224 protein-coding genes, 1 other RNA gene, 1 pseudogene, 2 riboswitches and 1 other annotated feature (2 of these 229 only partly in view) are annotated in these 230,686 nt (G+C 38.1%); of the genes and pseudogenes, 180 read left to right on the top strand and 46 right to left on the bottom strand.

Annotated features, from left to right (window positions below; translation table 11 throughout):
• Together AC4PG8_RS08535 and AC4PG8_RS08530 are read left to right on the top strand one after the other, a co-directional pair.
• Nucleotides 1–499 carry the 3' portion of a YcnI family copper-binding membrane protein gene (locus AC4PG8_RS08535; protein WP_010991044.1) on the top strand. It extends 119 nt beyond the left edge of the window, so only the last 499 of its 618 coding nucleotides appear in the window; its start codon lies beyond the left edge, outside the window; it ends in the stop codon at nucleotides 497–499.
• Between the two features lie 18 nt (nucleotides 500–517).
• Nucleotides 518–1,159, top strand: a complete 642-nt coding sequence (locus AC4PG8_RS08530) for an MOSC domain-containing protein (protein WP_185547740.1) — start codon at nucleotides 518–520, stop codon at nucleotides 1,157–1,159.
• 5 nt (nucleotides 1,160–1,164) lie between these two features.
• On the opposite strand, the gene AC4PG8_RS08525 is transcribed toward AC4PG8_RS08530, so the two are convergent.
• Both AC4PG8_RS08525 and AC4PG8_RS08520 read right to left on the bottom strand, forming a co-directional pair.
• Nucleotides 1,165–1,908 carry a potassium channel family protein gene (locus AC4PG8_RS08525; RefSeq protein WP_492170259.1) on the bottom strand — a complete coding sequence of 248 codons (744 nt, stop codon included), beginning with the start codon at nucleotides 1,906–1,908 and terminating at the stop codon, nucleotides 1,165–1,167.
• Between the two features lie 109 nt (nucleotides 1,909–2,017).
• A complete protein-coding gene (locus AC4PG8_RS08520) occupies nucleotides 2,018–2,935 on the bottom strand; it encodes a COX15/CtaA family protein (protein WP_003723941.1) in 918 nt (305 codons plus the stop codon).
• A 235-nt stretch (nucleotides 2,936–3,170) separates the two neighbouring features.
• Between AC4PG8_RS08520 and cyoE the strand changes: the two genes are divergently transcribed.
• The 7 genes from cyoE (at nucleotide 3,171) to AC4PG8_RS08485 (ending at nucleotide 8,285) form a co-directional block, all read left to right on the top strand.
• Entirely contained in the window at nucleotides 3,171–4,076 is a 906-nt protein-coding gene (cyoE, locus tag AC4PG8_RS08515) for a heme o synthase (protein WP_010991041.1), read from the top strand.
• Between the two features lie 147 nt (nucleotides 4,077–4,223).
• Complete coding sequence (locus AC4PG8_RS08510) at nucleotides 4,224–5,279, top strand: CAP domain-containing protein (protein WP_003763300.1); 1,056 nt, start codon at nucleotides 4,224–4,226, stop codon at nucleotides 5,277–5,279.
• Nucleotides 5,280–5,326: 47 nt separating this feature from the next.
• Nucleotides 5,327–5,776, top strand: coding sequence for a YlbF/YmcA family competence regulator (locus tag AC4PG8_RS08505; RefSeq protein WP_003767765.1), 450 nt, complete (start codon nucleotides 5,327–5,329; stop codon nucleotides 5,774–5,776).
• 30 nt (nucleotides 5,777–5,806) lie between these two features.
• Complete coding sequence (locus AC4PG8_RS08500) at nucleotides 5,807–6,088, top strand: YlbG family protein (protein ID WP_003726138.1); 282 nt, start codon at nucleotides 5,807–5,809, stop codon at nucleotides 6,086–6,088.
• 96 nt (nucleotides 6,089–6,184) lie between these two features.
• Nucleotides 6,185–6,742: a 16S rRNA (guanine(966)-N(2))-methyltransferase RsmD gene (gene rsmD, locus AC4PG8_RS08495; RefSeq protein ID WP_003763297.1), complete on the top strand. Its 558-nt coding sequence runs from the start codon at nucleotides 6,185–6,187 to the stop codon at nucleotides 6,740–6,742.
• A gap of 2 nt (nucleotides 6,743–6,744) precedes the next feature.
• The gene (gene coaD, locus AC4PG8_RS08490; protein WP_003767763.1) at nucleotides 6,745–7,230 is read left to right on the top strand and encodes a pantetheine-phosphate adenylyltransferase; all 486 of its coding nucleotides are present in this window, start codon (nucleotides 6,745–6,747) and stop codon (nucleotides 7,228–7,230) included.
• A 14-nt stretch (nucleotides 7,231–7,244) separates the two neighbouring features.
• Nucleotides 7,245–8,285 carry a SepM family pheromone-processing serine protease gene (locus AC4PG8_RS08485; RefSeq protein ID WP_010991039.1) on the top strand — a complete coding sequence of 347 codons (1,041 nt, stop codon included), beginning with the start codon at nucleotides 7,245–7,247 and terminating at the stop codon, nucleotides 8,283–8,285.
• A gap of 45 nt (nucleotides 8,286–8,330) precedes the next feature.
• Here AC4PG8_RS08485 and AC4PG8_RS08480 read toward each other — a convergent pair whose 3' ends face one another.
• A complete protein-coding gene (locus AC4PG8_RS08480) occupies nucleotides 8,331–10,571 on the bottom strand; it encodes an ATP-binding cassette domain-containing protein (protein WP_492170258.1) in 2,241 nt (746 codons plus the stop codon).
• Nucleotides 10,572–10,653: 82 nt separating this feature from the next.
• Entirely contained in the window at nucleotides 10,654–11,829 is a 1,176-nt protein-coding gene (locus tag AC4PG8_RS08475) for a nucleotidyltransferase (RefSeq protein ID WP_185520807.1), read from the bottom strand.
• A 129-nt stretch (nucleotides 11,830–11,958) separates the two neighbouring features.
• On the opposite strand from AC4PG8_RS08475, the gene AC4PG8_RS08470 reads away from it, so the two are divergent.
• The 4 genes from AC4PG8_RS08470 to AC4PG8_RS08455 all read left to right on the top strand — a co-directional run bounded on the left by AC4PG8_RS08470 (nucleotide 11,959) and on the right by AC4PG8_RS08455 (nucleotide 14,194).
• Entirely contained in the window at nucleotides 11,959–12,495 is a 537-nt protein-coding gene (locus AC4PG8_RS08470; RefSeq protein ID WP_003769603.1) for a YceD family protein, read from the top strand.
• A gap of 91 nt (nucleotides 12,496–12,586) precedes the next feature.
• A complete protein-coding gene (gene rpmF, locus AC4PG8_RS08465; protein WP_003726143.1) occupies nucleotides 12,587–12,760 on the top strand; it encodes a 50S ribosomal protein L32 in 174 nt (57 codons plus the stop codon).
• 149 nt (nucleotides 12,761–12,909) lie between these two features.
• Nucleotides 12,910–13,815 carry a 2-dehydropantoate 2-reductase gene (locus AC4PG8_RS08460; protein WP_492170257.1) on the top strand — a complete coding sequence of 302 codons (906 nt, stop codon included), beginning with the start codon at nucleotides 12,910–12,912 and terminating at the stop codon, nucleotides 13,813–13,815.
• Complete coding sequence (locus tag AC4PG8_RS08455) at nucleotides 13,808–14,194, top strand: DUF3397 domain-containing protein (RefSeq protein ID WP_492170256.1); 387 nt, start codon at nucleotides 13,808–13,810, stop codon at nucleotides 14,192–14,194. Before AC4PG8_RS08460 ends, AC4PG8_RS08455 begins: the two co-directional genes overlap by 8 nt.
• Here AC4PG8_RS08455 and AC4PG8_RS08450 read toward each other — a convergent pair.
• Nucleotides 14,166–15,938, bottom strand: a complete 1,773-nt coding sequence (locus AC4PG8_RS08450; protein WP_492170255.1) for an SgrR family transcriptional regulator — start codon at nucleotides 15,936–15,938, stop codon at nucleotides 14,166–14,168. The genes AC4PG8_RS08455 and AC4PG8_RS08450 overlap by 29 nt on opposite strands.
• A gap of 114 nt (nucleotides 15,939–16,052) precedes the next feature.
• On the opposite strand from AC4PG8_RS08450, the gene AC4PG8_RS08445 reads away from it, so the two are divergent.
• The 16 genes from AC4PG8_RS08445 (at nucleotide 16,053) to AC4PG8_RS08370 (ending at nucleotide 32,994) form a co-directional block, all read left to right on the top strand.
• On the top strand, nucleotides 16,053–17,300 hold the full coding sequence (locus AC4PG8_RS08445; RefSeq protein ID WP_185512937.1) for an MDR family MFS transporter: 1,248 nt from the start codon (nucleotides 16,053–16,055) through the stop codon (nucleotides 17,298–17,300).
• A gap of 203 nt (nucleotides 17,301–17,503) precedes the next feature.
• The gene (gene mraZ / locus AC4PG8_RS08440; protein ID WP_003763280.1) at nucleotides 17,504–17,935 is read left to right on the top strand and encodes a division/cell wall cluster transcriptional repressor MraZ; all 432 of its coding nucleotides are present in this window, start codon (nucleotides 17,504–17,506) and stop codon (nucleotides 17,933–17,935) included.
• Between the two features lie 12 nt (nucleotides 17,936–17,947).
• A complete protein-coding gene (gene rsmH, locus AC4PG8_RS08435) occupies nucleotides 17,948–18,886 on the top strand; it encodes a 16S rRNA (cytosine(1402)-N(4))-methyltransferase RsmH (RefSeq protein WP_003769598.1) in 939 nt (312 codons plus the stop codon).
• Between the two features lie 16 nt (nucleotides 18,887–18,902).
• A complete protein-coding gene (ftsL, locus tag AC4PG8_RS08430; protein WP_003723754.1) occupies nucleotides 18,903–19,265 on the top strand; it encodes a cell division protein FtsL in 363 nt (120 codons plus the stop codon).
• Nucleotides 19,262–21,520 carry a penicillin-binding protein gene (locus AC4PG8_RS08425; RefSeq protein WP_003769597.1) on the top strand — a complete coding sequence of 753 codons (2,259 nt, stop codon included), beginning with the start codon at nucleotides 19,262–19,264 and terminating at the stop codon, nucleotides 21,518–21,520. Before ftsL ends, AC4PG8_RS08425 begins: the two co-directional genes overlap by 4 nt.
• 171 nt (nucleotides 21,521–21,691) lie before the next feature.
• A complete protein-coding gene (locus tag AC4PG8_RS08420) occupies nucleotides 21,692–23,167 on the top strand; it encodes a UDP-N-acetylmuramoyl-L-alanyl-D-glutamate--2,6-diaminopimelate ligase (protein WP_492170254.1) in 1,476 nt (491 codons plus the stop codon).
• A 46-nt stretch (nucleotides 23,168–23,213) separates the two neighbouring features.
• Entirely contained in the window at nucleotides 23,214–24,188 is a 975-nt protein-coding gene (mraY, locus tag AC4PG8_RS08415; protein ID WP_070753739.1) for a phospho-N-acetylmuramoyl-pentapeptide-transferase, read from the top strand.
• 138 nt (nucleotides 24,189–24,326) lie between these two features.
• On the top strand, nucleotides 24,327–25,694 hold the full coding sequence (gene murD, locus AC4PG8_RS08410; protein WP_010991778.1) for a UDP-N-acetylmuramoyl-L-alanine--D-glutamate ligase: 1,368 nt from the start codon (nucleotides 24,327–24,329) through the stop codon (nucleotides 25,692–25,694).
• On the top strand, nucleotides 25,691–26,782 hold the full coding sequence (murG, locus tag AC4PG8_RS08405) for an undecaprenyldiphospho-muramoylpentapeptide beta-N-acetylglucosaminyltransferase (protein ID WP_492170253.1): 1,092 nt from the start codon (nucleotides 25,691–25,693) through the stop codon (nucleotides 26,780–26,782). The genes murD and murG overlap by 4 nt, the downstream gene beginning before the upstream one ends.
• Before the next feature lie 22 nt (nucleotides 26,783–26,804).
• Nucleotides 26,805–27,617, top strand: coding sequence for a cell division protein FtsQ/DivIB (locus AC4PG8_RS08400; protein ID WP_185540767.1), 813 nt, complete (start codon nucleotides 26,805–26,807; stop codon nucleotides 27,615–27,617).
• A 364-nt stretch (nucleotides 27,618–27,981) separates the two neighbouring features.
• Nucleotides 27,982–29,262: a cell division protein FtsA gene (gene ftsA, locus AC4PG8_RS08395; protein WP_003767733.1), complete on the top strand. Its 1,281-nt coding sequence runs from the start codon at nucleotides 27,982–27,984 to the stop codon at nucleotides 29,260–29,262.
• Nucleotides 29,263–29,328: 66 nt separating this feature from the next.
• Complete coding sequence (gene ftsZ, locus AC4PG8_RS08390) at nucleotides 29,329–30,507, top strand: cell division protein FtsZ (protein ID WP_003769589.1); 1,179 nt, start codon at nucleotides 29,329–29,331, stop codon at nucleotides 30,505–30,507.
• A gap of 120 nt (nucleotides 30,508–30,627) precedes the next feature.
• Nucleotides 30,628–31,317: a YggS family pyridoxal phosphate-dependent enzyme gene (locus AC4PG8_RS08385; RefSeq protein ID WP_070024752.1), complete on the top strand. Its 690-nt coding sequence runs from the start codon at nucleotides 30,628–30,630 to the stop codon at nucleotides 31,315–31,317.
• Between the two features lie 3 nt (nucleotides 31,318–31,320).
• Nucleotides 31,321–31,779 carry a cell division protein SepF gene (locus tag AC4PG8_RS08380; protein ID WP_003763262.1) on the top strand — a complete coding sequence of 153 codons (459 nt, stop codon included), beginning with the start codon at nucleotides 31,321–31,323 and terminating at the stop codon, nucleotides 31,777–31,779.
• Nucleotides 31,780–31,801: 22 nt separating this feature from the next.
• Nucleotides 31,802–32,092: a YggT family protein gene (locus AC4PG8_RS08375; protein WP_003763260.1), complete on the top strand. Its 291-nt coding sequence runs from the start codon at nucleotides 31,802–31,804 to the stop codon at nucleotides 32,090–32,092.
• A 125-nt stretch (nucleotides 32,093–32,217) separates the two neighbouring features.
• Nucleotides 32,218–32,994: a YlmH family RNA-binding protein gene (locus tag AC4PG8_RS08370; protein ID WP_033837754.1), complete on the top strand. Its 777-nt coding sequence runs from the start codon at nucleotides 32,218–32,220 to the stop codon at nucleotides 32,992–32,994.
• Between the two features lie 33 nt (nucleotides 32,995–33,027).
• Here AC4PG8_RS08370 and nadA read toward each other — a convergent pair whose 3' ends face one another.
• Genes nadA through nadB form a run of 3 tightly spaced genes read right to left on the bottom strand, consistent with a single transcriptional unit; the run spans nucleotide 33,028 to nucleotide 36,418 of the window.
• Entirely contained in the window at nucleotides 33,028–34,128 is a 1,101-nt protein-coding gene (gene nadA, locus AC4PG8_RS08365; protein WP_185538938.1) for a quinolinate synthase NadA, read from the bottom strand.
• Complete coding sequence (nadC, locus tag AC4PG8_RS08360; protein WP_185538936.1) at nucleotides 34,125–34,970, bottom strand: carboxylating nicotinate-nucleotide diphosphorylase; 846 nt, start codon at nucleotides 34,968–34,970, stop codon at nucleotides 34,125–34,127. The genes nadA and nadC overlap by 4 nt, the downstream gene beginning before the upstream one ends.
• Nucleotides 34,967–36,418, bottom strand: coding sequence for an L-aspartate oxidase (gene nadB, locus AC4PG8_RS08355; protein WP_492170252.1), 1,452 nt, complete (start codon nucleotides 36,416–36,418; stop codon nucleotides 34,967–34,969). Before nadB ends, nadC begins: the two co-directional genes overlap by 4 nt.
• Nucleotides 36,419–36,549: 131 nt before the next feature.
• Between nadB and AC4PG8_RS08350 the strand changes: the two genes are divergently transcribed.
• The 7 genes from AC4PG8_RS08350 (at nucleotide 36,550) to cspB (ending at nucleotide 44,149) form a co-directional block, all read left to right on the top strand.
• Nucleotides 36,550–37,656: an IscS subfamily cysteine desulfurase gene (locus AC4PG8_RS08350; RefSeq protein ID WP_492170251.1), complete on the top strand. Its 1,107-nt coding sequence runs from the start codon at nucleotides 36,550–36,552 to the stop codon at nucleotides 37,654–37,656.
• Nucleotides 37,657–37,660: 4 nt separating this feature from the next.
• The gene (locus AC4PG8_RS08345; RefSeq protein WP_003727955.1) at nucleotides 37,661–38,182 is read left to right on the top strand and encodes a transcription repressor NadR; all 522 of its coding nucleotides are present in this window, start codon (nucleotides 37,661–37,663) and stop codon (nucleotides 38,180–38,182) included.
• A gap of 94 nt (nucleotides 38,183–38,276) precedes the next feature.
• On the top strand, nucleotides 38,277–38,804 hold the full coding sequence (gene divIVA / locus AC4PG8_RS08340; RefSeq protein ID WP_003725769.1) for a septum site-determining protein DivIVA: 528 nt from the start codon (nucleotides 38,277–38,279) through the stop codon (nucleotides 38,802–38,804).
• Nucleotides 38,801–39,034 (top strand) — a binding site (T-box leader). (Overlaps the previous gene by 4 nt.)
• A 52-nt stretch (nucleotides 39,035–39,086) precedes the next feature.
• Nucleotides 39,087–41,852 (top strand): isoleucine--tRNA ligase, encoded by a 2,766-nt coding sequence (gene ileS, locus AC4PG8_RS08335; protein ID WP_003763254.1) that lies wholly within the window; start codon nucleotides 39,087–39,089, stop codon nucleotides 41,850–41,852.
• 111 nt (nucleotides 41,853–41,963) lie between these two features.
• Nucleotides 41,964–42,953: a diaminopimelate epimerase gene (gene dapF, locus AC4PG8_RS08330; RefSeq protein ID WP_160464493.1), complete on the top strand. Its 990-nt coding sequence runs from the start codon at nucleotides 41,964–41,966 to the stop codon at nucleotides 42,951–42,953.
• A gap of 13 nt (nucleotides 42,954–42,966) precedes the next feature.
• Complete coding sequence (locus tag AC4PG8_RS08325) at nucleotides 42,967–43,662, top strand: phosphatase PAP2 family protein (RefSeq protein ID WP_045552888.1); 696 nt, start codon at nucleotides 42,967–42,969, stop codon at nucleotides 43,660–43,662.
• A 286-nt stretch (nucleotides 43,663–43,948) separates the two neighbouring features.
• Nucleotides 43,949–44,149 carry a cold-shock protein CspB gene (gene cspB, locus AC4PG8_RS08320; protein ID WP_003723180.1) on the top strand — a complete coding sequence of 67 codons (201 nt, stop codon included), beginning with the start codon at nucleotides 43,949–43,951 and terminating at the stop codon, nucleotides 44,147–44,149.
• A gap of 67 nt (nucleotides 44,150–44,216) precedes the next feature.
• Here the strand turns inward: cspB and AC4PG8_RS08315 are convergent, their stop codons facing one another.
• Nucleotides 44,217–47,315, bottom strand: coding sequence for an alpha-mannosidase (locus AC4PG8_RS08315; RefSeq protein WP_492170250.1), 3,099 nt, complete (start codon nucleotides 47,313–47,315; stop codon nucleotides 44,217–44,219).
• A gap of 264 nt (nucleotides 47,316–47,579) precedes the next feature.
• Between AC4PG8_RS08315 and AC4PG8_RS08310 the strand changes: the two genes are divergently transcribed.
• The 23 genes from AC4PG8_RS08310 to AC4PG8_RS08200 all read left to right on the top strand — a co-directional run bounded on the left by AC4PG8_RS08310 (nucleotide 47,580) and on the right by AC4PG8_RS08200 (nucleotide 75,023).
• Nucleotides 47,580–50,228 (top strand): alpha-mannosidase, encoded by a 2,649-nt coding sequence (locus AC4PG8_RS08310; RefSeq protein WP_492170249.1) that lies wholly within the window; start codon nucleotides 47,580–47,582, stop codon nucleotides 50,226–50,228.
• Between the two features lie 3 nt (nucleotides 50,229–50,231).
• Nucleotides 50,232–51,536 (top strand): glycoside hydrolase family 125 protein, encoded by a 1,305-nt coding sequence (locus AC4PG8_RS08305; protein ID WP_492170248.1) that lies wholly within the window; start codon nucleotides 50,232–50,234, stop codon nucleotides 51,534–51,536.
• A 59-nt stretch (nucleotides 51,537–51,595) separates the two neighbouring features.
• On the top strand, nucleotides 51,596–52,207 hold the full coding sequence (locus AC4PG8_RS08300; protein ID WP_003763246.1) for a YesL family protein: 612 nt from the start codon (nucleotides 51,596–51,598) through the stop codon (nucleotides 52,205–52,207).
• A 56-nt stretch (nucleotides 52,208–52,263) separates the two neighbouring features.
• The gene (locus AC4PG8_RS08295) at nucleotides 52,264–54,003 is read left to right on the top strand and encodes a sensor histidine kinase (protein WP_492170303.1); all 1,740 of its coding nucleotides are present in this window, start codon (nucleotides 52,264–52,266) and stop codon (nucleotides 54,001–54,003) included.
• On the top strand, nucleotides 54,003–55,487 hold the full coding sequence (locus AC4PG8_RS08290) for a response regulator transcription factor (protein ID WP_492170247.1): 1,485 nt from the start codon (nucleotides 54,003–54,005) through the stop codon (nucleotides 55,485–55,487). Before AC4PG8_RS08295 ends, AC4PG8_RS08290 begins: the two co-directional genes overlap by 1 nt.
• Before the next feature lie 112 nt (nucleotides 55,488–55,599).
• Nucleotides 55,600–56,529, top strand: coding sequence for an ABC transporter permease (locus tag AC4PG8_RS08285; RefSeq protein WP_010991761.1), 930 nt, complete (start codon nucleotides 55,600–55,602; stop codon nucleotides 56,527–56,529).
• Nucleotides 56,530–56,547: 18 nt separating this feature from the next.
• Entirely contained in the window at nucleotides 56,548–57,519 is a 972-nt protein-coding gene (locus tag AC4PG8_RS08280; protein WP_003767695.1) for a carbohydrate ABC transporter permease, read from the top strand.
• Nucleotides 57,520–57,537: 18 nt separating this feature from the next.
• Nucleotides 57,538–58,995, top strand: coding sequence for an ABC transporter substrate-binding protein (locus AC4PG8_RS08275; RefSeq protein ID WP_033532881.1), 1,458 nt, complete (start codon nucleotides 57,538–57,540; stop codon nucleotides 58,993–58,995).
• A 185-nt stretch (nucleotides 58,996–59,180) separates the two neighbouring features.
• Nucleotides 59,181–60,875: an acetolactate synthase AlsS gene (gene alsS / locus AC4PG8_RS08270; RefSeq protein ID WP_492170246.1), complete on the top strand. Its 1,695-nt coding sequence runs from the start codon at nucleotides 59,181–59,183 to the stop codon at nucleotides 60,873–60,875.
• A 114-nt stretch (nucleotides 60,876–60,989) separates the two neighbouring features.
• The gene (locus AC4PG8_RS08265) at nucleotides 60,990–61,985 is read left to right on the top strand and encodes an aldo/keto reductase (RefSeq protein ID WP_185482261.1); all 996 of its coding nucleotides are present in this window, start codon (nucleotides 60,990–60,992) and stop codon (nucleotides 61,983–61,985) included.
• Nucleotides 61,986–62,151: 166 nt separating this feature from the next.
• Complete coding sequence (locus AC4PG8_RS08260; RefSeq protein ID WP_185510714.1) at nucleotides 62,152–62,883, top strand: GntR family transcriptional regulator; 732 nt, start codon at nucleotides 62,152–62,154, stop codon at nucleotides 62,881–62,883.
• Nucleotides 62,884–62,885: 2 nt separating this feature from the next.
• Nucleotides 62,886–63,587 (top strand): GntR family transcriptional regulator, encoded by a 702-nt coding sequence (locus AC4PG8_RS08255; protein ID WP_185540747.1) that lies wholly within the window; start codon nucleotides 62,886–62,888, stop codon nucleotides 63,585–63,587.
• Between the two features lie 19 nt (nucleotides 63,588–63,606).
• Nucleotides 63,607–64,074, top strand: a complete 468-nt coding sequence (locus AC4PG8_RS08250) for a PTS sugar transporter subunit IIB (RefSeq protein ID WP_003767690.1) — start codon at nucleotides 63,607–63,609, stop codon at nucleotides 64,072–64,074.
• 22 nt (nucleotides 64,075–64,096) lie between these two features.
• Nucleotides 64,097–64,915, top strand: a complete 819-nt coding sequence (locus AC4PG8_RS08245) for a PTS mannose/fructose/sorbose/N-acetylgalactosamine transporter subunit IIC (protein WP_010991756.1) — start codon at nucleotides 64,097–64,099, stop codon at nucleotides 64,913–64,915.
• Nucleotides 64,896–65,717, top strand: a complete 822-nt coding sequence (locus AC4PG8_RS08240) for a PTS system mannose/fructose/sorbose family transporter subunit IID (RefSeq protein ID WP_010991755.1) — start codon at nucleotides 64,896–64,898, stop codon at nucleotides 65,715–65,717. Before AC4PG8_RS08245 ends, AC4PG8_RS08240 begins: the two co-directional genes overlap by 20 nt.
• Before the next feature lie 12 nt (nucleotides 65,718–65,729).
• Nucleotides 65,730–66,794, top strand: a complete 1,065-nt coding sequence (locus AC4PG8_RS08235; RefSeq protein WP_070753722.1) for an SIS domain-containing protein — start codon at nucleotides 65,730–65,732, stop codon at nucleotides 66,792–66,794.
• A gap of 22 nt (nucleotides 66,795–66,816) precedes the next feature.
• Nucleotides 66,817–67,812, top strand: coding sequence for an SIS domain-containing protein (locus AC4PG8_RS08230; RefSeq protein ID WP_045552899.1), 996 nt, complete (start codon nucleotides 66,817–66,819; stop codon nucleotides 67,810–67,812).
• Between the two features lie 16 nt (nucleotides 67,813–67,828).
• Nucleotides 67,829–68,245 carry a PTS sugar transporter subunit IIA gene (locus AC4PG8_RS08225; RefSeq protein WP_492170245.1) on the top strand — a complete coding sequence of 139 codons (417 nt, stop codon included), beginning with the start codon at nucleotides 67,829–67,831 and terminating at the stop codon, nucleotides 68,243–68,245.
• Between the two features lie 95 nt (nucleotides 68,246–68,340).
• Nucleotides 68,341–69,288: a DNA-binding transcriptional repressor DeoR gene (gene deoR / locus AC4PG8_RS08220; protein WP_492170244.1), complete on the top strand. Its 948-nt coding sequence runs from the start codon at nucleotides 68,341–68,343 to the stop codon at nucleotides 69,286–69,288.
• Between the two features lie 62 nt (nucleotides 69,289–69,350).
• Nucleotides 69,351–70,022, top strand: coding sequence for a deoxyribose-phosphate aldolase (deoC, locus tag AC4PG8_RS08215; RefSeq protein ID WP_003763218.1), 672 nt, complete (start codon nucleotides 69,351–69,353; stop codon nucleotides 70,020–70,022).
• 79 nt (nucleotides 70,023–70,101) lie between these two features.
• Nucleotides 70,102–71,112 (top strand): substrate-binding domain-containing protein, encoded by a 1,011-nt coding sequence (locus AC4PG8_RS08210; RefSeq protein WP_010991752.1) that lies wholly within the window; start codon nucleotides 70,102–70,104, stop codon nucleotides 71,110–71,112.
• A 130-nt stretch (nucleotides 71,113–71,242) separates the two neighbouring features.
• A complete protein-coding gene (locus AC4PG8_RS08205) occupies nucleotides 71,243–72,544 on the top strand; it encodes a pyrimidine-nucleoside phosphorylase (protein WP_003769518.1) in 1,302 nt (433 codons plus the stop codon).
• Between the two features lie 184 nt (nucleotides 72,545–72,728).
• Nucleotides 72,729–75,023: an SH3 domain-containing protein gene (locus AC4PG8_RS08200; RefSeq protein WP_185540741.1), complete on the top strand. Its 2,295-nt coding sequence runs from the start codon at nucleotides 72,729–72,731 to the stop codon at nucleotides 75,021–75,023.
• Between the two features lie 40 nt (nucleotides 75,024–75,063).
• Here the strand turns inward: AC4PG8_RS08200 and budA are convergent, their stop codons facing one another.
• The 10 genes from budA to ilvD form a co-directional block, all read right to left on the bottom strand.
• On the bottom strand, nucleotides 75,064–75,783 hold the full coding sequence (gene budA, locus AC4PG8_RS08195; RefSeq protein ID WP_003769517.1) for an acetolactate decarboxylase: 720 nt from the start codon (nucleotides 75,781–75,783) through the stop codon (nucleotides 75,064–75,066).
• Nucleotides 75,784–75,974: 191 nt separating this feature from the next.
• The gene (ilvA, locus tag AC4PG8_RS08190; RefSeq protein ID WP_153648831.1) at nucleotides 75,975–77,243 is read right to left on the bottom strand and encodes a threonine ammonia-lyase; all 1,269 of its coding nucleotides are present in this window, start codon (nucleotides 77,241–77,243) and stop codon (nucleotides 75,975–75,977) included.
• A gap of 18 nt (nucleotides 77,244–77,261) precedes the next feature.
• Nucleotides 77,262–77,843, bottom strand: a complete 582-nt coding sequence (gene leuD, locus AC4PG8_RS08185; protein WP_010991749.1) for a 3-isopropylmalate dehydratase small subunit — start codon at nucleotides 77,841–77,843, stop codon at nucleotides 77,262–77,264.
• Nucleotides 77,830–79,218 carry a 3-isopropylmalate dehydratase large subunit gene (leuC, locus tag AC4PG8_RS08180; protein ID WP_033532885.1) on the bottom strand — a complete coding sequence of 463 codons (1,389 nt, stop codon included), beginning with the start codon at nucleotides 79,216–79,218 and terminating at the stop codon, nucleotides 77,830–77,832. The genes leuD and leuC overlap by 14 nt, the downstream gene beginning before the upstream one ends.
• Before the next feature lies 1 nt (nucleotide 79,219).
• A complete protein-coding gene (leuB, locus tag AC4PG8_RS08175; RefSeq protein WP_185540739.1) occupies nucleotides 79,220–80,272 on the bottom strand; it encodes a 3-isopropylmalate dehydrogenase in 1,053 nt (350 codons plus the stop codon).
• 1 nt (nucleotide 80,273) lies between these two features.
• Nucleotides 80,274–81,812, bottom strand: a complete 1,539-nt coding sequence (locus AC4PG8_RS08170; protein ID WP_010991746.1) for a 2-isopropylmalate synthase — start codon at nucleotides 81,810–81,812, stop codon at nucleotides 80,274–80,276.
• Between the two features lie 157 nt (nucleotides 81,813–81,969).
• Entirely contained in the window at nucleotides 81,970–82,965 is a 996-nt protein-coding gene (gene ilvC, locus AC4PG8_RS08165) for a ketol-acid reductoisomerase (RefSeq protein WP_003727977.1), read from the bottom strand.
• A 97-nt stretch (nucleotides 82,966–83,062) separates the two neighbouring features.
• Nucleotides 83,063–83,554 (bottom strand): acetolactate synthase small subunit, encoded by a 492-nt coding sequence (gene ilvN, locus AC4PG8_RS08160; RefSeq protein ID WP_492170243.1) that lies wholly within the window; start codon nucleotides 83,552–83,554, stop codon nucleotides 83,063–83,065.
• The gene (ilvB, locus tag AC4PG8_RS08155) at nucleotides 83,555–85,276 is read right to left on the bottom strand and encodes a biosynthetic-type acetolactate synthase large subunit (RefSeq protein ID WP_033532888.1); all 1,722 of its coding nucleotides are present in this window, start codon (nucleotides 85,274–85,276) and stop codon (nucleotides 83,555–83,557) included.
• An 18-nt stretch (nucleotides 85,277–85,294) separates the two neighbouring features.
• Nucleotides 85,295–86,989, bottom strand: a complete 1,695-nt coding sequence (ilvD, locus tag AC4PG8_RS08150; RefSeq protein WP_003769508.1) for a dihydroxy-acid dehydratase — start codon at nucleotides 86,987–86,989, stop codon at nucleotides 85,295–85,297.
• A 689-nt stretch (nucleotides 86,990–87,678) separates the two neighbouring features.
• Between ilvD and AC4PG8_RS08145 the strand changes: the two genes are divergently transcribed.
• Nucleotides 87,679–88,206, top strand: a complete 528-nt coding sequence (locus AC4PG8_RS08145; protein ID WP_185505171.1) for a GNAT family N-acetyltransferase — start codon at nucleotides 87,679–87,681, stop codon at nucleotides 88,204–88,206.
• Nucleotides 88,179–88,664 (top strand): DUF6884 domain-containing protein, encoded by a 486-nt coding sequence (locus tag AC4PG8_RS08140; RefSeq protein WP_003763185.1) that lies wholly within the window; start codon nucleotides 88,179–88,181, stop codon nucleotides 88,662–88,664. Before AC4PG8_RS08145 ends, AC4PG8_RS08140 begins: the two co-directional genes overlap by 28 nt.
• On the opposite strand, the gene AC4PG8_RS08135 is transcribed toward AC4PG8_RS08140, so the two are convergent.
• The 3 genes from AC4PG8_RS08135 to zwf all read right to left on the bottom strand — a co-directional run bounded on the left by AC4PG8_RS08135 (nucleotide 88,647) and on the right by zwf (nucleotide 90,843).
• Nucleotides 88,647–88,784, bottom strand: a complete 138-nt coding sequence (locus tag AC4PG8_RS08135) for a hypothetical protein (RefSeq protein ID WP_003763184.1) — start codon at nucleotides 88,782–88,784, stop codon at nucleotides 88,647–88,649. The two genes, AC4PG8_RS08140 and AC4PG8_RS08135, sit on opposite strands and share 18 nt — an antisense overlap.
• 33 nt (nucleotides 88,785–88,817) lie before the next feature.
• Nucleotides 88,818–89,249 carry a YueI family protein gene (locus AC4PG8_RS08130; protein WP_003767647.1) on the bottom strand — a complete coding sequence of 144 codons (432 nt, stop codon included), beginning with the start codon at nucleotides 89,247–89,249 and terminating at the stop codon, nucleotides 88,818–88,820.
• A 118-nt stretch (nucleotides 89,250–89,367) separates the two neighbouring features.
• Complete coding sequence (zwf, locus tag AC4PG8_RS08125) at nucleotides 89,368–90,843, bottom strand: glucose-6-phosphate dehydrogenase (protein WP_003728790.1); 1,476 nt, start codon at nucleotides 90,841–90,843, stop codon at nucleotides 89,368–89,370.
• A gap of 300 nt (nucleotides 90,844–91,143) precedes the next feature.
• Between zwf and rnz the strand changes: the two genes are divergently transcribed.
• From rnz to AC4PG8_RS08075, 10 genes are all read left to right on the top strand, one after another.
• Nucleotides 91,144–92,064 (top strand): ribonuclease Z, encoded by a 921-nt coding sequence (gene rnz, locus AC4PG8_RS08120; RefSeq protein ID WP_185484469.1) that lies wholly within the window; start codon nucleotides 91,144–91,146, stop codon nucleotides 92,062–92,064.
• Between the two features lie 4 nt (nucleotides 92,065–92,068).
• Entirely contained in the window at nucleotides 92,069–92,860 is a 792-nt protein-coding gene (locus tag AC4PG8_RS08115) for an SDR family NAD(P)-dependent oxidoreductase (RefSeq protein ID WP_003769499.1), read from the top strand.
• 109 nt (nucleotides 92,861–92,969) lie between these two features.
• Nucleotides 92,970–94,040, top strand: coding sequence for a DNA polymerase IV (gene dinB, locus AC4PG8_RS08110; protein ID WP_045552903.1), 1,071 nt, complete (start codon nucleotides 92,970–92,972; stop codon nucleotides 94,038–94,040).
• A 186-nt stretch (nucleotides 94,041–94,226) separates the two neighbouring features.
• Nucleotides 94,227–94,976 carry a GntR family transcriptional regulator gene (locus AC4PG8_RS08105; protein WP_003767639.1) on the top strand — a complete coding sequence of 250 codons (750 nt, stop codon included), beginning with the start codon at nucleotides 94,227–94,229 and terminating at the stop codon, nucleotides 94,974–94,976.
• Nucleotides 94,977–94,993: 17 nt separating this feature from the next.
• On the top strand, nucleotides 94,994–95,437 hold the full coding sequence (locus AC4PG8_RS08100) for a PTS sugar transporter subunit IIA (protein ID WP_492170242.1): 444 nt from the start codon (nucleotides 94,994–94,996) through the stop codon (nucleotides 95,435–95,437).
• Nucleotides 95,437–95,718: a PTS sugar transporter subunit IIB gene (locus AC4PG8_RS08095; protein WP_045553871.1), complete on the top strand. Its 282-nt coding sequence runs from the start codon at nucleotides 95,437–95,439 to the stop codon at nucleotides 95,716–95,718. The genes AC4PG8_RS08100 and AC4PG8_RS08095 overlap by 1 nt, the downstream gene beginning before the upstream one ends.
• Before the next feature lie 15 nt (nucleotides 95,719–95,733).
• Nucleotides 95,734–97,002 (top strand): PTS ascorbate transporter subunit IIC, encoded by a 1,269-nt coding sequence (gene ulaA, locus AC4PG8_RS08090; protein WP_045553870.1) that lies wholly within the window; start codon nucleotides 95,734–95,736, stop codon nucleotides 97,000–97,002.
• A 22-nt stretch (nucleotides 97,003–97,024) separates the two neighbouring features.
• Entirely contained in the window at nucleotides 97,025–97,942 is a 918-nt protein-coding gene (locus tag AC4PG8_RS08085; RefSeq protein WP_185540727.1) for a phosphotriesterase family protein, read from the top strand.
• 18 nt (nucleotides 97,943–97,960) lie between these two features.
• Nucleotides 97,961–98,569, top strand: coding sequence for a bifunctional 4-hydroxy-2-oxoglutarate aldolase/2-dehydro-3-deoxy-phosphogluconate aldolase (locus AC4PG8_RS08080; RefSeq protein ID WP_492170241.1), 609 nt, complete (start codon nucleotides 97,961–97,963; stop codon nucleotides 98,567–98,569).
• 12 nt (nucleotides 98,570–98,581) lie between these two features.
• Nucleotides 98,582–99,325, top strand: a complete 744-nt coding sequence (locus AC4PG8_RS08075) for a creatininase family protein (RefSeq protein ID WP_492170240.1) — start codon at nucleotides 98,582–98,584, stop codon at nucleotides 99,323–99,325.
• 46 nt (nucleotides 99,326–99,371) lie between these two features.
• Here the strand turns inward: AC4PG8_RS08075 and AC4PG8_RS08070 are convergent, their stop codons facing one another.
• Nucleotides 99,372–100,571, bottom strand: coding sequence for a toxic anion resistance protein (locus tag AC4PG8_RS08070; protein ID WP_185505167.1), 1,200 nt, complete (start codon nucleotides 100,569–100,571; stop codon nucleotides 99,372–99,374).
• Nucleotides 100,549–101,208, bottom strand: coding sequence for a 5-bromo-4-chloroindolyl phosphate hydrolysis family protein (locus AC4PG8_RS08065; protein WP_003763175.1), 660 nt, complete (start codon nucleotides 101,206–101,208; stop codon nucleotides 100,549–100,551). Before AC4PG8_RS08065 ends, AC4PG8_RS08070 begins: the two co-directional genes overlap by 23 nt.
• Before the next feature lie 276 nt (nucleotides 101,209–101,484).
• Here AC4PG8_RS08065 and AC4PG8_RS08060 point away from each other — a divergent pair, with 276 nt between their 5' ends.
• The 4 genes from AC4PG8_RS08060 (at nucleotide 101,485) to timR (ending at nucleotide 104,925) form a co-directional block, all read left to right on the top strand.
• On the top strand, nucleotides 101,485–102,042 hold the full coding sequence (locus AC4PG8_RS08060; protein WP_203576028.1) for an NUDIX hydrolase: 558 nt from the start codon (nucleotides 101,485–101,487) through the stop codon (nucleotides 102,040–102,042).
• A gap of 563 nt (nucleotides 102,043–102,605) precedes the next feature.
• Nucleotides 102,606–103,493, top strand: a complete 888-nt coding sequence (gene timA / locus AC4PG8_RS08055; RefSeq protein WP_003763173.1) for a macrodiolide ABC transporter ATP-binding protein TimA — start codon at nucleotides 102,606–102,608, stop codon at nucleotides 103,491–103,493.
• Entirely contained in the window at nucleotides 103,490–104,305 is an 816-nt protein-coding gene (gene timB / locus AC4PG8_RS08050; protein ID WP_010991740.1) for a macrodiolide ABC transporter permease TimB, read from the top strand. The genes timA and timB overlap by 4 nt, the downstream gene beginning before the upstream one ends.
• The gene (gene timR, locus AC4PG8_RS08045) at nucleotides 104,305–104,925 is read left to right on the top strand and encodes a macrodiolide transporter TimAB transcriptional regulator TimA (RefSeq protein WP_003769488.1); all 621 of its coding nucleotides are present in this window, start codon (nucleotides 104,305–104,307) and stop codon (nucleotides 104,923–104,925) included. The genes timB and timR overlap by 1 nt, the downstream gene beginning before the upstream one ends.
• Before the next feature lie 14 nt (nucleotides 104,926–104,939).
• On the opposite strand, the gene AC4PG8_RS08040 is transcribed toward timR, so the two are convergent.
• Entirely contained in the window at nucleotides 104,940–105,938 is a 999-nt protein-coding gene (locus AC4PG8_RS08040) for an NAD(P)/FAD-dependent oxidoreductase (RefSeq protein WP_492170239.1), read from the bottom strand.
• Nucleotides 105,928–106,752: an ABC transporter ATP-binding protein gene (locus tag AC4PG8_RS08035; RefSeq protein ID WP_010991738.1), complete on the bottom strand. Its 825-nt coding sequence runs from the start codon at nucleotides 106,750–106,752 to the stop codon at nucleotides 105,928–105,930. Before AC4PG8_RS08035 ends, AC4PG8_RS08040 begins: the two co-directional genes overlap by 11 nt.
• Before the next feature lie 165 nt (nucleotides 106,753–106,917).
• On the opposite strand from AC4PG8_RS08035, the gene AC4PG8_RS08030 reads away from it, so the two are divergent.
• The 15 genes from AC4PG8_RS08030 (at nucleotide 106,918) to AC4PG8_RS07960 (ending at nucleotide 121,757) form a co-directional block, all read left to right on the top strand.
• Nucleotides 106,918–107,859, top strand: a complete 942-nt coding sequence (locus tag AC4PG8_RS08030) for an iron-hydroxamate ABC transporter substrate-binding protein (RefSeq protein ID WP_010991737.1) — start codon at nucleotides 106,918–106,920, stop codon at nucleotides 107,857–107,859.
• Between the two features lie 101 nt (nucleotides 107,860–107,960).
• Nucleotides 107,961–108,986, top strand: coding sequence for a FecCD family ABC transporter permease (locus tag AC4PG8_RS08025; RefSeq protein ID WP_003767609.1), 1,026 nt, complete (start codon nucleotides 107,961–107,963; stop codon nucleotides 108,984–108,986).
• A complete protein-coding gene (locus AC4PG8_RS08020; RefSeq protein WP_492170238.1) occupies nucleotides 108,986–110,008 on the top strand; it encodes a FecCD family ABC transporter permease in 1,023 nt (340 codons plus the stop codon). Before AC4PG8_RS08025 ends, AC4PG8_RS08020 begins: the two co-directional genes overlap by 1 nt.
• A gap of 241 nt (nucleotides 110,009–110,249) precedes the next feature.
• Nucleotides 110,250–110,708: a ferric iron uptake transcriptional regulator gene (gene fur / locus AC4PG8_RS08015; RefSeq protein WP_010991735.1), complete on the top strand. Its 459-nt coding sequence runs from the start codon at nucleotides 110,250–110,252 to the stop codon at nucleotides 110,706–110,708.
• Nucleotides 110,709–110,852: 144 nt separating this feature from the next.
• Entirely contained in the window at nucleotides 110,853–111,746 is an 894-nt protein-coding gene (gene xerD / locus AC4PG8_RS08010) for a site-specific tyrosine recombinase XerD (RefSeq protein ID WP_003763158.1), read from the top strand.
• 28 nt (nucleotides 111,747–111,774) lie between these two features.
• Nucleotides 111,775–112,959, top strand: a complete 1,185-nt coding sequence (gene deoB / locus AC4PG8_RS08005) for a phosphopentomutase (RefSeq protein WP_003767605.1) — start codon at nucleotides 111,775–111,777, stop codon at nucleotides 112,957–112,959.
• Nucleotides 112,960–112,977: 18 nt separating this feature from the next.
• Nucleotides 112,978–113,796, top strand: a complete 819-nt coding sequence (locus AC4PG8_RS08000; protein WP_003763157.1) for a purine-nucleoside phosphorylase — start codon at nucleotides 112,978–112,980, stop codon at nucleotides 113,794–113,796.
• Between the two features lie 179 nt (nucleotides 113,797–113,975).
• Nucleotides 113,976–115,286, top strand: coding sequence for a diaminopimelate decarboxylase (gene lysA, locus AC4PG8_RS07995; protein ID WP_003763156.1), 1,311 nt, complete (start codon nucleotides 113,976–113,978; stop codon nucleotides 115,284–115,286).
• A 15-nt stretch (nucleotides 115,287–115,301) separates the two neighbouring features.
• The gene (locus AC4PG8_RS07990) at nucleotides 115,302–116,051 is read left to right on the top strand and encodes a segregation/condensation protein A (protein ID WP_003767599.1); all 750 of its coding nucleotides are present in this window, start codon (nucleotides 115,302–115,304) and stop codon (nucleotides 116,049–116,051) included.
• A complete protein-coding gene (gene scpB, locus AC4PG8_RS07985; RefSeq protein ID WP_010991732.1) occupies nucleotides 116,048–116,644 on the top strand; it encodes an SMC-Scp complex subunit ScpB in 597 nt (198 codons plus the stop codon). Before AC4PG8_RS07990 ends, scpB begins: the two co-directional genes overlap by 4 nt.
• A gap of 2 nt (nucleotides 116,645–116,646) precedes the next feature.
• The gene (locus tag AC4PG8_RS07980) at nucleotides 116,647–117,381 is read left to right on the top strand and encodes a pseudouridine synthase (protein WP_003763153.1); all 735 of its coding nucleotides are present in this window, start codon (nucleotides 116,647–116,649) and stop codon (nucleotides 117,379–117,381) included.
• Between the two features lie 184 nt (nucleotides 117,382–117,565).
• Nucleotides 117,566–118,282 carry a response regulator transcription factor gene (locus tag AC4PG8_RS07975; protein WP_003767595.1) on the top strand — a complete coding sequence of 239 codons (717 nt, stop codon included), beginning with the start codon at nucleotides 117,566–117,568 and terminating at the stop codon, nucleotides 118,280–118,282.
• 97 nt (nucleotides 118,283–118,379) lie between these two features.
• Complete coding sequence (locus AC4PG8_RS07970) at nucleotides 118,380–120,170, top strand: ATP-binding protein (protein WP_003763148.1); 1,791 nt, start codon at nucleotides 118,380–118,382, stop codon at nucleotides 120,168–120,170.
• A 15-nt stretch (nucleotides 120,171–120,185) separates the two neighbouring features.
• Nucleotides 120,186–120,704, top strand: a complete 519-nt coding sequence (locus AC4PG8_RS07965; protein ID WP_003769473.1) for an acyl-CoA thioesterase — start codon at nucleotides 120,186–120,188, stop codon at nucleotides 120,702–120,704.
• A gap of 129 nt (nucleotides 120,705–120,833) precedes the next feature.
• Nucleotides 120,834–120,956, top strand: a riboswitch (FMN riboswitch).
• 189 nt (nucleotides 120,957–121,145) lie between these two features.
• Entirely contained in the window at nucleotides 121,146–121,757 is a 612-nt protein-coding gene (locus tag AC4PG8_RS07960) for an ECF transporter S component (protein ID WP_010991730.1), read from the top strand.
• 41 nt (nucleotides 121,758–121,798) lie between these two features.
• On the opposite strand, the gene AC4PG8_RS07955 is transcribed toward AC4PG8_RS07960, so the two are convergent.
• Nucleotides 121,799–122,023 (bottom strand): ferredoxin, encoded by a 225-nt coding sequence (locus AC4PG8_RS07955; RefSeq protein ID WP_003763144.1) that lies wholly within the window; start codon nucleotides 122,021–122,023, stop codon nucleotides 121,799–121,801.
• Between the two features lie 155 nt (nucleotides 122,024–122,178).
• Between AC4PG8_RS07955 and AC4PG8_RS07950 the strand changes: the two genes are divergently transcribed.
• From AC4PG8_RS07950 to AC4PG8_RS07825, 26 genes are all read left to right on the top strand, one after another.
• Complete coding sequence (locus tag AC4PG8_RS07950; protein ID WP_185512997.1) at nucleotides 122,179–123,186, top strand: YpbB family protein; 1,008 nt, start codon at nucleotides 122,179–122,181, stop codon at nucleotides 123,184–123,186.
• Complete coding sequence (locus AC4PG8_RS07945) at nucleotides 123,183–124,586, top strand: RecQ family ATP-dependent DNA helicase (RefSeq protein WP_492170237.1); 1,404 nt, start codon at nucleotides 123,183–123,185, stop codon at nucleotides 124,584–124,586. Before AC4PG8_RS07950 ends, AC4PG8_RS07945 begins: the two co-directional genes overlap by 4 nt.
• A gap of 320 nt (nucleotides 124,587–124,906) precedes the next feature.
• A complete protein-coding gene (locus AC4PG8_RS07940; protein ID WP_185540713.1) occupies nucleotides 124,907–125,638 on the top strand; it encodes a LysM peptidoglycan-binding domain-containing protein in 732 nt (243 codons plus the stop codon).
• A gap of 80 nt (nucleotides 125,639–125,718) precedes the next feature.
• A complete protein-coding gene (locus AC4PG8_RS07935) occupies nucleotides 125,719–126,681 on the top strand; it encodes an asparaginase (protein WP_010991726.1) in 963 nt (320 codons plus the stop codon).
• A gap of 15 nt (nucleotides 126,682–126,696) precedes the next feature.
• Nucleotides 126,697–127,371: a (d)CMP kinase gene (cmk, locus tag AC4PG8_RS07930; RefSeq protein ID WP_070753703.1), complete on the top strand. Its 675-nt coding sequence runs from the start codon at nucleotides 126,697–126,699 to the stop codon at nucleotides 127,369–127,371.
• Between the two features lie 359 nt (nucleotides 127,372–127,730).
• Nucleotides 127,731–128,876, top strand: a complete 1,146-nt coding sequence (gene rpsA / locus AC4PG8_RS07925; protein WP_160466061.1) for a 30S ribosomal protein S1 — start codon at nucleotides 127,731–127,733, stop codon at nucleotides 128,874–128,876.
• Nucleotides 128,877–129,019: 143 nt separating this feature from the next.
• Nucleotides 129,020–130,330, top strand: a complete 1,311-nt coding sequence (gene der / locus AC4PG8_RS07920; RefSeq protein ID WP_003769459.1) for a ribosome biogenesis GTPase Der — start codon at nucleotides 129,020–129,022, stop codon at nucleotides 130,328–130,330.
• Between the two features lie 22 nt (nucleotides 130,331–130,352).
• The gene (locus AC4PG8_RS07915; RefSeq protein ID WP_003763132.1) at nucleotides 130,353–131,369 is read left to right on the top strand and encodes an NAD(P)H-dependent glycerol-3-phosphate dehydrogenase; all 1,017 of its coding nucleotides are present in this window, start codon (nucleotides 130,353–130,355) and stop codon (nucleotides 131,367–131,369) included.
• Between the two features lie 102 nt (nucleotides 131,370–131,471).
• Nucleotides 131,472–132,452, top strand: coding sequence for a tyrosine-protein phosphatase (locus AC4PG8_RS07910; RefSeq protein WP_003763131.1), 981 nt, complete (start codon nucleotides 131,472–131,474; stop codon nucleotides 132,450–132,452).
• 401 nt (nucleotides 132,453–132,853) lie between these two features.
• Complete coding sequence (locus tag AC4PG8_RS07905) at nucleotides 132,854–133,141, top strand: HU family DNA-binding protein (protein WP_465262237.1); 288 nt, start codon at nucleotides 132,854–132,856, stop codon at nucleotides 133,139–133,141.
• A 225-nt stretch (nucleotides 133,142–133,366) separates the two neighbouring features.
• Entirely contained in the window at nucleotides 133,367–133,936 is a 570-nt protein-coding gene (gene folE, locus AC4PG8_RS07900) for a GTP cyclohydrolase I FolE (RefSeq protein ID WP_003767576.1), read from the top strand.
• A gap of 58 nt (nucleotides 133,937–133,994) precedes the next feature.
• Complete coding sequence (locus AC4PG8_RS07895) at nucleotides 133,995–134,762, top strand: heptaprenyl diphosphate synthase component 1 (protein ID WP_003763127.1); 768 nt, start codon at nucleotides 133,995–133,997, stop codon at nucleotides 134,760–134,762.
• Nucleotides 134,763–134,784: 22 nt separating this feature from the next.
• Nucleotides 134,785–135,498 carry a demethylmenaquinone methyltransferase gene (gene menG, locus AC4PG8_RS07890; RefSeq protein ID WP_003726790.1) on the top strand — a complete coding sequence of 238 codons (714 nt, stop codon included), beginning with the start codon at nucleotides 134,785–134,787 and terminating at the stop codon, nucleotides 135,496–135,498.
• A 10-nt stretch (nucleotides 135,499–135,508) separates the two neighbouring features.
• Complete coding sequence (gene hepT / locus AC4PG8_RS07885; protein WP_492170236.1) at nucleotides 135,509–136,474, top strand: heptaprenyl diphosphate synthase component II; 966 nt, start codon at nucleotides 135,509–135,511, stop codon at nucleotides 136,472–136,474.
• Nucleotides 136,475–136,493: 19 nt separating this feature from the next.
• A complete protein-coding gene (gene ndk / locus AC4PG8_RS07880) occupies nucleotides 136,494–136,937 on the top strand; it encodes a nucleoside-diphosphate kinase (RefSeq protein ID WP_003763122.1) in 444 nt (147 codons plus the stop codon).
• Between the two features lie 203 nt (nucleotides 136,938–137,140).
• Nucleotides 137,141–138,307 carry a chorismate synthase gene (aroC, locus tag AC4PG8_RS07875; RefSeq protein ID WP_003763121.1) on the top strand — a complete coding sequence of 389 codons (1,167 nt, stop codon included), beginning with the start codon at nucleotides 137,141–137,143 and terminating at the stop codon, nucleotides 138,305–138,307.
• 2 nt (nucleotides 138,308–138,309) lie between these two features.
• Nucleotides 138,310–139,407 (top strand): 3-dehydroquinate synthase, encoded by a 1,098-nt coding sequence (gene aroB / locus AC4PG8_RS07870; protein ID WP_492170235.1) that lies wholly within the window; start codon nucleotides 138,310–138,312, stop codon nucleotides 139,405–139,407.
• Complete coding sequence (gene aroH / locus AC4PG8_RS07865) at nucleotides 139,404–139,778, top strand: chorismate mutase (protein WP_003763119.1); 375 nt, start codon at nucleotides 139,404–139,406, stop codon at nucleotides 139,776–139,778. Before aroB ends, aroH begins: the two co-directional genes overlap by 4 nt.
• Nucleotides 139,778–140,860 (top strand): histidinol-phosphate transaminase, encoded by a 1,083-nt coding sequence (gene hisC, locus AC4PG8_RS07860; RefSeq protein WP_185311838.1) that lies wholly within the window; start codon nucleotides 139,778–139,780, stop codon nucleotides 140,858–140,860. The genes aroH and hisC overlap by 1 nt, the downstream gene beginning before the upstream one ends.
• Before the next feature lie 20 nt (nucleotides 140,861–140,880).
• On the top strand, nucleotides 140,881–141,984 hold the full coding sequence (locus tag AC4PG8_RS07855; RefSeq protein WP_185505154.1) for a prephenate dehydrogenase: 1,104 nt from the start codon (nucleotides 140,881–140,883) through the stop codon (nucleotides 141,982–141,984).
• A 13-nt stretch (nucleotides 141,985–141,997) separates the two neighbouring features.
• Nucleotides 141,998–143,284 carry a 3-phosphoshikimate 1-carboxyvinyltransferase gene (aroA, locus tag AC4PG8_RS07850; protein ID WP_492170234.1) on the top strand — a complete coding sequence of 429 codons (1,287 nt, stop codon included), beginning with the start codon at nucleotides 141,998–142,000 and terminating at the stop codon, nucleotides 143,282–143,284.
• 130 nt (nucleotides 143,285–143,414) lie between these two features.
• Nucleotides 143,415–144,668: a tetratricopeptide repeat protein gene (locus AC4PG8_RS07845; protein WP_070753698.1), complete on the top strand. Its 1,254-nt coding sequence runs from the start codon at nucleotides 143,415–143,417 to the stop codon at nucleotides 144,666–144,668.
• A 31-nt stretch (nucleotides 144,669–144,699) separates the two neighbouring features.
• Nucleotides 144,700–145,245, top strand: a complete 546-nt coding sequence (reoY, locus tag AC4PG8_RS07840) for a proteolytic degradation factor ReoY (protein ID WP_003769437.1) — start codon at nucleotides 144,700–144,702, stop codon at nucleotides 145,243–145,245.
• An 87-nt stretch (nucleotides 145,246–145,332) separates the two neighbouring features.
• Nucleotides 145,333–145,929, top strand: coding sequence for a DUF1405 domain-containing protein (locus tag AC4PG8_RS07835; RefSeq protein WP_003763109.1), 597 nt, complete (start codon nucleotides 145,333–145,335; stop codon nucleotides 145,927–145,929).
• Between the two features lie 85 nt (nucleotides 145,930–146,014).
• Nucleotides 146,015–146,698 (top strand): zinc metallopeptidase, encoded by a 684-nt coding sequence (locus tag AC4PG8_RS07830; RefSeq protein ID WP_003769434.1) that lies wholly within the window; start codon nucleotides 146,015–146,017, stop codon nucleotides 146,696–146,698.
• A gap of 111 nt (nucleotides 146,699–146,809) precedes the next feature.
• Entirely contained in the window at nucleotides 146,810–148,075 is a 1,266-nt protein-coding gene (locus AC4PG8_RS07825) for a BaiN/RdsA family NAD(P)/FAD-dependent oxidoreductase (RefSeq protein WP_112120405.1), read from the top strand.
• Between the two features lie 44 nt (nucleotides 148,076–148,119).
• Here the strand turns inward: AC4PG8_RS07825 and pflB are convergent, their stop codons facing one another.
• The 7 genes from pflB to AC4PG8_RS07790 form a co-directional block, all read right to left on the bottom strand.
• Entirely contained in the window at nucleotides 148,120–150,399 is a 2,280-nt protein-coding gene (pflB, locus tag AC4PG8_RS07820) for a formate C-acetyltransferase (protein WP_003769430.1), read from the bottom strand.
• A 208-nt stretch (nucleotides 150,400–150,607) separates the two neighbouring features.
• Nucleotides 150,608–151,615 (bottom strand): serine hydrolase domain-containing protein, encoded by a 1,008-nt coding sequence (locus tag AC4PG8_RS07815; RefSeq protein WP_112120404.1) that lies wholly within the window; start codon nucleotides 151,613–151,615, stop codon nucleotides 150,608–150,610.
• A 2-nt stretch (nucleotides 151,616–151,617) separates the two neighbouring features.
• Nucleotides 151,618–153,261, bottom strand: a complete 1,644-nt coding sequence (locus AC4PG8_RS07810) for an NAD-dependent malic enzyme (RefSeq protein ID WP_492170233.1) — start codon at nucleotides 153,259–153,261, stop codon at nucleotides 151,618–151,620.
• A gap of 108 nt (nucleotides 153,262–153,369) precedes the next feature.
• Entirely contained in the window at nucleotides 153,370–154,053 is a 684-nt protein-coding gene (locus tag AC4PG8_RS07805; protein ID WP_003763099.1) for an EAL domain-containing protein, read from the bottom strand.
• Nucleotides 154,054–154,071: 18 nt separating this feature from the next.
• Nucleotides 154,072–155,076, bottom strand: a complete 1,005-nt coding sequence (locus tag AC4PG8_RS07800) for a glycosyl hydrolase family 8 (RefSeq protein ID WP_492170232.1) — start codon at nucleotides 155,074–155,076, stop codon at nucleotides 154,072–154,074.
• Complete coding sequence (locus AC4PG8_RS07795) at nucleotides 155,073–156,200, bottom strand: GGDEF domain-containing protein (protein ID WP_003769421.1); 1,128 nt, start codon at nucleotides 156,198–156,200, stop codon at nucleotides 155,073–155,075. The genes AC4PG8_RS07800 and AC4PG8_RS07795 overlap by 4 nt, the downstream gene beginning before the upstream one ends.
• Nucleotides 156,201–156,220: 20 nt before the next feature.
• Nucleotides 156,221–157,360: a GGDEF domain-containing protein gene (locus tag AC4PG8_RS07790; protein WP_492170231.1), complete on the bottom strand. Its 1,140-nt coding sequence runs from the start codon at nucleotides 157,358–157,360 to the stop codon at nucleotides 156,221–156,223.
• Nucleotides 157,361–157,680: 320 nt separating this feature from the next.
• Between AC4PG8_RS07790 and AC4PG8_RS07785 the strand changes: the two genes are divergently transcribed.
• Nucleotides 157,681–158,787, top strand: a complete 1,107-nt coding sequence (locus AC4PG8_RS07785; protein ID WP_185540697.1) for an NAD(P)/FAD-dependent oxidoreductase — start codon at nucleotides 157,681–157,683, stop codon at nucleotides 158,785–158,787.
• On the opposite strand, the gene AC4PG8_RS07780 is transcribed toward AC4PG8_RS07785, so the two are convergent.
• Nucleotides 158,777–159,643 (bottom strand): YitT family protein, encoded by an 867-nt coding sequence (locus AC4PG8_RS07780; protein WP_003763093.1) that lies wholly within the window; start codon nucleotides 159,641–159,643, stop codon nucleotides 158,777–158,779. The genes AC4PG8_RS07785 and AC4PG8_RS07780 overlap by 11 nt on opposite strands.
• 140 nt (nucleotides 159,644–159,783) lie before the next feature.
• On the opposite strand from AC4PG8_RS07780, the gene AC4PG8_RS07775 reads away from it, so the two are divergent.
• The 16 genes and pseudogenes from AC4PG8_RS07775 (at nucleotide 159,784) to AC4PG8_RS07700 (ending at nucleotide 174,397) form a co-directional block, all read left to right on the top strand.
• Nucleotides 159,784–160,119 (top strand): nucleotide pyrophosphohydrolase, encoded by a 336-nt coding sequence (locus AC4PG8_RS07775; RefSeq protein ID WP_010991710.1) that lies wholly within the window; start codon nucleotides 159,784–159,786, stop codon nucleotides 160,117–160,119.
• Complete coding sequence (gene dapB / locus AC4PG8_RS07770) at nucleotides 160,116–160,907, top strand: 4-hydroxy-tetrahydrodipicolinate reductase (RefSeq protein ID WP_185510771.1); 792 nt, start codon at nucleotides 160,116–160,118, stop codon at nucleotides 160,905–160,907. Before AC4PG8_RS07775 ends, dapB begins: the two co-directional genes overlap by 4 nt.
• Nucleotides 160,908–160,922: 15 nt before the next feature.
• Nucleotides 160,923–161,327, top strand: coding sequence for a methylglyoxal synthase (mgsA, locus tag AC4PG8_RS07765; protein ID WP_003723016.1), 405 nt, complete (start codon nucleotides 160,923–160,925; stop codon nucleotides 161,325–161,327).
• A gap of 14 nt (nucleotides 161,328–161,341) precedes the next feature.
• Nucleotides 161,342–162,523 carry a CCA tRNA nucleotidyltransferase gene (locus tag AC4PG8_RS07760; RefSeq protein ID WP_185540695.1) on the top strand — a complete coding sequence of 394 codons (1,182 nt, stop codon included), beginning with the start codon at nucleotides 161,342–161,344 and terminating at the stop codon, nucleotides 162,521–162,523.
• Entirely contained in the window at nucleotides 162,513–163,490 is a 978-nt protein-coding gene (locus AC4PG8_RS07755) for a biotin--[acetyl-CoA-carboxylase] ligase (RefSeq protein ID WP_160464533.1), read from the top strand. Before AC4PG8_RS07760 ends, AC4PG8_RS07755 begins: the two co-directional genes overlap by 11 nt.
• Nucleotides 163,491–163,637: 147 nt before the next feature.
• Nucleotides 163,638–164,111 (top strand): thioredoxin family protein, encoded by a 474-nt coding sequence (locus tag AC4PG8_RS07750; RefSeq protein ID WP_010991706.1) that lies wholly within the window; start codon nucleotides 163,638–163,640, stop codon nucleotides 164,109–164,111.
• A gap of 166 nt (nucleotides 164,112–164,277) precedes the next feature.
• Nucleotides 164,278–165,111, top strand: coding sequence for a 3-methyl-2-oxobutanoate hydroxymethyltransferase (gene panB / locus AC4PG8_RS07745; protein WP_185325068.1), 834 nt, complete (start codon nucleotides 164,278–164,280; stop codon nucleotides 165,109–165,111).
• Nucleotides 165,112–165,114: 3 nt separating this feature from the next.
• Nucleotides 165,115–165,972 (top strand): pantoate--beta-alanine ligase, encoded by an 858-nt coding sequence (gene panC / locus AC4PG8_RS07740; RefSeq protein ID WP_003769403.1) that lies wholly within the window; start codon nucleotides 165,115–165,117, stop codon nucleotides 165,970–165,972.
• Nucleotides 165,973–165,975: 3 nt separating this feature from the next.
• A complete protein-coding gene (panD, locus tag AC4PG8_RS07735; RefSeq protein WP_003763077.1) occupies nucleotides 165,976–166,359 on the top strand; it encodes an aspartate 1-decarboxylase in 384 nt (127 codons plus the stop codon).
• A 96-nt stretch (nucleotides 166,360–166,455) separates the two neighbouring features.
• A complete protein-coding gene (gene dinG, locus AC4PG8_RS07730) occupies nucleotides 166,456–169,242 on the top strand; it encodes an ATP-dependent DNA helicase DinG (RefSeq protein WP_185540693.1) in 2,787 nt (928 codons plus the stop codon).
• Between the two features lie 44 nt (nucleotides 169,243–169,286).
• Nucleotides 169,287–169,872, top strand: a pseudogene (locus tag AC4PG8_RS07725) (cell wall elongation regulator TseB-like domain-containing protein).
• Between the two features lie 22 nt (nucleotides 169,873–169,894).
• Nucleotides 169,895–171,076 carry a pyridoxal phosphate-dependent aminotransferase gene (locus tag AC4PG8_RS07720; protein ID WP_033532910.1) on the top strand — a complete coding sequence of 394 codons (1,182 nt, stop codon included), beginning with the start codon at nucleotides 169,895–169,897 and terminating at the stop codon, nucleotides 171,074–171,076.
• A 13-nt stretch (nucleotides 171,077–171,089) separates the two neighbouring features.
• A complete protein-coding gene (gene asnS, locus AC4PG8_RS07715; protein WP_003763069.1) occupies nucleotides 171,090–172,382 on the top strand; it encodes an asparagine--tRNA ligase in 1,293 nt (430 codons plus the stop codon).
• A gap of 144 nt (nucleotides 172,383–172,526) precedes the next feature.
• Complete coding sequence (locus AC4PG8_RS07710) at nucleotides 172,527–173,246, top strand: DnaD domain-containing protein (protein WP_033532911.1); 720 nt, start codon at nucleotides 172,527–172,529, stop codon at nucleotides 173,244–173,246.
• Nucleotides 173,247–173,256: 10 nt separating this feature from the next.
• Nucleotides 173,257–173,916: an endonuclease III gene (gene nth / locus AC4PG8_RS07705; protein ID WP_003767529.1), complete on the top strand. Its 660-nt coding sequence runs from the start codon at nucleotides 173,257–173,259 to the stop codon at nucleotides 173,914–173,916.
• A complete protein-coding gene (locus AC4PG8_RS07700) occupies nucleotides 173,909–174,397 on the top strand; it encodes a YpoC family protein (RefSeq protein ID WP_003769392.1) in 489 nt (162 codons plus the stop codon). Before nth ends, AC4PG8_RS07700 begins: the two co-directional genes overlap by 8 nt.
• Nucleotides 174,398–174,443: 46 nt before the next feature.
• Here AC4PG8_RS07700 and AC4PG8_RS07695 read toward each other — a convergent pair whose 3' ends face one another.
• Together AC4PG8_RS07695 and recU are read right to left on the bottom strand one after the other, a co-directional pair.
• A complete protein-coding gene (locus tag AC4PG8_RS07695) occupies nucleotides 174,444–176,924 on the bottom strand; it encodes a penicillin-binding protein 1A (protein ID WP_185505148.1) in 2,481 nt (826 codons plus the stop codon).
• A 31-nt stretch (nucleotides 176,925–176,955) separates the two neighbouring features.
• Nucleotides 176,956–177,561 carry a Holliday junction resolvase RecU gene (gene recU, locus AC4PG8_RS07690; protein WP_003769387.1) on the bottom strand — a complete coding sequence of 202 codons (606 nt, stop codon included), beginning with the start codon at nucleotides 177,559–177,561 and terminating at the stop codon, nucleotides 176,956–176,958.
• Nucleotides 177,562–177,807: 246 nt separating this feature from the next.
• Here recU and AC4PG8_RS07685 point away from each other — a divergent pair, with 246 nt between their 5' ends.
• The 11 genes from AC4PG8_RS07685 (at nucleotide 177,808) to AC4PG8_RS07635 (ending at nucleotide 187,152) form a co-directional block, all read left to right on the top strand.
• Nucleotides 177,808–178,173 carry a YppE family protein gene (locus AC4PG8_RS07685; protein WP_003763059.1) on the top strand — a complete coding sequence of 122 codons (366 nt, stop codon included), beginning with the start codon at nucleotides 177,808–177,810 and terminating at the stop codon, nucleotides 178,171–178,173.
• Nucleotides 178,170–178,715 (top strand): SLOG family protein, encoded by a 546-nt coding sequence (locus tag AC4PG8_RS07680; RefSeq protein WP_003763057.1) that lies wholly within the window; start codon nucleotides 178,170–178,172, stop codon nucleotides 178,713–178,715. The genes AC4PG8_RS07685 and AC4PG8_RS07680 overlap by 4 nt, the downstream gene beginning before the upstream one ends.
• Before the next feature lie 131 nt (nucleotides 178,716–178,846).
• Nucleotides 178,847–179,188, top strand: coding sequence for a cell division regulator GpsB (gpsB, locus tag AC4PG8_RS07675; RefSeq protein WP_003763055.1), 342 nt, complete (start codon nucleotides 178,847–178,849; stop codon nucleotides 179,186–179,188).
• A gap of 36 nt (nucleotides 179,189–179,224) precedes the next feature.
• Nucleotides 179,225–179,606: RNase P RNA component class B (gene rnpB, locus AC4PG8_RS07670), an RNA gene on the top strand.
• A 161-nt stretch (nucleotides 179,607–179,767) separates the two neighbouring features.
• Nucleotides 179,768–180,916 carry a THUMP domain-containing class I SAM-dependent RNA methyltransferase gene (locus AC4PG8_RS07665; protein ID WP_003769383.1) on the top strand — a complete coding sequence of 383 codons (1,149 nt, stop codon included), beginning with the start codon at nucleotides 179,768–179,770 and terminating at the stop codon, nucleotides 180,914–180,916.
• A gap of 15 nt (nucleotides 180,917–180,931) precedes the next feature.
• On the top strand, nucleotides 180,932–182,440 hold the full coding sequence (locus AC4PG8_RS07660) for a carboxypeptidase M32 (RefSeq protein ID WP_185505146.1): 1,509 nt from the start codon (nucleotides 180,932–180,934) through the stop codon (nucleotides 182,438–182,440).
• A gap of 45 nt (nucleotides 182,441–182,485) precedes the next feature.
• A riboswitch (purine riboswitch) is annotated at nucleotides 182,486–182,586 on the top strand.
• A gap of 81 nt (nucleotides 182,587–182,667) precedes the next feature.
• A complete protein-coding gene (locus AC4PG8_RS07655; protein WP_045553331.1) occupies nucleotides 182,668–183,246 on the top strand; it encodes a xanthine phosphoribosyltransferase in 579 nt (192 codons plus the stop codon).
• Between the two features lie 6 nt (nucleotides 183,247–183,252).
• Nucleotides 183,253–184,560 (top strand): nucleobase:cation symporter-2 family protein, encoded by a 1,308-nt coding sequence (locus tag AC4PG8_RS07650; protein WP_185505145.1) that lies wholly within the window; start codon nucleotides 183,253–183,255, stop codon nucleotides 184,558–184,560.
• 191 nt (nucleotides 184,561–184,751) lie between these two features.
• Complete coding sequence (chiA, locus tag AC4PG8_RS07645) at nucleotides 184,752–185,810, top strand: chitinase ChiA (protein ID WP_033532913.1); 1,059 nt, start codon at nucleotides 184,752–184,754, stop codon at nucleotides 185,808–185,810.
• A 122-nt stretch (nucleotides 185,811–185,932) separates the two neighbouring features.
• Nucleotides 185,933–186,202: a 30S ribosomal protein S14 gene (rpsN, locus tag AC4PG8_RS07640; RefSeq protein WP_003763042.1), complete on the top strand. Its 270-nt coding sequence runs from the start codon at nucleotides 185,933–185,935 to the stop codon at nucleotides 186,200–186,202.
• Nucleotides 186,203–186,279: 77 nt separating this feature from the next.
• Nucleotides 186,280–187,152, top strand: a complete 873-nt coding sequence (locus AC4PG8_RS07635; protein WP_003769372.1) for a 5'-3' exonuclease — start codon at nucleotides 186,280–186,282, stop codon at nucleotides 187,150–187,152.
• A gap of 17 nt (nucleotides 187,153–187,169) precedes the next feature.
• On the opposite strand, the gene AC4PG8_RS07630 is transcribed toward AC4PG8_RS07635, so the two are convergent.
• Together AC4PG8_RS07630 and cspD are read right to left on the bottom strand one after the other, a co-directional pair.
• On the bottom strand, nucleotides 187,170–187,571 hold the full coding sequence (locus AC4PG8_RS07630; protein WP_492170230.1) for a ribonuclease HI family protein: 402 nt from the start codon (nucleotides 187,569–187,571) through the stop codon (nucleotides 187,170–187,172).
• 122 nt (nucleotides 187,572–187,693) lie between these two features.
• A complete protein-coding gene (gene cspD, locus AC4PG8_RS07625; RefSeq protein ID WP_003728273.1) occupies nucleotides 187,694–187,894 on the bottom strand; it encodes a cold-shock protein CspD in 201 nt (66 codons plus the stop codon).
• A gap of 372 nt (nucleotides 187,895–188,266) precedes the next feature.
• Between cspD and mntR the strand changes: the two genes are divergently transcribed.
• The 10 genes from mntR to AC4PG8_RS07575 all read left to right on the top strand — a co-directional run bounded on the left by mntR (nucleotide 188,267) and on the right by AC4PG8_RS07575 (nucleotide 198,733).
• The gene (mntR, locus tag AC4PG8_RS07620) at nucleotides 188,267–188,695 is read left to right on the top strand and encodes a transcriptional regulator MntR (protein WP_003763032.1); all 429 of its coding nucleotides are present in this window, start codon (nucleotides 188,267–188,269) and stop codon (nucleotides 188,693–188,695) included.
• A gap of 159 nt (nucleotides 188,696–188,854) precedes the next feature.
• Nucleotides 188,855–190,537 carry a formate--tetrahydrofolate ligase gene (locus AC4PG8_RS07615; RefSeq protein WP_492170229.1) on the top strand — a complete coding sequence of 561 codons (1,683 nt, stop codon included), beginning with the start codon at nucleotides 188,855–188,857 and terminating at the stop codon, nucleotides 190,535–190,537.
• Between the two features lie 118 nt (nucleotides 190,538–190,655).
• Nucleotides 190,656–192,548: an ABC-F family ATP-binding cassette domain-containing protein gene (locus tag AC4PG8_RS07610; protein WP_070753683.1), complete on the top strand. Its 1,893-nt coding sequence runs from the start codon at nucleotides 190,656–190,658 to the stop codon at nucleotides 192,546–192,548.
• Nucleotides 192,549–192,560: 12 nt separating this feature from the next.
• Nucleotides 192,561–193,505 carry a thymidylate synthase gene (locus AC4PG8_RS07605; protein WP_003769361.1) on the top strand — a complete coding sequence of 315 codons (945 nt, stop codon included), beginning with the start codon at nucleotides 192,561–192,563 and terminating at the stop codon, nucleotides 193,503–193,505.
• A 15-nt stretch (nucleotides 193,506–193,520) separates the two neighbouring features.
• A complete protein-coding gene (locus tag AC4PG8_RS07600; RefSeq protein ID WP_003769360.1) occupies nucleotides 193,521–194,003 on the top strand; it encodes a dihydrofolate reductase in 483 nt (160 codons plus the stop codon).
• A gap of 53 nt (nucleotides 194,004–194,056) precedes the next feature.
• On the top strand, nucleotides 194,057–194,932 hold the full coding sequence (locus tag AC4PG8_RS07595) for a putative RNA methyltransferase (protein ID WP_492170228.1): 876 nt from the start codon (nucleotides 194,057–194,059) through the stop codon (nucleotides 194,930–194,932).
• Nucleotides 194,933–195,000: 68 nt separating this feature from the next.
• The gene (locus tag AC4PG8_RS07590; RefSeq protein WP_492170227.1) at nucleotides 195,001–196,512 is read left to right on the top strand and encodes a phosphohexomutase domain-containing protein; all 1,512 of its coding nucleotides are present in this window, start codon (nucleotides 195,001–195,003) and stop codon (nucleotides 196,510–196,512) included.
• Between the two features lie 139 nt (nucleotides 196,513–196,651).
• Complete coding sequence (locus AC4PG8_RS07585; protein ID WP_003763020.1) at nucleotides 196,652–197,275, top strand: DedA family protein; 624 nt, start codon at nucleotides 196,652–196,654, stop codon at nucleotides 197,273–197,275.
• Between the two features lie 93 nt (nucleotides 197,276–197,368).
• On the top strand, nucleotides 197,369–198,352 hold the full coding sequence (locus AC4PG8_RS07580; protein WP_003763019.1) for an aromatic acid exporter family protein: 984 nt from the start codon (nucleotides 197,369–197,371) through the stop codon (nucleotides 198,350–198,352).
• 3 nt (nucleotides 198,353–198,355) lie between these two features.
• Nucleotides 198,356–198,733 carry a VOC family protein gene (locus AC4PG8_RS07575; RefSeq protein WP_010991691.1) on the top strand — a complete coding sequence of 126 codons (378 nt, stop codon included), beginning with the start codon at nucleotides 198,356–198,358 and terminating at the stop codon, nucleotides 198,731–198,733.
• A gap of 44 nt (nucleotides 198,734–198,777) precedes the next feature.
• Here the strand turns inward: AC4PG8_RS07575 and ppdK are convergent, their stop codons facing one another.
• From ppdK to trhA, 4 genes are all read right to left on the bottom strand, one after another.
• Nucleotides 198,778–201,417, bottom strand: coding sequence for a pyruvate, phosphate dikinase (gene ppdK, locus AC4PG8_RS07570; protein WP_492170226.1), 2,640 nt, complete (start codon nucleotides 201,415–201,417; stop codon nucleotides 198,778–198,780).
• Between the two features lie 18 nt (nucleotides 201,418–201,435).
• Nucleotides 201,436–202,248, bottom strand: a complete 813-nt coding sequence (locus tag AC4PG8_RS07565; protein ID WP_033532920.1) for a pyruvate, water dikinase regulatory protein — start codon at nucleotides 202,246–202,248, stop codon at nucleotides 201,436–201,438.
• Nucleotides 202,249–202,260: 12 nt separating this feature from the next.
• Nucleotides 202,261–202,890: a transcriptional regulator CcpN gene (ccpN, locus tag AC4PG8_RS07560; protein ID WP_003763015.1), complete on the bottom strand. Its 630-nt coding sequence runs from the start codon at nucleotides 202,888–202,890 to the stop codon at nucleotides 202,261–202,263.
• Between the two features lie 120 nt (nucleotides 202,891–203,010).
• A complete protein-coding gene (gene trhA, locus AC4PG8_RS07555; protein WP_010991688.1) occupies nucleotides 203,011–203,643 on the bottom strand; it encodes a PAQR family membrane homeostasis protein TrhA in 633 nt (210 codons plus the stop codon).
• 181 nt (nucleotides 203,644–203,824) lie between these two features.
• Between trhA and AC4PG8_RS07550 the strand changes: the two genes are divergently transcribed.
• The 17 genes from AC4PG8_RS07550 to AC4PG8_RS07470 all read left to right on the top strand — a co-directional run bounded on the left by AC4PG8_RS07550 (nucleotide 203,825) and on the right by AC4PG8_RS07470 (nucleotide 217,607).
• Entirely contained in the window at nucleotides 203,825–204,664 is an 840-nt protein-coding gene (locus tag AC4PG8_RS07550; RefSeq protein WP_185562700.1) for a DegV family protein, read from the top strand.
• Nucleotides 204,665–204,678: 14 nt separating this feature from the next.
• Nucleotides 204,679–205,464: an SGNH/GDSL hydrolase family protein gene (locus AC4PG8_RS07545; protein WP_492170225.1), complete on the top strand. Its 786-nt coding sequence runs from the start codon at nucleotides 204,679–204,681 to the stop codon at nucleotides 205,462–205,464.
• Between the two features lie 15 nt (nucleotides 205,465–205,479).
• A complete protein-coding gene (locus AC4PG8_RS07540) occupies nucleotides 205,480–206,094 on the top strand; it encodes a YpmS family protein (RefSeq protein ID WP_070753677.1) in 615 nt (204 codons plus the stop codon).
• Between the two features lie 36 nt (nucleotides 206,095–206,130).
• Nucleotides 206,131–206,664 (top strand): peptide-methionine (S)-S-oxide reductase MsrA, encoded by a 534-nt coding sequence (msrA, locus tag AC4PG8_RS07535; protein WP_003769341.1) that lies wholly within the window; start codon nucleotides 206,131–206,133, stop codon nucleotides 206,662–206,664.
• Between the two features lie 6 nt (nucleotides 206,665–206,670).
• Nucleotides 206,671–207,108: a peptide-methionine (R)-S-oxide reductase MsrB gene (gene msrB, locus AC4PG8_RS07530; RefSeq protein ID WP_003769339.1), complete on the top strand. Its 438-nt coding sequence runs from the start codon at nucleotides 206,671–206,673 to the stop codon at nucleotides 207,106–207,108.
• An 83-nt stretch (nucleotides 207,109–207,191) separates the two neighbouring features.
• A complete protein-coding gene (locus AC4PG8_RS07525) occupies nucleotides 207,192–208,097 on the top strand; it encodes a Gfo/Idh/MocA family protein (RefSeq protein WP_010991685.1) in 906 nt (301 codons plus the stop codon).
• 62 nt (nucleotides 208,098–208,159) lie between these two features.
• Nucleotides 208,160–208,393, top strand: coding sequence for a YozE family protein (locus AC4PG8_RS07520; RefSeq protein WP_003763000.1), 234 nt, complete (start codon nucleotides 208,160–208,162; stop codon nucleotides 208,391–208,393).
• Between the two features lie 12 nt (nucleotides 208,394–208,405).
• Nucleotides 208,406–209,107, top strand: a complete 702-nt coding sequence (gene deoD, locus AC4PG8_RS07515) for a purine-nucleoside phosphorylase (protein ID WP_003767481.1) — start codon at nucleotides 208,406–208,408, stop codon at nucleotides 209,105–209,107.
• A gap of 57 nt (nucleotides 209,108–209,164) precedes the next feature.
• A complete protein-coding gene (locus AC4PG8_RS07510; RefSeq protein WP_003762997.1) occupies nucleotides 209,165–209,989 on the top strand; it encodes a M15 family metallopeptidase in 825 nt (274 codons plus the stop codon).
• Between the two features lie 123 nt (nucleotides 209,990–210,112).
• On the top strand, nucleotides 210,113–210,406 hold the full coding sequence (csoR, locus tag AC4PG8_RS07505; RefSeq protein WP_003762995.1) for a copper-sensing transcriptional repressor CsoR: 294 nt from the start codon (nucleotides 210,113–210,115) through the stop codon (nucleotides 210,404–210,406).
• A gap of 14 nt (nucleotides 210,407–210,420) precedes the next feature.
• On the top strand, nucleotides 210,421–212,634 hold the full coding sequence (locus AC4PG8_RS07500; protein WP_010991684.1) for a heavy metal translocating P-type ATPase: 2,214 nt from the start codon (nucleotides 210,421–210,423) through the stop codon (nucleotides 212,632–212,634).
• A 12-nt stretch (nucleotides 212,635–212,646) separates the two neighbouring features.
• Nucleotides 212,647–212,853, top strand: a complete 207-nt coding sequence (locus AC4PG8_RS07495; protein WP_033532925.1) for a heavy-metal-associated domain-containing protein — start codon at nucleotides 212,647–212,649, stop codon at nucleotides 212,851–212,853.
• Nucleotides 212,854–213,005: 152 nt separating this feature from the next.
• On the top strand, nucleotides 213,006–214,496 hold the full coding sequence (locus tag AC4PG8_RS07490) for a lmo1851 family serine protease (RefSeq protein ID WP_003762989.1): 1,491 nt from the start codon (nucleotides 213,006–213,008) through the stop codon (nucleotides 214,494–214,496).
• Nucleotides 214,497–214,533: 37 nt separating this feature from the next.
• Complete coding sequence (locus tag AC4PG8_RS07485; RefSeq protein WP_003769328.1) at nucleotides 214,534–214,956, top strand: MarR family winged helix-turn-helix transcriptional regulator; 423 nt, start codon at nucleotides 214,534–214,536, stop codon at nucleotides 214,954–214,956.
• Between the two features lie 154 nt (nucleotides 214,957–215,110).
• Nucleotides 215,111–215,833 (top strand): metal ABC transporter ATP-binding protein, encoded by a 723-nt coding sequence (locus tag AC4PG8_RS07480; RefSeq protein WP_003762987.1) that lies wholly within the window; start codon nucleotides 215,111–215,113, stop codon nucleotides 215,831–215,833.
• A gap of 2 nt (nucleotides 215,834–215,835) precedes the next feature.
• Nucleotides 215,836–216,678, top strand: coding sequence for a metal ABC transporter permease (locus AC4PG8_RS07475; protein WP_492170224.1), 843 nt, complete (start codon nucleotides 215,836–215,838; stop codon nucleotides 216,676–216,678).
• Entirely contained in the window at nucleotides 216,675–217,607 is a 933-nt protein-coding gene (locus tag AC4PG8_RS07470; RefSeq protein WP_003762983.1) for a metal ABC transporter substrate-binding protein, read from the top strand. Before AC4PG8_RS07475 ends, AC4PG8_RS07470 begins: the two co-directional genes overlap by 4 nt.
• Before the next feature lie 14 nt (nucleotides 217,608–217,621).
• Here AC4PG8_RS07470 and AC4PG8_RS07465 read toward each other — a convergent pair whose 3' ends face one another.
• On the bottom strand, nucleotides 217,622–218,992 hold the full coding sequence (locus AC4PG8_RS07465) for an MATE family efflux transporter (protein WP_003762981.1): 1,371 nt from the start codon (nucleotides 218,990–218,992) through the stop codon (nucleotides 217,622–217,624).
• A 173-nt stretch (nucleotides 218,993–219,165) separates the two neighbouring features.
• Here AC4PG8_RS07465 and AC4PG8_RS07460 point away from each other — a divergent pair, with 173 nt between their 5' ends.
• The 3 genes from AC4PG8_RS07460 (at nucleotide 219,166) to AC4PG8_RS07450 (ending at nucleotide 221,903) form a co-directional block, all read left to right on the top strand.
• Nucleotides 219,166–220,449: an NCS2 family permease gene (locus AC4PG8_RS07460; protein ID WP_003769323.1), complete on the top strand. Its 1,284-nt coding sequence runs from the start codon at nucleotides 219,166–219,168 to the stop codon at nucleotides 220,447–220,449.
• Between the two features lie 81 nt (nucleotides 220,450–220,530).
• On the top strand, nucleotides 220,531–220,995 hold the full coding sequence (lspA, locus tag AC4PG8_RS07455; RefSeq protein ID WP_003729506.1) for a signal peptidase II: 465 nt from the start codon (nucleotides 220,531–220,533) through the stop codon (nucleotides 220,993–220,995).
• A complete protein-coding gene (locus AC4PG8_RS07450) occupies nucleotides 220,995–221,903 on the top strand; it encodes an RluA family pseudouridine synthase (RefSeq protein WP_003762977.1) in 909 nt (302 codons plus the stop codon). The genes lspA and AC4PG8_RS07450 overlap by 1 nt, the downstream gene beginning before the upstream one ends.
• A gap of 17 nt (nucleotides 221,904–221,920) precedes the next feature.
• Here AC4PG8_RS07450 and AC4PG8_RS07445 read toward each other — a convergent pair whose 3' ends face one another.
• Nucleotides 221,921–222,745 carry an STAS domain-containing protein gene (locus AC4PG8_RS07445; RefSeq protein WP_185505127.1) on the bottom strand — a complete coding sequence of 275 codons (825 nt, stop codon included), beginning with the start codon at nucleotides 222,743–222,745 and terminating at the stop codon, nucleotides 221,921–221,923.
• A gap of 94 nt (nucleotides 222,746–222,839) precedes the next feature.
• Entirely contained in the window at nucleotides 222,840–223,064 is a 225-nt protein-coding gene (gene brfA / locus AC4PG8_RS07440) for a ribosome rescue factor BrfA (RefSeq protein ID WP_003762973.1), read from the bottom strand.
• A 230-nt stretch (nucleotides 223,065–223,294) separates the two neighbouring features.
• Between brfA and pyrR the strand changes: the two genes are divergently transcribed.
• From pyrR to carB, 6 genes are all read left to right on the top strand, one after another.
• Nucleotides 223,295–223,846: a bifunctional pyr operon transcriptional regulator/uracil phosphoribosyltransferase PyrR gene (gene pyrR / locus AC4PG8_RS07435; RefSeq protein WP_003762971.1), complete on the top strand. Its 552-nt coding sequence runs from the start codon at nucleotides 223,295–223,297 to the stop codon at nucleotides 223,844–223,846.
• Between the two features lie 128 nt (nucleotides 223,847–223,974).
• Nucleotides 223,975–225,261: a solute carrier family 23 protein gene (locus AC4PG8_RS07430; RefSeq protein WP_070753668.1), complete on the top strand. Its 1,287-nt coding sequence runs from the start codon at nucleotides 223,975–223,977 to the stop codon at nucleotides 225,259–225,261.
• A 78-nt stretch (nucleotides 225,262–225,339) separates the two neighbouring features.
• The gene (locus AC4PG8_RS07425; protein ID WP_003762966.1) at nucleotides 225,340–226,251 is read left to right on the top strand and encodes an aspartate carbamoyltransferase catalytic subunit; all 912 of its coding nucleotides are present in this window, start codon (nucleotides 225,340–225,342) and stop codon (nucleotides 226,249–226,251) included.
• Entirely contained in the window at nucleotides 226,239–227,519 is a 1,281-nt protein-coding gene (gene pyrC, locus AC4PG8_RS07420; protein WP_160464553.1) for a dihydroorotase, read from the top strand. Before AC4PG8_RS07425 ends, pyrC begins: the two co-directional genes overlap by 13 nt.
• A complete protein-coding gene (locus tag AC4PG8_RS07415; protein ID WP_003762963.1) occupies nucleotides 227,516–228,607 on the top strand; it encodes a carbamoyl phosphate synthase small subunit in 1,092 nt (363 codons plus the stop codon). Before pyrC ends, AC4PG8_RS07415 begins: the two co-directional genes overlap by 4 nt.
• Nucleotides 228,600–230,686, top strand: the 5' portion of a protein-coding gene (carB, locus tag AC4PG8_RS07410; RefSeq protein ID WP_003767460.1) for a carbamoyl-phosphate synthase large subunit. The gene runs 1,126 nt beyond the window's last position; the window shows 2,087 of its 3,213 coding nt (coding positions 1–2,087); the start codon lies at nucleotides 228,600–228,602; its stop codon lies off the right edge, out of view. The genes AC4PG8_RS07415 and carB overlap by 8 nt, the downstream gene beginning before the upstream one ends.

The following is a 230,686-nucleotide window of genomic DNA, read 5'->3' as shown; positions in this document are numbered from 1 at the left end:
TACAATGAAAGTACCTTCCGAAAAAGACGCTGCATCAAAGAAAATCGTTTTAAAAGTAGCGAAAGGTGTTTCATTCGAATCATATGAACCCGTTCCCGGCTGGACGACTACAGTAGATAAGAAAAACAGTACAGTGACATGGCAAACGGAAGGCAGCGGGATTGAAAAAGGTCAATTCCAACGTTTTAGTTTTATCGCCAAAAATCCAAGTGAAGAAGGAGAAGTTGCTTGGAATGCCTACCAATATTATGAAGATGGCTCTATTGTCGAGTGGGTTGGCGCAGAAGATTCCGAAACCCCTCATGCAACAACGAAAATTTTGAAAGACTCATCCAAACAAACAACTGGCTCACACGGAGAAATGGTTGCAGGAGCCGAGAATACTGCTGGGGATACAAGCGAGTCTAATGACAATACCATTTTGCTATGGACGGCGCTTGCCATTGGTGTGCTCGCATTAATTACAAGCATTCTTGCTATCTTAAGCCGAAAAAAATAACATCAAAGGAGTAAACAGATGAAACCGAAAATCATCCATTTAGCAGTTGGAAAACCAAAAAATTTAACCCTTCCAAATAATAAACGAATGATGACTGGAATTGAAAAAAAGCTCGTTAAAAAAGCCCAATTAACTATGAATGGCTTTGAAAACGATGCACCTCATAATTTGAAATATCACGGTGGTGTGGATCGAACTGTATGCATTTATCCATATGAGCATTACGCAAAATGGGCTGAAATGTTTGGGGAAGAATTACAAGTAACCGCATTTGGTGAGAATCTCATTGTCACTAATATGTTAGAAAGTACGGTCCAAATCGGTGATAAATTTCAAATTGGCGAAACCGTAATACAAGTAACAGAAGCACGAAATCCGTGTAGCACGATTGAGAAATTTAATGGAATACCAGATCTCTATAAAGCAATTCGCGAAACGGGTTTAACAGGTTATCTGTGCCGAACAATTACCCCAGGGGAAATTAGTGAATCAGCTGAAATGAAACAAATTCACCAAGAGTCGCACGGAGTAACAGTTGCCTTTTGTCATGAAAAAGTATTGCATAAAAAAGGCACACAAGAAGACTTTGAGCGGATTTTAGCTGTTCAAGCTTTATCTGAACGTTACCGGAATCAAGTCGAAAAGCTAATAAAAAAGTGATAGCGTCATTCGCTATCACTTTTTTTGGTCTCGTTTATTAATTCATTTTTTCTCAGTGTTAAAAATTGCTCAACTACTGCAATTTCTTCTTTCGTTAAATCAGGTGTATCGGCAATTAATTGGGTGATCTTACTTGCGCGTTGTGTGCTAGAAGTAGACGTTTTTTTAGCGCGGAAAAAGTTGGTTAAAGTACTAGTTATCATCCCAATAAACGCTATCCCAAATAGCATCATTATCGATGCCAAAATTCGCCCAATTGGTGTGACTGGAACAATATCGCCATAGCCTACTGTAGTCGCCGTAACGATTGCCCACCAAAGTGCATCAGGATAGTTGTTTATTTCAGGTTCAATAAAAACCATTGGAACAGGAATAATAATTACAAGCAATACAAAAATCATTAAAAATCGATTCAATCCATTGGAACGGAAAAAGCCATATATCGGCATAATATAACGTCTTCCCATCGCAGTAATACTCAGAAGATGGACAAAACTTACGATCCGAGCCGCTCTGAACCCACCGTAAAAAGGAATAATTGCAATCAGCTGGAAAGGATGCGTTTTTACATAATGCCACTTATCATCTGCTCGGTGAAACCTAACAAAATAATCTAATGTAAATATCACCCAAATAATCCAATTTAAAATAAAAGTAAAGTTGTTTCTGTACGGCAATAGGGCAAGGGAAAGTAGTATGAGACCAAGCATAAAAATCTCATAAATCATTTTTCTCTTTGTTTTATCCAAGTTATTCACCTCGTTTGACTTATACTCTCACTTATTTTAGCATAAAAACGACTGAAAACTGTAGATAAAACAAAAACAGCTGATGATTTTTGGTCATCAGCTGCTTTCTTTATTTAATTCGTAGCCGATTACTTTTACTTCTTGATGCGAGTAAGCATAGGTAGCAAAGTAAGGCGAAGAGCATTGTAATAATTAAGCTATGTGCCAGTGCGATATATAAGTTCACTCCTGTATAAACAGAAAGCGCACCAGTAACCGCTTGAAGAGCGATAAACACAAGCGACAATACCATACTAAAAGTTAACACGCGGTATCTTCTATAATCACGGAACACAAGCCAAGTTACATAAAGCAACCAAACAATTAAAATAAATGCGGCTAATCTGTGGAAATACTGAACATAATCTTGTACGGAAGTAGGCATAATAAAGTGCCCATTTTCAAACGGCCAAACCGGAACGGCCATACTTGCTTTTTCGTGGCGTACAAGTGCACCAGTATAAACGGCTAAATACGTGTAAATCGTTAGCGCGTAAATATTAATTCGTAATTTTGTCCCCATTACAAGGTTTCTAGCATCAAATTTCCTGTCCACCTCAAAAATCATTAAGGCAAGTAACACGATCGACGCATAACAAATGATGGAAATACCAAAGTGGAGCGCCATGATGTACGGATTTTGTCCCCATACAACTGCTGCCATTCCCATTAACGCTTGAATAATTAAAAATAACACAGCGATAATTGCAAGCGGTTTTGTTTCGCGACGATTTTTCATATAAATCCAAGCACAAATCGCTAATACAATAACAAAAATCGAGCTGATTCCCGTTGTCATTCGGTGCATGAATTCAATGAGTTTTTCAGGGGTAACATCTGTTAAACGAACTAATTGTCCATTACAAAGTGGCCAACTATTACCACAACCATCTGCTGAACCAGTTTTCGTCACCAGCGCCCCGCCAAACACAACGACTGTCATACAAATAATCGTTAGTACGGACCAAACTTTTAAGAATTTTTTCATTATCTACCAATCTCTCCTTTAGATGCGTGTGAGATTTTACTAAAATTTGTTTATATGTATAAGTTCATGAGTACACATCAAACTAATTGTAGCGTGTTTATTTAAAGAAGTAAAGCGTACAAGACTAAAGCCGATTTATTGACAAAGGGTGCGTATTTTTCACATAATAAGGGTATAGGATATGTATCAGTTCGCAATCACTGGTTTATATCAGCAAGTGTTAGGGGGAGAAAAATTGAATCAGATAGAAAAGACTGGGGAGTTAACTTCGAGTAGATTTACTGTCCGTGATTTTACCGAGCTTGTGAAAATCGGAATCGTTAATTCTAATACGATTACTGCTTTTACAGGTATGTGGCTAGCCTTTCAGTTAAATGGAATTTCTTTTATTCAAAATGTAGATGTAATATTTTTTACTATCGTCGGTTCGGCACTTATTGTCGCTGCTTCGGGCGCTTTTAACAATGTCATTGACCGTGATATTGACGGAATTATGGAAAGAACGAAAAACAGACCAACGATGACCGGGAAAATTTCTGGTAAACGTGCACTAATGGTTGCACTTGTGCTAGGTGTCGTCGGAACAATTATGTTATTTATGACGACTTGGCAAGCAGGGGTTCTTGGTGTTATTGGGGTCTTTTTGTATGTAGTCGTTTATTCACTTTATGCGAAAAGAAAATTAGTTAGTAATACCGTAATTGGTAGTTTTTCAGGAGCTGTACCGCCGTTAATTGGTTGGTTTGCAGTTGAACCATCATTTAGTATTGTGCCAATTATGCTATTTCTTGTGATGTTTTGCTGGCAACCACCGCATTTTTATGCGATTGCTATTAAACGGAAAGAAGAATATGCTGCGGCTGGAATCCCAATGTTACCTGTTGTAAAAGGGATTGAACGCACGAAAAAAAGTATGTTTTTCTGGGTGATTTTATTAACCGTATTGCCATTCTTTATGTTTGATTTAGGGCTTGTATATGTTATTTTAGCAACCTTACTTAATATCGGTTGGCTTGCACTAAGCATTTACGGATTTAAAATGGACGACAGCATCAAATGGGCAAAATGGATGTTTGTTTACTCGCTAAACTACATGACAATTTTATTTGTTGCGATGGTCGTTATTTCGATTTTCTTATAAAAATAACTGCAATTACGGAGAACCGCATTTTGTCGCGGATTTTCGTAATTGTTTTTTTATGGTTTTTAAAGCTTTTCAAATGATACTAGAATTGGTAAAATGAAAGTTACATCAAGATAAACCAAATACTGCCGAGGAGGGCAAAATGTGAAGTTTATTATGCGAGTAGCTGTGCTATTAATCATTTGCCTGTTCATTGGATATAACACAGATCTTTTTTTTAGTAAATCAGTTGAAAAAAATACGGCCGAAGATACTGCTACAAAATCCGATTTTCCTGATGATAAAAAAACAACAAATGAAAATCCGAAACAAGTGCAAGATAGTTCTAGCTTGGCGAGGTTTATAAATAAAAACGTAAGCGAGTTGAAAAAAGAATTTGGCGACCCGGTGCGTGTTGATAAAACAGCATACGGTTATGATAATTACGTTTACAGTCAACCAGGAACTAGTTACATGTTAGTTGGAGTGACAAATAATGTCGTTCAAACTATTTATGCGCTCGGACAAGATTTAAATGTTATGCCTTATTCAATCGGAATGTCGACAGAAAAAGTATTTACTGACGCGAATTTACAATCAGAAATATCTTTTAATTACAAAGATAGCTATTATAAATTTGAACTTTCCGAAGAAGATTTAAATGCTCGACCAATTGTTAATATCGGAAGTGGCGTGTATGCGCAACTAAATTTTGATAAATTTAAGTCAAAACTAGTTAGTGTCCGCTACTTGAATAAATTAGCTTTCATAAAAATGCGACCTTATGAATTATCTTATCAAGGCGAAATTTATGAAGAGAAATTATCCCAAGAAGATTGGAATGCGATTGACCAAGCTTCTAGCAAACAAGTGTTAGAAATTACAAACGTCATTCGCGACCGCTACGGTATAGAAGAAGTGGCGTGGGATGAGGAAGTCGCAAAAGTCGCCTATGGTCATAGTGTCGATATGAAGAAAAATGATTATTTTGATCATACTTCACCAACGCAAGGAGATTTAAGCAAACGATTAAGTGCCGGTAATGTAAAATATACTAAAGCGGGCGAAAACATCGCTTACAACTATATAGACAGTGCCGCAGCTGTTGAAGGTTGGCTTAACTCTAAAGGGCATAGAGAAAACTTACTAGATGGTTCTTATACTTATATGGGTGCGGGAACTTATCAGAAGTACTATACGCAAAATTTTATTATTAAATAATCGTTCTATGGTATAATGAAAAAGTAAGTAAGATGGAGGTGGCTAGATTGCTCGCTACAATGGAAAATATGGCGCTACTCGATTTATCAGATGAGCTTGCTAGCATGATTCTAGACTCCGAAGAAGCACAGAATTATAAGCATACTAGACAAGTATTACTAGATGACGCCAATTCACAAAAAAATATTCGTCAGTTTATACGAATAAAAGAACAATATGAGGAAGTACAACGGTTCGGCCGGTATCATCCTGATTATAAAGAAGTAACCAGAAAGACTCGTGCTTATAAACGCGAAGTCGATATGGATCAAAATGTGGCAGCTTTTCGCCGGGCAGAGATGGATTTGCAATCTCTCTTGGACGAAATCAGTTTGCTTCTCGCAAGTGCAGTTTCAGAAAATATCAAAGTACCAACCGGTAATCCGTTTTTTGAAACAAAATCTGCTTGTTCTACAGGTGGATGTGGCAGCGGGGGAGGCTGCGGTTGTTCAGCGTAAAGCTTATCCTAAAAAGAAGGGGCTTAAACAATGGAAAATGATAGACAAGCTATCGTCGTTTGGATGAATCATCTTAAACAAGTTAGATCTTTGAAGCGATTTGGAAATGTTCATTATGTATCGCGCAAGTTGAAATATGCGGTATTATATTGTGATATGGCCGAAGTAGAAGATATCTCTAACAAAGTTTCTCGTTTTCATTATGTGAAACGCGTGGAAATGTCTTTCCGTCCGTTCTTAAAAACAGAATACGAATCCAAAAAAGAAATGATGTACGAACATAAAAACGAAGATGTGCAAATCAGTATTTAATCAAAACGGCGAGACTATTTCAACTAGTCTTGCTGTTTTTTTGCACCTATTTATGATAAAGTAAAAAAGACATTGAAGTAAAGGTTGTGCAAAAACATGAGAGTCATTGCAGGAGAACGAAAAGGACACGCTTTAAAAGCTGTTCCAGGAAACAATACAAGACCAACTACAGATAAAGTAAAAGAATCCTTATTTTCGATTATCGGTCCATTCTTTGATGGCGATATTGTTCTCGACTTATTTGCCGGAAGCGGCGGACTTGGAATCGAAGCGCTAAGTCGAGGTGCGGAGCGCGCAGTTTTTATTGACCAAGCGACACTAGCAATTAAAACAATCCGTCAAAATATTGAAGGTTGCCATTTCACAGAGCGCGCAGAAGTATACCGAAATGACGCCGAACGAGCACTCAAATTGCTTCATAAAAACGAGTGGAAATTTGACCTAGTATTCTTAGATCCGCCCTATAAAAAACAACAACTAGAAAAATTACTTATAGCCTTAGAAAAATTAGAGCTAGTTAGTGAAAATGGAAGAATTGTTTGCGAGCATGATAAAGAAGCAGTAATGCCAGATACAATTGGTAAATTTGAGAAAATCAAATCGGTTTCTTACGGAATTACTGTTTTATCCATATTTGAATTTCAGGAGGCGTAGAAATGGGAAACAAAATTGCTGTTATTCCCGGAACATTTGACCCAATTACAAATGGACATTTAGATATTATTGAACGTGCAGCGAAAATATTCGATGTACTTTACGTATCCGTTTTAAATAATTCGTCTAAAAAACCACTTTTTACCGTAGAAGAGCGAATGGAAATGATTAAACAAGTAACGGCTCATTTACCAAATGTTCACGTGGAAAGTGCGAGTGGATTAACAGTTGATTATGCTGCTAAACGCGGGGCTACTGCTATTGTCAGAGGACTCAGAGCAGTAAGTGATTTTGAGTACGAGATGCAAATAGCTTCGATGAACCGCACACTTAATGCAGACATTGAAACTTTTTTTGTTATGACTAATACGAAATACTCGTTTTTAAGTTCAAGTATGGTAAAAGAAGTGGCGCAGTATCAAGGTGATATTCGTGAACTTGTACCTGAAGTCGTAAACAAAGCGGTAAAAGCAAAATTCAATAAGTAGGAGATGGACAGATAATGCGTAAAGAGTGGAAAAAAATAACGGCGATAGTGCTGTTAATCATTATTATAGCGGGCTTTTTTATTCCGGTTCCGTATTATATTTCAAAACCTGGTGGAACGGAAGAACTTGCACCACTCGTTACGGTAGATGACCATCCAAATAAAAAAGACGGTTCACTCAGCCTAGTTACGATTGCAATGGGAAAAGCTAATATTTATACATATATGACAGCTAAATTCCTGCCATATCATGAATTAGAAAAAGACAGTGATATTAAATACGACAACGAAACAGATGAAGAATACAACGTTCGCCAAATGCAAATGATGAACGAATCAAAAAACAATGCCATCCAAGTCGCATATAAAGCAGCGGACCAAAAAGTCAAAGTTACTTATGATGGTGTATACGTATTAAGTGTAAAAGAGGACGTCCCAGCAGCAGGTATCCTTCATGCGGGAGATTTAATTACTGAAATTGACGGACAATCTTTTAAATCAAGCCAAGAATTTATTGACTACATCCACAGCAAAAAAGTGGGTGACACTGTCAAAATCAAATACAAACATGGCAATAAAAATGAAGAAGCAAGTATTAAACTAACAGCTATCGATAAAAAAGGCACGCCAGGAATTGGTATCACACTAGTGGATGATGAAAAAATCACTGCAGACCCAACTGTGAAAATCGACTCTGAAAAAATCGGCGGACCATCTGCTGGTTTAATGTTCAGTCTAGAAATTTACAGTCGCTTCCAAAAAAATGATTTAACAGATGGCAAAAAAATTGCTGGAACCGGAACGATTGATCCTGATGGAACTGTAGGAAGAATTGGTGGAATTGACCAAAAAGTTGTCGCAGCAGATAAAAGTGGCGCGAAAATCTTCTTTGCTCCGAAAGATCCAATTACAAAAGAAATGAAAAAAAGCGATCCAAGCATTGAAAGCAATTACGATACAGCAGTTAAAACAGCGAAAGACATTGACTCTAAAATGAAAATTGTCCCAGTGAAAACATTCCAAGATGCTGTTGATTATTTAGAAAAACTACAATAAAAAAAGCCGTTTTGTCTGAGTATAGACAAAACGGCTTTTTTCATATTAAAGATATTTCGCAGTTAACGATTGTTTGTTTTTTAATAAATCGAGTGGCGCGCCTTCAAATAGAATTTGCCCACCTGAACTTCCGCCTTCTGGACCAAGGTCGATAATCCAGTCAGCATTTCGAATAATATCAACATTATGTTCAATCACAATCACCGTATTTCCCTTATTTACAAGAGAGTGAATAATAGACAGAATGTGTTCAATGTCTGACATATGAAGCCCAGTTGTTGGTTCATCCATAATGTAAATGGATCCTTTTTTATGGAGCTCATTGGCGAGTTTTAAGCGTTGGCATTCTCCGCCAGAAAGTGTGCTGAGTGCTTGGCCCAGTGTAACATAGCCAATTCCAACTTCTTCCATTGCCGTAATTTTCTTCAAGATTTTTTTATCTGTAAAGAATTCAAGGGCTTCTGAAACGGTTAATTCTAATACATCACTAATCGATTTTCCATCAAGCTTATACTGTAAAACGGAATCTTGGAATCGTTTGCCATGACAGACTTCACAAGGTGTACGAATCGAGTCCATAAAAGCTAAATCCATTGTTGTAAAGCCAAGTCCCTTACAGTTTTCGCAGGCACCTTTCGAATTATAACTAAATAGTGAAGGGCTCACATCATTTTCTTTTCCGAATGCTTTTCTAATTGGATCCATAATGCCCGTATATGTTGCTGGATTGGAGCGGATATTCGCATGAGCAGCGGACTGGTCAATAACAATGGCATCTGGATATTCTTTTAGGAAAACAGAATGAATTAATGTACTCTTCCCAGAACCTGCCACACCAGTTATCACTGTAAGTACTTCTTTTGGAATAGTAGCTTGAATATCTTTTAAGTTAAAACGACTGCTTTTTTCAGTAGATAAAAAGCCTTTTGGTGCGCGCGGTTTATCATTAATTGGCAAGTGGCGATTGAGGAACCGGCCTGTTAAAGTATCCGACTTGAGTAAATCTGGGTAACTTCCAACGAACTGAATCTCACCGCCATGTTTTCCAGCGTGAGGACCTACGTCGACAATATGATCGGCAATTTTGATTACATCCGGATCATGTTCGACGACGAGAATCGTATTTCCTTTATCACGTAATTTAACGAGTAAGTCATTTAAACGATGAACATCACGAGGATGGAGCCCAATACTTGGTTCATCGAAAATGTAAAGCAAATCAGTTAAGCTACTGTTTAAATGACGAATCATCTTGACGCGTTGTGACTCCCCGCCAGAAAGAGAAGCTGTTTGCCGGTCTAGTGTCATATAACCAAGACCAATATCAATTAAATGTTGCACCCGTTCTGTTACACTTTTGACCATCGGAGCTGCTACTTGGTCATTTATGCTAGTAAGTGTTTCTTTGAGTTCATCTAACTGCATCGCGGTATAGTCAGCAATATTCGCGCCGTTTATTTTACAAGATAGTGCTTCTTTCGAAAGTCTCGTACCTTCGCAAGTTGTGCACGGGGCAATATGAGTGAATTTATCTACTCGTTTTTTAGTAGAAGCAGACATTTCGCCTTCTTTTTGAATGTAAAGCCGATTGAATTTAGGGATTAAGCCCTCGTATGTTGCGTTCATGCTACCCATTGGTGTTTCTAAAAAGACTTTCACATCTTTCCCGTTTAAAAGCATGTCATATTCTTCATCGGTATAATCTTTTATTTTTTTGTTCACATCAAAAAAGCCGGAATAAGCATAGGAATTCCAGTACCATGAGTCTACTGAAAACGTCGGAAATAAGATGGCGCCTTCTTTAAGTGATTTATTTGGATCGAGTAATTTGACTAGATCAACGGATACTTTTTGACCAACACCATGGCAGTCAGGGCACATGCCAGCAGGATCATTAAATGAAAATAGATTTGCTGTACCGATACTAGGTTTTCCAACACGCGAGAAAAGTAAGCGTAAAATGGAATTAATATCTGTGATGGTACCAAGGGTGGAGCGGGAATTACCGCCAAGTCGTTTTTGATCAATAATAACAGAGGTGGAGAGGTTCTCAATTGAATCTGCGTCCGGTTGCGTATACTTCGGTAGAAAATTACGAAGATAAGCGCTGTATGTTTCGTTTAGCTGTCTTTGCGATTCTGTGGCAATAGTTTCAAATACAATAGAAGATTTTCCAGAGCCAGATACGCCTGTAAAAATAGTGATTTTTCGTTTCGGTATATCTAGGGAAATATTTTGGAGATTGTTTTCACGAGCTCCTCTTAATCGAATATATTCTTGTACCATACACATACCTCCTGTTTTTTGAGTCGGACAAACATCTTAGCAAAATAGAACGATGAAAGTCAACCAAAAACCTTGTAAAGTTTTACAAGGTTAGAATTGGTGGAGTATGAAAGTCGCCTGCTTGATAATCTTCTAATCCATTTATTAGCGTATAAATGTCTGTCGCCCGTAAATCTTCTTTTAAAAGACTTGGTTCTGCTTTAGAAACAGTCGTAACAATAGGCAGCGAAATATTTTTTTTATGGAGCGATAAATATTTTTGACCAGTTTTACTCATTCCGAGTACTCGGATATAGGGCTCTGCTGGAGGCGTATTTTGGGCATTTAATAAAATTTGTAACGCCGTTCGTTGTAATCGTGCGTTGCTGTAACGTTTTGTTTTCATTATTTCAATAAAATCTGAAAAACTGTGTGCTTTTTTTGCCGCAAGTTGCATTCGATTTTGAATTCCTTCACTAACCCCGCGAATCCCTTCAAGCTCATCCGAATTAGCTTGGATTAAACGAAACTTTAGAAGCGGCCAATAATCTTCAAACGATAAAAATGGTCCGCGATAATTATTTAAAACTTCTATAGAGGAATCGGGAAGGTAGCGACTAGCTTCTTCTAAATTCCCAGCAAGGAGTAACTTTCGAATCGCGGTTGCACTAGCAATATAATCATGGCTTGCTTCCGCATCGTGATAGCCTGAATGTTCACGCGGCATCGTTTGAAGTGCAATCGAAGGATTTTGTTTTTGAATAGCGAGTGCGTAGTGGAAACCGAGAATGTTATTAGGCTTAGTGAGATCCAGTAGTTCTTTTCCAAATAAACGTGTAAAAGCTTCTGTATAAGCTCTCGCATACGATGTTTTCTTATCACCTAAAGCAAGCTGAATGGCTTCATTAAAAGCGGCTTCATTTTCAACAACGGTTTTAGCAGCGGTAGAAAAATCTTCACTAACCCCGTGCTCACTTCCGAAAAAAAGTGTATCTATATGAAGTGCATCTAATAGTCGAATAGACTCTTCCGCAAAAATAGTCGCATGTTGTGTCGCAAACGAAACAGGGAGCTCGATAACCATATCGACGCCAGCTGCAAGGGCCATTTTCGTTCGTTCCCATTTAGGTATAATTGCTGGCTCGCCGCGCTGTACAAAAGAACCACTCATTACCGCAATTACCACATCGCTTTTTGTAAGTTCACGTGCCTTATTTAAATGTAACTGGTGGCCATTATGAAAAGGGTTATATTCGACCACAATTCCAGTTGCTTTCATTTCGGTTCCCTCCTTTAGATAATCTATTTTAGCATAAAATTCAGCCGGTAGTTTCGGTCCCTGAAAAACCATTGACAAAAGCCTTTAAAAAAGCTATAATATTTTGTGTTGCGCTTGGAGTGATGTAGGATGAAATGGTCTATCAGTCAATTGAAAAAATATCGTGACAGCAACTTCACGATTAATGAAAAAGCTGACCTAAAAAAGTTCTTTCAAGAGAACAATATAGACGTTCGTGATGCAAGCCCCGTACAAGTAACTGGGGAACTAATTGTACACCCAGAAGAAGTTACCGCTAACCTTACAATGAAAGGCGAGTGGACACTTCCATGTGCTCGTACACTTGAGGATGTTATTTATCCTTATGAAGTGCATGCGACGGAAACCTTTGTGAAATCCAAAGAACAAGTTCTAGATGAATCTTGGCATGTGATGGAACAGGATATGGTCGATTTAACCCCTGTAGTAGAAGAACTTTTACTAGTTGAAATTCCGATGCAAGTTTTCAGTGAAGACGCACTCGAAATGAGTAAGCTTCCACGAGGCAAAGAATGGGAAATGAAAACAGAAGAAGGTAACCTACTAGAACAAATAGCAAAAGAACCAAAAGTGGATCCTCGTCTTGCGGGATTAGCCGATTTTTTCGATGAGAAAAAAGAAGACTAAACTTCCCCGTGAAGCTGGAATATATTAAGGAATTTATTTTTCTTAGATTAACGATACAAGTACTTAGTTATCGTCAAGGAGGTGTAAGGAAATGGCAGTACCTTTTAGAAGAACTTCAAAAGCCAAAAAGCGTAAGCGTCGTACACACGTTAAACTTCAACTTCCGGGCATGAACGAATGCTCGAATTGCGGCGAATACAGACTTTCCCATCACGTATGTCCAGAATGTGGACAATATGATGGCAAAGATGTAGCAAACAGCTAATATTGTTAAAAACAAGTGACGTTTCACTTGTTGAAGACGAACCTCGAAAGACGCCATGGGTCTTTCGAGGTTTTTGTTTGCGCGCAAAAGTGCAAAGAATCGCCACTTCTGATAAAATAAAAGCATCAACCAATATGGAGCTGAAATCAATGGAAAACCAAATAAATGTTGGGATTATTGGCGCGGGAGCAATGGGACTGTTATACGCAGCTAATTTCGCTGATAAATCTAAGCTCACCCTTTTTACACATCGAAAAGAACAAGCGGATTTATTAAATCAAAAAGGAATTTCATTAATAGACAATGAAACAACAAAAAATATACATATTCATGCAGCACAGATTACCGAAGAAGAACAGTTAACTAAACAACAGTTACTAATTATCGCCGTAAAGCAGTATTCCTTAAATGAAATAATACCAATACTTCAAAAACTACCGACAAAAATCCCGATTTTATTCATTCAAAATGGCGCCGGACATCTAGAACGCTTAAGTGAGCTTGGGACAACACGTACAATTTTATTAGGCATTAGCGAGCACGGGGCAGGTCGCGAGGATGATACGACCGTTATTTGGCGCGGACACGGCCGAACAAAATATAGCATTTTCCAAGGAGAACTGAATGACGACCTAAAAGAATTATTAACGTCTAGCCCAGCTTTTCCGATTGAAAAACATGCGAATTATCAAGCAATTATCCAAGAAAAATTATTTATCAATGCAGTTATAAACCCTTTAACAGCAGTACTTGGTGTTCAAAATGGGAAACTTTTAGAAAATCAAGAATGGCATCGTTTGTTAATAAGGCTAGTAAATGAAGTTGAAACTGTCTTACCGATAGAAAATGCATTAGAGAAAGTCGAGACGATTTGCCGAACGACTGCGCTTAACTTTTCTTCGATGGCACTTGACTGTATGAATGAACGTATGACAGAAATTGATGGGATTGTGCTACCAATTTTAGAAAAAGGGGACCAAACAGAAACTTCCCTTCCTACACTTCGGACACTTTACCAGATTATTAAAGGATTGGAAGGAGAACGTCATGTTTGATTGGTTAACTAATTCAACTGCTATTATTATTATTTTACCCTTAGTGGTATTTGTACTTACTTTGTTTTTAGCGCGTTTTAAATTTCGGAAACCGCAACGGAGAATTATGTTGGCAGCGGATTTATCGACAATTTTCTTAATTATCGCGGTGCACTTTTTTATGATTGTTATCTTTAACCGTTCGTTTTTACTTTATATTTTGTTGTTTTTATTTATCTTAGGCATCGTTATTGTGGTGTTAGCTGCAAAAAAAGAAGGCGAGATTCAGTTTCGCAAAATCCTTCGTGGTTACTGGAGACTTTGTTTCTTCATCTTCGCCTTACTATATGTCGTTCTTTATTTATATGGCATTATTTATAGTTTGATTTTACTTTTTTAAGCGGTTTTGTTTCAATCCATACTTTACTTAAATCAAAGTAGCCATATGGATTTTCTGCAATTCCTTTTATCATGGAATGGAGCGATTGGCTTTTTTCTGGATGATGTAAATAAATTAAATAGTTATTTTCGGTTAGATAACGATCGATATTCGTTTGCAAAGCGTCTCTTTTGGAGGCGCTTTTTTCTAATTTCATTGCATCTAATTTTTTCGAAAGTTCGAGGAGAATACTTGGATTAAGTAGCTGTTGTGGTAAAAGGTAAGGGTTATTTAAGAAATCCAAATAAGCCATCTCGTTATCAGAAGCTGGAATTTCTCCCATCATCATCAAGTCCGTTTCCTCTTTTGGTACATTTGAATAAGAAGCTTCATGATGAGTTATGATTTTTTGCTCAAGCGTAATTCCGAATTGTGCCGCCCGGTCGCGGATCCATTTCGATTCTTTTAAAGCGGTAGGATGCTGTGTTGTCGCAAAAATAACTTTTTCTCCTTGGTAATTTGCTTCTTTTAATAAGTCGGCAATTTTGTCAGGGTTTTTAATGGGAGCAATCGATTTTTCTGGAAAGTAATTCGAAGCGATTGTGCCGTAATTTTCGAAACCTTGCTCACTAGCTATTTGGCAGTCTATTAGTTGATAAATTGCTTCGCGAAAAGCTGGATGTTGCGGGACGCCTTGCCGATGGGTATTAAAGCAAATAAAGTTGACACCGACACCTAGTTTGCGACGTTCAACATAAGCTTTATTTTCCTCGTAATCAACGGAAGTAAACTGCATCGGAATGTTTGTTAAAGTGTCTCCAGTTTGAGCTGTCCAAAATTCTACTCGGTCAAGAAGAGGGCGCTCTAAGAAATAAGCCTCAAATGCTTCTAAAACTAGACGTTCGTCATTTCGCTCTACTATCCGAAAAGGCCCCGTTGAAATCCATTTGTATTCATCGAAAACCACGTCGCGCGGCAAAATCGCCATATTGGCAGTACATAAATAGCGAATAAAAAAAGGATCTGGCTTGTTTAAATAAATCGTAATGGTAAATTTATTTCCACATTGAATTGCTTTAATTGATTTTAGTTGCCAGGCGCTTACCGAATTTGTTTCCTTCGAACGGAGTAGGGTGTGCTTGACGTCTTCACTATCAAGCATACGCCCATGATGAAATAAAACACTTTTTCGTAAATAAAAAGTCCATTCTGTGTAATCATCGGAAACTTTCCAATTATGGGCAATATGGGGAATGATAGTCTTTTTTTGTTCATCATATTTTATAAGAGTATCACTGATTTGTGTAATTAAAAAAGCTTCCATCGAAACAGAGGTTTGCAGCGGATCGAGCGTAGTAAGTTTACGCCGGACAATAGAGCGGAGTATTTCTTGCTGATTTTCTGTTACTTGTAAACCAAACATGTGCTGAATTTCGGTAGATATGCTCGAAAACCAACTTTTTGGTATTGGTAATTGTAGTAGAAATAATATATCGCTAAATGCATCTTTTGCTAAACTTTGCTCCAAAACTTCCAGAACTTCATCTTCTAATTGTTTCGAAAAAATAAGCCGTGAAACATTTCCTCGACCAAGCCCCGGTAAATAAGTGAGCATGTCCTTTGATTGGTATTGCTGCAATTTTCGCTTGGCATTTTTAGTAGTACAAAACCAAATATCTGCTAAATTATTTAGTTTAAAAGGTACTTCTAAATCTGTAGTTTGTTCATATAAATGCGCGCGCATAGTGAAATAATCTTTGTCCATAAGCCAGCTCCAATCTAAAAGGGGACAATTTCTGTTTTTAAATACCCTTTTTATCTTTCTGTTTCCCTTTTATACTAACAGAGAAGTCAGAAAAATTGCAATGGAGGGGATTCCATGTTTAAAGAGTTACATCCAAATATTCGTGCGCGGATATTGATTCAATTTTTAAGTAAAATAATCGGGTCAATGATTTTTCCTTTTATGGCAATTTATTTTTCAATGGAAATTAATAGTAAGGTCGCGGGAATTCTCTTGATGATTAATGTATTGGCGCAGTTTCTTGCGGGTATGTATGGCGGGCATTTGGCGGATATTATTGGTCGTAAAAAACTGATGGTGGCAGGGGAACTTCTTAAAGTATTTGCCTTTCTAGGAATGGTGCTTTGTAATTCGCCGATTTTCCATTCACCATGGATAACGTTTGTGATGCTACTTCTAATTGGTGTGGCGCAAGGACTCATAAATCCTGCTGGAGAAGCGATGTTGATTGATGTAAGTACGCCGGAAAATCGTTCTTTTATGTATTCGGTTAGTTACTGGGCAAATAATTTATCTATGATGATAGGGATTATTGTAGGTGGTTGGTTTTTCGTCGATTACTTATTTCCGTTACTCGTTGCGCTCTTCATTATGTCATTCGTCACTGCATGGCTTACTATAAGCTTGATTTCAGAAACATTAAAGCAAAAAGCAGTGTTAGAAAAAGGATCTTACGGGTTAGTAGGAATGCTTAAAAATTATGGGCAAGTGTTACATGATTACCGTTTTCTTCTATATACTATTGGTGGAATTGCAGTTATGTCGATTGAATTTCAACGGAGCAATTATATTTCCGTACGTTTAGCTGAAGATTTTCAGGCTTTGCTCGTTCATTTCGGTCCACTCGGAAACATTACTCTAAATGGCGTACAAATAGTCAGCGTTTTAACGGCAGTGAATACTTTGTTTATCGTTCTTTTCACAGTTCCGGTTGCAAGGTTCGTAACAAAAAGAGCGCAACAACCTATTATGTACATTGGGTTTACTTTATTTGCTATAGGTTTTGCGGTGTGTGCTTTTGCGAATAATCTAGCCGTTTTACTACTAGCGACGGCAGTTCTTTCTATTGGAGAGTTGCTTTACGTGCCTACGCGTCAAACGATTTTAGCAGCAATTGTGGACGATGACAGACGCGGGGCATATATGGCGTTTAACGGTATTATTTTCCAAATTGGTAAAATGATTGGTTCGGTGAGCCTTGTATTTGCACCTTTTATTGGCAAATATGGTATGGCGACTTTTACGATTTTACTTGGGGTTCTAAGTATTGTTTTTTCCGCAACTGCATTAAAATCGGGCTGGAAAAAAGTATTAGCAAAATAGTTTTTGGGTGAGAAGTGGGGAATCCCTCCACCCGGCCCCACAATCATTTTTAAAAAGGAATTGTAGTTAAAATGGCTTTAAATAAGGGTTTGATCATTCTGCTTAAATAGTAGAGTGATTTTTTTTTACACTTTTTTAGGTTTTGGGTGGTGCGAAGTGGGGAGATGTGGTAAAGTGGTATTTAGGAAAGTGGGTGAAGTCTAATGTTCATGGGAGAATATCAACATAACATCGATATAAAGGGCAGATTAATTGTGCCAGCTAAATTCCGTGAGCTTTTGGGGGATAATTTTGTTATAACCCGAGGACTTGATAAGTGTTTATTTGCTTATCCACAAGAGGAATGGAAAAAGCTTGAAGAAAAGCTCCAAACCTTACCACTAACTAAAAAAGATGCTCGTTCCTTTACACGTTTCTTCTTTTCCGGTGCGTCTGAATGCGAACTAGACAAACAAGGCCGGATAAATATTCCATCCAACTTACTACAGTATGCGGATTTGGAAAAAGAAACAGTAATTATCGGGGTTTCAAGTCGTATTGAAATTTGGAGTAAATCAGAGTGGGATAATGTCTTTAACGAGGCAGAAGAGTCCTTTGCTGATTTAGCTGAAAATATGATTGGCTTTGATATTTAAGGGGGAATTTGCATGTTTAAGCACGAAACCGTATTACTACATGAAACAGTCGATATGCTTGAAGTAAAACCAGACGGAATCTATGTCGATGCAACACTTGGCGGCGCAGGTCACTCAGAGTATTTACTAAATAAGCTTAATGAACAAGGGCACTTATTTGCTTTTGACCAAGATCAAACAGCAATTGATAATGCAAAAATTAAACTAGCAGAATATAGCGATAGAGTAACTTTTATTAAATCAAATTTCCGCTATATGAAAGAAGCTTTGAACGAGCGCGGAATTGAAGCAGTTGATGGGATTTTATATGATTTAGGTGTTTCTTCCCCTCAATTAGACGAAAGAGAACGCGGCTTTAGTTATCACCAAGATGCAGCGCTTGATATGCGTATGGATCAAGAGCAAGAACTGACGGCGAAAAAAGTTGTTAACGAATGGTCTTACCAAGACTTGATTCGCATCTTTTTCCAATACGGCGAAGAAAAATTCTCTAAACAAATTGCTCGTGAAATCGAACGTCGTCGTGAAGTAAAACCTATTGAAACAACCGGCGAACTAGTAGACATCATCAAAACAGCTATCCCGGCGCCAGCAAGAAGAAAAGGCGGACATCCAGGGAAACGTACTTTTCAAGCAATCCGAATTGCCGTTAACGATGAACTTGGTGCGGTAGAAGATTCTCTTGAAAATGCCTTAACATTATTAAAACCAGGCGGCAGAATTAGCGTAATCACGTTTCATTCATTAGAAGACCGCATAACAAAACACTTATTCCAAGAAGCGACAAAAGGACCAGATTTACCACCAGGTCTTCCAGTCATTCCAGATGAATATAAACCAGATTTCAAACTTGCTACAAGAAAGCCAATCGTACCAAGTGAAGAGGAACTGGAACAAAACAACCGAGCACGTTCTGCAAAATTACGTGTAATCGAAAAAATTATTAAATAGCAGGAGTTGAAAAAATGTGAGCAATGTCGCCTATAAATCAAATCTCGAGCCAAATAGAGTACATAGAGAAGCGGAACAGCCTAAAAAACAAATCCTAAAACGTGGTCAAATGACACTTGGAGAAAAAGTAATCATCACGATTGCGCTTGCGATTGTTTTAGTTGTTGCTTTTCGAATCATCAGTGTACAAGCTCAAATTTATACAGTGAACCAAGAAATTCAAACAAAAGAAACAAAAATTCTCGAACAACAAAAATCAAATGAAGATTTAAAAGTAGAAGTAAAAGATTTAGGAAGATATGAACGTATTTTGAAAATCGCTAAAGAAAAAGGGTTAAAACTTGATGGCGATAATGTGAAAGTGGTAGATGGTCAATGAAACGGCGTATAGGTAACATGAGAAGGGGAGCTCTTGTGCTTTTTATCTTTTTCACAATTCTCTTTCTCTTAGTTTCTGGCCGTTTTCTTTATTTGCAAATTACGGGAGAAGCAAATGGGGTTCCGCTAGCAGCTAAAGCATCTAAACAACATTTAAAAAGCAGTGTTCTCGAAGCAAAACGCGGCTCCATTTTAGATCGAAAAGGAGAAGTGCTAGCAGAGGATACGGCTTCTTACACGATTGCAGCGGTAGTTAGTGATAAATTATCCAAAACAACGAAAAATCCGATGCGAGTAGTTGATGAAGAAAAAACAGCTCGTATTCTTGCAAAATATATTCCTATGGACGAATCTGATATTCTAGATAAACTCAATGAAAAAGGTAAATACCAAGTTGAATTTGGCTCTGCGGGAAAAAATATTTCTACAGAAACAAAAGCTAAAATCGACAAAGAAAATTTACCAGGCATTGAATTTACTCGTCAATCAGAACGTTTCTATCCTAATGGTACTTTCGCGACACAATTAATCGGCTTTGCGCAACAAGAAGAAGAAAAAAACACTACCAAATTAGAAGGTAAAATGGGAATTGAATCCAGCTATAATGATATACTAACAGGCAAAAATGGGAAAATCGATTATAGCACCGACCGAATGGGCTATATTTTGCCTGATTCAAAAAACAAAGTAACAGAAGCAAAAGACGGTAAGGATATTACCTTAACATTGGATAAAAAAATCCAAACCTTTTTAGAAGATACAATGACAACTGTCGATGCAAAATATAAACCGAAAAATATGATGGCCGTAGTTGCAGATCCGAAAACAGGAGAGATTTTGGCAATTAGTCAACGTCCTTCATTTAATCCGGCTGACAGGTCGACAATTACTGGAAACAGTTCGAGCATTTGGCAAGATTTACCAGTGGAATATGCTTATGAACCAGGTTCCGTAATGAAAATCATCTCACTAGCATCTGCTATTGATAAAAACGTTTATAATCCAAACGAATACTATCAATCAGGTTCCTATAAAGTTGGCGATATCGCAATTCATGACCATAATAATGGGAATGGATGGGGCTCGATTCCATACCGCGAAGGCGTAGAACGTTCTAGTAACGTTGCGTTTGCTAAACTGCTAAACAAAATGGGCACTGATACATTTAAAACCTATTTAGATAAATTTGGTTTTGGCAAGAAAACAGGCATTGCTTTACCAAATGAAACAAAAGGAAAAATTCTTTATAACTACCCGATTGAAAAAGTAACAACTGTCTTCGGTCAAGGGACAACAGTTTCGATGATGCAAATGATTCAAGCCGCATCTGCTATTGCAAGTGACGGCACGATGAAAGAGCCTTATGTGGTTTCAAGCGTCAAAGATACGAATACTGGAGAAGAGACAGAAACAAAAACCAAAATCGCTGGAAAACCAATCAGCGCCGAAACAGCTAAGAAAACTCGAGATGAACTAAAAAATGTTATTAGCGGTCGAAACGGAACAGGTAAACTATATGCGATTCCTGGTTATGATGTAGCTGGTAAAACAGGAACATCACAAATTCCAGATTCAAAAACAGGTAAATACATGACTGGGGCAGAAAATTATATTTTTTCTTTCTTAGGAATGGCACCTGCTGATAATCCTGAACTCGTGATATATGTGACCATGCAACAACCGCAATTATCTGGTAGCCAAACAGGTGGGGAAGCAGTTTCCGAAGTATTTAATCCTGTAATGAAAAACAGCTTACAATACATGAACATTAAACCGGGCGATGTTGAAAAACTAGCTAGTGAAAAAGTTCCTGTTGTAGCAGAAAAAACAGTAGACGAAGCTAAAAAAGCTGTACAAGACAAAGGGCTTGAACCAGTAGTTGTTGGTAATGGTAAAAAAATTGTTCAACAACTTCCACTAGCAAATAGCGAAATCATGCAAGGACAAAAAGTAATTCTGATGACTGATGGAGATATGACTGCTCCAGATATGGTGAATTGGTCGAAAGTTGACGCTCTAAAAGTCTCAGAAATCACTGGTATTCCTTTTGAGTTTAGTGGAAATGGTTATGTGAAAAGTCAAAGCGTTTCGGCAGGTAGCGTAATCAATAGTGAAACGAAAATGAAAATAACGCTCGCCTCACCAGAACAAATTGGTGACTTCAACCAAAATCATGACCAAGATACAGCGGAACAAAATAAAAAAGCGACAGACATCCGAGAAAATGCAGGTATAGGTGATTTACTGAATGAATAATAGGAAGATAGAAGTATGTCAGCTGAGTAAAGTGGCATACTTCTAACTTTAAAAGCAATCTATGTCTTTAGTCGTGGTAGATATACTTTGTTGTTTTTGCTAAGATAGAAAAGGATTCTTTTTGATTTTAGCAAAACTAACAGAAAGAATAAGTTTGAGGAGATGGCAAGAATGAAGTTAAAAGAACTAATGCAAGCTATCCCGGTCTATACTGGAGAAGCAAGTGCAGCAATTGAAGTTAACCAAATTGCGCAAGATAGTAGAAAAGTACAACCGGATACCTTATTTATTTGTATAGATGGAGAAATAGTGGACGGACATCAGTTCGCTGACCGCGCCGTTCAGCTTGGTGCAGTAGCAATTATCGCTGAAAAACAATTAGATGTTTCCGTGCCAGTTCTTTATGTTAGAGATTCTAAACGAGCAATGGCAATGCTAGCGGATTACTTTTATGGTTCTCCAACCCAAGCGTTAAAACTAGTTGGGATTACAGGGACAAATGGTAAAACAACCGTTAGCCATTTAGTAGAACAAATTGTTCGCGAAAACGGCGAGCAAACTGGCTTGATTGGTACGATGTATCGTAAAATTGGCGATGAAATTTTAGAAACAAAAAATACGACGCCAGACAGCCTAACCTTGCAAGAAACTTTTCGTGATATGCTTCTGAGTGGTGTGAGTACAGCAGTAATGGAAGTCTCTTCTCACGCATTAGTTCAAGGCCGCGTATACGGTTCAGATTATGACGTAGCAGTATTTATGAATTTATCTCAAGATCATTTAGATTATCACCATACAATGGAAGAATATGCTTACGCTAAGAGCTTATTGTTCGCGCAGCTTGGTAACAGCTATAACTTGAGTAATCCAAAAATTGCTGTTTTAAATGCAGATGATAAAGAAAGCGTTCGAATGCAAACAGCAACAGCCGCGCACATTATAACTTTTGGGATAAAAGAACCGGCTGATTTTAGCGCATCTAACATTCAAATTACAAGCCATGGCTCAACTTTTGATTTAAAAACACCAGTTGGAGATTTCTCATTAAAAATAAAAATGATTGGAAATTTCAGCGTATATAATGTATTAGCCGCGATTGCTACAAGTTTTGCGCTACGTATTCCAGTTATAAATGCAATTGCAACGGTTGAGAGCATTCCAGGGGTAAAAGGACGTTTTGAGCTCGTAAATGCAGGACAAGATTTTCCAGTAATAGTGGATTATTCTCATACACCTGACAGCTTGTTAAATGTTCTACAAACGATTGATGAATTTGCCGAAAAACGTGTCTTTGTTGTTGTAGGATGTGGTGGCGACCGTGATAAAGGAAAACGACCACAAATGGCAAAAATTGCTGTTGACTATGCGACAAATCCAATTTTCACATCAGATAATCCGCGTAGTGAAGACCCACATGCGATTATTGAAGATATGATTCAAGGTGTCCCAGGGAGCGATTCATACGTTGTTCATGAGAACCGTCGCGATGCCATTCGTTATGCAGTAAATATGGCAGAAGCAGGGGATGTTATTCTGATTGCTGGTAAAGGGCATGAAGATTATCAAGTGATTGGTGATGAGGTTATCGATTTCGATGATCGCGTAGAAGCTCGAATAGCTATTGAAAAAAAACTCGGACTCGCATAAAATATGAAGTGAAGTGCTTTGACAAACAGATTGGGGAGAATTTATTGTGTCTTTATACATGTTAGTATCAACTTTTGCAGTGGCTTTTATCATTACGGTGATAGGTGTCCCACTATTTATACCTTTCTTGGTGAAATTAAAATTCGGCCAAAGTATTCGGGATGAAGGCCCGAAAATGCACGAAAAGAAATCAGGAACACCAACTATGGGTGCGGTTATTTTTATTACTGCCATGCTCATTAGCTTTTTGATTTTTTCATTCATCAGTGGTGAAGTTAGTGCGGCTACTTGGCTACTATTCATTACGCTGGCATTATTTGGCGCATTAGGTTTTCTAGACGACTATATCAAAGTAGTTCAAAAACGTAACTTAGGCCTCACTTCGAAGCAGAAGTTTTTAGGTCAAGTTGCGATTTCGATTTTATTCTATCTGGTATATCATTTTAGTGATTTTGCAGAAACGCTTAAGATTCCATTTACGAATACGGAAATTGATCTCGGTTGGTTCTTCGTTATCTTTATCTTGTTCTGGTTAGTTGGTTTCTCCAATGCAGTTAATTTAACAGATGGTTTAGACGGACTTGTTTCTGGTCTATCTGTTATTGCATTCTCTGCTTTTGGTGTGATTGCTTTTTACCAAGAACAAATGGATGTAGCGATTTTCTGTTTCGCGATTGTAGGCGGAATGCTTGGATTTCTTCTATTTAATAAAAACCCAGCGAAAATTTTCATGGGAGATACTGGTTCACTTGCTCTAGGTGGGAGTATCGCAGCTGTTTCCATTTTAGTACATCAAGAATGGTTACTACTTTTAATCGGAATTATTTTCGTTATTGAAACTGCTTCTGTTATTTTACAAGTATTTTACTTTAAGGCAACGGGAGGAAAACGAATTTTCCGTATGACACCAATTCATCATCACTTCGAACTTGGTGGTTGGTCCGAGTGGCGTGTTGTTTTAACGTTCTGGGGAATCGGATTAATCGGAGCAATTATTTCAGTCTGTGTTGTTATCTTTTAAATAAAGCGCCGTAATTTTTGCGGCAAAAGCGTCTCTAGTTGGCTGTTTTTTACAGAATCTGGTTGGCGCTTTCCGTCGTTTTTGTGAATCTCATAGAATCGACCGTCAATTTTGATATAAATGGGGGAACCAAAGGAAATGAAAAAAATTGAAATGTACCATCACAAAAAAGTGCTTGTTTTAGGTCTTGCAAGAAGTGGTGTTAGCGCGGCAACAATTATGCATAAATTAGGAGCATTCGTCACAGTAAACGATCAAAAACCTTTTAGTGAAAATCCAGAAGCACAAGGATTACTTGAACAAGGGATTAAAGTTATTTGTGGATCGCATCCGATTGAATTGTTAGATGAAGGATTCGAACTCGTGATTAAAAACCCGGGGATCCCGTATAACAACCCGATGATTGAAAAAGCTTTAAAACTCAAAATTCCAGTTATTACAGAAGTAGAGTTAGCTTACCAAATTTCTGAAGCGCCGATAGTTGGTATTACTGGAACTAACGGGAAAACTACTACAACAACGATTATTCACCATATGTTAAATGCACACAAAGAAAATAGCTCTTTGCTTGCAGGAAACATTGGTTTTCCGGCATCAGCTGTTGCAGAAAACGCAACAAGCGATCAATATATTTCGATGGAATTATCTTCCTTCCAATTAATGGGTGTACAAACATTTAAGCCACATATTTCTGTAATTACAAATATCTATGAAGCGCATCTAGACTACCATACAGACCGCAGTGAATATGTACAAGCAAAATGGCACATTCAACAAAATCAAACAGCAGACGATTTCTTAGTAATTAATTGGGATCAAGAAGAATTGAAAAATTTAACTAAACAAACAAAAGCACAAGTTATTCCTTTCTCAACAACGCAGCGCTTAGAACAAGGAAGCTACGTCCAAAATGGCAATATTATGTTTGACGATGAAGTAATCGGATCCCGTGATAGCATTTTACTTCCGGGAGAGCATAATTTAGAAAACATTTTAGCATCTGTAGCAGTAGCCAAAACATTAGGTGTGACAAATGAAGAAATTATGTATGTCCTTGAAACATTTAAAGGCGTAGAGCACCGAACTCAATTTGTAGTGGAATGGCAAGGACGTAAATTTTATAACGATTCTAAAGCAACTAATATTTTAGCAACTCAAAGCGCATTGAAAGGTTTTAAAAATCCAGTAGTATTACTTGCTGGAGGACTGGACCGCGGAAACTCGTTCGACGAATTGCTACCATTTTTCAAAAATGTGAAATCACTTATTGTTTTTGGTGAAACGGCAGATAAAATTGGTCGAGTAGGGAAAATTGCAGGAATTGAAGTGCATTATGTGGATGATGTAGAGGCAGCTGTTCCGGTTGCATATCGCGAGTCAGCACCAGGAGATATAATCTTACTTTCACCGGCTTGTGCAAGTTGGGATCAATACCGGACATTCGAAGTTCGCGGAAATGCCTACATGGACGCAATCAGTGAACTAATAGAAGAGGTGGAAAAATGAAAGTAGCAATAAGCGGTGGTGGTACTGGAGGTCACGTTTATCCAGCACTTGCTTTCATCCGAGAATTAAAAAAAGTACATCCAGAAGCGGAATTTTTATACATTGGAACAGAAAAAGGCTTAGAAGCAGGAATCGTTAAACGAGAAGGTATTCCTTTTGAATCAATAGAAATTACCGGGTTTAAACGTTCATTATCTCTTGAAAATATCAAAACAGTCATGCGTTTTCTAAGTGGAGCTAAAAAAAGCAAGCAAATTCTACGCGAATTTAAACCAGATGTCGTAATTGGAACTGGGGGTTATGTTTGCGGTCCTGTGGTTTATGCAGCCGCTAAACTTAAAATACCAACTTTAATCCATGAACAGAATAGTATTGCTGGTTTAACAAATAAATTTTTAAGCCGTTACACAGATAAAGTCGCGATTTGTTTTGAAGAAGTAAGTGATTCGTTTGCTTCTGAGAAAATTGTTTTCACTGGAAATCCACGAGCTTCAGAAGTAGTGGGTGTGGACGGTGAAGGCGCACTAGAAGCATATGGTTTAGTTTCAGGAAAACCTACTGTACTTGTTTTTGGAGGTAGTAGAGGTGCTCGAGGTATAAATGAAGCTGTGGAAGCAATCTTGCCGGAATGGAATAAACGAGATTTTCAATTGTTGTATGTGACAGGTGATGTCCATTTTGAAAAGATAAAAGATTCTTTAGGAGAGATGAATTTAGGGAATCATATTAGTGTTCAACCATTTATTTATGATATGCCTAAGATTTTAAATGCTGTGACACTTGTTGTTTCAAGAGCAGGAGCGACCACTTTAGCTGAACTTACAGCGCTTGGGGTGCCAAGTGTTTTAATACCGAGCCCTTATGTCACCGCGAATCATCAAGAATATAATGCACGCGCGTTAGAAAAAAATAATGCGGCTGTGGTTATTACCGAGTCTGAATTAAAAGAGACGGATTTAATGGCGACAGTAGATGCTATTTTAACAGATGAAGCAAAATTAAATAGTATGAAATTAAGTGCTAAACAAATGGGGCGCCCAGATGCAGCTCAAAAACTGGTAGAAACAGTCCTTAGTATTATGAAATAAATTGCAGAAGGGGGCGAATAAAATGGCTGAAAACAAACGAGTAGTTTCCATCGAAAACCGTATACCTGAATTAAAAAAATACCGCAAAAAAAAGTTAATAAGACATTTAGCCATTTTAATCGGAATTTTTGCGATTTTAATCTTAATTACACTTTATTTCCTTTCCCCACTGAGTAAGTTAGATAAAATTGCTGTAAGTGGAAATAAACAACTAACTGAAAATGAAGTTCGTAAAGAAAGCGGGCTTACTGCCGGTGAATTTGTTCTTGGAATAAGAAACGGCAAAACCGAAGAAACGCTCGAAAAAAACACGTTAATAAAAAGCGCAACCGTTTCTAAAGATGGCCTAAATGATGTGAAAATTAACATTACAGAATATAAAACGATTGGTTACCAACAAAATGACGGTAAATACTATGACGTCCTTGAAAATGGCACGATGCTAACAGACCAACCGAGACAATTTCCAATAGGGAACGACCTACTATTCCAAAATTTTAAAAATGGTAAAACGCTCGAAAAAATGGTAGCGCAAATTAACAAATTACCAAAAGATGTAGTGAATTCTATTTCCGAAGTGATTTATAGTCCTACGAAAACCGATCAAAATCATATTGAATTATATATGAATGATGGCAATCAAGTTTCAGCTGATATAAGTAGTTTTGCAGAAAAGATGCAGCATTATCCAGCAATTGTCGCTCAACTAGCGAAAGGACAAAAAGGCGTGATTGATATTGAAGTAGGTTCTTATTTCCAAAGTTATTATCAACAAAACGCCGAAAAAAAAGCTGCCGAAGAAAAAGCCGCGGAGAAGAAAAAAGAAAACGAATAAAGACTTGTTTCTTCTCTCGCATTTTTGGCGAACTAGCACTTAACAGATATGTCAAAAAGGTGACAAAATGATGACCTGCAAGCTTGCGATACCAACACTTGTTCGCTTTTTTAATAAAATGAAAAAAATATCTTAAGAATTTGCCAAAAATTGTTCTTTGTGCTTTTATTACCTTCTTTCTTAGTGTAGACTGTAAATAAGTGATTTTGTATGTTAGGCAGAATGGGGAATCATTCTACACTGACGCCATATAAATAAAGAAGTAACACCGCTTTTTCAAGCAAGTTAAAAAAACCGGCTTTGCTCGGTATAAAAAATGAAATATTATACTTTAAATGACTAGAATAAAAGGAGGTGCCGATAAATGGGTGATAGCGAAATTTATGTAAGTTTGGACATTGGAACAGCTTCTGTGAAAGTAATCATCGCGGAAATGGCTGACGATAGACTCAATATTATCGGTGTTGGGAATGTCGAGTCATCCGGAATTAAAAAAGGGATTATTATCGACATAGACAAGACTGTAGAATCCATTAAAAAGGCAATTGAACAAGCAGAAAGAATGGTTGGCGTTGAAATTTCTCAAGTAATCGTTGGGGTAGTATCGAGTCAGGTACATTTAGAAGCTTGCCGAGGAATTGTGGCAGTAGGTAGCGAAAACCGGGAAATTACAGATGAAGATGTCTGGAATGTGATGGATGCCGCTCAAGTCGTTCCTCTATCTCCTGAACGAGAAATTATTAATACTATTCCTGATCAATTTGTTGTGGATGGTTTAACTGGGATTACCGATCCACGTGGAATGATTGGTGTTCGTTTAGAAATGGAAGGCACACTAATCACTGGCTCAAAAACAATTTTACATAATACGTTACGTTGTGTGGAACGTGCTGGTCTAGAGATTTCTGATATTGCTTTACAACCACTTGCTGAGGCATCTATCTCTTTATCTGAAGACGATAAAGAATTCGGTACTGCTCTTGTGAATATTGGTGCAGGAACGACAACTGTTAGCGTGTTTGAGCAAGGAAGGTTAACTTACACTGGTGTTATTCCAGTGGGTGGAGATAATATCACTAAAGACTTATCGCTTGGACTAAATACATCTACAGCCAATGCAGATCGTGTTAAATTAGAGCACGGTTACGCATTTTATGATGATGCTTCTCCGGATGAAGTTTTTGCAATTGATGTTATCGGTAGTGACCAAAAACAACATTTTACACAAGTAGAAGTAGCGGATATCATCGAAGCTCGTATGGAAGAAATTTTCCAATTAGTTGTAGAAGAATTGAACCGCGTAGGTAAAACGCATCTTCCAGGAGGCTATGTATTAACTGGTGGCTCAATGGCGATTCCAGGAGCTATTGATTTAGCAGGGAAAACATTGGCAGCACATGTTAGACTGGCGATTCCTGATTATATCGGTGTTCGCGAACCATCCTTCACAACAGCGGTAGGTTTGATTAAATATGCTTACCAAATGGCTGAATTAGAAGGTCGCGATGTAAGTAGCACCGCAAGTGAGCCTCGTTATGATGACGAAGCACCAAAACCAAAACAACCTAAACAAAAACCAAAAAAATCAGATGACGAAAAAGTATCAACAAAAATGAAGAATTTTTTCGGCGCATTTTTTGAATAAAAGCGAATAGCTGGTAAGGCAGCAAGAAAAACAAATCGTATAAATCGGCAAATAGGAGGCAATAATATGTTAGAATTTGACACTAGTTCAGAAAGTTTGGCAACAATTAAAGTAATCGGTGTTGGCGGCGGCGGTAACAACGCTGTAAACCGTATGATTGAGCATGGTGTTCAAGGAGTAGAATTTATCTCCGTTAATACAGACGCTCAAGCACTTAATTTAGCAAAAGCAGAAACAAAATTACAAATCGGTACAAAATTAACGCGTGGTTTAGGCGCAGGAGCTGTACCTGAAATTGGTAAAAAAGCAGCAGAAGAAAGTCGCGAACAAATTGAAGAAGCTTTAAAAGGCTCTGATATGGTATTCGTAACTGCTGGAATGGGCGGCGGAACTGGAACTGGTGCTGCACCTGTTATCGCTCAAATCGCTAAAGAAATGGGCGCTTTAACTGTAGGTGTTGTTACACGACCATTTGGTTTTGAAGGACCAAAACGTACGAAACAAGCCCTAACTGGAACAGAAGCAATGAAAGAAGCGGTGGATACTTTAATTGTTATCCCTAACGACCGTTTACTTCAAATTGTTGATAAAAATACGCCAATGCTTGAAGCTTTCCGTGAAGCAGATAATGTTTTACGTCAAGGGGTACAAGGGATTTCTGATTTGATTGCCGTTCCTGGTTTAATTAACTTAGACTTTGCCGATGTAAAAACAATTATGACTAATCGTGGTTCTGCACTTATGGGTATCGGTATTGCAACTGGTGAAAACCGTGCCGCAGAAGCTGCTAAAAAAGCCATTTCTTCGCCACTTCTTGAAACTTCCGTTGATGGAGCTAAAGGCGTTCTAATGAACATTACTGGTGGATCTAACCTTAGTCTTTATGAAGTACAAGAAGCAGCAGAAATCGTTTCTAGCGCTTCTGATGAAGATGTAAACATGATCTTCGGTTCTGTTATTAACGATGAATTAAAAGATGAATTGATTGTAACTGTTATTGCAACAGGTTTTGATGAAGAAAAACAAGCGCAACAACAAGCGCAAGCGAATCGTCGTCCTAACCAATCCATTCAAGTGAATCGTCCAAGCTATGCTGTGCAAGATGAGCCGCAAAATGATTACGCGCAAAATGCACCGCAACAAGGAAATAATCCGGTACACGAACAACCACAAGCTGAACCACAACAAAACAGTTCAGACGTTGATGTACCTGCATTTATCCGTAACCGTAACCGTCGCGGATAATACTTATAACACAATTTCACCCGGCCACTGTTAATGCGTGATTAAGTGACCGGGTATCTGATTATAACAAGAAGCGTTTTAAATGAAGCGCTTCGGGAATTATATAAGGTGATTAAACAAATGACAAAACAAGCTAATTTAGAAAAAGTAACAGCACAAATAAAACAATCTTGTGAAAAAAGCAATCGTCAACAGGCAGATGTAACTTTAGTAGCTGTTACAAAAACAATTGATGTAGCTGGAATCACAGAACTTTATGATTTAGGAATTCGTCACTTTGGTGAAAATCGGGCAGATGTATTTCTAGACAAAACTAGAGAACTTGCGGATAAAGATGACATTTGTTGGCACTACATCGGCTCTTTACAAACACGTAAAGTAAAAGATGTTTTACCAGAAATCGATTATTTGCATTCGCTTGACCGATCTTCTCTTGCAAAAGAAATTGAAAAGCGGGCAACAAAACCAATTAAATGTTTCTTACAAGTAAATATTTCTGGGGAAGAAAGCAAACATGGCTTTTCAAAAGAAGAGGCGTTGTCGTTTTTACAAGAAGCAGATTTCAATTTTATTGAGATTGTTGGTTTAATGACAATGGCACCTATTACAAATAGTGACAAAGAGCTGCATCACGTATTTCATGAGTTAAAGCAATTGCAGCAAGAGATTCATGCGCTTCAGTTAAAAAATATTCCGTGTACTGAGTTATCTATGGGGATGACAAACGACTACGGAATTGCGATTACAGAAGGTGCTACATTTATACGAGTAGGAAGAGCTTTGGTGAGTGACGATAATATGGAGGTGTAACAAATGGGACTATCGAATAAATTTAAGTCATTCTTTTTCTTAGATGAAGAGGAAGAATATTATGAAGAAGAAGTAGCGAGGGAACCAGAACCTATGCAAAAGAAAACGAAGAAAGAAAAACCTAGTAAAAATCGTTTTTATGCCGTTGAAGAAGAAGATGCGAAGGTGGTTAGTATGCAGGGAGCACAGTTTTCTAGTCGTATGGTACTCGCAGAACCGCGAGTATATGCAGAAGCCCAAGAACTTGCGGATTACTTAAAAGATTATAAAACGGTTGTTGTAAACTTACAACGCATTAGCCATGACCAAGCGACACGTATTGTTGATTTCTTAAGCGGTACTGTTTATGCGTTAGGTGGAGATATTCAACGTGTTGGAAATAATATTTTCTTATGTACTCCAGATAACGTTGAAGTAAATGGCTCTATTTCCGAAATGCTTGATGAACAAAACTTTATGTAATGAATTAGAGGTGTAAACTAGATTGCAAAGTATTTTATATCAAGTGGTGGAAGTCATTTTATTTGTTATTAGATGGTTGCCAACACTAATGTTTATTTATTTCTTGATGAGCTGGTTTCCAGGTGCAAGAGAATCGAAAATCGGTCAATTTTTAGCACGTATTTTTGAACCGATTTTAGAGCCTTTTAGAAGAATTATTCCGCCGATTGGTATGTTTGATATTTCGTCCCTTGTGGCTTATTTCATTTTCCAATATGCGATGAGAGTTTTAACTGGACTAATTCAAGTGTACGTTATTCCAATGCTATTTTAAAAAGCACACCCGTTTTCTAATGGGTGGCTTTTTTTGAATAATGAAGCAAGATTAGCAGAGGAGCAGCTTTTTTCATGGTATAATAGGGCTAAAGACTCGGAATGGATTGAAAGGGAGAAAAGATGATGGATGGAATATATCAGCATTTTCGTGCGGAAGAATACGCATTTATTGATAAGATATTAGGAATTACGATGCAAGTTGAAAATGAATATACACCGCAACTAACGGATTTTTTGGACCCGAGGCAACGTTATATTACCGAGACAGTAATTGGTGGTTATGAGCATATTGGCGTCCAGTTTTTTGGTGGGGTTCCGCATGCAGAACGTCGGCGCGCACTGATTTATCCTGATTATTATACCCCAACAGAAGCTGATTTTGAGGTGGCTTTGTTCCATATTCGCTACCCGGTGAAATTCACGACACTCACGCATCAAAAAATTCTCGGTACATTAATGTCGCTTGGAATGAAACGCGATATTTTTGGTGATATTTTAAATAATGGTAGTGAATGGCAGTTATTAGTAGAAAGTACGATGAAGGATTATTTAACATTACAGCTTGAAAAAATCGGTAAAGTAAATGTGATGTTAGAAGAGACTGATTTGGCGAATGCTGTCTATGCGCCAGTCGTTTGGGAAGAAATGGGCTTAACTGTTTCTAGTATGCGACTCGATGTTATTATTAGTAATGCGCACCATATTTCTAGGCAGAAGGCGAAACAATTAGTCACCGCGGGCCTTGTAAAAGTAAACTGGAAAACAGTGGAAAATCCGGATTTTGAATGCGAGGAAGAAGACGTATTATCAGCTCGTGGATACGGAAGAGTGAAGGTATTATCGACTGGTGGTAGGACGAAAAAAGATAAAATTCGAATTGAAATTGGTTATTTAAAATAAAAAACGAAAGCAGCCACTGCTTTCGTTTTTTTATTAGCTTAATTGCAGCATTCTTTCTAATGCTTTTAACGCAAATTTGGTTGTATGTTCATCCACTTTGATTTGATTTCTTTGTTCGCCGTTTTGAATAGCCTCGAGTGTCCAAAGTAAATGAGGTAAGTCGATTCGGTTCATTGTCATACACGGACACATAAAAGGGTTGAGCGAGACGATTTTTTTATCGGGATTTTCTTGAATAATGCGACCGACCAGATTGGCTTCTGTGCCGACAGCCCATTCGGTGCCAGGTGCTGCGTTACTTATTTCTGTCACAATTTTTTTCGTTGATCCAGAGTCATCTGCTAGTGAAACGACTTCATGCGTACATTCAGGATGAACAATAATTCGCATGTTAGGATGATTTTTACGAATGTTTTCGATATTTTTAACTGTAAAATGTTGGTGGACGGAGCAGTAGCCTTTCCATAAAATTACTTTACAATCATCTAGGTTACCGTCGTATTCCAGTTCGTTTTTTATCGGATTCCAAATGGCCATATGTTCTAACGGGATGCCTAGTTCAAAAGCTGTATTCCGACCTAGATGCTGGTCTGGAAGAAAGAAAATCCGCTCTTTTTGCTGAAGTGCCCATGAGACAATCTTGGTTGCATTACTGGATGTAACTGTTGTACCGCCGTGCTCGCCGACGAAAGATTTAATCGCAGCCGTGGAATTAATATAAGTGACAGGTAAAATCGTATCGCCAAAAAGGGTTTGGAGCTTTGGCCAAGCGTTGGTTAATTGGTGAATATCCGCCATATCCGCCATCGAACAACCAGCGCGCATATCCGGTAACGTCACAATCTGCTCATTTGTCGTAAGCATATCTGCCGTTTCAGCCATAAAATGAACACCACAAAAAACGATATGTTTTGCTTTTTTATTATTTGCAGCAATTTGTGCTAACTGTAAAGAGTCGCCAATTGCATCTGCAAAAGGAACGACTTCATCTTTTTGATAATGGTGGCAAGGAATAAAAAGATCTTCGCCGAGTTGTGCTTTGATTTCCGTGACACGAGCTATCATTTCTTGCGAGGTCATATGTTTATATCGAGCAGGCATCGTATCTTGTTCCACTGTTTCAAGTAAATTCATGCTTTTATACCTCCTTTACTATTAAAACTAATATCAAGAGCGCGAACCGAATGCGTTAGTGATCCTAAAGAAATATAATTCGCACCAGAGCCTTTATAATGATTAATATTATCTAAAGTGATATTGCCAGAAATCTCCGTAGTAATGTGGTCTGGCACTAGTTTAACAAGTTGTTGGATTTCTTCTGGTGTGCGGTTATCAAACATAATGATGTCTGCACCAGCTTGAACGGCTTCTTTTACTTGTGAGGCAGTTTCTGTTTCGACTTCGATTTTTACCATATGTCCCAGTTTTTCACGAACGGTAGAAACAGCTTCGGTTATACCACCAGAGAAGGCGATATGGTTATCTTTTAGCATGACTCCATCGTACAGACCATTTCGGTGGTTAAAGCCGCCACCGCTCTGTACGGCGTATTTATCGAAGGCACGGAGACCGGGGGCTGTTTTTCTTGTATCACAAATTCGAATAGTCGAATCGTCTAACTGTTTTACGGCAATATGGGTTTGGGTAGCAATGCCACTCATTCGTTGCATTAAATTTAAAATAACACGCTCACCGGAAAGTAAAGTGCGAACAGGGGCCGAGACAGTCGCGATAATGTCTCCTTTTTTAATTGTGTCACCATCTTTTTTTACGGCTTCAAAATGCACGTTTCCACCAAGGATTTCATATACTTTGGGCGGGATAGCGATGCCACAAAGAATACCTGTTTCCTTCGCAATAAAAACGCCTTCTCCCATTGTTTCACTGGAGAAAATACTATCTGAGCTTAAATCATGCTGACCAATATCTTCTAATAAAAATGCTTGAATTGCTTGATTCATAAGTATTGAGTTCATTTTGTTACTCCTTTTAAAATTCTATGTGCGCCAAGGCTTTCAGTTCGTTTTAAGGCGCTTTCGGCAATTAATTTTGAGGTAATAATCATATGACTTAATTCAGCTGTTTCTCTCGTGTGGTTAGCGTAATCAAATGTTTCTAACCAATGGAGAAATTCAGTGATTTTCTCAGGTTTTCGTGTGATTCCTAATGTTTCCCAGATTTTTTCTTGGAGTATATGTTTTTCAGGTAAATGGGGCATTGTTGTTTGATAAGTGGGGGAATTCTCTGGAGCTATTATTCGGTTGGTTTTTTGCGTGTGAATATATTCAGCTACTTTTTCACCAAAAACAAGTGTTTCAAGAAGGGAGTTGCTGGCGAGACGATTGGCGCCGTGTACACCTGCATTTGCCACTTCACCAATGGCATAAAGATGAGGGATATTCGTTTTACCGTTCAAATCCGTTCGAACACCACCCATTAAAAAATGCGCACCTGGATGAACTGGAATTCGTTTTGTTTCGCGAAATGGTACTTGGTGCTCGTCTAAGCTGGCTGTAATTGCAGGAAATCGCTTCTCAAAATGAGCGACCTTAGTAATATCAAGAAACACTTGGTTACCACGCTCAATTTCTTCAAAAAGTGTGGCTGCAACGACATCACGTGGAGCGAGATCTGCCAGTGGATGCACGGTTTCCATAATAGCAGAACCATCCGCGCGAATAAGTGTAGCTCCTTCGCCGCGGACTGCCTCAGAAATTAAGCCATGACAACGCCCGTTTAGAAAAAGTAAGGTTGGGTGGAACTGAATAAATTCCATGTCGGATAGTGTCGCGCCAGCTCGGTAAGCAAGTGCCAAGCCGTCTCCAGAAATAGTTGCAGCATTAGTGGTTACAGGAAAAAGTTGTCCAAGTCCGCCACTTGCTAAAATAATATGTTCGCCGTAATAAGTATGTAGCTGGTTTTCTTTATCTAAACAGTGAACGCCAATTGCTCTACCGTCATGTTTAATAATCTCTATAGCCATTTTTTGCTCTTGCCAGTTAACCTTCAATTTTTCTTGTAAAAATGTAGTAAGGAATTTGCCGGTTTGATCTCCTCCTGAATGCAAAATACGAGGCAGTTGGTGCGCGCCTTCTAATCCAAGCGAAAGTTCGCCATCTTTTTCGTCAAAAGTCATTCCTTCATTTATTAATTTTTGGATCACAATCGGGCCACAAGTCACAAGTTGGTTTACAGCGCGAACTTTATTATGAAAACAGCCAGCTTGAAAGGTATCGCTAAAATGTTTTTTTGGTGTATCGCTTTTTGATATAGCCGCGGCGACACCACCTTGAGCAAGCATAGAGTTACTTTGTTCTTTATGAGATTTTGTGATTATTGTCACATCATAGTCCTGCATTAATCTGAGGGCAGCAGTGCAACCTGCGATACCGCTCCCAATGATAATAACTCGTTCTTTTGTCATCATTTCCACCTCTTGCATAGTAGGTTCGATTAATTGTATACTTCTTAATGAATATACAGTTGTCTTGTCATCTATAATCACACAAAATCAAACTAAATTCAAGTATAAAATTTTAAGGGAGAGATAAAGAGATGATTTACTTTGACCATGCAGCAACTACGAAAATGAGTGAAACATCCTTACAAGTTTTTATGGCTGCTTCGCGAGAATTCTTCGCTAATTCGGAAAGTTTACACGATGCCGGGACGAAATCAGCAGCCCTTTTAGAAAAATGTCGGGAAAGCTTTGCTGAGTTATTACAAGTTCCAAACCGCGGGATTTTATTTACGAGTGGTGGAACAGAAAGTAATCAAATCGCGATCCAAACGCTACTCCATACAACTGAGAAGAAAGAAGTGCTCGTAAGTCCGCTGGAACACGCTTCTGTTTGGCAGCAACTAATGGCACTCGAACAAGCGGGGAAGTGTCGTATGAAAGCATTACCAGTTGATTCGTTTGGGCAAGTAAACCCAGCTACTTTAGAAAAAATGATTTCTGCTGAGACGGGGCTTATTATTATTCAACATGTTAATTCGGAAATCGGAACCATCCAACCAATCGCCGAACTAGCTCACATTGCTAAAAAAGCAGGTGTCTTTTTTCATACCGATATTGTTCAATCTTTTGGAAAACTTGATTTAGATTTAAGTGATGTCACTAGTTTTAGTATTTCATCGCATAAAATTTATGGGCCAAAAGGGGCGGGACTACTTTTTATGAAACCAGATTCTCCTTTGCAGGCAGTTTTGCCAGATGTACATCATGAATTTGGCTTTAGACCGGGGACGGTAAATGTTCCAGCTATTGCTGCCTTTACAACTGCCGCCTATGATATAATGGAAAATAGAGAGCAAGAAGCGATTAGAGCTTTGAAACTAAAAGCTGCGATTTGCGACACATTAGAAACGCGGGTGAAAGTCGAAGGTGGACCAAATACATCGCCGTTTATTTTAGGACTTACTTTGCCAAATATGCAAGGTCAGGAGGCTTTACTTGCTTTAAACGAAGCAGATATTCAAATCTCGACGACGAGCGCATGTAGTTTACGTGATTTAGCCCCGTCCAGAACATTAATCGCTACTGGAAAAACAACAGAAGAAGCAAACCGTTTTATCCGGCTATCTTTTGGAAAAGAAAATGAATTAAACGATAGTATTATTTTTAAAGCGGAAATCGATAAATTACTACGAAAAAGGTGATAAGATGAAAAAAATATTAGGTGATACGCGTAGGCAAATGATTTTAAAATGGCTGAAAGAAGCTGAGGCTCCAATTTCTGGAAATCAATTAGCACAGAAAACAAATGTTAGCCGCCAAGTGATTGTTCAAGATATTTCTTTGTTAAAAGCTGGCAATGAACCAATTATGGCTACCCCACAAGGTTATATTTATGCGAAAGAAACGAGTTATACAGGTGAAAGACGCGTTATCGCTGTAAAACATACGAAAGAACAAGCTGCCGAGGAACTAAATATTTTGGTGGATCACGGTGTTTCCATTATTGATGTAATTGTGGATCATCCAATCTACGGCGAAATCACCGCTTCACTACATTTAAAAAGCCGTTTTGATGTAGAAAAATTTGTGCGGAAATTGCAAACAACAGGAGCAACGATGCTTTCTGGTTTAACGGACGGAACCCACTTACATACGATTGAAGCAGATACGAAAGAACAATTAGAGCAAGCGATTAAGGCGCTAGATAAAGCTGGATTTTTAATCTAACCATTTTTCAATATAAATTCTAGGAAAAAGCTAGTAACTATGGTAGAATGTATGTTAGGTATTTATAAACAATAGTCGTATGGAGGTGCTAGATATGCCATTATCGCCGCTGGATATACATAACAAAGAGTTTACCCGTGGTTTTAGAGGTTATGACGAAGACGAAGTAAATGACTTCCTCGATCAAATCATTAAAGATTATGAACAAGTTATCAAAGAGAAAAAGCGTATTGAGGACACTTTAAATAATAGTGAAGAACGTTTAGGTCATTTTACAAACATTGAAGAAACATTAAACAAATCATTAATCGTGGCACAAACAGCTGCCGAAGAAGTGAAAGCTTCCGCTGAAAAAGAAGCAAAACTTATTATCCGTGAAGCTGAAAAAAATGCAGACCGAATTTTAAGCGACTCACTTTCTAAAGCTCGTAAAATCGCGATTGAAATTGAAGACCTAAAACGCCAATCTAAAGTATTCCGCGAGCGTCTTCGTATGTTAGTAGAAGCGCAAATGGATTTAATTAAAAGTGAAGACTGGCAGCAAATGATGGCTTACGATGTAGATGCAACAGAACTAGCGTCTATTAAAGAAGTCGAAGCTGCTGAATCTGAAGAACGTTAAAAACGATTATAAGAGACAAGTAAATTTTTTAGATATAGGATACAAAGCGAGTTGGTGCAAGGTGTGAGACCAGCTATCCTCTAAAAAATCGAAATCACTCTTTAGTTCTAACCCGAAAAAGCAACTGCTTGAGTAAGTGTTAGCGCGAGCCGGCGTTATGGCATTAATGAAGTGGGCAAGCAATTAACATGCATGTCAACAAGGGTGGTACCGCGAATCTCGTCCCTTTTTTGGGAGAGATTTTTTTGTGTTTAAAAATAAAGTTTTAAAGGAGAAGAGAGTATGGAATATAAAGATACGTTATTAATGCCAAAAACAGATTTTCCAATGCGTGGAAATTTGCCAAACAAAGAACCTGAATGGCAAGCAAAATGGGAAGAAGAAAAGCTATATGAGAAAATTCAAGAAAAAAATGCTGGACGCAAGACGTATATTTTACATGATGGCCCTCCCTACGCAAACGGAGAGCTTCATATGGGGCATGCGTTAAATAAAACAATCAAAGATATTATCGTTCGTTATAAATCAATGGCTGGTTTCAGTTCCCCGTATGTTCCTGGTTGGGATACACACGGACTACCAATCGAGACAGCTATCGCCAAAAAAGGTGTTAAACGGAAAGAAATGTCGATCGCTGAATTCCGCAAACTGTGTGCCGAATATGCAATGACGCAAGTAGACGGCCAACGTACAGGTTTCAAACGCCTTGGAATTAACGGCGATTGGGAAAATCCTTACATCACTCTTTTACCAGAATACGAAGCAGAGCAAATCAAAGTATTCGGTGAAATGGCGAAAAAAGGTTACATTTACAAAGGTAAAAAACCTGTTTATTGGTCTCCTTCTAGTGAATCTGCACTTGCGGAAGCAGAAATCGAATATCAAGATAAAACATCTGCTTCGATTTTCGTGGCTTTCAAAGTAACAGACGGAAAAGGCGTACTAGACGAAGGAACGAATATCGTTATCTGGACAACAACTCCTTGGACAATTCCTGCAAACATGGGTATTACTGTTAACCCTGATTTGGACTATGTAGTAATTGAATCTGCGGGTGAAAAATATGTTGTAGCAGAAGCACTTTTACCAAGCTTACGTGAAAAACTAGGCTTTGAAGATGCGACAGTTGTTAAAACAGTTCGTGGTTCTGAACTTGACCGCGTTGTAACTAAACACCCATTCTATGACCGTGACTCTTTAGTAATGAACGGCGAACATGCCACTGCTGAAGCCGGTACTGGTGCGGTTCATACGGCTCCTGGACACGGGGAAGATGACTTTTTAATCGGGAAAAAATACGATTTAGAAATTCTTGCTCCGCTAGATGATCGTGGTGTGTTTACAGAAGAAGCTCCAGGATTTGAAGGCGTATTTTACGATACAGCGAATAAAATGGTGACAGAAAAACTAGAAGAAGTGGGCGCATTACTAAAAATGGAATTCATCACTCACTCTTATCCACATGATTGGCGTACGAAAAAACCAGTTATTTTCCGTGCTACAGCGCAGTGGTTTGCTTCAATTGACGCATTCCGTGATGATTTACTCGCTGCTGTTAAAGGTGTTAACTGGACTCCTGCTTGGGGTGAAACACGTCTATTCAATATGGTTCGCGACCGCGGCGACTGGGTTATTTCTCGTCAACGTGCGTGGGGCGTTCCGCTACCTATTTTCTATGCGGAAAACGGGGAAGCGATTATCACAGACGAAACAATCAATCATATTTCAGAACTGTTCCGTGAGCATGGTTCGAACGTTTGGTTTGAGCGTGATGTGAAAGACTTATTACCAGCTGGGTTTACACATCCAGGTAGCCCAAATGGCGAATTTACAAAAGAAACGGATATTATGGATGTTTGGTTTGATTCTGGTTCAAGTCATCAAGCCGTGCTGAATGCTCGACCTGAATTAAGTCGTCCAGCTGATTTGTACATGGAAGGCTCTGACCAATATCGTGGTTGGTTTAACTCCTCTTTAACAACAGCTGTAGCTATCACTGGCGAAGCACCTTATCGTAATGTGCTAAGTCATGGTTTTGCACTTGATGGTGAAGGTCGTAAAATGAGTAAATCACTTGGAAATACTTTACTTCCAGGCAAAGTAATTAAACAACTTGGTGCGGATATTGTTCGTCTTTGGGTTGCTTCTGTAGATTATCAAGCTGATGTTCGTGTTAGTGATGAAATCTTAAAACAAGTATCCGAAGTGTACCGTAAAATCCGTAACACAATGCGTTTCTTACTTGGAAATATCAATGACTTCAATCCAACTACTAATGGTGTTTCTTATGAAAACTTACGTGAAGTAGATAAATACATGCTGATTAAATTAAACGATTTAGTGAAAAATGTGAAGGATAGCTATGAAGCGTTTGAATTCTCTACTATTTATCACCAAATCAATAATTTCTGTACAGTAGAATTAAGCCAATTTTATATGGACTTTGCCAAAGATGTTGTTTACATTGAAGCAGCGGATAGTCATGATCGTCGCGCTATGCAAACGGTCTTTTATGAAGCAGTTGTTACTTTGACAAAACTACTTGCTCCAATTTTACCGCATACGACGGAAGAAGTTTGGAATAGCTTGATTGGTGAAGGCGCGGAAAGTATTCATTTACAAGATTTACCAGATGTAAAAGTATTAGCTGATAGTGAAGAAATTACTGCGAAATGGGACGCATTCATGCAAATCCGTGATAACGTCCAAAAAGCGCTAGAATTCGCTCGTAATGAAAAACTTATCGGTAAATCAATGCTTGCAAAAGTAACTTTATATGTAGACGGTGAAGCGAAAACATTGTTTGATTCATTAGAAGGCGATTTTGCACAACTATTCATCGTTTCTGATTTTGAACTAGTGGAAGGTTTAGAAAACGCACCAGAATCCGCATTTAAATCGAATCAAGTAGCTGTTCAAATTACTGTAGCAGAAGGCGAAACTTGTGAACGTTGCCGTGTAGTGAAAAAAGATGTAGGCGTAAATCCAAAACATCCAACACTTTGTGGCCGCTGTGCTGATATTGTTGTAAAACACTACGAAGCTTAATGCTCGCTTGGGGAAAATCCTAGTAGTTTAAAAAGGAGGTTCCCCAAGCTTTTTTAATTTAAGATGTGGTATTATAGACGTAATTCCAAATAAAGGAGGTTGCTTGAAGGAATGGCAACAATTCACTTTACAAAAGTACATGGTTCGCAAAATGATTTTTTCTTAGTTGATGAAGAAGAAAATCAAATCATGGATTGGTCGGATGCGAAACGTGCTGATTTTGCAATAAAGCTTTGCGATAGAGAGCATTCGCTTGGTGGGGCAGATGGTATTTTATATGTCACAAAAAGTAATGAAGCTGGACCAATTGGCCAAATGCGCGTCGTTAATTCGGATGGATCAATTGCGTCGATGTGCGGGAACGGCCTAAGAACGGTAGCTCGTTATTTACTTGAAAAGCACGCATTAACAGAAGCAAAAGTCGAAACAATGAAAGCGATACTGGATGTCAAAAAAGCAACTTCACTTGGTTTTGATATACCAACGTACCAAGTTGAAATTTCTCCAGTTAAATTTAATGCAGAAAGTTTACCAATGAATGTCGGTGTGGAAAAATTATTTAATCAAGTCGTTCCTGAACTAGATTCGGAACTAGCTTTTTCTGCTGTGTCTGTTCCAAATCCACACTTGATTACGTTTGTGGACCAAACCGTGTTAGATTCGGATAAACAAGAAACTTTAGCGAGTTATTTAAACAGCGAAAATCCTTATTTTCCAGATGGTGTCAATGTTAGTTTTGTGAAACGATTAAGCGATGATGCGATTTATGTGCGGACATTTGAACGCGGTGTAGGTTTTACGAATGCATGCGGGACAGCGATGTCAGCTTGTAGTTTAATTAAAAAAATGTTAGATAAGGATACTTTTGAAACACCACTTAATGTTTATAATGATGGTGGCCGAGTACAAGTGACTGCCAAAAAAGACGAAGCTGGTGAAATTTCGCTACAATTAATTGGTAATGCAACATTTGTTAGCACGGGGGCAGTTAGCTACGAAAGAGACGCTGTAACTGAACTTACAAATGAAGCGACACCAGAACAAGCGCAGTATCAAGAACTTGTAAAAGAAGTAAAGCAATTTTTAAAAACAACCGAATGAAAAGGAGTTAACCATGAATACAAATCGAAAAAAAGCGACACCGTTATTCGTTATTGGCGGATTTTGTCTGATTTTATTTATTACAATCGCCGCAGCCATTGCGACAGAAAGTAACTGGGTAGCACGTTTTGATCTAAGCTGGATTGAAAAGATTCGCGGCGGGATTCAACCTGATAAAACAGCTATCGTTAAACTAGTGACCAATTTAGGTAGTGCAGAAACAACTATTATTTTAACTATTGTTGTTGTTCTTATCCTATTCTTTTTAAGAAAATTTGTTGTTGGACTATGGTTTGGAGGAACGATGCTTGCTTGTGGTGTTGTCCTAAATCTAGTCTTGAAAACATTAGTTGCTCGTACACGTCCAGATAGCGTTAACTGGTTAATAGATGAGTCAGGTTTTAGTTTTCCTAGTGGACATGCGACTGCTACGGCGGTATTCTACGGACTTGCAGCGATGTTCTTAATTTTCACAGTGCCAAAAATGTGGCAAAAAATCGTTATCGGAATTATCGGCTATGGATTTATCTTGTTTGTAATGTATACACGTGTTTATTTAGGCGTGCATTTCCCAACAGATGTACTGGGCGGATTTTTACTTGGTACGGCTTCTGTACTCATTTCTTTAGGCGTTTATTTCTTAGTGCGTAAACCGTTACATAATTTACTTGTGAAATGGCGTATTAAAGATAAAAGTATTGTCGATTAATAGAAAACCTTGTTATAAGAATTGACTTATAGCAGGGTTTTTTAGTTAATAAACTGAATACTCTATTTTGTAACCGTGCGACTTTTTCACTTGATTTATTTGTCCGTTGGCGTTAATATATAAGTGTTGCAGGAAGTCTATTTATGTATTAGCAAGGATATTGATGTAAATGAGTATCTTTGCTAATATGTGAATTTTGTAATTGAAAAAATGATTAGCTTGTTGTTAACATCTTTTTCGTTAGTAAAAGAAACATATTAAGAAAATTTTTGGAGGTTTGTGAAATATGCAAACAGGTACAGTTAAATGGTTTAATAGTGAAAAAGGTTTCGGTTTCATCGAAGTAGAAGGCGGAGATGATGTATTCGTACACTTCAGCGCTATCGAAGGTGAAGGATTCAAAACTTTAGACGAAGGTCAAAGCGTTGAATTTGAAATCGTTGAAGGCCAACGTGGCCCACAAGCAGAAAAAGTTACTAAACTTTAATCTGATCACGTTAAACTAATAAAACACGCAGCGGACTTCTTAGGGAGAAGCCTTGCTGCGTGTTTTTTTATTGCAGATAAATTCGGTAAGTTTTAATTTCAAAAGGAGTAATGGCAAATGTTGCTGTTTCAAGTGTTGTTTCGTTTTCCTCCAGTAAGTTACATTCTGTGATGGAAGTAATTGCATAATCGCTAGTTAGCGTCACTTCGCCGTGTGTGCCTGCGAATTCATGCAGCCGGATGATAAGGCCATTACCGTCCTCAGCTTGTTTGACGCTATCAATCATCACATAAGGATTAGTAACTTTGAAAAGCGAGAATGGTTCGATTTCTCCTTTAGATGTGAAAATCGGGTTGTTTAATTCCCAAGCAGTTTGGACTGTTTCTCCGTCTAAGAAATCTCCTTGATGCGGAAAAAGGGAATACGTGAACTGGTGAAGACCTAAATCTGCTTCTGGGTCAGGGTAGCCAGCTGCTTTGAGTAAGGTTAGTCGAATCGTCGAGTCTTTAATATCATAGCCATATTTGGAATCATTTAGCAAACTAACCCCGTAATTTTTCTCGGAAAGATCGGCCCACTGATGTCCAACTGTTTCAAAACGGGCATAATCCCAGCTTGTGTTCCAGTGCGTTGGTCGTTTTACATTACCAAATTGAATATCATAACTAGCTTCACTGGCATGAACGGAAACAGGAAAAGCAACTTTCAGCAACTGGTTACGGTCACGCCAATCCACTTCTGTTTCAAATCTGATTTCAGGGCTCTCGTGGTAAAAATGAATCCACTGCGTAATTTGTGATTTCTCTGAGTGAAGCACCTGTTTAATAGTGAGTTCAAGTGGTCCATTATTGATTACTTCAAAAGAGTCTAATGTGGTTATTTCCTTCTGTTTTTCTTGATAAAATAAATCAATATCCCAAGCATCATGCCACATAGGCTTATCTTCAAATAATTGAAATACATTCCCCCTCGCGTTTTCTGCTAATACTTGGCGGTTATTTTTTTTGTCAAAAATGGAAGTGAATTGACCGTTTTCGTTCCAAGTTATTTGATAATAGGGTGTTTCTAATTGCTTGTCTTTGTAAGTGAAAGGCGATTTTGCTAGCTCACTAGTTGTTTCTTTAACGGAAATACTTGTGGCACCGAGCGCTGGCAAGTTATGGTGCTGGATGAGCCACGCGCCATTTGCTAATTTTTGTGCAGGGAGTGGCTTATTTTTTTGATCATAAAAGGCTAAGTTGCTAGCAGGATTATCGGCTTTGATTTCGATATAGCGTGGACGATTCCAAGTGGAACTATTCCATAGCGTTATTTTCTCAGAAGCTTGCTGGGTTAGTTTTTCTAGTTGTTTAGAGATAATCGCATTGTTTTCGGTGAGTGCTTCAGTGTACTCAATTAGCGCATCATCATATACTTCTTTGATGGAAGAGCCAGGGATAATATCGTGAAACTGATTTCGAAGTAATATTTGCCAAATGTTCGCTAATTTTTCGGTCGGATAAGTAGTTCCTTCTTTTAAGTTCGCTAAAACAGAAAGCCATTCGCTATTTCTTAAACCAAGCTCGATTTTACGGTTCATTTTTTTCGTGAAGGCTTGGCTGGTATAAGTTCCGCGGTGGTATTCAAAGTAAAGTTCCCCGTTCCAGGTGTGGACATATTGATCAGTGCTCTGAATCGTTTCATGTAAATCATCGAAATAATCGGTAGCGCTTTTTGGTTTTACTTCAGGGATTCCTGGCATTTTATCATAGCGACGACGCATCTCGAGCATTTCGCGATTTACCCCGCCACCTCCATCGCCGTAACCATAAGCAAGTAATAATTCTTGGTTTATTTCTTTATCTTGATATTTATCCCAAAGTCCCACCAGTTCACGCGCGGTCATTTTACCGTTATAAGTAGAAATTCGGCTGTTTTTTTCTGGTGCAGTGATGAAGTGAGTTAGGATTTCCGTTCCGTCAATACCGCGCCACTGGAACGTATCATGCGGCATTCGATTATATTGATTCCAACTAATTTTAGTCGTCATAAAAGTTTTGATGCCTGATTTACGGAGAATTTGCGGCAAGGCCCAGCTATAACCAAATACATCAGGTAACCATAGAAAACTAGAAGGTTTGCCAAACTCTTCGCGTAAAAATTTCTGACCGTAGAGCATTTGTCTGACAAGTGATTCTCCGCTAGGGATATTACAATCGGCTTCAAGCCACATTCCGCCATCAGCTTCCCAGTTGCCTTCCTCGATTTTAGCTTTTATTTTGGCATAAATTTCTGGATAATCTTCTTTGATGTAGGCGTAGAGTTGGGGCTGTGATTGCAAAAATAAGTATTCAGGATAATCTTCCATTAAATGGAGCACGGTCGAGAATGATCGTGCTGCTTTTTCGCGGGTATGTTTTAAACGCCATAGCCATGCTACATCGATGTGGGTATGCCCAACTGCTGCTACTTTGATAGGAAAGTTTTTCGGCATTTCTTTTATTGCTGCTTGCAAGATTTGGTTGGCGTTTTCCATGGAGGAAAGATTTTGGTTAGAGCCTGGTGTTCCCCAATCAATCGCTAGGTAAGCTCGGTTAATAGCTTGAAGCAGGGGAGCATGCGTCGGATTATTTTCTTCCAGTTGATCGAGTGTTTTTAAGGTAGCTTTACTCGTAAAATATAAATCGTCAATCACGAGGTTTAAATAACCAATAAATGCTTCTTTTAACTGATGTGTTTGGATGGAAGGAGCGCCACCACCTTCAAGACCAGACCATAAACGAAAGACAAGTTCGGTCGTTTTTCCAGCAAAACTATCAGGGAAAAGAACTTCTTGGTGATTTTGATCGACGCCTTGGAATGGTTCGCCGTTTACGAATAATAAGGATTCAAAGCCAGAATTATGACCATCGCCAGTATTACCAAAATCAAAGTAACCGATTAAGCGAGTACCTTCTTTGGCACTGGGGAAGGTAATCGTTGTTTTTAACCAGACGTAGCGATCGCGGCCGGCCCAGTTTTCTCCAATAGTTAATTCGTTATCATAAATGACAGTTTGAGGGCGCGCTGCAATGTTTCCGTCCATATCCTCAGCTGCTTGGAACTTCTGAATTGGATGCGTTTTCTCATAGCGGTAAAGGGCGACTTCATCTAGTCTACCGCGTAGTTTATCTTTTGTGAAAAACATCTATATACTCAAATCCTTTCTTTTTTGTCTAGAACGGTTTCAATATATCATAGCGGGAAAAGAAGTCAATTTGGCTTTTGAAGTGAATTTGGTAGGGTCGTTTTTCTCATCTTTAGAGCGGTAAGGAATAAGCTTTTTTGAAATGGACAAATCAAGGGAAAATGGATTATTCATAGTAGTTTTTGGCGTAGCATTGCAATTCGCTTTAGCCCTTACTATACTTAGCTTGAAAGCGAATACAAAAAGGATATTTGGAGGGGCAAAATGACTAGAAAGAAAGCGCATATTATATCGCATTCTCATTGGGACAGAGAATGGTTTTTACCACTGGAAAGCTTAAGATTTAGGCTCGTTACACTTATGGATGAAGTAGAAGATTTACTTGATAAAGAAGCTGGTTTTAATCATTTTCATATGGATGGACAAATGATTATGTTAGAAGATTATTTAGCTGTAAAACCTGCTAAAAGAGAAAAAATGAAACAATTGGTTGCTGATGGAAAATTACGAATCGGACCTTGGTATATGTTACAAGATGCTTTTTTGACGAGTGGAGAAGCGAATATTCGTAATTTGCAATATGGCTTAGAAATGGCAGAAGAATTCGGTCAAGCGGAAAAAATTGGTTATTTTCCGGATACGTTTGGTTTATATGGTCAAGTGCCGCAATTAATGCGTCAAGCTGGTTTTGACACGGTTGTTTTTGGGCGAGGTGTTAACCCAACTGGCTTTAATAACCAAGTATTTGATAGTGCTTTTGCCTCGAAATATTCAGAGATGTTCTGGGAAAGCCCGGACGGTTCGAAAGTTTTAGGAATTTTACTCGCTAATTGGTATTCCAATGGTAATGAAATTCCAACTGATAAAGAAGCAGCAAAAATTTTCTGGGATAAAAAATTGGCAGACGTGGAACGATTTGCATCAACAGATGAATGGTTATTTATGAACGGTTGCGATCACCAGCCTGTCCAAACAAATTTAGCGGAAGCTCTTGAAGTAGCACGGGAACTGTATCCAGAGGTTGATTTTATTCATAGTCATTTTGAAAAATACCAAGATGCTGTCAAAGCCGGGCTTGAACCTGAAAAATTACAAACAGTTCACGGAGAATTAACAAGCCAACAATCGGATGGTTGGTCAACGCTTGCTAACACGGCTTCCTCGCGTATTTATTTGAAACAAGCCAATGCTAAAATTGAACGTTTATTAGAGCGTTTAGCTGAACCGATTTCTGTAATGGCAACAGAAGCTGGTGTTAGTTATCCGCATGAATATCTGGCTTTTGCTTGGAAATTACTCATGGAAAATCAAATCCATGACAGCATTACAGGATGTAGTTTGGATGAAGTGCACCGCGAAATGGAAGCTCGTTTTGAAAAAGTGGAACAAACAACTATGGCGATTATTCAAAACGCCGCACGTAAAATAACGGAACAAATCGTAACGAATGATGCGGGTATTCCAATTACGGTTTTCCATGCAGGTGGGGTAGAAGCAACTAGAACTGTCGAACTTGAACTTGAAACAGACGCGATTCATTTTTCTGAGATGCATTTTGAATTGATACCAGATGAATTAGCAAAACTTCCCGAACAAAGTTTTCGGATGGAAACAAGTAATGGGGAGGAAATTCCGGTTGTAGTTGAGCCACTTGGTATTCATTTTAACTATGATTTACCAGAACGAAAATTCCGCGATTCTTATTTTGCAAGAAAGTATAAACTAACCTTTACTGTGGAACATTTACCAGCAGTTGGGTACCAAACAATCTATGCGTATCCGGTCGCAGTTTCGGATGACGAAAAAGAGCTAACAGGGGACTTACAGTTAGAAAATCAATATTTAAAAGTGGAAATCGCGCCGAACGGAACTTACTCCATTTTGGATAAAGAGACGGCTGTAGAAGTCGCGGGACTTGGGGCATATGAGGATGTTGGCGATATTGGTAATGAGTATATGTTTAAAGAAACAGGCGATAATTTACGTATAAATACCTTTAATTCAAAACCAGCAGTTCGCGTGTTGCGTGAAGATAAGCTTGGAAAGACAATCGAAATTAAACATGAAATAGAAATTCCAGTAAGCGCAAGTGCGACTTTTGCTGAAGAAAAACGCCGACTAGTATGGCATCCGGCCCGGACGTCACATCGTTCAGAGAACCGTACTACTTTTAAAATCACTACAGAACTGACGCTGAATAAACATGATAAGCAACTAACTGTTCGCGTTAAACTAGATAACCAGGTGGATGATCATCGCCTTCGCGTACTTTTACCAACTGGGAAACAAACAGAAACACATCAAGCGGGCAGTGTTTTTGAAGTAGTAACGCGCGCGAATAAACAAGTGGAAGAATGGACAAATCCTGCTAATGATAACCGGAAACAAGGTTTTGTTACTAGTGGAAATATCGTTGTTGCAAGCCTCGACTTACCGGAATATGAAGTAAGCGAGCAAGGGGACAGATTGGAACTAACACTGTTACGCGCAGTATCAGAAATTGGCGATTGGGGTGATTTCCCAGCATATGAAGCAGAATGCCACCGCGAAATCACAGCCGAGTTCCATGTATTCCTAACAGACGAATCAAGCGTCAACGTCCCTGCACAAGTTAACGCACTCTTAACACCTACTTTTGCCATTCAACACCCGTCATCATCAAAAGAAAAAATTCTTGCAGAAACAAAAGATTTTGCGAAATGGAAAGTAACAGACGGACTTGTTTTTTCCGCATTTAAACTAGCGAAAGACAATCAACCAATTATTCGTTTCTATCAAACCGCATCCGAGCCAAAACTATTAAACACGGTTAATCTGTGGAGAAAATCGACCATTTTAGAAGAAACAGCAGGAGATGCAAAAAATCAATTTACCGTTAAACCAAACGAAATTATCACATTAAAAGGAGTGTAATTCATGACAAAGAAAGTACCAACAAGTTTTAACAAATGGATTGATATAGTAAAAACGACTTTTCCAGAAAATGAAAAATTACATCGCATGTTTGAAAAATGTTTTACTAACACCTATACAACTACTTTGCAGGAAACAGAAGAAGGGCTTCCGTTTGTTATTACAGGCGATATTCCAGCAATGTGGTTACGCGATTCAACGAGCCAAATCCGCCCTTATTTAATTGTTGCAGAAGAAGATGAAGAGATGGCGACATTAATTGAAAATCTCGTAAAACTGCAAACAAAATATATTCTTCATGATCCTTATGCGAATGCTTTTAATAAAACTGCGAATGGTGCCGGTTTTCAACAAGATAAAACAGAGATGTCAGACCTTGTTTGGGAGCGTAAATACGAAATTGATTCACTTTGCTACCCAGTCCAGTTAGCTTATCTATTATGGAAAAGTACTAATCACACGGGTCATTTTACCGAGGAATTCAGACAGGCTTTGCACCAGATTATCGACGTATTTAAAACGGAACAAAAGCATACGGAGCAAAGTCCATATCGTTTTGAACGAGAAAATGTGCGTCAATCAGATACTTTAAATAATAATGGCAAAGGAACAGATGTAAGTTATACGGGGATGTCTTGGAGTGGATTTAGACCGAGTGATGATGCGTGTGTGTACGGTTATCTTGTGCCAAGTAATATGTTTTTGGTCGTAGTGATGGATTACGCTCAAGAAATAGCGGCACAGTTTTACCCGGACGATAAGGAATTAATCCAAGCTAGTTCGGAGTTAAGAGAAGAAGTCGCAACTGGAATTGAAACATACGCTAAACAAGCGCACCCGTATTACGGCGATGTTTATGCTTATGAAGTTGACGGAACTGGGCGCAAGTTATTTATGGATGATGCCAATGTACCGAGCTTACTCGCTGCGCCGTATCTAGGTTTTTGTGAGAAAAATGATCCAGCATATCAAGCAACTAGAAAACTCATTTTAAGCCGAGAAAATCCTTATTTTGTAGAAGGTAGCGTCCTTACTGGAATTGGTAGCCCTCATACGCCGGATCATTATGTATGGCCGATTGCGCTCAGTATTGAAGGTTTAACCGCAGAAACAGAAAGCGAGAAACAAGCTATTTTAGAGATGTTAATAGCTGGTGATGGTGGCACGGATTACATGCATGAAGGAGTTAATGCTTCAAACCCAGCTGAATTCACTCGCGACTGGTTTGCTTGGTCGAATGCGATGTTTAGCGAATTTGTTCTAAGTTTATGTGGTGTATATGTAAAAGGAAGCCCATTAAGTAAATAAAAAAGAAAAGTCTGGGCGAAAAACTCAGGCTTTCTCTTACTATCAAAGGAGAAAAAAGAATGAAACTTATTGATAAATTCTCAGTTATTAGTGATTGGATAATACGGCTTGTTTGGACGAATTTAGTATGGCTTTTCCTTGTATTAATAGGCGGGATTGTGCTTGGATTTATGCCAGCGACAGTTGCTCTTTTTACGATTACGAGAAAATGGGCGAGAGGTGATTTAGACACGCCTGTTTGGAAATCAGCTTGGCAAACTTATAAGCAAGTATTTGTTTCTGCTAATTTAGCAGGTGGGATTTTTGCAGCCATTGGGATATTTCTTTATGCTGATTTACGGATTGTTTTTGAACTGATGCAAGGATTTTGGTCGACCATTTTATACTTTTTCTTGATGTTCTTACTTTTTCTCGTTGGTATCGCCTTTTTGCAGTATTTTACCGTATTTGTTCACTTCCAAATGAAAAATGTTCGCGCTTATGTTGGGCAAGCATTCTTACTTGCCATTACTAGTTTTAAAAATACCTTTATGATTGTGATTGGCCTTGTTTTTTGTGCTTGGTTAATTTCTAAAATGCCAGCTTTTATTTTGTTTATTTCGGGCGTTTTACCAAGTTATTGGATAATGAAAATCAACTTGCAACGTTTTAAACAGATGGAGCCAAAGTAACCCCTTACATTATTTTTGATAGTATGCAATAATCAGAAAGGAAAAGGGGGCAATGAATTAGAATGACACAAGAATTACCACGTAAGCGCGTTTTTAAAAGGATGTTATTAATTTTTTCTTTAACAAGTCTTTTTACCGTGAGCTTGTTACTTTTTTTCATTTATAAGTACTATACCAATATTCAGCTAGATACAAATCTTCAGCGCGCAGAAACCATCGCCAGCAAGCAGTTGGAAGCTTTAACTGAAAAGCAAAAGGCGTTAATTAGTTTAACCCAAGATATTTACCGCAATAGTGATTTGATGCAAGATGTTCAAATCGCGATGACGAATGATTACGGTAGCTACACTGAGCAAAATATCGACAACTATTTTAAAAGTAAAAATTTTTATTCTGTAGATATGCAAACCTATTTACAGTCTTATTTTTCGTATGATGAAGATATTATTGCATTGCAGCTTATTTCAGATGACGGGAGCTACTCCTATACATTCCCGAGTCGTTACCGTGAATGGAAAGAAACTGTTGATACATATGGTGAAGAAAATATTGCCAGTCAAGCATCGAAACAAGGAAATTTTTATACGATAGAAAATAAAATTGTCGTGAAACAGCCGATTAACGATCCGAGTACATTAAAACAAATGGGCTATCTATTACTTTATATTGATCCAACCTTTTTAAACAAATGGATTACGAAAGATTATAAAAACTCGATTTTCCAAATAAATAATACAAAAGGGGCCGAGTTATATTCCAATCATCCTGCAAAACAAATAACCCCACCCGAAAAACAAGGCTGGATGAATGTAGATAATAAGAAAATATACTTTCAAAAAACAGAGGATGAAACTACTGGCTTAAAAAATAATACATTTTTATATCGTGTCACGGATGATAGCGCGCCATTAATCGAGTTAACTTTATTTGGGATTGGTTTGTTACTCGTTATTTTTTCTATTAGCGTTAATTTTGTAATAAGCAGGCGCTACTCCAAGCGGATTTTGACAATTATTGGTGGGATGAACCGAGTGGAAAATGGAACGCTTGATGCAAAACTACCTGTCGATAATAACGGGGATGAACTGACGATGATTAGTGAGCGATTTAACCATATGACTGAAAATCTCGACGCTTATGTGAAGAAGGTCTATAGCCTTGAAATGGAAGAACAAAAAGCAAGGTTGAAAGCGCTTCAAGGACAAATGCAACCTCATTTTCTTTATAATTCTTTAGAAGCAATTAGAATGAATGCGCGCGTAGAAGGAGCAAAAGAAACAAGTGATATGATTTACCAACTTGCGACGTTACTACGCTATACTGCTAACCACCGCGAAATCACGACTTTAGGCGAAGAAATCAATTATGTAAAACAATATGTTCGTTTTATGGAAATGCGCCATGAACAGCCGATTAAGCTAGAATTCTATATTGAAAAACGTTTTAATCATACCCATATTCCACGATTTGCCTTGCAGCCGCTCATTGAGAATTTTTTCAAATATGCCTATAAAGAAAACCAACATCCAGTAGTTACTATTACGGTCACGGCGGAAAATAACAATTTACAATTTCAAATAAAAGATAATGGCAAAGGAATGGACGAGGAAAGATTAAATGAAGTGCAAGCGACGATTGAAAGTAAAGCCGAAACAAGCCACATCGGCCTAGCTAATTTAAACAAACGACTGCAACTTTTATATGGTGAAGCTTACTCATTAACGATTACAAGTAAGCCAAATGAAGGTACGATCATTCTATTTCAAGTACCTCAAAATACGGGAGGAGAAAAGTGATGCTAAAAATAGTACTAGTAGACGACGAACCCCTTATCCTTAAAGGTTTAGAAAGCATTATTCCAGAGTTTGAGCAAAACATTGAAATTGTCGGGACAGCCAAAAATGGCGCACTAGCCTTAGAGTTATTTGCGGATCAAGAAGTGGATGTCCTTTTAACAGATATAGAAATGCCTGTGATGAATGGTTTAGAATTAATCGATGCATGGAAAAAACGCCAACCGACTACTAAAACCGTCGTTCTTTCTGGGTTTGAAGATTTTCATTATATAAAACGTGGACTTTCAGCGGGAATCGAAAATTATTTATTAAAACCTTTAAACGAACAAGAATTAAAAGAAACATTCGTACAAATAGAGAAAAAACAAGTGACAGATAATGTCGTACCAAGGGAAGAAGCGTACTACATTTTACGGGACAATACGATTTGGCGCTGGCTAAATTTACGAATTAATAAAGAAGAATGGGAAGAGCGACTTGCGTTATACGATATGACTTTAAATCAAAACGAGAGCGCCGTCCTCATCCGGATTCAACCAACGAAAGAAACCGACATGGCTGAATGGAAAAAGCTTTCTGAACACTACCGGCGCACCTATCCATTTATGCTACTTACTCCAGAAAATGAAATCATCTTAGGAATAACCGAACAAACCTCTATATCCGAACAAATTTTAGCGATCCATCAAGATGTAAAGCAAAGTATTTCAAACGAAGCTTTTTATATCTTTGTTAGCGAAAAAGTACAAGGGGAAATGATGTATCCGCAAGCATTCCGACAACTGACAAGATTACTTCCAGAACGGCTTGTAAAAGAGTCTGGTAGCTTGATTGCCTACCAAAAACGAACGAAACACACTTGGCGACCAAAAAGAAAACAACATCAACTTGCAAAACTACTCGTAATGAATAATGAAAAAGAAATCAAAGCATGGATTAACAACTTTTTTAAAGAATGGAACGATCATAAATTAGAAAGCGATCCGCATCAAATGCTCCATATTTTGAATGAAATGCTCGTGATGATGGCGGAATCAGACCCTAAAGAATTAAGCGAGTCAATGGGACGAATCGCAGGAGAAACAAGTATTGAGGGGCTTGAAGAAGCAACACTCACCTATGCGATTCGTTATTACAATCGTAAAAAACAAACCGATGAATCGAAAAGTCCTATTATCCAAAATGTATTGTCGTATATTACCGAACATTTTTCAGAAGGCATGTCCTTAAAAACGCTTGGCAACGATTTCCACATTAATGCAGTCTATCTTGGGCAACTTTTCCAAAAAGAAATGGGTGAGCATTTTACGGATTATTTAAATCGCTACCGAGTAAACTATGCGAAAGAAGAGTTGCTGCAAACAAAAGATAATTTAACGATTATTGCTGGGAAATCCGGCTATACAGATATGGCCTATTTCTATAGACAGTTTAAAAAACATACTGGCGAAACACCAAATCGTTACCGGAAAATCCATCAATAAAATTATTTCTAATATTTGTCTATAAATCTAAACATCCGCAACTATTTTAACACCCTTAAAAACGATAAACTAAAGATGTTGAAAGCACTTACAAAAAAGAGGGGTGGATGGATTGAAAAAAGTTTTATCACAAATTCGAGCTAATCGGATTTGGCTATTAATGGTACTTCCGGGCCTTCTATGGTTTCTGGTTTTCTCATACTTACCAATGTTTGGTACAGTTATTGCGTTCAAAGATTACAAGATTGATGGGAAAGGATTTTTATCCAGTATTATGAATAGCGACTGGGTGGGGCTTGAAAATTTTAAATTCCTATTCCAAACAAACGACGCTTTTATTATTACCCGAAACACCGTCCTTTATAATTTAGTATTTATTATTGTTGGGCTGTTTCTTGGCGTGGCACTTGCGATTGTCTTTAACAGCTTACTAAATAAACGAGGAGCAAAAATTTATCAAACAGGAATGCTTTTCCCGCATTTCTTATCATGGGTTGTTGTGAGTTATTTCTTATTCAGCTTTTTAAGTGAAGATAGCGGACTGATGAACAATATTTTACTCGCATTCGGGCAAGATCCTGTTTCATGGTATAACGATCCGAAGTATTGGCCGTTTATTTTAATCATGATGAATGTCTGGAAAGGGCTTGGCTATGGAAGTATTGTCTACCTTGCTGCAATAGCTGGAATTGACCGAACTTACTACGAGGCCGCAATGATTGACGGCGCTGGTAAATGGCAACAAATTAGACATGTAACGATTCCAGCACTAACACCACTGATGGTTATTTTAACGATTTTGAATGTCGGGAAGATTTTTAATTCGGATTTCGGGTTATTTTATCAATTACCGCGAAATTCAGGGCCACTTTATCCGGTGACGGATGTTATTGATACATATGTATACCGAGGCTTAACGTCGCTCGGTGATATGAGTATGAGTGCGGCAGCTGGTTTCTATCAGTCGATTGTCGGCTTTATTCTAGTGTTACTCACTAACTACATCGTGAAAAAAATAAACCCAGAATATGGCTTATTTTAAAAAAGGAGGCGAGTCGCTTTGGCAGAACAGCTTGAAGCAGTGAGTGAAATAGAACAAGTGCGAGGCGAAATGGAAAAACCAGCAAAAAACAAGCCGGCAAAAGATATTATCGGTTTTGGCAAAAAGATGAATGTGGCGATGAATGTTATGCTCGCTTTCTTAGCGCTCATCTGTATTTTTCCATTTTTATATATTATTGTTATTTCTTTTTCGAGTGAAACATCTCTGGCGGCAAATGGCTTTCAACTAATACCGAAAGAGTGGAGCATGGAAGCGTACGAATATTTATGGAAGATGAAAGGTCAGCTTTTACAATCATATGGCATCACGATTTTAGTTACAGTTATAGGTACTGTGTGTAGTGTTGCAATGATTGCTCTTTATTCTTATGCAATATCCAGACCACAATTTAAGTATCGCCGTCAATTTACATTTATTGCCTTCTTCACGATGCTATTTAGTGGCGGGATGGTGCCAGCATATATCGTTATGACACAATTCTTGCACTTACGAAATAGTATTTGGGCAATGATTTTACCACTAGCAATGAATGCTTTTTACATTATGATTATGCGTACATTTTTCTTACGGTCGATTCCGGAACCAATCCTTGAAGCGGCGCGGATTGAGGGCGCTGGGGAACTAAGGATCTTTTTACAAATGGTTGTGCCACTTTCCTTACCAGGACTTGCGACAATCGCGCTTTTCTCTACGCTCGGTTACTGGAATGACTGGTTCCAAGCATCACTTTATATTGATAATCCAAATTTAGTTCCATTACAATCTCTGCTTATGAAAATTGAAAACAATTTAGAATTTATGCGGCAAAACTCAGAAATTGCTTATACTGCCGGCGCATTTAAGTCCATTCCTCAAGACGGGGCAAAAATGGCGATGGTTGTTATTTCAACTTTACCAATCGCGATTACCTATCCGTTTTTCCAAAAATACTTCATTAGTGGACTCACAATTGGCGGCGTAAAAGAATAAAAAGATGGAGGGAATTTAATGAAAAAGAAATGGGGAGTAATCATCGCATCACTTTGCTTGCTACTAGTTTTAGGTGCGTGCGGAAGCGATGAGAAAGCTGATGCAAATGAAGTTCCGACACTGAAATGGTACATGATTGGGACACCACAAAAAGACACGGAAGAAGTAATGAAAGAAGTAAATAAATATACTGAAGAAAAAATTGGCGTCAAAGTAGAAATGACACAAATTGACTGGGGTGACTACGGCAAACGGATGCAAACAGTTATTAACTCCGGAGAAAACTTTGATATTGCTTATTCAGCAGCAGGAGAATTCGTTTCTTATTCGCAAAAAGGCGCATTCTTGCCACTAAATAAATACCTAGATAAAGAAGGCAAGAAAATGAAAGCTGAATTAAATGAAGTTCTTTGGGAAGGAGCAACGATTGACGGGAATATTTACGGTGTACCTTCCAACAAAGAAGTCGGCGAACAACAAGTCTATGTTTTCAATAAAAATCTAGTAGATAAATATAAAATGGACATATCGAAAGTAAAAAACTTCAGCGATTTAGAACCAATGCTAAAAACCATTAAAGAAAACGAACCTAGCATCACACCAATTGGCGGGAACAAAGATTTTAAACCAGCATTTTCATATGATTATTTAATCGATAACGCTGTGCCGCTTCCTTTTGCCGTGAATCAATACGAAGATACTGGTAAAATCGTTAACTTCTATGAACAACCAGATACATTAGAAACCTTAAAATCGCTTCATAGCTTCTACCAAAAAGGTTATGTTACTAAAGATATTGCCACTTCAACTGATCCATGGTCTTACGATAAAGAAAACTGGTTTGTGCGTATTGAGAAATACCAACCATACGCAGAAAACATTTGGGATAAAAATACAGGCGGGAAATATAAAGTAGTCACACAACCAATTGCAGAAACACCAATCATTAAAAATAACTCTGTTACAGGTGCAATTCAAGCTGTATCCGTGACAAGTCAACATCCTGAAGAAGCAGTGAAATTCCTTGATTTACTGAACACAGATGAATATTTACGTAATTTGGTTGATAAAGGAATTGAAGGCACTCATTATAAAGAGTTAGATGATGGCAAAATTCAAGATTTACCAGCACGTGTGGAACGTTATAGCATGCCAACTTATGCACTAGGAAATCACTTTATCCTTAAATTATATGAAGATGAACCAGCCGATAAATGGGATCAATTTAAAACATTTAATAAAAAATCAGTAGCATCACCGGGCTTAGGTTTCTATTTTGACTCATCAAAAGTAAGAACAGAAATCGCTTCAATTACAAATGTTTGTAATGAATTTGCTCCAGCGCTTCTAACCGGAACAGTCGATCCAGTAGAATACACCGAGAAATTCAAAGCTAAATTAAATGATGCAGGTATGAAAAAAGTAATGAAAGAAATGCAAAAACAATACGACGAATACCGCGCCTCGCAAGAATAAGAAACGGAAAGGGCTTAGTTTGACTAAGTTCTTTCATTTTTATATAACAGTTTTTATGTAATTATATAACAGTTTTTGAGTCAGTAATCTTGCAATAATTCTTTTGAGTAGTATAATTAGTCTTGTGAATGAGATTTTATTATAATCTGTACTACTTAAATATAAATAATTTATATAACAAAAGGATGATAAAGATGGAAAAGCATGAAAAAGACCAAACAAAAGGTAAATCAGGGGCAGACTTAGTTGTTGATAGTTTAATTAATCAAGGAGTGACGCATGTTTTCGGTATTCCGGGTGCGAAAATTGATAAAGTTTTCGATGTAATGGAAGAGCGCGGGCCAGAATTAATCGTTAGCCGTCATGAGCAAAATGCTGCTTTTATGGCTGCAGCTATCGGTCGTTTAACTGGTAAACCTGGTGTTGTGCTTGTAACTAGTGGACCTGGAGCTTCGAACCTTGCAACAGGACTTGCAACCGCAACAGCAGAAGGGGATCCTGTAGTCGCGATTGCGGGGAACGTAACTAGACAAGATCGTCTAAAAAGAACCCACCAATCGATGGATAACGCTGCACTTTTCCGTCCGATTACAAAATATAGCGAAGAAGTAGTTCACGCTGAAAGTATTCCAGAAGCAATCACTAACGCATTTCGTTCAGCGGCAGAACCGAACCAAGGCGCGGCTTTCGTAAGTTTACCACAAGATATTGTGAACGAACCAAACGTACCTGTAAAAGCAATTCGTCCACTTGCTAAACCAGAAAATGGACCAGCTTCTAAAGAACAAGTCGCTAAATTAGTTGCTCGTTTGAAAAAAGCGAAATTACCAGTATTGTTATTAGGTATGCGTGCCTCAAGTCCAGAAGTAACAGGCGCCATTCGTCGTTTACTGCAAAAAACAAGTATCCCAGTAGTAGAAACTTTCCAAGCAGCAGGAGTAATTTCACGTGATTTAGAAGATAACTTCTTTGGACGTGTCGGTCTCTTCCGCAATCAACCAGGTGATATTTTGCTAAATAAAGCCGATTTAGTTATTACAGTAGGTTACGATCCAATTGAATACGATCCGAAAGCTTGGAATGCTTCAGGCGATAGAACGATTGTACATTTAGATGACATCCGTGCTGATATTGACCATTATTATCAACCAGTGACCGAATTAGTCGGAAACATTGCTCTTACATTAGATCGTGTTAATGCGAAATTTAGTGGTTTGGAATTAGCTGATAAAGAACTTGAAACTTTAAAAGAACTTCATGCGCAATTAGAAGAAAGAGATGTACCACCAGAAAGTGATGAAACAAATCGGGTGCATCCGTTATCTGTCATTCAAACGCTTCGTTCGGCGATTGATGATAATGTAACTGTGACAGTCGATGTTGGCTCGCACTACATTTGGATGGCGCGTCACTTCCGTTCTTATGAACCACGCCGTTTATTATTTAGTAATGGTATGCAAACGCTTGGTGTCGCTCTTCCTTGGGGGATTGCAGCTACACTTGTGCATCCAGGCGAAAAAGTCGTATCTATTTCAGGCGATGGTGGCTTCCTGTTTTCAGCAATGGAATTAGAAACAGCTGTCCGCTTGCGTGCTCCATTAGTGCATCTTGTGTGGAATGACGGAAGCTATGACATGGTCGCTTTCCAACAAAAAATGAAATACGGCAAAGAAGCAGCTGTTCGTTTTGGCGACGTCGATATTGTTAAATTCGCCGAAAGCTTCGGTGCAAAAGGACTTCGTGTAACTAAACCATCAGAACTTAGTGACGTATTAAAAGAAGCGCTTGAAACAGAAGGCCCAGTCGTTGTAGATATTCCAATTGATTACCGCGACAACATTAAACTCGGTGAAACATTACTACCAGACCAATTTTATTAAAAAGCAAAAAATCTCTCGGACTTTCCGGGAGATTTTTTTAGTTAAAGGTTGACTTGGAGTGAGCTTCAAGGTATATGCTGTAATAGTACTAGAAATTAACTAGGAGGGTTTTCAATGGAATATGTGAAATTTGGCAATACTGGGATGGATGTTTCGAAAATTTGTTTAGGAACAATGGGCTTTGGCGACAAAGATAAATGGATCCACAAATGGGTTTTGGATGAAGCGAATAGCCGACCAATTATAAAAAAAGCGCTTGATCTGGGCATTAACTTCTTTGATACTGCAAATATTTATTCTTACGGCGAAAGTGAAAAAATTGTTGGCCGAGCACTCAAAGATTATGCTAACCGAGATGATATTGTCTTAGCCACAAAAGTACACCAAACGATGCGCCCTGATCGTCCGAATAGTGGCGGTTTATCTAGAAAAACAATTTTAAGTGAAATTGACCATAGTTTAAAACGCTTAGAAACAGATTATGTTGATTTATATATCATTCACCGCTTTGATGAAAATACCCCAATCGAGGAAACAATGGAAGCTTTACATGATGTCGTTAAGTCGGGTAAAGCACGCTATATCGGTGCAAGTGCGATGTACGCTTGGCAGTTCCAAAAAGCACAACGCGTCGCAGAAAGAAATGGGTGGACAAAATTCGTTTCCATGCAGAACCATTACAACATGATTTACCGAGAAGAAGAACGAGAAATGATTCCATTTTGCCGGGATGAAAAAATCGCGATTACACCTTACAGCCCACTAGCATCAGGTCGGTTAACGCGTGATTTTGCAGAAACAACTAATCGTTCAGAAACAGACCCAATTCAAAAATCTAAATACGACGGCATGATGAATTCGGATAAAGGAATTATTGAACGCGTAGCTGAACTTGCTCTAGAACATGAAGTATCACGAGATAAAATTGCTTTAGCGTGGTTGTTAAATAAAGATGAAATCACTTCACCAATTATCGGTGCTCAAAAAGAAAGTCATTTGGAAAGCGCAATTGGAGCGCTGGATATTAAATTAACGGAAGCGGAAGTTAATTATTTAGAAGAACTATATATCCCGCATCCAGTCGTTGGCGCCCTCCCTACAAGCAAATAAAAATATGGAGCATGAGTTAGAAACAACTAACTCGTGCTTTTTTATGGAAAAGGCTATTGACAAATAATTTGCAACCGTTTACAATAAAGTGGTATTAAAAATAGTTAAAGCTGTATCTTTTATAAACTTAAATGTTATAGACGATTTTAAAATAAGAGGTGGAGACATGGAGTATAAGGACTTATCGCCAGCTGTGCAAAGTGAAGAACAATTAAGACAGCTTATTCAAGAAAAAGTAGCAGTAGGAGAAACAAGCTTCCCATCAGAACGAGCCCTTGAGAATGAACTAGGTGTCAGCCGAACCACACTTAGAAGATCACTTGATACGCTCGAAAAAGAAGCAGTAATCCAAAAAAGAAACCGTAAAGGCATCGAAATTAACCAAAAGCAAACAATCAACATTTTGAAAATGAATTCCATGAGTAGTCAACTTCCTGGCGAGCAAAGAGTCGAGGTATTATCTCAAGAAGTAGTTGAAGGGGTAGATAAAGTAAATCGCTTTTTGACACTTGATGAAGATAAGCCTGTATTTAAACTAGTTCGGCGAAGAATCGTTGCAGAAAAGCCGTTTTCTTATGAGATTTCATTTGTAGACTGCGCTAGATTTTCTGGAATTGAGAAAATTGATTTAAATAATTCCTCGCTCTACAATGTTTTAGAAGGAAAATTTGGTATTAAACCTACTTATGGCCGCGAAGAATTACGTTTTGTATCCGCAAACGAAAAACTGGCAGAAGCTTTGAAGGTACCCCTAAACACCCCGCTTTTTGAAGTTGTGAGTAAAGCATTTGACCAAAATGATGAACCGTTTGAGTACAGCAAACAATATCTAATCGGTAATCAAATCAAATACAAAATTAATGCGAAAAATATATTTGATTACTTGGAGGACGAGTGAACATGGCAGCTAAAAAACCACTATTTGAAGTAATTGCTTCGAAAATAAAAGATAGTATTAATCGTGATGAATATAAAACGGGAATGCTTATGCCAAACGAAACTGCGCTGCAAGAAATTTATTCCAGTAGCCGAACCACAATCCGTCGCGCGGTAGATTTATTAGTGGAGGAAGGTCTCGTCGTGCGTAAAAATGGAGTAGGACTTTACGTGCAACCGAAATTAACCGCGCAAAATATTTTAGAAATGACAGGTGTTATGAAAAATGATACCAATGAAAATTTAAAGAAAGACATTAAAGACTTTTACATTCGTAAAGCTGGGAAATTTTACGCAGAAATATTCGGAATGAAAGAAAATGAGTTAGTTTACTCCATTAAGTTTGTACAAAAAAGCGAGCACGGTGTCACACTAGATCGCTTAATTTTACCACTAAGTTTATACCCTGATTTACAAGCAAAGGATTTTCAAATTATTAATATTATAGAGCTTGTTAATTCAGGTAAATATAAATTATTTGAGCTTGAGCAGGAACTTCAACTTATTTTAGCTGGGAATGAGCAAATCAAAAATATGCATTTAAATGAAAATGATCCTGTTTTTAAATTAAGCAGCGTTTTTTATGCGGAAAATGACATGCCAATTGCCATCCAATATCATTATGAAGATGCTGAGTCAACCAAATATGTAGTTGATTTTAACTAACAATAAGGAGGAAGAAAAAATGATTCAATTTCTAAGAGTAGACCATCGTTTACTACATGGGCAAGTTGCGGTATCTTGGTTCAATGCTTTAGATGTAAATACAATTTTAGTGGCAAATGATGGGGTAGCAGCGGACGATTTTCGCAAGTCGGCAATCCGTTTAGCTAAACCCGAGGCCGCAAAACTAGTAATGAAAAGTATCGCTGAAAGTATTGACTCAATTAATTCAGGAGTGACTGATAAGTATAATTTACTTATTGTCGTGGAATCTGTTGAAGACGCTTACAAACTAATTCAAGGCACAAACGGAAAAATCCCGATGCTAAATCTCGGCGGAACTAAACAACGAGAAGGGACATCTAATTATTCGAAAGCAGTCAATTTAACCCCTGAAGAAGTAGAAAAACTAACAGAGCTTCAAAAAGAAAAAATTGATGTATTTATGCAACAAGTGCCAAATGAGAAAAAAGTAACCTTTGAAGCATAAAAGACGAAAGAAGGGATAAATTATGGAACAGTTTGGAACAGCGATTTTGCTTGCACTTGCAGCAATGCTTGCAAATGGAGAATATTTATTTGGTTCATCGATGCTATCAAGACCACTTGTGACTTGTACGCTCGCCGGCCTCATCATGGGCGATGTACAAATGGGGATTATTATGGGAGCAACTTTGGAATTAGCTTTTGTAGGATCTTTTTCTATCGGAGCATCTATTCCTCCAGAGATTATTTCAGGAAGTATTTTAGGGACTGCCTTTGCAATTGCAACTGGTGAAAGTACAGCCGTAGCATTAGCACTTGGTATTCCAATCGCCTCTTTAGTACTTGTCGTAAAAAATCTATGCTTTATTTTCGTACTACCATACTTTGTTCATAAAGCAGATAAATACGCACTCGAGGGAAATTCAAGAGGGATTAGCCGAATGCAATTACTAGGTGGGTTTTTATCAATTAACTTACCAATCGGTATCATTGTTGCAACGTCCTATTTAGTTGGAAGTCCAGTGATTCAAAACGTACTTGATGCCATTCCAGCCTTTGTTATAGCCGGCCTAGGTATCGCGACAGGTTTACTACCAGCATACGGTTTTGCTTTGCTACTAAAATTAATGGTCAACAAGAAGAATGCAGTATTTTTCGTATTTGGATTTGCTTTAGCTGTTTACTTGAAAGTACCTGTAACTGGAGTAGCGATTTTCGGAGCTTGTTTAGCACTAATTTTAACAGGTTATGCAACATTAAAAAACGACAATGGACCAACGAACAATAATACAGAGCCAGCACTTGCGAATGATGGAGGTATTAACTATGAAGATGAAGAATTCTGATGTATTAACAAAAAAAGACTTAATGAAAGTTTTCTGGCGTTCGTTCACAATGGAATGGTCATGGAACTATGAACGGCAATCCAACTTAGGTTACGGCTTTTCCATGTTACCAGCTTTAAATAAAATTTTTAAAAATGATAAAGACAAACGAATTTCTTCTTATCAGAGACATTTAGAATTTTATAATGTAACACCTTGGCTTTCCACTTTTCCACTCGGAATTTCGATTGCGATGGAAGAACAATCAGCGAAAGATAATGATTTTGACACTGATTCTATCAATAATATAAAAGTAGCTTTAATGGGACCGTTAAGCGGAATTGGTGATTCGTTTTTCTGGGGAACTTTACGCGTAATTGCAACAGGTATTGGGACCTCACTTGCGCTTCAAGGTAATATATTAGGACCGATTTTGTTCCTTCTTATTTTCAATATTCCAGCTATTCTGACACGTTATTATGGATTATTCATCGGTTATAACATTGGAGCTAATTTTATTGAAAAAATTCAAAAGACTGGTTTGATGGATAAACTGTCATACGGCGCTTCTATCATAGGTCTTGGTGTAGTGGGAGCTATGGTCGCCACGATGGTAACAATTAATATGCCAATGAAATTCGGTTCTGGCGATGAGGCTGTTACAATCCAAAGCGTTTTTGATGGAATTGTTCCAGGCATACTCGCACTCGGCTTCACTTTCTTTATCTTTTGGTTAGATAAAAAAGGTCTAAAAGCGCATTGGATTCTGCTTTTAATTGCTGGTATTGGTATTTTAGGAGCATTTACAGGTTTATTAAAATAAGTAGGTGAAAAAATGAAAAATATGGATTACTATATCCGGTCAGAACAAGAAGTTTATGAAAATATAATCCGAAATCGGAAGGAACTTTTACAAGACATCATTCAAATGAAGCATGCGAATTATGAAGCTATCGTAATTTTCGCAACAGGCTCAAGTTCTAATGCAGCATTTGCGGCACAGTTATATATGTCGGCGAAACTAGCTATACCGGTTTATGTAGAAGAACCATCTACAGCAGCTAACTACATGCTTCATTTAAACAAAAACACATTATATATCGCCATATCACAAGGTGGACATAGTTATTCTACCATCCATCTTGTAGAAGAAATCGAGCGTCAGGGTGGCAATGTTTTCACATTAACGAGTGATTTAACAAGCCCAATTGCAAAAGCAGGAACGCATACGATTGACCTTGGAATGGGCATAGAAGAGATGCCTTATGTCACCCTTGGATACAGCGCCACGATCTTAATGCTAAATTTAATCGCACTCGAAATGGCCTTATTGCAAACAAAAATTACAGAAACAACCTATCAATCGGAAATAGCGGAATTACAAAAAATCACCGCTCATTTACCAAAAGCTATCGCGCAATCAGAAAAATGGATTGAAGCCCATTTTAATGAATTAATGGAAGCGGAACGAATCTTTTTCATTGGATATGGTGCTACTTATGGCGTGGCGCGTGAGGGAGAAACAAAAGTAACGGAAACCATCCGAATTACCTCTTTTGGAAAAGAATTAGAGGAATACATGCATGGCCCTTACATTGGATTATCCGCCCGTGACTATATTATTTTCATTGAGCCGCATGGTTTGTTAGAAAATCGTGCGGACAAACTTAAACAATTTTTAAAAGGACATGTTGGGAAAATCCGAACAATCTATGCGAACACTGGCGGCGAAAGTACGGATGATTTATTACTCGGCTTAAATACAGCTGAACTGCTAACACCGCTATTTATGACGATCCCAGTTCACTTATTATCTTTTAAAATTTCTAAGGAAAAAGGCATTAATTTAGAAGTATCAGCTTTCCCGGAATTTGACCAAATAACTAAATCTAAAATTTAATCAAAGAAAGTAGGAATGAGCAGTGCTAAAATTTGATGAACAAAAAGTAAGAGAAAATATGGAAGGGGCGTTAAAATTACGCCCGCAAATTAATGAAGTAGTTGACCAAATTCACAACCGAGGCTTTAGCAATATTTGCTGGCTTGGCATTGGGGGAACCTACGCATCTGCAATGCAAGCTGTTGTGCATATGAAAGAAAAAACAGCATTAGAAACGTTTTATGAGAATGCTGCTGTATTTTTAACAACTGGCAATAAACGCGTCACGAAAGATACGCTTGTTGTCATTTCGTCAGTAACAGGAAGCACGCAAGAAGTAGTTGATGCAGTGAAAAAATGTAATGAAATTGGCGCGACTGTTTTTGGATTTATTGATAAAGCAGAAGCAGAACTAGCTACTTTAGTGGACCACCTAATTTCATATCCGTTAAACGAGCAATTGAAATTCTTCATGGTAGCAGATCGTTTTATGTACTTAGCAGGTGAATTTGATGATTACGATGCGTTTTATCAAGAAATGGATCAACATTTTGCTAAAGGCATTGTTGAAGTAGAAAAAGCTGCTGATAAATTTGGACAAGAATTTGCTCTTAAACACCACGAAGATGACATTCATTATTTTGTTGGCGCGGGGAACCAGTGGGGCGCAACCTATTCTTACGCAATGTGCTACTGGGAAGAACAACACTGGATTAAAACGAAATCGATTGAATCACATGAGTTTTTCCACGGGATGTTTGAAATTGTAGAACGCGATACACCAGTTACTATTTATGTGACGGAAGATAGCCAGCGTTCTTTAAGTGAGCGAGTGGTTGATTTTATTCCACAAATTTGCGCTAATTATACAGTTATTGATGCAAAAGATTACGATATGCCAGGCATTTCCGCTAAATTCAGAGGGGCTTTATCGCCATTTATTATCCACGCGGTTAATAACCGAATCGATGTCCACGTGGAAAAAATTAACTGCCACCCAATGGAAATCAGAAGATATTATCGTCAGTTAGACTATTAAAAAGGCGGTTTAGAAAATGAAAGCAATTTTTGTTTGTACCCATGGAAACGCCGCAAAAGAGCTCATTCAATCTGCTGAGATGATTTGTGGTAAACAAGAAAATACAAGTTTTGTTCCTTTTGAAGTAAATGAATCTGCGGAAAATTTGCAGATGAAAATAGTTAACGAGGTAGCTAAACTTGATGTATCAGAAGGGCTTTTATTTCTAACTGATTTAAAAGGCGGAACCCCGTTTAATGTCCTCGTTCGATTACTTGAAAACTTTAATGAAGTGGAACTAGTTGCAGGTGTGAATATACCGCTTTTATTAGAAGCATTCCTAAGTCGGGAAATGCTACCTTTAAAAGAACTAGCGAATCAAGTTGCCGAAACTGGCCGGCTAGGGATTTATGAATATGCCGCGCCGCTTGAAGAAACAGAAGAAGACTTTTAAGGGAAAAAGACAGCCGCGGCTGTCTTTTTTTATCTTCCCTCTCGAACTATCCTCCTTCATACGTTATACTAAAAAGAAAAAGATGGAGGGATGAAATGGATAAACAAAAAGAACAACTGAGTATTGAGGTTGCGAGACTTTATTATCAATCCGATCTCGGTCAACAAGAAATTGCCACGCGTCTAGGTGTGTCTAGACCAACTGTTTCCAGGTTACTCCAAAACGCGAAACTAAAAGGATATGTCAAAATCGAAGTCCAAGATCCATTTTCTAACCTTACCGAACTAGCAAACGCATTAAAGGAAAAATACCACCTTAAAAATGTAACAGTCGCTTTCAGTCAAACCAATGACTATAGCGAAATCTCGAAACAAATTAGCCAGAGTGCAGCAGAATATTTAGAAGAAATTATCCATGATGGCGATATTCTAGGTGTGAGCTGGGGAACAACCATGTACAAGATTGCCCAAAAACTTCCTCCACTAAAAGCAGAAATCAAAGTCGTCCAGCTAAAAGGCGGCGTGAGTCATTCAGATGTCAATACCTATGCTGCCGAAACGCTCGCTCTTTTCGGTGCAGCTTATGATACAGCACCAGTATCGCTCCCGCTTCCCGTCGTCCTTGATAACCCGCTTGCGAAACAAATGGTAGAAGCCGACCGTCATATAAAAAATATCATCGAACTCGGCAAAAAAGCTAATATCGCCATTTTTACAGTAGGAACAGTACGCGAAGAGGCACTACTTTTCCGACTAGGATACTTTTCAGACGAAGAGAAAATACGCTTAAAAGAAAAAGCTGTTGGCGATATTTGTTCTCGATTTTTCACTATCGACGGCGAAATTGCTGACGAAAAAATGAACGAGCGGACTATCGGCATTGACTTACAAGATTTAAAACAAAAAGAAACAGCTATTCTTGTCGCAGGCGGAGAACGGAAAATAAAAGCAATTCATGGCGCGCTCCGTGGCGGTTATGCCAACCATTTTATTACCGACCAATTTACAGCAAAACAACTACTTGAACAAAATTTCAGCAATTAGTTTACAAATGTTCTGTAGTGCGATATGATAAAGTCAAATCCAATTTTAAAGGAGTTTTTATAATGACAATTGCCAAAATGATCGATCACACTGCTTTAAAACCAGACACAACGAAAGAACAAATTTTAACATTAACAAAAGAAGCAAGAGAATATGGTTTTGCTTCCGTATGCGTGAACCCGACTTGGGTAAAACTATCCGCTGAACAGCTTTCAGGAGCAGAATCCGTTGTATGTACAGTTATCGGTTTCCCACTTGGAGCAAATACACCAGAAGTAAAAGCTTTTGAAGTGAAAAATGCCATCGAAAACGGCGCTAAAGAAGTGGATATGGTTATTAATATCGGCGCATTAAAAGACAAAGATGATGAATTAGTAGAACGTGATATTCGTGCTGTAGTTGATGCTGCTAAAGGGAAAGCCTTAGTAAAAGTAATTATTGAAACTTGCCTATTAACAGACGAAGAAAAAGTTCGCGCATGTGAAATCGCTGTAAAAGCAGGAACAGACTTCGTTAAAACATCCACTGGATTCTCCACAGGTGGCGCAACTGCCGAAGATATTGCTTTAATGCGTAAAACTGTTGGACCAAACATCGGCGTAAAAGCATCTGGCGGAGTTCGTACAAAAGAAGACGTGGAAAAAATGATTGAAGCAGGTGCAACTCGTATCGGCGCAAGTGCAGGTGTCGCAATTGTTTCCGGCGAAAAACCAGCTAAACCAGATAATTACTAATTTTGGATGAAACCCCTTTATTATTATTCTTAAATGTGGCAAAATAAGGAGAATAGATAATCTGACTGGGGGAGTTTAAATGGCTGCAACCATCCGCGAAATAGCAGAAAAGACAGGCGTTTCAATTACGACGATTTCTCAAATTTTGAATGGTAAAGGGGAACGATTTAGCGATTTAACCCGTGAAAAAGTCCTGAAAACAGCAAAAGAGATGTCTTACAAACCAAACTTTTTCGCAAAAAACATGATTGTTAGTCACACGAACACAATTGGAATGATTGTCCCAGAAGTAACCGATCCATTTTTTTCCCAAATGGTCAAAGGGGCAGAAGATTACTTAAATAAAGAAGGTTATATGATTATGCTCTGTAACTCTTCTAATGATAAAGAACGAGAAGATTTATACGTAGAAGAATTATTACACCGGGCTGTCGATGGCTTAATTATCGCCAGCCCTAATATTCTGCTCTCTGGTGTTATTAAACGCATGGAAGAGAAGCGGTCGCCGTATATTTTACTCGACCGGCAGCGCAATCCTAGACAAGAAGGTAATATCGCAATTGATGATTTCAAAGGCGGCTATATGGCAACAGAACATTTAATTGAACTGGGTCATACGAATATCGGAATCATCATTTCTGATACATCTTTTTATAACGTACATGAACGCTATGAAGGTTATTTGGCTTGTATGAAAGATTATCAACTTACTGTAGAAGATGGCTGGATTGTGAGCGGGGACCAAACGATGCACGGTGGCTATATCGCCTCGCAAAAATTACTCCAAGAAAATATTAGCGCCATTTTTGCTACCAATGATCTAATGGCAATGGGGACTTACCGCGCGGCATTAGAAAACAATATTCACATCCCTAAAGAACTAAGCGTTATCGGGTTTGATGATATAGAACTTTCCGAATACATGACCCCTCCACTTACAACCATTCGCCAACCAGTCTATGGTATTGGCGAAATTGCCGCAGAACTTTTACTAAAAAATCTCCAAAATCCAACCGAGAAATTAGAGAACCGCTTACTTGATATTTCTCTAATCGAACGCAGTAGTACAAAAAGTATTGACAAGAAGTGAGCGAGTACGATATAGTGAGCATGTTAAGCACATGTTCTTGTTTAGTAAAACGGTTTACTTAAAAAGTGTAACCGTTCTCAATAAAGGTACATAAAATGCTAAAGTGGACAAAAAGAAAGGGTGAAGAGAAATGAGAATGGTGGATATTATTTCCAAGAAGAGGGACGGCAAAGCTTTATCAACAGAAGAAATTCAGTTTTTCATTGATGGCTATACAAATGGGGAAATTCCAGATTATCAAGCAAGTGCTCTAGCCATGGCAATCTTTTTCCAAGATATGAACGATCAAGAACGCGCAGATTTAACAATGGCAATGGTAGGATCTGGCGACACGATTGATCTATCTGCAATCGAGGGTATCAAAGTCGACAAACATAGTACTGGTGGCGTTGGTGATACAACAACACTTGTCCTTGCTCCACTTGTAGCAGCAGTAGGTGTACCAGTTGCAAAAATGTCTGGGCGCGGCCTAGGTCACACTGGAGGCACTATTGATAAATTAGAATCCATCGAAGGTTTCCATATTGAACTAGATAAAAAAGATTTCATTAACTTAGTAAATCGCGACAAAGTAGCTGTTATCGGTCAATCAGGTAACCTTACTCCAGCTGATAAAAAAATGTACGCGCTTCGTGATGTAACAGGAACCGTGAACTCTATTCCACTCATTGCAAGCTCCATTATGAGTAAAAAAATCGCAGCCGGTGCAGATGCAATCGTACTTGATGTAAAAACCGGTGCTGGTGCGTTTATGAAAACCGACGAAGATGCAGAAAACCTAGCGCATGCAATGGTTCGCATCGGTAATAACGTTGGTAGAAATACAATGGCAGTTATTTCTGATATGTCTCAACCACTTGGTGAAGCAATCGGAAACGCTTTAGAAGTAAAAGAAGCTATTGATACATTAAAAGGTCAAGGTCCAGAAGACTTAACTGAATTAGTTCTCGTACTCGGAAGCCAAATGGTCGTACTTGCTAAACAAGCTGAAACCTTAGATGAAGCTCGCGCCAAACTAATCGAAGTAATCGAAAACGGAGCAGCACTAGAGAAATTCAAAACCTTCCTTTCCAATCAAGGCGGCGATGCAAGTATTGTTGACCACCCAGAAAAACTCCCACAAGCAAAATATCAAATCGAAGTACCCGCTAAAACATCCGGTTTCGTAAGCCAAATCGTTGCTGATGAAATTGGAATCGCAGCAATGATTCTAGGCGCCGGTCGTGCAACAAAAGAAGACGAAATCAACCTAGCAGTAGGTTTAATGCTACGCAAAAAAGTAGGCGATCAAGTCAAAGAAGGCGATTCACTCGTAACGATTTTTGCCGACCAAGAAGACGTAGAAAATGTAAAAGCAAAAATCTACGAAAACATCAAAATCGCTGACCAAGCAACAGCACCAACACTTATTCATAAAATTATTACAGAATAAAAATTTCAACTGTAAAATTTCTTTAGCTTTTCCTAAAGAAATTTTTACAGTTTTTTTGTTGAAGAAATTTTTAATAATGATACTTTTTTCACAAACCTTTGTGATATAATTATTTTTCAAGATGAAAACGATTGCAGAACTCGATCGTTTTTACTTTGAAACATAAATAAAGGGAGATGGAAAAATGAAAAGAATTATATCTGTATTGTGCATTTTTGCTATTGTACTGGGATTGTTTAGCCCTTTCACAATTAAAGCAAGTGCTGCAACCAATACAAATAAAACATTTGAAGAGCTTTATGCAGAAGCTAAAAAACATTTAGGTAAACCATATTCGCAAGACCAGGACAAGAGAAGAGGGCCAAATTACTTCGACTGCTCAGGTTACACACAATATGTTTATGAAAAAGTAACAGGAGTAAGAATTCCTAATACTTCAGCTCCTCAATATTCAGCTGCTGATAAAGTGAAAAATGGTAATCAAAAACCTGGCGATTTAGTATATTTCAAAGGTCATGTAGGAATATACATAGGTAATGGTAAAATGATTAATGCTCAAAATGATGGAGTCAAAATAGACAACATTAATAGTAGTTATTGGCAGAGTATTTTTGTTGGATACGGAAGATTTTTCAATTTCTCCGAGAAAAAAGGATCTAAATCCGCCTATGCTGTGTCAGATTTAAATTTACGTTCTAGCAATAACTGGGATAGTTCAATAGCTGGAAAAGTTCCACAAGGCGCTAAAGTATCTATTGACCTAGACAGTGATAAAAATGGTTGGTGTATGGTAACTTATAATAATACTAAAGGTTATATGTTAAATACAACTAATTATTTCTCCGATACACCTGTGATAAAAACATACTATGCCAAGGATAATATAAACTTAAGAACGAAAGCAACATGGGATAGCGATGTAGCTCAAAAGGTACAAAAAGGTGAAAAAGTTACTGTGAACCTTAAAACTAATGTGAATGGTTGGTATCAAGTAACATACGGCGGAAAAACAGGCTATATGATTTTAAATAATAATTACTTAGTAGAAAATCCCTTGAATATGGAAACGTATTATGCGGTTGGTACCTTAAATCTGCGTAGTGCAGCAAACTGGGATAGTAGCATTAGCTTAGTTGTACCAGAAGGCAGAGCTGTAAAAGTAGAAATGGATACAAATAGTGGTCCTTGGTATAAAGTAACATATCAAAACCAAACAGGTTACATCCCGCTAACAGATGATTACTTATCCAAAACTACTGTTCTAAAAACGTATTATGCTAAAGATAATTTAAACCTAAGAACAAAAGCAACTTGGGATAGCGACGTTGCTCAAAAAGTACAAAAAGGTGAAAAAGTAACTGTTAATTTAAAAACAAGTGTAAATGGTTGGTATCAAGTAACTTATGGTGGTAAAAAAGGTTATATGATCTTAAATGATAACTATTTAGTCGAAAAAGCGCTTAATATGAAAACCTATTATGCGGTGAGTAGCTTAAATTTACGTAGTGAGGCGAAATGGGATAGTAGCATAAGCCAAGTGGTTCCAGAAGGTAGAGCTGTAAAAGTCGAAATGGACACGAATGTTGGCAATTGGTTTAAAGTAACCTATGACAATAAAACAGGTTATATGCCACTAAATGATTTATATTTATCTGAAACTGCTGTGTTAAAAACCTATTATGCAAAAGACAATTTAAATCTACGTAGTGAAGCAAAATGGGATAGTGAAGTTACTCAAAAAGTAGAAAAAGGTGAAAAAGTAACAGTCAATTCGAAAACAAGTATCGATGGCTGGTATGAAGTAACATACGGTGGTAAGAAAGGCTATATGATTTTAAATAATAATTATCTTGTAGCAGAACCACTAGATTTGAAAACATATTACGCTGTTGACACATTAAATTTACGTAGTGAATCTAAATGGGACAGCAGCATAAGCCAAGTGGTACCTGAAGGCGCTAAAGTAAAAGTTGAAATGAACACAAGTGATGGTCCTTGGTACAAAGTAACTTATCAAAATAAAACAGGTTATATGCCGCTAAATGATTTATATTTATCTGAAACCGCTGTGTTAAAAACTTATTATGCAAAAGATAATTTAAACTTACGCAGTGAAGCAAAATGGGATAGTGAAATTTCTCAAGTAGTAGAAAAAGGTGAGAAAGTAACTATTAATTCGAAAACAAGTATCAATGGTTGGTATGAAGTAACTTACGGTGGTAAAAAAGGTTATATGATTTTAAGTGATAACTATTTAGTCGAAAAACCATTGAACTTGAAAACGTATTATGCAGTAGGAGATTTAAATTTACGTGGTGAATCTAAATGGGATAGCGACATAGTTCAAGTTATTCCTGCGGGTACTCCGGTAAAAGTAGAAATGGATACAAATGATGGTATTTGGTACAAAGTAACGTATCAAAGTAAAACTGGCTATATGCCACTAACAGATGATTATTTAACTTTAACAGCAAATTAAAAAAAGAACTCCTCTAAAACTTTTTAGAGGAGTTCTTTTTTTAATTTTCCGCTGCTTCAATCTGTTCTAACATATCCGGTGTGCTTAAATCGCTTCTAAGAAATTCTGTTGTTTGTGGTAACTGAAGTTCGAATTCGGTTTGTTGTGCAACCTCAACAGTACCTTCAAGCATTTCGTAATCAAATACGTGACCACCGATTTTGCGCATATCATCAATAAAATGTACGTGATAGCCGGAAACCCCAATACCACTAATATAAGCAGGTGTCCAAAAACCAACAATTGTACCAGTAATATACTCAAAATGATACGTTGGCTGTTCCTTCACCGCTTCAATAAGTGGCGGATACGGTCTTTGTTGTTTCGGAACAACACGAGTGTCCACATAACGGAAATTCCCAGTCATTTTCACCGCGTAAAAAACGTTCGGTCCTTGCACTAATTCCGCGATTTTTTCTTCCACGGTTTGTTTAGAAGTAGGTTCTGAAACAGTAAAAGACGTATCGGCTTCAAAAAAAGTAGTGCTCGCATAAGGTGTTGTGTCTTCCGGTTTTACTTTATACGCTTGACCGTCCGAGCGTATTTGAAAAGCTTCCCCATCCAAAATAATCAGTTCGCCATCAAATTGGTCAAGCGTTCCTATGCCGAGGTCACCGTGTTGTAGTAATTCTTTAAAACTTGTCGTTCCGCTGAAAAGACCACCAACAAGTGCTGCCATTGTAGAATGCTGAAATAATCGATTTTTTCTTACTGTGTCCATCATTGCCACTCCTTGAATTGTTATATATAAAAAGTTGCTTTTAAATAATACAGTCTAATTTCTATATGTTCATTATACTACTTTATATCCTTAAACAAAAGATTTTAAACCGGTTTTCAAAATAAACTGTTACTATAACAGACAGATAAACTGTAATATAAATAGGCTCCCGCTTCATGCGAGAACCCATTTTAAACAAGTAATGTGTAAAGTGTTTGGTTATCATTAATCGGTATATAACTCGGATCAAAAGCAGCAACCCGCTCAAGCAAACCTTCATAATCATTCTTATCTTGTAAAAGTACACCGATGATAACAGGTCCATTGCCTCGATTTACTTTTTTCGTATATTCGAATTTAGTAATATCATCATGCGGTCCAAGAACATCATTTACAAATTCTTTTAGAGCACCAGGGCGTTGAGAGAAGTTGACGATGAAATAATGTTTTAATCCTTCATGAAGTAGGGAACGCTCTTCAATTTCTTGCATTCGATTAATATCGTTATTTCCGCCACTAACGATACAGACTACTGTTTTATCTTTGATTTCCTCACGATAAGTTTCGAGAGCAGCAACGGAAAGAGCACCAGCTGGTTCGGCGACAATCGCTTGCTTCGTATACATATCTAAAATCGTTGAACAAACTGCTCCTTCAGAAACGGTTGTCACTTCATCAACTAAGACTTTTGCATGCTGAAATGTTAAGCTTCCAACTTCTTTTACTGCAGCTCCGTCGACAAATTTATCGATTCTATCTAAAGTCACGACTTGATTTTGTTTTAATGCTTCTGTCATCGAAGGCGCGCCAGCTGGTTCTACACCGATAATTTTTGTGATTGGACTTTTCGCTTTTAGATAAGATGCCACACCGCTAATTAAGCCGCCGCCACCAATACCTGCAAAAACATAATCCGCTTGCTCATGTGCTTTATTTAAATCTTTTACCATTTCAACCGCGAGCGATCCTTGGCCTGCGATAATATCTGGATCATCAAACGGCGGGATAAATGTCTGGCCATGTTCTGCTGCGAATTCTTTTGCGGCAGTAGCAGATGCATCAAACGTGTCACCAACTAAAACAACCTCCACATTACTTCCACCGAAAAATTTCACTTGCGATACTTTTTGTTGAGGGGTCGTAGTTGGCATGAAAATCGTTGCCGGAACCGTCATACGTTTACAAGTATAGGCGACTCCTTGAGCATGATTTCCAGCGCTTGCACAGGCAACTCCTTTTTCTAACTGTTCTGCTGACAGTCGAGAAATGGCATAAAAAGCACCACGTAATTTAAAAGAACGCACCCGCTGTAAATCTTCACGTTTCAAATATACATTGCAATGATATTTTTCTGATAGGTAAAAATCGTATTCAAGCGGGGTATGCTTGACAACTGGTTTTAATACATCATAGGCTTTTTCGACATCTTCTTCTGTCACTAATAAATCAACTAACTCCATCATCCTCACTACCTTTTCTTATATGGAATCCACTTTTTGTTCATAGGCTTTAATCGCGTCAATATGTTCAAAAGTAATCGCAATATCATCCAGCCCATTAATAAATTTATTTTTCCATGTAGCATCAATCTCAAATGGGTAGGTACCAACTGAACTAATGACTTGTTGTTTTGGCAAGTCAATCGTCACTTTTTCCTCGGCAGTGATTTTCGCTAATTTTTCACGGGCTTCTCTAGGAAGAACAATAGGAAGAACGCCATTTTTCGTACAATTCATATAAAAAATATCACTATAACTTCCAGCGATAATCACTCGGAAACGGTAATCAAGTAGCGCCCATGCGGCATGTTCACGAGAAGAGCCGCAACCAAAATTATCTCCTGTAATTAATATCGTTGCTTCTTGACGGTCAGGAGCATTGAGCGGAAAATCCGGGTTTGGTTTCCGATTCGGAAGGTAGCGCCAACTATCAAATAGAAATTCGCCAAAACCAGTCCGTTCAATTCGCTTTAGGAAACTTTTTGGAATAATTTGATCGGTATCAATATTATCATTCATTAGTGCAACTGTTTTACCAATGTGTACTTTAATTGCCTCCACTAATAACCGCCTCCTTTCGAATATCGATAAAGTGTCCGTTAATTGCCGCCGCTGCAGCCATTGCTGGTGAAACGAGATGGGTACGTGCTCCTTTACCTTGGCGCCCTTCAAAATTACGATTCGAAGTAGAAGCGCAGTGGACCCCGTCTGGAACTTGGTCGGGATTCATTCCGAGACACATCGAACAACCAGGTTCACGCCATTCAAAACCGGCATCTTTAAATATCTTATCAAGGCCGATTGCTTCTGCTGCATTACGAACTTGGCGAGAACCAGGAACGACTAGTGCCCGAATATTATTTTTTACTTTATTTCCTTTAACGATACGAGCTGCTTCTTCTAAATCAGACAGCCGAGCATTCGTACAAGAACCGATAAACACATAACCAAGTTCAATTTGCTCTGCTGTTTGACCGGGTTTTAGCCCCATATATTCGTAAGCACGCTCATAGTTCATATCTTTAATTTCCGGAAATGCTTTTGAAAAAGGGACACCCATCTCTGGATTTGTTCCCCAAGTGACGTATGGTTCTAAAATGCTAGCATCCATTTCGATATGAAGGTCATATTCCGCATCAGGATCAGTTTTAAGCGTTTCCCAATCACGAATGGCTTTTTCCATGTCAGAAGGAGCATATTCACGACCACGAACATATTCAAAAGTAGTTTGGTCTGGCGCCATCATGCCCATTTTTGCGCCACCTTCAATAGCCATATTACAAATCGTCATACGTTCTTCCATCGACATATTGCGAATCGTTTCGCCGTAATATTCAACCGCATAACCTGTTCCAAAAGCGACGCCATATGTGGCAATTAAATGCAAAATTATATCTTTTGCATAAACGCCTTTGGGAAGTTTTCCATTAATTTCAATACCCATAGATTTTGGTTTTTGTTGCCAAATAGTTTGGGTCGCAAAAACATGCTCTACTTCACTGGAACCAATCCCAAAGCCAATCGCGCCAAAAGCACCATGTGTCGCAGTATGCGAATCACCACATACAATCACTTTTCCAGGCTGAGTAAGACCAGTTTCAGGTCCAACCATATGCACGATTCCTTGGCGATCGCTACCCATATCAGCTAATGTTACCCCGAATTCTTCGCAGTTAGTTTGTAGTGCTTCAATTTGTTTTTTAGCAACTAAATCTTGAATGTTGAAAATGTCTTCAGTAGGAACATTATGATCCATTGTAGCAAATGTTTTATCTGGTCTCCGTAGTGGTCGATTTTCCATTCTAAGTCCTTCAAACGCTTGAGGAGAAGTAACTTCATGAATCAAATGAAGGTCAACATATAATAATTGCGGTTCACCTTCTTTACCATAAATGACATGGCGGTTCCAAAGTTTATCAAAAAGTGTTTTCCCCATTTTATTCTCCTCCTTCAATTTGTTTTAGAACTTCATTTGTAAAATCGGTTGTGGAAGTATTACCTCCAAGATCAGCAGTTAAAAATCCAGCTTGCATCGTTCTTGCTGTAGCCGCATCAATCGCATCTGCCTCTTTAAAAAGTGAAAAAGATTGACGGAGCATCATTGAAACAGAAGAAATCATCGACATTGGATTGGCAATATTTTGATTAGCAATGTCTGGTGCAGATCCGTGAATTGGTTCGTATAAAGAAGGTCCATTTTGAGCATGACTAGCAGAAGGGAGCATCCCAAGTGAGCCAGTAATAACAGACGCTTCATCACTTAAAATATCACCGAATAAATTTTCGGTTACGATAACATCGAATGTCGTTGGACGCTGAATCATTAGCATGGCAGCCGCATCAACATACAGATGCTCTAGTGTAATATCTGGATGGCGACTTGCCACTTCTTCCGCAATTTTGCGCCATAACTTACTTGAGGCGAGCACATTTGCTTTATCAACAGAAGTTACTTTTTTATTTCTTGTCGATGCAATTTCGAATGCTTTTTCAATAATTCGTTCGATTTCCACGCGAGTATAGGTTAAAGAATCAACAGCAGCTACATCATCCCAATGTTTTGGTTCCCCAAAGTAAAGTCCACCAGTTAACTCACGAACAACAACAAAATCAGTATTTTCAACAATTTCCTTTTTTAAAGGAGAAAGATGTGTTATCGAACTAGGGACTTGAATAGGGCGGATGTTAGCGAAAAGACCAAGCGCTTTTCTAAGTGCAAGTAAGCCGTCTTCAGGCCGTTTAGGCGCATTATCCCACTTAGGACCACCGATTGCCCCAAGTAAAATTGCGTCGGCATCTTGGCATGCTTTTAAAGTTTCAGGCGGGATTGGATCGCCAGCTGCATCAATTCCGGCTCCTCCAAAAGGGTGTGATTCAATTTCAAACGTATGATTGTATTTGGCAGCGATAGCTTCTAGTATTTTGATTCCGGAAGCCATAATTTCCGGACCAATTCCGTCGCCAGCTAAGGAAGTAATTTTATATGCCACGTTACTTTACCTCCTCGAAATCAGCTTGCTTACTTGTAGATTTGCTTTTTCCAGATGCTTGCAAATAAGCTTTAGCACTAGCTGTTAAAACATCAAAATCGATACCGATACCATGGAATTCAGTGCCATTATCATCTTTAATGACGACATGGACTTCTGCTTGGGCATCTTGGCCTGCTGTAATCGCTTGAATACGATAATCGGTTAATTCAATATCTTGTTTCATTAGTCGGTTAATAGTATTATAAATGGCTTCAATGCTTCCTGAGCCAGTTGCTGCATCTTCTATTAACGCGCCATCACGTTCTTCAATCCGCACGATGGCACCTTGGACACCGCCAGTAACGTACTGTACTTGTAAATGTTTTAATTCGAAAGCATCATGAGATTCAGAAGATTGACCAAGAATTAGCGCATGCAAGTCTTCTTCGGTCACGTCTTTTTTTGCATCTGCAAGCTGTTTGAAACGTTTAAAAGCATCTTTTTGTTCTTGTTCACTCAGCGTATAACCCATTTCTTCCATTCGTGTATTGAAGGCATGTTTTCCAGAAAGTTTGCCAAGAGGGAGGGAATTTTTATCAACACCAACAAGAGCAGGGGTGATGATTTCATACGTATCTGGATTTTTTAGAACGCCATCTTGATGAATACCGGATTCATGTGCGTATGCATTTCCACCTATTACGGCTTTATTACGAGGAACTGGCATACCAGACAAACGACTAATTAGATCACTTGAGTTTTTAAATTGATTCAAGACAATATTTGTTTCTGCTTGATAAAAATCTTTGCGGATGTGAAGTGCGACGGCAACTTCTTCTAGCGCCGTATTTCCAGCACGTTCACCGATGCCGTTAATTGTACCTTCAACGCGTCTCGCACCGTTTTCAATTGCAGCGAGTGCGTTAGCCGTAGCCATTCCAAGGTCATCATGACAGTGGGATGCGAAAATAATATCATCAAACTGTTTTATTTCCCGGCGCAAATCTTGAAACAATTGTCCGAATTCAGTTGGATTAGTGTATCCGACTGTATCTGGAATGTTAATAACGGTAGCTCCAGCATCAATCGCGGTTTGAACTGCTTCAATAAGAAAAGCACGATCTGAGCGCGTTGCATCTTCTGGTGAAAACTGTACAACGTCAAATTTTTGTCTAGCATAACTAATGTGGTGTTTAATGGAAGCAAGAACTTCCGCCCGACTCATTTTTAATTTGTATTCCATATGCACATCGCTCGTTGCTAAGAAGATATGTATTTGCGGGGAAACTGCGTCTTTAAGCGCTTCTTCCGCGCGGTCAATATCCGCTTCAACACAGCGTGCTAGCCCTGTTACAGAACAATGTTTAATCGCTTTTGCAATTGCCTTGACGCATTCAAAATCTCCAGGAGAAGAAATCGGAAAGCCGGCTTCAATCACATCAATTCCAAGTTTTTCGAGTTGTAAGGCAATCTGGATTTTCTCCTTTACGTCAAAATTAACTCCAGGGGTTTGTTCGCCATCTCTAAGTGTAGTATCAAAAAACTGGATTTTCTTCATTCGATTTCACCTCTTGTTTTATATTAGATAGGGAAGCGTGGATTTTTCCTGCTTTCAGTATCAGTTTAGGGAAGAAACACGTTCTTGCTTAAACTCATATTGAAAAAGGATAAACGGTTGCTAGGCGAGAAACTCGCCTAGCAATCCGCGGTAAGTATTAATGTTGTGGTTTTACAAATGGCATCATTTCGCGAAGTTCTGCACCAACTTTTTCGATTTGATGACCTTGTTGTTCTTTGCGCATTCTATGGAATTCTTTAAAACCATTTTTATTGTCGTCAATGAATGATTTAGCAAAGTTACCATTTTGAATGTCGGTAAGTACTTCTTTCATGGCTTTTTTCGTATCAGCTGTAACAACACGAGGGCCAGAAACATAGTCGCCGTATTCTGCTGTATTAGAGATCGAGTGGCGCATTTTTTCCATACCGCCTTCATACATCAAATCAACAATTAGCTTCATTTCGTGTAGTACTTCAAAATAAGCAAGTTCCGGTTGGTAGCCAGCCTCAACTAGTGTTTCAAATCCAGCTTGGATAAGATGAGTAGCGCCTCCACATAGAACTGCTTGTTCACCAAATAGATCCGTTTCTGTTTCTTCTTTGAAAGTAGTTTCAATAACGCCAGCACGAGTTGCACCGATGCCTTTTGCGTAAGATAGAGCTGTATCACGTGCATTTCCAGTTGCATCTTGGTAAATAGCGAATAGGGAAGGGACAGCGCCACCTTCAACAAAAGTACGGCGAACCAAGTGACCAGGACCTTTTGGAGCTACTAGGAAAACATCCACATCGCTTGGAGGATTAATTACGTCAAAATGAATATTAAAACCATGAGCGAAAACAAGTGCATTGCCAGCTTTTAGGTTAGGCTTGATTTCATTTTCATACGTTTCACCTTGTGTTTCATCTGGCAAAAGAATCATAATAACGTCTGCTTTTTCAGCCGCTTCACTAACAGAATAAACATCAAAGCCATCATTTCTCGCAGATTCGGCAGATTTACCTTCGCGAATTCCGATAATAACGTTATTGCCATTGTCACGTAGGTTTTGAGAATGCGCATGGCCTTGTGAACCGTACCCGATTACTGCTACTGTTTTACCTTCTAGTGCGTTATTTTTTACTGCATCTTCATAATAAACTTTTGTCATTTTTCCTAACCTCCAACTAGTTTCTTTTTATATTTCAGAAGAGCGAGATGCTATTCTGATGCTAGCAAAGCAACGAATTGCTCTGTAGTTAATGATTTCAGCCCATTTTTTTAGGACTTCTTGTAAAGCCAGTTACACCTGTTCTAGCCATTTGTTTAATGCCGTATGGTCGAACTGTATCAACGAAAGCATCAATTTTTTCACTTGTTCCAGTTACTTGAATGACGACATTTTTAGTACCGACATCAATGACGGTGGCGCGAAATGGTTCGATTACTGCGTTTAGCTCAGAACGTAAAGCAGCAGGGGAGTTGATTTTAAGTAAAGCGAGTTCTCGTTCTATGTGCGCGTCATCAGTAATATCACTTACTTTAAGCACATCGATTTGTTTGTTAAGCTGTTTGGTTACTTGTTCAATTTCGTATAGTGAGTCGACATGGACGACGATGGTAATCCGAGAAACATTCGGGGTTTCGGTCCAGCCAACAGAGATGCTATCGATATTATATTGGCGTCTGGAGATAACCCCAGTAATACGATTTAGTACGCCAGATGAGTTATTCACTGTAGCAGTAATGATTCGGCGCATTTATTCCACTCCTTCCATTTGGTGATTTGGTTTACCGCTTGGAACCATTGGAAGTACTAGTTCATCTTTTGCAACATGAACGTCAATGACAATTGGGCCAGGGTGCGCGAACGCTTTTCTTAAATCTTTTTCAAGCGTTTCAGGATTTGTCAAACGAACGCCTTTAACCCCATATGCTTCAGACAGTTTCACAAAATCAGGTTGACTCGTGAAAATCGAATGGGAATATCTTTCACCGTGGAATTTTTCTTGCCACTGACGAACCATTCCAAGAGACCCGTTATTGATAATGACTGTTTTTACATTAATCTGATAATCGTTTAAAATTGCTAGTTCTTGGTTAGTCATTTGGAAACCACCATCACCAACAACCGCGACTACTGTTTTGTCAGGGAAAGCAAGTTGTGCACCGACAGCTGCTGGAAAGCCAAAGCCCATCGTGCCAAGACCACCACTTGTAATAATTTGGTGATCAAATTGGAACGGATAGAACTGAGCTGTCCACATTTGATGCTGTCCAACATCGGTAGAAACAAGCGCCTCACCTTGCGTAATTTCACCAATGAGTTCAATTACACGCTGTGGTTTAATTTCCGCTTTTTTCGTTCTATCAAAATTAAATGGATGACGGTTTTTACGAGTCATATTTAATTTGTACCAATGAGATGTATCTGGATGAACCGGAAGTTCCATTTGTAGTAGTTGTGTGAGTGTTTCATTGATGTCGGCAACAATTGGAATTTGGGTTTCGATAATTTTGCCGATTTCAGCGGGATCAATGTCGATATGAGCAATGGTTGCTTTCGTAGCAAAATCTTTTGGCGCGCTAGCAAGGCGATCATCAAATCTTGAACCAAAGTTAATGAGTAAATCGCAGTCAGTTAACGCCATATTTGCTGCGTAAGAACCGTGCATTCCTCCCATACCAAGAAATAAATCATGGTTTTGCGGGAAACTGCCTAGACCGAGCAGTGTATTAACAACAGGAATTTGATAACGTTCAGCAAATTCGAGTAATTCAGCCGTAGCTCTAGCATGGTTCACACCAGCTCCTGCAAGAATAAGAGGCTTACTCCGAGCAGAAAGAGCTTGCATTAATTTTTCGAGTTGCAGTGGATTAGGTGAATAAGTCGGTTGATAACCTGGCAAGTCAATCGTATCAGGACGAACCGTGTCCGTTTGAGTAATACCCATATCTTTTGGAATATCAACAACAACAGGACCTTTACGACCAGTATTTGCGATATGAAAAGCTTCGTTGACAATTTTTGGTAAGTCACGAACATCACGAACTTGGTAGTTGTATTTAGTAATTGGGATGGTGAGTCCAATCATATCTGCTTCTTGGAAAGCGTCTTTTCCGATACCAGGCGTATGAACTTGGCCTGTAAAAATAACTAAAGGAATAGAATCACTCATCGCATCTGCAATACCAGTTAATACATTTGTTGCCCCAGGTCCACTCGTTACAACAACGACACCAGGTTTACCGGTTACGCGGGCATAACCTTCAGCAGCATGAATCGCTCCTTGTTCATGCCTCGTTAAAATATGCGGAATATCACAGTCATAAAAGGCATCATAAAGAGGTAAAACAGCGCCACCTGGATACCCAAAAATCATTTCGACTTGTTGTTTTTTCAAGGAGTCAATTAAAAGTTCAGCTCCACTTTTATTTAGCTTTTTTGTCGCTTTTTCATTTGTCTTCGTCGTATCAATCACGCTTATCACCTCATTTTTTTAGTCGATTAAATCTTCTGGAATTTGCAAAATACCACCAGTGTGAGCACTTGTTACGAGTGCAGTATATCTTGCAAGATAACCAGTTTTTACTTTGGCTTTAAATTTCGGTAATTCTTTTCTTCTTTCTTCTAAAACTTCATCTGGAACATCTACATTTAACGTCCGATTTGGTAAATCAATTGTGATAATATCTCCGTCGTGAACAAGTGCGATTGGACCGCCAGCAGCAGCTTCAGGAGAAATGTGACCTACTGCAATCCCGCGTGTTGCTCCGGAGAAACGGCCATCTGTAATGAGTGCGACGTCTTTACCTAAACCGCGGCCAACAATACTAGATGTTGGAGCTAGCATTTCTGGCATTCCTGGTCCGCCTTTTGGACCTTCATAGCGAATAACTACTACATGACCTTCGCGAACCGTATGATTATCAATGGCTTCAACCGCCTCATCATGAGAGCTAAAGCAAATAGCTTCTCCTTTGAAAACTTGTACAGAAGGATCTACACCACCAACTTTAATAGTGGCTCCTTTTGGTGCGATATTTCCAAATAACATCGAAAGTCCACCAACCGGGCTATAAGGATTTTCTTTTGGATGGATAACGTCTGTATTGTTAATTTTTGCATCAGCAACATTTTCTCTAATTGTCTTTCCAGTAACCGTTATGCGGTCTGGATGAATAGCGCCGCCAAGATCAACAAGTTCTTTAATAATGGCAGAAACGCCACCAGCTTCATGAACATCATGCATCGAGTAAGAAGAAGAAGGGGCGATTTTGGAAAGATAAGGGACGCGTTTAGCGATGTCATTGATACGTTCTAAATCGTAATCTTCAATCCCAGCTTCATTTGCAAGGGCGAGTGTATGTAAAACAGTATTTGTAGAGCCACCCATTGCCATGTCTAGAGCAAATGCGTCATCTATCGCATCTTTAGTAATAATGTCACGAGGACGAATATCTTTTTTCACTAAATCCATTAAATGGAATGCTGACTCTCTAATAAGTTCTCGGCGTGCATCAGAAACAGCAAGCGTTGTACCATTTCCTGGAACAGCCATACCGAGGATTTCCATTAAACAGTTCATTGAGTTTGCAGTGAACATTCCTGCACACGAGCCGCAAGTCGGGCACGCGTTTGCTTCCATATCAAGGAAATCTTCTTGTGACATACTGCCTTCTTTAAAAGCACCAACCGCTTCAAAAACGGAAGAAAGAGTAAGGGCTTTTCCGTGAGCAGATAATCCAGCTTTCATAGGACCACCAGAACAGAAGATAGCAGGTACATTTGTACGGACAGAAGCAAGTAGCATACCGGGTGTGATTTTGTCACAGTTTGGAATGTAGAAAACACCATCGAACCAGTGTGCATTAATGACAGTTTCAGCCGCATCAGCAATAACTTCACGAGAAGGGAGGGAGTAACGCATACCGATATGCCCCATAGCAATGCCGTCATCTACACCAATCGTATTAAATTCAAATGGGATACCGCCAGCTTCTCTAATAGCTTCTTTAGCCACATCCGCAAGTTCTCGCAAATGAACGTGACCTGGCACAATATCAATGTAAGAGTTACAAATAGCGATAAATGGTTTATCCATATCACCTGGACTTTTGATTTGACCTGTGGCATGCAGCAAACTTCTTGCTGGTGCCTGTTCAACACCTTTTTTAATTTTGTCACTACGCATATGACTTTACCCCATTTCTAATTAAGAATTATTTGCCGACGCTGAATTTTTAGAATTTGCAAAATAGCGTGGCATTAATATATATGAATAAGTAGTTGCTTGCTTGATAGTTACTTTTCTATGCTTAAACCTCGAAATCTAGCTAAAGAAAAAGCACCCCAATGATGAAAACAATGGGATGCTTTGCCAGAATCCCATTTAACGTAAACAGGACTCAAACTACTGTAAATTTCTACAGTGCTCAAAGTCCTTTTAGAGTAATAAAATTGTAATGACTGATTTGGTCGTTTTCATAAGTCATTATCCCCTTCGTTAAATGGTTTTAGATTTCCGATTAGTCGCACATTTTTGAAAAAAATTAATATCAAGAAATGTTATGTTATTATTTAATATATATGGTTGCCATGCGATTGTCAATTGTTATTTTGAAAGTTTTCCGTCAGTTTGCACAATTCAAGCAACTTACTCTTTTATACTAAATTAGTACCTGGTCTTATATTTGACTTATAACTTAAATGGAAGCGCATTCAAAAATGAAAGGTCAAGTATATAGTCAGAATAGTTTTATTTTTATAGTTTTACTCGAATTAATTAATATTTTGGATAAAAAATCACACATTAGTTGCGTTTTTATAGCAAATTCTGCTAAATTGAAAGTAATAAATTAGTAGGAAAGTCAGGTTTTTGCTGTGGATAATTTGGAAACAGATCGATTAATTTTAATAAACTACACATTAGAAATGATTCAAGCAACGATAAATGGGACAGAAGCTTTAGAAAAAACAAGCGGCTACCACGTGTCGCCTGACTGGCCCGGAATTGATTTCTTTTTTTATTTGCCATATGTATTAGAAAATGTAAAAAAAGACGATAAAATGATTAAATGGACACGTTTAGTCGTTTTAAAAACAGAAAATAAAATTATCGGTGAAATTGGCGGACAAGGAAACCCAGATAAAACAGGAGAAATCGAAATTGGCTATAGTATTGTTCCAGATTATCAAAATAAAGGATATATGTCAGAAGCGCTCATTAGTATGATTGATTGGCTAGAAAACCAACCCGTCATTAACCGCATATTTGCTAGATGTTATGAGCAAAACGAAGCTTCTATCCAAGTACTAAAGCATAATCATTTTGTACATATTAAAGAAAAAGATACTGAAGAGAAACAAGGAAGAGTGATGATGTGGGAATATCCAATAAAACAAACCTGATTATTATCGCCTCAGGAAAACCGAAAATTTGGGATAAGTTTCCAGATGTTGGTCCAGTTAAGGCAAGTGAAGTGTATACCGGAACGTTTCATCGTTTAAGTAAAGCTTATGCGGAACAGTTTGCGGATAATTATTTGATTTTATCCCCAAAATATGGATTTTTAAAACCAGATGATATTGTTGCAAAAAACTATGATGTCCGTTTTACGATGAAAGGGGTAGGGGAAGACACAATTCAGCTTGATGAACTGAAAGAACAGTGGAAGCAACTACAAATAAACCCTTCTGAACCAATCCCGATGTTAGGCGGCAAAAAATTCAGAGGGTTACTAATGAGTATTACTGACGGTAAACAGCCATTCAGTTTTCCACTTGAAGGTGCGACTGGAATTGGTATTATGCAACAGGAGTTAAAGCAAGCTGTCGCGACGAATGTTCCACTAAATTGTGCTAAGTAGAAGAAGGGCGGCAGTTATTAGTAAAAACATAACTCCCATATTGACGTTTTTCCGAATGAAGAAATATATGGTTTGTAGTGCCATTAAAATAGCGAGTGATACAGTAATAAGGTGTAGCATAGATCGACCTCCTATATGTTTACACGGAAAAACTTAATTAAATAGTTTACGAACCTTCTCGAGTAACGAGGTAGGTTCTTCTTCGGCGTTTTCTTGTTCTTCCTTATACAAATGAATATCTTCTTTATTGACCGCTTTTTGACAGGCAAGGACGAGATAAATATCTGTTTCACCTTCTAAACGACTGACGATAGAAAATTCATGTTTACATTTTTCCGCTAGCTTAATGTAAGGGCGCAGAGAATTATAGTGCAGTAATCCATTTAACAAAAGCTTCGAGTCACTGTTTTCTAGTATTGCTTTTTCTAGTTCTGGAAGATATTCTTGGGTTAAAACTTCTTCTTTTGTGAGCGCAACTAATACTCGTTCGCGGTAAGTTCCTAAGTATTTCTTCTTCTCAGCGGGATTAATTTCTTTTGCCCCATACATGCCTTTTTCTAGGTAGTCATCAATATTTTCAGCCATTATATGAGCTCCTTTAACTAGTTAGTTTTCCTCTCTATTCTAACATGCATAGGGGTTTTTGCAAGTAAACAAAGAAAACCAGAAACAGGCTAAAATAGCCATATTTCTGGTTTTTTGATTAATCGATTGGGAACCACTGGAATCCGTCGCGTTGAATGAGGTCATCTGCTTCTTTTGGCCCCATCGAACCGGATTTGTAGTTCGGAAAATGATCTTTCGTATTTGTCCAAACGTCTGCTACATGGTCGATAAAGTTCCATGATAGCGATACTTCATCCCAGTGAGAGAAGTAAGTCGCATCACCGCGAAGACAATCTAGAATTAGTTTTTCGTATGCTTCTGGCGTATTCATGCCATCTGGAGAGGAATGAATATAATTTAAGTTAACTGGCATCGTAACCATACCTTGACCAGGTTCTTTTACGTTCAAATGAAGTGTAATACCTTCGTCTGGTTGGATATGAATAACAAGCACATTACCACCAAGCGATTGTTGTTGACCAAATAAATTCAGTGGGACATCTTTAAACTGAATCGCAATTTGCGTTGTTTTCTTCGCAAGACGTTTACCAGTACGAATGTAAAATGGTACGCCTGCCCAGCGGAAATTATCGATTTCAAGCTTGGCTGCAACAAATGTTTCTGTATTGGAATGAGGATCCACATTATCTTCTTGACGATAACCTTTTAACTCTTTACCATCGACTTCACCGGGACCATATTGACCACGGATAAAGCTTTGATGCACTTCTTTTCCTTCAAAAACGCGTAAAGAACGAAGCGCGCGAACTTTTTCATGACGAATCTCGCGAGTAGATAAGTTAATCGGTGGCTCCATTGCAAGTAAAGAAACGATTTGTAAGATATGATTTTGAACCATGTCTCGAAGTGCGCCACTTTCATCGTAATAGCGTCCACGATCTTCGACTCCAAGTACCTCTGTCAAAGTAACTTGAATATTATCGATGTAACGATTATTCCAAAGCGATTCAATGATAGAATTTGCAAAACGAATAACCGAGATATTTTGGATCATTTCTTTTCCTAAATAATGGTCAATACGATAAATTTCATCTTCCTTGAAAGCTTGACGAAGCGAATTATTTAATTCTTCCGCACTAGCTAAATCATGACCAAATGGTTTTTCGATAATTAAACGATGGAAACCGTCTGTGTCTACAAAACCTTCAGATTTAATGCGGCTAGCAATCGTTCCAAAGAAGTTCGGTGCCATTGCAAGATAGAAAAGGCGATTACCACCTAATTCATATTTAGCGTCTAATTCATCAGACAAATCTTTTAAAGTTACATAAGATTCTTTATTTGTTACATCATGGGATTGATAGTAGAAATGAGAAGCAAATGCATCCGCGTCTTTTTCGGAACCGTCAATGTCTTTGATAGACTCTTTTACTTTATCACGGAAGAAATCGTTACTCCATTCACGACGAGCCGTTCCAATTACAGCAAAATTGTCGCCAAGAGATCCCTTACTGTACAAATGATATAGCGAAGGGTAAAGTTTGCGATTTGCCAAATCTCCCGTACCGCCAAAAATAGTAATCAGTGCTTTTTGTTCTAACTCATCTGTCATACGTCATTTACCCTCTTTCTTATTCTCTTAATGGCAAAAAATTAACTGCTAAGAAAAAGATTTCTTAGTTTGAAAAGAACCCCACAAAAAAAGGCCTTATTAAATGAGCTATTAATTTTCCTCATTAGTCCATACTATTTTATCCATAAAGAAGCATTTGTGCAACTGTTTGGTTCGAATATTTTTTTAATTTGACAGTTATTTCTGAATTATAAGGGTTTTTAGCATGAAAATGTTTATTTCCTGTTCGATTAAGAATGTGATAAAATAAGACACGAACTGGGAAGGGAATGGAACAAAATGGAACTTGTTTTTTTAGGAACTGGAGCAGGCGTACCGTCGCGAGGCCGTAATGTCACATCCATCGCACTTTCAATGTTAAATGAACGAAACGCAATTTGGCTTTTTGATTGCGGGGAAGCAACCCAACATCAAGTTTTGCGAAGCCATATCAAACTTAGCAAGCTAGAAAAAATATTTATTACTCACATGCACGGAGACCATATTTTTGGACTGCCAGGCTTATTAAGTAGCCGTTCTTTTCAAGGGGGAGACTCCGATTTGACTATTTATGGCCCAGCTGGAATAGCTGAATATGTCGAAACTTCCTTAAGACTCAGTGGAACAAGGCTTACATATAAAATCAATTTTGAAGAAATAGAGCCAGGTGTGATTTTTGAAGATGAGATGTTTCTAGTTACAGCTGACGATCTTGACCACGGCGTACGCAGTTTTGGTTACCGCATTGTTGAAAAAGATAAACAGGGCGCACTTAATGCTGAAAAACTAAAGGCGGACGGCGTCGAAGCGGGACCAGTTTTTCAAAAGCTAAAAAACGGCGAAATCGTAACATTAGCTGATGGGCGCGTAATCGATGGTAAAAATTATATCGGTGAGCCACAAAAAGGGAAGATTATTAGTATTTTTGGTGATACAAAAGAAACTATTAGCGAACTAGAATTGGCAATGAACGCCGATATTTTGGTTCATGAAGCAACATTTGAAGGTGATAAAGCAAAAATGGCAGGAGAATATATGCATTCGACAACGCTTCAAGCGGCAACCCTTGCTAAAGCTGCCAATGTCAAAAAATTAATTTTAACCCATATCAGCTCAAGATATGATCGAGATGCAAGTAAAGAGTTATTAATAGAAGCAAAAACTGTTTTTGAAAATACTGAAATAGCTTATGACTTAGCTGTTTTTCAAGTAGGAGAGTGACAAAATGAACCCTTTTTTGAAGAATAAAACGGTATTAATTACCGGGGCTTCTAACGGTCTTGGCGCTGAAATTGCAAGACAAGTTGCTGCGTCCGGTGGCAATGTTATTATAACAGCCAGAAGTACGGAAAAATTACTAGAGTTACAAAAAGATATACATGATAATTTTTCAGTAGAAGCGACTTATTTTACTTTAGATATGACGGATTTCGAGCAAGTGAAACAAGTCAGCGCAGAGATAAATGCTTCGTATCAAATCGACGTATTAGTCAACTGTGCAGGTTTTGGTTTATTTGAAAACGCGGTAGATATTCCATTTGAGACAATTGAAAAAATGTTTGATACGAATGTACTGGGCTTAATTCAACTCACACAACTGATTTTACCGCAAATGCAAGCACGCAAAGCAGGACATATTATTAATATTGCTTCCCAAGCTGCTAAAATAGCTACACCAAAATCAACTGTTTACTCAGCAACGAAATATGCGGTTTTAGGTTTTTCTAATGCACTTCGTTTAGAACTAATGCCAGACAAAATCCATGTTACAACAATCAATCCTGGCCCAATTGCCACAAACTTTTTCGATGTAGCGGATAAATCAGGAAACTATTTAGAAACAGTTGGCAAATTAGTGTTACAGCCAGAAAAGGTTGCACGTAAAACAGTGCAAATTATGGGAACTAAGCGCCGCGAAATCAATTTACCTTTTGTAATGAATATTGCGACACGACTTTATCAAGTAATGCCACAAGTTATCGAATTCTTCGGTAAAGGGGCATTTTTAAAGAAATAAATCAGAAGAAAATACCTTATGAAAATAGGGTATTTTTTTTCTTGTAATTAATGAGTTTAACCTTTATAATTGAATAAGAACGCTTGTTCGTTTTAAGGGAGATGCAGTTATGGATACGAGTAGAAAAATTATTCATATTGATATGGACGCTTTTTATGCATCTGTAGAACAACGCGACCATCCTGAGTTCCGAGGAAAGCCGCTTATTATTGGTGGGGATCCTAATAAACGTGGAGTTGTTGCGACTTGTTCTTATGAAGCGCGCAAATTCGGTGTGCATTCAGCTATGCCCACCAGACAAGCCGCTAAACTTTGCCCGAACGGTATTTTTATTCACGGCAATATGGCTCATTATGTAGAGGTTTCTAATCAAATCCGCGAAATCTTTTCCAGATATACGGATATTATCGAACCACTCTCTTTAGATGAAGCTTATTTGGATGTAACTGAAAATAAAAAAGGAATGAAATCCGCCACAATGGTTGCACGTGAAATCCAGCAGACGATTTACCGCGAGCTTGGTCTAACTGCTTCTGCCGGCGTATCATTTAATAAATTTATCGCAAAAATCGCTTCTGATTTTAAGAAACCTGCTGGCATTACGGTAGTTACACCCGAAGAAGCAGAAGCCTTTTTAGAACAAATACCAGTCACTAAATTTTATGGGGTAGGAAAAGTAACCGCTGAAAAATTGCACCGTTTAGGAATTGAAACGGGAGCGGATTTGAAGAAGTGGAGCGAGTGGGACCTTATTCGCGAATTACACAAACATGGCTATCATTTATATCGACATGTTCGAGGTCGTTCGAACAACATTGTGAATCCGCATCGTGATCGCAAATCTGTCGGCAAAGAAACCACTTTTGAATTTAATGTCTTAGATAGTCGAATTCTCGAACAAAGCCTCATGCAATTTGCCAAAAAAGTAGAAGAACGGCTTATCAAATTACAAAAACATGGCAAGACGGTAGTACTAAAACTACGCTACAGTGACTTTACAACCATTACTAAGCGCCTTACTTTAAACGAATATACCAATGATGCAAACCAAATTTATCAAGCGGCAGCCCTTCTTTTAAGAGAAAGCTATACTGGTCAGGATAGTATTCGTTTGATTGGACTTACCGTAACCAATTTAAAACCTGTTTACTTTGAAAATTTACGTTTAGAAGGACTTTAAAAAAGAAAAGGACATCCAACCTTTTCTTTTTTTATGCATATAGATTATAACCTTTAAAAAAATCTTGACTAATTCATCATGATGTTATACACTGAAAACGACGAAAGGTTATAATGTTTCTTGATTATATTATTGCAAATGTTATAATGAATCAAAAGATAACTTTTCGGGAGGAATGAAACTAATATGAAAAAATTAAATAAATCATCTTCTACACCACTTTATATGCAACTGAAAAATCAACTACAAGAGAAAATTGAACAAGATATGTCTGTTGGAGATTTACTTTTGACAGAAACAGAAATTGAAAAGATGTATCATGTTAGCAGGATGACAGTTCGAAAAGCGATAGAAGAGCTGGTAAATGAGGGGATTGTAAGTAAACAGCAAGGCAAAGGAACATTTGTGAGTCAAACAAAGACTACACAAGGACTTGGACGGATTTTTAGTTGGTCAGAGGAAATGAAACTACAACATAAGGAATCTAAGACTATCAGTGTAGAAATTTCTGCAGCAATCCCATCAAAAAAAATCCGTACAGCGCTTCAATTAGGCAAGAATGAAGAAGTAACTTGTATTAGACGCGTGAGAGAAATTGATGGTGAACCTGTTGCAATTATGATTAATTATTTACGAGCCAAATATGTTCCTGGTTTACTAGAAAATGGTTTGAAATCAGATTCCCTTTACCATGATTTGGAAGAAATTTATCATATTAGTTTAGTACATGCAGATGAAATTATTACAGCAAGATTATCTACGCCCATTGAATCTGCCTTGCTCGCAGTTCCAGAAGACTCTGCGGTGCTTCATGTTCGACGTACTTCCTATATGAAAGGCAATACCCCAGTGGAAGTGGTAGATATGGTAGCTCGCGGAGATAGGTACCAATATTTGGCTGAATTAGAAGGTAGAACTAAAAAACATATCATATAGAAAAGGAGGGAGACGTATTGTTACCAATTACTTTAGAACAAATTGAATTGGATGTGGAGGTAGAAAGTCCGGTAGATGCTATCAGAGCTGCTGGAAACCTCTTGGTGAAAACTGAAAGCGCTTTATCTAGTTATGTAGATGCGATGGTTGCTAGTTATGAAAAATTAGGACCCTATATAGTCTTAGCACCACATATTGCAATTCCGCATGCACGGCCCGAACACGGAGTAAGAAAACAATGTATGTCAATTGTTCGTTTGAAAAAACCAATCAAATTTGGGCATCCAGCCAATGACGATGTGACTCTTGTTATCGCAATTGGTGGTGTAGATACAAATTTTCACATCAAAATGCTCCAAGCCCTTAGTGTATTATTAACCGATGAAGATAAGCTGAAAATATTAAAAACAAGTACCGATAAAGCGAAAATCTTATGTACCATAAATAAGGAGGAAAAGTAGTGGAAATTTTAACGGTTTGCGGAATGGGATTTGGAACTAGCTTGATGTTACTCATGGAAATTCAAGATATGGCAAAAAAACATGGCTTTACCGTTGGAGGGGAAGCAACGGATTTAAGTAGTGCGAAGGGAAGAAAGTGCGACATTATTGTTGCTTCCAGTGAAATAGCCAAAGAATTAGCAGAGGAAGAAGTCAAAGTTGTCCCAATCATTAATATTCTCGATAAGAAAGAAATAGAAGAAAAAGTTCTGCCAGCTATCAAACAATACTTTGTTTCATAAAAAAGGAGGATGGAGATGCTTACTTTCATCACAGAAATTTTTTCTACGCCCGCTTTTATTTTAGGAATTATAGCAGCTATTGGGTTAATTGCCTTAAGGAAAACCGGTTCTGATATTGTAAAAGGAACATTAAAAACGATTTTTGGTTTTATTATGTTACAGCAAGGGTCCGCGATTATTGTTGGAAGTCTAATTCCATTTAGCACAATGTTTGAAAATGCTTTTCAACTTAAAGGGGTAGTTGCAGAAGATAATGCTATTGCAGCTGCTGTTCAGCAAATTTTAGGAACGGAAACGTCTTTAATTCTTGTGTTTGGTTTTATTATTAATGTTATTCTTGCTAGAACGACCAGATGGAAATATATCTTCTTAACTGGGCATATGATGTTTTCCTTCGCAGCAACAATGGCCATTGTATTTGATCAAATGGGCTTTAGTAGCTGGCAAATTATTTTGTTTGGTTCTATCGCACAAGGTATTTCGAGTATTGTTTTTCCAGCTCTCGCACAACCTTTTGTACGTAAAGTGACAGGAAATGATCAAGTCGGTTTTGGCTTTTGGGGCAGCTCCCTTGTCTGGGCAACCGGTTGGCTTGGAGGGAAATTAGGAAATAAAGCTAATTCTACAGAGGACTTAAAAGTTCCTAAAAAACTAGATTTTTTGAAAGAAATGTCTGTTTTAATGGGGATTGTCATGGCAGTGATTTATATCTTTACATCTTTCTTTGTGGATGAACCGGTGATGAAAGAACTAGCTGGCACACAAAGTAATGTACTATTCGCAATATTGCAAGCATTCACTTTTGTTGTCGGAATATTAATACTACTTCAAGGAGTACGGATGTTTTTAGGTGAATTAGTTCCTGCTTTTAAGGGTATTAGCGAAAAAATTGTTCCCGGCGCAATTCCAGCTCTTGATGTTCCCATTTTCTATTCATTCGCACCTACTGCAACGACCATTGGTTTTTTATGTGCAGTAGTCGGAGGGCTTGGAGCGACACTAGTTTCTACCATGCTTCCAGTTGTCGTGCTCCCATCTGTTATTGGATTGTTTTTTATGGGCGGAGCAGCTGGTGTATTCGGAAATGCAATGGGTGGTAGACGAGGAGCCATTATTGCTGGTTTATTATTAGGATTTATTTTTCAAATGATTGTAGCAATTGCTTATCCAATTTTAGGATTAGATGGCTATGGTATTCAAGGCTTATGGTTCGCTTCGACGGATGCAATTATTGTTATCGTCATTATTCGATTAATTGGAACACTATTTGGGATAGCACTTTAAAAAATATAGGAGATGGTTTTAAATGGAAAAGAAAATTAGAACGGTTCTTGGTGACATTTCGAAAGAAAGCCTTGGTTTCACATACTCTCATGAACATTTGTGGTGTTGTCCTCCACCAGTTCAGAAAGATCGTGATTTTGAATTAACCGATTATGAGTCCTCCTTAGAAGAATTAAAAACATTTCAATCTATTGGAGGTCAAACACTCGTAGATGCTTCGACGCTGGATTATGGTCGTGATGGAAATAAACTAAAAGCTATGTCTGAAGAATCTGGTGTGCATGTTCTTGGGGTTACAGGATTTAATAAACATATTTATTTCCCGGAGTGGGTGCAGGAGGAAAGCATCGAACAAATTACAGATCGATTAATTTATGATATTGAAAATGGAATGGATGGGTCCGATGCTCGCGCAGGCATTTTGAAGTCAGGTTCATGGTACAACCTCATTCATCCATTAGAGGATAAAGTAACACGAGCTGTTGCATGGGCTCAAAAAGAAACAGGTGCACCAATTTGGTTGCATACAGAAGCAGGCACTATGGGACAAGAAATGCTTGCTATATTAGAAGAAGAAGGCGTGGATATGGAACTTGTAGCTGTTGGACATAGCGACCGTAATGCAGATCCATACTATCATCTGAAATTAGCTGAAAAAGGAGCGTATGTTCAGTTTGATGGCTGTGGAAAAGTAAAATACTATCCAGATAGCACACGAGTTGAACTAGTGAAAAATATGCTTGAAAATGGTTTTGGGGATAAATTACTCATCTCAGGAGATATGGGAAGAAAAAGTTATCTGCACGCATATGGTGGTGGTCCAGGATTCCGTTTTATAAAAACAAAATTTATTCCAAGGCTTTTAGAAGAAGGCGTAACGGAGCAACAAATACAAGCTATATTTTATGATAATCCAGCAAACTGGCTAGCCAAATTTTAATAAAGGAGTGCGTGTGATTTGTTAACCATGGAGAAAGACCAAATGATGGCAATTATTCGGGATGTAGCAAAAGAAGATGTTATTCCGATTGCAGAATTACTTTTAGAAGAAGGGATTACAACGCTAGAAGTCTCGTTGAGTAATGAAACAAAAGGATTAGCTTGTTTAGAAGCCTTAAGTCAGCATTTTTCAGCTAAGCAATTGACAATTGGAGCTGGTACAGTAGTAGAAAAAAAGCAAATTCAAAAGGTGAAACAAGCAGGAGCAACGTTTATTATTACTCCAGGTTTTGAAAAAAGTATTGTAGAAGAATGCATAAAACAAGACATAGCTATTTTTCCAGGAGTATTTTCTCCAGGCGAAATTATGGAAGGAATACAATTAGGTGTAGAAATTTTTAAAGTTTTTCCGGCTGGAACACTTGGACCGACTTACATTAAAAATTTAAGAGGTCCATTCCCTAATATTCATCTAATGGCAGTTGGTGGGGTAGATTCAGGAAATATCGCAGAATTTAAAGCGGCCGGGTGTGATTCTTACGCTATTGGAAGTGAGCTTGTTCCACGTGGTGCCACAAAGGCTATGCTCAATCAAATAAGAGAAAATGCAAAAGCTTTTCAAAGATAGGATGGATGTAAAATGGTGCAATCAGCCAACAAAATAATAAATATGACACGAGATGAAGTGGAAAAAGCGATAACTGATTTTCCAGTCGCAATTTTACCACTCGGAGCAACAGAGCAACATGGACATCATTTACCACTTGGGGTCGATATATTTTTAGCAGAGCAGTTAGCTGAATTGGTATCGGAAAAAACAAGAGCAATAGTGATTCCGCCAATGCCCTTTGGCTATTCTTGGGTATGGCGTGATATTCCAGGAACGATTTCTATTCAACAACATCATGTCGAAGCAATTATTAAGGATGTTGCACACAGTGTTTCTCGCTATGGTGTCAAAATGCTTGTCTTAATAAATGGACATGATTCTAACAATAACTCGATGAAATATGCTGTTAGAGAATTAGCAGATGAGTTAGAAATGCCTGTTATGTATTTATTCTATCCGTCTCTTTCTGAAGTAATGGAAAAGAATTGTGAGTCTGGCACATGGCACGGAATGATTCATGCCTGTGAATTTGAAACCTCTTTAATGCTTGCGACTAAAAAAGAATTAGTGCAGATGAAAAAAGCGGTTAGAGAATATCCTGAAAAACCAACCCTTTACGGAAAATCAACTATTTCGCTAGGTGATTTAAGCAAAAGTGGTGTATATGGGGATGCTAGCCTTGCCACAGAGGAGAAAGGGGAACAGATGATACAACTATTTGCAGAGAAGATGGCTGCACTTCTTTTAGAAGGTTATAGTTATTTAACTAAATAAAAAGGTATTAAAAAAACCACTCTTTTTCGGAAGAGTGGTTTTTCATTTATTTCATTTCCAGTAAACGTTCTTTCAGTTCTTGCTCCATTGTAACTAGTTCTTTCTCTGCTACGGCACGTTTAGCACGGCCTTCTTGTTGGATTTTAAGTGTTTCTTGCAAGGTTTCAATTAAGCTGGACTGTGTTTCTTTAAGTGTTTCGATGTCCACGATACCTCTTTCATTTTCACGCGCTGTTTCGATCGCGTTTGTTTTTAGCATATCGGCATTTCGTTTTAGAAGTTCGTTCGTTGTTTCAGAAACTTGGCGTTGAGCGGCTACGGCTTGTTGTTGACGAAGCAACGTAAGCGCGATGGCTACTTGGTTTTTCCAAAGCGGAATTGCAGTCATAATGGAAGACTGGATTTTTTCAGCGAGTGCTTGGTTTGTATTTTGGATTAAACGTATTTGCGGCGCTTGTTGGATAGTGATTTGGCGACTTAAGCGTAAGTCATATACACGCTTATCAAGTCGATCCGCAAATTGTGTTAAATCATTTACTTCTTGATAATCCATTTGATCGCCAGTTTGTTCTGCTTTTTTGCGAAGTTCTGGGAGCATTTTTGTATTAATTTCTTCTAATTTTAATTCTCCAGCAGCAATGTAAATGTTAAGTGCTTGGAAGTAATCTTTATTTTTATCATAAAGCTGTTCTAGGAAAGAGTTATCTTCCATTAAACGCTTTTTGGAATGTTCCAGTTTCAACGCGATGCGGTCAATTTGGGTACCAATTTTTTGATATTTAGAAGTAATTTCATTGATGGATTGTTTAACTCGGTGGAACATTTTTGTGAAGACGTTTTTGTTGCGAGCAGCTAGTTCATCTGGATCCGCTTCTTGCAAGCGGAACATTAAATCACTAATAATATCGCCAATTGGTCCAACATCTTGCTTTTGCACATGAGCTAACATCGAGTGAGAAAAGTCATGCAATTTAGCTTGGGCAGGTGCTCCGTAACCAAGAATCGCTGCTTGATTTCCAGGTTCGATTTGTTTGGATAACTCTAACGCTTGTTTTTTGTTTGTTTCAGTAAGCATATCAACTAGGCGGGGAGCCACATCTGTTTCGTTATTTACGATACTTGCAGCTGATTCGCCGTCTGATCCGAATGGGTTAGCTAGAAGATCATCTAATGTTTGGTTAAACTCTTTCTCCACTACTAAATCTTTTAATTCATTTGTTTCTTCACTTGGCTTGTTCTCGGTCATCTTTTGTACCCCTTTCGAATTTCTTTTTCTGTTTGGAAATGGAGTTTTTCGCTACTTCTAATTCAAAATCGAGATTGTTTACATCTTGATTCAAAAGTGTAAATAAATCCTTTTCAATAACACGACTTAAATCATTTAAAAGCGTGCGTGTATCAGAAAGAGTTTGATAAATTTTCTTGTCTTTTACAGGTTGTTTTTCTAAGAAAGCATATTTTTCGGTGAGCTCTACTAAAGAGTCAAGATGAGAGAAAAAGAAATCTTCTGCTTCATAAAAACGTTTAGGTTCTTCTTTTACGATGCCGTATATTCTTTTAGTAAGTAAAAGTGTTTTGTTGCGCTCTTGGAAAGAATATAGCGCTTTGTTTTGTGTCATGATTTTTTGAAGGCGGATAATTTTCACACGAGCTTCTTCTAAGTTAGTACGAATATATTTATATTCTTTCTTGGTTAATCCAGTTGCAATCATTTGCGCCCGGTCTCCAGCTTTAGATGAAAAGAAAAATAGGATAGCTGCAACAGCGATAACAATTGTTGCAATTACCAAGCCACTATGGATAAGTGAAGTAAGAATACCACCCAAAATAATGACAAGTAAAATAGAACCTGTGAATGCTAATATCTTTTTAAAAACGGTCATTATACATCTTCTCCTTTAAGTACCTGTTTAAAAGGTCCGTTTTTTCTTAATAGTATATTTTTCTAAAAATAAAGATTGATGGAATGTAACTACCATTTAAGTATATTTAGTATGTGAGCACTAAGCAAGTAGCATGGTTTTTATATTTTAGAAAGTGTCCTTTATTTGTTCTTATCATACCATATTTAGAAAACAGATGTTATCAGTCGTGCGATGTAAATTAAACTCGGACTTAGTTATGTTATAATGAAAAAAAACGAGAAGTAGGTGGCAGAAATGGACTCACTAGAGGAAAAAACGCTTCATACAGAAAAGATTTTTAGTGGAAATGTTATTGAATTGCAAGTAGATGATGTGGAGTTGCCGAATGGGGAAAAGAGCAAGCGCGAAATCGTCAAGCATCCCGGAGCTGTGGCAATTATACCTTTTTCAGCAGATGGAAGAATGTACTTAGTAGAACAATTCCGAAAGCCACTCGAAAAAAACATTATCGAAATTCCTGCTGGTAAAATGGAGCCGGGGGAAGATCCGCTCGTGACCGCAAAACGGGAACTAGAAGAAGAAACTGGTTTTCAGTCCGATGATTTAACGTATCTCACTTCTTTTTATACATCACCTGGGTTTGCTAGTGAACTTTTACATATTTATGTAGCACGGGATCTTCGGAAAATGGAACACCCTCTAGCGCAAGATGCAGATGAATTTATTAATTTAGTCAAAGTAACGATGGAAGAAGCAGAACAGTTAATAGCACAACAATTCATTCATGACGCAAAAACAATTTACGCGATACAGTACTGGAAATTACAACTATTAATAGAAGAAAACGAATAAACCGGATGAAAAACTTCTTTGGGAATACTTGGCATAAAGAATGGAAATATGTTATCATAAACATGAAAAGAGAGCCATGCAAGAACATGACCCTCAAATGTAAGCCCCATTTAAGGTGGCAGCTAGTCTAATATGGTATAAAAATAACCACTAAACTCGCCAAAGTTTATAAGTGGTTATTTTTTTGTGTTATTTTGACTGTTTAGTAACAACACTAAAGTTGTAAAAGCAACTGCAAAAGAGAGTGCTTCATAAACGGTCATGGGTTATCCTTTCCAGGAGTTCCTAACAAAAAAGTCATAGGCATCCCCCTTTCTTGTTGAAAGAGTTAGCCATCACCATAAACTTGCTATATCACCTGGAACCTAGTTATTCTATCCGTAATAAAGCGATTATTGAAATTAGTATTATCAAGCTGAAATTGGAATTTTAAAGACTTTAGATAGCATAAAAAAATAGTAATTTGGATACTATTATTGATTATAGTTTTTGATTGACTACCTGGTCAAAAGTGGTTATACTCAAGTTGACTAAGTGGTCAATAAAAAGGTGGAGGAGAGAACATGGAAGCAATTAAGGTGGAATCACTCACAAAAAATTATCATAAAAAACGAGCAATTGAAAATGTGAATTTGTCGGTAAATGAAGGCGAATTATACGGTTTTATCGGTCCGAATGGAGCTGGGAAATCAACAACTATCAAAGTCTTATTGAATTTTATTTATGCAACGAGCGGAAGTGCCACGGTTCTCGGAAAAGATGTAGTGAAACAGTCAGCAGAGATTAAGAAAATGGTCGGATATGTCCCTAGTGAAGTTCGTTATTATCCACAAATGACTGCAAATGATATTATCCACTATGCTGCTAAATTCCATCAAATCAAAAATGCAACACAAAAAATGAATAGATATTATGAAATGTTTTCGATTGATCCGAAAAAACGCTTTGGTGAAATGTCACTTGGAAATAAGAAGAAAGTAGCGATTGTGGCTGGACTTATTACCGAACCGCAATTATTTATTTTGGATGAACCAACGAACGGCCTTGATCCTTTGATGCAACATTATTTATTTAAAGAAATGACCGAGCGAAATAAAGAAGGGATGACGATTTTTCTTTCAAGTCATAATTTACGTGAGGTTCAAGAATACTGCACGAGAGCGGCTTTTATTCGAAACGGGAACATTATCGCGGTGGAAGACATCGCCAATCAGCAAATGACCGGCAAAGTGATTGCGCTCAAAGGGACGAATTTGCCCCTAGAAAAATTAACGAATGCGGGTGCAAGAATTATCGAAAATGAAACAGGCAAAGCACGACTAATTTTTGATGATGATATTAAAACAATTTTGCCATTATTACAGGAAAAAGAAATTACGGATTTAACGATTACAAATCAAGAATTAGAAGATAAATTTATGACACTATATGAAGGGGGAGAAATCAAGTGAACATCTTACACATTGAATGGAAAACAAGAATAAAAAGCCTCGTTGTTTGGTCCGTTGTAGTGATTGTGATTTTAGGTGTGTTTATGGCTTTCTTCCCTAGTATGCAAAGTAGCGGTATGCAAGATTTAGTGAATACGAAGATGAATGCACTTCCGCAAGATATGATGAAAATTTTGCATATGGATTCGATGGCGGATTTAACGAATATTGATGCTTATTTTGCGTATGTTTTTCAGTATATTTTTATTGCGGCATGCGTATATGCAGCATTGATTGGTGCACAGGCCTTAATAAAAGAAGAAACAGATGGCACAATTGAATTTTTATATGCCCAGCCGATTACTCGGGCTAGTCTTGTGTTTTGGAAAATGGTTGGGAATTTATTATCTTTCGTGGCTTTTTGGTTGATTACGTTTGTGGCTTCTGTTGTGCTCGTTCTTGTTTTAAAACCAAGTGGGGTAGATAGCGGGAATTTAGTGATGGAGCTTGTTCGAGTATTTTCGAGTGAGTTACTTGTTGCAGCTGTTTTTATGAGTGTTGGCTTCATGGTATCTGCAGTGTTACGTTCCGCTAAACAAGCTTCTCCTGTCGCGCTTGCTCTTGTTTTCTTAACTTATATTTTAGGTATAATGGCCGGATTAAATGATAATGTTGACTTTTTCAAATACTTTTCGCCAATCAATTATGCGATTCCATCAGAAATTATGGATAAAGGGATTACTGGAACGAATGCACTAATTTCCTGCGCGGTGATTATTGTGGCGGTAGCAGCTACTTTTGTTCTTTATAAGAAAAAGGATTTGAAAGTATAATGGATGAAAAACGGCTGAAAATTTTAGAAGCGGCGATGGAAGAATTTACAGAAAAAGGCTATCAGGCAGCTAGTACTAATAAAATTTGTGCAAAAGCGGGCGTTTCCAAAGGGCTTATTTTTCATTATTTTGGCTCTAAAGAAAAACTTTATATTGCGGCAGTGTCTTACGCGGTTGATTTTGCGACGAATGAGGTTAGTTTGGAAGAGAAACGATGGAGTGATTTTGTCGAGATGGCGATTTGGTCGACGAAAATGAAACTGGATTTTAATCGTAAATATCCTGCGATTTTTGGTTTGATTATGCAAGCTTACGGAAATCCACCGCCAGAATTGAAAGGTAAATTAGATGGCTTTTTCGATAAGGCAATTGAGCGGTCTGAAGCGCAAATGAATCAAGTCTTAAACGAAATGCAGTTAAAAAAAGATGTGAACATGGATGCGGCGCGAAAAGTGATGGAAGCACTTTTTCAGCATATTACAGAGAAAAGTACGGTGTTTTTGCAAAGACATCCGAATGCGACGATGGAAGATTTTATTCCACTTGCCAATGATTTTACGGAAATGATGCGAATTGTCGAATTTGGTATATGTGAAGAAAAAAAGGATTCGGGCGAGTGAGCCCGAATCCTTTTTTAACCAATAAAGCTTTCGTGATGGGTACTAATCATTGCTTCGTCTCTTGCGGTAGGTTCTAAATATTTTTTTGCGCTATTAATCGCAATAGGACCTTCATGTAATCCAGCTGCGATAATGCGTATTTTTCGTGAATAGGTCGCGCTATCTCCACAAGCAAAAATACCTGGTACAGTCGTTTTCATTTCGTCATCAACAACAATACCGAAATCTGCTAGTTCAAAGCCCCATTCAGCCATCGTTCCAAGGTCAACTTTGACACCGTGATTAATAAAAAGTGCTTCTGTTTCAATCGTTTTAGTAACTTGTGTCTGGTTACAGCAAATGTTTATACTTGCTAGTTGATTATTTGCTCCGATTAATTCCTTGATTTCATGATGGATATGAATTTCGACGCGGGAATTTTTGAGCTCACGAACGCTTTCTTCATGCGCTTTAAAATCTTCACCACGATATATTAGATGTACTTTTTTTGCAATTGGTTCAAGTGTTTGCGCCCAGTCTATAGCGGAATTTCCACCACCAGAAACTGCAACGATTTTGTCGCGAAATTGCTCAAGGTTTTTAACGTCATAATTAATTGCTAACGGAAAATCGTCCACATGCATCGCTTCTAGTTTATTGACTTCAAAAGTGCCGCTCCCCGTTGCGATAACAACCGTTTTAGAAAAATGAATACTGCCATTATGTGAAGTTAATTGAAACACGCCATCAGTTAATTTAGTTACATCAACTACTCGTTCATTACATACAATAGTAGGGTGAAAGGTTTCTGCTTGCTCTTTTAAATTGGCAACGAGATTAGCTCCAGTAATAGCTGGAATTCCACCAATATCACGAATAATTTTTTCCGGGAAAAAGTAGCGGACTTTGCCACCAACATCTGGTTCAGCATCAATAATTTTTGTTTTCATGGAACGTAAACCACTATAAAATGCGGAAAATAGCCCAATTGGACCGCCGCCAATAATCGTTACATCATACACTTCATTTGGCAATGGAATCAAGCTCCTTTACAATTTCGCATCCGTTGCAAGTTTCGTATGGGAGACAAAGAGGGACACCGCTGCGTGGGTCAATTAAAATATCGGCTTTAATATTAAATACGTCTTCTAACGTTTCTTCAGTCATTACGTTAACTGGCGAACCTTCTGCAACTACTTTTCCTTCTTTAATAGCAATCATATGATGAGCGTAACGAGATGCGTGATTTAAATCATGAACAACCATCACGATTGTACGGTTTTCTGATTGATTTAATTGTTTGAGTAGGTTAAGGACGTCTAGTTGATGGGTCATGTCTAAAAAGGTTGTCGGTTCATCGAGGAATAATACGTCTGTTTCTTGCGCGAGCGACATTGCTATCCAAGCACGTTGGCGTTGTCCACCTGATAAACTGTCAATTGGTCGGTCCGCAAATTCAGTTAAATTCGTTACACGCAATGACCAGAAAATAATTTCCCGATCTTTTGCGGTAATTGATTTAAAACTGCTTTGATGCGGAGAGCGGCCATAAGAAATTAATTCAAACACCGTCAAACCATCAGGTGCTGAAGGATTTTGTGGCAAAATAGCTAATTGTTTGGCAATTTCTCGTGTCGGTTCATTATGAATTTTCTTGCCGTCTAAATAAACAGCGCCTTTGCTAGGTTTCATCAAGCGGGACATCGTCTTTAAAATAGTTGATTTCCCGGAACCATTTGCCCCAACTAAGGCAGTTATCTTATTAGCAGGAATGGCTATATCTAAACCATCAACAATGATTCGTTTGTCGTATGAAATTTGTAAGTTATCTGTATGAAGGTCTTTCATTTTCATCGCTCCAATTTAAAGTTAAGGTGATAATCATTCTCAATGGTTAAGTATAGAGTTTTTACGTTAAAGATGCAAGTGATACTTTGTCAGAGAGGATTTGCACTTTAAGAACAAAGTTGCTATACTAACTGAGAATTGTTATCAGTTACAGGAGGGGTTCATTTGAAAAAAGGTTTAAGTTTACTCGTATTAATGCTTTTAACTACAGTAGTTTTAGCTGCTTGTGGAGATGATAAAACGGCAGGAAATGACAAGGTTGAAATGCGTACATATACAATGGCAAATGGGAAGAAAGTAGAAATTCCGGCACATCCAAAACGCATTGTAGCATCGGAATATCTAGGAAATATTGTTTTGCTTGGGATAAAGCCAGTTGGGGCTAGAGCGAAACAAATCGAAAATCCGTTTTTGAAAGGAAAAGTGGAAGGAATTACAGATATTGGTGATCCAGTTTCAGCAGAAAAAGTGGCAGAATTAAAACCAGATTTAATTGTTGTTTCCAAAGAAGATGAATATGAAAAAATGTCCAAAATTGCGCCAACTGTGTTAATCCCGTACGCGACTTCTAAAAATGTGGAAGAAGATGTGCGCCAAATTGCAGATTTAGTTGGTGAAAAGAAAGCTGGAGAAGCTTGGCTAGATAAATTTCATCAAAAAGCGAAGGAAAGTAGAGAAAAATTAGCAGGAAAATTAAAGCCGAATGAAACGGTGGGCATTTATGAAGTTCAAGATAAAGATTTTTATGTAATGGGGCAAAATATGGGGCGCGGAGGTCAAGCGATTTATAATGCCTTACAACTGAAAGCACCAGCTAAAATTCAAACGGATGTATTGGACGGACAAGACTGGCAAAAAATTTCATTAGAAGTATTACCTGAGTTTGCAGCGGATAGAATGTTTGTGACAAATACTTCTTCTGGAAGTGCTAAAGACGGAGAGAAAACTTTAAAAGATTTAACCAACTCACCAATTTGGAAAAATTTACCGACATTTAAAGCGGGAAATGTCTATCAAATGGATTTTGACACGATGTTTTATTATGATCCTTTAGCAGTAGAAGGGCAGTTGGATATTGTTGTCGAGAAGTTACTTGAATCCAACTAAAGATTGCGCTTAGTGAATGATATTGATATAATTTTCTTTGCGATTGATAATTATTATCACTAAAAATGAGCGGATAATTTAGATGGAAGGAACATGTACAGATGGATAAGTCAAAACAGATAAAAATGAATACAAGACCGACTGTTGCTATATTCATACTTTCGGGTGGGATTTTGTTGCTTCTTATTCTAGCGTTATTCGGGATTGCGGTAGGGGCGGCTAATATTAATTTGAGCACGGTTTGGGACGCGCTTTTTCATTATAATAGTTCGGACACACAGCATCAGATTATTCGGAGTTTGCGAGTTCCTCGTGTGATAGCTGATATGGCGATTGGAGCAGCTTTTGCGGTGGCAGGAGCAATTATGCAAGGGATTACGCGCAATCCACTGGCTGATTCTGGTTTGCTTGGACTGAATGCTGGATCGACGTTTATGGTAGCTGTGTGTTTTGCTTTTATGCCATGGCTTAGTTATAACTCGCTAATTATATTTTCTTTTGTTGGTGCAGCGATTGGAGCGTTCTTGGTTTTTGGAGTAAGTTCCATTGCTGGAAGTGCGATGTCTCCTACACGATTAGTACTTGCGGGGGCAGCGGTGAGTTCGCTTCTTACGGCGCTTAGTGAAGGGCTTGCGATCTATTTTCAGCTGAGTCAAGATTTGGCGTTTTGGTATGCGGGAGGCGTCGCTGGTGTGAAATGGAGTCAGCTTGCGGCAATTTGGCCGTGGTTACTCGGTGCGCTTATTGCGGCAATTTTATTAAGCAAATCAATTACGATTTTAAGTTTAGGTGATGATATTGCAGTTGGCCTTGGTGAAAAAACGACTTTTGTTAAAATAGCTTCGATGGTAGTTGTTTTAATTTTAGCAGGACTTGCAGTTTCAGTTGTTGGTCCGGTTGGCTTTATCGGATTGATTGTGCCACATTTGGTACGTTTTTTAGTCGGGGTGGATTATCGCTTTATTATTCCTTGTTCGGCTGTAGTTGGGGCGTTTTTGACTTTAGCAGCAGATATTGTTGCCCGAACAATTAATCCTCCATATGAAACGCCAATTAGTGTTATTTTTGCATTAATTGGGGTTCCTTTCTTCCTATATGTAGCTCGTAAAGAAAGGAGGAACTTATAATGTATATGACTGTTGCTGAAAAACGAAAGAAATCGCGGCGTATTTGGACTTTAATTATTTTAAGTGTGCTTATATTTTGTACATTTACATATAGTGTCAATGCTGGGTATTCGAAATTACCTTTTATAGAAGTGATTAAGTCTTTCTTTGGAATGGCGGATGGGGGAACGCAACTGATTGTGTCAGAATTTCGGTTGCCGCGTATTGTTATTGCGCTTTTAGTGGGTGCAGGACTTGCGGTTTCGGGAACGATTTTACAAGGTATTTCTGGAAATGGGCTGGCTGATCCGGGGATTCTTGGAATTAACAACGGAGCAGGTTTGGCAGTTATGCTTTATATTTCCTTCTTTCCCTCAACGATGGATGTACCGGTTTTATTTATGCCATTTATTGGATTTGTTGGAGCTATTTTAACGGCATTTGTTGTATATGGGCTTTCTTATAGTAGGAGTGAGGGGTTACTTCCTAATCGTTTGTTACTTACAGGGATTGCTGTTGCAGCTGCGATTGCTGCTTTGATTACGCTCTTGACTGTTCGACTTGATCCGCAAAATTACCAGCGTTATGCTGAATGGATGGCTGGAAATATATGGGCTTCGAGTTGGCAATATGTTTATGCGCTTTTACCGTGGTTGATTGTGCTTGGTGTGATTGCTTTTATGAAAGTAAAAACACTCGATGTACTGTCATTTGGCGATCAAGTGGCAACCGGGCTAGGTGTCCGAGTGGAACGCGAAAAATTTGTTCTATTAATAGTAGCGGTTGGTTTAGCAGCGGCTTGTGTCTCTGTTAGCGGCGGGATTGCATTTATTGGTTTAATAGGCCCTCACATTGCTAGAAAACTTGTTGGCTCAGCGCATCGTTGGGTAATGGTTACGGCGGCTTTATCAGGGGGGCTATTGTTACTACTCGCTGATACGATTGGCCGCTTGATTATTCAACCTTCCGAAATCTTTGCGGGAATTGTTGTCGCGATCATTGGAGCCCCGTACTTCTTGTTTCTTCTTGCTAAAGCTAAATAATAATTATTATTAATAACGAGAAATTAACTAGTAATTGATAATCATTGTAGACAGCCTATTGCTTTTGTGCTATCTTAGTAAACATAAGGAATAGGAATTGTCTAGGTGCCATTTTTAAAGTGATAAGTGGATTTTGAACTTGCATTTTAATTATAATTATTATAAACTGTATTTATTGTTAAATGATAATGATGATAATTTAGAACGACAACTTGTTATCGCAACTAAGGGAGGAACCATAATGGAAGGTCGTATTGGACGCATTAAAGCACAACTTCATGATGCTAGTTATAAATTAACCCCACAGCGAGAAGCTACTGTTCGCGTTTTACTGGAAAATGAAAAAGATCATTTAAGTGCTGAGGAAGTTTTCTTGCGTGTGAAAGATATTGCGCCTGACACTGGCCTAGCAACAGTTTACAGAACGTTAGAGCTTTTAACCGAACTACGCGTGGTAGATAAAATTAATTTTGGTGACGGTGTATCTCGTTATGACTTGAGACAAGAAGGCGCCAAACATTTCCATCATCATCTTGTTTGTTTGGAATGTGGATCTGTGGAAGAAATTCAAGAAGATTTACTAGAAGATGTGGAAAAAATCGTGGAATCAAAATGGAATTTCCTTGTAAAAGATCATCGTTTAACTTTCCAAGGGATTTGCGCAGATTGCAGACAAAAATCTAAAAAAAATAATAGTTGAGTTTGGGATTATATATCTCAAACTTTTTTTATTGGCAAAAAGATGGACTGAATTGTGCGAAAAGTATTATAAGTTTTTTTCATCGCTTAAACGTTTTCACTGAGGAAGGAACATGGTAGAATAGGATTTGTGGAGGAAATGCTTATGAATGATTTGATTGATGATTTTTTACACTTTTTAATTGTAGAGAAAGGCTTATCCGCGAATACAATAAAAGCTTACGAACGAGATTTACACTATTTTGTTTCATACATGGATACCTCTAGAACTTTAACGGACCCGGATACACTCGAACGAAACGATATAGTTGGATTCATGGCATTTGCTAGAAAAGAAGGAAAATCACCAAGAAGCGTAGCACGATATATTGCTTCATTGCGATCTTTTTTTCATTATTTAATGCATGATGGAAAAATGTCGCACGATCCAATGATTCAAATTGAAACGCCAAAACAAGCGCAAAGCCTGCCAAAAGTTTTAAACTTAGATGATGTAGAAAAATTACTTAGTTCATCAGATACTAGCACTCCGCTCGGACTCAGAGACCAAGCGATGCTAGAAATTTTATACGCGACGGGGCTTCGTGTAACCGAACTTGTAAAGCTTAAAATGGATGATTTACATCTTCAAATGGGCTTTATTCAAACGATTGGTAAAGGTGATAAAGAACGAATTATCCCGCTTGGAAAAACAGCAACCACTGTGTTGGAACAATATTTAGAAGAAGCAAGACCTAAACTTAGAAGACCGAAATACCGGAATGATTTTGTGTTCTTAAATCACCACGGGCAAGGACTGACAAGACAAGGATTCTGGAAAATTTTAAAAGGAATCGCAAAGGAGTCGGGCATCGAAAAGCCGATTACACCGCATACATTGCGTCATTCATTTGCTACTCATTTACTTGAAAACGGGGCTGATTTAAGGTCGGTGCAAGAGCTTCTTGGCCACGCCGACATCTCCACCACACAAATTTATACCCATGTAACAAAACTGCGGCTTAAAGATGTTTACAAACAATTTCACCCGCGCGCTTAAAAAATAAAGTTGAAAAGGATGAGTAAATATGCCAGATAAATTTAAACGAGTACATGTTATTGTAATGGATTCAGTTGGTATTGGGGAAGCACCAGATGCTGCTAAATTTGGTGATTTCGATGTGGATACATTTGGTCATATTGCAAAACACGTTGGCGGCTTAAAAATGCCTGAAATGGGCAAATTAGGATTATCCAATATCCGTGAAATCGAAGGAATTGAAAAAGCTGAAAAACCACTTGCTTATTATACAAAAATGCAAGAGGCTTCTAATGGAAAAGATACAATGACAGGTCACTGGGAAATTATGGGACTTTATATTGATACGCCTTTCCGCGTATTTCCTGATGGATTTCCAGACGATTTAATCAACCAAATTGAAGCAAAAACTGGCCGTAAAGTAATCGGCAACAAGCCTGCTAGTGGTACAGAAATTATGGCGGAACTTGGGGAAGAACATGTGAAAACAGGTGCGCTAATTGTGTACACTTCTGCTGACTCTGTATTACAAATCGCTGCGCATGAAGATGTTGTTCCTTTAGAAGAGCTATATGAAATCTGTGAATTCTGTCGTGAAATTACATTAGACGATCCGTATATGCTTGGTCGCATTATTGCTCGTCCATTTGTTGGTGAACCTGGCGCGTTTGTCAGAACTCCAAACCGTCATGATTATGCCCTAAAACCTTTTAAACCAACAGTAATGGATGCTTTAAAAGATGGTGGGAAAGATGTCATTGCGATTGGTAAAATTTCGGACATTTTTGACGGAGAAGGTGTAACTGAATCTATCCGTACAAAATCAAACATGGATGGAATGGACCAATTTATCGATGTGTTAGATAAAGATTTTAATGGTATGAGTTTCCTTAATTTGGTTGACTTTGATGCACTGTTCGGTCACCGTCGTGATCCTCAAGGTTATGCGGATGCACTTGTCGATTTTGATGGTCGCTTAGTAGAAGTGATGGAGAAATTAACCGATGATGATCTTTTAATTATTACAGCAGATCACGGAAATGACCCAACATACACTGGAACAGACCACACTCGTGAATTTGTACCTTTACTTGTATACTCTCCGCGCTTTAAAAACGGCGGTTCTGAATTAGAATTACGCCAAACTTTTGCTGATCTTGGTGCAACAGTAGCGGACAATTTTGATGTAAAAATGCCTGAATACGGAAAAAGTTTCTTAAAAGATTTGAAATAGGAAAGAGGAGGAACAACAATGAGTTTAGAAAAAGTAAATGAAGCTGTTGCGAAAATTAGAGAAAATTACACTGGGGCGCCAACGGTTGGTTTAATTCTTGGATCGGGTCTAGGTGTATTAGCAGATGAAGTAAACAACCCAACAAAACTATCATACAGCGAGATTCCACATTTTCCTGTTTCTACAGTTGAAGGTCATGCAGGGCAATTCGTTTTTGGTGAATTAGAAGGAAAAGAAGTAGTAGCAATGCAAGGTCGTTTCCATTTTTATGAAGGATATTCCATGCAAGATGTTACTTTCCCGGTTCGTGTAATGAAAGAATTAGGTGTTGAATTACTTATCGTTACTAATGCTGCTGGTGGCGTGAATGAACTGTATTCTGCTGGAGACTTGATGTTAATTTCTGACCATATTAACTTTACTGGAACTAACCCACTTATTGGACCAAATGACGAACATTTTGGCCCTCGTTTCCCAGATATGTCTGAAGCTTATAACTTGGCGTTACGTGTCGATGCTAGATTAATTGCACAAGAACTTAATTTAACGATTCGTGAAGGTGTATATGCTGGATTTAGCGGTCCAACATACGAAACACCTGCTGAAATTCAAATGATGAGAACACTTGGAGCAGATGCTGTTGGAATGTCGACAGTGCCAGAAGTAATCGTTGCTAACCACGCTGGATTACGAGTGCTTGGTATTTCTTGTATTACGAATATGGCGGCGGGGATTCTTGACCAACCACTTTCTCATACAGAAGTAATTGAAACAACTGACCAAGTTCGTAGCACGTTTTTACAATATGTAAAAGCAATTGTTGCTAAAATTTCTTAAAATAATTGGTAGCTAATCTCAGTCCAAATTCGTTATTTTCTGAAGCGAGAAATAATGAATATGGGCTGAGTTTTTTATGTATTTGATAATATTTTCAGATAGTTATTGTCGCTCGGCTTCTTAGTATGCTACTATATAAAAGAACTTTTAAAAATCTATAATGTAAAGGTGGGATTGGCGTGACGTTTGAACGGCTTGGAACAATGAATGTAAATGCAGAAGGACATCTCGAAATTGGAGGGGTGGACACTTTAAAGCTTACTGAAAAATATGGTACGCCGCTGTACGTTTATGATGTAGCGCTAATCCGTGACCGAGCAAGAGGATTTAAGAAAACCTTTGAAGAGTTGGGTGTAAAAGCCCAAGTAGCTTATGCGAGTAAAGCGTTTTCTGCTGTAGCAATTTACCAATTAATGGCGGAAGAAGGCTTGTCTCTTGATGTTGTATCGGGCGGCGAACTCTATACAGCCATTAAAGCGAATTTCCCTCCTGAAAGAATTCACTTTCACGGAAATAACAAAAGTGCTGAAGAAATACATATGGCGCTTGATTATGGGATTGGTTGCTTTGTTATTGATAATTATTATGAAATTAGTTTATTAGAAGATATATTAATAGAACGAAATGAAAAAGCCGCTGTTTTAATTCGCGTGACTCCAGGGATTGAAGCTCATACACATGATTATATTTTAACTGGACAAGATGATTCGAAATTTGGATTTGGTCTTACTAACGGACAGGCTGAAAAAGCAATTAAGCAAGTGCTCCATGCAAGTGCTTCATTTGACTTAATCGGGCTTCATTGTCATATTGGTTCACAAATTTTTGAAACAACAGGTTTTAAACTCGCAGCTCGTCGAATTATGGATAAATTAGTAGAATGGCACGGAACACTCGGTTTTGATTCCAAAGTTCTTAATCTTGGCGGTGGTTTTGGTGTGCGTTATACTGCTGAAGATGAGCCACTCGAACCAAGTGAATATGTGCGTCAAATCATGGATGAAGTGCGTGATGTTGCTAATAGTAATGATATTGCTATTCCTGAAATTTGGATTGAACCGGGTCGTTCGCTCGTTGGTGAAGCTGGAACAACCCTTTATAAAGTTGGTTCTCGTAAAGAAGTCCCGGGTATCCGGAATTATATTGCAGTTGACGGCGGAATGTCGGATAATATTCGCCCAGCATTATACGATGCGCATTACGATGCTGTTCTTGCAGCCAATCCTGAAAAAGTTGCTGAAGAAACGGTAGCTATTGCAGGAAAATGTTGTGAGTCTGGTGATATGTTAATTTGGGATTTACCGTTACCGAAATCAGATGCTGGCGAAATTTTAGCAGTATTTTGTACAGGGGCTTACGGTTATGCGATGGCAAGTAATTATAACCGAATTCCACGACCACCAGTAGTTTTTGTGGAAAACGGAATGGATAAATTAATCGTTGCCCGCGAAACTTATGAAAATTTAGTACAAAATGATCTTTCATTATAGTAGGGCGGGACAAACATGGTAGAAATGAATTTTAAAGTAGAAGCTTTTGAAGGTCCGCTTGACTTATTACTTCATTTAATTGGTCAACTAGAAGTCGATATTTATGATATTCCAATGGCTGAAATCACGGATCAATATATGGAATTTGTTCATACAATGCAAGAAATGGAATTAGATGTTGCAAGCGAATATTTAGTAATGGCCGCTACTTTGCTAGCAATTAAAAGTAAAATGCTTCTTCCAAAACAAGAACTAGAAATCGATTATGATACACTAGAAGAGGAAGAAGATCCACGTGATGCTTTAGTTGAAAAACTAATGGAATACAAACGATTTAAAGAAGCCGCAAAAGAACTGAAAGAAAAAGAAGCCGAACGTAGCTTTTATTTTAGTAAACCACCAATGGATTTGGCCGAGTATGACGACGGAACCAAAGTGGCGGAACTCGATGTATCGTTAAATGATATGTTAAGTGCTTTTAACAAAATGCTACGACGCAAGAAATTAAATAAACCACTGCATACAAGAATTACAACTCAAGAAATTTCGATTGATGATAGAATGAATTCCGTACTCGGAAAACTACATCAACAAACAAATCACCGTTTACGTTTCGATGAACTATTTGAAGAACAGACAAAAGAACAACTTGTCGTGACTTTTTTAGCTCTGCTGGAGTTAATGAAACGAAAATTAGTCGAAGTAGAGCAATCAGCAAGTTTTGCAGATTTATATGTGCAAGGTAAAGGGGAAGAACTATCGTGAACAGAGAAGAACAATTAGGCGTATTAGAGAGCTTGCTTTTTGCAGCGGGGGATGCAGGTCTTTCAACAGAACAATTAACGGAAGTCATGGAAATCACGCATATTGAAGCACTCAATTTATTAGAGCTTTTAAGTGAACGATATAATGGAAATGAGGACAGAGGGCTGATTTTACTAGAGCTTGCTGGAACTTTCCAATTAGCTACGAAAAAAGCACATGCGGAATTTTTACGGAAATTAGTGGAAGTTCCGAGCAATACAGTTTTATCACAAGCATCCTTAGAAACGTTGGCAATCATTGCGTATCGCCAGCCTGTGACCCGAATGGAAGTAGATGAAGTTCGCGGTGTGCAAACAGATGGACCGATTAGAACGCTTGTTGCAAAAGGATTAGTTACTGATAAAGGTCGCGTGGACGGGGCAGGACGTGCAAAACTATACGTGACTACAAGTGAGTTTTTGGATGCATTCGGGCTGAATTCTTTAGACGATTTACCAAAGCTTGCTGACCCAGAAGCAGAAGACCCAGATCAAAGCGAAATGGACCTGTTTTTTGACCGGTTTAACCAAAGTAAAGAACAGGAGGAGGAATAAGAATGGAACGTTTACAAAAAGTGATTGCGAATGCGGGAGTAACTTCTAGAAGAAAAGCAGAGAAACTTATTCAAGAAGGTAAAGTAACAGTAAATGGAAAAGTAGTTACAGAACTTGGTGTCAAGGTTTCAGGAACCGAACGAATTGAAGTCGAGGGAATCCAACTTACAAAAGAAGAACACCGCTATTTCCTTTTTTATAAACCAAGAGGAACGGTGTCAGCTGTAACAGATGACAAGGGACGCACGACGGTAGCGGATTATTTTACAGATATTCCAGAACGACTTTATCCAGTTGGAAGACTTGATTATGATACATCTGGCTTATTATTAATGACAAATGACGGTGACTTTGCGAACTTGCTAATGCATCCTAAAAATGAAGTGTCCAAAACTTATATTGCTCGGATTAAAGGAATTCCAGAACGAGAAGTTATTCGTGAGTTAGAGCGCGGAGTTGTTATCGATGGTCGTAAAACCGCTCCAGCAAAAGTAAAAGTACGTTCTTCTGATAAAGCAAAAGACAAAGCGATAGTTGAAATCACTATCCATGAAGGACGAAACCGCCAAGTTCGTAAAATGTTCGAAGCAGTCGGTTTTGAAGTACAAAAACTAGCGCGCGAAGAATATTCTTTCTTGAATTTACGTGGTTTAAATGCGGGTGAAAGAAGAGAATTATCACATCATGAAGTAAAACAATTAAAAACAGAAGCGAGATTTGGCAAGAATAAAAAGTGACATTTCGACATAAAATATACTTTCTGATAGCGTGTTTTGTGAAAAACATGTATAATTTAAATCGTAGTAAATTTGGTATAGGCAATTGTATGGTTTTCCGTATGTGGGTACGAGAAATTCCATTTAATTATTTGAATTTAAATGATGCGTTTTTATGTAAATGAGAGTTAGGGGATGAGTACTTATGAGTGAACAAGTTAGAGTGCTTGTTGTGGATGATGAGGACCGGATACGCCGCCTTCTTAAGATGTATCTTGAAAGAGAAAACTATCGTATTGAAGAAGCTAGTGATGGTGATCAAGCATTAAACATGGCACTGAACAACAATTATGAAGTGATCCTGCTTGATTTAATGATGCCAGGTAAAGATGGTATCGAAGTTTGTCGTGAATTAAGGGAATATAAATCTACACCAGTTGTTATGTTGACTGCAAAAGGAGAAGAAGCTAACCGTGTGCAAGGCTTTGAAGTGGGTGCAGATGATTACATCGTTAAACCATTCAGCCCTCGGGAAGTAGTGCTACGCGTTAAAGCTGTTCTTCGTCGTGCAAAACAATCATCTGAAGAAGCTGCTGGAGGTACACCAGGAGACATTATTACATTCCCACATTTGAAAATTGATAATGAAGCTCATCGTGTTATTGTAGATGGAAAAGAAATTGGCCTAACACCGAAAGAATATGATTTACTTTATTATTTAGCTAAATCTCCAGATAAAGTTTTCGACCGTGAATCACTTTTAAAAGAAGTGTGGCGTTATGAATTCTTTGGTGATTTGCGTACAATTGATACGCACGTAAAACGCCTTCGTGAAAAACTACATGATGTATCTGAAGACGCTGCTAGAATGATTGTTACAGTATGGGGCCTTGGCTATAAATTCGAAGTTCCAGAAGATTAATGACGAGTATTAAGATAGCGGGCAAAGACGTTTAATCGGCAAGTGTTATGCCGCACGTGCTTTGTTCGTTATTTTTTTGTGAAGTGAGGTGAGATAGATGAAGATTTGGAATAGTATCGTTGGCAAAATATGGAGTACAATCATTTTATTATTGATTGGGATTTTAGTTATATCGGGATTCTTAGTGGCGATGATTTATGAAAAAAATAATATGGCTCATATTACAAAAGAGTTAGAAGAGACGACATCAAGTATTATCACCATTATGAAAGAAAACGATGAAGTTATCTCCAACGAAAATGATAATGATTCCGCACTGACGTTACTTGATAATACAATGGGCGTCATTATTGAAGAAAACGGAAAGAATATTTATCAATCTCAATCTCCTGACACGGTTTCTAGCGCATCTGCAAACAAACTCATTCATGATAAAACGTTAGATAAAGCTTTAGAAAAAGATAACAGCATTACAATGAAGTATAATTTCAAAACAGAAGATAGCTCCTTACCTGTCGAAATTTCTGCACAGAAGTTTGTTTTAAGTAACGGAGAATCCGGTGTTGTTTATGTTTACCAATCGTATCATGATATTTTAAAAGTGAATCAAAAAACGATGAGAACACTTATTGTTTCAGGTATCATAGCTATTGTTATTACTTCGATTTTATCTTTTGTCTTCTCATCTAGAATGGCTTTTCCTCTTCGTGAAATGAAAAAGATTGCCATAGCTGTTTCAAAAGGGAATTTTGATAATCGTGTTCCGACTTACACGCATGATGAAATCGGTGAACTCGGGGTCGCTTTTAATGATATGGCTAAACAATTAAAATATAATATTAGTGCCCTTCGCCAAGAAAAAGAGCAATTATCTAATATTTTAGTAGGAATGGCAGATGGGGTAATTAAATTCAGTGTAGATAAAACGATTATTTTAAGTAATCCACCTGCAGAAGAATTTTTACATAATTGGTTTTTCTCACCTGAAAATACGGAAAAAGTACTGATACCAACAGCTTTAAATGATTTATTGAATGATACTTTAGACAAGAAAGAATCGCAAGTGGGCGAAATAACTTTTTCTGACCGGACGTATGTAGCAATTTTGACATTATTATATACAGGTGAGCATGTTCGAAGTATTGTTGCAGTTATTCGTGATATGACAGAAGAGAAACAGCTTGAGAAAATGAAGAGCGATTTTGTTAACAATGTGTCGCATGAGCTTAGAACGCCTATTTCTATGCTTCAAGGTTACAGTGAAGCGATTATTGATGGAGTTGCGCAGTCGGATGAAGAAGTGCGGGAATTTGCACAAATTATTTATGACGAATCCCTTCGCATTGGTCGATTAGTTAATGATATGCTCGACCTTGCAAGAATGGAAGCCGGCTTTAATCAAATGGACAATCAAAAATTACCTCTAGCTCCATTACTACGAAAAGTAATCGCTAATTTTGATGTTCTTGCGAAAGAAAACTTTGTAGAACTTGGCTTAGAACTTGAAACACCAGATTTAGAGTATTCCTATGACCCCGACCGGATGGAGCAAGTGTTAATTAATTTAATCATGAATGCTATCCGCCACACCGGGAAAGAGGGCTACGCTGGAAAAGTTATTTTAAAACAAACAATTGATGAAACAAGAAATAATCTTGTAATTACAGTATCCGATAATGGTAGTGGTATTGCTGAAGAAGACATTCCATACCTATTCGAGCGTTTTTATAAAGTAGATAAGGCTAGAAAACGTGGAAAAGCTGTGGGGACAGGGATTGGCCTTGCAATTGTAAAAAACATCGTAGAAGCTCATAACGGAAAAATTTCAGTAGAAAGTGTGCTAGGTAAAGGATCAGACTTTATCATTACCTTGCCTTTGTATAAATAGATTGGAGCGAAAATCATGGAAAATAGACAAACGAAATTTTGTAAAGAATCTTTAGTAATTAAAACTAGTCGGGTGTTTCCATCCGATACAAATAATCATAATACACTCTTTGGTGGAAGATTAATGACTTATATTGACGATACTGCTTCTATTAGTGCATCTCGTCACTGTCGCACAGAAATCGTAACAGCTTCGACTGACTCGGTGGACTTTTTAAAGCCAATTAAAAACGACCATTCTGTTTGCCTAGAGTCCTATGTTGCCTCAACAGGTAGAAGCTCCATGGAAATTTTTGTTAAAATTATTGCGGAAAACTTAAAAACAGGGGAACGTTATTTAGCAGCCACTTCTTTTCTCACTTTTGTTGCGCTAGATAATGATGGCAAAACAGTGGAAGTACCTCTTGTTAAACCAGAAACAGAAGAACAAAAAAGAATCCACGCTGGAGCAGAAGCGAGAAGCATTGCGCGTAAAATTCGTTTAAAAGAAAATCAATCATTAGCGGAATCATTGTCTACGAATATTCCATGGTAAATAGATAAAAACCAGATAATCATCTGGTTTTTATTTTTGTAACTAAGAAAGCGCTTACGTGAAAAAATATACAAAAGGACTTGCGAAAAAATATTTTCATGGTAAAATGAAAATTGTAATAAAATATTCGTTCATCTTCGGGGCAGGGTGCAATTCCCGACCGGTGGTTAAAGTCCACGATCTGCTTTCTTAGCAGTTGACTCTGGTGTAATTCCAGGACCGACAGTATAGTCTGGATGGGAGAAGATGTTGGCAGACCTTTTCGTTTGTCTTCACGAGCATGTGTTAGCAAGCTGTGATGCTTATTTGAGTATTAAGTGCTTGTTTAATTAATCACAAACTCTCCCTCGACTTTTTTTAGTTGAGGTTTTTTATTTGCTTGGGTTGCATTCGTTTAGTGATGTCACTCGCTTCTTGGTGAACATCAAGGGAGAAATGACAATGAAGAATTATTCAATGAAGGTTTTTGTAAGTGTGGCGGTTCTTGGTACTTTAGCATTTATTTTAATGATGCTACAATTTCCGCTGCTACCGAGTGCGCCATTTTTAAAGCTTGATTTTAGTGATATTCCAGCTTTGATTGGTGGCTTATTATTCGGACCACTCGCAGTGATTTTAGTAGAACTAATCAAAAATGTCCTGCTTTACATTGTGTCAGGTAGTCCAGTCGGAGTTCCGGTTGGAGAATTAGCCAATTTTATTAATGGTATTTTTTATGTATTACCGATTTATTATTTATTTCACTGGTTCCGCTCAACAAAAGGAATGGTGCTTTCAACAGCAGTTGGAACGTTAGTAATGACAGGCGCAATGGTGATATTTAATTATTTTGTATTATTACCATTTTACATTAAACTTGGTGGACTTCCGGCGGATACAGATGTTGCTTGGTTAGTCACATATACGATTATACCCTTTAGCTTATTAAAAGGAGTCATCGTTAGTGCTGTATTCTTGATACTGTACTCTAGACTTAAAAAATGGATTGCTAAAAACCAAACTGTAAAAGAACGTCGTAAATTTGAAAAAAGACAGCAGGAAACAAGTCATTAACATAAATAAAATCCGTGAGTCCACTGCGACTCACGGATTTTTTAATGGAACGGAGAATCAGAAACCTTAATCGAAAGGGAAGGACAAGCAAATTCAGCGTCAATGACCATTTCCTCTAAGTCTTCTGGGATTTCTTTTGTTCCAGTATTATTATCTAATAAATTATAGGCAAGACCTTCTGTATCATAATCAAAAACATCTGGAGCGTGAATAGAACAAGCACCACAAGCAATACAAGTGTCTTTTTCAACGAGACAATACTTCAATTTTCTACGCTTCCTTTCTAAAATAACAGTTTGAAGCAAGATTTTTTCTTTTTCTATTGTACCATATTTTGATAAAGTTTTTTTCGGGAAAAGTAATGTAGAACAAGTGTTTCTGTGGTATGATTGATGTTAGAAAAAAAGGTGGTGAGAACGTCTTGGATAAGCTAGATAATTATATTGCAACAATTTTAGAAAAGAGTATTACTCCTAGAAAATCGCCATTTTTACATACTATTTTGGCCGGTAGAAGAACTGGTCAAGCTGTTCAGGATGCTCATCTTTTTCAAATGCAGCATTTATTTGGACTAGTACCAAATTTGAAATTAAATTATTTAGAAACAAGACTTAAAGAATTAATGCGACAAGGTATAATTACTGTTACTGAAAATGGCTATACAGTGGAACAGAAGTCGAATGTTTCGTTTGAAATGAGCTATCCTTCTTTTCATGGATTTGCTTTTCAACAACAAGTTTTTGCCTTTTTCGCCCATTTACGACTCGCAGTTCAAGTTGTTAGTAATAAACACCATGCTGAGAAATATTATTTACCAGTTATTCGCGATAAGAAAGTACAGCAATTTATCAAAATTTGGTTGCAAAATCAGCAACAAGAGGACCTTGCTGACAGATTATATATTGAACTCATCAAGTGGTTTAATAGCTTGGCTGTAAGTAGACCAGAATTTTTAGTGGAACGATTTTCTGGCGGGAAACTAATGGGCTATACAACAGAACAAATTGCTACTAAATATCAACTAGAGAAGTGGGATGTTTATTTTGAAGTGTTACATGAACTTCATCGCTTGATTGCTGCCATAAAAGAAAGCGAAGAGGAGTGGCCACTTTTAGCTAGTTTAATACCGAATGAGCTGATGAGCCTAACGTCTTCTGCTATAAAAACTTATACACTATGGGAAAAAGGAATGGATTTGGAGATGATTGAACGAATCCGAAATTTAAAAACAAGTACGATACAAGACCATTTTGTGGAAATTAGAGCTACTTTGAAAGAAGCAAAAGTTCCTTATTTACCTGAGGAAGAATTAATCCAAACAATTAATTCGAGAAACTGGCATTTACTTCGCGACATAAAAGCTGCATTTCCAGATTTAGATTATTATCAAATTCGCTTAGCTGTCGTTAGTAAGGAGGACGAACAATGAATTTAGAACAAGAATTAAAGACCTATCTTGGTTTTGATGAATTTCGTCCTGGACAAAAAGAAGTAATTGAAAAAGCATTAGCTAAGAAAAACTGTTTTGCAATGCTACCAACCGGCACCGGGAAAACCGTTTGTTATCAGTTAGCGGGACATCTAATGGACGGATTAGTGTTAATCGTGTCTCCGTTACTCTCACTAATGCAAGATCAGATGGAGAGAATGCGAGCTCACGGTGAAAAACGTGTTGCGGCGCTTAATAGTTTTTTAAAGAAAGAAGAAAAACAACAAATTCTTGCAAATATTCATTTATATAAATTTATCTTTTTATCTCCAGAGATGTTAAACAATGAATTCGTCAAAAATACGCTTCTACAACAAAAGATTAGCTTATTTGTTATAGATGAAGCACATTGTATCTCTCAGTGGGGGCATGACTTTCGACCTGATTATTTGATGTTGGGACAGTTTATTGAAGATGCTAAATTTCCAGTGTCAATGGTACTTACAGCCACCGCAACTAAAAAAGTCCGAGCCGATATATTAAAACAATTGCATCTAAACGACTGTGAACAAGTGATTTATTCCGTTAACCGTCCTAATATTTATTTGCAAGTGGAAAAATTTACCAATCAACTTTCTAAAAAAGAACGTCTATATGAACTAGTTTCCAAGCTAAAAACGCCAGGAATTATTTATTTTTCTAGTAAGAAACTAGCTGAAAGTACTGCGCAAGAGTTGAATGAAGTATTAGGATTAAATGTAGCCTACTATCATGGTGATATGGAAACGGAAGATAGAATTGTGATTCAGCAACAATTTGTTTATGGGCAGTTAGATATTATTTGTGCAACAAGTGCTTTTGGAATGGGAATAGACAAGTCAGATATTCGTTTTGTTATTCATTATCACATGCCAGCAGACTTAGAAGCTTATTTGCAGGAAATTGGCAGAGCTGGTCGTGACGGAAAGGAAAGCGTTGCAATTTTACTGTATGCTAGTGGCGATGAATTTATCCAAATGCAGTTAGCAGATCAAGACATACCAGATGTTAATCTTATGCATCTATCGAAAGAACAACTTAAAACTCTTCCAGAAGCAGAACAACGCTTTATTGATTATTACCAAAAAAGTGGTTTAACTACAGCCGAATTAACAACCAAAATGGAATATCGAAAAAGCTGGAAAAGAGCTAATTTACAACAATTTATCGGATACTTACATGAAGAAGAGTGCCGTAGAAACTATATTCTGCGTTATTTTGAAGAAAGTCCGCTAGAAGTAACACCAGAAAATTGCTGCGATTTAGATAGTACCTTTACAATAAGTTTTGAAAAAGAAGAAAAAACAAGCGCCAAAGAAGTTTTGACTTGGGAAAATTACTTATCTTATCTACTTCAATAGATATTAAGTTACGAATTTTGACAAAAAGTAGCTTATTTCACATTTTTTGTAAAAAAAAGACTTGTTTATTGGCGGAAAAATTGTTATTATTTTGTTCAGTAATCTGTGTGAAATAAAAAAAGCTTATATGCCAGAAGTACTAAATTATAATGATTATTGCTTTTTTCTTCTAAAAAAGCGGTTTAAGTGTTGTTGTATATTGCTTTTATGGTTATAATTATTTCAAAGGTATTTCATTTATTAACATCTTATGTAACACTTCTCTGTGCCAATAATAGTGCATAGGATAATATTAGAAAGCACTAAAGGAGGAACTTTGAGTGGCAAAAACAAGAAAAAGTAAACGGGAATATGAAGAACCGGCTGATTATGATATGAATTCTGAAGGACAAGACGAATTTAACAATGAACCGCCGATGCTGTCCCGTACTGATAGCAGAAAAGTAAAAAAGAAAACTATTTTTAGATACCCATTGCTTAATTTATTGATTGTGTTTTTCTTATTAATTCCAATCGTTATAGTAATTGTATTTGTAACAGTACAAAATATGGGATCAACTAATGAAGTAAAAACAGAGACTGAATCGACAGTCAATGTTTCTGACAACACACAAACCAAAGCAGAAAAAGAAAAAGCTAAAAAAGCCGCAGAAGAAAAAGCCGCTGCTGAAAAAGCTGCAGAAGAAAAGAAAGAAGCAGAAGAGAAAGCTACTGCTGATAAAAAATCTCAAGAAGATGAAGCTGCTAAAGCCGCAGCCGCTAAGAAAGAACAAGAAGCCGCAGAAGAAAAAGCTGCCGCAGAGAAGGCCGCTGCAGACAAAGCTGCTAAAGAAAAAGCAGCAGCAGAAGCCGCTCAGAAAAAAGCAACTGAATCAACACAAAAGAAAGCTGGAGGTTCTCATACAGTTAAAGCAGGAGATACTCTTTACAGCATAGCGCGTTCTACTTATGGACAAGCTGGGGCTGCTGCTGGCGTTGAGAAAATCAAACAAGCAAATGGACTTGGTAGTAACAATGTTCCAGTTGGTACAGTTTTAACAATTCCACAGTAATAACAACACTGAATGGGTCTGGGAAACGCTTCCGAGACTCATTTGTTTGTTTAAATGGAAAAATGTAGGGGGATATGATTATGGCAAAAGTAGCACTAATTACAACAGGCGGTACGATTGCAAGTAAAAAAACAGCATCAGGAAAACTTGCATCAGGAGAATTATCTGGAGAAGAATTAGCTGCATTATGCCAATTACCAACAGAAATCCAAATTGATATTTATTCAACTTTTCAACTTCCTTCTATGCACATTGCACTCCCAGATCTTATTAGTTTAAAACAATTAATAGAATCTATTTTTATGGATGAAACATATGATGGTATAGTTGTAACGCATGGTACTGATTCACTGGAAGAAACAGCTTATTTCCTTGACCTTGCTGTAACTGATGCAAGACCAATTGTTGTTACCGGTTCGCAACGAGCGCCAGAAGAACCAGGGACAGATGCTTACGTGAACATTCGCCATGCTATTTATACTGCCTGCGAAGTGAATCTACGACAAGCTGGTACAGTAGTAGTTTTTAATGAACGTATTTTTGCCGCACGCTATGTCAAAAAAGTGCATGCATCGAATATTCAAGGTTTTAGTGCATTTGGATTTGGTTATCTTGGAATTATTGATAACGATCAAGTTTTTCTTTATCAAAAGCCACTTGAACACGAGTGTTTTGATATTCGCCTTGATTTACCGGAAGTAGTAGTTATTAAATGCTACCTTGGTGCAGATGGTCTATTCATTGATGCAGCAATTGATAGTGGCGTTTCAGGAATCGTACTTGAAGGTGTAGGACGGGGACAAGTTGCTCCGAAAATGATGCCAGCAATTATTCGTGCTTTAGATGCGAACATTCCTGTTGTTATCACGACGAGTGCGGAAGAAGGAAATGTTTATACTACATATGACTACGAAGGTAGCACGTTTGATTTATACAATCGAGGTGTTATTTTAGGAAAAGATTATGATAGCAAAAAAGCGCGGATGAAATTAATGGTGCTTTTAGCGTCCCAAGAAGAGATCAATCAAACCAATTTCAGATAAAAGGAGTTTTATTCTATGACTAAGAAAATATGTATCGCAATTGATGGGCCAGCTGCAGCGGGTAAAAGTACAGTAGCAAAAATTGTTGCGAAAAAATTGCGTTTTGTTTATATTGATACGGGAGCTATGTATCGAGCGGTTACATATATCGCGCTAAAAAATAAAGTGGCGTATGAAGACGAAATGGCAATTGATGCTTTACTAAAAAAAACGGTGATTCGTTTCGAACCTGGTGAAGTACAACAAGTATTTGTAAATGAAGAGAATGTAACAGATGTAATTCGTTCACTAGAAGTAACTAATCATGTTTCTATCGTTGCCGCACATCCAGCTATTCGAGAAGCACTTCAAGAACGTCAGCAAGTTTTTGCAACAGAAGGCGGAATTGTCATGGATGGTCGTGATATTGGAACTGCTGTACTTCCAAACGCAGAACTTAAAATTTTCTTGCTAGCCAGCGTAGAAGAACGAGCAGAACGACGCTATAAAGAAAATATGGCAAAAGGTTTTGCAGGCGATTTAAATCAATTAAAGAAAGAAATTGAAGAACGAGATCACTTAGATTATACTCGTGAGCATTCTCCTTTAAAAAAAGCAGACGATGCTATTGAAGTAGATACAACATCGATGTCAATTGATGAAGTCGCAAATAAAATTCTTTCACTTGCTGAACAAAAAATCCAAAATTAATGAAAAAGTGCTACATTTTCAGAACTAAATGGAAATGTAGCACTATTTTAATTTAACCGTGAAAGTCTAAACAAGGTGAGCGATTTCACGGTCTATAGGCAATTTAACCCCCTTAAAAGAGCTTGACAAATGTTTGGATTTGTAGGATGTTATAAGAGAGATTTTTTACTTTGTGAAAAGTATCTTGAAAGGATTTTCTAGCTGGAAGATAAGTTTTACTGAGGGTGTATTTGTTATTTTTCTTTATTTAATTAGAAATTGCCTATTGAGGAAAACTAGTCAAGCGGATGAGGCAAACGTGAAAAGTTGCTTCTGAATTAGAAATTCCTAAAATTCGACTAACGAATGGAGGGCTACACATGTCTGAAGATTTATTTGATGTGGAAGTTAGAAATTTTGAAGAAGGAGACAAAGTCACTGGCACAGTTACAAGCGTGGAAGATAAACAAGTTTATGTTGGTATTCCCGATAGCAAACTTGATGGTGTCGTTCCAATAAGTGAACTTTCCAATATACATGTGGAGACAGCTTCTGACGTTGTAAGCGTAGGCGACACACTTGATTTGATTGTCACTAAAGTAGAAGACGATGTACTTGTTTTATCTAAAAGAAAAGTGGATGCAGAAAAAGCGTCTGATGATATTAAAGCTAAATTTGAGTCTGGTGAAGTGTTCGAAGCAGTTGTCAGTGATGTTGTTAAAGGCGGATTAGTAGTTGACCTAGGAGTACGTGCTTTTGTTCCCGCTTCTTTAGTAGAAGATCATTTTGTGGAAGATTTTGCAGATTATAAAGGTACAACCCTTACTTTCAAAGTAGTAGAATTTGAACCAGAAAACAACCGAGTAATTTTAAGTCACCGTGCAGTTGTGGAAAATGAAAAAGCTAACCAAAAACAAGCACTATTAAATGAAATCAAAGAAGGCGACGTGATTGAAGGTACTGTTCAACGTTTAGCTAACTTTGGCGCATTTGTTGATATTGGTGGGGTAGACGGACTTGTTCATATTTCACAAATTTCTTATAAACATATAGCTACACCGCAAGAAGCGTTAGAAGAAGGTCAAAAAGTTAAGGTGAAAGTTATCGGGATTGATCCTGAAAATGAACGTATTTCTCTTTCTATTAAAGCAACTTTACCAGGACCTTGGGATGGTATTTCTGAAAAAGCACCAGTTGGTTCTGTTTTAGAAGGAAAAGTAGTTCGTTTAGTAACTTTTGGAGCTTTTGTGGAAATTTTCCCTGGCGTAGAAGGTTTGGTTCATATTTCTCAAATCTCCCACGAACATATTGGAACACCACAAGAAGTCCTTTCAGAAGGTCAAACAGTAGAAGTAAAAGTACTAGAAGTTAATGAAGATGACAAACGTTTATCTTTAAGTATTAAAGACTTGCAAGATGCTCCAGTTGAAGAAGCTGATTATGAACTTCCAGAAGAAAATACTGGATTCCAAATGAGCGATTTAATTGGTGATAAATTAAAAGGACTTCAAAACGACGATAAATAATTGTTCGTAAAAGAGCCTAGGGAGACTGTTCCCATAGGCTCTTTTTCTTTTTCACATCGAACTTTTCATTGCCAGTAAGCTGTTTTACTGATAAACTAAAGAAAGTTTGATAAATAGGATTCGAGAAAAAAGAAGGTGAAATAATGGCAAAACCAGTTGTAGCGATTGTCGGACGTCCAAACGTTGGCAAATCGACTATTTTTAACAGAATCGTTGGTGAACGTGTTTCCATAGTGGAAGATGTTCCCGGTGTGACACGTGACCGCATATATAATTCAGCGGAATGGCTTGGAAAAGAATTTAACATTATTGATACAGGTGGTATTGATCTTTCCGACGAACCATTCTTAGAGCAAATTCGCGCACAAGCGGAAATCGCAATTGATGAAGCAGACGTAATTATTTTTATTACCAATGGTCGTGAAGGGGTTACCGATGCAGACGAACAAGTAGCAAAAATTCTTTACCGGTCTAATAAACCAATTGTTTTAGCGATTAATAAAGTAGATAACCCAGAAATGCGTGATCAAATTTACGACTTTTATTCTCTTGGGTTTGGTGAGCCATATCCAATTTCTGGTTCACATGGACTAGGGCTTGGCGACATGCTTGATGCTGTTCGTGCTCATTTTCCAAAAGAAGAAGAGGAAGAATACCCAGATGAAACAGTGAAATTTAGTTTGATTGGTCGACCAAATGTTGGTAAATCATCTATTCTAAACGCACTTCTTGGCGAAGACCGCGTCATTGTTTCTGACATTGCGGGAACTACTCGTGATGCAATTGATACAACTTATACGTTTGATGGTCAGGATTATGTCATGATTGATACAGCCGGAATGAGAAAACGTGGGAAAGTGTATGAAAGCACAGAGAAATATAGTGTTTTACGTGCAATGAGAGCAATTGAACGCTCCGATGTTGTTCTTGTGGTTATCAACGCAGAAGAAGGTATTCGTGAACAAGATAAACGAATTGCTGGATATGCGCATGATGCCGGACGTGCTATCATTATTGTAGTGAACAAATGGGATGCAATTAACAAAGATGAAAAAACAATTAATGTATGGACAGAAGATATTCGGGAGCAGTTCCAATTCTTAAGCTATGCACCAATTGTCTTTGTATCTGCGAAAACAAAACAACGCTTAAACAACCTATTCCCGCTAATTAACCAAGTAAGCGATAATCATTCATTACGCGTACAATCTAGTATGCTAAATGATGTTATTAGTGATGCAGTTGCAATGAATCCATCACCAATGGACAAAGGTAAACGACTTAAAATCTTCTATACAACACAAGTGGCTGTTAAACCACCTACATTTGTTGTATTTGTTAATGATCCAGAACTAATGCATTTCTCTTATGAACGTTTCTTAGAAAACCGGATTAGAGAAGCATTTCCGTTTGATGGTACGCCAATTCGAGTAATTGCTCGTAAGCGTAAGTAAAGTTTTCGGGAGGAAAAATATAATGACACAGAAAAAAGTAGCTATTCTTGGCGCTGGAAGTTGGGGAACAGGGCTCGCGCTTGTCCTAGCTGATAATAATCATAAACCAGTTATTTGGGGAAACTTAGATAAAATTGTGAATGAAATTAACGAATCGCACACGAATAGTCACTATTTGCCAGATATTATTTTACCAACTGAGGTAAAAGCGACATTGTCACTTGATGAAGCTATAGATGGTGCTGAAATTGTCGTGATTGCTATTCCAACAAATGCGATGCGTGTGGTTTGTAAGCAGCTAAATGAAGCGCTGAAAGAACCAACTATTTTAGTGCATGTTAGTAAAGGTATTGAACCAGAAACAAATCTTAGAATGTCAGAAGTAATTGAAGAAGAGGTTGATGCTACAAAACGTAAAGCACTTGTTGTGCTTTCAGGTCCTAGTCACGCAGAAGAAGTAGCTCTTCGTCATCCAACAACGCTTTGTGCTAGCTGTAAAGATTTGAAAGCGGCAGAAATCGTGCAAGATCGTTTTATTAATAACAACTTACGTATTTATACGAATGATGATGTAATCGGTGCTGAAATTGGTGGGGCGCTTAAAAATATTATCGCACTTGGCGCAGGAATCTCTGATGGCCTTGGATACGGCGATAATGCTAAAGCGGCACTAATGACACGCGGAATGGCAGAAATCACTCGTCTCGGTGTTGCTGTGGGCTCTAATCCACAAACCTTTTATGGGCTAACTGGTATTGGTGACTTAATCGTTACTTGTACGAGTGTGCATTCACGTAATTGGCGCGCTGGAAATATGCTTGGCAAGGGCGAGAATCTGGATGAAGTTTTAGAAAAAATGGGTATGGTCGTTGAAGGTGTACGAACAGCCAAAGCAGTTCATGGTTGGGCGAAAAAACTAGATATTGATATGCCAATTACCGAATCGATTTACGCGATTTTATTCGAGAATAAAGATGCTCGAGAAGCCGTTGATTTATTGATGGGTCGTAAAAAGAAAATCGAAAAAGAGTCATTTTAATAGAGAGAGCCAAGATAAGTTTTCCGCTTATGTTGGCTCTTTTTTTATGAGTTATGCTAAAATGAAGCAGAAGAGCCAAATTTGAAAAAGTAGGTGGAGAATATGGAAGTTACTCGTACAGATAAAGCCGTAACATTAAGATGGGAAAATGAAGAAGTCAGCGAAGGTACGTTGGTTTTTGTAAGTAGTAGTCCGTCACTAGAGGCAAATAGTGAACCTGTCTTTAAAGTATCTAATGCAGCAAAACATTATACTTTTGAAACAAAGGACATTCCAGTTTATTTCTTTTTACAGGCACCGAACGGAGACAAAAGAGTTGTTTCTGAACGGATATTACCGCTAGAAAGTGTTTTTAACTTCCGAGATATGGGTGGTTACGAAACAAAGCATGGGCATCACGTAAAATGGGGTAAATTATATCGTTCTTCCAATTTAGTAAACATAAATCAAGCAGACGCCAGATTACTCCAAAAGTTACATATTAAATGGATTTGCGATTTGCGAAGTAGCTCTGAAGTACAGGCGCAACCCACTCCAGAAATCCAAGGTGTTCTTAATAAACATATCCCAATCGGTACAGCAAAAAATGAAAAAACGACCCTCCCAGTATCAAATGACAAAGCGATCTATGAACCTTTGATGGGGGAGAGTTACCGTGTATTTGTGCAATCAGTAGACGGATTTAAAGAAATTTTTAGCGAGATATTAACGGATGCTAAAGCGGGTCTTCCATTTGTTTTTCATTGCACCGCTGGAAAAGACCGTACAGGGGTCTTAGCGGCACTTTTATTAACATTACTAGATGTACCAGAAAAAACGATTTTTGACGATTACGCAATCACTAACCGCTATCAGGACAACATTCTACAAGAAATGGGTGGGATTGTGTCACTTTTTTCAAATGGAAACGAAAAAATCGACTTGGAAGCTTTTCGTCCGATGGCAGAAGCTCGTCCAGAATATTTGAAAATAGCCTTTGATGAAATGAAAAAACAATTCGGTTCAGTAGATGGCTATTTGGAAAAAGGAATCGGAATTACTGCGGAAGAAAAAGCCATCATCCAACAACAATTATTAGAATAAAACTAGGCTCAGAAACCTAGAGTTGTCAGGTAATAGCTCTGAATTTGCTTCTATTTTTATGAAAAAAGAACTATTTTAGCCAATTATGGTGGTATCGCTTGCTATTCTAAGGGTTCCAAGTTAGTATTATGGTTAACAGGTTGATACTATCACGTTTTCAAGCCATAAGAGAAAAACATATGTGATTGAAAATGTTAAGAAACAGTGTCAGTTTGGCATTATTCCTTGCAGTTGCTGGGATTATGTGATAATCTTTTATCAGAATTACTGTTAAGGCTTGTAGTTAAGCCATTTCAGTCACAATTCTCCTTAAATTCCAAAATTAATTTTACTTTTGGAAAAAAACGAGAAATACAGGTGTCTCATAGTGCTTGCTTATTTTGAAGTATTCTGTGAAGGAGGTGAAAAACACAATGGCAAATAAAACTGATTTAGTAAATAGCGTAGCTGAATTAGCTGATCTTTCTAAAAAAGACGCAGCGAAAGCAGTAGAAGCTGTATTCGAAACTATTCAAACTTCTTTATCTAAAGGTGAAAAAGTTCAATTAATCGGATTTGGTAACTTTGAAGTACGTGAACGTGCTGCCCGTAAAGGCCGTAACCCTCGTACTAAAGAAGAAATCGACATCCCTGCAAGTAAAGTACCAGCGTTCAAACCTGGTAAAGCGCTTAAAGAAGCTGTTAAATAAGTTACATAGACTTTTTAAGCACTAACTCTAGTCTGGCCTTAATTTTATAATTAAGCTAGGCTAGTTTTTTTTTGGTGATTATTTCCAGACGAAATAGGGAATAAAGAGAACAAAATAGTAAAACATCATTATTATCTCTTATTTAAGCAAATTAAATTTACCTTGAAGTTCGGCTGTGTTAAGATATACAAGGTATATAATGCTAAAAAGATAGGGGAATTAAGGATGGAGCAAATAGACAAACAAAAAATTGCTGACGCAGTGAAAGTTATTTTAGAAGCAGTGGGAGAAAATCCAGAACGTGAAGGACTAATTGATACACCAATGCGAGTAGCTCGTATGTATGAAGAAGTTTTTGCTGGACTCAAGAAAGATCCTTCTGTTCATTTCGATACTATTTTTGAAGAACAACATGAAGAACTAGTGCTTGTAAAAGATATTCGTTTTTCCTCTATGTGCGAACATCATCTTGTTCCTTTTTTTGGCGTAGCACATGTGGCTTATTTGCCTCAAAATGGACGAGTTGCAGGGCTTAGTAAACTTGCTCGTGTAGTGGATGATGTGAGTCGTCGTCCGCAACTTCAAGAGCGTATTACTACGACTGTTGCAGAAATTATGATGGATAAATTAAAACCACTGGGAGTCATGGTGATAATGGAAGCAGAGCATATGTGCATGACCATCCGTGGTGTCAATAAACCTGGAACTAAAACAATTACAAGCGCAGTACGAGGCGCTTTTAAAAATGACGATAAGCTTAGAAGTGAAGTTTTGGCTTTAATTAAGCATAATTAAATATCCTTTATGGTATAATTTATTTTACGTAATAAGGAGATTCAAAGGGGATTGTTAAATGACTTATCAGGCGAGAGAGGCTGGGCTAAAGGAAGTGGAGCAGTTGGTACATGAGCAAGCAGTCTATCAGTATTTACAAGAGAATAATGAAGGCGGGCAAATGGACAAAGATCAAATGCTATTTCTTCATGAAGCGATTTCCGGCTCTGATTTGGCTGATGCTGCTGCGTATCGTGTAGTTAGTGCAACGCTTTACATGATATTAGCTCATGACACGCATGAAAAAATTGATGAACCAGGTGATGTTGTACAGCTAACTCGGAAAGAACAAGAGTTAACAGTATTAGCTGGGGATTTTTATAGTGCTCTCTATTACCGGACACTTGCGGAATTAGAAATGATTCCACTCCTCAGAGCCTTACAAAGTGGTGTTCAAGAAACAAATACAGCAAAAACCAATATTTACCAATTACATGTTGCGACAGATGAAGAATATCTTACACAACTTGCTTTAACTAATGCGGCGATTTTTGCCAAGTTTGCGAAGTATTTTATGAAGGATGAAACATTTATTGCTTTAGGTTGTCAGTTCTTTTTACTTAAACGACTTAAAATGGAACTTGCGACTTATCAAGAAATTGGTGCGTCTAGGTTGAAGCGTGCTTATGACCATGGGTACTTTGCGAAAGAAGCTGTCACTAATTTTGAAAGTTGGTTAGTAGCAATTATTCGTGACGTGAAGATGGAAGTGGAACGACTAAAAGAAGAGTCTGAACCGCTTTCTACTATACTTGAAAAAAGAATTATTGAAGTTATTAACGACTGATAAATAGAAGGAGATTCGGGATATGACGGAAACTAAAGAAGAAAAAGTACATAAAGTATTTGAGAAGATTTCCCCAAGTTATGACCGAATGAATAGTGTTATTAGTTTTAAACTACATGTGAAATGGCGTAAAGAAACGATGAAGCTAATGCGTGTTCAAAAAGGGACAAATGTTCTCGATGTTTGTTGTGGAACGGCAGATTGGTCGATTATGATGGCGGAAGAAATTGGTCCAGAAGGTCATGTGACAGGACTTGATTTTAGTGAAAATATGCTAAAAGTTGGTCGTGAAAAAGTAAAAGAAGCAGATTTGCATAATGTAGAGCTGATTCACGGGAATGCGATGGAATTACCTTTCCCAGATAATAGTTTTGATTATGTGACAATTGGCTTTGGGCTTAGAAATGTACCTGATTATATGCAAGTGCTTCGTGAAATGTATCGTGTCTTAAAACCGGGCGGACAACTTGCATGTATTGATACCTCGCAACCAAATATTCCAGGTTGGAAACAAGTATTTAATGCTTATTTCCGATATGTCATGCCTGTTTTTGGAAAGTTTTTTGCGAAAAGTTACAAAGAATATAGCTGGTTACAAGAATCAACGCGCGAGTTTCCAGGGATGGCAAGGCTTGCGGAAATGTTTCAAGAAGCCGGATTTTCATACGTAAGATATATTTCACACAGTGGCGGCGCAAGTGCAACCCACTTTGGATTTAAAAAGAAGGAACAATAAGGTGGCAAGCATGAAACTTAACTTTTTATACCCGAATATGCAAAAAGACATTGACTTAGTTGAAAAAGAACTAAAAAGAGCTCTTACTGGCGCGGCTGCTGAAACAACTTCTGATGCGGCACTTCATCTGTTAGAAGCTGGTGGAAAACGAATCAGACCGATGTTCGTTTGTTTATCTGCAAGGCTTTCTCCTGACGCGGATTTTGAAGCAGTGAAAAATGCAGGTGTAGCGATTGAATTAATTCATATGGCATCGATTGTTCATGATGACGTGGTAGATGATGCTGATTTAAGGCGCGGACGTGAGACAATTAAATCCAAGTGGGGGAACCATATTGCGATGTATACTGGAGACTTTCTGTTTGCTAAGTCGTTAGAGTATATGACGGAAATTAAAGATGTTGCTGCCCACAAGATGTTATCACATGTCACAGTTGAGTTATCTACCGGTGAAATCGAACAGCTTAAAGATAAATATAATTTTGACCAAAATGTGCGTAATTATTTACGACGGATCAAAAGAAAAACAGCATTATTAATAGCAGCTAGTTGTGGGCTTGGTGGCGTTGTTTCTGGTCAAAGTGAAGCAGATTACAAGAAACTATATCGTTTCGGATATTACGTGGGGATGGCGTTTCAAATTACGGATGATGTACTTGATTTCGTTGGAACTGAAAAAGAACTTGGTAAGCCGGCTGGAGAAGATTTGAGTCAAGGAAATGTGACGTTGCCAGTATTTTTTGCAATGGAGGATCCTTTTCTTAAAAAACGAATCAGCCAAGTAACTGAGGATACGCAAGCAGAAGAAATTGCCGCTTTAGTGGAAGAAATTAAAAAATCAGGGGCAAAAAAAGCAGAAGATGTCGCAACAGCTTATCTAAAAAAAGCCGTAGCAACACTCGATTCTTTGCCACAAGTTCCTGAATTAAAACCACTGAAGCAAATTGTCCGTGTTTTAGATAAAAGAAATTATTAACGTGAGGGAGGATTCTATAATGGAACAAACTTATGTAATGGTTAAGCCAGATGGTGTAGAACGAGGACTTATTGGGGAAATTGTAGCAAAAATAGAGAAAAAAGGAATTAAGCTAGTCGCTGGTAAATTAATGCAGATTGATCGGACCCTCGCAGAACAGCACTACGCAGAACATATCGGCAAACCTTTTTTTGAGGATTTAATTGGATTTATCACTTCTGGACCTGTATTTGCGATGGTTTTAGAAGGCGATGATGTGATTAAAACAGCACGTCGGATGATGGGAAAAACGAATCCACTTGAAGCCGATCCCGGAACAATCCGTGCGGAATACGCAATACATACGAATAGAAATGTCATTCATGGTTCTGATAGTCCTGAAAGTGCTAAGCGGGAAATTCAGTTATTTTTTGAACCACATGAAATTTTAAGTTATGAAAAGGCAGTAGATACTTGGATTTAAAATAAGTAAGAGTTTAGGGAAACCTAGGCTCTTTTTTCATAGAGAAAATACCATTTGGCGCGGTTTTTTGTTATGATGAAAGAATGAGACTAAAGTATTGTGTTCTCGCTTGGCATATGTTAAGATATTACACATATACTTTAAAGCGCTAAAATATCATTGCTAGAATATCTAGCTTAAATAGAAAAAGGAGAGTTGTTGAAATGAGATACTTAACGGCAGGAGAATCACATGGACCGGGGCTTACGACAATTATTGAAGGATTACCAGCAGGAATGCCTCTACTTGCAGAAGATGTAAATAAAGAACTAAAAAGAAGACAAGGTGGACATGGTCGCGGTGCACGTATGCGTATTGAAAAAGACCAAGTACAAATTACAGCAGGAATTCGCCATGGTAAAACACTCGGCGCACCTGTAGCAATGTTTGTTGAAAATAAAGACTGGAAACATTGGGAAACAGTTATGAGCATTGAACCAGTTCCAGAAAAAAATGAAAAATCTCGTCGCGTATCTCGTCCACGTCCGGGACATGCGGATCTAGTTGGTGGCATGAAATATGGCCACAACGATATGCGTAACGTATTAGAACGCTCCAGTGCGCGTGAAACAACTGTCCGCGTTGCAGCAGGAGCCGTTGCCAAAAAACTATTGCATGAACTAGGCATTGAAGTTGCTGGTCATGTACTTGAAATTGGCGGAACTCGTGCGAATTTGAAACGTGATTACGCGGTTTCAGAAATCCAAGAAACATCCGAAGCTTCCCCAGTTCGTTGTTTAGACGAGGTTGCTGCAGAAGAAATGATGCAAAAAATTGATGATGCCAAGAAAAATGGCGACACGATTGGTGGAATTGTGGAAGTTGTTGTCGGTGGTGTACCTGCTGGACTTGGTAGCTACGTGCAATGGGATAAAAAATTAGATGCAAAAATCGCTCGTGCAATCGTAAGTATCAATGCATTTAAAGGCGCTGAGTTTGGTGTCGGTTTTGAAGCTGCGAGAAAACCTGGTAGCGAAGTAATGGATGAAATTTTATGGAGTAAAGAAGATGGTTACACTAGACGTACGAATAATCTTGGTGGATTTGAAGGCGGAATGACAAATGGTATGCCAATCGTTGTTCGTGGGGTAATGAAACCAATCCCTACGTTATACAAACCACTTCAAAGTGTGGATATTGATTCCAAAGAAACATTTAATGCTAGTGTGGAACGTTCTGATAGTTGTGCAGTACCTGCTGCAAGTGTTGTAGCTGAGGCTGTGGTCGCTTGGGAAGTTGCAGTTGCTGTGTTAGAAAAATTCGATGGTGATCGTTTTGATACACTTAAAAAACATGTGGAGGAACACCGAAACTTAACGAAGGAGTTTTAAACATGCCAGAAATTACAGTCCGTGCTAAAAGTAAAACATATCCTGTATATATAAACGAGTTCGCCTTGACAGATGTTAAGGAACAATGGACAAAAAGTTTAGCTAAATATTCCCACGTGTTTGTTTTAACAGATGAACACGTGGCAAATCTTCATAAAGCGAAACTCGATGCAGTACTTGCTGATTTACCTGTAGTCACTTATTATGTGGCACCAAATGGAGAAGAAGCAAAGACATTTCGCGTGTATGAAGATGTGATGACAAAAATGATTGAGACTGGGCTTGATCGAAAAGCCGTTTTAATCGCTTTTGGCGGAGGGGTTATTGGTGACTTAGGTGGTTTTGTCGCTGCAACTTATATGAGAGGAATTCCGTTTTATCAAGTACCAACAACGGTTCTTGCTCATGATAGTGCGGTCGGCGGCAAGGTTGCAATTAACCATCCCCTAGGCAAAAACATGATTGGCAACTTTTACCAGCCGGAAGCGGTTATTTATGATACGCAGTTTTTTGCGACTTTACCAGAAAGAGAAATGCGTTCTGGTTTTGCAGAAATGATTAAACATGCGCTTATTAGTGATCATACGTTGCTAACGGCTTTAATGGACACGTTTACGGAACCAAAAGACTTTTATACGAAGGATTTAACGCCGTTTTTACAGCGTGGGATTGAGATTAAAGCGAATATTGTTGCTCAAGATGAAACGGAGCAAGGTGTGCGCGCTTATCTGAATTTTGGTCATACATTTGGGCATGCGTTAGAAGCTTACGGTAACTTTGGCAAATGGCTACACGGCGAGGCAATTACTTATGGCATGATTTACGCGCTTACGATGAGTGAGACGGTTTACGGATTGGATTTCGATTTAGCTACGTTTACTACATGGTTAGAACGTTTAGGTTACAATACGACTTTTGATGCGACGGTTCCTTTTAGCAACATACTGGAAAATATGCGTCATGATAAAAAAACAACTTTTAATGAAATTAGTATGGTTTTACTAGAAGAAATTGGTAAACCGGTTATTTTTAAAGCAGAAGATGAATTGATTTTTGACACTTACAAAAGCGTGATGCGAAATGGAGGGGATATATTTTGAGAGCAATTCGCGGGGCAACGACAATAGAAAGTAATACGCCAGAAGAAATTTATACAGCAACGAAAGAATTATTTGAGGAAATCCTGACGCAAAATGGGATAACAGACAGTGAAAGTCTTACATCGGTTATTATTACGGTTACTGAAGATATTTTTGCAGCATTTCCTGCGAAGGCAGTGCGCGAAACTCACGGCTTTGAATATGTTCCTGTGATGGGGATGCAAGAAATTCCGGTGCCGAATTCGCTTCCAATGTGTATTCGTTTCATGGTATTCACAGATTTACATAAGCCCCTTACAGCAATTAATCATGTCTACTTACACGGGGCAAAAGTTTTGCGCCCAGATTTAGTGAAAGAGGAGGATGCGTAATGAAATGGAAAAAATCACTTGCAGGTCTATCTTCTTATAAACCTGGTAAACGCGAAGAAGAAGTAATGGCAGAGCTTGGTTTAACAAAAATTACTAAACTCTCATCGAATGAAAACCCACTCGGGACTTCAAAAAAAGTAGCAGCTATTCAAGCAAATTCAAGCGTGGAAACAGAAATTTATCCGGATGGTTGGGCTTCTAGTTTACGTAAAGAAGTAGCCGATTTTTATCAATTGGAAGAAGAAGAGTTGATTTTTACAGCTGGTGTCGATGAATTAATCGAACTATTAACTCGGGTTCTACTTGATACGACAACTAATACTGTAATGGCGACTCCAACGTTTGTACAATATCGTCAAAATGCTTTAATCGAAGGAGCAGAAGTAAGAGAAATTCCTCTTCTTCAGGACGGCGAACATGATTTAGAAGGTATGTTAAAGGCTATTGATGAGAAAACGACGATTGTTTGGATTTGTAATCCGAATAACCCAACAGGAAATTACATTGAATTAGCGGATATTCAAGCTTTTCTTGATAGAGTACCGAGCGATGTTCTTGTGGTTCTCGATGAAGCCTATATTGAGTATGTTACTCCTCAGCCTGAAAAACACGAAAAACTAGTACGTACTTATAAAAATTTAATTATTACTCGGACTTTTAGTAAGATTTATGGTTTGGCAAGTGCGCGAGTTGGTTATGGTATTGCGGATAAAGAAATCATCCGTCAACTGAACATTGTTCGTCCACCTTTTAATACAACGAGTATCGGGCAAAAATTAGCAATTGAAGCTATTAAGGACCAAGCTTTTATTGAAGAATGCAGAACTTCCAATGCAAATGGAATTAAACAATACGAAGCATTCGCTAAACGTTTTGAAAAAGTTAAGTTGTATCCGGCGAATGGGAACTTTGTTTTAATAGATTTAGGGATTGAAGCGGGGACTATTTTTAGCTATTTGGAAAAAAATGGCTATATTACACGTTCTGGCGCAGCACTTGGTTTTCCAACAGCTGTTCGTATTACAATCGGAAAAGAAGAAGATAACAGTGCGGTAATTGCACTTTTAGAAAAATTATTGTAAGTGTTTGGAGGCGTTTTTGAATGAAAGGGACGGTAGTTATTGTGGGGCTTGGGTTAATTGGCGGTTCTATTGCCCTTGCGATTAAAGCCAAACACCCAGAAGCACATATCATCGGGATTGACGTTTCCTATCATTCCTTAGAAGTAGGAAAGTCTCTAGGAGTCATTGATGAAATTGGCGAAAGTATTTTAATAGATGGACCAAAAGCAGATTTACTTATTTTTTGTTGTCCAGTAAAAGAAACAGAGCAGTTATTGACACGCTTGCCTGGGCTGCGTTTAAAGAAAAACGTGATTGTTACTGATACAGGAAGTACAAAAGGAACAATTATGGAAGCATCCACGGCGCTTAGAGAAAGTGGTATTACTTTTATCGGCGGGCATCCAATGGCTGGTTCGCATAAAAGTGGCGTACGGGCGGCAAAAGAGCTATTGTTTGAGAATGCCTATTATTTATTGACACCAACAAAAGACGTAGCAGAAGCCAAGGTAGCAGATTTAAAACAATGGCTTTCTGGTACAAATGCTAAGTTTTTAGTATTATCACCAACTGAACATGATGAAATTACAGGTATGTTAAGCCACTTGCCACATATCGTAGCGGCAGCTTTAGTCAATCAGACGCAAAGTTTTACTGAGGAACATCCTGCTGCATTCCGATTAGCTGCGGGAGGCTTTCGTGATATTACACGTGTCGCTTCCTCGGATCCAAGAATGTGGACGGACATTTCTATTAGTAATCAAAAAACATTAACGAAGCAACTGACCATTTGGCGCGATAGTATGAATCAAGCGCTTGAAATGCTTGAGAGTGAAGATGCAAATTCGATTTATGCCTTTTTCGATGGTGCAAAAGAATTTCGAGATTCTCTGCCTGTCCATCAAGGTGGGGCAATTCCGTCTTTTTACGATTTGTTTGTTGATGTACCTGACTATCCAGGTGTTATCTCTGAGGTAACTAGATATTTAGGCGAAGAAGAAATTAGTTTAACGAACATCAAGATTTTGGAAACACGCGAAGATATTTTCGGGGTGTTACAAATTACTTTCCAAACAGATGAAGACAGGGACCGGGCGAAACGTTGCATTGAAACTAGAAGTAACTATACATGCCACTACGAATAGGAGAGAAATGACGATGAAATTAATTACAAATAAACAAGGGCTGGTTGGCGAAATCACAGTCCCTGGCGATAAATCAATGTCTCATCGCAGCATTATGTTTGGGGCAATTGCAGAAGGAAAAACGGTCATTCGTCATTTCTTACGTGCAGATGATTGCCTTGGAACGATTAAGGCGTTTAAAGCATTAGGCGTAAAAATTGAAGAAACCGATGAAGAAATTATTGTTCATGGTACTGGCTTTGATGGGTTAAAACAAGCAGAGGGACCACTTGATATTGGTAACTCTGGGACAACTATTCGCTTAATGATGGGGATTTTAGCAGGGCGAGATTTTGATACTGTTATTTTAGGCGATGAATCAATTGCCAAACGTCCGATGAATCGCGTTATGCTTCCACTGCAAGAAATGGGCGCAAAAATGCATGGTAAAGATGGTTCTGAGTTTGCGCCGATTTCTATTATCGGTAACCAATCATTAAAACGAATGGAATACCACATGCCAGTTGCGAGTGCACAAGTAAAAAGTGCGATTATTTTTGCAGCGTTACAAGCAGAAGGTGAAACGATTATCCATGAAAAAGAAAAAACGCGTGACCATACGGAACACATGATTCGTCAATTTGGCGGTGAAATTGAAATGGACGGTTTAATGATTCGTGTCAAAGGCGGCCAAAAATTCATTGGACAAGAAATGACTGTTCCAGGCGATGTTTCCTCCGCTGCTTTCTTTATCGTAGCAGGCTTAATCACGCCAGGCAGTGAAATTGAACTAACACATGTTGGTTTAAATCCGACTAGAACAGGAATTTTTGATGTTGTAGAACAAATGGGTGGTAGTTTGGTTGTAAAAGATTCTAGCAGAAGTACCGGTAAATTAGCGGGTACAGTTGTTGTAAAATCTAGCGAGTTAAAAGGAACCGAAATTGGTGGCGATATTATTCCTCGTCTAATTGACGAAATTCCTGTTATCGCTCTTTTGGCAACACAAGCAGAAGGAACAACGATTATTAAAGATGCTGCAGAATTAAAAGTAAAAGAAACGAACCGAATTGATGCGGTTGCTAATGAACTAAACAAAATGGGCGCAGACATTACACCAACTGAAGACGGCTTAATTATTCGTGGTAAAACACCACTTCATGCGGCAAACGTGACAAGTTACGGAGATCACCGGATCGGTATGATGCTTCAAATCGCGGCACTTCTTGTAGAAGACGGTGACGTTGAGTTAGACCGAGCAGAAGCAGTATCCGTTTCTTACCCAACATTTTTTGAAGATATTCGCTCCCTTTTAAAATAATAATGACTACCAGTGCTGTGTGCTAAATACATCGGCGCTGGTATTTTATTTAAGAGAGGCAATCACTTTTTCTTATGAGGGAAGTAATGGTATAATAGAAAAACGACTTATAATTAAAGAAGGTGCAGAAATGGAATTGGCTAATAAAATGTTACATGCGTTAGAGCATGAAGATATGGCGCTTGCGAAGAAATACTTTGATGAAGTAGTGCAAGCGGGGACTGATGAGGAACAATATTATTTAGCAGAAGAGTTGTTCGCACTTGGATTTTTAGATGAAACAGAAGATTTATACGAACTTCTGTTAGCAAAATATAAAGATGAGGGCGAATTACTTGTCCGTGCCGCCGAAGTAGCACTTGAAAAAGACGATATGGATGCTGCGCAAGATTATTTAGAAAAAGTAAACAAAGAAGATGAAGCCTACATTGAAAGTTTACTCGTGTTAGCTGATTTGTATCAAATGCAAGGCTTGTTTGAAGTTAGTGAACAAAAATTACTTGAAGCCAAACAGATGGCACCAAATGAGCCGATTATTGATTTTGCTTTAGGGGAATATTATTTATCACAAGCCCGATTCGCTTCTGCTGTACAGTCTTATCAAACCGCTGTAGAAGCAGGGTTAACGATTATCTCAAATGGCGCCGTGTCTGTATATGAACGTATTGCTGAAGCTTTTGCAGCTAGCGGAGCATTTGAAGAAGCGTTACCCTACTATGAACGTGCCCTAGAAGACAAAGAATCGGTGGATACACTTTTTGGAATGGGATTAACGGCTTATCAAGCAAAAGAATACACGAAAGCAATTCACGCCTTGGAACATTTGCGCGAACATGATCCATCGTACACAACGTTATATTCCTATTTAGCAAAAAGCTACGAAGAAAATGGCGAACCTGAAAAAGCCATTGCAGTACTCAGAGATGGTTTAACGCAAGATGAATTCAACAAAGAAATGTTCTTAGAAGCAGGGAAACTCGCGGTTACGCTTCGTTTGCCGGAAGAAGCAGAAGAGTTTTATCGTCAAGCGATTGTGCTTGATGAAGAGTTCTCAGAAGCGATTATGCAACTGAACAAATTATTACTTGCGAAAGAAAACTACGAAGGTGTCATTGAATTAGTAGAAGGGCTCGGGGAAGAAGTTATTTCTGAACCACAAATTTTCTGGGACGTAAGTGTTGCATATCAGGAAACAGAACAATATAATAAAGCAAAAGCAAATTATGAACTCGCTTATCCACACTTTACAAATAATCCTACGTTCTTAAAGGAATATGGTTTATTTTTAAGAGAAGAAGGCGAACACGCGAAATCACAAGAAGTTTTGCGTAGCTATTTAGAACTTGAACCAGAAGATACCGAGATTTTATCTTTATTTGATTAACCAAAAGAATGAAGGAAGGGACTGAGGAAAGATGAAGGCATCCATTTCAATAGACGAGAAGAAAGATTTTATTCGCTGGTTTTTAAACAAACACCAGATGAAAACTAGAGAAGCAATGTGGGTTTTAAATTATATTGCTGGCCATGATCAAATTGTAAAATATGTTCATTTTGTTGATAATTTGGAAGGATGTGCGCGTGGGCTTTCGCTTAGTGCTCACGGGGTTGAATCCGAACCATTCCTATTTTTCAAAGGTAACATAATGACAACAGATCCAGAAAAAGCTTTTCATGATATTCGGCTAAACTGGGACGAGGAATTGTATGTCGAACTTCATTTTGAAGAGGCAATGACCTCACCTGAATATGCCCTTGTTCGTGAAGACAATCCTTTTGCGGCAGTGAAGCTTGCTGAAGAGGAAAAAGAAATGGCGGATGCGCTTATTTATCAATCTGTGCACCAATTTTCAAGAGAAAAATTATTACAACAAATCGATGAAGCGCTTGATACTCGTGATGAAGCGACATTCCATAAGCTCGTTCGTATTTTACAGCAAATGGATACAGAAAAAGAATAAGAAATAAATCCTAGTTAGTAATAAAATGGAGTGAAATAGTGCTTCATTTTATTGCTATGCTAGGATTTTTTAAGGAGTTGGAATCATTTGTTTTATAGTTTACTTGCAAATCGCTCTTTTTTACGATTGCTGTTTTTCGGTAATTTACTAGGGGCGATTTACGGATACATATGGTATTTACCACAATTACAAATTACAGAGCCGCGTTTTTGGCTATTTGTCCCAGATAGTCCAACCGCGATTCTATTCTTCACTCTAACTTTAGTAGCCTTTCTCGCCAAAAAGCACTGGCCGCTAATGGAGGCACTGGCTTTTGTCTGTTTAGTAAAATATGGTTTATGGGCAATTGGCATGAATATTTTTTATATGTTTGAGCAAAAGACGATTGTTTGGGCTGGTGTCGTTCTAATTTTAACGCATGGTTTTATGGCGCTAGAAGGGATTTTATATGCACCATTTTATCGTTTCCGTATAGGGCATTTTATGATAGCGGCTGTTTGGGTGTTTCATAATGATGTGATTGATTATTTATTTGGACAAATGCCGATTTATATGGGATTAGAAAAATACTTACCTGAAATCGGTTATGCAACTTTTTGGCTAACGGTTATGGTTTTATGGCTTGTATATGATAAAACGATAAAAAAAGGTCACCGTTCATTAGAATTTCCTCATCATGAGTGAAAGATGTTGAGTCTTAGTACGGGTTCATCTATACTAAGAGATAAGGATATTTACCGAAAAATTGTAGTAGGAGGAAGATGATTAGATGTCGTTTAGTCAGTATATTATTTATTTTATTATCGTTGCAGCAATCCCTCTTTGGGCGCAGTATCGAGTTAAAACTACCTATGCCCAGTACTCCAAAGTTGGTGTGGCAAATGGTTTAACTGGTGCCGAGGTTGCACGTCATATTTTGGATACAAATGGATTAACCAACGTTCCTGTTCATGAAACAAAAGGGATGTTAAGTGACCATTATGATCCTAGAAAAAAAGCTGTGTTTCTTTCTGAAGCTAATTTCCGCGGTCGTTCTATCGCTGGGGCAGCAGTTGCAGCCCATGAAGTAGGGCACGCGATTCAAGATCAACAGGACTATGCGTTTATGCGTTTTCGTTCCGCGCTCGTTCCTGTAACGATGTTTAGTTCGAATATTTCTTGGGTGTTCCTCATTATCGGGATGCTCGCAAATGTAGCTAGTTTTATGCTATTAGGGATTATTTTGATGGCAGTAGGGGTGCTTTTCCAATTAATTACCCTGCCTGTTGAGTTTGACGCTAGTAAACGTGCGCTTGTTCAATTAGAAAGTGGCGGACTAGTATCATCATCGGAACTTCCACAAGCGAAAAAAGTCCTTAGTGCTGCGGCGATGACATACGTTGCTGCAATGGCTGTTGCGGTACTTGAACTTCTAAGATTACTCCTCATTTTTACCAATATGAATCGAAATTAGAATAAACTACGAACCTGAGAATTTTCTCGGGTTTTTGTTTGGTGAAAAAAGCTTGGCAGTGAGATGAATGCTTGCTATACTTATACTCGGATAAAGTAAAGGAGCGGGACAATGGATTATGATGTAATTGTCATTGGTGGCGGACCATCAGGACTTATGGCAGCAATCAGTGCAGCGGAGAAAAACAAACGAGTTTTATTAATTGAAAAAGGACCGAAGTTAGGGCGTAAATTAATTATGTCTGGTGGCGGACGTTGTAATGTAACGAACAGGCGTCCAGCAGAAGAAATCATTAAACATATTCCGGGTAACGGTCGCTTTTTATATAGTGCGTTTCATGCGTTTGATAATGAAGATATTATTCGTTTTTTTGAACGACTTGGTGTAGCACTTAAAGAAGAAGATCATGGCAGAATGTTTCCGGTATCAAACAGCGCGCGTTCTGTTGCTGAGGCGATGATTCAGCGGATGGAAAAGCTTGGCGTGAAAATCTACATGCAAACCGCTGTGAAGCAAGTGGATTACGAGGATGGCCATGTAAAAGGTGTGACGCTAAAAGACGGGCAAGAGATTTCAGCGAGCGCAGTAATTGTTGCAGTGGGCGGTAAATCTGTTCCTCGGACGGGCTCGACAGGAGATGGCTATGCTTGGGCGAAAAAAGCAGGACACACGATTACAGAGCTATATCCGACAGAAGTACCGATTACGTCCAGTGAGCCTTTTATTAAGCAAAAAGTGTTACAAGGGACGTCGCTTCGGGATGTATCTCTGTCTGTTTTAAATGCAAAAGGAAAGCCGATTATTACGCATCAAATGGATATGATTTTTACCCATTTTGGCGTATCTGGACCAGCAGCACTTAGATGTAGTATGTTTGTCCTTCGTGAACTAAAGAAAACGGGCGCGGGTACGGTGAAAATGCGTCTTGATTTATTCCCGAATGTATCAGCTGCGGAACTTTCGAAAGAGGTTTATAAGCTGCTAGAAGAAAATCCGAAAAAAGCATTGAAAAATTCCTTAAGTTCGCTTTTACAAGAAAAACTATTATTGTTTTTACTGGAAAAAGTAGAACTGGATGAGACGGCTGAATACAAACAAGTAAGCCCGAAAAAAATTGAGCAATTTATTCAGTTATTAAAGGATTTCACTTTTGAAGTAAATGGCACGCTTGATTTTGAGAAGGCGTTTGTAACAGGCGGTGGGGTTTCTGTGAAGGAAATCAAACCAAAAGAGATGCAGTCTAAATTGATGGAAGGGTTATTTTTCTGCGGGGAAATACTTGATATTAATGGATACACGGGTGGTTATAATATTACGTGTGCATTAGTGACTGGACACACGGCTGGAGCTTATGCTGCGGAAGTGTCAAACATATAAAAAAGTACCAAGTCTTATTTTCTAAGGCTTGGTACTTTTTATTATTAACCGATTAATTTTTCGTGGAACATTCTTTGGCAAAGTTCCATTTTTTGTTCTTCGTTTAGATCTTTTGTATTTAAGCAGTAGCCGCTGATACGTAAGATTACTGGGATACCAGCTTTGATTTTTTCGATTACTTCATCGTGGTTAAGAACGTTCAAGTTGATGTGTTGACCACCTTTTGTAAAGTAACCATCAAGAATACCAACGAGGTTATGGTGTTGTTCTTCGGTTGTTTTACCGAACATTTTTGGAGCTCCTTGGATAGTTAAGGAAATTCCGTCATTTGCATAGTGGAATGGTAATTTAGAAAGACTGGCAAGGTTATCTAAGAAACCACCTTTTGCTTTGTTAGAAGGGTTAGCTCCTGGGCTGAAGAATTCTGGTTCTTTGATGATTTTACCATTTTCATCGAATACAGGTCCTTTATGCACTGGGGAGTTACCACATTGTTTAGAATAAGCAACGTTTGAAGTGATTGTTAAAACAGAAACAGTTGCTTCACTATCTTTGTAAAGTTTATGGGAGTCTAATTTGTCTTTGAACATTTTTAGAACCATTACGGCAATGTCATCGGCACGGTCATCATTTTCACCGTAACGAGGGAAGTCGCCTTCTACTTCATAGTCATATACAAAGCCATCTTCATCGCGGATGGTTTTTACTTTGGCATATTTAATCGCACTTAAGCTATCTACTACATTCGCGAATCCACAAATACCGAATCCCATGTTGGCAGTTACTTTTGATGGTAGGAAGGCCATTTGCATGCTTTCGTAGTTGTATTTGTCTGTCATAAAGTGAATGATGTTCATTGCATCTACATAAGTGTCTGTTAACCAGTCCATTGATTTATCGAATTTATCTAGCACTTCGTCGTATTCAAGGTATTCTGTTGTAATTGGTTCTACAACGTCGAATACTTGGTTTTTATGAAGATCATCTTTACCGCCGTTGATAGCGCCTAGAAGACATTTTAGTACGTTGACACGAGCTCCGAAATATTGTAGGTTATGAGTTTCACCTTTGTCTTTGTCTGCTTCTGGGTTAAGTGGGCTCACACAACAGCTGATACATTGCATATCGCCGTAGCCTTCTTCTTGCATTAATTTATCATTTTCATATTGAATGGAGGAATGTTTTACACTCATTTTCATACAATATTCTTTAAAGCTTTCTGGTAAACGAGCATCCCATAGGACAGTTAAGTTAGGTTCAGCCGAGTTTCCTAGGTTATCTAAGCAGTGTAAGAAACGATAATCTGTTTTAGTCACACGATGGCGACCGTCTGCGCCCATACCAGCCATAGAAGTTGTAACGAATGTTGGGTTGGAAGCGTAAAGTTCGTTATAACCATCTGTTCTTGCAAAACGAACCATTCTTAATTTAAGGGTTAATTGTTCGATTAATTCTTGTGCATCGAATTCAGTGATAATGCCTTTTTCTAAATCGCGTTGGATGTAGATATCAAGGAAAATCGGAATACGACCGAATGAGCTTGCAGCACCGTTTGCTTGTTTGATAGAAGCAAGGTAGCCCATGTAAGTCCATTGTACAGCTTCGGTTGCATTTTCAGCTGGACGTCCAAGTTCTAATCCGTATTCGTTACCTAAAACGATTAAGTCTTTAAGTGCTTTGATTTGTAACCAAATTTCTTCACGCAAACGAATGTTTTCATCAGAAGAAATCGCGATTTTTTTCAAGTCTTGTTGTTTTTCAGCGATTAAACGATCCACACCGTAAAGTGCTGGTTTTTGGTATAAGCCGATGATTCTTCCGCGAGAGTATGCATCTGGAAGACCACTAACGATATGCGAGTGACGCGCACGTTTAATATCATCTGTATATGCTCTAAAAATACCATCATTTGCAGTGGAACGGTTTTTTACATAAAAGTCATGTAATTCTTGATCGATGGAATAGCCATTGTCTGTTAAACATTGTTCTGCAGTTCTAAGACCACCATTTGGCATAAATGCTAATTTGAAAGGTTTGTCTGTTTGTAAACCAACGATTACTTCATTTTCTTTGTCCACGTAACCAGCTTTGTGAGAGGCAACGTTTGATACGATTGCGTTATCCATATCAAGAACGCCACCTTTTGCGTCCATTTCTTCTACAAGTTTATTTATTTTTTCATTAAGTTTAGTTGTTCTTGGTGTGCTCTTTTCTAAAAAGCTTTCATCGCCATCATAAGGAGTGTAGTTGTCTTGAACAAATTGTCCTACACTAATGTTTTCTTGCCATGCGGTTCCTTTAAAACCATCCCATGCTTTTGTCATTAATATTTCCTCCTTCAATTGTGTTTCTTTTCACTTACAATCAGAAACTTGTTCTTAGAATCTTTCTTCATTGAACAGCATACTCCTTTGTGAAAACGAAAACAATATAAAAATGGAAAGAAAATAAATTTCTTTTATATAACTAAAAAAGGCTTTGAATGGCTGTGTTAATACAGTTTTTTTATAGAAAAAAAGCCTAGCGTTAAGGCTAGACTTCTTTGTTTGCAGTCACTTCTTCTAAAAAAGTATCAACTATGCTATCTCTTTTTAAGACAAAATTAGGGTTGGCACGGCTTGGGTGAACGCGATTAGATAAAACGATGAGGCTTGCTTGATTTTGTAAATCGAGCACCATAAAAGTGCCAGTAAATCCTGTATGATATAAAACAGAGTCGCCGCGGAGATCCCAGCCAAGGCCGCGTGTCCGGTTTAGCCCAGGCGTATGATTAATTTGCATTATTTGTAGTGTTTTTTCAGTAAGAATAGGGGCGCCGTTTTGTAAAATTAGCGCATCTCGAAATTTTGAAAGATCCGCGAGTGTACTGAAAAGTCCCGCGTGTCCAGTGCCCGATTTGGCGGTCCAGGCTTTGAAATCGTGCACATCACCTTGGATTAAACCGCGCGTTTGGTCTAGTTCAGTTGGAATGACTTGGCTTTTATCAGTTGGATGAAAACTAGTGTGTGACATTTTCAGCGGTTCTAAGATGTTTTTTTGAATTGATTGCTCATAATTTCCATCAAATTTACTAATCAAATAACCGAGCAAGAGAAAATTAGCATCAGCATAGGTGACCTGAGTTCCAGGTGAATTCACTTGAGGCGTTGCAAAAACATAGCTTCTAACATCTTCTTTAGCATCCATTTTGTAGTTAGGGATATTTTGTGCAAGGCCAGAGCTATGGGTGAGTAAATGTAAAATAGTAACATTCTCGTACTTAAAATCAGGAAGATAGGATTGTACTGGATCTTCTAACTGGAAATGTTTTTGTTCAATAAGTTGTAATACACGTGTTGTCGTAGCAATTACTTTGGTCAAAGAAGCAATATCATAAATGTTATCTGTCGTTCTAGGGAGGATTTGCGCTTCAGGGAAAACGGACTTTAAACCCATTATTCTATTTTCTTCGAGGTTATTTGTTTTGATTTGATAGCTAATTCCTGGAGTGGACCCGTTTTGGACAAGTTGATCTAGTAATTGCTTCGTTTTATAAAACATACTTAAACTCCTTTGTAAGTTGGTTGCCACATCTCACGTTCGACAGCTTTTGTGACACTTGCTAACTCGACTTGGTGGATATTTTCTTTGATTGCTTGGTTCGCTACCGCAATAGCAACCGCGCGGGAAGTTTCTCTAAGTGTACGAACATGTGGTAAGAGGGCAGCTCCAAGTTCGTTTGTAGAAATTTGATCACTAACGGCACTTGATGCAGCGGCTAACATTCCGTCTGTAATAAATTTAGAACGTGTAACAAGTGCGCCAAGTCCAAGCCCAGGATATAGAAGGGCGTTATTAGCTTGACCAATTTCATAGGTAATATTTTGATAAGTCACTGGTTTGGATGGACTTCCTGTTACGATTAGCGCTTTTCCATCTGTCCATTTAATCAAATCTGCGGCAGTTGCTTCAGCTAATTTGGTTGGATTAGACAGCGGCAAAATTGCTGGTCGTTCTGTATGCTCCGTCATTTTTTTTACGATGCTCTCTTTAAAGGCTCCAGTAACGCCAGAACAGCCAATTAGCATTGTTGGATGAATTGCTTCAACTAAGTGTTCTAATGTATCAGTAGGCACGCTAGCCCAGTCAGAAGCTTGATGCGCATATTTCTTTTGACCATCCGTTAAGCCGGTCATATTATCAAGCACTAAACCACTACGGTCCATTAAGTAAAAATGTTTTTTGGCACTTTCAAAAGGAAGACCAGTTTCGCGCATCAATTGACCACTGAGTTGATCAGCAATACCGATGCCAGCAGTTCCCGCACCGAAAATAATAATCTTTTGTTTGTTTAAAGGAATATTTGAAACGCTAATTGTTGCAAGAGCAGCGGCAACAACCATCGCGCCAGTTCCTTGTATATCATCATTAAACGTACAAATTTTATCACGATAATTGTGGAGGATACGACTTGCATTTGCCCGGCCAAAATCTTCCCAGTGAAGGATAGCGCTTGGGAAAACATCACTCATGACTTCCACAAATTGTGCGATAAAAGTATCGTAATCGCTTTCTGACAGGCGTGGACGTTTATTTCCTAAGTAACGCGAGTCTTCAAGTAGTGTTTTGTTATTTGTTCCTGCATCAATTACAACTGGGAGAACACGGTCAGGAGAAAGGCCAGCAGCAACCGTATAAACCGCTAATTTTCCGACCGCTATTTTGACGCCGTTCACGCCCCAATCACCAATGCCGAGCACGCCTTCACCATCTGTAATCACGATCATATCAATATTTGGATTGTTTTGCGCATAATTTTCAACAGATGCTCTTAGTTTTTCGGGTGTAAAAGCATCAATAAATAAAGCTTCATCAGGCGCGGTATAGTCTGTATGATAATGTATTACCGCATCCCCAATCGTTGGCGTATAAATAATTGGCAAATATTCGCTCACGTTTTTGGTAACAACGTAATAATAAAGTGTGCGATTTTCGTTGTATAAGTTTGTTAGAAGTTGGTGTTTATGTAGAGGGGATTCTAAGTTTTCTAGTTGGTTTTCGATGCGCAAAGCTTGTTGTTCGATTGTTTCGATAATTGGCGGCAGTAATCCGTCTAATTTATAGTTTAATCTTTCCTCACTTGTAAAAGCTGTTCCTTTATTTAATAGTGGGTTATTCATATAGTCAAAACCTGATTTTAAAGTCATTTCAAGCACTCCTTTTCATTCTATTCTATTTTACATGGGGGAAAGGAGAATAACAACTGATTCAAAAAAAGAAAACCTGAAACCAATCAGATTTTCTTTTTTTACATATTAATGAAAATAGTAACCTTGTGCATAGGGGATGCCAATTTCTTGAAGGAACTTTAACTGTTCTTTTGTTTCTACTCCTTCAACAATCAAGGATTTATGATGCTTTTTGACGTAATGATGAAGTTGCTCAAAGAAGTTTCTCTTGCCGTCACTTTCAAATAAATCTCGAAGTAATAAGCGATCAGTTTTTACAAAGTCAGAATGGTGCGCAAATACGCGATGCAAGTCGGCGTAACCTGAGCCAAAATCATCAATAGCAAATTTAGTCTCATGTTTTTTTTGGAATAAGCGTAGTTGTTTTTCTAAGTCGTTCATTCGTTCTTGCGGTAACTTGGATGTTTCCAAAAATTCAAAAACTATTTTCCCGTTATCAAGAAGAGTATCGTGTAGTTCTTCTTGATTTTCTAAAAATGTATCATAGGAAATATTGACAAATAATGGCGTGTTTTCACCTTTTTCAAAGCGTTTGACTGCATTATGAAGCGTGAGCAGTTCAAAAGCTTTTTGCTGACCTTCCTGTTCCGCTTCTTCAATAAAATCACTAATGGCGTTCCAGTGATTTGTTTTTAAGCGGGTGAGTGACTCATATCCGAAAACTTGTGTATTTGAAACAGCAACAATCGGTTCGTATATTGTATCAAAGAGGTTTTGATCAATAATCTCACTTACGGAGGGCTTTTTCATTTGTCCAACTTCTTTCCGTTATTTCTTAAGAGTTATTTCTTTATTTATATAATCGAAAAAATGGGTCGTTTCAGGATTTGACGTGTCCATTTTCTCTAACAACTCTTTGGTGATTTTACCATTTTTAGCTTGATTTGTCTTGTTAAAATACTGTGTCAAAAAGGCATAAACGGCAGTAGATTCGTTTTCAGAGTTCGGCTCTTTTGTTTCTCTATCATATCTGGCATAAATTTTTCCTTTTGAAGCCAGTTCTGTTTGTAAAAATTGGTCGAAATTTGGCTCAACTGTACCATTTTCGTCATAATAGGCGATAGCTATGAGCATTTGATCAATCATATTGACTTCGTTTGCGTCAGCATTTTGAAATTGTCCATTTTGAAACACTTCTGTAAAAAAAGGAGTGGCGCTGACGTTCTTGATAGGAGCATAGGCTTTTGCGCTATAGTTAATGTGGCGCATTGCTTGGATATTTAGATAACTTAAATGAAGTGTATCTGCTTTTTTCTTATGAACAAAATCATAGAAATCCACTGGAACCTCTTGAACGGTGCTATATTTTTTCGTGTTGGAGATAAGTGTATCGGCAAGGGTTTGATACGCTTGATGGTCCCATTTTTTACTCGCTTGATAAAGTGCTTCTGTAATCCGAAAATCATCTACAATAGCGTTGGTAGTTGTGCTATCAGTCGCTTCCCATTTAATAAAATTGTCTGTTGTTATAAAATGTTTTTGTAAAGTAGCCACTTGTTCTTGGAAAGTCTTGCTATCATTCACTTCTACTAAATACTCCATATAAAGCCCGATGCTCTCGGCTAAATAATGCGGTTCTTGGGCATTTTTGTAATCAATAATTAAACCGTTTTTGGTCATATAATTTTCTTTTACATAAGTTTGAACCGAGCTTGAAGTGGGTTTTGTCTCTTTAGGTGCGCTTAGAGTATCTTTTTGTTCTGGGCGAAGGAAAAAGTATATACCTGTGCCAATTAAGAGCAGTAAAACAACGATAATAATTGTTCGCTTCATTCGCTTTCCTCCTGATGAATGGCGATTTGGTTACGCCCATTTTGCTTTGCTTGATAAAGTGCTTGGTCAGCAGCCTCAAAAAGTGATTCGGTCGTTCTATAGTTGTACCCCATAGAAGCAACCCCGATGGAGACCGTTACATTACCACTAACTGGATTGTACGGAAACTTAGCTCGTTCAATTTCATCCCGTAAAAAATCAGCAATTAAGGCAGCTTGTTCTGTTCCAACATTTTGCAGTAAAACAGCGAATTCTTCTCCGCCAATTCGAGCAAACATCGTTCTTGGTGGAAAGGTTCGATTTTTGAGAATACTACTAAACTGCGCTAAAACAGTATTTCCTGCTTGATGTCCATGAAAATCATTAATTTCTTTAAAATGATCAATATCAATAATAAATAAGGATAACGCTTTTTTTCTTTTTTGAGATTTATTAAAAATCCAAGCAAACTGTTGCGTGAAAAATCGCATGTTAGGTAAGTTGGTTAGACTATCGGTCATCGCGGTTTCGGTCAAGTTTTGGATAACTAAATTACTTTTATCAATATAATTGCACGCATAAAATACCAGCAAAGCAGTGACGAAAAATAGCAGGAAGTATTCAACAATTTCAACGCCCCGCAAAATTCGTCCTTCATCAAAATTATTCACAAAATAATAGAGGATTGCTGGGAAGTTTAAAATAATTAATGCAATAAATTTTGAAAAGCGTTGTTTTTTCCAAAAAGTAATAAGTAAACAAGCCGCAAAAATAAGTGTCATTAAAATAACGTAGCGACTAGTAACGGGCGATGCTATATCAAAACTAATTCGTCCGAAAAGCATTACGACATAAGCAACAATAAGCGGAGTACGACCAGCAAATACACCTGTAACCATCAAGATTAAAATCCGCATATTCGTATAAATAACAGGATTATGTTCATATGCACCTTCATAGATAAAATAAATCCCTGCTAAACCATAATAAACACCAAGAAGAATAGAGAGAAAAAATCGCCTATTACCATTTTGGAACCAATTAGGACGATATTGTCTTATTTTTCGAAAAGACATACCTTGAATAAAAAGGATAGCAAGAAAGAGCGCTAAACTGTCTATGTATGAATTAACTAGCTCGAACAAATGGACTCATCTCCTTTTTATTAAATAACTGGATCTGTTGTTTCACGAATATGTACTTGATTTCGTCCATTTCGTTTTGCATTGTAAAGTGCTTGATCTGCTGCATGCATTAGTTCGTTGGCGTTTGGATAATTTTTGCCATCATAATTTGCGATACCAGCGGAAATGGTAATAACCGAGCCAGTTGTTGCTATCGGAACATCAATTTTCTCGACTTTACGCCGGATTTTTTCTGCTAAGTGTTCTGTTTCGCTGACATTAATATTCGGCAAAATAATAGCGAATTCTTCCCCGCCAATGCGAGATATAACCGTATTTGGTGGAAAACTAATTTTTAAAAGCATTTGGCTAAAAGTAGATAAAACACCATTTCCAACTAAATGGCCATATGTATCATTTACCCGTTTAAAATAATCAATATCAATAATAATTAAACTTAAGTTCGATTTTTTTAAAGTAGCATAGTGAAAAGCAGCTTCGAATGTTTTTTCAAAGTGACGAAAGTTTGTTAGACCGGTAAGTGGATCAAGAATAGTCGATTGCTGCAATTCATAAATCAGCTTATTTGATGTATCAATATAATAAGCCGCTGAAATAATAATAAAGGTAATAAAAAAAGAAACCAAGAAATAGAGTGTCCAAACTGGCACATCATGTATTGTATATGTAAGATGTATTTTTTGATGTAAATAAATAAGCATTAGTGGAATGGCGCTAAGTTTGACGAGTACTACTTTTTGAACAGAGCTAAGACGTAATTTAGCTACTTCCATACAAACAAAGTGAAAACCAATAATTAAAAACACATAAATTAAATTGGCAAAGAGAGCATCACCAAGAAAGAGTTTTCCTGCCACAATGAGTACTAACGCGATAGTAGCTGGACCCGCTGATGAAAACAAGTGTAAAACAATTAAAATATCTAATAACATATCTGTATAAATCCCAGAATCCGTCCCAGGTAATCCACGGACAATAAAATAAACACCTAATAAGCCGTAGTAAATGCCCAGTGCATAATTAATAATTTCATATGCAAATTTAATTTGGAACCAAGCAGGCTTTTTTTCTCTAATTGACCGCAGTGCCATTCCGTGAAAAAAAAGCGCTGATAAAAAAAGCGCCATGCTGTTCCATAATGAATCAAGAATATTTGGCATAAAAAAATCTCCCATATCTCAGCATAATGAATCAGCTGAAAAGTTAATATAGGCAGAATAAAAAAATAAATGAATTTTTAGCTGAGACGCAGTACAAAGAACCAACCAATCGGCGAAAGCGATCTCTAAGAGGATATGTGGTAATGACGACGAGATAAGCCAAAATCTGCCTTTTTGTAATTAAAGCTGGATTTCAGTACAATGGATAGAATGAAGTAGAGGATTTTTAGTAGACTGTAAACTTAACTATTTTCACATATTATTACAAAGAGTTATAAAAAAGTCAACTTGTGTCACAATTGATATAGAGGGGTGTAACAATGCAAAAAATAGTGATAATCGGTGGCGGAATTGTTGGAGCCAGTGCAGCATATTTACTATCAAAAGAAAATGTTCAAGTAACGCTAATTGATTCTAATGAACCTGGGCAGGCAACGAGAGCAGCTGCCGGAATTATTTGTCCATGGCTTTCCAAAAGACGGAATAAATATTGGTACGAACTAGCAAAGAACAGTGCGGCGTTTTATAAAGAAATTGCAGAAAGCCTTAGTGAAGAAACTGGAAGAGATTCTGGTTATAAACAAGTTGGCGTGCTCGCACTTCGGCAAACAGAGGAAAAAGCAACGGAACTTTTTAATCTGGCAATGGAAAGACGAAAAGGAGCACCAGTAATGGGTGATATTGAAAAATTGTCAGAAGCCGAAACAAAGCAAAAATTCCCTTTAGTGAAACCGGGATTTAGTTCTGTTTATGTAAGCGGGGCCGCACGGGTTAATGGCGGTTTATTTTGTGAAACTTTACGCTATGCAGCCAAGGAAAATGGTGTGGAAATCAAAACTGGTTTGGCTCATTTTTCACCAAAAGGGGAGATTTTGGTTGACGGTAAAAAAGAAAGGTACGATAAACTAATTATTTCAGCAGGTGCCTGGTTACCTAATTTATTACAGGAGGCGGGCTTTCATACGGATGTTTTAGCACAGAAAGGTCAATTGCTTGAACTCGATTTTAGTGAGTACGAAACAGCAGAATGGCCAGTGATTTTACCTCCAAGTGCAAAATCGATTGTTCCGTTTGATAATGGAAAAATAATTGTTGGGGCAACACATGAAAAAACTGCTGGCTTCAATATAGAGCCAACAGCGGAAGGTAAGGCGGAAATATTAGCAGAAGTCAGTAAGTTTATGGAGGGTGAGTTGGAACGTAAAATAGCTAATGTGGCGGTTGGAACACGGCCTTATACGCCGGATTTTGCGCCACTAATTGGACAGCTACCTGGTTTTGACTCAATCTTTTTAGCGAATGGGCTTGGTGCTTCTGGCTTAACAACTGGACCATATGTCGGTAAACTGCTGTCAGATTTGGCACTATTAAACACTACCGATTTAGCTTTAGAAAATTATGATCCAAGAAAATACATTAGTAAATAGGATTTTTGTTTTCGTCGAGTGTGAAACCTTCGCCCATCACATCATGAACAACGCTCACTGAAACAAAAGCATGAGGGTCAATCGCTTGGACAATATTCTTTAATTGCACAATTTCATTTTTAGCAACGACAATATAAAGCACATCTTGTTCATTTTTAGAAAAGCCACCACGACCTTCAAGTACTGTTACACCACGATTCATCGAGAGCATTACATGGGAAGCGATGGCATCATTATCTTTAGAAATAATCAAGGCGCCGCGTGCAGCATAAGCACCTTCTTGAACAAAATCAATGACGCGTGAACCGATGAAAACAGCGACAAGTGTATACATTACTTGGCGAACATCCAAATAAGATAAAGAAGCAGCAAGCACTATCGCATCAATTGCGAAGAGCGTACGCCCCATACTAATTCCTTTTGTATGATTCAGTAATTTGGCGATAATATCACTACCGCCAGTTGTACCACCATATCGAAACACAAGCCCAAGCCCAATTCCACTAAAACCTCCAGCAAAAAGGGCTACTAAAAGTAAATCACTATGTAAATCTAATGTATAAGGAATACGCTGAAAAATCCATAAAAATAAGGAAAGGCTAACAGTACCAATTCCAGTATAAATGAGGGAACGACTACCTAATACACGCCAACCTATAATAAACAAAGGAATGTTCAAGACTAAGTTGGAATAGGCAGGATCGATTTGGAAGAAGTGGAGCAGGAATAATGTAACCCCTGCAAGGCCACCCTCACCGAGATTATTTGCGATATTAAAATTAACTAATCCAAATGCATAGATTGCCGTACCAAGCATAATAAAGCAAATATTTTTCGTGCGCAGTGTTTTTAACATAGCTTTTTTCCTCCTTGGAACCTATTTAATAAGTAAGTAAAAAATCATGGACTTGTATGTATTTGTTTAGGTATAATGAAATGAAGTTAACAATTAGACTTAAAACCAATTTTAGTTTAACACAAAAAGGGGGAAAACCTATGGCGAAAACCATGGCAGAAATACAAAAAGAAGTGGATGATTTCATTGGTGGATTCGAGGAAGGATACTTTTCCCCACTAGCAATGATGGCACGAATTACAGAAGAAACCGGCGAACTAGCTAGAGAAATTAATCATTATTATGGTGAAAAACCGAAGAAAACAAGTGAACCTACTAAAACCGTAGCAGAGGAACTTGGCGATTGCCTTTTTGTTCTTACTTGCATGGCAAACTCACTTGATATTGATATGGAAAAAGCACACGATACGGTCATGGCGAAATTTAAAGAACGCGATAAAGACCGCTGGACAAAAAAGGAGGACAAATCAAAATGAAAGTAGCTGTATCTGGATTTAAAGGAAGAATGGGACACGAGGTAGTTAAAACAATTTTAAGAGAAGAAGACTTGGAATTAGTTGCTGTACTTGACCATGAACCAAAAGAAAAAAACATCCGCGAAATTGTAGAGTTTAGCTCGTTAGATGTACCAGTGTATGGTGATTTAAGCGAAATGTTAGAAGAAATAAAACCGGATTGCGTCGTTGATTTTACGACCCCTAAAGTAGGGTATAGTAACACGAAAACGATTTTAGAACACGGGGTACGTGCGGTCGTTGGTACAACAGGTTTTACACCAGAACAAATTAGTGAACTAAAATCAATTGCAGAATCGAAAAAAATCGGTGCGTTAATTGCGCCAAACTTTGCTGTAGGTGCAGTTTTAATGATGCAATTTGCTCAAAAAGCGGCTAAATACTTCCCGAACGTCGAAATTATTGAGTTACACCACGATAATAAACTAGACGCGCCAAGTGGTACTGCTGTTAAAACTGCGGAAATGATGGCAGAAACGCGTGAATTCGTTAAACAAGGTGCAGCAGATGAAGTAGAACTAATTGAAGGAGCTAGAGGCGGAGAATATGAAGGAATGCGTATCCATAGCGTTCGTTTACCAGGCCTTGTTGCACATCAAGAAGTTATTTTTGGAGCGGAAGGACAAGGCTTAACGATTCGCCATGACTCATATGACCGAATTTCCTTTATGTCTGGTGTTGCTCTTTCTGTTCGTAAAACAAAAGAACTTGAAACACTTATTTATGGCTTAGAAAATATTTTAGACTAAGGATAGGTGAATGAGATGCATATCGCATTAATCGCGCACGATGAAAAGAAGGATTTGATGGTTGGATTTGCAACCGCATATAAACATTTGCTCGAACCGCATCAGTTGTACGCAACAGGCACGACAGGTTTGCGGATTATTGAAGCAACTGGCTTAACGGTGCATCGTTTTAAATCTGGTCCGCTTGGTGGCGATCAACAAATTGGTGCGCGCATTTCAGAAAATAAAATGGACTTAGTTATTTTCTTGCGTGACCCGCTGACCGCTCAGCCACATGAACCAGATGTGACCGCGCTGATACGATTATGCGATGTATACGAAATTCCTTTAGCGACTAATATTGGAACAGCAGAAATTTTAATTCGCGGTTTAGGAGCAGGCTTTCTAGATTGGCGAGATTTAAGAAGAAACGATGAATAAAGGAGCGATGACAGATGAATGACGTTTTTCTAAAAGCGCTTCCTGTTTTGCAAAAATTGACTACTGCGGGATTTGAAGCGTATTTTGTTGGCGGATCTGTCAGAGATTACTTACTAAATAGACCTATTTCCGATGTAGATATTGCAACTAGTGCCTTCCCAGAAGAAGTAAAGGATATTTTCCAGTCCACTTATGACACTGGGATTGCGCACGGAACAGTAACAGTTAGAGAAAACAAAGAGTGCTATGAAGTGACCACTTTTCGGACAGAAGGCACTTATGAAGATTTTCGACGTCCTAGTGAAGTGACGTTTATTCGTTCGCTGGAAGAAGACTTACTGCGTCGTGACTTTACCATGAATGCTATTGCGATGGACGAAAATTTTAAATTACACGATCCATTTTCCGGACAATTAGCAATTCAAAATAAAGAAATTAAAGCAGTTGGCAAAGCGTCTGAACGTTTCCATGAAGACGCGCTTAGAATGATGCGAGCAGTGCGCTTTCTAAGCCAACTTGATTTTCAGTTAGATAAAGAAACCGAAACCGCTCTAGCAAATCAAATTGCCTTATTACAGCATACTTCTGTTGAAAGAATCACTGTCGAATGGATAAAAATGATGAAAGGTCAAGCCGTAAAACGCGCAATAGGGTTACTTTTAAAAGTAGAAATGGAAACCTATTTGCCAGGTTTAAAAGGTGGAAAATCAGCCTTAATGGAATTTGCTAGTTGGAACTGGGAAAAACAGACGACTGAAACCGCGATTTGGCTTGGACTTGTAATTGCCGTTAAACCGCGTAATATTACCGCATTTTTAAAAGCGTGGAAATTACCGAACAAAACCATTCAACTAGTGAATAAAGCTTACGAAAATGCCCTTAATATGAAAGAAACTTGGCTCACAGAAGAACTATACCATGCTCAGGAAGCAGTTTTTTTGTTAGTAAATGAAATAAATAATATTCGTGGCCAAAGTGACAAGGAAGATGAACTGAAAAAAGCATACGAATTACTTCCAATTCACTCCAAAAAAGATTTAGCGATTACAGGTGCTGATTTACTCAAATGGACAGGGGAAAACGCTGGTCCTTGGGTAAAAGAGACGCTTGATAAAGTTGAATGCCAAGTATTACTGGGCAAAATTAACAATGAAAAAAATCAGATTAAAAGGTGGCTAGGCTATCATGAAGAATAATCGGGAAAAATTGCTTGCATTATTTACAGAAAGTGATGGCGCTTATTTATCCGGTCAAGAAATTGCGGATAGTCTAGGTTGCTCGCGTACAGCCGTTTGGAAACAAATGGAAGCACTACGTAAAGAAGGTTTTGAAATCGAAGCAGTCAGAAATCGCGGGTATCGTTTATCAGCAACAGCTGAACAGTATACGAAAGACGCGCTACTACTCGGTTTAGAAACAAAATTTATCGGGCAACATTTAGAAATATATGAATCAGTGAACTCCACGCAAATCATAGCGCACCAACAAATGTATTCAAGCCCAGAAGGAACCGTTATTGTAGCTGATGAGCAAACCGCTGGAAAAGGGCGTTTGCTTCGTCCCTGGAATTCTAAAAAAGGGGAAGGTATTTGGATGAGCGTGATCTTAAAACCGCAAATTCCAATTCAAAAAGTACCCCAGTTCACTTTTATCGCCTCGCTTGCTATCACAGAAGCAATTGAAAATATCACGAAACTTGAACCGAAAATCAAATGGCCGAATGATATTTATATTGGTAAACGAAAAATCTGTGGTGTACTAACAGAAATGCAAGCCGAAGCAGAAACAATTCATGCGGTCATTATTGGCATGGGTATTAATGTAAATCAACAAGAGTTCCCAGAAGAAATCAAAGAGAAAGCCAGTTCACTTAAACTTGAATTAGGCGAAAGTATATCAAGAAAAGCATTATTACAAGCAATATTAACTTCTTTAGAGAAGTATTATGAACTTTTCTTAGATAAAGGATTTGCACCGATAAAGTTATTATGGGAAACAAAAGCGATTCCCTTTGGTGAAAAATTAACAGCCAGCACGACAAAAGGAAAAATTCACGGACAAGTAAAAGGTATTTCTGATGAAGGCGTGCTCTTACTTCAAGATTCACTAGGCGAGATTCATTCGATTTACTCAGCAGATATTTTGCTGGATAATGAAAAATAACAAAATTGCTATCAAAAGAATGATTTGACCCTAATAAAATAGCCTAAAACATATCTTTTAACTCGAAAATACAGTGTGAAAATCACTTTTTCGAGTTTTTCTTTTTTGAGAAAAATCTAGTACAATAAGCACGAAGGAGTCGTTGTTATGAAAAAAATTATATTATTATTAGCACTGTTTACCGTAGTTCTCACTTTAGGGGCATGTGGCGATAATAAAAAAGAAACAGAAGAGAAAACAAAGCAAACCGAAAAAGAGAGTGCAACCTTTTTAAATACAATTTCCACGAAAGACTTTAAACAAAAAATGGCTGACAAAACAACTGGCTTTGTCTATGTTGGGCGTCCAACTTGCGAAGACTGCCAAGCGTTCCAACCTATTTTAAAGAAAGAACTTGAAAAAAGACAACCAGATCAAAAAATGGCTTATTACAATACTGACAAAGCATCTGAAAAAAGCCGAGATGATATGATTGCTCTTTTAAAAAAGATGGACATTGATTCCGTTCCGACAATGGTATATTTAAAGGACGGTAAAGTAGCATCTACTTATGCTGCAACAGATGAACCAGCGAAGTTAACTAATTGGATGAATAAAGTGAGCGGAGAGGTTTCAGAGTAAACCTCTCTTCAATTTACATACTTTAAGTAAGCATCTATTTATGGTATTATACATATGGTAGCAAAGAATGGATGATACCTTTACCGGATCATACTAACGCTACTTACAAAAATTTGTTTTTTGCCTTGATTAATTCATTTAACAGGGACGAAAAGGAGCTAAGAAAATGAAAAAACCAGTAGACTTTTTTGCTATGAAGGAAAACGGAGAAAAAATCACGATGATTACCGCTTACGATTACCCTTCTGCTAAGAATGTAGAACAAGCAGAAGCAGATATGATTTTAGTTGGTGATTCACTTGGAATGGTAGTATTAGGCTACGATTCAACCGTACCAGTAACAATGAATGATATGATTCATCATACGAAAGCTGTGAAACGAGGGGCGCCAAATACTTTTGTTGTAACGGATATGCCTTTTATGACTTATCACGGTTCAGTAGATGAAACTATTCAAAACGCACGTAAGATTATTCAAGAGAGCGGCGCACATGCTGTAAAACTAGAAGGCGCAGGAGAAGTTGTTAACAAAATTGCTCGTTTGACAGAAGCCGGTGCACCAGTTGTCGCTCATCTTGGCTTAACGCCACAAAGTGTTGGCTTAACAGGAAGCTATAAAGTTCGCGCTAAATCAGTTCAAGAAGCGCAAGAGTTGATTGACAATGCGTTAGCGGTTGAGGCAGCAGGAGCTATTGCTATTGTTCTTGAGGCAATTCCTCGTCAGCTAGCTGAAAAAGTAACTAAGGCACTTACTATTCCAACTATTGGTATTGGAGCTGGTTTAGAAACAGACGGTCAAGTACTTGTATACCACGACATAATCGGTTATGGCATCAATCGCCGAGCAAAATTTGTGAAAGCTTATGCGGATATTGACGAAACTATTGAACCAGCACTCAAGAACTATGTGAGTGACGTAAAAGAACTAGCGTTTCCAGAAGTGAAACATAGCTTTACAATGGCCGAAGAAGACTTAAAAGGCCTTTATGGAAGGGAATAGCCAATGTTAATCATTCGAAATAGACAAGAACTTAAAGAAGCAATTTTAAAACAAAAAAAAGCGAATAAAACAATCGGTTTCGTGCCAACAATGGGTTTTTTACATGAAGGGCATATGACGCTTGTAAGCCATGCAAGAAAAGAAACGGATTTTGTCGTTATGAGCGTCTTTGTAAATCCAACCCAATTTGGTCCTAACGAAGACTTTGACGCCTATCCGCGCGATGAAGCACACGATGCAAAGCTTGCTGAAGAAGGTGGCGTCGACATTTTATTTGTGCCGACAGTTGAGGAAATCTATCCAACTGAATTAGCAACGAAATTGCACGTCATTAAACGCGTTTCCGTACTTGATGGTGCTGACAGGGAAGGCCATTTTGACGGTGTAGTTACAGTTTTAACGAAGCTATTTCATTTAGTAAATCCAGATAATGCTTATTTTGGTCAAAAAGATGCCCAACAAGTAGCGGTAGTTTCCGGCCTTGTAGAAGATTACTTTTTCCCGGTGAATTTGCGAATCATTCCTACAGTTAGAGAGGCTGATGGACTTGCGAAGAGTTCGCGAAATGTCTACCTCACAGAAACCGAACGTAAAGAAGCGCCAGTTATTCACGCTGCTTTACAACTTGGTCGGCAATTAATTGATTCTGGCGAGACAGATGAAGCGAAAATAGTGCAAGTTATGACAGACAAAATTAATGAGCAAACATCTCACGAGAAAATCGCCTATCTAGCGTTATATTCTTATCCTGAATTTACTCCGGTAACAGATTGGACTAAGGGCATAATTATAGCTGCGGCAGTGAAATATTCGAAAGCTCGTTTAATCGATAATGAATTAATAAATGTGAAGAGGCGGTAAAAAATGTTTAGAACTATGATGAATGGCAAAATTCACCGAGCGACTGTAACAGAAGCCAATCTGAATTATGTAGGAAGTATTACGATTGACTCTGCTATTTTAGAAGCGGTGGATATGCTTCCAAACGAAAAAGTTCAAATTGTAAATAATAATAATGGCGCAAGAATTGAAACGTATATTATCCCAGGTGAGCCAGGTAGCGGTGTGATTTGCCTAAATGGAGCTGCTGCAAGACACGTCCAAGTTGGCGATGTGGTTATTATCATGAGCTACGGGATGTTTACGTCGGAAGAAGCAAAAACACATGAACCCAAAATTGTGGTATTAGACGAAAAAAATCATATTGAAATGATTCTTCCAGAAGAAAAAGCGCATACGACTTTATAAGCAATTCGGGGAGCTTGAGCGGATTTCTGCTCAAGCTACTCGTTTGTTTGAAACGTTATTTTTGAATAAAAGCAGTGAAGGAAAGAGGTGGAGCAAATGAAAAAGAAGCGTTATATTGTCGTTGATTTAGAAACAACAGGAAACCAAGCTTCACGAGAAGACCGCATTATTCAATTCGCTGCATGTTTTGTTGAATCTGGAAAACGCCTGGAAACATACTCCACTTTTTTAAATCCAGAAAAGCCAATTCCTGCTTTTATTCAAGAGTTAACGGGGATTTCTCCAAAAGATGTGAAGAATGCTCCACTATTTGAAGATGTGGCACCAATTATTGCTAGTCTGTTAGAAGATACTATTTTCGTAGCGCATAATGTCTCGTTTGATTGGACTTTTTTAGAACGAGAAATGACACGTGCTGGAATTTCATTAGGCAAAATGAAAAAGCTAGATACTGTTGAACTTGCGCGTATTATGTATCCTGGGATTGATAGCTATAAATTACAAGACTTATCAGATGAATTTGGTCTAGGGCATGACAAACCACACCGCGCAGATAGTGATGCGGAAGTAACCGCAGATTTACTTTTATTGTTATTAGATAAACTCGAAAATTTACCACTTCCGATTATTCGGCAAATGGCAACTATTTCAGGGAGCCTAAAAAGTTACTTACCAGAGCTTTTATTTGAAATAGAAATGAAAAAAGAACGAGAAAATAAACCACTTGATCCAGCTTTTACCGAACACCGTGGTCTAGTAATTCGAAAAAAAGAGGTTAAAAAACCAACCTATAGTCGAGCAGATTTGCTTGAATTTCCTGAGACTGATGAAGCGAAAATGGCGTTATTTAAAAAAGCAGGAGCCCCACTTTATGCAAGAAGTGGTCAGTTTGAAATGATGAATCTAGTTTTCCAAGCTATGAAATCAGGAAAACATGCTCTAATTGAGGCAGGAACAGGTATTGGGAAATCATTGGGCTATTTTTTACCAGCTATTTATCAAGCAAAACAAGCTGAACTACCTGTGGTAATAAGTACATATACGAATCTACTTCAAGCACAATTATTCGAAAAAGATGTACCACTTTTAACGAAACTAACTGGTTTTGAAGTGAAAGCGAGTTTACTTAAAGGTCGGGATCACTATTTGAACTTATTTAAATTCGAACAATTGCTTCAAGAAGTCGACCCGCAATACGATGTCGTTGTAACCAAACTAAAACTACTCGTTTGGCTAACTGAAACCACAACCGGTGATATTGATGAAGTCAATTTATCGAGTGGCGGAGAGCTATTTTGGAACCGTATGAAGCATACTGGGTGGTTTTTATCTGAAAAACATGATCCTTGGTTGGCACATGATTTTTATAAATTCAACATCGAACAGGCGAGAAATGCTGATTTAGTTATTGTGAATCACGCGCTTCTTTTGAGCGATCATTTTTCTGGAAGACAGACATTGCCAAAGTATGCGTTTGCGGTCATTGATGAGGCCCACCATTTTGCTGATAGCGCTAGAACACAAGGTAGTTTTATTCTTTCCTATCGTAAACTAAAATATTTTTTAAATCAGCTTGGTTCTCTTGAAAAATATTCATTACTCACAAGGCTAGCAATGGCTTTTCCAGAAGCGGATAGTTTATATGACTTAGATATTGCTGCGATGAAGTTAGGCGAGGCAGTAGAAGAATTTTTTACCCTCCTAAAAATGCAACTGAATTACGCACGTAAAAACTTACAAGAAGTTGTTTTAGTTGAAAATAGTGAAAAAGACGCTTGGAATGACGCGATATATTATGCTGCTGAAAAAGTACTTCGCTTACTTCAAGAATCTGAAAAAAATATGGAAACTTTACTCGCGCAAGGTAAACGAGAAGAAAATGAACTAGGTGAAGCCGAGAGCGCTTTTTTAGAAGAAATGTATGCCTTTTTACTTGATTGGAAAAATATTGTTAAACAACTAGAGCAAATGCTTCATAAAAAATCACCTATTCTAACTATCTATTTGCAAGCAGATAAAAACCATTCTATCTCTAGTATTCGTCTGAAAGCGGTACTTATGGAAGTCGAACCAACGCTTGGCAAAGAATTTTTTGCTAAAAAAGAAAGTGTCATTATGACTTCAGCAACCCTTACTGTAAATGGAAAATTTGACTATTTGCGAAAAAGTCTTGGCTTAGAAAAGGAACAGCTAGTTGAAAAACGTATTCCATCGCCATTTGATTATAAAGAAAATGCGCGTGTGATGATACCTGATGATATGCCGCCAATTAAAGATACACCCATTGAACGTTATACGGCGGAACTAGCTAAATATATTCGTCATATAGCTGTGAAAACAAAGGGGCGGATGTTAGTTCTTTTTACAGCCTCAGAAATGTTGCAAAAAACGTATTATCATATGAAAAATGAAAAATCATTAGAAGAATATGTGGTTCTCGCGCAAGGGGTTTCAGCGGGAAGCGCCGCACGTTTAACCAAGCAGTTCCAAATGTTTGATAAAGCAATTTTACTTGGGACAACGAGTTTTTGGGAAGGGATTGATATTCCAGGAGAAGATTTATCATGTCTTGTGATTGTTAGGCTTCCGTTTGCGCCGATGGATGATCCCTACACGAAAGCGCAAATTGCTCTTCGAAAAGAGCGCGGTGAAAATGCATTTCAAACCTATTCCTTACCAGAAGCCGTTTTGCGTTTTAAACAAGGGTTTGGTAGGTTAATTAGACGCGAATCGGACCGCGGCATTGTTTTTGTGTTTGATAATCGGGTCGATACTACGAGATTTGGGAAAACCTTTTTGGAGTCTATTCCTAGTGCACCAATTTTAAAAGGAAATCAAGCTGATTTACTGGAAGAAGTTAGTGAATTCTTTAAGGAAGGTTAAATTTTTCCTAATATGACTTCAAATCTATGGCTGCTATTGCTATAATGTATCTATGCGAAAATGAAAATGCATATCGCCGGGTAATTTTCCGGTAATTTAGAAATAGAAATGAGCGAGATTATTTTGCGAAATAGAAAACCTAACCGTAAGATTGGCAAATGGATAGCGATTATTCTCGGCATAATTATTGTGCTTATCGTGGCGGCTTTTCTGTACTTTAGACAGGCAGAAAAACCAGTAACCAACGCAGAAACAGAAGCTTTAGACCGAATAAGTGGCCAAGTTGATTTAAAGACCACAGATAAATTTTATTTATACAATGGTCCGAAAGAAGTTTATTATGTCTTAACTGGCAAAAACAGTAAAGATAAGAAAATCATTGTCTGGGTTCCAAAGAAAAAATCCGACAAAGTATATGTTAAATTCGCATCTGATGGTATTACAGAAAGTCAAGCACGCGACAAAGTAGTAAAAGAAAAGAATCCAGCAAAAATTTTGCATGTCACTTTAGGCATGGAAAAAGAAACACCTATTTGGGAAGTAGCGTATCTAGACAAAAACGACAAGCTAAATTACTTTGACATTAACTTTGAAACAGGTGAATGGTACAGAGAAATTGAGAATTTGTAATTAAACTGGAGGAGGGAATAAAATGGACTTACCGTTGTCAAAACGTGTCAAAGGAGTTGCCCCGTCGCCAACACTCGCGATTACGGCAAAAGCAAAACAAATGAAACAAGAAGGAATTGATGTTATCGGATTAGGTGCTGGGGAACCAGATTTTAATACCCCGCAAAATATTATCGATGCAGCTATTGAGTCCATGAATAAGGGATTCACAAAATATACTCCTTCAAGCGGAATACTCGAACTTAAACAAGCAATTGTGGATAAGCTCAAAAAAGACCAGTCATTAACCTATGAAACCAATCAGATTTTTGTAGGTACAGGGGCAAAACATGTATTATATTCTGCGTTTCAAACGATTTTGGATCCTGGCGATGAAGTCATTATTCCCGTTCCATACTGGGTTACTTATCCAGAACAAGTAAAATTAGCTGGCGGAGTTCCGATATTTGTCGAAACTGGCTTTGATGCAGATTTCAAAATATCAGCAACTGATTTTGAACATGCTATCACTGAAAAAACAAAAGCAATTGTGTTGAATTCGCCCAACAATCCGTCTGGCATGTGTTATACAAAAGACGAATTAGCTGCAATTGGCGCAGTTGCTGAAAAACATCAGATTTACATTTTATCTGATGAAATCTATGAGAAATTATACTACGGAAACAAAGCGGATTTAGTTTCTATCGCTAGCTTGAGTGACCGTTTATATGATTTAACTATCGTAATTAATGGTGTATCCAAAGCTTATTCCATGACTGGATGGCGGATTGGTTACGCAGCTGCAAATAAAGAAATTATCGCTGGGATGAGTAAACTTGCGGACCATTTAACAAGTAACCCCACTGCGAATGCTCAGTATGCAGCGCTGGAAGCTTATGTTGGTAGTCAAGAAGTTCCAGAAAAAATGTACAAAGCTTTTGAAGAGAGAATGGAACGCTTTTATCCAGAACTAAGTAGTATTCCAGGATTTAAACCCAAAAAACCAGATGGCGCTTTTTATTTCTTTATTGAAGTAAAAGAAGCGGCACATAAAAAAGGTTTTCAGGATGTAGATGCCTTTGTAGCAGCTCTTTTAGAAGAAGCGAAAGTCGCAGTCATTCCAGGCTCAGGATTCGGAATGCCCGATTATATACGCCTTTCTTATGCAACAAATCCAGACTTATTCCAAGAAGCTATAAATCGAATCAAAAGTTTTATGAAATAGGGAGTGTAGACAAGTGAAAATTACAATCAATCAAGCATCCGAATTTGTCGGAAAAGAAGTAACTATTGGAGCATGGCTTGCGAATAAGCGTTCAAGTGGGAAAATTGCTTTCTTACAATTACGTGATGGAACAGGATTTATGCAAGGGGTTGTCGTAAAAGCAGAAGTTGGCGACGATATGTTTGCCACTGCCAAAGCTTTAACACAAGAAACAAGCTTATTTGTAACAGGTACAATTAATGAAGATACACGTTCCCCATTTGGTTATGAAATGGCTGTATCTGGCGTAGAAGTAATTAGCGAATCGCATGACTATCCAATTACACCGAAAGAACACGGCACGGAATTTTTAATGGATCACCGTCATTTATGGTTACGTTCTAATCGTCAACACGCTATCATGAAAATCCGTAATGAAATTATCCGCGCTAGTTATGAATTTTTCAATAAAGAAGGATTCCTAAAAATTGATCCACCTATCTTAACTGGTAGTGCACCAGAAGGAACAACCGAACTATTCCATACGAAATATTTTGATGAAGATGCCTTTCTTTCTCAAAGTGGACAATTATATATGGAAGCAGCAGCAATGGCTTTCGGAAAAGTATTCTCATTCGGCCCGACTTTCCGTGCTGAAAAATCAAAAACACGTCGTCATTTAATTGAATTCTGGATGATTGAACCAGAAATGGCGTTTTACAAGTTAGAAGATAGCTTACAAGTTCAAGAAAACTATGTGGCTTTCCTAGTAAAAGCAGTACTTGATAACTGTCGCTTAGAACTAGATCGCCTTGGACGTGATGTGAGTCATTTAGAAAAAATGGTTGCACCGTTCCCGCGTATTACTTATACAGAAGCAATTGAACGTTTACACGAATTAGGCTTTGATGACATTGTTTGGGGAGATGATTTCGGAGCACCGCATGAAACAGCGATTGCGGATAGCTTCGAAAAACCAGTGTTTATTACACATTATCCAAAAGCAATTAAACCATTTTATATGCCAGAAGATCCAGAAAACGATCAAGTTGTTTTATGTGCCGATATGATTGCTCCAGAAGGATACGGAGAAATTATTGGCGGATCTGAACGTATTCATGATTTAGAAACACTACAAGCTAGAATGGAAGATTTCGATTTAGACCAAGAAGCATATAGCTGGTATCTTGATTTAGCTCGTTACGGTTCTGTACCACATTCTGGTTTTGGACTTGGTTTAGAGCGTACGGTAGCTTGGATTTCCGGAACAGAACATGTTCGCGAAACAATTCCATTCCCACGCTTACTTAACCGTTTATATCCTTAAGAAAAAGTGAAGCCATCTATTGGCTTCACTTTTTTATTTCTACCGAGTAAAAAACAGCTTTTCCAATTGATTTAGTGATTTTCTCATTACTTTTATATTTTTCCCTTGAAAACCATGTTATAATTTTGGAGTGAGGTGTTTAAAATGGATCATAAAATGCTTGGGAAATGGATGGCTGAAGGGCAAGTAACTTTGCCGCAAGTATTAGTAAAAAACTATGCAGCAATTGGCCTAAATGAAAATGAATTAGTACTTTTACTTCAAATACAATCATTTGCAGCAGAAGCAGAATTTTTTCCTTCGATGGAGATGTTAACAGATAGAACAACACTTCGACTGGAAGATACTATTAAAACAATGGATTCACTGCTTAAAAAAGGCGTGGTTGCTATTGAACAAAGTAAAGATAATTCATTAATGATTTCTGAACAATATAATTTAGAACCGCTTTGGGGCAAATTAGTCGCATTTTACGAAAATATCGAAGCGGATAATAGACAAGATCAAGAAGTGGAGCAACAAACGAATTTGTACAGTTTATTCGAAGCGGAATTCGGCAGACCACTTTCACCAATGGAAGCAGAAATGTTATCTGCATGGGTTGACCAAGATAGAACGAGCCCTGATTTAATCAAGGAGGCTCTTAAAGAAGCAGTTATTTCACAAAAATTAAATTTCCGCTATATTGATAGGATATTACTTAATTGGTCGAAACAAGGCGTTAAGACAACAGAAGATGCCAAACGAGTAGCAGAAGAATTTCATCAAAACGGCCGAACTAGCCAAACGATTAATCAAAGCGAAGTCAAAAAAAGTGCAGGGTCGATTCCATTATACGACTGGCTCGAAAAAAGAAAAGGGTGACGTAAACAAATTGTTATCAAATAAACAAACCGTATTATGCATAGAAGAAATGGCGAAAATGTTTCCAGCAGCACATTGCGAACTAATCCATAAAAATACGTTTGAGTTACTGGTTGCAGTTGTATTATCCGCCCAGTGTACAGATGTTTTAGTCAATCGAGTGACAGCTTCACTTTTTGAAAAATATCACCGACCAGAAGATTATTTAGCTGTACCATTAGAAGAATTAATGGATGATATTCGTTCGATAGGTTTATACCGAAATAAAGCAAAAAATATTCAAGGCTTATCTGCAAAAATTCTCGCTGAATTTAACGGAGAAGTTCCTCGGACACATGCGGAACTAGAAAGCTTACCAGGTGTCGGTAGAAAAACAGCCAATGTTGTATTATCAGTTGGCTTTGGCATCCCAGCAATCGCAGTTGATACGCATGTAGAGCGAATTAGTAAGCGTCTTGGTATTTGTAGATGGAAAGATTCTGTTGTAGAAGTAGAAGAAACACTTAAACGAAAACTTCCAAAAGAACTATGGTCGGATGCGCACCATTACATGATTTTTTTCGGAAGATACCATTGTAAAGCAAGAAACCCAGAATGTCCGACATGCCCTTTACTTTATTTATGTAGAGAAGGAAAAAAACAAGCGAAAGTGAGGGGATTTGATGGCTGAATTTAAATATGCAGTAGAATTAACCCATCCAGACTTTCCAGCGCCAGATGTAATTGCAGAAGAATATGATCCTGAATCAATTTACGTAAGTGGCTTACCATTTTGGCAAGAACAACAATTTTTCACAAAAGGAGAAGGAGTCATTCCTTGGAAAAATGAAACGGACCGAGCTTGCCGTAAATTAGCAAAACATATGACTAATTTAGCAGAAAGTATGGAAGCTGATTTAAAAGTGCATCAAAAACCATCTCCGGTTATTGTAAGAGATGCGCTTGGTATTTTTCTATCTATTCTGTTTTGGAGTAATCATCGGCCAGTTCAATTAGATAATTTAACAGAGCAAATTAAAACGCTTGAGACAAAGCCACTGAATTTGGAGGAACGACTAGAATACGTTTTAAAACGTGGTAATACTTTCTTAGGATTTCGTCAGTTAAATGAATTAGTATTAGAACAGCGGAAATTAATTGCTAAAAGATAATAAAAAGCGAGGAAGAGTAATCTCTTCCTCGCTTTTTGTTATTCAATTAACTATCTGGAATTCTAACTGTAGTGGAGGCGGCAGGACTTCGCTTGCCATCTTTTACGGCGACGACATTTATTGATACGGTATCGCCAGGGTTACCACCACTTACAGATACAGATGTGGAAGAGACGGTTGTGGTTGAACCATTGACATTTACTTCATAGGTTGCGCCATTTACCGGCGACCAAGAAACATTAACCTGTTTAGAATTAGCATCATAACTTGCTCTTAGGCCGGCAGGGGCAGTAAGATTTTTGGCTTCTTCTTCAGCCTTTTTCTTAGCCTCTTCCTCTGCTTTTTTCTTAGCTTCTTCTTCTTTCTTTTTCTCTTCTTCTGTTTTCTTCTTCTCTTCTTCGGCTTTTTTCTTAGCTTCTTCTTCCGCTTTTTTCTTCTCATCTTCTGGTGTCGAAGCGGTTTTAGTTGGTGCTGTTCCTGACAAGAATAATTCGTAGCTTACTTTATCGCTTGCCGTACCTTCTGCGGCACGAGCGATTGGGTTGCTACCTTTTAAAATTGGAACGGATACAACGTTACTTGGCATTTTGAAATCTGCTGTTGTTTTATTGGCAGATACATGAGCCATAAGTTTACTAAACATGCGTTGTGCAATCTTTTGTTCACTCGCTGATACATATTTTTTCTTATCGTCATAGCCTGTCCAGACGGCGATAGAATAATTGGTTGTATAGCCAGCAAACCATGAATCACGGGCAGCACCACTAGGGTAGTAGTACTTCGAAGTGAATTCAGGTGGAATATTTGTTGTACCTGTTTTACCAGCGGCAGGAACTCCTGGTACAGCTGCTGTCGTACCTGTTCCGACAGAAAGAACATCTTTTAGAACATCAGAAACCATATAAGCAGTAGATTCTTTCATTGCTACTGTGCTACTTGGTTCTGTATCGATTTCAGTTTGTCCGTCAGATAAGACGATTTTTGTTACTGTATGAGGTTTATTGTAAATCCCTTTATTACCAAAGGCAGCATAAGCTCCAGCCATTTGCATTGGATTAGAACTGTTTGCACCGATAGCATTGGATTCTACATTTTGTCCTTTATCATAGGTGATACCAAGTTTATTAACAAACTGCTCGGATTTATCAAGTCCAACTGCTTGTAATGTTTTAAGTGCTGGAATGTTTCTTGAATCATAAAGCGCTTGTCGTACGGAAATTGGTCCTTTATACCCGAAGTCCCAGTTATTAATAGGGGTTCCGCCAGTATACGTATAAGGTTCATCTTCTAAAATATGAGCAGTTGACCAATCTAAATATTCAAAAGCTGGACCATAATCGGCAATAGGTTTCATCGTGGAACCTACCGAACGTTTTACTTGAGTGGCATAGTTATATCCACGAGTTACTTTTTGATTACGTCCGCCACCAATTGCTTGGACACGACCGGTCTTAGTATCTTGAAGAACAATTCCGGCTTGCATTTCATCATCCGTGAAATTAACAACTTTGTTTGTATTTAGCATTTTCTCTGTATATTCTTGTGCGTCACGATCAAGTGCCGTATAAATCGTTAAGCCATCACGATAGACATCATATTCTTTAGGAATTTCACTCAATACTTGTGTTACGTAAGAATCGTATTTATAAATTTTGTCTTCACGATCTTTTTTCGAGCGAAGTCCAGTTGTAATTGGTGATTTTTGTGCGGTAGTCATTTCTTCTTTAGAAATTTTGTCATGCGTGTACATATTGGTTAAAACTTGATCACGACGTTTTTTAGCTGCTTCTGGGTGATCGTATGGATTGTAATTGTTAGGACTTTGAGGCATCCCAGCAAGAAGTGCAGTTTCGGCTAATGTAAGATCTTTTACATTTTTACCAAAGTAATGTTCGGCAGCTGTTTGCATACCGTGCACTCGGTCAGACATATAGACTTTATTGACATAAATTTCGAGAATGTCGTTTTTGCTATATTTTTCTTCTAGTTGAAGTGCTAACCATGCTTCTTGCGCTTTTCGTGCAAGGGTCTTTTTTGTATAATCCAAATAAGACATCTTAATGATTTGTTGGGATAAAGTACTAGCACCTTCTGCACCAAAGCCGTCAGTAACGTTGGCTACAACAGCCCCGCCAAGACGGATAGGGTCAATCCCATCATGTTCGTAAAAACGCGCATCTTCTGTTGTTAGAATGGCGTTTTTAAGTGTTTCAGGTATATCTTTGTATTCAATATATTCCCGCCGTTCGGTTCCAACTTCTGCGAAAACCTTGCCATCCTTATCAAGTAACTTGGATGAAAGTGGATCACGCAGTTTGGAGTCGGTCAGTTTAGGTGCATCTTTTGCATAATCATAAAAAATAGTTGCACCAGCCGCAATACCAAAGAAAGTTAAAAATAACCCTACAAAGAAAATCGTTTTGAAAATATTAACTACTACACGTTTTCCTCGTTTTGGTTGGGCTTTTTTAGAGCTACCCTTTGGTTTTTTGCGATACTGAGATCTTGTCTGCGGTTTATCTGCCATTAAAAATCTCTCTCCTTTAAAAAAGGTTTGACTAGAAGTATAATTTGTCTATGGATTGCAAGAAGTCAAGCCTTGGATTTAGACCATAAGGAACTTGGTCTGATACATCTTGTATTTCACTTATAGTGACTGATTTTCTTCCACCACTTTGCATGCGTTCCCAAAACGGATAAAACTTTTCGAAAGGAATGAAATGCGTTTCTCCAAGTTTTTGGAAAGCGATAATGACAAAAACAATGCCATCTTGTTTTAAGACATTTGCCATATGTGTCATTTGGTGATCATGAAAATTACTGAGTGGAAAGGAAGTTGTATTTTGCGTTTCTTTTGCTTCAAAATCAACATATTTTCCTTTATAAACACCATTGTAGTCTGTTGTGGATGGTGTTTTGAAGTAGGCTTCCTTAATTTTGGCACTACTTCTTTTTGGATAGTCCACACTGACAATTTGGACAGGGGTAGGTTTTTTATGGATGACTGCGATGTCGTGGGCTAAATAATACGCAATTGTATCATTCAAGTCATCTTCTAAAGACATACCTCGCTTACCATAAGTTACAGGAGTTTTCCGTTTTTTTGAAGGAAGTCCTTCATGACTCGCTGTATACTTCTTGCCGCCGGGATAACCAATAGCCATTTTTTTCACCTCTATCAGAAAATTTCTATTCTGAATTTCAGACTATCATCTATTATAACAAATAAAAATGAAAATGATAGTATCAATTAAATGCAAAATAGCTCTTTCTGGCATGAAACTATCTTATAAATAGAACGTACCTTCGTCTATTTTACCATATTTTAGCTAATAATCGAATTTTAGGCAAGATTTTGCTACCTATGCTATTCTTGAAGTAACTGAAAATGTGAAGAAAAGAGTGATACAATGGAACTTTTAATCCGTACGGAACAATTACTTCTTCAGAATGAAAAAAACTGGGAACTATATTTAAGTAATCGAGAAGAAGAAAAGCCGTTTGATTTTTATAAAGACATGAAACCTTTTGTTGATGAAGCTAAAAGATGTGCCGATGATTTTTTAGAACTTGCCATTCCGTGGGTTAATACTGAGCGGCCTCCTTATTTGGGGGAACTACAACTTCGCCAAGCTTGTGATAATGTTCAGATGACCGCAGTAAGTGCATTTAATGGAAGATCTTTTTATAAACATTTTTTAGATCATTATCAATCTACTAAGTATACATTAACAAGAGTGAGAGATTTCTTAAAAAGAAAAGAGGAATCCATGTGAAATCCATCGCAGTGACCGGATATAAAAATTTTGAACTTGGAATTTTTAAAAAGGATGCGGATGAAGCTGTTTATATTAAAGAAACAATAAAACGCCATTTAATTCCTCTAATAGAAGATGGGCTTGAGTGGGTTATTATTTCTGGACAATTAGGAATTGAACTTTGGGCCGGAGAGGTAGTCGCTTTGTTAAAAGAGGAATATCCTATTAAATTAGCAGTACTGGAACCTTTTGAAAAACAAAGTGCGAACTGGAACGAAAATAATCAGTTATGGGCCCAGGAAGTAATAGGGGCTGCGGATTATCACGCTTTTATTACAAAACGGCCTTATGAAAGCCCCGCACAATTTGCAGCTAGAGATGGATTTATTATTGATAATACAGATGGGGCATTGCTTGTTTATGATTTAGAAAAAGAAGGCTCACCTAAATTTTTTTATGACCGTGCTAAATTAGCAAAAGAACAAGCTAATTACTTCTTAGAATGCATTGATTTTTACGCATTACAAGATGTTGTCGAGGATATGAATCAAACATTTTAATATAGAAGAAAACGGTTATTTTATAAAAAACACTCGAATAGATTGACAAATGGTGTGAGATTTGGAAAAATAAGGGTAAGTATATAATTAGAACAAAAAATACGTAAGAATAGAGATAGAGGTGGAGTTACATGACTTCGGAACAATTTGAGTATCACTTAACTGGCAAAGAAATATTGGAAAAAGAATTTAAAACTGGACTTCGTGGTTATAATCCAGAAGATGTTGATGAGTTTTTAGACATGGTTATTAAAGATTACAGTACATTTACACAGGAAATTGAAGCACTTCAAGCGGAAAATATTCGTCTAGTGCAAGAACTGGATAATGCACCAGTGAGAACAACAACACAACCAGCACCGACTTTCCAAGCAGCTGCACAACCTGCTGGAACGACCAACTTTGATATTCTAAAACGTCTTTCTAATTTAGAAAAACACGTTTTTGGAAATAAGCTGGACGATAACGAATAGGTATGCTAGTATAAGTAAGTTAAGAATAAATGAATAACGTTCGGATAATCGCTGTTTTCTTATGGAAGCAGAGGAAAGTCCATGCTCGCACGGTGCTGTGATGCCCGTAGTGATCGTGCCTGGTCAAACAATAAGCCAGGGCATTCCGGATTTCCGGTTTGACGGCAGGTGAATGACCTAAGTCTTCGGATATGGTCTTATAACCTTGAAGGTGCCACAGTGACGAAGTTCCGGCAGAAATGCTCGGAAGTGGAACGAGGTAAACCCCACGAGCGAGAAACTCAAACTTATGGTAGGGGCACTTTTCCCGAGGAATCAAGAACAAGGGACGAGGCGCAAATGTATTTTTGTGCAGATAGATGGTTATCTCTTTACTATTACCCTGTATGTAGTAAAGAACAGAACATGGCTTACAGAGCGTTATTTACAGGATTTAATTTAACATTGAAGGCTGTTTTAGAAGGCCGGAGCGCAAGTTTTAAGGTGGGTGTTCGACCTGGTTGAATGCCTATTTAAAACAAAACTCCTCCTCTTAAAACAGCTTTTTTCATTAGAAATTTAATTAAAGGATGGGACACAATGAAATCATTTCAGTTGGTGGCAACTGCGGCTTCTGGTTTAGAAGCGATTGTTGGGAAAGAAGTAGCGCGTTTAGGCTATGATCCAAAAGTTGAAAACGGTAAAGTATATTTTGAAGGAGATTTATCCGCAATTGCTCGAGCGAATCTTTGGCTTCGTGTAGCTGACCGGGTGAAAATTGTGGTTGGCGTTTTTAAAGCAACAACATTTGATGAACTTTTTGAAAAAACAAAAGCTCTACCATGGGAAGATTATTTGCCGCTAGATGCACAATTTCCTGTCGCTGGAAAATCAGTTAAATCAACGCTTTATAGTGTTCCTGACTGCCAAGCGATTGTGAAAAAAGCAATTGTAAACCGCGTCAGTGAAAAATATCGTCGTTCTGGTCGTTTGATGGAAACTGGCGCATTATTTAAGCTAGAAGTTTCCATTTTGAAAGATGAAGTAACGTTAACGATTGATACAAGTGGTGCTGGATTACATAAACGCGGTTATCGTTTAGCTCAAGGTAGTGCGCCAATCAAAGAAACAATGGCGGCGGCACTGGTGTTACTAACTAGCTGGCATCCGGATAGACCTTTTTATGATCCTGTTTGTGGTTCTGGAACGATTCCAATTGAGGCGGCGCTAATTGGACAAAATATTGCGCCTGGTTTTAACCGCGAGTTCGTGTCGGAAACATGGGACTGGATGCCGAAACAAATCTGGGAAGATGCGCGTCAAGAAGCCGAAGATTTGGCTAATTATGATCAACCGTTAAACATTATTGGTGGCGATATTGATGCTCGTTTAATCGAAATTGCGAAACAAAATGCGGTTGAAGCTGGTCTTGGCGATTTAATTACTTTTAGACAACTTCAAGTGGCTGATTTCCAAACAGAAGATGAGTACGGAGTTGTTGTTGCGAATCCGCCATACGGGGAACGGCTAGAAGACGAGGAAGCAGTGCGCCAACTATACCGCGAAATGGGTATTGTTTATAAACGCATGCCAACATGGTCAGTGTATGTCCTTACCTCTTATGAACTTTTTGAAGAAGTTTATGGCAAAAAAGCGACGAAAAAACGGAAATTATATAATGGTTACTTGCGCACCGATTTATATCAATACTGGGGTCCAAGAAAACCACGTCCTAAAAAAGAAGACTGAATGGAGGAGTTAAGTTTGGTAGAAACATTAGAAGAGGAATTTTTAGCGTATATTAAAAAAATGGAAGCTTTAGAAGAAGCACTCGCATTAGTTTATTGGGATCTTCGTACAGGCGCGCCGGCAAAAGGGATGGAAGGCCGTTCTGATGTTATTGGCGTTCTATCTGAAGAGATTTTCAATATGCAAACATCAGAAGAAATGGCTGCTTTTATTGCTGGACTTAACCTTGATAAAGAAAATCTATCTGAAATCACTCGTAAAACATTAGAAGAATCTCAAAAAACATATGATTTAAATAAAAAAATTCCAAGTAAAGAATACGCGGAATATACTAAACTAGTAGCTCAAGCAGAAACCGCTTGGACAACAGCTCGCGAACAAAACGATTTTGCAGCTTTTGAACCGTTCCTAACAAAAATCCTTGAAATGAAGCGTAAGTTTGTTGAGTATTGGGGTTATGAAGAAAATAAATATGACACACTTCTCGATCAATATGAGCCAGGCGTAACAGTATCAGTGCTTGATTCCGTATTTGAAAAAGTACGCGACGGAATTATGGCGATTCGCGAAAAAATCGCAAACGAAGGCGTGAAGCCAGATGGAACCATTTTAAACACCAAAATATCAGAAGCTAAGCAAAAAGAATTTAGCATTCGCATTCTGAATAAAATGGGCTTTGACTTTGAAGCAGGTCGTTTAGATGAAACCGTGCATCCTTTTGCGACTGGTTTAAATACTGGCGATGTTCGTATTACGACTCGTTACAATGAAAATGATTTTAAAATGGCTGTTTTTGGTACGATTCATGAAGGCGGTCATGCGATTTATGAACAAAATTTTGACGCAGCACTTGTAGGTACTCCACTTGCAAACGGGGCATCAATGGGCATTCATGAATCACAATCATTATTTTATGAAATTATTATCGGTTCTAGTTTAGCATTTTGGAAAAGTAATTATGCTGATTTTCAAGCGATAACAAAACCGGCTTTTGACCATGTGAGTTTAGAAGATTTTTACCGCGCAGTGAATATCTCTGAAAGTTCGCTTATTCGGATTGAAGCTGATACATTAACTTATCCACTTCATATTATGATTCGTTATGAGCTTGAAAAAGCACTTATTAACGGGGAGCTAGAAGTAAAAGATTTACCAAAAGCTTGGGGCGACAAATACGAGGAATACTTAGGCATTCGTCCAGATAATGATACAAATGGCGTATTGCAAGATATTCACTGGGCTGGTGGCGACTTTGGTTACTTCCCGTCTTACGCACTAGGTTTAATGTACGCAGCGCAGTTCTATCATCAAATGCAAAAAGAAATTCCTAATATTGATGCAATCATTGCCAGCGATGATTATACAGAATTAAAAACTTGGTTAACCGAACATGTGCATACATTTGGGAAAACGAAAAAACCGCTAGAAATTTTAACAGATACAACAGGAGAGGGATTAAACCCAACTTATTTATTAGATTTACTAGAAAAAAGATACGCATATGTTTATCAGTTTAATAAGTAAAAAATTAGCTTGACCCTGCTCCTTTAGAAAGCTATAATAAACAACATAACTTAAAACCGAAATACTTATATAATAGTTGCGATTGGGCGACGAGTTTCTACCTGGTTACCGTAAATAACCGGACTATGAGTAGTTTGTATAAAGAAGTCACTCCGAAAATTGGTGGCTTCTATACTGCTTCTCTAAATTTAGAGAAGCAGTTTTTTTATTTTGAAAGGAGAATATCTTTGAAATTACTGGAAGAGTTTATTCAAGAAAAAGGTACAGTTTTACCAGGGAATGTTTTAAAAGTAGATGCATTTTTAAATCATCAAATTGATCCTGGTTTAATGCAAGAAATGGGCAAGGCGTTTGCTGAACGTTTTAAAGATTTAGGGATTACAAAAATCGTAACAATCGAATCTTCTGGTATTGCGCCCGCAGTTTTTGCCGGACTAGCACTTTCGGTACCGGTTGTTTTTGCTAGAAAGAAAAAATCGGTGACGTTAACGGATAATTTGTATACAAGCACGGTTTATTCGTATACGAAAAAAGAATCAAATGATATTTCTGTTTCCAAGCAATTTTTAACGGATGCAGATACGATTTTAATTATTGATGATTTTCTCGCAAATGGTCAAGCGGCTCTTGGCTTACTTGAAATTGCTGAGCTTGCCGGAGCAAAAGTGGCAGGGATTGGGATTGTAATTGAAAAATCCTTCCAGCAAGGTCGCGAATTATTAAATAAAACAGGGATTCCAGTTTATTCACTAGCACGAATTGCCTCACTTGAAAACGAAGAAATCTTATTTTTAGAGGAGGAATAGGAGTAGATGTTAGGTAAAGGGAAGATTGCAGCTTTAGGATTTCAGCATGTTCTAGCGATGTATGCTGGAGCGGTTATTGTTCCACTATTAATCGGTGGAGCGCTTGGTTTTAACGGAGAAGAAATGACTTACTTAGTTTCGATTGATATTTTTATGTGCGGGATTGCGACATTGCTACAATTAACGGTTAATCGGTTCTTTGGAATTGGTTTACCTGTTGTACTTGGATGTGCGGTTCAAGCCATTGCACCAATTATTTTGATTGGGCAAGATATGGGGATCGGCGCGATTTACGGCTCGATTATTGTTTCAGGACTTTTTGTATTATTAATAGCCCCATTCTTCTCTAAAGTTGTTCGATTTTTCCCTCCTGTTGTGACGGGTTCCGTTGTAACAGTTATTGGTTTAACACTTATTCCCGTTGCCATTAACAATCTTGCTGGCGGGGCAGGGGCAAAAGATTTCGGTTCGATGTATAATCTTGGTCTAGGTTTTGGGACGTTAATGTTAATTATTTTAGTGTATCGTTTTGGCCAAGGTTTTTCGAAAGCTATTGCTGTTTTAATCGGTCTTGTTGGAGGTTCACTTTTTGCGGCGCTTTATAAAGGTATTTCGCTTGGACCGGTTAGTGAAGCAAGCTGGTTTCATATGCCAAAACCATTTTATTTTGGCACTCCGACCTTTGAATGGCCGGCGATAATTACGATGATTTTAATTGCCTTAGTAAGTATGGTGGAATCAACGGGTGTCTATTTTGCTTTATCAGATATTACCGAACGGAAATTAACGCAAAAAGATTTAACTCGTGGTTACCGTGCAGAAGGGCTAGCGATTATGCTTGGCGGAGTTTTTAATACGTTCCCTTACACTGCTTATTCGCAAAATGTCGGGCTTGTTCAGCTTTCTGGCATTAAAACGCGTAAAGTTATTTATGCGGCAGCAGGTTTCTTAATCGTCCTAGGTTTAATTCCAAAAATTGGGGCTGTGACAACAATTATCCCTACTCCGGTTCTTGGTGGGGCAATGGTTGCTATGTTCGGAATGGTTGTTGCGCAGGGTATTAAGATGTTAGGAAAAGTTAATTTTACTTCTCAAGAAAACTTATTAATTATTGCTTGTGCAGTTGGTGTTGGCTTAGGCGTAACTGTTGTGCCAGATTTATTTAATGCTTTCCCATCTTTTGTTCGTTTATTTACGAGTAATGGAATTGTTGCCGGAAGTGTTACTGCAATTACTTTAAATATTATTTTCAACATGATTCCTCATCGTAAAGATAAAAAACTAGCAGATCCAGAACCTCAACATGCTGAGTAAAAAATAAAACAGTTTTAATTGGGCTATTTTTTCTCATATACTTATAAGCAATTATTTATTTGAAAGCGGAATTGGTCTATATCAATTTCGCTTTTTTGCTGTTTTTCTAGTTTTATTTTCATTATGATGGGTATTTTCTAGTAGCTCCAAAAAAGCAAGTTTGGGGTAGATAAAGTAAGGGGGAAAAGTAGATGAATGGAAAACAAGTAATGGTTGGTGGTTTGTCTTTACTTTTAGTTGGCACAGGGCTTGGGGCTTTCGGCAGTACGGCTCAAGCGGCGACGGATGACGCTTCTGTTATGCCAGATATTTCTAACAAACAGGTGCTAGTTGGGTACTGGCATAGTTGGAAATCTTCTGGGAAAGATGGCTATCAACAAGGGACTTCCGCAGATATAGCACTGAAGGATACACCGAAAGCTTATAACGTGGTAGATGTTTCCTTTATGAAGGGAGACGGAGTAAATCGCATTCCAACATTTAAACCTGTGGGAATAAATGATAGCGATTTCAGAGCACAAGTCGGCGCATTAAACAAAGAAGGTCGAGCAGTACTTTTAGCGCTTGGTGGTGCGGATGGTCACGTGGAACTGAAGGCTGGGGATGAGCAGGCGTTCGCGAATGAAATTATCCGCCAAGTAGAAACATACGGCTTTGATGGACTAGACATAGACTTAGAACAAAGCGCCATTACCGCGGGAGATAATAAAACTGTTATTCCAGCAGCGCTTAAAATCGTCAAAGATCATTATAAAGCACAAGGCAAAAACTTCTTAATTACGATGGCGCCAGAATTTCCTTATTTAAAACCAGGTAGCGCTTATGAGAGCTACTTAACTTCACTTGCTAATTACTATGACTATATTGCCCCACAACTTTACAATCAAGGTGGCGACGGTGTTTGGGTAGATGAAACTAACCAATGGATTGCGCAAAATAATGATACTTTAAAAGAATCTTTCTTATATTACATGGCAGATTCTTTCATTAACGGGACGCGCGGTTATTTAAAAATTCCTGCGAATAAATTTGTCTTCGGTTTACCAGCCAATGTAGATGCAGCAGCAACTGGTTACGTTAAAGACCCTCAAATTGTCCAAAATGTATTCAATCGTTTACAAGCAAAAGGAACTCCAGTAAAAGGTGTTATGACCTGGTCCGTTAACTGGGACGCTGGTAAAAATAGTGCCGGAGTAGCTTATAATAATGGTTTCTCTAATGCTTATGGACCAATCGTTGGTACTAAATAAATAACGAACCGATACCCATTTTAAGTGGGTATCGGTTTTTTTAAAACAAGAGACTTGCATTCATTTTGAAATCGGCGTATGATATAAATCGGAATGATTATTATTTATGAAAGGAGAGACATATGGCTAAAAAATCAAAAGTTGCTAAACATGAGCATCAACAAGCACTTGTAGAACAATATGCAGAACTTCGCCGCACGCTTAAAGCAGAAGGTCGTTTTGATGAGTTACGCAAGTTACCAAGAGATTCTTCACCAACACGACTACACAATCGTTGTGAATTAACAGGTCGCCCGCATGGTTATATGCGTAAATTTGGTATGTCACGGATTCGATTTCGTGAACTAGCACATCAAGGACAATTACCCGGCGTGAAAAAAGCAAGCTGGTAAAAAGCTCCTTTTTTTCTGCGAGCCAGATATAATTATGCTACAATAGATGGCAGTAGAAGGAAATAGGAGGATTATATATGAACGAAAATCGAGAAAATTTGCTCGTTGTAGATGGAATGGCACTACTTTTCCGAGCATTTTATGCAACAGCTGTTTCCAAACAATTTATGTTTAATCAACACGGAATTCCAACGAATGGCGTGCAAGGTTTTATGCGACACATGTTTGCGGCTATTCGTCAAAGTAATCCAACACATACACTTATTTGCTGGGATATGGGGTCACAAACATTCCGTAATGAATTATATGATGGTTACAAAGCGGGCAGAACGGCGCCACCAGAAGAAATGATACCTCAATTCGATTTAGCAAAAGAAGTAGCTGCTGGGTTTGGCTTTGTTAACTTGGGCGTACCTGGTTTTGAAGCAGATGACTGCATTGGTACGATTACAGTTCAGGCTAGTAGTAGTATTTCGACAACCGTTTTAAGTGGTGATAAAGATTTACTACAGCTAATCGCACCGACGAATGATGTATGGATTATGCAAAAAGGTTATGGCAATTATAAACGATATAATGAAGCAACATTTTTTGAAGAAATGGGCATTACGCCGAAACAGTTTATTGATGTAAAAGCATTGATGGGGGATACTTCTGATGGTTATCCTGGAGTGCGTGGCATCGGTGAAAAAACAGCAATTAAGCTCATCCAAGAATTCGAATCAATTGAAGGGGTTTTAAATAATTTAGACAAGCTTAAACCAGCCCAACAATTGAAAATTCAAGAAGATTTAGCAATGCTTGAACTGAGCCAAAAACTAGCTAAAATTCATACTGAAGTGCCGCTAGAAATGAACTTAGCAAGCTTGAAATATAACGGTTTCCGCGATGATGCTTTTGCGGTCGTTGAAAAATATGGCTTAAAAACCCTAACGCGGGATATTGAATAAAAATAGAAGCAATCTGGTTATTTGACACCAGATTGCTTCTGTTTTTTTATAGCCTGACGCGCGAGTTGGTCGGCTTGTTTATTTTGGCTAACGTTACGCCATTCTGCAAAAAATAACTCTACTGAATCAGCCATTTCTAAAATTGCTTCTAAATGGGGTTTGAATAAAGGATTTTTAGCGTGTCGTTTATGGATTGCTTCAATGGCGACTTTCGAATCAGAATACAAACGAATGAAAGTGGCTTGTTTTTTTAAAGCTTCTTCTAGACCTAATTTAATCGCGATAAATTCGGCTTCATGATTGGTCATAACTTCGAGAGGGATGGCGAATTGTTCATAGATTCCTGCTGCTTTTAGAACTATGCCAGCACCACTAAGACCGGGATTTCCAGCACTTGCACCGTCAACGAAAACTTCCATATTGTGCGCCTCCTATTGTTTGAGTAGATGTGGCTTTATTATAGAAGGAAAGCTATTTTTTTGCAATAAAAAAACCGGTCAAAGGATACCGGTTTTAAGTCCGTGTCTAATTGGCAACTGGATTAGGCTTTTTCCACATTGGCTGCTTGAGCACCGCGGTTACCTTCAACTACTTCAAATGTTACCGCTTGGCCTTCTTCTAAAGATTTGTAGCCGTCACCTTGGATCGCTGTGAAGTGAACGAAAATATCTTCGCCGCCGTCTGATTCGATAAAACCGTAACCTTTTTCATTGTTAAACCATTTTACTTTCCCATTTTGCATTGAAATAAATCCTCCTAAGTATGGCTAATAATTGCTAGAATCATTTTTCAAACGCTTTCATTTCTGTTTAAAAATTTTTCTCGCAAATACTACCTTTTCAGTTCATAGCGTTGCCGCATATGATACTAACACTATAAATCAAAATACCTATAAACGTCAAGGTGATTTTCAATATTTTTTTAATTTTTGGACTTGTAAAGGCTTACTTTTTACTTTTATGTTATATTTTGTCGTTAAATGCTAGATTTACCGCGAAAAACTACGTGAATGTCCTAGGAGAAATTTCGTTTTAGAAAGGGTAATTGCTTTTAGAAAGTCCGATATTATAGTACAATTGGCTATGTGAAAGAATATAAGTTGGAGGGTATAGCTATGCCAACACCTAGTATGGAAGATTATATTGAAAAAATCTATTCCCTTATTGAAACAAAAGGTTATGCCAGGGTTTCGGATATTGCTGATGAGTTATTTGTCCATCCGTCTTCTGTAACAAAAATGGTACAGAAACTAGATAAAGACGAATATTTAATCTATGAAAAATATCGTGGATTAATTTTGACGCCTAAAGGAACACAAATGGGGAAAAGGCTACTAGAAAGACATGCATTACTAGAAAGTTTTTTAAGTATAATTGGTGTAGATCCGTCCCATATTTATCATGATGTGGAAGGTATTGAACATCATTTGAGTTGGAATTCTATTGACCGAATCGGGGATGTTGTTCAGTTTTTTGAAAATCATCCAGATGCGCTCAAGACGCTCAAGGAAATGGATCCAACGAAACCAGATACAAAGGAATAACGGTAATCCAAGGTTGAGATGTTGATTTTTGCGCAATCAGGCTTTACTTTAGAAATCAAAAATGGTGTTACATCGCTTGGTGTCACGCTTTTTTGATGCACTGAAGAAGCCAAAATATCTTAATTCTTTGTTACAATATACATATTCGGAGGGGATATCATGTCAAATAAAGTGAAATCAGATATTGAAATTGCATCAGTAGCAGAAATTCTACCAGTTACGACTATCGCGGAACATTTAGGACTAGATGCAGATGCACTCGAACTTTACGGAAAGTATAAAGCAAAGTTATCCTATGATACGATTCACTCGTTAAAAGACAAGGAGCAAGGTAAACTTGTTCTTGTGACAGCTATTAATCCAACGCCAGCCGGTGAAGGTAAATCGACTGTAACAGTTGGTCTTGGCGACGCACTCTCTAAAAAAGATAAGAAAACAGTCATCGCTTTGCGGGAACCATCACTTGGACCTACAATGGGTATTAAGGGCGGGGCAACTGGTGGCGGTTATGCGCAAGTTATTCCAATGGAAGATATTAATTTACATTTTACAGGCGATTTTCATGCCATTACAGCAGCAAACAACGCTTTATCGGCGTTTATCGATAATCATATGCAACAAGGTAATGATTTAGGAATTGACGGTAGACGAATCGTTTGGAAACGTGTCGTTGATTTAAATGATCGTGCTCTTCGGAAAGTGGTCGTTGGTCTTGGTGGTCCTATTCAAGGCGTTCCACGTGAAGATGGTTTTGATATTACAGTTGCTTCTGAAATTATGGCAATCATTTGTTTAGCAAGTGACTTAAAAGACTTAAAGAAACGCTTAAGTGAAATTGTGATTGGCTATAATTATAAAAAAGAACCAATAACTGTTGGCGAAATGGGTTATGAAGGTGCATTAACATTACTATTAAAAGATGCGTTAAAACCTAATTTAGTGCAAACGTTAGAACATACTCCAGCAATTGTACATGGTGGTCCTTTTGCTAATATTGCTCATGGTTGTAATAGTGTCTCGGCGACAAGTACAGCGCTTAATCTTGGCGAATATGTAGTAACGGAAGCTGGATTTGGAGCAGACCTTGGAGCAGAGAAATTTTTAGATATTAAAGTTCCGGCACTTGGAAAAGCACCAGATTGTGTCGTGATTGTTGCGACAATTCGCGCACTGAAAATGCACGGTGGCGCTTTGAAAACAGAACTTAGTGAAGAAAATGTCGATGCTCTAGCAAAAGGCTTTACTAATTTACAAAAACATACGGAATCGATTCAAACATTTGGTATTCCATATGTTGTTGCCATTAATAAGTTTATTACGGATTCTGATGCGGAAGTCGCGAAATTAGAACAACTTTGCGAAGAACACGGTATTCCTTTTTCGTTAACAGAAGTGTGGGAAAAAGGCGGCGACGGTGGTCTGGAACTCGCAGATAAAGTAATCGCTGCAGTCGAAAGCGGAGAAGCGGACTATAAACGCATTTATGATGATGCTTGGTCAATGGAAGAAAAATTAGAAGCAATTGTGACGAAGGTTTACGGTGGAATTGGCGTAGAACTTTCTAGCAAGGCACAAAAACAAATTGTTGAGTTTAAAAAATACGGCTGGGATCGTTATCCAATTTGTATGGCGAAAACGCAGTATTCTTTATCGGACGACCCAACATTACTTGGTCGCCCAACTGATTTTGTGATTCATATTCGTGAATTCATTCCAAAACTTGGCGCGGGCTTCGTTGTTGCTTTAACTGGCGACGTGATGACAATGCCAGGCTTACCGAAAAAACCAGCGGCATTAAATATGGATGTCGATGAAAATGGTAACGCACAAGGTTTATTTTAAAAATAAAAGTTCCAAAAGTGGATAAGCTGCTTTTGGAACTTTTTTCATCTCAAGCAATTGCTATGTTCTATATTTTCAGCTAGAATAGATAAGGACGAAACGGAATGGATGGGACTAAATGAAACAGTTAAAAGTAGAAAACTTAACAAAAACATATGGCGAAAAAAGCCTGTTTGAGAATATCTCGCTAACGATAACAGAAGGCGAACGCATTGGTTTAATCGGTGTAAATGGTACTGGTAAATCAACGCTGTTACAAATTATTTCTGGAAGTGAATCTGGGGATAAAGGTAGCGTTACGAAAGCGAAAGATTATACGATCGGTTATTTGGCGCAAGATCCTGTTTTTAATGAAGAGGATACGGTTCTTTCGGCGGTTTTTGACGGTGATACTGCGGCGCTTCGAGCAATGCGTAAGTATGAAGAAGTCTTATTAGCGATGTCGCTTGATGCAGAAAATACCAAGCTACATGATGCCTATACAGCGGCTAGCCAAGAAATGGATGCGAGTGCGGCTTGGGATATGAATACAGAAGCGAAAACTATCTTGGAGCGGCTTGGCATTACTGACTTAACAGCAAAAATAAGTGAGCTTTCTGGCGGTCAGCGAAAGCGTGTTGGTTTGGCGCAAGTCTTGATTGAGACGCCAGATTTACTTATTTTAGATGAACCTACCAACCATTTGGATTTTCAGTCGATTCGTTGGCTAGAAGAGTATTTAAATCGCTTTAAAGGAGCGGTATTACTCGTTACCCATGATCGTTACTTCCTTGACCGTGTGACGAACCATATGGTGGAACTGGACCGTGGTTCGGCGTACCGCTATGTTGGAAATTACGAAAAATTCATGGAATCCAAGGCAATTCGCATGGAAAACGAAGTCCGCGAATCAGAGAAAAATAAAAACCTTTATCGTAAAGAACTAGCTTGGATGCGTCGTGGTCCACAAGGGCGCGCCACAAAACAAAATGCTAGACAAGACCGTTTCCATGATTTAGAGAAAAAAGTCAAAACAAAAATCGACGACTCAGAACTTGCGATTGATTTTGTCACTAGTCGCCTTGGGAAAGATGTTTTCGAATTGAAAAATTTAGAAAAACGCTTTGACGAAAAACAAGTGTTACAAGATTTTAGTTTAATTATTCAACCGGGAGAACGGCTTGGTATCACTGGGAATAATGGAACTGGTAAATCGACTTTACTGAATATGTTAGCTGGAAAACTTGCCCCCGATGCTGGCGAGGTAATTACGGGTCAAACAGTACAAATCGGTTATTATACGCAACAAAATGAAGAAATGGATCCAGATATGCGAATGATTGCTTATTTGCAAGAGGCAGGAGAGCAAGTAACGACTTCTGGTGGAGAAGTGATTAGCGTTAGCGCCATGCTAGAACGATTTTTATTCCCACCAAATTCCCACGGGAAGAAAATTGGTAGCTTATCAGGTGGAGAAAAACGCCGCTTGTTCTTACTTCGCATTTTAATGGAACGACCAAACGTGTTGCTACTAGATGAGCCGACCAACGACTTAGATACGCAAACATTAACTGTTCTAGAGGATTACTTAGAATCTTTTAACGGTACGGTTATTACGGTCAGCCATGATAGATATTTCCTTGATAAAGTTGTAAATAAATTGCTTGTTTTCCGGGCAATTGGCGAAGTAGAAATTTTCTACGGCGAATATAGTGATTATTTGAAAGAACTTGAAGCTAAAGGAAAACCAGCAAAATCAATGAAAAAAATGGCGAATACTTCGGCCGAAAAGTCATCACCGGAGAAAAAAGAGAAAGTCAAACTAACCTATCAAGAACAACTTGAGTGGGACGGGATTGAGGATGCCATTAGCGAGTTAGAGCAAGACATTGAATCGCTCAATGAAACATTGGAACAAACCGGAGCAGACTTTACAAAAGCAGCAGAAATTAGCGAACTTATTACAGCGAAAGAATCAGAGCTGGAACAAATGATGGAACGCTGGGAATTTTTATCACAATACGCGGAATAAGGAGTGCGAACAATGAAACAATATTTGGATTTAGAAAAGTACGTTTTAGAGAATGGAACACAAAAAGGAGATCGCACTGGGACTGGAACAATCAGCACATTTGGTTATCAAATGCGTTTTGATTTACAGGAAGGCTTTCCAATTATGACAACAAAACGGGTACCATTTAAACTTGTAGTAAGTGAACTACTATGGTTTTTACATGGAGATACGAATATTCGCTACCTTTTACAGCATAATAATAATATTTGGAATGAATGGGCTTTTGAGCGTTTTGTGAAAAGCGCTGATTATAAAGGCGAAGATATGACTGACTTTGGGCTGCGTGCTGAGCGTGATCCGGCCTTTAAAGAAGTGTATCAAGCTGAAATGGAGAAGTTTAAAACGCGGATCTTAGAAGACGAAACGTTCGCGAATAAATACGGCGAATTAGGTAATATTTACGGCAAACAATGGCGTGAATGGAAAACTTCGCAAGGGGAAACAATTGATCAGTTAGCTGACTTGATTGAAATGATTAAAACAAACCCGAACTCGCGTCGTTTAATCGTGTCTGCTTGGAATCCTGAAGATATTCCGAATATGGCTTTACCACCTTGTCATTCATTGTTTCAATTTTATGTGGCAGATGGGAAATTATCGTGCCAATTGTACCAACGAAGTGCAGATATTTTCTTAGGAGTACCGTTTAACATTGCGAGTTATGCACTTTTGACACATTTAATTGCACGGGAAGTTGGACTTGATGTTGGTGAATTTATCCATACTATGGGAGATGCACATCTTTATAACAATCATATCGAACAAGTGAAAGAACAATTATCAAGAACTCCGCATGCGCTACCAAAATTAGTTCTTTCAGATAAACCTGCAACCATTTTTGATTTTGAAGTAGCGGATATTTCACTAGATGGTTATAATCCAGATCCTGCAATTAAAGCACCAATTTCAGTATAAGGGAGGTTTTCTTAGATGATAATTTTTGTTTGGGCACAAGACCGCGCTGGTAATATTGGGAAAGACAACAAGATGCCGTGGCACTTACCAGGAGATTTACAATTTTTCAAAAAAACGACAACTGGAAAAACGCTCGTCATGGGACGGAAAACCTATGAATCACTAGGTAAAGCTTTACCAAATAGAAAGACCATTGTGTTAACTAGGGACAATGAATTACAACTAGACGATGCAGAAATTCTTCATTCACGGGATGAAGTTCTGGCGCTTGCTGAAACCGGCGAACCGATTTATGTTGTTGGTGGAGCGGAAATTTATCGTTTATTTATGGATGTGGCAGATAAGTTAATTGTCACAAAAATTGATGCGGAATTTGATGCAGATACCGCATTTCCAAAAGTAGACTGGGAAAACTTTTCAGAAGTAGCGAAAGAACCTCATGAAAAAGATGAGAAAAATAAATATAATTACACATTTTATACGTATGAAAGAAATTAGTAGAAACGTTGCCTGCTTTCGGGCAACGTTTTTCGAGTGGGAGTGACGTTTAATTGTTATCAAAAATGGAGATTAATAAGCTTGCGATGAAAGAAAGTATGACGCTGCTTGCTTGTCCGATTTGTGGGGGAGAATTCTCATTTAGCGAGCCGAATTCATTTGTATGTAAAAACCATCATGGGTTTGATATTGCCAAGCCGGGATATTTACATTTACTTAAGCAAGTACATAAAACCAAATACGATCAAGCCTTATTTGAATCACGAAAAAAAGTGATTGCGAGTGGCTTTTTTGAAAAATTAATCGAACGAGTGACAGAAATCATTGCAGAGTCAAAAAAAGAAGAAATAGTGATATATGATGCTGGTTCCGGTGAAGGAAGTCATTTAGCGCAAGTTGTAAAAAATCTTCAAGAAAAAGGACGCCATGTCCAAGCAATTGGGCTAGATATTGCTAAAGAAGGCGTGAAACAAGCTGCTCGAGATTATCCCGGAATTGTTTGGACAGTAGCTGATTTAGCCAATTGTCCAACCCAGAAAGAGACGGCAGATGTGATTTTAAACATTTTATCACCTTCGAATTATGAGGAATTCAAACGGCTGTTAAAAACGGATGGTTTTTTGTTAAAAGTAGTTCCAGAGACGAATTATTTGCGGGAGTTTCGCGAATTTATTTATGTTGATGAGAAGAGTAGTTATTCAAATGAGTCCGTTACATCTCGGCTAGCAGAAAAATTAACAGTCGAGCATGTTGAACGGGTGACATATAAAGCGCCAATCGCAAACGAATTATTTGCCGATTTTCTTGAAATGACACCACTTGGTTGGCACATTGATAAAGATAAAAAAAGTGAATTATTAATAAATCCGCCAAAAGAATTAACGGTAGATCTAAAAATCATTATTGCAAATAGAGCACATCTTTTGTAAAAGATATGTGAATTATGCGCAATTTAAGCTATAATGAAGGGGAAAAATACAGAAGCTGGAGGAATGACATGAATCAATCAGAAACGAAAGCGTTAGAAGCACTGCAAAACGGATCAGACATACGTGGAATAGCAATCGCTACGGAAAAATATCAGATTACGCTGACAGACGAACGTGTAGAAAAGATTGCTTATGGATTTGCGAAATGGCTAAAAGAGGAGAAAAAAGTGGAAGGTCAGGCAAAAGTGGCGATTGGTCATGACAGCAGACTTTCAGCGGAACGGTTAAAAGCGGCACTTATCAAAGGGCTGACTTTCGCAGGTATCGATGTGGTGGATGTAGGACTTGCTACTACGCCAGCCATGTTTATGGCAACCCAGTACGAAGACTATGACTGCGATGCCGGAATTATGATTACAGCGAGCCACTTACCTTTTATGTATAATGGACTAAAATTATTTACGAAATCTGGTGGAGCTGAACATGAAGATATTGATTATATCGTAGCTCACGCAGATAAATCTTTCACAGAAAACGGACTAATCGCCGGAAAAGTTACAAAACAAGACTTACTTTCTACATATGCCGCAGACTTAACGGATAAAATTAGAGCTGGAATCACGGATGCAGCTGACAAAATGAAGCCACTCCAAGGAAGCCACATTATTGTCGATGCAGGGAATGGAGCTGGCGGCTTTTTTGCTGAAAAAGTGTTGGCAGAGCTCGGGGCAGACATATCTGGTAGTCAGTTTTTAGATCCGGATGGCAATTTTCCTAACCATATTCCAAATCCCGATAATGAAGAAGCTATGGCTAGCTTGAAAAAAGCGGTACTTGCGAGCGGAGCGGACTTAGGTGTGATTTTTGATACGGATGTAGACCGAGCTGCGATTATGGATAAAAATGGAGAAAGTTTAAACCGTAATCCATTAATTGCTGTTATTTCTAGTATTATTTTGGAAGAAAAGCCAGGAACAACTATCGTGACTGACTCAACAACAAGCGGACATCTGCAAACATTCATCGAAGCAAAAGGTGGAAAACAACATCGTTTTAAACGTGGTTATCGTAACGTTATCAATGAAGCTTTACGCCTTAATGCAAACGGAACACCATCAGAAATCGCTATTGAAGTGAGTGGGCACGCTGCATTAAAAGAAAATTATTTCTTAGATGACGGTGCTTACTTAATTGCCAAAATTTTGATGACGTACGCCACTTTACGAAAAAATGGGCAAGATTTGCCAGATTTAATAGCCGATTTAAAAGAACCAGCAGAAAGCGAAGAAATTCGTTTAAGTATTACAGCACCAGATTTTAAAGCTTATGGCAAAGAAGTTTTAGCTGATTTTCTGGCATTTGTAGAAGCTGACGCGGACATGGAATTAGAACCAGTGAACCAAGAAGGCATTCGTGTAAATACGAAGGGTGCGCTTGGTGAAGGTTGGTTCTTGCTTCGAATGAGCTTGCACGAACCTGTAATGCCAATGAATTTAGAAAGTGATGAAGCTGGTGGCATCAAGAAAGTGAAAGATCGTTTAGCAGGATTTTTCGCAACGAAAGCCGATTTAAAAATGTAAATAACAAAGAACTTGGTATGGAAAACGTATCAAGTTCTTTTTCTTTTTACCAAATCGATTGAAAAAGTAGAACGAGTGTAGTAAACTTAAAAAGCAAGCACTTACTTTAAAAGGGAAATAAAGTACAGGAGTGTGTTTTTTGGAAACTTGGATTACAAGTATTATGGCTGATTTTGGCTATATAGGTATTTTTTTGTTAATTATGATTGAGAACTTGTTTCCGCCTATTCCCTCTGAGATTATCTTAACTTTTGGTGGATTTATGACGACAGTTTCATCACTTAATGTAGTGATGGTGATTATTGTAGCAACACTTGGTTCAGTTGTAGGAGCTATTTTACTTTACAAAGTGGCCTCTTATTTTGGCAAAGAACGGCTAACGCATATTGTTTTGAAGTATGGCCGGGTTTTACGACTCAAGGAATCGGATATTGAACGCGCTGAAAGTTTCTTTTTGAAATATGGTAGCTGGGCAGTGTTTTTATGTCGGATGATTCCACTTATACGGAGTTTGATTTCCATTCCAGCTGGGATGACGAAGATGAAAATGTCACGATTTCTAATTTTAACAACGGCAGGGAGTTTGCTTTGGAATACGGTATTAATTGGTCTTGGCGCTCTTCTTGGCGAATCTTGGGGCGAAATTGTTGTTTTCATGGATAGTTTTTCGACAGTGATTTATAGTATCATTGCTGTTATAACCTTGCTTGGCTTAGGCTTCTTTTTCCGAGCACGCTTTAAAAAAACACTAGACGAAGAATAATGTCTAACCTTGAGGAGGAATCTTCAAGGTTTTTCTTTTGCGATTTTCGCTTTCGTGCTATGATAAGTTGGACATAGAAAGGGGACGGGACATATGCGGATTGGAATGCGGACAGTAAAAACAGCAATTGCAGCGACACTAGCGATTATTTTGGCGGAATGGCTTCATTTGGAATATGCAGTTTCGGCGGGAATTATCGCGATTTTAAGTGTACAAAATACGAAAAAGGGGTCTCTGCAACTTGCGATTCAGCGGGTTTATTCGACTGTCTTGGCGCTTTCTATTGCCGCCGTATTTTTCATGCTCATTGGTTATAACGCAGTGAGTTTTGGACTTTATCTACTGATTTTTATTCCGCTTGCTGTAAGACTACATGTTGCTGACGGGATTGTTGTAAGTTCAGTACTTGTATCGCACATTTTATTAGAACAATCGCTATCATTCTTTTGGTTTAAAAATGAACTTTTACTTATGGCGGTAGGCGCAGGTATCGCAATTATTTTAAATTTATACATGCCAAAAATGGAAGACGAATTAAAACGCAGTCAACAAAAAATTGAAGCCATCATGAGACAAATTTTAACAGAAATGACGCAAGGGCTTCGAAATCAGTCTGAATATCTTGATGAGTTTGGCTTATTAAATCAATTAAAGGGTACATTAGATTATGCACAAGAAAAAGCAGCAAGAAATTTGGACAATCAATTTTTTGCTTCGTCACACTATTATTCTCAGTATGTGGATATGCGACTGGTTCAGTACCGAATTTTGACACAAATGAAGCGACATCTGGTTTCGTTCCATCATTCTTCAGAGCAAAGTATGGCGCTCGCTGAAATTACTGAAAAAACAGCGCAGACGTTGGATGAACATAATACGGCGGAAGATTTAGTGGCAGAGATTACAACGATGGTGCATGAATTTCGTAGTAGTAAGCTCCCAGAAACACGTGAAGAATTCGAAAACAGAGCCATTTTATTCCAATTTATGAATGATTTGCGCTATCTTTTAGAAATGAAACGTGATTTTTATGCGGAGTTTGGCTTGAAGGAAAAAGAAATGACGAGAGGACGATGAATCGTGATTGAAAAAATTGGTCAAGTAATGTTATATGTGGAAGATCAAGCGGCAGTAAGAGATTTTTGGGTGGAAAAATTGGACTTTGTCGTTGTTTCAGAAGAAGTCGTAAACGGCGAAATTCAGTGGGTTGAAATCGCCCCTTCAAAAGGTGTGGAAACTACTTTTGTGCTCCAAAATAAAAAGAAAGTTGCCGAAATGAACCCGGATATGAACCTTGGGACGCCATCGATTTTACTGTTTGGAACAAATATTAGCGAACTGTATGAAGAATATAAAAACAAAGGAATTACAGTAGGGGATTTGGTTGATCTGCCAATCGGTCGCGTGTTCAACTTTGCAGATAATGAAGGGAATTATGTGGCGATTTGCGAAAAATAAAAAAGTCCAGATGACAATCTAAGTGATTGCCATCTGGACTTTTTTTATATAGTAGATACTAGCTTGTTTTCGCTCAGTGCTGCTTGGGCTGCTGCTAACCGAGCTATTGGCACGCGGTAAGGCGAGCATGATACATAACTGAGGCCAAGTTGATGGAAGAAGTGGATTGATTCTGGGTCTCCGCCATGCTCTCCACAGACGCCCATTTTTAAGTTCGCATGAGTCATTCTTCCGCGAGTAACAGCCATTTCAACTAACGCACCAACACCAGTTTTATCAATCGTGACAAATGGATCTTTAGGTAAAATATCTTTTTCATAATAATCAGCTAGAAATTTAGTCGCATCATCACGAGAAAAACCATATGTTAGCTGGGTTAAATCATTTGTTCCAAAACTAAAGAACTGGGCTTCTTCGGCAATTTCATCCGCGGTCACACAAGCACGAGGAATTTCAATCATCGTACCAATATCAAAAGGTAGCACAACTCGTTCTTTTTCAAAAATCGCATGAATGGCCTGCATAATTTCATTTTTTATATAACTAAGTTCGTTTTTTGTAGCGATTAAAGGAATCATAATTTCTGGGTGGACATCGATTCCTTCATCATGAACGATAACGGCACTTTCCATGATTGCTTCCGCCTGCATACGATAAATTTCTGGAAAAGTAATGGCTAAACGGCAACCGCGATGACCTAGCATAGGATTTGCTTCTGCCAGCTCCTCAATCCGTTTGGTGATTTGGGGAACAGTACGGTTCATATCGCGCGCTAATTGTTCGATTTCGCGGTTAGTCTTCGGCAGAAATTCATGTAGGGGCGGATCAAGAAGGCGAATATTCACTGCTCGACCATTTGCTATTCGGAATAATTCACTGAAATCCGTTTTTTGCATCTCTTTTAATGATGTTAAAACAGATTCGCGCTCTTTAAGTGATTCTGCTAAAATCATTTGTCTTACATAAGGGATCCTTTTTTCATCAAAAAACATATGCTCTGTGCGACAAAGACCAATACCTTCAGCGCCAAATAGTAATGCTTTTTTAAAATCTGTTGGTGTATCGGCATTCACGCGGATTTTTAGTTTTTTCTCAGCGTCTGCCCATGCCATTAATTCATCAAAATGACCGCCTATAGAAGCTTCTGTGAGTGCTATTTGTCCAAGATAGACATTTCCAGTGCTACCGTCAAGAGAAAGAAAATCACCTTCATGGAGCTGTTCTCCAGTTGTGAGGATAATGGTTTTTTCTTTTTCATTAATAGTGAGTTCGGCGCAACCTGCTATACAACATTTTCCCATTCCTCGGGCTACTACGGCAGCGTGAGAAGTCATACCACCATGAGCAGTTAAAATCGCGCTACTCCTTGCCATACCTTCAATATCTTCAGGAGAAGTCTCATTTCGTACCAGGATAACAGAAATGCCGCGTTCTGAAGCTACTACGGCTTCTTTAGCTTCAAAGAAAATTTGACCTGTAGCAGCTCCTGGACTTGCAGGTAATCCGGTTGCGATGACTTGCCCATCTTTAAGAGCGCTTTCATGAAAAGCTGGATGAAGTAATTGATGTAACTGTTTGGTTTCTACACGCATAATTGCTTCTTCACGAGTGATTTTGCCTTCGTGAACGAAATCGACTGCTGTTTGAATTGCTGCTTTGGCTGTTCGTTTCCCGCTCCTTGTCTGAAGAACGTAAAGCTTTCCTTTTTCAATTGTAAATTCAATATCTTGCATATCTAGGTAGTGATTTTCAAGCAGTTCACATGTTTTAAGGAGTTCGTTATAAACGAGGGGCATTCTTTCTTCCAGTGCGCTAATCGGTTCAGGCGTGCGAATTCCTGCAACGACATCCTCACCTTGTGCATTCAATAGAAACTCGCCAAAAACTTGCTTTTCACCAGTGGATGGATTTCGCGTAAAAGTAATACCAGTACCGCTTGTTTCGCCAGTGTTGCCAAAAACCATCGCTTGAATATTCACGGCTGTGCCAAAACTTGCATCAATATCATGCAGTCTGCGATAAATAACGGCACGAGGGTTCATCCACGAATCAAAAACAGCAATAATCGCAAGTCTCAGCTGTTCTAACGGATCTTGCGGAAAATCTCTGCCAGTTGCTTGGCTGAAAATCAGTTTATAAATCTCAATTAGTTCACTTAAATCAGCAGCAGTTAATTCCGTATCTAAAAGATAATTATTGTCTTTTTTTATACGAGCAAGCGCCTGTTCAAATTGATAGCTTGGAATTTCAAAAACAACATCGCCAAACATTTGAATGAAGCGACGATAAGAGTCAAACGCAGAACGAGCATCTCCTGTTAAGTTAGCTAATCCTTCAGCAGCTTGATCATTTAACCCTAGATTTAGAACCGTATCCATCATTCCTGGCATCGAAAAAGGCGCGCCAGAACGTACTGAAACTAACAGCGGGTTTTCCGCGAATCCGAAAATTTTTCCAGTTTGTTTTTCGAGTTCTGCCAAATGAATTTTTACTTCTTCAAAAATGTCTTCGGATAGATGTTTGTTGCTCGTCGTATAATCATTACAAGCATCGGTCGAGATAATAAAGCCAGGAGGGACGGGCAAACCAATTTTCGTCATTTCGGCCAAATTAGCACCTTTTCCTCCTAAAAGATTTTTCATTTCTTTAGAACCTTCACTGAACTGATAGACAAATTTTCTCACTTTATTCACCTCTTCTAATTAGTGGTAACTCGTGATAATCTCCGTGATTAGGGCAGCGGTTTCTTCAATGGCTTTGTCTTCAACATGGATTACTTGGCAGCCAAGCTTTTTGAAAGTAGCATAACCATATTCTAATTCTTCTAAAATGCGTTTTTCACTAGAATAACTACTTGCTTCATCTAAGCCAATTGATTTTAATCTCACTTTCCGGATTTGAGCAAGTTTTTCAGGTGTAGTTGTCAGACCAATAATTCGTTCTGCGGGGATTTGAAAAAGTTCATCTGGAATCGGAATTTCTGGAACGAGTGGCACGTTAGCGACTTTCCAGTTTTGATTTGCAAGATAGCTACTAAGTGGGGTTTTACTCGTTCTTGAAACACCGACTAAAACAATATCGGCATCCAGTAAACCGCGGGGATCTTTGCAGTCATCATATTTAACGGCAAATTCAATTGCGGCAATACGATCAAAATAATTACTATCAAGCCGGCGCATATTTCCTGGGTCTTGTTTAGACTTTAACCCAGTTTTTGCTTCCACTGCGGCAGTTAGCGTATGTAATAAATCGACGTTTGGAAGATGATTTTTCACACAAAAATCTGACGCATAATCAGCGAGCTTTGATTGTACTAGCGTTTGAACAACAATCCCATCGGCTGCTTTTGCTTCTTCTAATGTTTCAAGTAAAGCGTTTTCATCGCGAATAAAAGCGTGGCGCCGAATATCAGCTGGTTTATTAAGTGAAAACTGAGCTGTTACCGCGCGAATAATATGTTGAGCAGTTTCTCCGATAGCATCTGAAATAACATATATAATAACCGGATTTTCCATATTTGCCTCCTATTAAACCTTTTTTATTGTATCTACAAAAAGCGCAGTAATACGTGTTTTTGATATTTTTCCGACGACTTTCGCTTCTCGAGAGTTATTTTCAAAAACGGGAAGCGAATCGATTTGATGAAAGACAAGCTGTTCTGCTGCGTGCAAGACTTTATCATTTTTAGTCACAGTAACAAGGTTTGGCATGCGCGTCATAATGGTCGCAATGGGAGTGGCTTTCGTATCTGCATCCGCCAGTGCGCCTTTCAGTAAGTCTTTTCTAGAGACAAGCCCAACTAATTGTTCGTCATCAATTACATATAAACTGCCAATATCTTCCATAAAGAGCATCACAATGGCGTCATAAACACTTGTTTCTTTTTTTGCGAAAAATGGTTGGGTCATAATATCTGCTACTTTCAATTGGCGAATTTCATCCAAATGAATCGGATTTGTTTCGAGTCCTGAGTAAAAATAACCAACTTTAGGTCTGGCATCTAAAATTCCGGTCATCGTCAAAATCGACAAATCAGCGCGAATCGTAGCACGCGTTAATTTTAAATGAGCAGCGATAGAGTCACCAGTAGCGGGCTCATTCGCGCGAACAAAGGCAACAATCTGGTGTTGTCTAGAGGAAAGTTCGATTGGAATCACATCCTTTTATTATGTTATGCTAAACATTATATAGTATGACATAATTAAAAACAAGCCTTAATTATGTCACACTATATAAAAAAACCTTCTCATTATCGAGAAGGTTTTAAAAATTATAATTTAAACATAAAACAAAATGCAGAAGTACATAAAAGCAGTTCCCGCGATAACAAATAAATGCCAAATCGCGTGCATATAAGGTACTCGAGGGATACTATAAAAAATTGCTCCTACAGTAAACATAATCCCACCAGTCGCAAGTAGCCAAAATCCGGTTGGCGTTAGCCCTGCATAAAGTGGTTTAATGGCGAACATGACCATCCAGCCCATTACTAAGTATACAAACGTCGATAAAAGTTTTAATTTGCCAGTCATAAATATTTTATAAATGATCCCAGCAATTGCGAGTCCCCAGATAACACCAAACAGCGTCCAACCGAGAGTTCCTTGAATCGTAATCAAAACAAATGGTGTATAACTGCCAGCAATTAAAACATAAATCGCGGCATGATCCATAATATTAAAAACCGTTCGTGCTTTGCAAGGTTTGAAGCTATGGAGCAGTGTGGAACAAATATAAAGCAACATTAGTGAAATTCCATAAATTAAAAAACTTGTTAAATAAAGAGGATTATCTTTTCCAGCGGCGAATATTATAAGTAAGACGAGCGCGGGAATACTAAGGATAAATCCAACCCCGTGCGTTATTGCATTCGCCAGTTCTTCTTTCCAATTATAAGAAGTGACATTCATTTTATCACCATACTTTTCTACAAAATTTTTGTGGGTTGTTACATTTCTATCATACGCTAAAAAAGTAAGAATAGAAAGACAAATACCATTTCTTTCTCTTTTCTTAAAACTAGTTTATAGGTTGTGTATAACGCCGGGAATGTTATAATAAGAGAAAATAAGCAAAAATGGATGTGGCTAAATGAGAAAAATAAAGATTATCACAGACTCAACTGCAGGCTTAACTCTTGAAGAAGCAGCAAAATGGAATATTGAAGTTTTATATTTAACCGTAGAAATCGATGGGAAAGTTTATAATCCTAAAACAGACATTACACCAGAAGAATTCATGGTACGCATGGCTGAAACAAAAGAATTACCAAAATCTTCGCAACCAGCAATCGGTTCTTTTGTAGAAGCTTATGAAAAATATACGGCAGAAGGGTATGAAATCCTTTCCATCCATTTGACGGAAAAACTAAGTGGTACAGTGAATGCAGCTCGCCAAGCAGCTGATATAGTGGAAGGAAACATCACCGTAGTAGACTGCGATTATACGGCACGTGGCCAAGCATTCCAAGTACTAAAAGCCGCTGAAATGGCTCAGGATGGCGATTATTCAGTAGAAGAAATTCACGCTGTAATTAATGATATTCGCGACAAAACAAAACTTTATATTGTGGTCGTAACGCTCGATAATTTAATTAAAGGTGGGCGTGTTGGTCGAATGCAAGGTTTCCTAGGTAGTCTTTTGAATATCAAATTAATCGCTAAGCTTACTGATGGACAATTGGAAGAAGAAACCAAAGTTCGCAGTAACAAAAAAGTTTTACAATACTGCCTTAATCTAATTAAAGACGAACCGAAAAAAATTCAACAGCTGGATGTAGTTCATGCCAATGGGCTGAATTTAGCTGATGACTTTATCGCAGAGTCTAAAGAAATAACTGGATTAACAGAAATTCCACTATTTTTTGCAGATCCTGTCATTTCCACTCATGCTGGAACTGGCGCGTTTGCATTTATGTACTATACTGACTAAGTGAGTGATTGCATATGACAAAGAAAAAATGGCTGTGGCTTACAGGAAGCGTGCTTGTTATCGCGCTTCTCGTTGGCGCAGTTTTTGGTATCAAGTATTATAAAGAATCAAAAGAAATCCCTATTAACCTAGTTGCAATGGGTGACTCATTAACAGAAGGTGTTGGTGATGAAAACAAAGAAGGCGGCTATGTGGGCATTGTTCCAGAAAAACTAAATGAAGAAGCTACAGTGTCTAGTGTGAAAACGAGCAACTACGGTGTATCAGGAAACCGTATTACACAACTAGAAAAACGCCTCAAAACGAATAAACAATTCCAGAAAGATGTCAAAAATGCCAATGTAATAACTATTACAATCGGTGGGAATGACGTGATGGCTATTTTGCAATCTCGCCTTTTAAATGTAGATGTGGCTGATTTTGCAAAAGCAAATAAAGAATTTCAACAAGAACTTACAACGTTACTTAAAGATATTCGCTCTTACAATAAAGATGCAGCGATATTTTTAATGGGTATTTACAATCCTTATACGACTTATTTTGCAGACATAAAACAATTTGATGAGGTCATTACCAATTGGAATGATGCTTCTGCGAAAACAATTAAACAAACTAACAATGCTTATTTCGTCCCAGTGGCTAAAGCATTAGAAGATAGAAATACATCCAATAAAGACAAGCCGAATCCATTACTTTCAGATGATTATTTCCATCCAAACCATAAAGGATATGAAAAAATGAGCGCCGAGTTAGAAAAAGCTATCGTCAAACAACTAGATGATGGTAATATTCCTAAATAGAAAGGTGATAAAATCTTGCAAGTAGAAACAAGATCAGCTCCAAAAAAACCAAAACGAAATTATTGGAAATGGATTTGCCTAACTTTAATTAGTTTGCTTATCCTTCTTGCTGGCTGGCTTTATGTAACAGTCTTTGTACTTAGCCCACAAGAAGAGCCAACGCCTTCCCTTATTAGCAATAAATCAAATATTGAATTTCAAACAAGCACCACTAAATCAGACTTAAACCAATTAATCAGTAGCTATATAGAAGATTTCAGCAAAGAGCAAGATATCGGTTATAAAGTTTTTGTAGCAAATAATGTCAATTTTACAGCTGAAGCGAAGATTTTTGGTGAGCCTGTTGAACTAAGACTGAAATTTTCACCAAAAGTAGTTGATAATGGAAATATAGAATTATCGCTGACAGATATGTCTGTTGGAGCTTTACCTTTACCAGTTTCTTACGTGATGAACTATGTTAATAAAAACTATAAATTCCCTGAGTGGGTCACTGTACTTCCTAAAAAAGAAAAAATATATTTATCTTTGGACAAATTAAAACTAAAAGGCGACACAAAAGTTCGTGCCGATACGCTAAATTTGAAGAAAGACGATATTTCGTTTACACTTTTAGTACCAGTTAAGTAATTTAACTGGCCCAATCCTAGTTAGGGGGCATTTTTTATGACAAAAGAATCACTTGAAAAAGCAACATTTGCTGGAGGATGCTTTTGGTGTATGGTAAAACCTTTTGACACACAGCCAGGAATTGAGAAAGTCGTTTCGGGTTATACAGGTGGACATACAGTGAATCCAACATATAAAGAAGTTTGCAGCGGGACAACAGGGCATACCGAAGCAGTTGAAATTACATTTGATCCGGCTGTATTTCCTTATGAAAAATTAGTCGAAGTATACTGGCAACAAACAGATCCGACTGATGCAGCGGGACAATTTGTCGACCGCGGAGATTCATATCGTCCGGTTATTTTTTACCATAATGAGGAACAACGACAAATCGCTGAAAAATCTAAAGCGGCTTTGGATGCAAGTGGAAGATTTAAGAAACCAGTAGTCACAGAAATTGCAAAAGCAGAAACTTTTTATCCTGCAGAGGAATATCACCAAGATTTCTATAAAAAAGAAAAAGCGCACTATGAAGGTTATCAAGTGGCTTCCGGTCGTGCTGCATTCATAGATGCCAACTGGAAAGGGTGAAGTCAAGTGGATGAAAGTAAAAAAAACGAGCGACTTAAACAACTAACAGATATACAATATAATGTGACCCAAAAAGCGGGTACCGAACGCCCATTTCAAAATGAATTTTATGATAATGTGGCAAAAGGAATCTATGTAGATATTGTTTCAGGAAAGCCGTTATTTTCATCCAATGATCAGTATGATGCTGGTTGTGGTTGGCCAAGTTTCACAAAACCAATTGACGAAGCAGAAGTAATCGAACATAGAGATTTATCACATGGGATGATTCGGACAGAAGTGAAGTCAGTTGAGGCTGATTCGCACTTAGGGCATGTTTTTCCAGATGGACCACAAGATCAAGGTGGACTTAGATACTGCATCAATTCCGCAGCGCTTCGATTTATCCCCGTTGATAAGTTAGAAGAAGAAGGCTACCAAACCTATAAGAAAATCTTTGAATAAACAAACGATGCCAGAAAATGAAATGCGTAGAATAATATCGCGAAATCATTCTCTGGCATTGTTTTGAAAAAGGAGTGAAATGTATGTTGAAAGTAGCAGTAGTGGGACTTGGTGGAATTGCACAAAAAGCGTATTTACCTGTTTTTGCTGAGATGGAAAATATCGAGGTCCATCTTTATACAAGAAATGCACAAAAATTAAAGCATTTAAGCGAAAAATATCGTTTTGATCATTATCATCAAAGTATTCATTCAATGATAGAATCTGGCGTTAATGCAGCTTTTGTACATTCTTCAACAGCAAGTCATCCAGAAGTAATTCGGACTTTTTTATCACATAATATTCCAGTTTATGTAGATAAGCCAATTGCCGATAATTTGGCCGAAGTGGAAGAATTGACGCGCTTAGCCGAAGAAAAAAACACGTTATTAATGACAGGATTTAACCGTCGTTATGCACCTAAATATCAAGAATTAAAAGCATTAACGGATATAAACATGATAGTAATGCAAAAAAACCGCGCAGGACAGCCAGGTGAGGCACGTACCTTTATTTATGATGATTTTATCCATGTCATTGATACCGTCCGCTATTTACTTGATGCAAAAATTGATCAATTACATGTGGTACCTGTTTGGCAAAACGAATTACTGTCTAGTGTAACTGTCCAAATTTCTGCTGGCAATAAAGTAGCTACTGCCATCATGAACCGGGATAGTGGTGTGAATGAAGAACGTTTAGCCGTGATGACAAAAAGCGCTAAATATGAAGTGGAAAATGTAACAGAGACACATATTTATGAAGGAACGACCGAGCGTTTTGAACGGTTTGGTGACTGGGAAACAACGCTTTATAAACGCGGCTTTGTACCGATTATTCAGGCGTTTTTAAATGCTGTTCGAAACGGCGAAAAAGCTCCAATTACTGAAGAAGATGCATTAGAGACACATCGACTAGCAGAAGAAATTCTAAGTAAACTTGAAAATTAACTTTATTTTTCACGAGAAATCAACTATAGTTAAAGCATAAAAAGAGCGGAGTGTGTTGTACGTTGGGAAGATCATTTTATCATTTTTTAATGACATATCGGGACCCGAAGCTAACAGATCAGAAAACGGAATTTGCCAACAATGCATACCGAGATCATAGTTTTCCAAAGCAAACAAGAAATTATCATATTCTTTGTGACTATCTTGAGTTTAATGCGCCGTATTTACCGGGAATGTCTATTTTCGATGAACTTTGGGAAGCGTATTTGCTAGATGAAGAGAAAAACAAACATTAGGAGGAGAAAAGTATGAGCGTACATATCGAAGCAAAACAAGGGGAAATTGCCGAAACAATTTTATTACCAGGAGATCCTTTGCGTGCGAAATACATTGCCGAAACATTCTTAGAGGACGTTGTATTATTTAACCAAGTAAGAGGAATGCTAGGATTTACTGGTACATATAAAGGCGAAAAAGTTTCTGTTATGGGAACTGGTATGGGAATTCCATCGATTTCGATTTATGTAAATGAATTAATTCAAAGCTATGATGTGAAAAATTTGATTCGCGTTGGAACAATGGGCGGCATTCAAGCGGACGTTAAAGTTCGTGATGTTGTCATTGCTCAAGCAGCTTCTACAGATTCTCAAATTAATCGTAACACTTTTGCTGGCGTTGACTTTGCACCGGTAGCAGATTTTTCTTTATTAAAAAAAGCGTATGATGCAGGTGTTGAAAAAGGCCTATCTCTAAAAGTTGGTAATGTTTTCTCAGCGGATCGTTTTTATAATGATCAATTGGATAAACAACAATTAGCCGATTACGGAGTACTGGGAATTGAAATGGAAGCAGCGGCTCTTTATACATTAGCGCAAAAATATGGCCGTCGTGCACTTGCTATTCTAACAGTCAGCGATCACATTTTTACAGGTGAAGAAACATCCGCTGAAGAGCGCCAAACTACTTTTAATGATATGATTGTTGTAGCATTAGAAGCAGCAATAAAATAATCAAAATTACTACCTTAGATTTTGACTTAATGTATACAGGAAGGTTGATAAACATATATGAGTTCTTTATTAACAATTGCTTTAGCCGTTACTATCAGTTGTGTTAACACGGTAGAAGATCAATATTTCGGCGGGCAAAATGCAGAGCCAGTCGCTAAAGTGGAGCAAAAAGCCACAAGTAATAATACACTTGCTGACTTAGAAAAAGATCCGCTTTATCCTTACATTGATAAACAAAATAAATTAGTCGAAAAAAATGGGATTCAGTATATCGAAAACGAGGAAAATATATTAGTACTTGCTAATAAAGATTATTCCTTGCAGCCAACATATACCCCCCCTGATTTAGTTCGACCAAATGTTACTTTTTCTTTTGGGAATGAACAAGTAGAAAAAGCGCAATTAAGAAAAGAAGCAGGAACAGCTCTTGAAGAAATGTTCAAAGCAGCAAATCAAGATGGTAAGAAACTTTTTGCTGTGTCGGGTTATCGTTCTTATAAACGACAACAAGAGGTATTCCAAGCTGAAGTAAATTCCAAAGGGGATAAAAAAGCTAGAGAAGCAGTGGCTTACCCTGGAACAAGTGAGCACCAAACTGGATTAGCGATGGATATTTCCTCAGAAAATCAATCATATGAATTAACTGAAGCATTTGGAACTACCCCAGAAGGTAAATGGTTAGAAGAAAATGCCCATAATTACGGCTTTATCCTTCGCTATATGAAAGGTAGAGAAGATATTACGAAATATCAATACGAATCTTGGCATTATCGTTATGTTGGCAAAGACGCTGCAACAATCATTTACAAAAATAACTGGACATTAGAAGAATTTTTTGAACATGTTAAAGCACTACAAAAGAAAGTAGATGCCGCAAAATAATAAGCTTTAGAGCCATAAACATTTAGTTGTTTATGGTTCTTTTTTATTTTTAAAAATTAAATGTTTGCAAAATATACCTATAGGGGGTATACTGTTAATTGTAGAAACAAAGGAGGAGAAAATATGAAACATGACCAACCCATTGTTCCACGCAAAGATGAAGAAACGAAATTACTTCAAAATCGTTTGCGACGTATCGAAGGCCAAATTCGCGGTATCGCTCAAATGGTCGAGGATGATAGATATTGTACAGACATCTTAGTTCAAATTTCAGCAGCGAATAAAGCACTTAAAAATGTTGGCTTGCAAGTATTAGAACATCATACAGCACACTGTGTCGTGGATGCTGCAAAAAACGGAGAAGATGACGTAATGGAGGACTTACTTAAGGCTATACGTCAGTTTTCTAAAACCTGAGGGGGGTATTTAGAGTGAATGATAAATATGTAAGACAAGATTTGAATGTTTTTGGGATGACTTGTGCGGCTTGTTCAACGAGAATTGAGAAATCTTTAAATAAAGCAGAAGGTGTTGAAAAAGCCAATGTCAATTTAGTCACTGAAAATGCGGCTGTGTATTATGATCCAGAAGTGACCACGACAGAAGAATTAATAAAAGTCGTGAAGCATGCTGGTTATGATGCTGCAGAAAAAATGTCAAAAGAAGAAAAAGACGCCGTTTTAGAAAAGAATTTCAAAAAAGAAGTGAGACGTTTTATTCTTTCAGCGGTGCTCTCACTGCCATTACTTTTGACGATGGTTACTCACATTCCGTATATTCATGAAATGGCGTTTGCAGAAACGATTGGTAACTGGATTAATCCAACCATTCAATTAGTGCTCGCAACCATTGTCCAATTTTATATTGGTTGGCGGTTTTATGATGGGGCTTATAAGGCGCTTCGAGGTAAAAGTGCAAATATGGACGTTTTGGTCGCACTTGGTACATCCGCAGCTTACTTTTATAGTGTAGTGGAATATATCCGTCATATGATTGATCCAAGCGTGATGCCGCATTATTACTTTGAAACAAGTGCTGTATTGATTACGTTGATCTTATTAGGTAAATTACTCGAATCATATGCAACTTCGAGAACAACAGAATCTATTGCCGGATTACTCGAACTACAAGCGAAAGAAGCAACTGTTATTCGTGAAGGCAAAGAATGGTTAGTACCAGTAGATTCTCTCAAAATTGGTGATATTATTCTAGTTCGTCCTGGTGAAAAAGTACCAATGGATGCAGAAATTATCTCCGGAGAAACAAGCATTGATGAAGCGATGATTACTGGTGAACCCGTGCCTGTAGAGAAAAAACCAGGTGATTCTGTTATTGGAGCGACTATCAACTTTGACGGAGCTTTCCAAGCAAAAATTACGAAACGAATGGAAGAAACCGTTTTAGAATCGATTATTCGTTTAGTGGAAGAAGCGCAAGGAATTAAAGCGCCAATTCAACGTTTGGCAGATAAAATCTCGGGTATTTTTGTACCGATTGTACTTGGAATTGCAGCTGTAACATTTATTATTTGGTACCTTGTAACAGGCACGGTAGATGGATCATTAGAAGCTGCAATTGCTGTTTTAGTTATTGCTTGTCCCTGTGCTCTTGGGCTCGCAACACCAACAGCGATTATGGCCGGAACTGGTAAAGGCGCCGAAAGTGGGATATTATTTAAAGGCGGGGAACATTTAGAACGTACTTCCAAAGTCGACACAATTGTTTTTGATAAAACTGGTACTTTGACAGAAGGTAAATTAGAAGTAAGTGATAAAAAAGCAAGCAACGATAAATTTTTCCCTTATTTATTCTTGATGGAACAACAATCGGAACATCCAATTGCCAAAGCGATTATTAACATGTTAGAATCTGAAAAAATCGATGTATCAGATGTAAAACAAGGAAAAATCCGCGCCAAAGCTGGGCATGGGATGACAGGTAATTTGGATGATAGTAAAGTGGAACTTGGCGCTTATCGCTATGTGTCTTCACTTACAACTATCCCGAGCGAAGAAGATGAATTAATCCAAAGTTGGATGAATGCAGGGAAAACGGTTGTAGCAATGGCAATAGACGGTACTTATGCCGGAGCACTTGCTTTATCCGATACACCACGACCAGAGGCAAAAGAAGCAATTCAAAAACTGCAAGCACAAGGTATTAAAACAGCTATTTGTTCCGGCGACCAATCTGTTGTAGTAGAAAATATGGCGAAAGATTTAGGAGCCGATATGTTTTTTGCCGAACAACTACCTAATGATAAAAGCGCATTAGTAGAAAAACTACAACAAGAAGGCCATATTGTTGCATTTGTTGGCGATGGTATTAATGATGCTCCAGCTCTTGCAGCGAGTGATATTGGCATTAGTATTGGAACGGGAACAGATATTGCGATTGAAACTGGTGATGTAACGCTCGTAAGTCACCGTTTAACACTTATTCCAGAAACAATCGAACTTTCAAAAGCAACGATGCGAAACATCCGACAAAACTTTTTCTGGGCACTTGCTTATAACTGTGCGGGTATTCCAGTAGCTGCACTTGGCTTACTTGCCCCATGGGTAGCCGGACTTGCGATGGCATTTAGTTCCGTTTCGGTTGTAACTAACGCACTACGCCTAAAAAGATATAAATTTAAATCATAGGAGGAAAAGAAAATGGAAAAATTAACATTAACTGTAGAAGGTATGACTTGTGGACACTGCGAGGCTCGCGTCACCAAAGCTTTATCAGAAGTAAGTGGTGTAAAAAGCGCTGTAGTTTCTTTGGATGAAGGAACAGCAACGATTGAATTCGAAAAAGGTCAAGTAACTGAAGATGCTTTAATTGATGCTGTAGAAGAAGCAGGATATGAAGTAGCTTAAGTTCAGAAGCGAGAGGGATTCCTGAGTGAATCCCTCTTTTTTCTTTGTCATGAAAAAAAGATACCAAAATGTTTGGAAAACTGGTAAAATAAATGAGTTAAATAAAATGTACTATTATTAGTTACATTTTACATAGAAAGTGGTGAAGAAAGATGGAACAATCCCCACAAAACAAAGAAGAAAAAGTGGAGAAACCCGAAGAAGAAAAAACAAAACCTGGCAATGGTTATATAAAAATGAAATTATTCCCATTTATAATGCTTTTATTTGCTTTTGTATTTGTTACCGCATTAGTAACAACGATCGTCATGTCTTTAGGGGATGATAAGCAAGTGAAAGTCAGCATCCCTGAGCGAAAAGAATTCACAAAGCTCTATGATGTCTATGATGAAATCTCTGAGAAATACTATAAAGACACGAAATCCACTAACATGATAGACGGAGCAATCACAGGTATGGTAAATTCCTTAGATGATCCGTATTCCACCTTTATGTCGAAAAAAGAATCGGCGGAATTTAATGACACAATTTCTTCTAGCTTTGAAGGAATTGGTGCTGAAATTCAAGAAAAAGATGGAGCTATCGTAGTTGTCTCTCCAATTAAAAACTCCCCGGCTGAAAAAGCTGGTTTGCGCCCTCAAGATATTATTACACAAGTTGATGGCAAATCTGTCAAAGGCGATACAGCGACAGAAGCAACTAAAAAAATTCGTGGTGAAAAAGGAACGGATGTCACTTTAACTATCCAACGCTCAAATGAAGATAAACCGTTTGACGTAACTATTACACGTGACGAAATTCCAATCGAAACGGTCTATAAAGAAATGGGTAATGACAAAATTGCCCACGTAACTATTAGTACCTTCTCTGAAAATACCTATGATGAGCTTGAAAAAGCATTAAAAGCTTTGGAAAAAGATGGTATGAAAGGACTTGTGATTGATTTACGAGGAAATCCAGGTGGGTTACTCGATCAAGCAGTCTCTATTTCTAGTTTATTCGTTCCTGATGGCAAAATTGTCGTTCAAGAACAAGGAAAAGATGGCGATAAATCCGCCATTAAAGCCGATAGCAGCTCACATGGTGATTATAAAGTTAAAGTACCAACAACAATGCTTATAGATGGTGGGAGTGCAAGTGCATCAGAAATTCTGGCAGCAGCAGCGAAAGAATCTGGCGGCATTAAACTTGTAGGAAATAAATCGTTTGGTAAAGGTACTGTGCAAACAGCGACTACTTTATCCGATGACTCCACACTTAAATTAACAGTCGCAAAATGGTTGACGCCAAATAGCGAATGGATTCATGAAAAAGGTATTACGCCAGATGTGGTTGTGAACATGCCAAGTTACGCAACTATGACTATTCCTTCCTCCACAAAAGTCTACAAAAATGGCGATTTTGGTGATGATGTGAAAACAATCGAAACATTGCTAAAAGCGCTAGACTACAACGTTGGAAAAGTAGATGGCTTATACGATATAGATACAGAATATGCAGTACAAAGATTTCAAGCAGCAAATAATTTAGATGTTACGGGAATTATGACCGGCGTGACAACGGATAAATTAGTTGAACTAACGCAAAAACATCTAAAAGAAACAGATCCACAACTACAAAAAGCAAAAGCCTTGGTGAAGTAAACGCATAACTTTTTTGAAAAACTGGAGGTAGCAAAAAATGGAAACATACTTAGAAATTGAAACATTGATTAAGCGAATTTTTAATAGTTTTCGTCATGAGGTAGAAGCTGTTCTTGACAAAAGACTAAGCGGTAGCGAATACCGTGTCTTGAGCCTTATTTCTAGCGGATTAACGAAAACATCTGATTTAGCTAAAACGCTTGATGTTTCAGCCAGTCACATCACAGCCATTACAGATACTTTAGTCGAAGAGAAATTAATTACTCGTCATCGTTCTGAAGTAGACCGCCGTATTATCGAATTAAAATTAACATCTAATGCCGAGGAATTTGTCAAAGAAATTGATAAAAAGAAAAAAGAAATGATTGTTAAACGTTTTGCTGTTTTTTCCGAGTACGAACAAGCGGAATTCCGCAAATTACTAAAAAAATTAGCAGATGGCTCACAATCAAATAAATAGTAAAAATCCTGTAGTTAATAAAACTACAGGATTTTTTTTAGACATTTTACTTTACAAAAAAATAATTGTTCGTTATACTTTGGATTAAAGTTGCACTAAGGAAACATTTTTAGTTAAGTATAAAAAATAGTCTTATGGGAAAAGGGTGGTAGAAATGAACATTCAAGGTTTAACGATAGCATATAAACAAAAAGTGGCGATTGATGATGTCACTCTTCAAATAGCAACAGGAAAATTAACTGGGATTGTCGGTCCCAATGGTGCTGGCAAATCTACCTTATTAAAAGGAATGATGGGATTAGTTCCACGCGAAAAAGGCCAAGTAACATTAGATAACAAGCCTCTCACTTATTGGAGAAAGAAAATCGCTTATGTCCCGCAGCGTAGTGAAGTAGATTTAACTTTTCCAATCACTGTTTTTGATATGGTACTTCTTGGTACTTATCCGGCCCTGGGATTAATAAAACGCCCTGGTAAAAAAGAAAAACAGCTGGCATTTGATGCTTTAGAACAAGTGGAGATGACGGCATTTAGTAAAAGACAAATCGGCGAACTGTCAGGTGGTCAATTGCAGCGTGTGTTTATTGCTCGTGCCTTAGCGCAACATGCGGAAATCTTCTTTTTAGATGAACCATTTGCTGGCATTGATATGACTAGCGAAGCGCTTATTATGAAATTGTTAAAAAAGCTAAGAGATAACGGAAAAACTATCGTAGTCGTCCACCATGATTTCCATAAAGTAGCTGCTTATTTTGATGACATTATTTTACTCAATAAAAAATTAGTGGCACACGGTCCGGTAGAACAAACATTTACAGAAGAAAAAATTCAATTTGCTTATGGTGATGCACCGGTAGCATTTGCGGCGGGGGTGTAGAGATGCTGTTTTTAGAAGGATTAATGCAATATGGTTTTTTACAAAAAGCGCTTATTACTTCCGTGACAGTTGGTATTGTATCAGGTGTAATTGGTAGTTTTATCATTTTGCGAGGAATGTCGTTAATGGGTGATGCGATCTCTCATGCGGTGTTACCTGGTGTAGCAATTTCTTATATGATGGGGATGAACTTCTTCATAGGTGCAGCAACATTCGGCATTGCAGCAGCACTTGGCATCGGCTTTGTTAATCAAAAAAGTCGGATTAAAAATGATACAGCAATCGGCATCGTGTTTAGTGCATTTTTCGCACTCGGAATTATTTTAATTTCATTCGCGAAGAGTAGTACCGATTTGTACCATATCTTATTCGGAAATGTGCTTGCGGTGCGGAGTTCGGATATGTGGATGACAATTATTATCGCGATACTGGTTATTTCGCTAGTCGCAATATTTTATAAAGAATTTCTAGTAAGCTCATTTGATCCAGTGATGGCAGAAGCATACGGTTTAAATGTGCGGTTCTTACACTACTTCTTAATGCTACTGCTGACACTTGTGACGGTTTCGGCCTTACAAACAGTTGGAATTATCTTAGTAGTGGCAATGTTAATTACACCAGCTGCAACAGCGTATCTTCTCACAAATAAATTATCTAAAATGATTATACTCGCTTCCACATTTGGCGCAGTGAGTGCAATTATTGGACTTTATTTCAGTTATATTTTCAACTTAGCATCAGGTGCGGCAATGGTATTAGTTGCAACAATTATTTTCTTTATTGCCTTTATATTCGCACCAAAACAAGGATTATTGTTTTCTAAAAAGAAGGAGGTTATTGAATGAAAAAAGTTATAGTTGGGACGCTTTTCGCTTTAGTACTAGTACTGGCGGGGTGTTCAAGCCAAAATAGCGACACGAAAAAAACAGGGGACAAATTAAATGTGGTGGCTACCTACTCCATTTTAGCGGATATTGTAAAAAATGTCGGTGGGGATAAAATTGAACTCCATAGCATTGTGCCAGTTGGCGTTGACCCGCATGAATATGATCCTTTGCCAGATAATATTCAAAGTGCAGCAGATGCAGATTTAATTTTTTACAATGGCTTAAACTTAGAAACTGGGAATGGTTGGTTTGACCGAATGCTCGAAACAGCTGATAAATCAAGAGATGACAAAGACCAAGTAGTCGAGTTAAGTAAAGGGGTAAAACCAAAATATTTAACAGAAAAAGGAAAGACATCTGAAACAGACCCACATGCCTGGTTAGATCTTCATAACGGTATTATTTATACTGAAAATGTGCGCGATGCACTTGTGAAGGCTGATCCAGACAATGCTAGTTTTTATAAAGAAAATGCCAAAAAATATATCGATAAACTAGCAACACTGGATAAAGAGGCAAAACAAAAATTTGCGGATCTACCAGAAAATCAAAAAACATTAGTGACAAGTGAAGGGGCATTTAAATATTTTGCTGCTCGCTATGGTTTAAAAGCTGCGTACATTTGGGAAATCAACACGGAAAGTCAAGGCACACCTGACCAAATGAAACAAATTATTAGTATCGTTGAAAAAGAGCGAGTACCTAACTTATTTGTCGAAACGAGCGTGGATCCGCGCAGTATGGAAAGTGTATCTAAGGAAACCGGCGTACCAATTTTCGCTAAAATCTTCACGGATTCTACTGCGAAAAAAGGCGAAGAAGGCGACACTTATTTAGAAATGATGCGCTATAATCTTGATAAAATTCATGATGGTTTAGCTAAATAAAAAAAACGCAGAGATTAACTCGAAATCTCTGCGTTTTTTGCATTTAAAGAAAGCTTACGTTCCGTTTTACGAACCCGAATGGATAAAATAAACGCGGCGACAAACAAGCCAGTACTTAATCCTATCCAGTAACCAAATGGTCCTAAATTTGTAAATGATAAGCCGTAACCTACTGGGAGTCCAATTAACCAATAGGAGATAAAGGCGATAATCGAGGTAATTGCAACATCTTTATAACCCCGAAGCGCCCCAAGAACAGGTGATAAAACTGCATCTGCAAATTGAAATAATATCGCATAGACTAAGAAATGCATAATTAAATCACTTAATTCTGCGTCATTCGTGTAGAAGCCAGCAATAATATCACGGAAGAAAAACAGTATCGCTCCATTAATACAGCCAATTAGAATCGCGGCCGTCATACCAATATGGCGATATTGTTTGGCGTCTTTTAACCGTTTTGCGCCCGTTTCATAACCACCAAGTATTGTCAGCGTGGAAGCGACACTAAGCGGGAAGGCGTAAAGCAACGTACAAACACTATTTGCCGATTGATGCGCCGCAATCGTCTCCGTCCCAAAAGCACCCATTAAAATCGTAACCGCCGAGAAAATACTCGTTTCAAATAAAATCGTTAAACCATTTGGAACCCCAATCCCAATAATTTCTTTTACTTTGGAAAAACGAAGGGCAGTAAGTCCTTTAAAAATACCAAATTTACGTAATCTCGTTTGTGTTTGAATCAAAATAACGCTAACTAACACAACAAGCCAGTACGTAATCCCTGTCGCATAACCACTACCAGCACCTCCCATTTCTGGAAAGCCAAAATTCCCAAAAATAAAGCAGTAATTTAAAAAGATATTAAAAGGAACTGTACAAAGCGTGATTAACATGGTGACTCTGGTCAAACCAAGCGAATCAATGAATGAGCGTAAAATCGCTGAAATAAAAAAAGCGGGAATCCCAATACATATTCCATTTAAGAAGTGGCGAGCGATATGCGCAACTTCTGCGGTGACAGGCATATGCGTCAAAATCGTTGGAACGACTAAAAAATTAATAAGAATTAAAATAAAAGCTAAAAATAAAGCAATATATAAACCATTATGTACGGTGTTTTTGACTTGTTTTTCTTTCTTTGCTCCAATTAACTGGGCAATGATTGGTGTAATTGCCATTAATAACCCAGAAAAAGCGGCATTCACTGGAGCCCAAAACGAGCTACCAATCGCTACACCAGCCAGCGCCTGATTCGAATAATTTCCGCTCATCGTGGTGTCAAAAAATGTCATAGAAAAAAGCGTAAGTTGCGTAATGACAATCGGTGTGAATATCGTTAAAAACTGTTTCCATTTAGCTCCGTATGTGACTGTTTGTTGCAAGTAATCATCTCCTTTTTACATCCTTAAAGATTATAGCACAAATAAGGCATTCTGGCGGCGTTACAAAAAACTTTTCCTTTCGTATATGTACTATCTTTGTTATAATAAAGTTCTGTGGCAGGGGCAATACTCTGCGGGTTGGGAGAGGGACAATTTCATAATGAGGAAAAAGTATGCAGAAATTTTTCAACAAAGTATTTCGGCTGAACGAGCATAAAACCAATATCCGGACTGAATTTTTAGCTGGTATGATTGGCTTTTTTACGGTGGCGTATATTATTGTCGTCAATAGCTCGATTTTAGCTGAGGCTGGAGTTCCTTATCAAGGGGCAGTCCTTGCGACGATTTTTATTTCGGCGTTAGGTTGTTTGATTATGGGATTTTGGGCAAATGCACCACTTATTCTAATGCCAGGAATGGGGATTAATGCGCTGTTTGCATATACCCTTGTTCAAGGAATGGGACTAAGTTGGCAGGTTGCACTTGCTGCTGTTACGATGAGTGGCTTATTATTTATGATTCTTGCGTTCACACCACTTGCAGGAAAACTAAATAAAGCTATTCCGCTCATTTTAAAACAAGCAATTACGGTCGGATTAGGTATTTTCTTAATCTTCCTAGGGCTTGAAAAAGGCGGAATCGTAACAAGTGGGAAACATGCCATTATTGCAGTTGGAGATTTAAGCGATCCATTCGTCTTAGCAACTCTAGTTACACTTTTACTAACAATGATTTTAGTTATCCGAAAAATTCCGGGCACTTTCTTATGGAGTTTAATTATCGGAACACTTGTTGGAGTAATGTTTGGTGTAACCGGGAAAGCTGATGGCGCTTCGATTAGTGTTGCGCCGTGGAGTGATGTTCTCTTTAAAGCCGATTTTTCTGGGATGGCGAGCGTTAGTTTTTGGAGTGCCGTCTTTACGATGACAATGGTCATTGTGTTTGAAACGGTTGGTCTTACAAATGGTCAAGTAAGACAACTAAAACAAACCGAAAAATTACCACGAGTTTTAAAAGCGAGCTCCCTAACTGCCTTTTTATCTGGCTTATTTGGTACAAGCCCAACCATCTCTGCGCTTGAAAGTGGTTCTATGTTTGCGAGTGGAGCAAAAACTGGTTTAGCAACAATCACGACTGGTCTGTTCTTTATCGCATCCCTTTTCTTAATGCCGGTATTATCTTTTATTCCGAACAGTGCGATCGCGCCCATTTTAGTTGTAATTGGGATGTCGATGCTGCAAGAATTTAAAGAAATGGATTTATCCAATCCGGCAGAAACTTTTTCAGCACTACTGATTATTGTGTTAATCCCGCTGACGTATAGTATTGCAGACGGAATTGCAGCTGGTTTTATCGCGTATCCAATTCTTCGCGCTTTTACGAAGAACGAAGAACGTACTTCACCAGTCATGTATGTGATTGCAGCTTTATTTTTGCTTCAATTTATCATACAATAACAAAGAAGCAATGCGCTCTTCTTAATTTTAAAGGGGAGCGCGTACTTTTTATCTATCTGATGTGAAAAGAGGGTTCGAAAAATGTATTATTATCTAATCACCCTAGCCGTGATTGCGCTAGACCAATTGACTAAATGGATTGTTGTTCAAAACATGGAAATTGGACAGAAAATAGAAGTTATTCCTGGATTTTTATACTGGACAAGCTATCGTAATGACGGAGCAGCTTGGAGTATTTTAGAAGGGCATATGTGGTTTTTCTATCTTATTACTGTAATCGTTATTGGAATTATAATTTATATTATGCAAAAATATGCCAAAGGAAAGCGACTATTTTCCATTAGTTTAGCGTTTATTCTAGGTGGTGCGATTGGTAATTTTATCGACCGGATCTTGCATCAGGAAGTGGTGGATTTTGTACAAACAGTGTGGGGAAATTATTACTTCCCAATCTTTAATGTGGCAGATGCCGCGCTTTCAGTTGGTGTCGTACTAATGCTCGTGTATGTTTTTGTAGACGACCGCAAAACGAAAGGAATTAAATAATGCAGAATGAAACATTGATTATAGAAGAGAGTCACGCCCGGGAACGTGTGGATAAAGTTATTGCTGAAATGATGGAAAAAAGTCGTTCAGCGATACAACTTATGCTAAAAAATGGCGATATAACAGTAAACGGAGAACTTGCGAAGCCGAATTATAAAGTTCAAGTAGGAGACGAAATTCGTTATGAAGCTCGTGAACCAGAAGAACTGGAGATTTTAGCCGAAGATATTCCACTTGATATTTATTTTGAAGACAAAGATATGCTCGTTGTAAATAAACCTGAGGGAATGGTGGTTCATCCATCAGCTGGTCATGCGAGTGGAACGCTTGTAAATGCTTTATTGTTTCATTGTGATGATTTATCTGGTATAAATGGTAAAATTCGTCCAGGGATTGTTCACCGAATTGATAAAGATACATCGGGATTACTTATGGTTGCTAAAAACGACCATGCGCATGAATCACTAGCCAAACAATTAAAAGATAAAACATCTGATCGAGAATATATCGCACTCGTCCATGGTGATATTGTTCATCAAAAAGGAACGATTGAAGCGCCAATTGGCCGAGCAAAAGAAGACCGTCAAAAAATGGCTGTTGTTCGTGACGGCAAAGAAGCGCGGACTCATTTTGAAGTAATTGAGCGTTTGCCTGGTTATACTCTTATTAACTGTAAGCTTGACACGGGGCGGACACACCAAATTCGTGTCCACCTTAAATATATTGGTCATCCGCTAGCTGGTGATCCAAAATACGGACCAAAAAATACAATAAAAGGTAATGGACAATTCCTTCATGCGGCCAAACTAGGATTTGATCATCCGACGACAAACGAACGAATGACCTTTGAAGCACCACTACCAGATTCTTTTGAACAAGCGCTTAAATCATTACGACAAGAAAACTAAAAAAGAAGCAAGAATGCCTATTTAATGGCGTTTCTTGCTTCTTTTTCTTTGATAAGTGATTTAGTTGCTTGACGTAAAGTAGCAAATGTTTTAATGCCTTTTTGCTCGGTCAAGTTGGCTTGTACCATTATTTTGGCGGTTTCCGGCTGCATTCCAGTAATGATTGGTGTCACTCCTACAAGTTTGAGTGAAGAGAAGAATTGCTCGATATATTCGCCAATATTTGCTGAATCAAATTGTACGCCAGATAAGTCAATAATCAAGTAGTTTACGGGTTGTTCGCACGTTTCAAAAAGCGCTGTTTCGGTAATTTGTTTTGCCCGTTCATCCGTTATTTTTCCTATAAGTGGCAAAAGAAATACTTTTTCAGCAAGCCAAATTAGTTTTGTTGAACTTTTGATGATTTGGTTTTCTTTTTGTTGGACTAATTGTTCTGTAGCGAGTGTGTATCCTTCGATTAAATGTTGTGTGAAACTACTAAATACTTGGTGGAGTTTGATGCTAAAAAGATATAACTCGCGGTAATTATTACATTCTGCATTTATTTCCGAGGCATAATCTAGTAAAAATTCTTCTAGTAAACGAATATGAAATAAAATGCGTGAAATGCCAAGTGATGTAATAAATTGTGCCTTTCCTAATTCACGAGCGAATGTATTCATTTTTGCAAGGTCTTCGGTCATACCAATAAATAAATTTTCCAAGACAAAACCGGTTTCGTCCATTAGGCGGTGGTCATCTTTTAAGGCAAAAACATATGGATCATCCACAGATACATAATACGTAAGCCAACCTTTAACGACGGTTTCTTTCTGTTGTAATAAACTATTCATAATGCTCATTCTATTCACCTCTTAAGTAGATGTTTTTTTAGCTATTAAAGCATAGCATAAAGCATAAAAAAAGAGGAATAATTTCTAGAGTGAGCCCATTATTTTAAACCGTTTTATGTATAAAATGTGAAAACTTAAAAAAAACCGCAAAAAAAGAATCATCTTCTTGGTGATTCTTCTTTTTCCTACTATAAAGATATCCTTTTTTAGTTTTTGTTTGCTTGGAGCTTAGATCAATTAGTGCAAAGGGACTTCGTTTGATTTCTGGATTTAAACGACCTTCGCGCACTAGTTTTTGGCGTTTCTTTTTCGCTTTAGATGTAGCCATACTTTGGCCTCCTTTATTTTATTATAAACAGTATAACATGTTTTATATTTTTTTGATTGACAGGGAGAGTTCTTTCAGGTAAGATGAATCTAATGAAATAAAGTCCTTTAACATAGTCCAGAGAGGCTAAGAAGGTGACGATAATTTGACGGGTTATTTGTATACTCGTACGCGTTCCCTTGCTTACACTGGCAGAGGGTTATTTTTTTGCACAAAAGGAGAGATTTCGGATGCAAAAACAAGTAGTTGTCATGGACGAAGCGGCAATCAAACGCGCGCTTACCCGGGTTAGTTACGAAATCATCGAACGAAACAAAGGGACAAAGAATTTAGCGCTTGTCGGTATTAAGACTCGTGGTATTTATCTTGCGGAGCGTTTGCATAAGCGGATACTTGAAATTGAAGGTATTGACGTGCCAGTCGGGGATATTGACATTACACTTTATCGCGATGATTTATCTTTCAAAGATGATAAAACGCGCGAACCCGCTGTACATGGGACGAACATTCCATTTGATATTAATGGAAAAAAAGTCGTTCTTGTAGATGATGTGCTTTATACAGGTCGAACTGTGCGTGCCGCAATGGACGCCTTAATGGATGTAGGTAGACCTGCGCAAATTCACCTTGCAGTGCTGGCTGATCGGGGTCATAGAGAGCTTCCAATCAGAGCAGACTACGTAGGGAAAAATATTCCAACATCAGGTAACGAGCGAGTAGAAGTGCGTTTGACCGATGTGGATCATTCAGAAGATGCGGTTATTATCAACAAAAATGAATAACAATGTAACACTTTTTTAAAAGCAGTCCTGTGAGGCTGACAAAGAGTGATTAATTTCTATAGGGGATTATTCTATACTCTTTGTCGACCGAGGCAAGGGGTATTTTTTATGAAGAAAGAGGGAAGAAAATGACAGAAACGACAGAAACAGTGACAAAACCAGTACTAGATATACACGAAAAACCAAGCTTTAATAAATGGATTATTCTTAGCATCCAGCACCTTTTCACCATGTTTGGCTCTACTATCTTTGTGCCAAGTGTGACAGGGTTAAGTCCGGGAGTGGCGCTTGTATCTAGCGGGCTCGGGACACTTGCTTATCTAGGAATTACTCGCGGGAAAATCCCCGCATATCTAGGTTCTTCCTTTACCTTTATTGCACCAATTACAGCATTACTTGCAGCAAAATCTGGCGGAGGGCCGGGCGCAGTTATGGTCGGAACTTTCTCAGTCGGAGTAGTTTATGCAATTGTTTCTTTGATTGTTTATTATGCGGGTGTTGATTGGATTCAAAAAGTATTACCGCCAATTGTTGTTGGACCAGTTATTATGGTTATCGGTTTGTCGCTAGCTCCAAGTGCGGCTGCGATGGCGATGGGAACGAACAATGGTAAATATAGTTTAGAAACTTTAGCTGTAGCAATAATCACGCTCCTTGCAACCATAATCGCCATGATGTTTTTCAAAGGATTTATGGGCTTGATTCCGATTTTGTTTGGCTTCACAGTAGGTTACTTAACAAGTATGGCTTTCGGTATGGTAGATTACACGTTAATCAAAAATGCCTCGTTTTTCCAAGTACCAGATTTCAGTATTCCATTTGTAAATATCGACCCAGTAATTACTATTACAGTCATCCTCAGTATGGCGCCACTAGCGTTTGTTACGATGGCAGAACATATGGGGCATCAATTACTACTTAATCGAATTACAAATAAAAACTTTTTCAAAGATCCAGGACTTCATCGTTCCTTGCTTGCGGATGGTACGGCTTCGATTATCGCATCGTTAATCGGTGGACCACCTGTAACAACATACGGTGAAAACATTGGTGTTCTAGCAATTACAAAAGTATATAGCGTGTTTGTTATAGGAGGCGCGGCAGTTTTCGCTATCCTCTTCGGATTTATCGGCTACATTAATGCAGTTATCACCTCGGTTCCAACAGCAGTTCTAGGCGGAATTTCCCTGCTACTCTTTGGGGTTATTGCGACAAGTGGACTTCGAATGATGATTGAAAACAAAATTGATTTAAGTGTCAATCGTAATATGATTATCGCTTCTGTTGTACTAGTAGTAGGAATTGGCGGCTTGTTCATTAAAGCTGGTACGTTCGAACTATCTGGTATGGCACTCGCAGCAGTTATTGGGATTATCTTAAACTTAGTATTACCAGCCGAGCACAAATCAGCATAACACACCACAAAAAACCTCTGCAGACAAAATTTCACAGAGGTTTTTGTATAAAATGAATGAGAAAAGGTGGCGCTTTGAATGAAAAATTTGTTGTCAATGGAAGCATTAACCGTCCATGAAATCGAGCATTTATTAGAGCAGGCGGCACAGTTTAAGCACGGAAAAAAAGCAACTTTGAAAGAACAAGCTTTTGCAGTAAATATGTTTTTTGAACCAAGTACTAGAACGCATACGAGTTTTGAAGTAGCAGAGAAAAAGTTAGGAGTAGAGGTTGTGTCCTTTGACGCAGCAACTTCTAGCATGACAAAGGGCGAAACGCTTTACGACACACTGTTAACTATGGAAGCTGTTGGAGTAAATGTAGCAGTTATCAGACATTCTGAAGAAAACTACTATGCCGGACTTGATAAATTAAATATTGCTATCGTAAACGGCGGAGATGGCTGCGGGGAACATCCGAGTCAATCACTACTAGACTTATTCACGATAAAAGAACAATTTGGGACTTTTCAAGATTTAAAAGTGGCGATTGCTGGCGATATAAGACACAGCAGGGTAGCGAACTCAAATATGAAAGTATTAAAAAGACTTGGAGCGAAGTTGTTTTTCTCCGGACCGAGAGAATGGTTTGATGATAGCTACTTAGAATACGGCACTTACTTACCCGTCGATGAGATTGTTGAAAAAGTCGATGTGATGATGCTGTTGCGTGTACAACATGAGCGACATAGTGGAACAGAACAATTTACAAAAGCAAGTTATCACGAAAAATTTGGACTTACGGTTGAACGGGCAGCGAAATTAAAACAAGATGCAATCATCATGCACCCAAGCCCAGTGAACCGCGACGTTGAAATTGCTGATAGCTTAGTTGAAAGCGAAAAATCACGCATTGTTACGCAAATGACAAATGGCGTTTTTATAAGAATGGCAATTTTGGAATCAATTTTAAAAGAACAGGAAATGAGGGCGAAAGTATGTACGTATTAAAAAATGGTCAAGTGTTAAATGAATCAGGCGAACTAGAGAACAAAGATGTACTTATCCAAAACGGCAAAGTCAACTTGATTGCAGATTCGATTGAAGTAACAAGTGGCGAAGAATATGATGCAACTGGAAAACTAATCGCACCAGGCTTTATCGATGTTCACGTACATCTTCGCGAACCAGGCGGAGAACATAAAGAAACCATTTTGACCGGAACAAAAGCAGCAGCACGCGGAGGATATACCACGATTTGTTCGATGCCTAATACAAAACCTGTTCCAGATTCCAAAGAAGTAATGAACAGTTTACAAGCAAAAATTAAAGAAACAGCAGAAGTTCGAGTGTTACCATACGCATCCATTACAACGAGTCTTGGAACGGACGAGCTAGTAGATTTTGAAGCTTTAAAAGAAGCTGGAGCATTTGCTTTTACAGATGATGGCGTGGGCGTACAGCTAGCCGGAACAATGTATGAGGCAATGAAACGAGCAGCAGCACTAGATATGGCAATCGTTGCTCACTGTGAAGACAACTCGCTAATTTACGGCGGAGTGGTCCATGACGGGATTTTTGCAGAAAAAGAAGGACTTAAAGGCATTCCAAACATTGCAGAATCGGTTCAAATCGCGCGTGATGTTTTACTCGCAGAAGCAGCCGGCTGTCACTATCATGTTTGCCATATTTCGACTAAAGAATCTGTTCGCGTGGTACGTGATGCAAAACGAGCGGGTATTCGTGTCACAGCAGAAGTTTCACCACATCACTTGATACTCGACGAAGAGGACATTCCGGGAAATGACGGCAACTGGAAAATGAATCCACCACTTCGCAGCAAAGAAGATCGTGCGGCACTTTTAGAAGGATTATTAGATGGAACGATTGATTTTATCGCAACTGACCACGCACCACACGCAGCGGAAGAAAAAAATGTCCCAATGGAGCAAGCCGCATTCGGTATTGTTGGTTTAGAAACGGCTTTCCCACTGCTATACACCCATTTTGTCAAAACGAACGAATGGACACTAAAACAATTAATCGACTGGATGACAGTGAAGCCAGCAGAGTGCTTTAAACTCCCATACGGAAAACTAGAAGAAGGCGCAGTAGCAGATATTGTCGTACTTGATTTAGAAAAAGAAGCAACTATTGATCCAGCTACTTTTTACTCAAAAGGAAAAAATACACCATTTGTTGGAGAAACGTGTATCGGCTGGCCGGTAGCAACGTTTGCAGAAGGAGAACTTGTATACAATGAGGGGGAAATCAAATGACAAAGCGAATTTTAATGCTAGAAGATGGCAATTACTTTATCGGTGATGCAATTGGTAGTGAAAAAGAAACAATCGGTGAAGTTGTTTTTAATACGGGAATGACTGGCTACCAAGAAACAATCACAGACCCTTCATATTATGGGCAAATTATCACTTTTACGTATCCACTTGTTGGAAACTACGGCGTGAACCGCGATGATTTTGAATCCATTAATCCAGCTGTTAAAGGAGTCGTTGTGCGTGAAGCCGCAGAGTATCCATCCAACTGGCGCAACCAAATTACTTTAAACGAATTTTTAAAAGAAAAAGGCATTCCTGGAATCGCGGGAATTGATACGCGTAAATTAACGAAATTAATTCGTAAAGAAGGTACGCTAAAAGGAATTTTATCAGCAGCAACAGCAGACAAAGAAGAATTGCTACACCATCTTCGTTCTGTACGCTTACCAGTTGACCAAGTACATGAAGTATCTTCAGCTAAAGCTTTTGCAAGTCCTGGCGATGGTAAACGAGTTGTACTTGTGGATTATGGTGTGAAAAGCTCGATTTTACGAGAACTGAATAAACGTAATTGTTATGTGACGGTTGTTCCTTATAATACAACTGCCGAAGAAATCCTTGCCATGCATCCAGATGGCGTGATGTTATCAAACGGACCTGGTGACCCGAAAGATGTACCTGAAGCGCTAGAAATGATTCGCGGTATTCAAGGTAAACTGCCATTGTTTGGAATCTGCTTAGGGCACCAACTATTTGCACTAGCGAACGGAGCAGATACGTTCAAATTGAAGTTCGGTCATCGTGGCGCGAATCATCCAGTAAAAGAACTAGCAACCGGCCGCGTTGACTTCACTGCGCAAAATCACGGTTATGCGGTAGAGAAGGAATCACTTATCGGCACTGATTTAAAAGTAACGCATATTGAATTAAACGATGAAACAGTGGAAGGCCTTGCACATAAGGAATACCAAGCTTATACCGTACAATATCATCCAGAAGCAAACCCAGGTCCAAGTGACGTTAACTACTTATTTGACGAATTTATGGAAATGATGAATGTGAAAGAGGAGGGTGAATTACATGCCTAAACGTGACGATATAAAAACAATTCTTGTAATCGGCTCTGGCCCGATTGTTATTGGACAAGCAGCGGAGTTTGACTATGCGGGAACTCAAGCTTGCTTAAGCTTAAAAGAAGAAGGTTATCGGGTAGTATTAGTGAACTCGAATCCAGCGACGATTATGACAGACGCAGAAATGGCTGACAAAGTATACATTGAGCCAATTACACTTGATTTTGTATCGCGCATCATTCGTAAAGAACGTCCGGATGCCATTTTACCTACGCTTGGAGGACAAACGGGGTTAAACATGGCGATGGAACTTTCAGCTGCGGGAATTTTGGATGAATGTAATGTGGAAGTACTTGGAACCGATTTGACAGCGATAAAAAAAGCGGAAGACCGGGAAGCTTTCCGTGATTTGATGAATGAATTAGGTGAGCCAGTACCAGAAAGCGATATTATCCATAATTTAGACGAAGCTTATACTTTTGTAGAACGAATTGGCTATCCGGTTATCGTTCGCCCGGCTTATACGTTAGGTGGTTCTGGCGGCGGGATATGCCATAATGAACAAGAATTAATTGAGACAGTAACTAGCGGATTAAAATTAAGCCCAGTAACTCAGTGCTTACTAGAAAAAAGTATCGCTGGATTTAAAGAAGTAGAATATGAAGTAATGCGTGATGCGAACAATAACGCGATGGTTGTTTGTAACATGGAAAATATTGACCCAGTTGGCATACATACCGGCGATTCGATTGTAGTTGCACCAAGTCAAACACTTTCCGACCGCGAATACCAACTGTTGCGCGATGTTTCATTAAAAATTATCCGCGCACTGGAAATTGAAGGTGGCTGTAATGTTCAGCTAGCACTTGATCCGGATAGTTACAACTACTATGTAATCGAAGTAAACCCGCGTGTGAGTCGTTCATCCGCACTTGCCTCGAAAGCAACTGGTTACCCGATTGCAAAACTAGCAGCGAAAATCGCAGTTGGCTTAACACTAGATGAAGTTAGAAATCCAGTAACAGGAACAACATACGCACATTTTGAACCAACGCTAGATTATGTTGTTGCGAAAATCCCACGGTTTGCTTTTGATAAGTTCGAACAAGCGGATCGTCGCCTTGGCACACAAATGAAAGCAACCGGAGAAGTTATGGCAATCGGTCGTTCATGGGAAGAAGCCCTTCTTAAAGCAGTACGTTCCCTTGAAATCGGCGCTGACCATTTACTACTCGAAGAAGCTGAAAATGCTGACGCGGAAACATTAGAACGCAAAATTTGTTTCCCAGAAGATGATCGCTTATTTTTCTTAGCAGCAGCATTACGCCGCGGTCAAACAATCGAACAACTACATGCGAAAACAAAAATAGATTTATTCTTCCTATACAAATTAAGTAAAACGATCGAACTAGAAAATCGCTTGAAAGAAAACCCGCAAAACGAAGAAATTTTAGCAGAAGCGAAACGAGCAGGTTTTTCTGACGCGTTTATCGCCACTTGCTGGAATATCGACGAACAAGCAATATACGACTTACGAAAAGCGCAAAATCTTTTCCCAGTATATAAAATGGTGGATACATGTGCGGCCGAATTTGAGTCCACTACGCCATACTTCTATAGCACCTATGAAGATGAAAATGAGTCGATACGCTCAAGTAAAGAAAGCGTAATTGTGCTTGGCTCTGGTCCGATTCGAATTGGGCAAGGGGTAGAATTTGACTACGCAACAGTACATTCCGTATGGGCAATTCAACAAGCCGGTTATGAAGCAATCATTATCAACAATAACCCGGAAACAGTCTCTACCGACTTTAGTATATCGGACAAACTGTACTTTGAACCACTTACTTTAGAAGATGTTATGCATGTAATCGAAATCGAACAACCACTTGGCGTTGTCGTACAATTCGGTGGACAAACTGCCATTAACTTAGCAGATGGTCTTGCCAAACGAGGCGTTAAAATTCTTGGTACAAGCTTAGAAGATACCGACCGTGCAGAAAACCGCGACGCTTTTGAAAAAGCATTAGAAATCTTACAAATCCCACAACCAGCTGGAAAAACAGCCACTTCCGTAGAAGAAGCAATCAAAGT

The sequence above is a fragment of the Listeria sp. MAN/IMW/UF555 genome (genome assembly GCF_058684075.1).
This window is presented reverse-complemented; position numbering and strand designations above follow the sequence as displayed.

Excerpts from the sequence above, each read along its gene's own strand:
- AC4PG8_RS07785 (WP_185540697.1), top strand. The coding sequence starts at position 157,681 with ATGCAAAAAATAGTGATAATCGGTGGCGGAATTGTTGGAGCCAGTGCA.
- AC4PG8_RS07430 (WP_070753668.1), top strand. The coding sequence starts at position 223,975 with ATGACAGAAACGACAGAAACAGTGACAAAACCAGTACTAGATATACAC.
- AC4PG8_RS07830 (WP_003769434.1), top strand. The coding sequence starts at position 146,015 with ATGTCGTTTAGTCAGTATATTATTTATTTTATTATCGTTGCAGCAATC.
- cspD (WP_003728273.1), bottom strand. The coding sequence starts at position 187,894 with ATGCAAAATGGGAAAGTAAAATGGTTTAACAATGAAAAAGGTTACGGT.
- aroB (WP_492170235.1), top strand. The coding sequence starts at position 138,310 with ATGCCAGAAATTACAGTCCGTGCTAAAAGTAAAACATATCCTGTATAT.
- AC4PG8_RS08325 (WP_045552888.1), top strand. The coding sequence starts at position 42,967 with ATGAATACAAATCGAAAAAAAGCGACACCGTTATTCGTTATTGGCGGA.
- AC4PG8_RS08025 (WP_003767609.1), top strand. The coding sequence starts at position 107,961 with ATGGATAAGTCAAAACAGATAAAAATGAATACAAGACCGACTGTTGCT.
- AC4PG8_RS08250 (WP_003767690.1), top strand. The coding sequence starts at position 63,607 with ATGATTCAATTTCTAAGAGTAGACCATCGTTTACTACATGGGCAAGTT.
- ulaA (WP_045553870.1), top strand. The coding sequence starts at position 95,734 with ATGCTTACTTTCATCACAGAAATTTTTTCTACGCCCGCTTTTATTTTA.
- budA (WP_003769517.1), bottom strand. The coding sequence starts at position 75,783 with ATGGACACAGTAAGAAAAAATCGATTATTTCAGCATTCTACAATGGCA.
- dapF (WP_160464493.1), top strand. The coding sequence starts at position 41,964 with ATGGCAACAATTCACTTTACAAAAGTACATGGTTCGCAAAATGATTTT.
- AC4PG8_RS08475 (WP_185520807.1), bottom strand. The coding sequence starts at position 11,829 with ATGAAAGCAACTGGAATTGTGGTCGAATATAACCCTTTTCATAATGGC.
- AC4PG8_RS07550 (WP_185562700.1), top strand. The coding sequence starts at position 203,825 with ATGAGAAAAATAAAGATTATCACAGACTCAACTGCAGGCTTAACTCTT.
- AC4PG8_RS07580 (WP_003763019.1), top strand. The coding sequence starts at position 197,369 with ATGCGGATTGGAATGCGGACAGTAAAAACAGCAATTGCAGCGACACTA.
- murG (WP_492170253.1), top strand. The coding sequence starts at position 25,691 with ATGAAAGTAGCAATAAGCGGTGGTGGTACTGGAGGTCACGTTTATCCA.
- rsmH (WP_003769598.1), top strand. The coding sequence starts at position 17,948 with ATGTTTAAGCACGAAACCGTATTACTACATGAAACAGTCGATATGCTT.
- AC4PG8_RS07495 (WP_033532925.1), top strand. The coding sequence starts at position 212,647 with ATGGAAAAATTAACATTAACTGTAGAAGGTATGACTTGTGGACACTGC.
- AC4PG8_RS08290 (WP_492170247.1), top strand. The coding sequence starts at position 54,003 with ATGCTAAAAATAGTACTAGTAGACGACGAACCCCTTATCCTTAAAGGT.
- AC4PG8_RS07460 (WP_003769323.1), top strand. The coding sequence starts at position 219,166 with ATGCAGAAATTTTTCAACAAAGTATTTCGGCTGAACGAGCATAAAACC.
- AC4PG8_RS08485 (WP_010991039.1), top strand. The coding sequence starts at position 7,245 with ATGCGTAAAGAGTGGAAAAAAATAACGGCGATAGTGCTGTTAATCATT.
- rnz (WP_185484469.1), top strand. The coding sequence starts at position 91,144 with ATGGAACTTGTTTTTTTAGGAACTGGAGCAGGCGTACCGTCGCGAGGC.
- AC4PG8_RS07695 (WP_185505148.1), bottom strand. The coding sequence starts at position 176,924 with ATGGCAGATAAACCGCAGACAAGATCTCAGTATCGCAAAAAACCAAAG.
- AC4PG8_RS07610 (WP_070753683.1), top strand. The coding sequence starts at position 190,656 with ATGAAACAGTTAAAAGTAGAAAACTTAACAAAAACATATGGCGAAAAA.
- AC4PG8_RS07445 (WP_185505127.1), bottom strand. The coding sequence starts at position 222,745 with ATGAGCATTATGAATAGTTTATTACAACAGAAAGAAACCGTCGTTAAA.
- AC4PG8_RS08470 (WP_003769603.1), top strand. The coding sequence starts at position 11,959 with ATGAAATGGTCTATCAGTCAATTGAAAAAATATCGTGACAGCAACTTC.
- AC4PG8_RS08520 (WP_003723941.1), bottom strand. The coding sequence starts at position 2,935 with ATGAAAAAATTCTTAAAAGTTTGGTCCGTACTAACGATTATTTGTATG.
- fur (WP_010991735.1), top strand. The coding sequence starts at position 110,250 with ATGGAAGGTCGTATTGGACGCATTAAAGCACAACTTCATGATGCTAGT.
- AC4PG8_RS07510 (WP_003762997.1), top strand. The coding sequence starts at position 209,165 with ATGAGTTCTTTATTAACAATTGCTTTAGCCGTTACTATCAGTTGTGTT.
- AC4PG8_RS07935 (WP_010991726.1), top strand. The coding sequence starts at position 125,719 with ATGGCAAAAGTAGCACTAATTACAACAGGCGGTACGATTGCAAGTAAA.
- AC4PG8_RS07945 (WP_492170237.1), top strand. The coding sequence starts at position 123,183 with ATGAATTTAGAACAAGAATTAAAGACCTATCTTGGTTTTGATGAATTT.
- AC4PG8_RS08305 (WP_492170248.1), top strand. The coding sequence starts at position 50,232 with ATGACAAAGAAAGTACCAACAAGTTTTAACAAATGGATTGATATAGTA.
- panC (WP_003769403.1), top strand. The coding sequence starts at position 165,115 with ATGTTAATCATTCGAAATAGACAAGAACTTAAAGAAGCAATTTTAAAA.
- divIVA (WP_003725769.1), top strand. The coding sequence starts at position 38,277 with ATGCCATTATCGCCGCTGGATATACATAACAAAGAGTTTACCCGTGGT.
- AC4PG8_RS07825 (WP_112120405.1), top strand. The coding sequence starts at position 146,810 with ATGGATTATGATGTAATTGTCATTGGTGGCGGACCATCAGGACTTATG.
- menG (WP_003726790.1), top strand. The coding sequence starts at position 134,785 with ATGACGGAAACTAAAGAAGAAAAAGTACATAAAGTATTTGAGAAGATT.
- recU (WP_003769387.1), bottom strand. The coding sequence starts at position 177,561 with ATGGCTATTGGTTATCCCGGCGGCAAGAAGTATACAGCGAGTCATGAA.
- AC4PG8_RS07800 (WP_492170232.1), bottom strand. The coding sequence starts at position 155,076 with ATGAAGCGAACAATTATTATCGTTGTTTTACTGCTCTTAATTGGCACA.
- panB (WP_185325068.1), top strand. The coding sequence starts at position 164,278 with ATGAAAAAACCAGTAGACTTTTTTGCTATGAAGGAAAACGGAGAAAAA.
- dinG (WP_185540693.1), top strand. The coding sequence starts at position 166,456 with ATGAAAAAGAAGCGTTATATTGTCGTTGATTTAGAAACAACAGGAAAC.
- hisC (WP_185311838.1), top strand. The coding sequence starts at position 139,778 with ATGAAATGGAAAAAATCACTTGCAGGTCTATCTTCTTATAAACCTGGT.
- coaD (WP_003767763.1), top strand. The coding sequence starts at position 6,745 with ATGGGAAACAAAATTGCTGTTATTCCCGGAACATTTGACCCAATTACA.
- AC4PG8_RS08400 (WP_185540767.1), top strand. The coding sequence starts at position 26,805 with ATGGCTGAAAACAAACGAGTAGTTTCCATCGAAAACCGTATACCTGAA.
- reoY (WP_003769437.1), top strand. The coding sequence starts at position 144,700 with ATGAAGGCATCCATTTCAATAGACGAGAAGAAAGATTTTATTCGCTGG.
- AC4PG8_RS08020 (WP_492170238.1), top strand. The coding sequence starts at position 108,986 with ATGTATATGACTGTTGCTGAAAAACGAAAGAAATCGCGGCGTATTTGG.
- AC4PG8_RS07615 (WP_492170229.1), top strand. The coding sequence starts at position 188,855 with ATGTCAAATAAAGTGAAATCAGATATTGAAATTGCATCAGTAGCAGAA.
- AC4PG8_RS08065 (WP_003763175.1), bottom strand. The coding sequence starts at position 101,208 with ATGACCGTTTTTAAAAAGATATTAGCATTCACAGGTTCTATTTTACTT.
- AC4PG8_RS08060 (WP_203576028.1), top strand. The coding sequence starts at position 101,485 with ATGGACTCACTAGAGGAAAAAACGCTTCATACAGAAAAGATTTTTAGT.
- ilvD (WP_003769508.1), bottom strand. The coding sequence starts at position 86,989 with ATGCGTAGTGACAAAATTAAAAAAGGTGTTGAACAGGCACCAGCAAGA.
- AC4PG8_RS07805 (WP_003763099.1), bottom strand. The coding sequence starts at position 154,053 with ATGAAAAAGCCCTCCGTAAGTGAGATTATTGATCAAAACCTCTTTGAT.
- AC4PG8_RS07590 (WP_492170227.1), top strand. The coding sequence starts at position 195,001 with ATGAATCAATCAGAAACGAAAGCGTTAGAAGCACTGCAAAACGGATCA.
- der (WP_003769459.1), top strand. The coding sequence starts at position 129,020 with ATGGCAAAACCAGTTGTAGCGATTGTCGGACGTCCAAACGTTGGCAAA.
- dinB (WP_045552903.1), top strand. The coding sequence starts at position 92,970 with ATGGATACGAGTAGAAAAATTATTCATATTGATATGGACGCTTTTTAT.
- deoC (WP_003763218.1), top strand. The coding sequence starts at position 69,351 with ATGACAATTGCCAAAATGATCGATCACACTGCTTTAAAACCAGACACA.
- AC4PG8_RS07855 (WP_185505154.1), top strand. The coding sequence starts at position 140,881 with ATGAAAGGGACGGTAGTTATTGTGGGGCTTGGGTTAATTGGCGGTTCT.
- murD (WP_010991778.1), top strand. The coding sequence starts at position 24,327 with ATGAAAAAAATTGAAATGTACCATCACAAAAAAGTGCTTGTTTTAGGT.
- AC4PG8_RS07490 (WP_003762989.1), top strand. The coding sequence starts at position 213,006 with ATGGAACAATCCCCACAAAACAAAGAAGAAAAAGTGGAGAAACCCGAA.
- AC4PG8_RS08480 (WP_492170258.1), bottom strand. The coding sequence starts at position 10,571 with ATGGTACAAGAATATATTCGATTAAGAGGAGCTCGTGAAAACAATCTC.
- AC4PG8_RS07470 (WP_003762983.1), top strand. The coding sequence starts at position 216,675 with ATGAAAAAAGTTATAGTTGGGACGCTTTTCGCTTTAGTACTAGTACTG.
- AC4PG8_RS07895 (WP_003763127.1), top strand. The coding sequence starts at position 133,995 with ATGACTTATCAGGCGAGAGAGGCTGGGCTAAAGGAAGTGGAGCAGTTG.
- AC4PG8_RS08255 (WP_185540747.1), top strand. The coding sequence starts at position 62,886 with ATGGCAGCTAAAAAACCACTATTTGAAGTAATTGCTTCGAAAATAAAA.
- timA (WP_003763173.1), top strand. The coding sequence starts at position 102,606 with ATGGAAGCAATTAAGGTGGAATCACTCACAAAAAATTATCATAAAAAA.
- aroA (WP_492170234.1), top strand. The coding sequence starts at position 141,998 with ATGAAATTAATTACAAATAAACAAGGGCTGGTTGGCGAAATCACAGTC.
- AC4PG8_RS07525 (WP_010991685.1), top strand. The coding sequence starts at position 207,192 with ATGTTGAAAGTAGCAGTAGTGGGACTTGGTGGAATTGCACAAAAAGCG.
- trhA (WP_010991688.1), bottom strand. The coding sequence starts at position 203,643 with ATGAATGTCACTTCTTATAATTGGAAAGAAGAACTGGCGAATGCAATA.
- AC4PG8_RS08385 (WP_070024752.1), top strand. The coding sequence starts at position 30,628 with ATGACAAAACAAGCTAATTTAGAAAAAGTAACAGCACAAATAAAACAA.
- cspB (WP_003723180.1), top strand. The coding sequence starts at position 43,949 with ATGCAAACAGGTACAGTTAAATGGTTTAATAGTGAAAAAGGTTTCGGT.
- AC4PG8_RS07600 (WP_003769360.1), top strand. The coding sequence starts at position 193,521 with ATGATAATTTTTGTTTGGGCACAAGACCGCGCTGGTAATATTGGGAAA.
- rpmF (WP_003726143.1), top strand. The coding sequence starts at position 12,587 with ATGGCAGTACCTTTTAGAAGAACTTCAAAAGCCAAAAAGCGTAAGCGT.
- AC4PG8_RS07700 (WP_003769392.1), top strand. The coding sequence starts at position 173,909 with ATGGCTGAATTTAAATATGCAGTAGAATTAACCCATCCAGACTTTCCA.
- AC4PG8_RS08105 (WP_003767639.1), top strand. The coding sequence starts at position 94,227 with ATGAAAAAATTAAATAAATCATCTTCTACACCACTTTATATGCAACTG.
- AC4PG8_RS08425 (WP_003769597.1), top strand. The coding sequence starts at position 19,262 with ATGAAACGGCGTATAGGTAACATGAGAAGGGGAGCTCTTGTGCTTTTT.
- lspA (WP_003729506.1), top strand. The coding sequence starts at position 220,531 with ATGTATTATTATCTAATCACCCTAGCCGTGATTGCGCTAGACCAATTG.
- folE (WP_003767576.1), top strand. The coding sequence starts at position 133,367 with ATGGAGCAAATAGACAAACAAAAAATTGCTGACGCAGTGAAAGTTATT.
- AC4PG8_RS08460 (WP_492170257.1), top strand. The coding sequence starts at position 12,910 with ATGGAAAACCAAATAAATGTTGGGATTATTGGCGCGGGAGCAATGGGA.
- AC4PG8_RS08265 (WP_185482261.1), top strand. The coding sequence starts at position 60,990 with ATGGAATATGTGAAATTTGGCAATACTGGGATGGATGTTTCGAAAATT.
- AC4PG8_RS08085 (WP_185540727.1), top strand. The coding sequence starts at position 97,025 with ATGGAAAAGAAAATTAGAACGGTTCTTGGTGACATTTCGAAAGAAAGC.
- AC4PG8_RS08075 (WP_492170240.1), top strand. The coding sequence starts at position 98,582 with ATGGTGCAATCAGCCAACAAAATAATAAATATGACACGAGATGAAGTG.
- AC4PG8_RS07480 (WP_003762987.1), top strand. The coding sequence starts at position 215,111 with ATGAACATTCAAGGTTTAACGATAGCATATAAACAAAAAGTGGCGATT.
- AC4PG8_RS07710 (WP_033532911.1), top strand. The coding sequence starts at position 172,527 with ATGGATCATAAAATGCTTGGGAAATGGATGGCTGAAGGGCAAGTAACT.
- AC4PG8_RS07775 (WP_010991710.1), top strand. The coding sequence starts at position 159,784 with ATGGCGAAAACCATGGCAGAAATACAAAAAGAAGTGGATGATTTCATT.
- AC4PG8_RS08245 (WP_010991756.1), top strand. The coding sequence starts at position 64,097 with ATGGAACAGTTTGGAACAGCGATTTTGCTTGCACTTGCAGCAATGCTT.
- panD (WP_003763077.1), top strand. The coding sequence starts at position 165,976 with ATGTTTAGAACTATGATGAATGGCAAAATTCACCGAGCGACTGTAACA.
- AC4PG8_RS08310 (WP_492170249.1), top strand. The coding sequence starts at position 47,580 with ATGACTAGAAAGAAAGCGCATATTATATCGCATTCTCATTGGGACAGA.
- AC4PG8_RS07630 (WP_492170230.1), bottom strand. The coding sequence starts at position 187,571 with ATGGAAGTTTTCGTTGACGGTGCAAGTGCTGGAAATCCCGGTCTTAGT.
- AC4PG8_RS07790 (WP_492170231.1), bottom strand. The coding sequence starts at position 157,360 with ATGCCAAATATTCTTGATTCATTATGGAACAGCATGGCGCTTTTTTTA.
- msrA (WP_003769341.1), top strand. The coding sequence starts at position 206,131 with ATGACAAAAGAATCACTTGAAAAAGCAACATTTGCTGGAGGATGCTTT.
- AC4PG8_RS08345 (WP_003727955.1), top strand. The coding sequence starts at position 37,661 with ATGAAAAAAATATTAGGTGATACGCGTAGGCAAATGATTTTAAAATGG.
- AC4PG8_RS08130 (WP_003767647.1), bottom strand. The coding sequence starts at position 89,249 with ATGGCTGAAAATATTGATGACTACCTAGAAAAAGGCATGTATGGGGCA.
- nadC (WP_185538936.1), bottom strand. The coding sequence starts at position 34,970 with ATGAACTCAATACTTATGAATCAAGCAATTCAAGCATTTTTATTAGAA.
- cmk (WP_070753703.1), top strand. The coding sequence starts at position 126,697 with ATGACTAAGAAAATATGTATCGCAATTGATGGGCCAGCTGCAGCGGGT.
- mgsA (WP_003723016.1), top strand. The coding sequence starts at position 160,923 with ATGCATATCGCATTAATCGCGCACGATGAAAAGAAGGATTTGATGGTT.
- AC4PG8_RS07665 (WP_003769383.1), top strand. The coding sequence starts at position 179,768 with ATGAAATCATTTCAGTTGGTGGCAACTGCGGCTTCTGGTTTAGAAGCG.
- AC4PG8_RS07960 (WP_010991730.1), top strand. The coding sequence starts at position 121,146 with ATGAAGAATTATTCAATGAAGGTTTTTGTAAGTGTGGCGGTTCTTGGT.
- AC4PG8_RS07975 (WP_003767595.1), top strand. The coding sequence starts at position 117,566 with ATGAGTGAACAAGTTAGAGTGCTTGTTGTGGATGATGAGGACCGGATA.
- rsmD (WP_003763297.1), top strand. The coding sequence starts at position 6,185 with ATGAGAGTCATTGCAGGAGAACGAAAAGGACACGCTTTAAAAGCTGTT.
- AC4PG8_RS08240 (WP_010991755.1), top strand. The coding sequence starts at position 64,896 with ATGAAGATGAAGAATTCTGATGTATTAACAAAAAAAGACTTAATGAAA.
- AC4PG8_RS08035 (WP_010991738.1), bottom strand. The coding sequence starts at position 106,752 with ATGAAAGACCTTCATACAGATAACTTACAAATTTCATACGACAAACGA.
- hepT (WP_492170236.1), top strand. The coding sequence starts at position 135,509 with ATGAAACTTAACTTTTTATACCCGAATATGCAAAAAGACATTGACTTA.
- AC4PG8_RS07485 (WP_003769328.1), top strand. The coding sequence starts at position 214,534 with ATGGAAACATACTTAGAAATTGAAACATTGATTAAGCGAATTTTTAAT.
- pflB (WP_003769430.1), bottom strand. The coding sequence starts at position 150,399 with ATGACAAAAGCATGGGATGGTTTTAAAGGAACCGCATGGCAAGAAAAC.
- AC4PG8_RS08455 (WP_492170256.1), top strand. The coding sequence starts at position 13,808 with ATGTTTGATTGGTTAACTAATTCAACTGCTATTATTATTATTTTACCC.
- AC4PG8_RS08500 (WP_003726138.1), top strand. The coding sequence starts at position 5,807 with ATGGAAAATGATAGACAAGCTATCGTCGTTTGGATGAATCATCTTAAA.
- AC4PG8_RS07720 (WP_033532910.1), top strand. The coding sequence starts at position 169,895 with ATGGACTTACCGTTGTCAAAACGTGTCAAAGGAGTTGCCCCGTCGCCA.
- AC4PG8_RS08200 (WP_185540741.1), top strand. The coding sequence starts at position 72,729 with ATGAAAAGAATTATATCTGTATTGTGCATTTTTGCTATTGTACTGGGA.
- AC4PG8_RS08210 (WP_010991752.1), top strand. The coding sequence starts at position 70,102 with ATGGCTGCAACCATCCGCGAAATAGCAGAAAAGACAGGCGTTTCAATT.
- rpsA (WP_160466061.1), top strand. The coding sequence starts at position 127,731 with ATGTCTGAAGATTTATTTGATGTGGAAGTTAGAAATTTTGAAGAAGGA.
- ftsZ (WP_003769589.1), top strand. The coding sequence starts at position 29,329 with ATGTTAGAATTTGACACTAGTTCAGAAAGTTTGGCAACAATTAAAGTA.
- AC4PG8_RS07980 (WP_003763153.1), top strand. The coding sequence starts at position 116,647 with ATGGAACGTTTACAAAAAGTGATTGCGAATGCGGGAGTAACTTCTAGA.
- AC4PG8_RS08275 (WP_033532881.1), top strand. The coding sequence starts at position 57,538 with ATGAAAAAGAAATGGGGAGTAATCATCGCATCACTTTGCTTGCTACTA.
- nadB (WP_492170252.1), bottom strand. The coding sequence starts at position 36,418 with ATGACAAAAGAACGAGTTATTATCATTGGGAGCGGTATCGCAGGTTGC.
- ilvA (WP_153648831.1), bottom strand. The coding sequence starts at position 77,243 with ATGGAGTTAGTTGATTTATTAGTGACAGAAGAAGATGTCGAAAAAGCC.
- AC4PG8_RS07815 (WP_112120404.1), bottom strand. The coding sequence starts at position 151,615 with ATGTTTTATAAAACGAAGCAATTACTAGATCAACTTGTCCAAAACGGG.
- AC4PG8_RS07685 (WP_003763059.1), top strand. The coding sequence starts at position 177,808 with ATGGAACTTTTAATCCGTACGGAACAATTACTTCTTCAGAATGAAAAA.
- xerD (WP_003763158.1), top strand. The coding sequence starts at position 110,853 with ATGAATGATTTGATTGATGATTTTTTACACTTTTTAATTGTAGAGAAA.
- ileS (WP_003763254.1), top strand. The coding sequence starts at position 39,087 with ATGGAATATAAAGATACGTTATTAATGCCAAAAACAGATTTTCCAATG.
- pyrC (WP_160464553.1), top strand. The coding sequence starts at position 226,239 with ATGTACGTATTAAAAAATGGTCAAGTGTTAAATGAATCAGGCGAACTA.
- mntR (WP_003763032.1), top strand. The coding sequence starts at position 188,267 with ATGCCAACACCTAGTATGGAAGATTATATTGAAAAAATCTATTCCCTT.
- AC4PG8_RS07755 (WP_160464533.1), top strand. The coding sequence starts at position 162,513 with ATGAAGAATAATCGGGAAAAATTGCTTGCATTATTTACAGAAAGTGAT.
- AC4PG8_RS07415 (WP_003762963.1), top strand. The coding sequence starts at position 227,516 with ATGACAAAGCGAATTTTAATGCTAGAAGATGGCAATTACTTTATCGGT.
- ilvC (WP_003727977.1), bottom strand. The coding sequence starts at position 82,965 with ATGACAAAAGTTTATTATGAAGATGCAGTAAAAAATAACGCACTAGAA.
- aroC (WP_003763121.1), top strand. The coding sequence starts at position 137,141 with ATGAGATACTTAACGGCAGGAGAATCACATGGACCGGGGCTTACGACA.
- ilvN (WP_492170243.1), bottom strand. The coding sequence starts at position 83,554 with ATGCGCCGAATCATTACTGCTACAGTGAATAACTCATCTGGCGTACTA.
- AC4PG8_RS08450 (WP_492170255.1), bottom strand. The coding sequence starts at position 15,938 with ATGGACAAAGATTATTTCACTATGCGCGCGCATTTATATGAACAAACT.
- deoD (WP_003767481.1), top strand. The coding sequence starts at position 208,406 with ATGAGCGTACATATCGAAGCAAAACAAGGGGAAATTGCCGAAACAATT.
- AC4PG8_RS07760 (WP_185540695.1), top strand. The coding sequence starts at position 161,342 with ATGAATGACGTTTTTCTAAAAGCGCTTCCTGTTTTGCAAAAATTGACT.
- zwf (WP_003728790.1), bottom strand. The coding sequence starts at position 90,843 with ATGACAGATGAGTTAGAACAAAAAGCACTGATTACTATTTTTGGCGGT.
- AC4PG8_RS08170 (WP_010991746.1), bottom strand. The coding sequence starts at position 81,812 with ATGAAGAAAATCCAGTTTTTTGATACTACACTTAGAGATGGCGAACAA.
- AC4PG8_RS08000 (WP_003763157.1), top strand. The coding sequence starts at position 112,978 with ATGAGTTTAGAAAAAGTAAATGAAGCTGTTGCGAAAATTAGAGAAAAT.
- AC4PG8_RS07545 (WP_492170225.1), top strand. The coding sequence starts at position 204,679 with ATGACAAAGAAAAAATGGCTGTGGCTTACAGGAAGCGTGCTTGTTATC.
- deoB (WP_003767605.1), top strand. The coding sequence starts at position 111,775 with ATGCCAGATAAATTTAAACGAGTACATGTTATTGTAATGGATTCAGTT.
- dapB (WP_185510771.1), top strand. The coding sequence starts at position 160,116 with ATGAAAGTAGCTGTATCTGGATTTAAAGGAAGAATGGGACACGAGGTA.
- ndk (WP_003763122.1), top strand. The coding sequence starts at position 136,494 with ATGGAACAAACTTATGTAATGGTTAAGCCAGATGGTGTAGAACGAGGA.
- AC4PG8_RS08235 (WP_070753722.1), top strand. The coding sequence starts at position 65,730 with ATGAAAAATATGGATTACTATATCCGGTCAGAACAAGAAGTTTATGAA.
- nadA (WP_185538938.1), bottom strand. The coding sequence starts at position 34,128 with ATGAATTTACTTGAAACAGTGGAACAAGATACGATGCCTGCTCGATAT.
- AC4PG8_RS08380 (WP_003763262.1), top strand. The coding sequence starts at position 31,321 with ATGGGACTATCGAATAAATTTAAGTCATTCTTTTTCTTAGATGAAGAG.
- brfA (WP_003762973.1), bottom strand. The coding sequence starts at position 223,064 with ATGGCTACATCTAAAGCGAAAAAGAAACGCCAAAAACTAGTGCGCGAA.
- AC4PG8_RS08530 (WP_185547740.1), top strand. The coding sequence starts at position 518 with ATGAAACCGAAAATCATCCATTTAGCAGTTGGAAAACCAAAAAATTTA.
- AC4PG8_RS07915 (WP_003763132.1), top strand. The coding sequence starts at position 130,353 with ATGACACAGAAAAAAGTAGCTATTCTTGGCGCTGGAAGTTGGGGAACA.
- AC4PG8_RS07650 (WP_185505145.1), top strand. The coding sequence starts at position 183,253 with ATGTTAGGTAAAGGGAAGATTGCAGCTTTAGGATTTCAGCATGTTCTA.
- AC4PG8_RS07970 (WP_003763148.1), top strand. The coding sequence starts at position 118,380 with ATGAAGATTTGGAATAGTATCGTTGGCAAAATATGGAGTACAATCATT.
- AC4PG8_RS08370 (WP_033837754.1), top strand. The coding sequence starts at position 32,218 with ATGGATGGAATATATCAGCATTTTCGTGCGGAAGAATACGCATTTATT.
- AC4PG8_RS07910 (WP_003763131.1), top strand. The coding sequence starts at position 131,472 with ATGGAAGTTACTCGTACAGATAAAGCCGTAACATTAAGATGGGAAAAT.
- AC4PG8_RS08300 (WP_003763246.1), top strand. The coding sequence starts at position 51,596 with ATGAAACTTATTGATAAATTCTCAGTTATTAGTGATTGGATAATACGG.
- AC4PG8_RS08260 (WP_185510714.1), top strand. The coding sequence starts at position 62,152 with ATGGAGTATAAGGACTTATCGCCAGCTGTGCAAAGTGAAGAACAATTA.
- pyrR (WP_003762971.1), top strand. The coding sequence starts at position 223,295 with ATGCAAAAACAAGTAGTTGTCATGGACGAAGCGGCAATCAAACGCGCG.
- alsS (WP_492170246.1), top strand. The coding sequence starts at position 59,181 with ATGATAAAGATGGAAAAGCATGAAAAAGACCAAACAAAAGGTAAATCA.
- AC4PG8_RS07810 (WP_492170233.1), bottom strand. The coding sequence starts at position 153,261 with ATGACTTTAAAATCAGGTTTTGACTATATGAATAACCCACTATTAAAT.
- AC4PG8_RS08315 (WP_492170250.1), bottom strand. The coding sequence starts at position 47,315 with ATGTTTTTCACAAAAGATAAACTACGCGGTAGACTAGATGAAGTCGCC.
- AC4PG8_RS07845 (WP_070753698.1), top strand. The coding sequence starts at position 143,415 with ATGGAATTGGCTAATAAAATGTTACATGCGTTAGAGCATGAAGATATG.
- AC4PG8_RS07635 (WP_003769372.1), top strand. The coding sequence starts at position 186,280 with ATGAACGAAAATCGAGAAAATTTGCTCGTTGTAGATGGAATGGCACTA.
- AC4PG8_RS07565 (WP_033532920.1), bottom strand. The coding sequence starts at position 202,248 with ATGGAAAATCCGGTTATTATATATGTTATTTCAGATGCTATCGGAGAA.
- timR (WP_003769488.1), top strand. The coding sequence starts at position 104,305 with ATGGATGAAAAACGGCTGAAAATTTTAGAAGCGGCGATGGAAGAATTT.
- AC4PG8_RS08225 (WP_492170245.1), top strand. The coding sequence starts at position 67,829 with ATGAAAGCAATTTTTGTTTGTACCCATGGAAACGCCGCAAAAGAGCTC.
- AC4PG8_RS07780 (WP_003763093.1), bottom strand. The coding sequence starts at position 159,643 with ATGTTAAAAACACTGCGCACGAAAAATATTTGCTTTATTATGCTTGGT.
- AC4PG8_RS08350 (WP_492170251.1), top strand. The coding sequence starts at position 36,550 with ATGATTTACTTTGACCATGCAGCAACTACGAAAATGAGTGAAACATCC.
- AC4PG8_RS08205 (WP_003769518.1), top strand. The coding sequence starts at position 71,243 with ATGAGAATGGTGGATATTATTTCCAAGAAGAGGGACGGCAAAGCTTTA.
- leuC (WP_033532885.1), bottom strand. The coding sequence starts at position 79,218 with ATGGGGAAAACACTTTTTGATAAACTTTGGAACCGCCATGTCATTTAT.
- AC4PG8_RS07990 (WP_003767599.1), top strand. The coding sequence starts at position 115,302 with ATGGTAGAAATGAATTTTAAAGTAGAAGCTTTTGAAGGTCCGCTTGAC.
- AC4PG8_RS07425 (WP_003762966.1), top strand. The coding sequence starts at position 225,340 with ATGAAAAATTTGTTGTCAATGGAAGCATTAACCGTCCATGAAATCGAG.
- AC4PG8_RS07450 (WP_003762977.1), top strand. The coding sequence starts at position 220,995 with ATGCAGAATGAAACATTGATTATAGAAGAGAGTCACGCCCGGGAACGT.
- AC4PG8_RS07475 (WP_492170224.1), top strand. The coding sequence starts at position 215,836 with ATGCTGTTTTTAGAAGGATTAATGCAATATGGTTTTTTACAAAAAGCG.
- AC4PG8_RS07605 (WP_003769361.1), top strand. The coding sequence starts at position 192,561 with ATGAAACAATATTTGGATTTAGAAAAGTACGTTTTAGAGAATGGAACA.
- AC4PG8_RS07750 (WP_010991706.1), top strand. The coding sequence starts at position 163,638 with ATGAAAAAAATTATATTATTATTAGCACTGTTTACCGTAGTTCTCACT.
- chiA (WP_033532913.1), top strand. The coding sequence starts at position 184,752 with ATGAATGGAAAACAAGTAATGGTTGGTGGTTTGTCTTTACTTTTAGTT.
- AC4PG8_RS08115 (WP_003769499.1), top strand. The coding sequence starts at position 92,069 with ATGAACCCTTTTTTGAAGAATAAAACGGTATTAATTACCGGGGCTTCT.
- ftsA (WP_003767733.1), top strand. The coding sequence starts at position 27,982 with ATGGGTGATAGCGAAATTTATGTAAGTTTGGACATTGGAACAGCTTCT.
- deoR (WP_492170244.1), top strand. The coding sequence starts at position 68,341 with ATGGATAAACAAAAAGAACAACTGAGTATTGAGGTTGCGAGACTTTAT.
- gpsB (WP_003763055.1), top strand. The coding sequence starts at position 178,847 with ATGACTTCGGAACAATTTGAGTATCACTTAACTGGCAAAGAAATATTG.
- AC4PG8_RS08445 (WP_185512937.1), top strand. The coding sequence starts at position 16,053 with ATGTTTAAAGAGTTACATCCAAATATTCGTGCGCGGATATTGATTCAA.
- mraZ (WP_003763280.1), top strand. The coding sequence starts at position 17,504 with ATGTTCATGGGAGAATATCAACATAACATCGATATAAAGGGCAGATTA.
- AC4PG8_RS08070 (WP_185505167.1), bottom strand. The coding sequence starts at position 100,571 with ATGACCGAGAACAAGCCAAGTGAAGAAACAAATGAATTAAAAGATTTA.
- AC4PG8_RS08420 (WP_492170254.1), top strand. The coding sequence starts at position 21,692 with ATGAAGTTAAAAGAACTAATGCAAGCTATCCCGGTCTATACTGGAGAA.
- csoR (WP_003762995.1), top strand. The coding sequence starts at position 210,113 with ATGAAACATGACCAACCCATTGTTCCACGCAAAGATGAAGAAACGAAA.
- rpsN (WP_003763042.1), top strand. The coding sequence starts at position 185,933 with ATGGCTAAAAAATCAAAAGTTGCTAAACATGAGCATCAACAAGCACTT.
- AC4PG8_RS07965 (WP_003769473.1), top strand. The coding sequence starts at position 120,186 with ATGGAAAATAGACAAACGAAATTTTGTAAAGAATCTTTAGTAATTAAA.
- AC4PG8_RS08135 (WP_003763184.1), bottom strand. The coding sequence starts at position 88,784 with ATGCTACACCTTATTACTGTATCACTCGCTATTTTAATGGCACTACAA.